Source organism: Winogradskyella eckloniae, assembly GCF_013249045.1.
Lineage (GTDB): Bacteria > Bacteroidota > Bacteroidia > Flavobacteriales > Flavobacteriaceae > Winogradskyella > Winogradskyella eckloniae.
In genome coordinates this window covers 57,672-288,357 of the sequence record NZ_JABRWP010000004.1, presented here as the reverse complement: position 1 = coordinate 288,357, position 230,686 = coordinate 57,672, and the positions used below count along the sequence as shown (strand labels likewise).

Genomic DNA, 230,686 nt, shown 5'->3' with positions numbered 1-230,686 from the left:
GTCCTAATGGAGCTACCCAATTTGTGTCAAAAGCTTCTTTTATGTACGCTTGTTCATTACCACTCATGTGTGGTGATGACAGCCAAATTTTTTCGTTCATAGGTTAATTCTTTAAGTTAGTACCTAAAGTTTATAATTAAAGGTGTTTGGGACCTATTTAATTAATAGCATTTAAGGTGCTAATATAAGCCCTAAAAATTTAAACAAAGAAACAATAATATATTTTTACGACCAACTGTTTGTTTTAAACGACATATAAGAAGCATGCCATAATTAAGTGTATATTTATCAGATTAAAAACAGTAGCAATAGAGTGGTAAGCTATTGATAAAGCGTGTTTTATGATATGTAAACGCTTAAATATTGCTCATATTTAAGAAGAAATCTAAAGAAAAAAGTTTTACTGTTTAATAATAAATCACTTTTAGGATCTATACTTAGGGAAGAAATCCGTGTCAGCTTTACCTTCTGATAGTTGATTATACACTTGTTGATTAACAATATATTTCCAAACTTTAAAGGTTCTAAAATCTTTAGAAAATGAGGCTTTAAATTCAAATAATGAATCATGTTCACTACCCAAGCCGCCTCCTAGATTAAACACTTTAAACCCTTGCTCTGTAGCTTGAATACGCATTTCATCAAGAAATAATTTCGAAGGTTTTAGTCTTAAATATTCCGTACGTGTACCAGATAAGTGATACTGAACAATGTTTTTTGTTTTTACAAACATGGAACCAGCGATAAACGTATTTGTTTCCAAATGCCTTACTAATAATATATCTGTCTGAAAATCATTAATTTCCATAAAATTTAGAAAATAGGCCTTACTAAAAAAATAACTTTCTTTAGCATTGAGACGTTTCATGTTTTCGTAATAGATATCTACGAATTCTAAAATTTCTTCTTTAGTTTGCGCTTTTACAATTTCACATTGTTTTCTTAACTTATTGACTTGGTTTTTATTAGATTTTCCGTAAGCCATACGTGATTGCTCAATTGGTAAGGAAACATCTATATTAACCACATCACCTAAACTTGCTGTAGTTCCTAAATTTTCTAAAATTTCATCTTGTTGAAGGTATGGATGTAATCGACTAAAAACTGAAATAATATTTTTACGCTCTAAGTACGTATTAAATGCTGTTTTGAACTCTTTGAAATCTACAGAATTAACGTCTGCATTACAAATAGGACCAGCGTAACCATAAACAGAGGTAAGATCATAATACGATGAGTTAGCAATTGATCGCAATAACATTGGTAAGGCTACAATTAAGTCTCCGTTTGTATAAGTTAATAGTACAGGAGTTTCGCCTTCAATTTTTGAGATATTGTGGTACTCATATGTATGGTAAAAATCGTAATTTTCTATGTGTTCTAAAATAGAATTCCATTCGTTTTTTTCTGTAATTTCCCTCATTATTACTAACGCTTTGTAAAAAATAATTAATTGTCTTCTTTAGGTATTGTACCTGTAAACATTGGCATGTCTAATGTTTCAGAGCTATTAATATCGCTTTTCTTTATCACTTTGTAGAATGTTTGCCATAAAATTTTCAAATCAAACAGAAAAGATTGATGGTCTACATAATACACGTCATATTCAAATTTTTCTTCCCAAGAAATAGTATTTCTTCCATTGATTTGTGCCCAACCTGTAATTCCTGGCATTACCTCGTGCCTTCTATTTTGTTCTTTATTGTAATGTTGCAAATATTCAGGGAGTAGTGGGCGAGGACCTATTAAACTCATATCACCTTTAAGAATATTAAGGAGTTGCGGAATTTCATCGAGTGAATACTTTCTACAAATATCTCCTGTTTTAGTAACGCGCTCTAATGCTGGTAATAATTCGCCATTAGCGTCCGTTTTATCATTCATGGTTTTTAACTTAATGATTGTAAAAATCTTACCATGTTTTCCCGTTCTTTTTTGATAAAAGAAAGGCTTCCCATTATTTGAAATACTTAAAATAATAATTAATATAAGAAATATTGGAGCGATAATTATTAAGCCAATTAATGCTGCTGTAAAATCTAACAAACGTTTTATAAAGTTTCTATACAATTTCATAATTAATTATATATTGAGTTCACGTTTAATAAGCGTGATTAAATCGTTATTGATAATATTCACATCAAAACGTTCTTCTGCGTATTCTCTACTATTTTTTCCCATTTCCTTAATTTTTTCAGGATTGGTAATAAAAAATTCCATAGGTTTGATTAAAGCATCTAGGCTTTGAGGTTCTATTAAAAACCCATTAATGCCTTCTTTTACCGATTCTCTACAACCTACAGAGTCTGTCGTAATAATTGGGTTTCCACAGGCACATGCTTCTAGTGTTGTTCTTGGTAACCCTTCTCTGTAATAACTAGGTAATACAAATATATCTCTAGCATTTAAATGTTCTGGAATGTTAGTTTGAGGGCCATGAAAAACAATAACTTCCTTTTCATGGAGATCATTAATGTCATCTAAGCTAATCGCAGAAGGCGATGTTTCTGGTACACCAATTAAGTGAAACTCTGCCTTAGGATACTTCGCTTTTAATATTTTAGCAGCTTCCATGTATAATGCAATTCCTTTTTCTTTTATCAATCGTGCTACCAATAAGAAACTAACTTTATCTGTTGCATTTTTCTCTTTAAAGGAAAACTGATTTAGATTCACACCAGATCCACTAACAAAATCAACTTTTTGTTGTTTAGAGATGACTTTTCTGTCTAGAAATAATTGATGGTCGTCCTTATTCTGAAAAACGATAACTCTATTTTTTCTAATGGACAATTTATACAATGTTTCATTAAAACGCTGTAAAATTTTAGCTTTAGTAGACAAGCCAGTAAATGTATATCCAAGTCCAGTAATTAAAGAAATTACAGGAATCTTGCACATATTAGCAGCCATAGAGCCGTAGATTACAGGTTTTACAGTGTACGGGAAAACTAAATCTATTTTATGATCTTTCATTAAAGCCTTTAGTTCTAAGATAGACTTAAAATCTTTAAATGGATTGAGGCCTGTACGTTGTAAGTTATACTCTAATGTCGTGGCTCCTAAATTGTTAATTTTTTCTCTAAATTCATCTGTATAATCAGGTGCAGCTGTATAGACCTCAAAGCCAGAATCTACAAGACTTTTTATAAAATCGCCTCTAAACCGAATTAAAGAACCGTCTAAAGAAGCAATAAGCATTATCCTTTTTTTCTCCATTTCCATTAGTTTTGTTTTAAGTAATTAAACTTATACCATTTTTGGAAACAATAGAAAGACCATACTCTAAAGGTGCTATCTTTTTTGCTATCTAAATGATCTTTAACCAACTTAGTAATTATTTCTACATTAAAAATTCCTTGAGATTTTAACAATGCTGGTTCTATGTAACTTTCTATTTCTTTTCTAAGGCTTTGTCTTAACCAATCACCCGTTGGCGAACCAAATCCTTGTTTGCTTTTTTCTAAAAACTCATCAGGAAACTGGTCTTTAAATGCCTCTTTTAAAATGTGTTTTTTACTCCAGCCTTGCATGAGGTAATCTTCGGGTAGCGTATTGGTAAACTCCCATAACTCTTTGTTTAAAAAAGGAGCTCTACATTCTAAAGAGGTCATCATACTTGTTCGGTCTACTTTTGCCAGCATTCCGCCCTCTAAACTTAGAATTTTATCTACAGATCTAAAATCGGTTAAAGTTTCTATTTTTTGTTTTCCTAGTACGTCTTTATATTCTTTAAAAATATTAGCATCAAAATAGTCTGGAGACATAATCTCTGCAAGTTGATTGCTTGTATTTGCTAATGAAATGATATCCCAATAAAAATCGCCATCATAGTTTATGGCATTTAGCATTTTATTTATTCTAAACTTTTTACCACGCGTATCGTCCTTATTTATGAGATACTTATTACTAAGTTTTGACACCGTTTTATGAAGCCCTTTTGGCATTACACGTGTGTATTTTTTGTTCATTTTACCAACATAATACTTGTTGTAACCACCAAACACTTCGTCGCCACCATCTCCTGTTAAAGCTACTGTGACGTGCTCTCTTGTTTTTTCGGAGAGTAGGTGTGTTGGTAATGCTGCTGTATCTGAAAATGGTTCATCAAAATTCACTAAAATTTCATGTATGTTATTTTTAAGATCATCTTCATCAATGATAAATTCATGATGATTTCCATTTACCATATCGGCTACAATTCTCGATTTATCTGTTTCATCATAAGATGCTTTTTTAAAACCTATTGAGAACGTATCTATTTTTCTATCTGTAGATTGCGCTAAACAGAGCGAAATTATTGAAGAATCTACACCACCAGACAAAAATGTACCTAAACCAACATCTGCAATAGACCTGCTGTCTACACTTTTATATACTAAATCTTTGGTTTTAGCTTTTGCATTTTCAAATGAAATATTGGCTTCTACAGGTTTTGGCTCTGCATTTATTTTATGAATTGTTGTACTGTGAGATTCTAAGTCGTATTCTATAAAATGATTTGCTTGAAGCTTATATATATTGTCATATATTGTATGAGGCGCAGGTATGTAGGTTAATCTAAAATATAGATTTAGCCCTTTTTTTGAAATCTCAGGTGTAAAATCAATAGTGTTAATGATTGACTTTAATTCTGATCCCCAAATAAATTCTTTATCTGTATGTGTATAATACAATGGTTTTTCTCCAAAGAAATCTCTTGCTATAAATAGTTTATTGATGTTTTTATCATAAATACTGAATCCATACATGCCATCGAGATCTTTAAAAGCATCGACACCATATTTTTCATAAGCTTTTAATATAACTTCGGTATCACTTGATGTATTAAAGGTTACGCCTTCAGCCAGTAATTTAGCCTTTATAATTTTGTAATTGTATATTTCTCCATTGAATACAATTACAATTTGTTTGTCGTCTGAAAATATAGGTTGCTTACCAGAAGATAAATCTATAATAGATAATCTTCGCATTCCCATACCAACAGTATATTTATCATTTTCTTCTGAAAACAAACCATCCTGATCTGGTCCTCTATGAATGATTAAATCATTCATTTTGTTTAGAACAGACAGAATTTCATCTTTGTCTCTATTGGTTTTTGTAATAATACCGTTTATTCCACACATACTTTAATTCGTTTTGTCTAATTAGCTATGGTTGTGCTATTTACTAGATCTATATATTTTTTTAAAATGCTGTCTTTTTCAAAATCCTTAATTCGAATTTTACTGTTTTCTCTACAAGAATCAGCATAAGCTTTATGATTTACAAAATAGCCAATGCCTTTGGCCATTAAGTCTTTATTTTTAATTGGCACCAATATACCATAATCCGTTATCATAATGTCTTCAATAACGTTGTCTAATTCCATGATTTCACTTGGACCAGACTGGCAATTTGTACTTAATATTGGTAATTCACACGCCATAGCTTCTAATAATACATTAGGAAAACCTTCGTGATTTGAGCCAAAGATAAATAAATCAGCTGTTTTTAAATATTGATAAGGGTTAGCGCTAAAGCCCATTAAAAAAACCTGATCTTTTAGATCTAATGTTTCTATGAGTTGCTCAAATTCTTCTTTTAAATCTCCTACACCAAAAATATATAAGCGCAATATAGGGTTTTGTAATTGGTGAATTGCTCTGATAAGCATTTCGTGATTTTTACCAATATCTAATCGTCCTAAAGTAATGATGTTAAATTTGTCTGAATCAAAAAATGATGTATTTGGTTCAGCGGCTTCAATTTTACTTAAATCTATTGGATTGTGAATGACCTTCATTTTTTCTGAAGGGACTTCAAAATTATCTATTAAATCGCCAGCATTTCCGTAAGAATTTGAAATTACCAGATCTGATTTTTTATATAATGTTTTAATTAAGGTTTTATTAAATGAGGATTGAAACCCTTTATAACTATACTGTAGGCTAGGGAAGGCTCTTTCATTTGTAATCACTTTAAATTTATAAGCGGTTAATTTGCTAGCAATGACATTGATAAAAGACGGTCTGGTTAAAAAGCTTAAACTATGCGTCAATTCTAGCTTTTTTACCAATTTTGCGTATTTAAAGGCTAAAAATGGAATTTTAAACGCTTTTTTAAAGCCGCTTTCATGGCCTTCGGATGTTTCTAAATAATGTATTTTAGTATTTGCTGGAATAGTATATGAGATCGTTGTATTCATTAAAATTAAATGAACTTCAATATTGTTCTTTATACAATATGAAACTAAGTAAGATACAACGCGTTCAGCACCTCCTCCTGATAATGAATATATTAAAATACCTAACCTCATTATGACTTTACTTTTTCAGAATATTAGTAAATAAATCTTCGTACTGTTGAAGTATTACTTCTTTATTAAATTTTTTATAAACAGATTCTCTAACGATTTCAGGATTCCAATCTTTAGTAAGTTTCAATTTTTCAAGATATTCTTCTTCTGTGTCTACTAAATAGCCATTAATATTAGGTTCTACAATTTCTTTTGTTCCTCCTGGAGCTTTAAATGCAATTACAGGTGTGCCAACAACACAACTTTCTAATAAGGCATTAGGAAACCCTTCTACATAAGACCCTTGTAAAAATAAATCGTGCTGCGAAATGTAGTCATTTACTTTGTTGGTAAATGGAACATGCTCTATATTTTTAATGATGCCTAGATCTTTTGCCTTTTGAAAAATTTCTTCTTTTAATCCACCATCGCCTACAATAGTATATTTAAAGGGTTGATTGTATTTAGAAAGAATATCTAATAATCTTAAATGTCCTTTTACTTCAGTTAATCTTCCGACAGTTATAAATTTTCTAACATTTGTAAACGGTTGAGAGGATTTTACTTCTGGTAAATTAGAAATAGGATTATTAATAACATGAATATGACTTTTTGGGATATTGAAATTAGTAATCATATCCTCAGCCATATCTTCAGATTGACAAATGATGGCATCTAAATTTTTAAATCCATTAGGCAATAAGCGAAGAGGTGACCATTGTCTTGTTTTCTTTTCATTGCTTCTTTTGCTTAATACTGTGGCTTCTCTACCAATAAATTTGGTTTTTTTAAAAAACGGAGAAAGCATTGACATGGCAGTATTTACATGTGAAATAGAACTAACAACAACTTGCGGCTTGTACTTTTTTATATGATTTACAATAGAAGGCAAAGCAGTAAGAATTCTTGGCTTATTGAGATAGACTACATCTACGTTACTCACGTCGTATGCAGCGTCTTTTTCAAATCCTGCAACAACTAATAAAGGTTGAAACTTATTTTTATCAATGCTTTGAGAGACAAAAGAAATAACACGTTCAGCTCCACCTGCACTTAGCGATGGAAGTATAAACATGATTTTGATTTTAGTTTCACTCATTTTTAATGCTGCTTATTTATTTTTTGATAAAGCACTAGAAATTTGCTTTGCTACTTGTTCATGTCCATAACATGTCCAATGACTATCGTAATCAAAGGTCCAACTTATATCGTCCTTGCTGTCATCTAAAACTATAGTTCTAAATCCAACGTTTTTACATTCCTCTATGATTTTTGCATTTGAATTTGGATGAAAAACTAAAACCTTATTTTCAATATTATAATTATTTACAATATAGTTGATTAATTGAACGACCTTAGTTTTTGATTTAAATGCAGGATTGTTCTGATTTGTGGTAATAATCGGTTCTTCATTAGTTTTAGAATTACTACTTAATGGGAACCTAGTGTAGAAATAATATAATAATTTCCAATTGTATAGTATTTTTTTGAAAACTGGAGCTTTCATTTCACCAAAAACAATTGAACCATCTTTAAGTTTTAATTGCGTTATATCGCGCATTGGTTTTACTTCAGCAATACTCTCGTAAAAATCATTATCATTCACATAAACCAATGATTTCAATGGTTTTAAGGAGTCTAAATTTTTGCTTATTTCCATGGCTTCAATAAGTGAAACACCCGAGCGACCTGCTTCCATGAAATTATAATTAGACATGTTCTGCTTTAAATACGCAGATTGATGACACTCATTAGGATTCATAAAGTTTTCAATAAACGAATCACCAATTACTAAAATTAGATTGTCATTGCTTTTTGGTAAAATTCCAGGCCATCCTAGTTTGTTAATATTCCATTTATGCCCGCCACCTTTCCAATAGCCTTCTTGATTAGGATAATAGTTTTGTATTCCGTTGGCGTCTATTGTTCGTTGAGGAATATCTGACATGGTATGGGTTACTCTAACTACAAATTCTCCAACTATTAAAGCTAAAAGAAAAAACACCAAAATATTTTTTAAGAATTTTTTCATGATCTAAAATTGAAAATATATAAATTGTTGTTCTTCACCTGTAAACGCAAACATTAATACTATCAGTAGAATGTAGAATGCCCAACGCAGTGGTTTTTTCAAAAAATCTACTTTTGCTATGGCATATTCATTACTTCTTCCTAGCCATTCAACCAATATAAAGAAAAGTACCAAACCTAATATAGTGGCCGGAAATATTTCTACCCATGAAAATAGAGATGAACTAAAGGTATGTTGCAAATAAGAAATAGCATGGGAAACATTATCTGCTCTAAAAAACACCCAAGCTATTAATGTAATAAAGAAGGTAATTCCCATTTGCCATAGTTCTCTAAAGCTTGGAAAATATTTGCCTTCAGCCACTAAATTAGTATTCACTCTATTTTTATTAGTAAGAAGTAATGGCAAGAAATAGATGGCATTTAGTGCACCCCAAATTACAAATGTCCAGTTGGCACCATGCCAAAATCCACTGACTATAAAGATAATAAATGTGTTACGAATTTTCATAGATAGACCTCCACGACTACCACCTAATGGAATGTATAGGTAGTCTCTAAACTACGTAGAAAGTGAAATGTGCCATCGTCTCCAAAATTCTGCAATATCTCTAGAGAAATATGGAAATGCGAAGTTTCGTTTTAACTCAAACCCAAATAATCTAGAAATACCGATGGCAATATCTGAATATCCTGAGAAATCACCGTAAATCTGAAAAGCAAAGAAAAATGCACCAAGTAGGAGTGTACTTCCGTTATATTCGGTATGGTTATTAAAGATAATATTCGCGTATTTTGCACAGTTATCTGCAATAACTATTTTTTTAAATAATCCCCAAAGCACTTGTCTTAGTCCATCAACGGCATTTTTGTAATCAAAACGTCTTTCAATAGAAAATTGTGGTAATAAGTTTGTTGCTCTCTCAATAGGTCCTGCGACTAACTGAGGAAAGAAACTTACAAAGGCCATAAAGCCAACAAAATCCTTTGTAGGTTCTAGCTTTTTATTGTAAACGTCAATAGTGTAACTTAAAGTTTGAAACGTGTAGAAACTTATTCCAACAGGAAGAATTATATTTAAAGTATTAATGCTTAATTCTGATCCGAAAAATGTAAATGAATTAATTAAGCTATCTACAAAGAAGTTATAATATTTAAAAAAGCCTAAAAATCCTAGGTTAACACATATACTAATCCAAAGCAATACTTTTCTTGTAGATGGTTTATCCTTTTTCCCTAACGCAATACCTATTGAATAATCTACTAAAGAACTAAAAAGTATTAGAGAAAGAAATCTCCAATCCCACCATCCGTAAAAGACATAGCTGGCTGCAGCAATAAGCAGGTTTTGTGTTTTTATATTTTTACCACCAATGAGCCAATACAGGGCAAAAACAATTGGTAGAAATACAAAAAATTCTATCGAATTAAAAAACATATTTGGTTAAAATTTGGGTCTTCATTACAATTTCTTATAAATCCGAACGGTAAAGATGTTGTAAGTGCTCAAAAGTATCAAAATTATTCTTTGAATGGACATTAAAAACTACTATCTGCATGATTTAGTAAAAATCATCAAATTTTAGCGACTAATTTCTTGTTTTAATATAGGGTCTATAATGTTTTTCCAAAGACTGTATCCAGATGCTGTTAAGTGAATACCATCAAGAGAATATTCGTTTTTAAGTTTGTAATCCTTTGAAAATGATGTGTTAAGATTTATGAATTGACAATTGTGATTTAAACAAATGTTTTTTATTCGTTCATTTAATTTGGTAATAGATGTATTTAAGTTTTTGTAATTGATATGTTCTTTTGATGTGTATAAAACTGAAAATACAATGGGTTTTATGTTATTGTTTTTTAGATTTACAATAATGGCTTCAATATTGTTTGATACCTCACTTATTTCAATACCTGCTAATAAATCATTAATCCCAGCCATAATAAAGCAAATTTGAGGATTAACATTATAGACATAGTTTAACCTATTAAGCATACCTTCAGTAATATCATTTCCGATACCTCTATTAGCTATATCATTGCGGTTTAGAAGTTCATTCCAATTGGCTCGATATGTTATAGAGTTTCCTAACATGACAACATTAGCTTGTTTTTTGTAGTGTTTATAAAGTTCAATTTCATGATGATATTGCCATTTGTTTTTGTAGTTCTTATCAACAGGAGTTGTCAATTTAAATTTATTAAGAATAATTTTATGAAACCCAGTCTTATACGAGATAAATAGTACGGCAATTATTAAAATAATGTTTACAATGATGCTGTATTTTAGTTTCATCAAATGAAGTGTTAATTAGTCATAAATAAATTGATAATAAGAATTATAGAAGTTCTCTATCCTTATCATCTATAAGATAAGCCATATATACAAATAATGCCATTAAGTAGGTCTGATTAATAACACTTTGTAAACTCAGCATAAAAATACACATAACTAATAGTAGTGGTAAAACAAAATATCTAATATCTGGCGCACTTCTCATGGTTTCTAAAAAATAACGTCCTAACATATATAAAAAGAACACAAGAGTAAAAATCCCTGCATCTGCCCAAACACCAATTATTGTATTATGAGCATGTTGAGAAATTGCAAAATCAACACCATTACCAATTATTGGGTTTTCGAAAACGTAATCGTTAATAAGTTTCATTACCAGTTCATTTCGTCCGGAGTCATCTACTTCGCTAGTATTAAATGTAACGATATTAACTATATTATTTATTTTATCACGTTGTTGTCCAACCAAGTCTAAATCAGCAGTTAAAACATTTAAATTTGCCAATGCTAGGTATACAAACGGTAGTAATGAAACACCTATAATTAGTCTAATACCAGTAAAGAACTTATGGTTAAGCATAACTAAGCAAATAATAAATACCATAAACCCAGTATTAGAAAAGGTTAATGCTAATCCATATAGCATAATTCCTAAAACTAATAGTTTAAACAGTTTTAATATTGTTTTTTTCGGCTGAAATAGTTTATATACGAGAATAAATGAAATAATTGCAGCAAGAGCTGTATTGTTGGCATCTGCATAAACCCCTCCAGATCGGTCCATTTTATACATATAAATTCCTCCTCTGTCTAAGTCAAAATTTATATTATAGAGATGTATACTTAAAATTCCGGATAGAACAAAAGCGATTGTCGCAACATTTCTAAATATTTTTCTATTTTCTGGTATACTGAGATATACGTAAAAGGCCAAAACATATATAAAAGGAATTATAGCCACCAATATATTTGCTGGATTAAAATGAATTGCACTTGCTAAAATTGCAAACAGAAAATAAATTAAATAAAATATAATCCACAAACGTGCTGTTTTAGAAAGAGGTCCTCTTTTTTTTATTGTCAGTGCAACACCTAAAATTAACAAACCTAAATTACCATATGCCATGATTTGGGCAATAGCTGTTGATACTAACCTAGTTATAAAAACCTGAAGATTAAACACGGTCAATACAAACGGAAGTAAAAAGCAAATATGTGTTACTAGGCTTTTCTTCATTTATTTAAAATATCGTCAAAAATATTCAAATATTTATTATAAACGGCATCCATTTTATATCTATCTAAAGAATTGACGCCTCCTTTTGTAAGTTTAATTCTAAGTTCTGCATCATTCATTAACTTTTCTAAACTTTCAGCCATGGCATCATAATTTTGGTCCTCAATTAATATTCCATTTACATTAGGAATTATAATATCAGAAGGTCCTGTAACACAATCAAATGCAATGCATGCTGTTCCTCTAGCAAAAGCTTCCGTAAGAACCATAGGTAATCCTTCTGTTCTCGATGATAGTACGTAAATTTCTGATTCTGTCATTAATTCTGCTACCTTTGTTGAGTAACCTTCAAAAATTACTTGGTCTTCGATTTGATGTTTTTGGGTTAATTCTTTTAATAATTTTGTGCCATCGTCTCCACCACCTACTAGTTTTAATTTCCACTGTGGGTTTTTCTTTAGTACTGGTGTAATTAAGGGAATAAGGTTATCGAATCCTTTGTGATGATATCTATTTAAATCACCGACTGCAAGGATAATTTTTTTTCTATTTCTTTTAGATTCTTCATAAATATCGAAGGTACATGGATTGGGCATTACATATACATTAACACCTATGCTTTTATAGTGTTGTTCATCAAATTTTGTCAGTACTGTTAAGGCATCAGATTTACGATACATGTATTTTCTTGCAAGCTTGCCTATAAAATCAGTTGCTCTTAAATGATTGTTGTGTTCTGCCGAAACAACTTTAAGACCTCTTAATTTACCAATAAGAGCTCCAATAAAATTAGTTTGAGTCATAAACGGCATTAGGACATCTGGCCGGTTATTTTTATTAGAATAATATTTGTACAAATTAATTGTACTTCTAATTGTGTGGTTCTTTATATTGCCATTATGAAGTCTTACACGCTTAACAGTAGGATTTGCAGAAAAAACTTCAGGTTCATTAAAAGTAATTATTGTTACATCATGTCCTTTTTTATCAAAATTATTCGCTAAAAGGATGAGTACTCGTTCTGCACCTCCAGCTACCAAAGAATTGACAACAAAATCTATTTTCATTACTGTATTTTTTTAAATTGTTTGTAGGTGTAACTAAAATAAAATAAACTCCCCAAGATAAGCACTATGGTGGTACTCATTACTAATCCATAAACATCGAAGTATTTGATCAAAATAAAATTTAAAACAATATTAAGAACCAAATTCGCTAAGGAAATCCAGGCCATAAAATTATTTTTATTAATACTTGTAAGGAATTTTACCATTACCAATGTACAAAGGTTAAAAGGAACACTTACTAACAAAATTTGTTGAATTCCTGATACTTTTAAAGTATCTTGATGTGTAAATTCACCTCTTTCTAACCAAAGCTCAACTATCCAATCTGACATAAAAATGCCAATTACAATTAATATAAGTCCTATTCCTAAAACTAATTTTAGTGTTCTAAAAAGTTGATTATACGCAGATCTTAAATCTTCATTTACTAAGCGAGAGAAGTGTGGTAATAAAACACTGCCCAAGGCCATAATCACTATAGTTACGCCAAAAGCCGGTAATCTATTTCCGTAATTTAGAGCCGCTAATGATCCTATGACTAATTGTCCAACAAAAAACTGATCTATATAGTTATTCATTGCAGATAAAAAACTCGAAGATATTTTAGGTGGTAATTGCCTTACCATCATTCTTGAGTTTTTATTCATTACAGGCTTACTTAAAGCAAAATCGTTAAACTTAATTGAAAAAAATAAAAGATATATTAATCCAATGATACTTCCTGCAAAAGTTCCGTAAGCTAAAACCATATGTCCAAAATTTTCTTTTAGAAATATTAAGAAGAAAATCATAGTAAGTAGTGGAAATAATTCTGCTAATGTAGCTACCAAAAAGCGATTTGAAACCTCAAGCAGTCCAGCTAGTACAGAAGAAATCCCCCAAAAGAACAAACATGGTACAACAAAATATAATTGGGCTTTTATCAATGGATAATATGATTCTGGAAATTCAGAGTATACTAAATTTAGAAAGAGGTCAGTGCCAAAAAATGCGATAATACATGAAACTATTGAAATACCAATCGTTATCAAAATTATTAAGGCTTGAAAACTTCCTTTATTTCCATTGTTTTTTAACTCAGCAATATAATTTGGTATAAACAGATTTTTAAGTGAATTAATAAATACACTTTGGATAAAAGTAGGTACTAAAATGGCTACAAGAAAGGTGTCTATAGTTGTACCTAAACCAAAACTACCAGCAATAATAGTTTCTTTATAGAATGCTATAGCCTTAATTAATACACCAATTACAGCAACAATCAACATGCTTTTTACAAGTGGATTGCTTAAAGACGTGTTAATTTTATCTCTTATTTTTTTAAGAAGTAGAGCTCCCATTTCAAATTCAGTGTTTAACTAAAATTTAGTTTTTAATTTTAAAAGAAATGGGTTCATTTTTAATTTATTTCGCATGTAAGTGCCTAAAGGTTTTTCTATTTTTTTGCTTATAAAATAGGAAGCAATTAGCATAAAAAATAAAACGATACTTAAAAGCAACCATTTATTGACAGACTTCCCAAGATGATTAAATATAATATATCCAATATTTTGATGTAATAAATATAACGGATATGTTAACACACCTAACGACATGAAAATGCGTTTATTTAATGCTTGTAATTTATTAGTACTTATTAAGAAAATAATGATAAAAAAGAGGGTTATTAATGCGATAACAATTTCATGAGAAAATCCATAACCATATAGTGCGTTTCGGTGTTCTATAGTTAATATAGCATAACGTAAAGAAATGAAATAAGCAATTATTACTGGAATTAAGTTCTTTAAAATGTTGTGTTCAGATTTCATAAGAAAGAAAAACATACCTGCAACAAAATAAGGGTTCCAACGTGCAAAAGTAATGTAATAAATAGCTTGCAAAAATTTTGGAGCAACAGCGAAAGGAATAATTAATTGTAGAATTGAAATGGCTAATAATATATACCCTAAAAATTTGATATACTTTAATTTTTTAAAAAATAATACAATTCCTACGAGTATATAAAACTTTAATTCTACTACTAAAGACCAATAAACGCCATCTACATGTTCTATTCCAAAAAAACCATTAAGCATAGTTAAGTTAAATAGAAATTGATTTAGTGAAACTTTAAATATAGGACTGCCAAATAGAACGATAATAAGTGCTGTTGTTATTACACAAAACCAAAATGCAGGGTAAAGCCGAGTAAATCTTGAAATACAAAAGTCAATTAAATTTGAATTTCTAATGGATAATAATATTACAAATCCACTAATAATAAAGAATAAATCTACTCCTAAATAACCATATTTAGAAAACCCTTCTAATGGTTCAAATTGTAAAATGCTAAAATTGTCTTTAGCGAAACCTCTGAAGCAATAATGATAAAATACTACGTAAAGTGCTGCAATAAAACGAATTAAATCAAGATGATATAATCGATCTGATTTCACTCTAGTTTCGATACTCATAATTTGTAGGTTAAAATTTATTAACGCAAATATGATTAAAAGGTTTTAATCTCCACGTTTTTTAAGTTGATTGGAACTAAATTTCGTTAAAACTAAGGTTTAGCCTAAAACATTGAAGCATTAAATTAAGTTATTATGGTAAAAATCGATTTCTATTTATTTTAATATCACTTATATAGAGTTCTTCGGCAGAATTGAAAGAATGGGTACAACTTATAGATTTATCCCAATTTGGTTTTATCGCCTCAACTAATTTCTCTTCGTAATTATTAGGGTTTAATTTAGTTATTTCAGAAATGTTTAATCCATACCCATAATGACTTGAGCAGTCTTGAGAAGGTCGATATAATTTATTGTTTTTAATAAATAATTTTCCTGCAGGCCTTGCTGTTTTAACGCTTGTAACAATAGGGTTCATAGAATGTGGCTCCCAGTGATCCGCCAATAATGATTTCGAATAAAATAAATTAAGCTCTACATGCTTAGATCCTCCTTTATGCTTTTTTAAATTGGTAAACATCCAATATGTATCATGTTCTTTATACAGGGTTGTGTCAACTGCTACAACATTATTCATCATAACTTTTTGCAATTCCCATTTTAAAGGAAAATCAGTAGCTTTATATAATTGAATATCATTGTTACCACTAGTTTCTGGAATCATATAAAACTCATCATCTTCTTTAAATATAAATGGATATGATAAATGATAGTCTTTAACTAATATAGTTTCAGGTTTTGAATAATTGCCTTCATTGTCAATTTCCATTACCGCTAAATGACCTAGTTTATTTTTATATATTAATTCTTCGATAAACAAATATGTCTTGTTATTATGTTTAATTAAAAAAGGATCAGCCCAGAATCGATCTTTAGGAGGTAAAATCTTTTTATAATGTTTTAAATCATATGGATTCTCATTGCTATTGCTATTATTCAAGAATATTAAAGCCCATTGGTTAAAATAAATTTTACTTTTAATAACTTGAAATAATTTCTTTGCGTACAGAGCAATGGCAAATTTTAGCATTTTGGTATTCGATGGCGGCGAAAAAGGAACAGTAATCTCATTTTCAGGATAAATACCTGATTTCGTTAATAGTTTTTTATTAAAAAGCTCTTCGTTTTTTGATAACAATTCTATGTTATTTCCAACTAAAAAGTGGCTTTGCCATAAAATATCGTTTAGATTCCTCTTATAACTTAGACCATCTGTACACGAAAAGGTTTGGTCAATAGTCTTTGGGTAGGTCATACCGGTTTTTATATATCTCAAAACACCAGTCATCTCAGGCCTTTTTTCTAGCATTTCCCAAATGCCATATGGACGTTTATTAATATAATTTAAATCACAAAAATTTAAAAACCAAACGCCATATTTTGCTTTATCTACTATCTCATTATTTAGAGTCAATTCCGTGAGGTTTAATATTATATCCAACTCATATTCTTCAAGTGATTTTATATCAATTGTTTTTGTAATGGAAAGCGTGGTAATATTATTAATTTTATCTGATTTATCTGATTTATCTGTTTTTGCTAATGCATTAGGTACTGGCTTAAAAAATTTGCTGTCAATTTTTAAATATGATTTAAAAAAAACAGGCACAGCATTAGTAGAGTTTTGCAATTCTTTCATTTCTTCATGAAAGTCAAGATTTAAAACGATTTCTGAAAAATTAGAATCAATTAAATTGTTGATAATAGCTTTTTGCCAATCAAAAATATATAAGGGATAGTTGATAATCGCAATTCTTAATTTTTTCATAAAATATAAATTGAGTAATATATTGGTTGCAATAATTTTCAAAAAAACAATTTTTAAAACTAAAAAAACAATTTTAATAAATAATAATCTATAGTTTCATTTTTATGATATGATTTTCTTTATTTAATTGGTTGTCCTTCCTATTTAGAACGGTTTTGTTTTCGAAGTTCGTTTTTTTGTCTCACTTATTATTTTGCCCTTTCTAGATGTTAATAACTATGTATAACTAATATAAGGAGTAAGCTGTATTTTTTATAACATCATTATTTTTGTAAAAATTTCCGTTTAAGTGTTAAATTCTTAGACAAAATAGTCTAAAAGGTGATATGAATCGTATATAATTAAACTTTAAAAAAGTAAAAATAACTGTAATACTTACCTTACAGATACTTGCATTTTAACGAAAAAATAAACAATTAATTGCGCTTTGTCGAATATTTTAGCGCTTAAACTTGAAATGATGTTTTAATTTTATAGATTGCCAAACCTACTTATAAAAATTAAAATGTCCCATGAATTTATGAGAGCCTTTAGAATTACCCTAAACAAAATTGGTCTTGGATCATTAATTATATTATTTATATTTTCTTCATTAAATGCCCAGCAGCTTGCTTTTCCCACAGCGAAAGGAGCTGGAGCACATACTACAGGTGGACGTGGCGGACAAGTCATTCATGTTACTACTTTAGATTGGGATGCGCCTGGTGGATTGAGAGAAGCAATTCAAACGCCTGGACCTCGAATTATTGTTTTTGATGTAAGTGGAGAGATCGATGCTACAAGTGAATGGGATTATACACCGATTATTAGTGGTTCAGATTATGATAACATTACCATTGCTGGTCAATCTGCACCTGCAGGAGGAATAAGCATTCGAACATCTGAATTTATGTTTCAAAATGTAAATAATGTAATCATTAGATATATTCGATTTAGAGGTCAAGCATCTAGTATACAAGATGCATTTTGGTTAACAGGAGGTAGCAATATTATTATAGATCACTGTACTTTTAGTCATGGTGGTGACGAATCCGGAAGTTTAGGTTCTAGTGTTGGAATAATGGGGAATATTACCATGCAGAACTGTTTTCTTCAAGACAGTAAAACAGGTACAATATTAGGTGTAGATGATGTCGATGGAGATTTTACTTTTGTAAATAATGTTTATAGTAGTATTTCACACCGGTTTCCAAATCCAAAAGGAAACGGTCAATACGATATAATTAATAACATTGTTTATAATTGGAAATATAGATTAATAAGAATTACAGGAGAAGGAACTTATAATGTTATAAATAACTACTACAAAACTGCCGCAAACGGAATTAGATTACCTGGATGGTTTGGTGATGAATTTATCTCTTCAAGGTTTTTGCAAAAAGTGCAAACAACAGCATATGATAATCCGTTAATTTATGCCGCAGGAAGTATTGTTACACAGCAGAGAGAAACACCATTATCTGATGATAGAGATATGTGGTCTGTCTTTGCAGGTTCTCATTTAACAGAGAATATTCAAGTGCCTGACCAATATTTTACGAATACAGCGTTTCCTTTGGTTGGTCAAAACTTCTCTATAAAAACTGCAGATCAAGCATATATTGATGTTTTAAATGACGTGGGAGCGGATAAAACCTTAAACGCTAATGGATCAATTTACCCGTTTCGTGATGATAAAGATGCTGCAGATATTTTAATGATTCAAAATGACACATATGATGGTAGTTTTTTTGATGACAAAAGTACAATTCCATATCCAGTCGTTCCAGAAAATACAAGACCAGCTAATTTTGATACCAACAATGATGGTATGCCAGATGTTTGGAAGATTGCAAGAGGATTTGAAGTAGATGAAGATCTTTCAAGCTATATATGGCCAAGCGGATATGTTGGAGTAGAAGAGTATCTAAATGAAATAGATCTGAATGGTATTGAAATTATTGATGTTACAGGTGTAGAAGTAACACCAGAAACAGCAACAATTAATATACCTGATACAGTAAGTTTATCGGCTACTATTTTGCCTTCAGATGCTACTAATCAAAATGGCATATGGAGTAGTAGTGATGAATCTATTGCAACAGTGAGTCAAAGTGGAATAGTAACACCTGTTTCTGAAGGAGAGGTGATAATAACATTTACAACGAATGATGGGGATTTTACTGATAACGCCATAATAACAGTTACAAATGATATAATTTCTTTAGAGTCTGTTACAGTAACACCTGAAGAATCCAATCTAGAACTTGGAAATAGTTTACAATTGAATACAACGTTTAACCCAACAAACACATCTGATATTTCTGGTATATGGAGCAGTAGTGACGAATCTATGGCTACAGTTGATGAAAATGGAAATGTAACAGCGCTAATGGTTGGTGAAGTAACAATAACATTTACGGCTAATGATGGAGGTTTTTCAGATAGCTCATTAATTACCGTGGTCGATGACTTTTTTGGAACATATCCTTTATATAATGCTGAAACAGATCTTGTAATTCATGATATTGTTGGTAATGCAGAAATAAATTTAGAAGATGAAAGCCACTTTATTAACTTTAGATGTATACCAGAAGGTGGAGATGATACATCTGCTGTAGAAAGTGTTGGTGTAACTTGGACAGGACCATCAAATGGAAATTGGATAGAAAGTGATCCTATTTATGCAGGATTGCCAAACGGACACGTTGGTTTAAACTTTGAGCCATATTTAGTAGAAGAAGGCACTTATGATTTTGTAGTAACGTATTATAGTGGTAATGGAGGAACAGGTTCTGTCGTTGCGATAGATAATTTTTCTCTTACGTTTTTTTTTGATTCTCTACCAGAAGCTACAGCTGGTCTAGATCAAAGCATTTGTATTGGAGAAACAATTACGTTGACAGCGTCTGGAGGTACCAATTATTTGTGGGAAAATGGAGAAACCACAGCTTCTATTGATGTGAATCCGACAGAAACCACAACGTATTCAGTAACCATATCTGATGATAATGATAACTCAACAGAAGCAAGCGTCACTATAACGGTAAATGAAATACCAATTGCTTATGTGGGCGATGATCAAACAATTTGTGAAGGTGAAACAGTAACATTAACTGCCACAGGAGGAGATAGCTATTTATGGAATACTGGAGAAACAACTGCTTCAATTGAAGTGAGTCCTATAACAGAAACTGTATACTCTGTTGAAGTAACTTCTAACAATTGTAGTAGTACAGATGACATTACTATTTTTGTTAATGAATCCCCTGAACTTATAATTTCAGAAGATATTGTCATTGTTGAAGGTGAGTCTACAATACTAACCGTAAGTGGAAGTGATAATTATGAGTGGAATACAGGAGAAGTTACAGAATCAATAACGGTTAGTCCATTAACCACAGAAACGTATACAGTAACTTCAATTGGTCTTAATGGTTGTATAACTGAGGTTAGTGTAACAGTAACTGTGATACCTGAGATTATTGCCGAAGCAGGTGAAGATGTAACAATTTGTTATGGAGAAACTGTAACTCTAACGGCTACTGGTGGATCTACGTATTTATGGAGTACAGGAGATTCTGAATCTGAACTTGTAATTAGTCCTACCGAGACAACAACGTATACAGTGACTGCTGAAGATGATTACGGCTATACAAGTACAGATAGCGTAACCGTTACAGTTTTAGAATTACCAAATATTTCTGCTGGTGAAGATGTCTTTATTATGATTGGGAATTCCGCAACATTAACTGCAAGTGGTGGAATTGATTATACATGGAATACTGGAGAAATAACACCAGAAATCACGGTTACTCCAGATGTTACAACAACATATTCTGTAGTGGGAAATTCTGAAAATGGATGTGAAAACACTTCAGAAATCACAGTTAACGTTGTAGAATTATTAGAAGCTAATGCTGGGGAAGATACTTCAATTTGTATTGGTGAAAGCATAACCTTAAGCGCATCTGGAGGTACAGGTTATATTTGGGATACCGGACACGAAGGTGCATTTCCTACTGTTTCACCTACTGAAGATACTACGTATACTGTGACAGTAACAGATGACTATGGAAATTCTGATACAGACGACGTTACAATTACTGTAAGCCCTATACCAACTGCTTATGCAGGAGAAGACCAAACGATATGTTATGGTGAAACTGTAACCTTAACGGCAACCGCAATGGATGGTGATAATTTTTTATGGAGTACAGGAGAAACTACAGAAACAATTACAGTTAATCCAATTGAGGATACTATTTATACAGTTGAAGTTTCGAATGATACATGTTCTCATGTAGATGATGTTCAAGTATTTGTATTACCTATTCCAGAAATTATTATTTCTGACGATGTAGTTATTGTAATTGGTAATTCGGCTACACTTGAGGCTTCAGGTGGTGACACTTATTTATGGGATACCAGTGAAACAACTGCGTCAATTAACGTATCGCCAGAAGAAACAACAACATATTCTGTAACTAGTTTTTTAGCTAATGGATGTCAAAGTACGGCAGAAGTTACAGTAACTGTAATTCCGGAAATTGAAGCGAATGCTGGAGCTGATTTTTCAATATGTGTAGGACAAAGTGCAACTTTAACAGCATCTGGAGGATCTACTTATTTATGGAGTACAGGAGAAACTAGCGAAACCATAATAGTTAATCCTACAGAAACAACAACTTTTACTTTAACTGCCACTGATGACTATGGAAATTCTGATTCAGATGACATCATAATTACTGTTAATGAATTACCCGAAATTACAGTTAGTGATGATATTCAAATTAATGAAGGAGAAAGTACAACATTAACTGTTAGTGGCTCAGATACTTATTTATGGAACACAGGTGAGACAACAGAATCTATTATTGTAAGTCCAACTGAAACAACAATATTCTCAGTCTCTGGTTTTTCAGTTGATGGTTGTGAGATTACGGAATCAATTGAAGTAACTGTAATTCCTGAAGTCATAGCAAACGCCGGAATAGATGTAGAAATTTGTCAAGGAGAATACGTAACCTTAAACGCCACTGGTGGTGTAAATTATTTATGGAGTACTGGAGAGAACAACCCATCAATAATATTAAACCCAACAGAAACAACTACGTATACCGTTGTTGTTAGTGATAATTATGGGAATTCTGATACAGATAGCGTAACAGTAACCGTTAATGATTTACCGAGCATATCGGTTGTAGAAGAAGTTACAATATTGGAAGGAGAAACGGCTACATTAGGAGTAAGTGGTGCTGAAACATATTTATGGGATACTGGTGAAACGACAACGTCTATAAACGTTAGTCCAACTGAATCTACTACATATAGTGTTACTGGGTTTTCTAGTTCAGGATGCCAAGTAACAGAAGAAATATTAGTAGTTGTAGTATCAGTTGTTTTTGCTAATGCAGGTCCAGATGTGGCAATTTGCTTAGGAGAAAGTGTAACTTTAACGGCAACAGGGAGTACATTTTATTCTTGGAATACAGGAGAAACTAGCGCTTCAATAACAGTAAGTCCAACTGAAACTACAACTTATACAGTTGTCGTTTCTGATGAGTATGGGAATATGGATACAGATACTGTGATTGTGACAGTTCCAGATATGTCTACTGTGACTGTTAGTGATGATGTTTCAATTTTAAGTGGAGAAAGTACAAGTTTAAATATAACAGGAACTAATACTCATATATGGAGTACTGGTCAAACGATAAGTACAATAATTGTAAGTCCTACGGAGACTACAACATATACGGTAATTGGATATTCAGTTAATGGTTGCCCAACTGAAGAATTTCAAGTAACAGTAACTGTAATACCTCAATTAAATGCTAATGCAGGATCAGACGTAGCCGTCTGCATAGGAGAAAGTGTAACATTGACTGCTTCGGGTGGACCAAATTTTTTATGGAGTACAGGAGAGACTAGTGCTTCAATAATTGTAAGTCCTAACGTTACCACGACATATGAAGTGGAAGTATTCGATGAATATGGTAATACAGATACTGATAGTGTTATAGTTACTGTATCCGATATGTCGGCAGTCACAATTAGCGACAATGTTACAATATTTAGTGGAGAAAGTACAAGTTTAAGTATTACAGGAACTAATTCACATATTTGGAGTACAGGTCAGACAACTAGTACAATAGTAGTGAGTCCAACCGAAACAACGACATATACAGTAATAGGTTATTCGCCTTACGGTTGTCCTAGTGAAGAATTACAAGTAACAGTAACTGTAATTCCACAAGTAAATGCAGATGCAGGAGAAGATGTATCAATATGTATTGGTGAAAGTGTAGTTTTAACTGCTACAGGTGGTGATAATTATTTATGGAATACTGGAGCCACTGGAGCTGCACAATCTTTCACTCCTAGTGAAACAACAGTTTATACGGTCACAGTATCTGATGATTTAGGGAATTCTGATACCGACATTGTAACAGTTACAGTAAACGAATTACCTGTTTTGACAATAAGTGAAGATATAGAAATTACCGAAGGTGATAGTACCACGCTAACTGTATCAGGTGCAGAGACGTACATATGGAGTACAGGGGAATCAACGGATTCAATTATTGTAAGTCCATCTCAAACCACTACATATTTTGCAATTGGCTATTCGGCAGAAGGTTGTCAGAGTCAAGCTGTTGTAACGGTTACAGTAGTACCTGAGTTAACAGCAGACGCAGGTGAAAATGCAACTATTTGTAGTGGAGAAAGTGTTACCTTAAATGCAACAGGAGGAATTAATTACTTATGGGATAATGGCTTAACTACAGCTTCAATAACGGTTACGCCATTTGAAACCACCACATATACGGTAACTGTATATGATGAATTAGGAAATTCAGACTCAGATAGTGTTGTTGTAATTGTAAACGATCTTCCGGAGATTAATACAAGTGAGAATGTGACTATACTAGAAGGAGAGAGTACCACATTATCTGTAAGTGGTGCCATGTCATATATATGGAACACTGGAGAAACCACAAGTACTATAACAGTTAGCCCTACAGAAACGACAACCTACACTGTTGTTGGGACTTCAAACTCTTGTGAAAGTCAACCGCAAGATATCACGGTAATTGTAGAACCAATATTTATTGCTTCTGCTGGTTTTGACGAGCATATTTGTGATAATAACCTTAGTTATGAAGTTGTACTAACAGCTAATCAAGGGGATAGCTACTTGTGGAGTACAGGAGAAACGTCTCAGTCAATTATTGTAGGCCCATTAACTACAACAACATATAATGTAACTATTACTCAAGGAGAACAACAAGATACTGATTCGGTGACAGTATATGTTGATCCAAGTCCAGATGTAGTAATAACAAATGGAGAACAAGTGGATATATTAAATGGTGATTTCATAACCTTAACAGCAACAGGTGCTAATAGTTATGAATGGAATAATGGTGCTACACAACCTAATATTGCTGTTAGTCCAAGCGAAACAACCACTTATGAAGTAAGAGGTTATGTTGGAGATTGTTACGATGAAAAACAAGTAACAGTTAACGTTTTAAATCCAGTCATTGCAGATGCAGGTGATGATGTTATTATTTGTACAAACGACGTCGTTACTTTAACAGCCACAGGAGGAGATGATTATTTGTGGAGTACAGGTGAAACCACACCGACAATTGAGGTATCTCCTTTAGAGACAACAGATTATCATGTAACGGTTTTTAATGCTTTAGATTTTGACGAAGCTACTGTTAGAGTAGAAGTAGATTTAGAATGTACTACACAATCAAATAACCCTAATGCGCAAGATTTTGAATTAGATCTTTATCCAAATCCAGCCTTAAATGAAGTCAATATAAAATTAACAGGAGGATTAGAAGTTTCTAATATACATTTCTTTGATGTCACTGGTAAGTTAGTGCATACGGTCCAAGTATTTAACGAAGATTTGAATCCATCTACAACAACGACTGTTGATATTACGTCATTTCAATCTGGGATTTATTTTGTTAAATTTGTAGATAAGAATAACGGTACAACAAAAAAATTAATAGTAAACTAAATAGAATTAATAGAAAAAAAAAGCACTAATAATATTAGTGCTTTTTTTTTATATACAAGTTTTGTTTATTTCCCTATAGATGAATATTCAAAACCAATATTCTTCATTTCAATAGGATCTAATATATTTCTGCCATCAAAAATAAATGCTGGCTTTTTCATTTGGTCATATATTTTTTGCCAATCATAAGTTTTAAACTCATCCCATTCTGTCATTATTGCAACGGCGTGAGCATCTTTTGTTACTTCATACGGATCATTGTATGATTTCACTAATTCTTTATTTTCAGCTTCAGATCGTGTATTTAAATAATTGAGATCAGCTTGTACTTTTTCACCATTAACTTTTGGGTCGTATACAGCAATATTCGCTTGTTCGCTTAATAAATGGTCTGCAACATAAATCGCAGCTGATTCTCTAGTATCGTTAGTGTCTTTTTTAAACGCCCAGCCCAACATTGCTATTTTTTTACCAGAAACCGTATTATATAACGTACTAATTAAATTGTCCGAAAAACGACGTTTTTGGTGATCGTTTAGAATAATGACCTGCTCCCAATAATCTGCAACGGCTTGAAGGTTATAACTTCTTGCAATATAGACTAAGTTTAAAATGTCTTTTTGAAAACACGAACCTCCAAATCCTATAGACGCATTTAAGAATTTAGGACCAATTCTAGAATCCATTCCTATTGCTTTTGCTACTTCATTAACATCAGCTTCAGTATGTTCACATAATTCTGAAATGGCATTAATTGACGAAATTCGTTGTGCCAAAAATGCATTTGCCGTAAGTTTAGATAGCTCAGATGACCAAACATTTGTTCTCAAGATTCGATCTTGAGGTACCCAACTAGCATAAACATTCGCTAGGCTTTCTATAGCTTCTTCAGATTCTCCACCAATCAGTACACGATCTGGGTTTAGTAAATCTTGTACTGCTGTCCCTTCAGCTAAAAACTCAGGGTTAGAAAGTATACTAAACTTAACATCTTTTCCTGTATTATGTAATATACTTTTTATGGCTTGTGCTGTTCTTACAGGTAATGTAGATTTTTCTACAACAATTTTATCTGTAGTTGCAACCTCGGCAATATTTCTAGCACAAAGTTCTACATACTTTAAATCTGCAGCCATACCTTTACCTTTACCATATGTTTTGGTAGGTGTGTTTACAGAAATGAAAATCATTTCAGATTCCTTTATTGTTTTGTCTATTTCTGTTGTAAAGAATAAATTTTTACCTCTTGTTTCTTCAACTATTTCAGCTAAACCTGGCTCGTAAATAGGTAGATTAGAAACATCTTCATCATTCCACGCAGCGATACGCTCTGCATTGATATCTACAATAGTAACTTTTATATTTGGATTCTTTTTTGCAATGACTGCCATTGTAGGTCCTCCTACATAACCAGCTCCAATACAACAAATATTTGTTATTTTCATTATTTAAAGTTTATTTAGACTTGAGTTAATTGTCATAAAAGACAACAAATTTGTTTTAAATTAATTTATTTGCGCAATATAATATATAAAGAACACTTTTTCACGATAAGTATCCATCTAAACATTGAATGGTGACCTTAAAAAAAAATAAAATCTTAATTATAATAGTTTTTAAACCAATCTATAAACGCCTTTACACCATGTTTTATAGAGGTATTTGGTTTGTAATCATAATCTTTTATTAATGCGTCTACATCTGCCCACGTTCTTTCTACATCACCTGGTTGCATTTCCATCATATTTTTAGCCGCGACTTTATCCAAGTTAATTTCAATTTCTTTTATAAAATCTAAAAGCTTTACAGAATCGTTATTTCCAATATTATAGACTTTATATAATTCTTTAGAAGTAATTCTGTCAGTTGTAGGTTTCTCAATAATTCTAACAACGCCTTCAACTATGTCATCGATAAAAGTAAAATCACGCTCCATATTTCCATGGTTAAAGACTTTTATAGGTTTATCCTTTACAATAGCATCTGTAAATAAAAACATTGCCATATCAGGCCGTCCCCAAGGTCCGTAAACTGTAAAAAATCTTAATCCGGTTGTCGTTATATTAAACAAATGACTATATGTATGCGCCATGAGTTCGTTACTTTTTTTAGTAGCAGCATATAAGCTAATTGGATGATCTACGTTATCTTCTGTAGAAAAAGGTATTTTTTTATTCATACCGTAAACACTAGAACTACTCGCATATACTAAATGTTTAATGGCATTATTTCTACAACATTCCAAAATATTTAAAAAACCTACAAGATTAGAATCTACATAAGTTTCAGGGTTTTCTAAACTATATCTAACACCTGCCTGAGCCGCAAGATTACACACAATATCAAATTTTTCTGCTGTAAATAGTTTAGGAAGTTCTATACGATCTTCAAGATTCATTCTTATAAATGTAAAGTCATTGGTGCTACTTTTACATAAAGTATTAAACACCTTTGCCTCATCTTTATCGATACCTAATTCTTTAAGACGATCAAATTTTAAATTCACATCATAGTAATCGTTAACATTGTCTAAACCAACAACTTGATGTCCTTTTGATAGAAGTATTTTTGATACATAATATCCTATAAAACCTGCAGCTCCTGTTACTAATACTTTCATAATAAAATAATTTTACAATTTTAAAAGTGACACCAAAGATTAAAATTTTGACTGATACCCGTAAATTTTATGGCTATCAATTTCAACATATTAGATGTTTGTATACTTAATATCGAGGATTGTCGCTATTGAATCACAATTTTTTATTTTCAACTCCATTTCACGCTCTTTATAGGTATTATCTATAAAATAGACTTTACAAGAATCTAATTTGGTTTTACTTTTTGAAAAATTAACGTTTCCAAATTTTATTAAATTAACAATTGTAGTGGAGTCTAAATGATTCTCACCTATGAAGATGGATGCATCATTGGTATAATGTATTGATTTTGAACTGATATTTTTTACGGTTCTCGCATTAGGACTATAATCACAAGACGCCTCTTTACCGTTTAAAAAAAACATTAATAATATTAGACCTATTGCAAATCCGCCAAGATAATAGCCTAATCGATTTATAAATTTCATAGAAATATACTGTGTTTTTAGTTAACCTTAAGGAGTGAACTAAAATTAAAAGATTAATAAATTGGCATCATTATAATCTAAACCAAACCATTCTGCTACAGATTTGTTAGTTAATATGCCGTGGTAAAAGTACAACCCATTTTTTAAACCTCTATCAAATCTTAAAGCATTTTCTATGCCACCATGCTCGCCAATCTCCAACAAATAAGGTGTAAATATATTACTAATAGACACAGATGCGGTTCTAGAATAGCGTGCAGGAATATTAGGTACACAATAATGTATAACACCATTGTATTCAAAGGTCGGTTTGTCATGCGTAGTAACTTCACTGGTTTCAAAACATCCTCCCATATCTATACTCACATCAATGACAACAGATCCATTTTTCATATGACTTAGCATACTTTCAGTAATTACTATTGGTGCACGATTTACGCCTCTAACAGCTCCAATTGCGACATCACAACGTTTTAATGCCTTAATGAGATTTTTTGGTTGCATAGTAGATGTATAAATAGTCCGTCCTAAATTATTTTGAAGGCGTCGTAATCTAGTAATAGAGCTATCAAAAACTTTAATATTAGCTCCTAATCCTATGGCAGATCGCGCTGCAAATTCGCCTACAGTACCAGCTCCTAATATGACAACTTCTGTAGGTGGAACTCCATTGATATTACCCATCATTAAGCCATTACCACCATTAACATTAGATAGTAATTCTGATGCAATTAGTATGGAAGCTGTTCCGGCAATTTCACTTAATGAGCTTACGGCAGGATAAGCGCCATCATCATCTTTAATATACTCAAAAGCTAAAGCAGTAATGCGCTTTTTTGCCAAAGCTTCAAAATACGATTTGTTCTGTGTTTTAATCTGAAGCGCGGAAATTAATAATGTTTGTGGATTTATGAGTTTAATCTCATCTAAGGATGGTGGTTCTACTTTTAGTATAATAGGGCAGGAGTACACCTTTGCAGTATCTTTGGTTACTTCTGCACCAGCTTCACTATAATTTTTATCTTTAAAGTTAGCACCTTCACCAGCTCCAGATTCAAATAGTACACGATGGCCATTTGCGGTTAATGCAGAAACGGCATCTGGTGTTAAACACACACGGCGTTCTTGAAAATGAGCTTCTTTTGGTATGCCAATAAAAAGTTCGCCTTTCTGTTTAAGGATTTCTAAGGTTTCTTCTTGAGGTAATAATTGGGCTTTGGTAAATGGTGATAAAGATTTACTCATTGAGTTAGTTAATTTATATAGTAATGCAATATAACGAAACGTTATAAATATTACTAAAATTAATCTAACCTTAAATTAATTATAATTTTTGAATATTAATTGACAGAGAAATTTAAAAATACTGTTTAACCTTGCCCCAAACCCCTTTTGGTCTTATCATAAACTCAGCTTCCATTTCTTCTAGGGTTTTATTAGACATGTTTATTTTGTTAAACATTTTTGCTCTAATTAAATATATAGAAGGCACTACAATGACTAAAACGGGTAATAATATTAAAATTTGATTCTCGTCTGTATTTTTAAGTTCGGCATGATAACTGGTAATTATTTGAAATGAATACATAACAATTGGGACAAGTAGAGCATGATACCACCAATGTTTACACGTAAAAAACCAAATAAACATTAAAATAAGAGGCACTATTTTGCCTGTGTAAACCCACATGGCATATTGAGCAGATTCCCAAAAACCGCTTTCGTATGTACCCAAAAAAGTGTCCCAAACAGCTGTGTCTGGAACACTTTCGTGTAATAAATATAATAATGGAGTAGAACTAATAAATGTTGCAATAATAGTTCCTAATATTGCTGTTCTACTTAAATTATTATCCCCATTTAACGAGTTTTCTTTTCTTTTTTTCGATTTTGGTTGTAGCTTGTCCATCTAAATCAATAATGTTTGTAGCTTGAACAGTGAATAACATTCCGCCGAAAATTGCAATTGCAAGTACTAGGTTTCTTTTAGTTTTCATAATAAAAGGGATTTAATTAATTAATACGTCAAAAATAAAAGCATTATAAGGTGCTTACAAATTCAAAGTAGTTAAAATCCAATAAATTATGAGGCTTCCATTACGGTTTTACCGTAACACTAGTTAATTTCTGTAGGAATATTCTATAATTTTATATTATAGATTTACTGTTTTCATGGCTAACTTTTGGGTTAAATGTTTATCGTTTATAGTTAATTTGAGGGATCTTTTATTTTCATCAATACTAGTGATAGTAATGGTTTGTGAGTCTAACGGAATTAAATCGTCTATGCGTTCTGGCCATTCCATAAATAACCAAAAATTACTATTAAGATATTCTTCAATACCAAAGTTATATGCTTCATCTATAGAATTTATCCTATAGAAATCAAAATGATAGACTTTATCATTTGGTATTGTATACTCATTTACTATAGAAAAAGTAGGACTGGTTGCCACATCATTACTTTGCATTGCTTTTAACATGGCATTAATAAATGTTGTTTTACCAGCGCCCATTTGACCATTAAATAATATAGTCTTAGCATCTAAATGCTCCAAAACACTTGCAGCAATAGCATCAATATCTTTTAAATGGTATGTAAACTCTATAGTTTTCACTGTGTTATTATCACATTAATACATACAATGGTAAGCATATTTTTTTAAATATCCTAGAAAATCTCGCATTTCGTCGGTTATTTTTGCACTTTAAGGAGTTTTCTTTCGGGTTATAGGTCTTTAATAATGTAAAACATTAATAAGGTAAACACTTATAAAATGCTGTGTTTTACTATTTTGGATCTAATACCACAAAAGGAATTATCATTTCCTCTAATGAAACACCACCATGTTGATACGTGTTTCTGTAGTAGCTCACATAATGATTAAAGTTATTAGGATATGCTAAAAACATATCACCTTTAGCAAAAATAAAAGAACTGCTCATGGTTAAGGACGGTAAATGAATGGATTTAGGATTTTTAACAGCCAATACATCTTTGTCTTGATACGTTAAGCTTCTTCCAGTTTTATAGCGTAGATTTAAACTGGTGTCTCTATCACCAATAACTTTTGAAGGTGCTTTTACATTTATTGTACCATGATCTGTAGTTAAGATTAATTTAAAACCTAACTGCTGAGATAATTGAATCATCTCTAATAACGGCGAATTTTTAAACCAGCTTACGGTTAGTGATCGATACGCTTTATCGTTTGATGCCAATTCTTTAACAACTTCCATTTCTGTTTTAGAATGAGATAGCATATCAACAAAATTGTAAACAATGACATTAAGATCATGCTCTTTTAAAGATCTAAAATTTTCTACTAATTTCTTACCAGCTTTTAAATTGGTGATTTTGTGATAGGTATGCTTTAAATTATTTAGCCCTAATCGTTTTAATTGTTCTCTGAGAAAATCGCCTTCGTGCATGTTTTTACCACCTTCATCAGTATCGTTTTTCCAATATTGCGGAAATAAGCTTTCCATATCTGCAGGCATTAAACCAGAGAAAATAGCGTTTCTTGCATATTGTGTAGCTGTTGGTAATATGCTGTAAAATGCTAATTCTGAAGCTTTTTTATAATAATTATTTACAATAGGTTCAAATGCCTTCCATTGGTCATAACGCAAATTGTCTATAACGACTAAAATTGTAGGTTGTTTATCACTCAGTTCTGGGACTACTTTATCTTTAAATAAGGTGTGTGACATTACAGGTGCATCAGTATTGGGTTGAAACCAATCTTCGTAATTTTTTTCAATAAATTTGCCAAACTGATTGTTCGCTTCTGTTTTTTGAGATTCTAAGATGTCTGTCATCCCAACATCTTCTATACCTTCTAATTGCAGTTCCCAATAAATAAGCTTTTGGTATAATTCAATCCATTCTTCATAAGAATTTACCATAGATAAATCCATTGCAATTTTTCTAAACTCTTGTTGATAGTTAGAGGTTGTTTTCTCCGAAACTAATCGAGAATGGTCTAAATTCTTTTTTAAACTCAATAAAATCTGATTGGGATTTACAGGTTTAATTAAGTAATCAGCTATTTTATTCCCAATAGCTTCTTCCATAATGTATTCCTCTTCACTTTTAGTGATCATCACAATAGGTAAGTTGGCGCGTCGTTCTTTGATTTCATTCAAAGTTTCTAATCCTGTAAGTCCAGGCATATTCTCATCTAAAAAGACAATATCAAAATTAGTATCGTTGATTATTTCTAAGGCTTCTGTACCACTTTGGCATTTTGTAACCGCGTATCCTTTTTGCTCTAAAAAAATAATATGTGGTTTTAATAAATCGATTTCATCGTCAACCCAGAGAATATTTATCATGTTATGGTATATTTGTTTATTATTAATAAATGTTTGCTTGTTGTATAATATGACTTTGTCATCCTAATAAAAATTTTAGGATCTAAAAACTAATATGCAATTTATTAGAATGACAAAATAAAAACTAGCAACAAACGACTAGCAACTAAAACAGTAATTTTGCCTACAAACAATAAGCTTAAAATCTTTAACGACCCAATTTACGGATTTATTACTATTCCGAATTCGTTAATCTTCGATATTATTCAGCATAAATATTTTCAGCGTTTAAGACGAATCAGTCAAATGGGACTTTCTTATTTGGTATATCCTGGTGCGCATCACACGCGTTTTCATCATGCATTGGGCTGTATGCATCTCATGCAAAAAGCTATCAATGTACTTCGTTTTAAAGGAGTTACGATTTCTAATGAGGAAGAAAACGGGTTATTAGTAGCCATTCTTTTGCATGATATTGGTCATGGTCCATTTTCTCATGCCATGGAACATAGTATTGTTAATGATGTTTCACATGAGGAAATTTCATTGCGTTTTATGGAAGAACTCAATGTAGAGTTTAACGGAAGTTTAACGTTAGCCATTCAAATTTTTAAAGGCGAGTATACCAGACCTTTTATGTGTCAGTTAATTTCTAGTCAATTAGACATGGATAGAGCCGACTATTTAAAGCGCGATAGTTTTTATACAGGTGTTGCTGAAGGCAATATTAATAGTGAGCGACTAATAACCATGCTCAATGTGGTTAATGATCAATTAGTGGTAGAGGAAAAAGGCATTTTAAGTGTAGAAAAGTTTTTAATTGCCAGGCGCTTTATGTATTGGCAAGTCTATATGCATAAAACAGGTGTTGTAGCAGAACAATTGTTAATGGGCGTTTTAAAACGTGCAAAAGAACTAGTGCAACAAGGCGAAAAATTAAATTGTAGTGATGCTTTATTTTATTTTTTATTCTCAGAAATTAATAGAGACAGCTTTACCAATGAAACCTTAATGGTGTTTTCTAAATTAGATGATTATGATATCGTTGCTGCTTTAAAAGAATGGAAAAACCATGATGATTTTGTGTTGAGCAATCTGTGCCGAATGATATTAAATAGAAATTTATTGAAGGTAAAGTTGAAAAATAAAGCTATTAAATCTTCAGAATTAGCTAATCATACGGAAGCTTTAATGCAAAAACATAATATTTCTAAGCAAGAAGCAGCCTACTTTGTGTTTCATGGAGAATTGACCAATCAAGCCTATCAAAATAAATTTCAAAAGATTAATATTTTATTTAAATCCGGAAAAATTAAAGATATTGTTAAAGCTTCCGACCAATTAAACTTAAAAGCACTGAGTAAACCAATCACTAAATATTATATGTGCTACCCTAAAAAGAAAATGTAATCCTTTTTTTCTATTTTTGTGGAAACCAACTTATACTTTAAAAACAAATAATTGAAATTTACAGCAGAACAAATTGCGGGTATTTTAGAAGGAACAGTTGTTGGAGATCCTAATGTAGAAGTTTCTAAACTATCCAAGATAGAAGAAGGTACTGAAGGTTCACTTACTTTTTTATCTAATTTAAAATACACACCTTATATATATACAACGGAAGCATCTATTACTATAGTAAATGCTGACTTTGAACCAGAAAAAGCAATTTCTACAACCTTAATTAAGGTTGAAGATGCCTATGAAGGGTTTTCAAAGTTGTTAGAATATTATAACCAAATTAAACTAAATAAGTCTGGTATTGAGCAGCCATGTTTTATATCAGAATCGGTAACAAGAGGCGATAATATATATGTAGGTGCGTTTGCTTATATTGGTGATAATGTAATTTTAGGTGATAATGTTAAGATATTTCCTAATGCTTACGTTGGTGACAACGTAGTTTTGGGAGAAAACACTGTGATTTTTTCGGGCGGAAAGGTATATTCAGATTGTATTATTGGTAATAATTGTGTGATAAATTCTGGTGCTATTATTGGTGCCGATGGTTTTGGTTTTGCACCAACTAAAGATGGTGGATATACTAAAATCCCACAGATAGGAAACGTTATATTAGAAGATTATGTAGATGTTGGTGCTGGTACTACTATAGATAGAGCCACTATGGGTTCTACTATAATTAGAGCTGGTGTAAAATTAGATAACCAAATACAAATAGCGCATAATGTAGAAGTTGGTAAAAACACGGTCATTGCGGCTCAGACAGGTGTTGCTGGTTCTTCTAAAATTGGAGAAAATTGCCAAATAGGAGGACAAGTAGGTATCGCAGGACATTTAGTAATAGGAAATAATGTAAAAGTGCAAGCACAATCTGGTATTGGTAGAAATGTAAAAGATAATGAGATTTTACAAGGATCGCCTTCATTTGGCTATTCAGATTGGAATAAATCTTATGTTTATTTTAAAAATTTACCAAAGCTTGCGAAAACAATAAACGAATTAGAAAAAAAAGTAGATGGCAATAATTAAAACCGAAATCAAACAAAAAACCATTGAAAACGAAGTAACTTTAAATGGTGTAGGTCTTCATACAGGTGCTGATGTTAAATTAGTCTTTAAGCCAGCGGCAGAAAATACAGGCTTTGTCTTTGTTAGAGTAGATTTAGAAGGCAGTCCTAAAATGCAAGCCGATGCTAATTTTGTAACAAGTACACAACGCGGAACTTGTTTAGAAAGAAATGGTGTTACCATACAAACGTGTGAGCATGTGTTAGCAGCTTTAGTTGGTTTAGATATAGATAATGCAATTATTGAATTAGATGCTTCAGAACCACCAATAATGGATGGATCTTCAAAATTCTTTGTAGAAGCAATTGAAAAAGCAGGCATATTAGAACAAGAGGCTTTTAGAGAAGTCTATGAAGTAACTCAAGTGGTATCTTATGCCGACGAAGAATCTGGTAGTGAAATTATACTAATGCCTTCTAGCTCTTACCAAATTACAACAATGGTTGATTTTGGGACTAAAGTTTTAGGAACTCAAAATGCAACATTGAACAAGGTTTCAGATTTTAAAACTGAAATCGCAGATGCTAGAACTTTTAGCTTTTTGCACGAAATTGAAATGCTCTTAGAACATGGTTTAATAAAAGGTGGTGATTTAAATAATGCCATTGTTTATGTAGATAAAGAATTGTCTCCAGAAACTATGGAAAAATTAAGAATTGCATTTAATAAAGACAACATAGCTGTTAAACCAAACGGAATTTTAGATAATTTAACACTTCATCATCCTAATGAAGCTGCGCGTCATAAACTATTAGACGTTTTAGGTGATTTAGCGTTAATTGGTACACGTATTAGAGGTAAAGTTATAGCCAATAAACCAGGCCATTTTGTAAATACGCAGTTTGCAAAAAAAATGTCTAAGCTTATTAAAAACGAAAGACGAAATAATGTACCGCAAGTAGATTTGAATTCACCACCTTTAATGGATGTGAATCAAATAATGGATATGTTACCACATAGACAACCGTTTTTATTATTAGATAAAGTATATGAGTTGTCTGACAACCATGTGATAGGAATGAAAAATGTAACCATGAACGAAGAGTTCTTTAGAGGTCATTTTCCAGGCGCACCAGTTATGCCAGGTGTCTTAATCGTAGAAGCTATGGCACAAACAGGTGGTATTTTAGTATTAAGTACAGTTCCAGATCCTGAAAACTATTTAACATTTTTCATGAAAATGGATAATGTAAAGTTTAAACAAAAAGTAGTACCTGGTGACACTTTAATTTTTAAGTGTTCGTTAATAACACCAATACGACGAGGAATTTGCCATATGCAAGGTTATGCATATGCAAATGGTAAACTTTGTGCTGAGGCAGAACTAATGGCACAAATATCAAAAGTTAAGTAAGTTCTAAACACAACTTAACACATAAATAATAATAAATTTTAAAAGGCAAATTTAGATTTCTAGCCTTATAAAAATAAAAAGTATAAAAATGAACCAACCGCTAGCATACGTACATCCTGGTGCAAAAATTGCAAAGAATGTAGTAATTGAGCCTTTTACGACCATACATAATAATGTAAAGATTGGTGAAGGTACTTGGATTGGAAGTAATGTAACGATTATGGAAGGTGCTCGCATCGGAAAAAACTGTAATATATTTCCTGGTGCAGTTATTTCTGCTGTACCACAAGATTTAAAATATAATGACGAAGATACCACTGTAGAAATTGGTGATAACGTTACCATTAGAGAATGTGTGACCATCAACAGAGGTACAACAGACCGAATGAAAACCGTAATAGGAAACAATTGTTTAATTATGGCCTATTGCCATATTGCGCACGATTGTATTGTGGGAAATAATTGTATTTTTTCTAATAACAGTACCCTTGCAGGTCACATTACCGTTGGTGATTACGTGATTTTAGCAGGTATGACAGCAGTACATCAATTCTGCTCTATTGGTAACCATGCTTTTGTTACAGGTGGATCTTTAGTTCGTAAAGATGTACCACCTTATGTAAAAGCTGCAAGAGAGCCTTTATCTTATGTTGGTATTAATTCAGTAGGCTTAAGACGAAGAGGATATAGTACAGAAAAAATTAGAGAGATTCAGAATATTTATAGAATGCTCTATCAAAAAAATTATAATAATACGCAAGCTTCAGATTTAATTGAAGCAGAAATGGAAGCCACACCAGAGCGTGATGAAATTCTACAATTTATTAAGAATTCACATCGTGGCATTATGAAAGGGTATTTTAAATCTAATTAAGATACGCTTTATCAACAAACAAATACTAAAAGATTAAATATATATAATAATGGCAACTACTTCAGATATAAGAAACGGACTTTGTATAAAATACAATAACGATATCTATAAAATAATAGAATTTTTACATGTAAAACCTGGTAAAGGACCAGCATTTGTAAGAACTAAAATGAAAAGTGTTACAACAGGAAAGGTTTTAGATAATACATTTTCTGCAGGTCATAAAATAGAGGATATTCGAGTTGAAACTCATAAATTTCAATACCTCTATAATGATGGTGAATTTTACCATTTTATGAATGAAGCAGATTACACTCAAATTCGATTATTAGAATCGGCTTTAGACAGACCAGATTTAATGAAAGAAGGTGAAGTTGTAACGATTCAAATAAATACAGAAGACAATATGCCACTTTCGGTAGAATTACCAGCATCTGTTGTATTAGAAATTACGGCAACAGAACCTGGCGTAAAAGGTAATACTGCCACTAATGCTACAAAACCAGCAACTGTGGAGTCTGGTGCAATTGTTAACGTGCCATTGTTTATCAATGAAGGCGATAAAATTAAAGTAGAAACGGCAAAAGGTGCTTATAAAGAACGTATTAAAGAATAAGTCATATCTGTTCTTGCATCCATCTAATTTATAAAACATTTAGCCATTGAAGTTTCCTTTTCCACATACCTTAAAACAAATAGCAACATTAATTAATTGCGAATTTAAAGGTTCAGAAGATTTTGAAATATTAGGCATTAATGAAATTCATGTGGTAGAGCCAGGTGATATTGTTTTTGTAGATCATCCAAAATATTATGACAAAGCCTTAGAATCTGCAGCCACAATTGTGCTTATTAACAAGGATGTTGAATGTCCGGAAGGTAAAGCGCTTTTAATTTCAGACGATCCTTTTAGAGATTTTAATAAAATTACAGCACATTTTAAACCTTTTAATAAAGCTAATTCAGCAATTGCAGAAGATGCTAAAATTGGTGAAGGCACTATTATACAACCTAATTGTTTTATAGGAAACAATGTTTCTATAGGAAAGCATTGTGTCATTCATGCTAATGTTAGTATTTATGATGATGTCATAATAGGTGATAATGTTACGATACATGCAGGAAGCGTTTTAGGAGCAAGTGCGTTTTATTACAAAAACAGACCAGAAGGCTATGACCAATTACTGTCTGGAGGACGTGTCATTATAGAAGATCATGTAGATATTGGAGCACTATGTACTATAGATAGAGGTGTTACGGGAGACACAACTATTGGTGAAGGATCAAAATTAGATAATCATATTCAAATAGGGCATGATACCATTTTAGGAAAAAAATGCTTAATCGCTTCACATACAGCTATTGCTGGTTGTGTTGTTGTAGAGGATAATGTTACCATTTGGGGACAAGTCGGTGTTAAAAGTGGTATTACTATTGCAAAAGGTACAGTATTATTTGCACAATCTGGTTTAGGGCATTCTACAAAAGAAGGGAAAACCTATTTTGGATCACCTGCTATGGAAGCTCGTACGTTTTTTAAAGATAGAGCCTATACAAAAAAGATACCTGAGATTCTTCAAAAAATAAAACACTTATAATGTCATCTAAAGAAATTGTAATAGCGTTTTACAAATCTGATATCGCTAATGATCCAGATATTGTTTCAAAATTCTTTCATAAATCTTGTGAATTACATTGGACGAGTAGTCAAGGATTTAATTTATTAAATTATAAAGCAATAGAATCATTTTTTGAAGGGACAAGACAATCTTTTAACAGTCTTAGATTCGAATTTACACATATCATAGAAGCCAATGCATTTGTAACAACACGACATACACTGTTTGGCCACACTATTGAAAATCCCGATTTTGAAACCATAATAGCCCATTTTGCTACAATTTGGGAAATAAAAGATGGTAAATTATATCGTGGTTATGAAATTAGCCATCAAGCAGATGAAAATAATGATGTCAGCATGGCATCTTATGAAATAAAATTATAAAAAGAGGATGCAAATGCGTTTTAAATCTCTTATTTTTGTGGAAGTAATTATATAACAAAAAATATAAATAACCAATGAGTGTTTTAGTAAACAAGAAGTCTAATATTATTGTTCAAGGTTTTACAGGTAGTGAAGGTACTTTTCATGCTGGACAAATGATTGAATATGGAACAAATGTTGTAGGAGGTGTAACACCTGGAAAAGGTGGTCAAACCCATTTAGATAAGCCAGTATTTAATACAGTTTCTGAAGCTGTAGAAAAAGTTGGAGCAGATACTACTATTATATTTGTACCACCAGCTTTTGCAGCTGATGCCATTATGGAAGCAGCAGATGCAGGAATAAAAGTAATTATTACCATTACAGAAGGAATTCCTGTGGCAGATATGATTAAAGCCTCTAACTATATAAAGGATAAAGATTGTAGACTTATAGGACCTAACTGTCCTGGTGTTATTACACCTGGTGAAGCTAAAGTTGGGATTATGCCAGGTTTTGTTTTTAAACAAGGTAATGTTGGTATTGTTTCTAAATCAGGAACATTAACTTATGAAGCTGCTGATCAAGTTGTAAAGCAAGGTTTAGGTATAACAACAGCAATTGGTATTGGAGGAGATCCAATTATAGGAACAACTACCAAAGAAGCTGTAGAGTTATTAATAAATGACCCAGAAACTGAAGCTGTTGTAATGATTGGTGAAATAGGTGGTCAGTTAGAAGCAGATGCTGCCAACTGGTACAAAGCAAGTGGAAGTAAAAAACCTGTAATTGGTTTTATTGCTGGTGAAACTGCTCCTGCTGGTCGTACAATGGGACATGCTGGTGCTATTGTAGGTGGTAGTGATGATACTGCACAAGCAAAAAAGAAAATTATGAGAGCATGTGGTATTCACGTTGTTGATTCACCTGCAGAAATAGGTAAAAAAGTAGCTGAAGTTTTAGGCTAAACTTCTGTTAAAATATTTTTAAAAACATTTCGTTATTAATCCATTAGTTATCTTTATAACTGATGGATTTTTTTATGACATCAAATGAACTACTAATCAATTAACCAATAAATCAATTAATCAAAAAATGAAAATTACTAAAACACTAACATTGTTGTTCTTAGTTTCTATTGTTTTGGGTTGTAAAACCAATACTAATTCAGAAAAACTAGGATATGCAATAGAAAATCACGAAGATGCTAATGGTTTTAAATATGAAACCGTTACAAATGACCCAACAGGCTTAAGGCTGTATACTTTAGACAATGGTTTAAAAGTATATCTCGGTAAAAATGAGGAAGAACCAAAAATTCAAACACTAATTGCTGTACGCGCTGGATCTACCTATGATCCTGCAGATAACACAGGTTTAGCGCATTATTTAGAGCATATGGTTTTTAAGGGAACTGATAAAATCGGTACTCAGAATTACGAAGAAGAATCTAAATTAATCAAGCAGATTTCTGATCTATATGAAGATCATAAAAAAGAGCAAGATCCTGAAAAAAAGAAAGCTATTTATAAAAAAATAGATGAAATATCTTTAGAAGCTTCAAAATTATCTATAGCTAATGAATATGATAAGATGTTAAGTTCATTAGGAGCAGAAGGCACGAATGCTTTTACTTCTAACGAGCAAACTGTATATGTCAATAAAATTCCGTCTAACGAAGTAGATAAATGGTTAAAAATAGAAAGTGAGCGTTTTAGTAAATTAGTATTGCGTTTATTTCATACAGAATTAGAAGCTGTTTATGAAGAATTTAATAGAGGTCAAGACAGTGATGGACGTAAGCAATATTTTGCAACACTTCAAGGTCTATACCCAACACATCCTTACGGAACTCAATCTACTATTGGGATCTCAGAGCATTTAAAAAATCCTTCAATGGAAGCTATTAATGCGTATTTTGATAAATATTATGTGCCAAATAATATGGCTGTAATCATGGTAGGTGATTTAGATTTTGATGCTACAATTAAAAAAGTAAATGACGCTTTCGGTAGTTATGAGAAAAAAGAACTCGAACATCCTACGTTTCCAGAGTTAGAACCTATTACAGCACCTGTTAAAAAAGAAGTTTTAGGACCTACAGCAGAATCTATTTATGTCGCTTTTAGATCTAAAGGTAAAGGATCTGACCAAGAAGTTATACTTAATCTAGTAGACTATATGTTGGCTAATTCTCAAGCTGGTCTTATTGACTTAAACCTTAATCAAAAACAAATGGTACAAAGAGCGTCATCTTTTACCAATTTTAATAATGATTATGGTTTTCATTTACTATATGGATCGCCTAAAGCAAATCAAACTTTAGATGAAGTAAAAGAATTACTCCTTTCTCAAATTGAGAAAATCAAAAAAGGAGAATTTGAAGATTGGTTACTAGATGCCGTTATTAACGATATGCGTTTATCTCAAATTAGAGAATATGAAAACGGATCTGCTACAGCTTACGCTTATCTAGACGCTTTTATTGGAGAGCAAAATTGGGAAAGTCGTCTAAAGATGTTAGATGAAATGAAGAAAATTACTAAGCAAGAAGTTGTTGATTTTGCAAATTCATTTTATGGAAATAATTATGTAGAAGTACATAAACTTAAAGGAGAAGATACATCTATTGTTAAGGTAGAAAATCCAGGCATTACACCTATTGAATTAAATAAAGGCGTGGAATCGGATTTTTTAGCATCAATAAATGCTATGACTTCTCCAGATTTAAAGCCAAAATTTGTAGATTATAAATCTGAAATTAAAGAACTTACAACAGATAACGGACTTAAATTATCTTATGTAGAAAACCCAAACAACGATATCTTTAATTTAAATATCATTTTTGATATGGGACAAGATAACGATAGAATGGTTTCTCTTGCTGCTGGTTATTTAGATTATTTAGGAACAAGCACATATACTCCAGAACAGTTAAAACAAGAATTCTACAAAATAGGAGTGAGTTACAATGTATTTTCTTCTAATGACAAAACCTATGTAGGTATTTCTGGTTTAAAAGAAAACTTAGATGCAGGTTTAAAACTATTAGAACATTTATGGAACGATGCAGAACCAAATCAAGAAACTTACGATAAATATGTTGAAAGTATCTTAAAAGGTAGAGAAGATGGAAAAACTCAAAAAGGGAATATTTTCTGGAATGGTTTAATGAGTTACGGACAATATGGCGAAAATTCTAGACTAAGAAATATTTATTCACAAATGGAATTAAAAGCCATAAGTCCTACAGAACTCGTAAATAAAATAAAAGAAATGCGTGCTTACAAACAACGTATATTCTACTACGGAAATGCTGTAGATGAAGCAAAAACGGCTTTAAATACACATCATCAAATTCCAGAAGCATTATTAGATTACCCTGAAAAAGTAGAATACGTAAACTTAGAAACTGGTGGTAATGTTTATTTTGTGGATTATGATATGGTACAAAGTGAAATATTGTTAGTAGGTAAAGGTGAAGAATTTGACCCTAAGAAAATGGCGGCTTCTCAGTTGTTTAACACGTATTTTGGTAGCGGATTATCTTCAATCGTTTTTCAAGAAATAAGAGAATCTAAATCATTAGCATATTCTGCATTTTCTAGATACCAAATGGCAAGCGAAGCAGGTCAACCAGATTATACCACAGCATATGTTGGTACACAGGCTAATAAATTAGAGCAGGCTGTTAATGCAATGATGGAATTAATGACAGATATGCCAGAGGCTGAAGATCAATTTAATCAGGCAAAAGAAGGTACTTTAAAGAAAATTGCGTCACAACGTATTACTAAATCTAATATATTTTGGACTTATGAAAGGTTAAAAAAACGAGGTATAGATAATGACAACAGAGAAGAAATCTATAATGCCATAAAAAACATGACAATGGATGACCTTAAAACATTCTTTAATGAGAATATAAAAGGTGCAGAATATAATGTAATGGTAATAGGTAACAAGAAAGATATGGATTTTGATGCCTTAAGTAAATTAGGAACAATTAAAGAATTAGATATTGATTATCTGTTTAATTATAACCAACCTGAAGAACTAAAGCAATAGCAAAGAATTGACAATACAATAAAACCTCATATTACAATTAAATATGAGGTTTTTTTATGTCAAAAAAAGATGTAATTAAATAGTATATTTGAAACCGTTGATTATCTAATAAATCATTAATTTTGTGCTTTAATTCTATTTAAAAATTAAAAAAAATAAGATCAACCTAGTTAAATTTGATTAAAGATAATTAACTTTAAAAAGAAACTAACCAAACAACAATATATGAGACTACTAGAAGGAAAAACAGCTATTATAACTGGAGCAAGTAGAGGTATAGGAAAAGGCATAGCAGAAGTGTTTGCAGATCATGGTGCTAATGTGGCTTTTACATATAGCTCATCAGTAGAAGCGGCCAATGCATTAGAGCAAGAGTTAAATGACAAAGGGATAAAGGCCAAAGGTTATCAAAGTAATGCTGCCAATTTTAATGATGCTCAAAAATTAGCAGAAGACGTATTAGAAACATTTGGAACTATTGATATTCTAGTAAATAATGCAGGTATAACAAAAGATAATCTTTTAATGCGAATGGGAGAAGAGGACTTTGATAAGGTCATTGAAGTCAATCTTAAATCCGTTTTTAATATGACCAAAGCAGTACAACGTACAATGCTAAAACAAAGAAAAGGTTCTATTATAAACATGAGCTCAGTAGTAGGAGTAAAAGGCAATGCAGGCCAAACTAATTATGCAGCATCTAAAGCCGGAATCATTGGTTTTTCTAAATCGGTAGCATTAGAATTAGGATCTAGAAATATTAGATGCAATGTTATTGCACCTGGTTTTATTGAAACCGAAATGACAGCAAAATTAGATGAAGAAACCGTAAAAGGTTGGCGCGCTGGAATTCCATTAAAAAGAGGAGGAACTCCTGAAGATATCGCTAATGCATGTGTGTATTTAGCAAGTGATTTAAGTGCATATGTCACAGGACAAACCTTAAATGTTGATGGTGGAATGCTCACATAGTATTTACCTTCTTTACAGAATAAAAAACAGCGCTAAAAGCGCTGTTTTTTATTTTTTAAGATATCTGTTACTTTGCAAGGTTATATATTTAACCTACTATACACCATAGATTTATAACTCTCACCAATAGGTATTCTTTCGTCCTTAATGACAATTCTATTTTTTTGAACGGAAGTAATTTTATTTACATTAACAATGAAAGAACGATGGACTCTAATAAATTTGTTTTCGGGTAGTTTATCTTGAATTTCCTTAAAACTCATGAGTGTTAAAATGGGTTTTGATGCTTCAGAATGAATTTTTAAATAATCCTTTAGACCTTGTATATGTTTAATGCCGTTGATATCTATTTTTAAATTTTCGTATTCAGATTTTACAAAAATAAAATCGTCTTCAATAGCCGATGACGTTTCACCAGCTGCAGAAGACACATTAAATGATGTGCTTACATCATTTAATTTTATCATTTCTTTTACTCTATTTACTGCTTTTAGAAAACGAGGAAACGGGATAGGTTTTACCAAATAATCAACAGCATTTAAATCAAAACCTTCTAGTGCATATTCCGGATAAGCCGTTGTAAAAATAAAATAAGGCACTTTGCCTTCAAGAGACTTAATTAATTCTATCCCAGAAATATTTGGCATTTCTATGTCAGAAAACACAAGGTCAATACTATTATTATTTATAAAATCTAAAGCTTCAATAGCGCTTGTAAACGTACTAATAACTTCTACAGAACTTAGGGCTTGGCAATAAGATTCTATAACATCTATAGCTAAAGGTTCATCGTCAATTATGATACACTTCATTCGCTTTTTAAATTTATAGTTAATTCTATTTTAAAATGAGTTTTAGTCTCATCTATTACTAAATGATGATTATTATGATATAAATGGTTAAGTTGATTTTGAATGTTCTCTAAGCCAACGCCAGAGTTTTTATCATCGCGTTTATAAATCCCTATGATATTTTCTACATTTAAATGCAATTTATTGTTCTCTACAATAATTTTTATATCAATTTGGGTGTTTCCTTTATAGTCAGTGCCATACTTAAATGCATTTTCAATAAATGAAATTAATAACAATGGATATACTTTAAGGTGTCTTGTTTCACCTTTTATGTTAAGTTTAACAGCTTCTGTATTTTTAAGACGTAAACGTTGTAATGCGATATAATTTTTTATATAATTTATTTCTTTTTCTAAAGCCACTTGCTCGTCACCAGCTTCATAAAGCATATAACGCATCAATTCTGATAAAGTAATAACGGCTTCTGGTGCATTATCTGATTTACTTCTAACTAATGCATAGATGCTATTTAAGGAATTAAATAAAAAATGTGGATTTAGTTGATTTCTTAAAAACTGAAGTTTAATTTCTTTCTGTTCATTTTCTAATTCTTTAGACTCGCGATCTCTTTTATAAAAGTCAACAACTAAACTGAAAATACCACCTAATAAAAATATTGATAATGAAAAAACGACAGGTATAGCGTGTCTAATGCCAAAAGGACCAGTTGGCATTTTTGGTGGTTTAGGCATTTTTCTAAACTCTTCAGCAATCGTATTTGTAATTAATTCTTCAGAAACATAGATATAGAGAATCAAAAAAACAATAGATGTAATGATGTAGAATAGTAGCTTGCGCTTTAATAATAAATAAGGCACAAAAACTAAATAATTGACATAAAATAGAATAGGGCGTAAGGCTAGTCTAATATACATTTCTGTTGGGATTTCTCCCAAGTCCATATATGCAGAAGATAAAGGAAATATACTTATACATATCCAAACTACGATATGTATTATGGCTTCTTTTAAGGAGATGTTTTTTAACATCATTGAAAAATTTATATTCTAGTTGGTATGCTCAAAACTAATGTTATTTTCTTTAAGATCAGTTTCACTAATTACAGGAAAAGCATTTTTAGAGAGTTTACTGACTACTAATTTTCCTATTTTTTCGGCATCTTCTTTAGATTTAAAAATTTGTTTGCCTTTAACCGAAGGAATAAATTCTTGTCTAATAAAAAGATTGTCTTCATTATAAATTTCATAAATCCAAGAACTATCTTTTTCTAATACTTGTAAAGTAAATGGATGTTGGTCTATAAATTTATTATTGTCTTCGTTAGAATTAATAAAATAATAAATTAAAAAAGTAAAGACAGAAATTACTATAAAAACAGCAAGATACGTATATGGTTTTTTCATCATTTTAATTTAAAAAAAAGAGTCAGAAATTATGAAGGATACCCAACATTATCCTGACTCTAGGTTGGCTATTAACCAAAATTTCACACGTTAATAACCTATCAATCAATCTAAACAATTCTTTTAATTATCATCATCATCTTGTTCATCATTAGGGAAAAACTCCATATTATCATCTAAGTATAATGTGCCGTTTCTACCTAATGCTACAAATCCTCTTTCGCCATTGCTAAATGCAATTGCATCACGTCTTGCATAGAGTTCAAACTCAGTTTTTTCTTCCCAAGATTCATTAGAAGGTGTATACTCGTAAACCGTACTTATACTTCCTCCATATTCTCCACAAGCTATGTATCCTTTTCCATTTAAGGTAAAGGCAACGGCATTGGATCTATACACATCGTCATCATCATCTTCATCAATATCTTCTAACTCTGTCCAAACCTCAGTATCTAAATTAAAAACCCAAAAATCCTCTTCATATACACCATTACTAATACCTGTACCGAAATAAACATTATTGGCTATAGTAAAAGTGACACCATCTCTTCTTTTATCGCCGCCAAAGCCAAAAATTTCTTCCCATGAATCAGCTGTAGGATTGTATTTCCAGAAATCTTTTTTATCACTACCATCGTAACCTGTACCAACGTATCCAGATGTACTAGAGCCAAAACCAACAGCTCCATATCTTGCAGAACCACCAAAGTCTGAAATTTGAGTCCAGCTATTTGTAGCCACGTTATATTTATAAAAATCAGCTAACTCTTCATTAGTATCGCCATTATAACCTGTTCCCATATAACCGTCATTATTAATTACAAATGAAACAGCAGAACTTCTTTCAACACCTGGAAAATCTGATAGTTGTTGCCAAGAATTGGTGTCCATATTATAGCTCCAGAAATCATTGTAGTAATCATCACCATCATAACCAGTTCCCATATATCCTATATTTCCAATTGTAAAGGCAGATGAACTACTTCTTGCTTCTTCATTAAAACTAGATTTTTTAACCCAGTTTCCTAATTCATCGTCACTGTCATCACTGTTACAGTTATAAAAAAGTGTAAGTATTGCAGATAAACATATTAATCGTAAACCTACATTGCGATTGAATTTTTTCATTTTTAATTTTTAATTTATGTTTCAACTTATTTGATTGTCTAAATAAAGAGTTTGAATTCTTGTTTAGACTGCTAACTTACTAAGTCAAATAAGTACCATTATTATAAAATAGACTGACACACTTTATTTGTAGACAAAACCATCAAATTAATCTACAAAACTTGCACTTCGATTTAATAGTATAAAATGACGCGTTTGCAGATAAATAACTCTGATAGGTCTATTTTACTTTTTATAACATGTATTGATTAGTTGATTTGTATAAACAATACAAAACACATGATCAAATCTTATATTAAAGCATGCATAGTAATTACAATGTCTATAATTGCAATTTCGTGTTCTACGGATACCGAAGCAGAAAGTTTTAATGCAGGCGAAGACTTTACAAACACCAACATTAGAGTATTATCAATAGATACCTTTTCAGTTTCATTTTCTACAGTTAAGTTTGATTCCATAACCACATCTGAAAGCACACGATTGTTAGTCGGAAAATATGTTGATGCAGATATGGGTGTTATTACTACGTCTGCGAATATGCAACTCAACAGTTCAATTTATTATTTAGATAATGAAGCTGTTTTAGATAGTGTAGGATTAGTACTTGGGTATGACACCTATTATTATAATGATACCACTCAGGTTTCTACGGTCAATATTCATAGATTAACGGAAAAAATGAGTAGTGATGATACGTACTATTATAATACAACACAAACCCCATATGAATCTACACCCTTAGTGAGTAAATCCTTTATACCAACGCCAAATAGAGATTCGCTTTTTGTTACTTTACCATATGACTTTGGTGAAGAATTGTTTAATGATATTAGAGATAATAACATTACAGATAACGAATCGCTGTATCAAAAATTAAAAGGCATTGCTGTAAAACCTGGTTCTGATGATAATGGTTCAATAATTGGATATTCTATTTCTAGTGAAGAAACCTATCTAAGATTTTACTACAAAATACCAGATGAATTAGAAACCGACGAATACACTTATGACCTTTCTATCATTGATTACTACAACAATGTAGAGAATGATGTAACGGGATTACCATTAGAATCAATTACAGATCAAGAATATAATTTATCGTCTACTGATAGCTACGGTATTAGTTATAATCAATCGGGTTCTGGATATGTAACAAAAATAGAATTCCCTACACTAAAGGATATTTATGATGTTGGTACAAATGGCACCATTTTAGAAGCAACACTTTACATTGAGCCAAACGCGACTTCACATTCTGATATTCAACCCTTAAATGATGCTCTCTTACTATATGTAATAGATCAAAACAATGATTTATCGAGTCAAATATCTAATAGTTCCGATGTTGTTACAGCAAGTCTTACTACTGAAAACTCCGAGTTTAATGACATTGTGTATACCATTCCGGTTATAGACTTTATTGATAAAAAACTAAATGAGAGTCCAGAGACTGAAGATGCTCTAATCTTAATATCAGACGATTACAATTCCACTATAAATAAGATAATTTTTAATGACACTGAAAGGTCTAATTATAACACCAAATTAGTAATTACCTATGCGATCTATGAATAAAAAAATATATACAGTTTCTCTTGCAATAGTTTTTGGTTGGTTGAGCTATTCTCAAACAAACAATTTAACGAGTTCACCATATTCGCTGTTTGGTTTAGGTGTAGAAAGTAATTCTGGTACTGGCCGAAATAATGGTTTAGGCAAAACAGGTATCGCTCTAGATGCTTCCTATGGTCTTAACTTATATAATACTGCATCTATAGCTACTTTGCCAACTGATGAATTCTTTTTAGATGTAGGAGGTTCCATAGAACTCGTTAATTTTTCTGGTGGAGATATTAATGAACAACAATCTAACTTTAATTTTACCAATGTCTCTTTTGGGTTTAATGATGGTGGAAAATACGGTATAGCTTTTACCTTAAAACCTGCCACAAGTGTAGGATATTCTTTAACAGGCTTACAAAGTAATATCGAAGGAAGTGCCGAGCAATTTATTACAAATATTGAAGGCTCTGGAGGTTTAAATGAAATTAGACTCGACTATGGAAGAACATTTTTTGATAATCTTAATTTGGGCATAAAAGCGTCTTATTTATTTGGTAAAATAGAAGAAACGGAATCTATTGTGACTACGAACAGTTATTTAGAAGTCAATGAAATTAATTATTATAGAGGCGGACAAATTGGTCTAGGTGCTCAATATAAGCTTTTAGACAAGCATAATTTTGGGTTTACATTAGATTTCCCCACCGTTTTACAAGGATCAAAGGATGAAGTTATAGGTAAATATTCAAATTTAGCATATTCTGTTTTGGAAGAAACAGAAGATGAAGATATTGATAGTTTTCAAATGCCATTGCGTTTTGGTTTTGGTTATAGTACAAAAATTAAAAATGTAATGCTAACTCTAGACTATAGTAAAAATTTATGGTCAACAACTAATCAATCTGATGCCATTGGTGACTACGTAGATCAAAATATTTATGGTTTTGGCGCTTCTTATTCGGTAGATCCAAAAAGTAGTAAGTATTGGAAGCGTGTAGATTATAGAATGGGATTAAATTATAATTCAGGTTATTTAATGGTTGATGATACCAAAATAGACACCTATGCGGCTTCGATAGGTATTGGACTTCCGTTAGGAAAAAGATCCTTATTAAATGTATCTTATACGTTAGGTAAAAAAGGAACTACAGAAAGTATACTTATTAAAGAATACGTCAATACACTTAATATTAATATTTCATTATCTGATCTTTGGTTTCAACAAAGGAAATATAATTAAAAAGGGTTTGCTCAAAAAAGTGATCGATAAAATCTCACTTTTAGTATAGAAAATAGTCTCAAACATCTATTAGACTTTATATAAATAAGAGATCGTTTCATCTTTGAAGTGTTAAATTAAAACACCAAAAACATGAAACGTTTTTTTATTATAATAACCCTTATTATTTCTCCGTTTGTTAGTGCACAAACTACAGAATCGAATACGTCTAAAATTTGGACTTTAGAAGCATGTTTACAATATGCTTTAGAAAACAATATTAGCATTAAAGATGCAACTTTAAACTTAGAACAAGCCGAAGTAAATTACAGTGCGTCTAAATCATTGCGCTTACCAAATTTATATGGTTCTGCTTCAGAAACTTTTTCTAACGGTAACTCTATTGATCCTATTACAAGTGATTATGTAACCGATCAAATATATAGTACAAACGTAAGTTTAAATAGTTCATTTACTTTATTTCAAGGAAACCAGATCAATAATCAAATTCAGCAAAATGAATTATTAAAAAATCAAAGTGTGTTTTTACAAGAAGAAATGAAGAATAATATTATTCTAAGTATTCTTGAAAACTACTTACAAATCCTATACGCCAAAGAAGGTATTGAAATTGCAGAAAATAATTTAATTGCTACAGAAAAAGAAGTTGAACGCGCTAAAGCTAGATTAGATGCAGGTTCAATTGCATTAAGTGATTATACAGAAGCGCAAAGTCAAGCAGCAACCAATAAATATGCAATAATAGCAGCTAAAAATACATATCAGCAATACATTATAGCACTTAAGCAATTATTAGAATTAGATCCTACTGAAGACATTGAAATTCAGACATTAAGTAGTGACAAGGATTATGCATTGTTTCAACTTGATAAATTAAGCATATATAATAATGCCTTAGGTATTTTACCAGAAGTAAATGCGAGTAAAATTGCTGTTGAAGTTCAAGAAAAAGAATTAGAAATCGCTAAAGGTGCTTATTTACCAACATTATCTCTTGTAAGTAGTTTAGGTTCTGGATTTACCAGTCTTGATGATAATAATTTCTCCGATCAATTTGATATTAATTTTAATCAACGTATTGGATTGTCTTTAAACATTCCAATATTTAATAGAAATCAAACCAAAGCAGCTGTTAAAACAGCGCAAATAAACATTGAAAAGGCACAAATTGAAAAACAAACTACAGAAAAGGAAGTCTATAAAAAAGTAGAGACAGCTTATCAAAATGCAGTAGCTACACAAGAACAATTAATTGCTGCCGAAGCTTCACAAGACGCTGCAGAACAGACGTATAAATTAGCGCAAAAGAAATACGAATTAGGCGCATTGAGTACAACCGATTTAGTCATAAGTCAAAATACGTATACCAATGCACAACAAAATTATATACAAGCCAAATACTTAAACATATTATACAATCAACTATTACAATTTTACCAAGGAAACGATATTAAACTTTAATCATTAAAATCATGAAAAAATATAAGAAAATCATAATAATTAGTGGAGTACTTGTTGTACTTGCTATTGTAGGCTTTAATTTTATAAAGAGTGACGAAGCTATTATAATTGAACCAAAAACGGTAATGGCCAAAAAAGCGAATGTTACTACTATGGTTACGGCAACAGGTACTATAGAACCTATTAATCAAGTAGATGTTGGTACACAAGTTTCTGGTGTTGTAGAAAAAGTTTATGTAGATTATAATAGCGAAGTTAAAGAAGGTCAACTTATAGCAGAATTAGATAAAACAAATCTGCAAGCCTCGTTAACGCAAGCACAAGCTGCCTATGACAATGCGGTTAGCCAAAGAAACTATACAAAGACCATCTACGACAGACAAAAAACACTATTCGATAATCAAGTAATTAGTCGATCAGATTTTGATGATGCAGAATATAATTATCAAACAGCAAAAGGAACCGTTACACAACGCTATTCCGATTTACAATCTGCAAGAACAAATTTAGGCTACGCTAATATTTATTCGCCAATTAACGGTGTCGTTTTATCTAGAGATATTGAAGAAGGACAAACCGTTGCAGCAAGTTATAGCACGCCAACCTTATTTACAATTGCTCAAGATTTAAAAGAAATGCAAGTGGAAGCAGATGTTGATGAAGCAGATATAGGACAAGTTAAAGAAGGACAACGTGTAGAATTTACAGTAGATGCTTACTTAGGCGAAACCTTTAATGGTGTTGTTACACAAGTGCGTTTAGATCCTACAATAACGTCTAATGTTGTTACATACACTGTTGTTATTAAAGCGGAAAATGAAAATTTAAAATTAAAACCAGGATTAACAGCAACGATTTCTATCTATACTTTAGAATTAAATAATGTACTAACAGCAGAAGCTAAAGCCATAAATTTTAAACCAGAATCGGAGGTGTTAACGACCTACAATATGCATCATAATTTAGCTAATAATGCTCAAGAAATTGCAAATAAAGAAACCTCTCTTTGGGTTTTAGGTAAAGACAAAAGTGTCACAAGAAAATCAGTAACCCTTGGTGCTAGTGATGGCGTAAATGTAGAAGTATTAAGTGGTATTTCTCAAGGCGATCAATTAGTTTATAGTTTAAAAGGAGCAACAAAGGCAGAAGCTGGTGGACCACCTGCAGGTGCCAATGAAAGTCCATTTATGCCGCAACGTCCAGGAGCTAAGAAAAAATAAAAGCTATGAGCAAAGAAATTATTAAAATAGAAAACTTAAAACGCGAGTTTACCATGGGTAACGAAACGGTTCATGCTTTAAAGGGTATTTCATATTCCATAAAAGAAGGAGAGTTTGTAACTATCATGGGATCGAGTGGCTCTGGTAAAAGTACAATGTTGAATATTTTGGGTTGTTTAGATCAACCAACATCTGGAACGTATGAAATTGATGGTGTTCGTGTTAAAGACTTAAATAGAAACCAACTGGCTACCATTAGAAACGAAAAAATTGGATTCATTTTTCAATCGTATAACTTATTGGCTAGAACTTCTGCAATAGAAAATGTAGAATTACCTTTATTATATAACAGTAAAGTGTCATCAGAAGAACGAAGAGAAAGAGCTATTAAAGCATTAGAAATGGTGGGCTTAGGAGAACGTTTACATCATACACCTTCCCAACTTTCAGGAGGTCAACAACAACGTGTTGCCATTGCTAGGTCTTTAGTTAATAATCCTGTAATGATATTGGCAGATGAAGCTACAGGAAACTTAGATACAAGAACCTCTTACGAAATTATGTCCTTATTTCAAGAACTAAATAAAAAGGGTATTACCATTACGTTTGTAACGCACGAACCTGATATTGCTACATTTAGTAGTAGAACCATAGTGCTTAAAGATGGAGATATTATTCAAGATTATCAAAATCACAATATACTTTCTGCCGCAGATGAATTAGCAAAATTACCTAAACAAGACCATTAATTATGAGAGTATTAAATTTATTTAAAATTGCAACAAAAGCTATTGTTCTTAATAAAACAAGAACCTTGCTTACCATGTTAGGTATTATCATTGGTGTAGCTTCTGTAATAGCCATGTTAGCTATTGGTGAAGGCTCTAAAGAAAGTATTAGAACAACCATATCTTCTATGGGTTCTAACATGATTACTATTAGACCAGGAGCAGATGATAGAGGACCTGCAAGAGGTAGTGGTGGTAATGTGCAAACCTTAGTATTAGAAGATTTTAATAAAATTAAAGAACAAGCTTCGTTATTAAGCAATATTACTCCAGTTGTAAATGGTAGCGGACAAGTTATTAATGGTGCTAATAACTGGCCATCTACTATTTATGGTGTTAACCCAGAGTATTTAGATATAAAAGCGGTTGGTTTACAAAGTGGAAGTATGTTTACTGATATTGATGTTAAATCTGCATCTAAAGTGGCTTTAATTGGGCAAACCGTTGTAGATAATGTGTTTCCAGATGGTCAGGAACCTGTTGGGCAAATGATTCGATTTAATAATATTCCATTTAAAGTGATTGGCGTTTTAGAAGAGAAAGGCGAAAATACCTTCGGACAAGATCAAGATGATGTTGTGGTTGCGCCTTATACAACGGTACAAAAACGTATTTTGGCTATCGATTATTTAAATCAAATTATGGCATCTGCAATTAGTGAAGATGATGCTTCTGAAGCGGTTACACAAGTTACAGATATATTGCGTTCCCAACACAAATTAATGAATGTTGATGAGGACGATTTTACTGTGCGTTCTATGGAAGAGCTTATTTCTACTTTTAGTTCAACAAGCGAAATGTTAACCATTCTATTAGTGGCAGTTGCTAGTATTTCATTGTTAATTGGAGGTATTGGTATTATGAATATCATGTATGTCTCTGTAAAAGAAAGAACAAAAGAAATTGGCTTGCGTATGGCGGTTGGCGGAAAGGGATCAGATATCTTAATGCAGTTCTTAATAGAAGCCATTTTAATTAGCGTTACAGGTGGTGTATTAGGTGTTATCTTAGGTCTTGGCGCTACAGTATTTATAGAAAACTTCTTAAATTGGCCTACAAGTGTGGCTATGTATTCTATTGTAATTTCCTTTGCAGTATGTGCAGTTACTGGTATCTTTTTTGGATGGTATCCTGCTAGAAAAGCTTCTGCTTTAGATCCAATTACAGCATTACGATACGAGTAATATTAACGCATTAAAATAAATAAAGATGAAAAAAAATAATGATTTAGGATATTTAGTTTTAAGAATTACGGTTGCAGTACTCATGCTATTTCATGGTGTGGCTAAATTAAGTCATCTTGATGGTATTAAAGGTATGTTGTCCGGAATTGGATTGCCAGAATTTATGGCTTACGGCGTTTATATTACAGAGTTAATAGCACCAATACTTATCTTAATAGGATTTAGAATCCGTTTAGCGTCTTTGGCTTTTTTCTTTGGTATGATAGCTGCTTTACTTCTTGCACATTCCGATAATTTATTTGCATTATCGAAAAGTGGAGGACTTGAAATAGAACTTATTTTATTATATGCTTTTGGGGCATTAGTATTATTTTTTACGGGTGCTGGAAAATATGCAGTATCTAGCTCTAATTCATGGGATTAATAAGTTCATTAGAATACTTATTTATTAAGTTGTTTTCTAAATTGTGTTGCTGTCATACCAGTATTACGTTTAAAAAACTGATTAAAATTAGCAACCTCATTAAAATCGAGTTCATAGGCAATATCAGCTACAGGTTTATTCATCTGGTGCAATAATGTTTTTGCATACAGTAGTTTATAATCAATAAGTACTTTTTGAGCGCTTTTACCTGTAGCTTTCTTAACACATTCAGTAAGATATATAGGGCTTATATTCATTTGAGAAGCATATGTGTTTACCGAAAAAAACGTATTGTTCCCTTTGAGAATCTGTTGTTCAAATTTAGACATTATATTCGCAAACCTATTGCTAGTAACAATACCTTTATTGTTTTGGGTAGAACGCTTAACTTTATAAAGTAAGATTAATAAAAGTGACCTTACAATCTCTAGATTATGTATGGCCTTACTCCGTGATTCAGTATATAATTCTTGTGCAATAGGTAATATGCTTTTAAAATCGTTTTCAGATATTTGATAAATTGGAATGGTGTGTATCTTAAAAAAAGGAAATTCATTTTGTAGGCCATAAGACTGATTTAAATTTATAAACAGCGAAGCATTAAAATAAATAATATACCCATAATCATTGTTTGGTGGTACCTTACTATAATTTATAACTTGAAAAGGAGATACTATAGCCAAGCTATTCTTTAATTCTTTAAGAGTTTGATTACCAATTTGAATGTTAGTAGTGCTTTTCTGTAAAATAGCAATCTCAAAAAAATCCCGTTTATGTGGTTCCCAAAAATGAGGATCGGGTTCTACATGTTCCATATCCTTGGCTATTCTTCTTACAAAAAAACTATTTGTATAATCATTTGCAGGTTGAGTTCCATTCAAAAAATAGGAATTGATATCCTTATAAACTTTCATAATCAATTGTTTAAATAAATTAATAGTACGCAATATAAACCTAAATTATAATCTATTTTACACAAATTAAAATATGAATTAAGGTTTGTAACTATCTTAACTTTGTATTGTAAACAAATTACAAAACAAATGAACACACTACATATAAAATTTCAGCACATTATGAGTTTCTTAAAAGGAAAATCAAATACAAAACATACTGAAAAACAGGGTGAAGCATATTCACTCAAAGAAGATAGTATTTTAAGATTATTATTAATTTTTGTTGGTCCTGCTGTTTTAGGTATGCTAATTAATGCACTTTACAATTTTGTGGATCGTATTTTTGTTGGGCAGTATGTTGGAGCAGAAGGATTATCTGCAGTTACCATGGTGTTCCCTGTTACACTTTTTCAATTTGGATTAGTATTATTGTTTGGTAGTGGTTCAGGTATTTTAATTGCCAAACATTTAGGGGAATCTCAACCCGAAAAAGCAAGTAAGGTTTTAGGAAATGCTATAGCTGGTATATTTTTAGTCATGTTAGTTTTTACTAGCCTCGGTCTAATATATTACAAATCTTTATTAGAAGTGTTTGGAGCAACTGGAGGAACCTTATTAAACCTGTCTGCAGAATATTTATTTGTTATAATATTAGGTTTTCCTCTTAGTTTTTTTCTGGCCTTAGAATTTACATGTAGAGCAGAAGGAAATCCAAAATTACCAGCAAAGCTTTTAGTGCTTTCTTGTGTAATAAACCTATGTTTAGATTATGTTTTTATGAAAATATTTAATCTAGGTATTCGTGGTGCTGCATTAGCCACCATAATTGCTCAGTCTACAAATGCGATATTTTTAATTAGATATTATGCAAGTGGAAAAAGTTTGGTGAAATTGAAATGGAAGCAAGTAAGACTACAAAAATCAATTGTTTTCCCTATATTGCTTGTTGGGTTAGCACCATTTTTAATGGATGTTGCTATCAGTTTTCAGAATATGTTTGCAAATAATTTATTATTAAATTCAGGAGGTACTGATGGTGTTGCCGCTATGGGAATTCTATTTGGAGTCAATGTTTTTTTCATGATGATTGCTTTAGGTACAGGAGATGGTATGCAACCCATTGTAAGTTTTAATTACGGTGCAAAACGTTTTGATAGAGCCAGTCAAACACTAGTGCTTGCAATAAAAATAGTAAGTGCAATAACCCTTTTTGGTCTTTTGATTTTGGAATTGTTTCCAACCCAGATTTCAAGTGTTTTTATTGAAAGTGATGGCAACCAAAATGTAATCTCCATCTCAAAAAAAGCATTACAAATTTTTGCGATTTCGATTCCATTTTACGCTATTCAAATATTAATTACTAGACATTTTCAAGCGCTTCAAAAAAATAAAACTGCAACGTTTTTAGCCTTACTTAGACCCATTATTTTATTTTTTCCAATAGCGTATTTACTTAATAATTATTATGGTTTAACAGGGATTTGGATGGCCTTTCCTGTAAGCGACGGCATTGCAGCTTTAGTATCTTTACTTATAGTTAAAAAACATATAGTAAGTATTAATAATGAACTTTTTGTGGAAAAGACGTCTATAAAATCATCTTAAATTTAGATGTGAATACGGAGTTCATCTATTCATTTTTGGAATAAATAATAAAAAAAAGACTTTTACAATAACACATAATAAACCAACTAAAAATCATATGAAACATCAAATAAATAATTTTAGAATTACATGTATTGGGCTTGTTATAGCTTTTATTACACTATCATGTAATAACGAAAAGAAGCCTGAACAATACAATACCGTAGCAGATTACGAAGTACTAACCGTTTCTTCAAAAGACATCGAAATCTTCAGAGAATTTCCGGTAACTATTGAAGGTACAGAGAACATAGAAATTTACCCTAAAATTGAAGGTTTTATAGAAAAGGTACATGTAGATGAGGGCGAATATGTAAAAAAGGGACAACTTCTTTTTTCATTAAATGCACCCGAATATCAGCAAGACCTTTTAAGTACAAAGGCAGCGATTAGCAGTGCAAAAGCAGATGTTAGTTCTGCGCAAGTTGGTGTGGAAAAAGCAAAGCCTTTAGTGGAAAGAGAAATCATTAGTAAGTTTGAATTAACCTCTGCCGAGAACTCGCTTACCGCGGCAAATGCAGCTTTAGAACAGGCACAAGCCAATTATTCTAACGCACAGACTAATTATAACTACACTAGAATTACCGCTCCGGTTTCGGGCTATATTGGTTCGTTACCTTATAAATTAGGAAGTTTGGTAAGTAGTAGCATTTCTGAACCTTTGACTACGGTGTCTAATATTAAACAGGTGTACGCTTATTTTTCAATCAATGAAAAAACGTATTTAGAATTTGCAAAGGCAGGTTTGCTGAAGAGTTTAGATGAAGTTTCTCTTTTACTTCCAGATTATACCGCTTTTGACCAAAAAGGAAAAATACAAACAGTAAGTGGTCAAGTAGACGAAGAAACGGGGTCATTTAATGTACGCGCTATTTTTGACAATCCAGATAATTTATTAAGAACAGGAAATAGTGCCACCATACAAATTCCGAGAACTATTGAAGACGCTTTTCTTATTCCTCAATCGGCTACCTACGAAATTCAAGGTGGTGTATATGTGTATTTGGTTAACGACCAGTCGCAAGTACAATCCCAAAAAATTACCGTAACCGCTACAAATTCGGGTCAGGCGTATATTGTTACTGATGGACTTAAAGCTGGTGATCAAGTGGTTCTTGAAGGCATTTCAGGCTTATCTAGTGGAAAAGAGATAAAACCAGTTCAAGTAAACGAAAGTGAGATAAAGGCGCTACAGCAAATCACAGAAAAAGTAACAACTACCAACTAATAAATAATAGAAATTATGTTTAATAAATTTATAAAACGACCGGTTCTTTCGGCGGTAATTTCTATCATCATTTTGATTTTAGGGATTATAGGAATAACCACATTACCCATATCACAGTACCCCGATATTGCACCACCTACAGTACAGGTTTCAGCCTCTTATGATGGTGCAAATGCAGAAGCTGTATTAAATAGTGTTATTGTTCCATTAGAAGAAGCAATTAATGGTGTTGAAGGCATGACCTACATGACCTCAACTGCAACTAGTGGTTTGGCTAGTATAACTGTTTATTTCGAATTAGGTACCGATCCTGATATCGCAGCAGTAAATGTTCAAAATAGTGTATCTACGGCTTCAAATTTATTGCCTTCAGAAGTTACACAATCTGGGGTGACTACAGAAAAACAACAAAGTAGTAATGTTTTTATTTTTGGCTTATACAGTGAAGATGGCAAATATGACGAGGAATTTATTCAGAATTACGCTGAAATTAATTTAATACCTGTTTTAAAAAGGATAGATGGTGTTGGTAGTGCATCGGCATTTAGTTCTAGAGAGTATAGTATGCGTATTTGGTTAAAGGCGAATATCATGGCGAATTACGGGTTAATTCCTTCTGATATTACCACAGCGCTTAATGATCAAAACTTAGAAGCTGCACCAGGAGAATTAGGTTTACAAGGGGCGCAAGCATATCAATATACTTTAAAATACAAAGGTAAATTACAAAACGCCGAAGAATTTGAAGATATCATCATCAAAACTACGGACGATGGGCGTATTCTACGTTTAAAAGATGTAGCTAGAGTAGAATTAGGTTCACAATCCTATAGCACAATAACCACAATTAAAGGTCAGCCTGGTACGGGTGTTGCCATTGCACAATCTGCAGGTTCAAATGCCCAAGAGGTAGTGGCACAATCTATCGCAACCTTAGAAGAAGCTTCTAAAAACTTTCCTGAAGGGTTAACCTACACAGAAATGGTAAATGCCAATGACTTTTTAGATGCATCTATTGAAAAAGTGATCAGTACTTTAATTGAAGCATTTTTATTGGTTTTCATTGTAGTATTTATCTTCTTGCAAGATTGGCGTTCTACATTAATACCTGCCATATCTGTACCTGTGGCTATTGTAGGAACCTTCTTTTTCCTAAGTTTATTTGGGTTTACCATTAACCTGTTAACGCTATTTGCTTTAATGCTTGCTATTGGCATTGTGGTAGATGATGCCATTGTGGTAGTAGAGGCTGTACACGCCAAACTGGATTCGGGTTATAAATCTGCCCGAAAGGCTAGTTTAGATGCCATGAGCGAGATTTCTGGGGCTATTATTTCTATAACCTTGGTGATGTCTGCCGTATTTATTCCTGTAACATTTATTAGTGGATCATCTGGAGTGTTTTACCAACAATTTGGTATTACACTTGCTATTGCCATTATATTATCGGCTGTAAATGCATTGACATTGAGTCCGGCGTTATGTGCCTTATTATTAAGGCCACACGAAGATCATAAATCAAAAAGTTTTGTGCAACGTTTTTATGTCGCTTTTAACGTAGGGTTTGATAAAACAACCTCAAAATACAAGAATGCGCTTAATTTTTTAATTCGTAAAAAAGCTATTGCCATTGGGGTCATCGTTATATTTATTGGTGTATTCGTTTATTTAATGAATACAACAGCAACAGGCTTTGTACCCGATGAAGATCAGGGTATTGTTTTTGCCGATGTTAGTTTACCTGCTGCATCTTCTATGGAAAGAACGGATGAAGTTTTAGATGAACTACAAAAAATTATTGAAGATATCCCAGAAGTAAACGCATATTTAAGATCTACCGGTCGTGGATTTATAAGTGGTACAGGGTCTAATTATGGTATGTTTATTTTAAAACTGAAACCTTGGGATGAGCGTAGTGGAGAGGGACAAAGTGTTCAGGAAATTATTGGTCAGTTGTTCGCAAGAACGGCATCTATAAAAGATGCTAATATGATATTTTTTGCTCCGCCAACGGTTACAGGGTTTGGTTTAAGTAACGGTTTTGAAGTGCAATTACAAGACCAAAGTGGTGGTACTGTTGATGCCCTTTATGATGTAAGTCAAGATTTTATTCAAGCATTAAGTGTACGACCAGAAATACAGTATGCCAGTACAACATTTGACCCTACGTTTCCACAATATGAAGTGGTGGTAGATGTTGCTAAAACCAAATTGGCAGGTTTAGATGTTGAAGGCGTTTTAAGTGTAATGCAAGGTTATTTAAGTGGTGTATATGCCTCAAACTTCAATAAATTTGGGAAACAATACCGAGTTATTTATCAAGGTGAACCTAATTTTAGAGCCAACCTAGAGAGTTTGAATGCCATAAAAGTTAAAAATGGCAACGGTGTTATGGCACCTATTACCGAATTTGTAACCTTAGAAAGGGTTTACGGACCACAAAGTTTAACGCGTTTTAATTTATTTACAGCGGCAAAAATAAGTGGTGCTCCCAACTCAGGTTATAGTTCTGGTGATGCTATTAACGCTATTGAAGAAGTAGCGGCAGAAACCTTACCAACAGGGTACGGATATGAATATTCTGGAATTACTCGAGAAGAGATTTCCGCAGGTAGTCAAACCGTTTACATTTTTATGCTGTGTTTCATATTCGTGTATTTCCTATTGTGCGCACAGTACGAGAGCTTTATACTTCCTATTGCCGTTTTATTATCTGTACCGGCAGGACTTTCCGGAGTATTAATCTTTGCAAACTTATTTGGTATTAGTAACAACATTTATATACAGATTACCTTGGTGATGCTGATTGGGTTGCTGGCTAAAAATGCTATTTTAATTGTGGAGTTTGCCATACAACGAAGACGAGAAGGAGAAACAATACTGCAGTCGGCATTAGACGGAGCCATAGCACGTTTTAGACCAATTTTAATGACATCGTTCGCCTTTATTTTCGGACTATTTCCTTTAATGATATCAACTGGTGCTGGTGCTGTTGGAAACAGAGCTATTGGTACAGGAGCCATTGGCGGTATGCTAGTTGGTACCCTGTTAGGTGTAATGGTGATACCGGTATTGTTTATCATATTCCAGAACCTTCAAGAAAGAATAGTAGGTGTTACCAATCACGATTGGGGAGATGAAGATGATATTGATACTAAAAAAGAACAATTAAATTAAAACGAATACAGATATGAAATCTAATACTATAACATACATCATTCCTATCGCTGTACTTGTTTTACTGATGAATTCTTGTGGGGTGATCAATAAAAGATATACCACGCCAGATAGTGAATTTGCAGAACAATACAGAGATACCTTGGTTAATGATACAACATCCATGGCAACGATGCCTTGGAAAGAAATAATTTCCGACAGTATTTTGCAAAATTTGATAGAAGAAGGTTTGCAAAACAATCTCGATTTAAAAGTAGCAATAGAAAACATAAATCAGGCAAAAGCCAGTTTGGTTGAAGCGAAATTAGCGGTGTTGCCAAGTTTAGAAGGAAGCGCCAGTGTTACGCGATCTAAAACATCGGAGTCCTCCCTAAATTTAGGAGGTGTAACAGGAATTAATTTAAATACCACTTCTTATATAGGGCAATTAAGTAGTAGTTGGGAGCTAGATGTTTGGGGTAAGTTGCGCAGTAACAAACGCTCGGTTTTGGCGTCGTTTTTAGAGACCGAAGCAGCAACCAAAGCGGTACAAACACAATTAATTTCGGACATTGCCACCGCATATTATAATTTACTGACTTTAGATGAACAATTAGAGATCACTAAAAAAACTTTAGAAAATAGAATTGGTGACCAAGAGACGATGAAGTATTTAAAAGAATCGGCCGTAGTTGATGGCGCCGCAGTGGTACAAAGTGAAGCAAGTAGGTATGAGATAGAAACCTCTATACCAGATATAGAAATATCCATTTTAGAACAAGAAAATGCATTGGCCATTCTATTGGGCAGATTACCTGGCACTATAGAAAGAACATCTTTAAAAGAACAAGAGGCATACGCCGATTTAAAAATAGGAATACCATCTTCATTGTTAAGAAACAGACCAGATATTCAAGAAGCAGAAATGGCTTTTAGAAGTGCTTTTGAAGATGTAAATCTGGCAAAGACCTATTTTTATCCATCGTTGACCATTACGGCAAGCGGAGGTTTATCTTCCTTAGATTTATCCGATTTTTTCGATAATTCCATTTTCTATAATCTAATTGGGGGCTTAACGCAGCCTATTTTTGCGAACGGTGAAAATAAAGCAAGACTGAAAATCAACAAATCGGTTCAACAACAGTCGTTTTATGATTATAAAGCAGCATGGTTAAATGCCGGTTCAGAAATTTCAAATGCCTTGTATTCGTACAATAAGACTAAAGAAAAACAAGAGTCTAGAGCACATCAAATAAATGCGCTTGAGAAATCGGTAGAATTTACCGAAGCTTTATTGGAATATTCATCTAGCACTAATTATACCGATGTATTAACTACTAAAAACAGTTTATTATCCGCACAATTAGATGGTGTTGAAGATAAAAAAGACGAGTTGCAAGCTATTATAGAATTGTATCGCGCCCTTGGTGGTGGTTGGATGAATTAAAATGATGCAGTAACTATGTATAAAGTCTAACCTATAAAATCAAAGTGTACTTAGAAAATCTCTTAAATAATAATAAATATGAAACAATTTAAAATTACTGTTCTTCTTATTCTTTTCGGAACAATAACATTTCAGGCTCAAGAAGATAATGAAACGAAAATTGACCAGATAATACAACAATCTTTCGAAGCCATGGGAGGCATGGAGAATTGGAATAATACCCATTATATACAATGGAATTTTGGAAAAAGAATGCTTATCTGGGATAAATGGACGGGAGATGTTAGAATTGAAAACCCTACCGAAAAATTAACGCTGGTGGTTAATATTAATTCAGGAAAAGGAAAAGCATCAAAAGATGGTGCATTAGTTACAGATACAGAAGAACTAGATAAAATACTTGAAAAAGGTAAAAAATGGTGGATTAATGATTCGTATTGGTTAACTATGCCTTGGAAGTTAAAAGATGATGGTGTTAAAATTACTTATTTAAAAACAGAGTCGCTTCCTAATGGAAATTTAGCAGATGTTTTAGAAATGACTTTTGAAAACGTAGGTGTTACTCCAAATAATAAATATCACATTTATTTTGATCAAAAAGATCATCTGGTAAAACAGTGGGCTTTCTTTGGAAATTATAAAGATGAGGAACCTCGATTTATAAGAGCATGGGATAATTATCAAAAAGCAGGTAATGTTTTATTGTCATTTAATAGAAGTGGGGATAAAAGAGGTAACCCAACTAATGTAATAGTTAAAGACGAAATAGCATCTGATATTTTTACAAAACTATAATTAAGATTCTTTATACAATTAAAAAAGGAAGTAATTTTAAATTACTTCCTTTTTTATTTTTTGTATGATACTTTAGGCTATTTAGCGGGTTTTAACCGTTTTTTCTTCTGTAAAATAAAATAGTAAAAATAAAAAGCCAATATATGTAGCTTGTAAGCCTACCAGATCCCATTTTTGAGCAAAAGAACTACCAATTACTAAAACATTCATTAGGCCAAAAGCACCAATTAATGTATGTTTTGTGTACTTATTTATTAATAATAGAATACCAATAGTTAATTCTATAAAAGGAATACTATATGCTAATGGAGTTACTAAAAAAGAAGGTAATAATGTGTTCTGAAAAGTGTTTTGCATTCCTGTTACAAAACCTTCAAGGTTAGGCAATCTTACAATACCATGAAATAAAAAATTGATACCGAAAGAAATACGTAATAAATGAACGGCTAGTGTTTTGTTGTCTAATTTAGAAATCATGAATTTTAATTTTTAATAGGTAATTTTTTAATACTTCTAAAGGTAATAAAAATCAACTAATGGTTATAGTAACAATCGTTTTATGCTTATAAAACGGCAATCAAATTAATGCTCTTGAGAAGTCTTTAGAGTTTGCAGAAGCTTTAATGGAATATTCATCTAGCACTATTATCCTTGGTGGTGGTTGAATGAATAAGTAAATAATTCAAAAATGTTTAGGATTAAGTTTAATAGATAAAATAGCATATTTTATATAGACAAAACTTAATCCTATCTATTTTAGATAAGTAAATGAAACAAATAGTTTTACCTTTAATTTTTAATATTTTTACAATTAGATTATAAATAATGCGCAATAACAAAACACTAACAATACTATCACACTTAATAACTTGGTTAACATTATTTAGTTTACCTTACCTATTGTCTTACGGTGAATTGCAAGAACTTAATAGAGTAATCGCTCATTTTTGGATTCCTTTAGTATTTTCTGCTATTATCTTTTATGCCAACTATTTTATATTAATAGATAAATTGTTGTTTCCAAAGAAGATGGTGGCCTTTTTTGTAATCAATACCATAGCCATTATCATTTTTCTTTTGATAAAAGAATATATAGAATCTACTTATTTCTCAGATATAGCAAGAAAACGAGAGGAAATGACCGGCAATACAGCACCACCATTTAAAATGGCTATTTATATTCAAACCCTATCTTATTTAGCACCTTTGTTATTTTCTATAGCCATAAAATCCACTCAACGTTGGGTTAAAACCGAAGCTGAGCGAAAGGAAGCTATTAATATTAAATTAAAATCTGAGCTTCAACATTTACATTATCAATTGCAGCCACATTTCTTTTTTAATTCATTAAATAATATTTACGCTATGGTCGATATTTCTCCAGATCAGGCAAAAACATCTATTCATAGTTTAAGTAAATTAATGCGTTATATGTTGTATGAAACAGCTGTAGAGTCCATTCTTTTATCAAAAGAAATCGATTTTATGAAAAAGTATATCGACCTTATGAAGCTTCGCGTTTCAGATAAAACAGTGGTTAACTATAGTTTTCCTGTAAAAGAAACAGGTATAAAAATTGCACCTTTATTGTTTATTTCATTAATAGAGAATGCATTTAAGCATGGTGTTTCAGCAAGTAAAGAAAGTTTAATATCTATAGATATGACTTGCCATGAAAGCAACGTAATATTCAAAATTGAAAACGATAATTTCCCTAAACGTACCGAAGACAAAAGTGGATCTGGTATCGGCTTGCAAAATCTTGTAAAACGTTTGGAGTTATTATATCCACAAAAACATGAATTTAAAACCACATTAAAAGCCAATCGATTTTTAGTACATTTAGAAATTGAAACCAGTTAAGAAATGAGTCAAATAAAAATCACTTGTATTGTTGTAGATGATGAGCCAATGGCTCTAAATTTAGTAGAAAGTTATGTTGAGAAAACACCGTTTCTAGTCCTAAAAAAGAAATGCAGTAGTGCTATTGAAGCTATGGAATTCATTAAAGAAGAACCGGTAGACTTACTGTTTTTAGACATACAAATGCCAGATTTAACAGGGATTGAATTTTCTAAAATGCTACCCAAAGAAACCCGTGTTATTTTCACTACAGCATTCGATCATTATGCTTTAGAAGGTTTTAAAGTTGAAGCGCTAGACTACTTGTTAAAACCCTTTGATTATGCAGAGTTTTTGGCTGCAGCAAATAAGGCCAATACATGGTTTGAACTGGTAAAGGGGAAAAGAAAAAGTATTTTATCTGAGGAGAAGGAATTTTTATTTGTGAAATCTGAATATAAACAACTACGCATCAAATTGGCCGATGTTTTATATTTTGAAGGCTTAAAAGATTATATAAAGATATGGTTAAAAGACAACCCTAAGGCAATACTTACATTGATGAGCTTAAAGTCCTTAGAGGAAGAATTACCAGAAACACAATTTATGCGTGTGCATCGTTCTTTTATTGTATCTCTAAATAATATTGATGTTATAGAGCGCAGTCAAATTATTATAAATGAGCAACGTATTACAGTATCTGAGCAATACAAATCTAAATTCTTAGAGTTTATTAACAATAATTCGCTTTAAATATCATTTGTCTATACTTTACAAGTATTAAAAGGTAAAAACACATAGTTCGTCTATTCTCTTTTTGCATACCGTATCAACGACCTACATTTGTGCCATTAAAAATTAAATATATTATGAAAAAAATAATACTATCATTAGCTGTAGTAATGACTTTGTTTAGTTGTGACAGTGTAAAAAATGTAAACACGTCTAATCTTTCAGATGCTGCTACATTATTGAGTTCATTAAGCTCTAATTCAACAGTGCAACAAATCACAACACTTTTTGGTTTATTAGACACTAATAAAGATGAAGCTATAAGCTCAACTGAAGCAATAGGTTCTGTTGCTGATAATTTTAATGTATTAGATACAGATAGTAACTCTAGCTTAAACTTAACTGAATTAACAGGTTTGTTAGGTTTATTAAAATAATAGACAATTAACCCTTAATTAAAAAAAAGCATACATTTAGATGTATGCTTTTTTATTTAAAACTTAGCTAAAATTTTAATTTCTATTTCGTAAATTAATACTATTTACAGCATCTGAAATTTCATATCCTAAACGTAAACCTTCAATAGCGTCTTGTTCTATATGCACACCTAAAGGAACTCGTGAATAAGCGTTTTCATAAGCCATTTCACTAAAAGACGTAAAACTTCTAGCTGTACCATTGAATGTTGTATTGCCAAAATCACTGTAAGTTCTATCTGTAAAACTAATTGTATCAGTCCCGAAAAAGTCAATAAAAACACCAGCAGCTACACCAGCAAAAGTGGCATGACCAGAAGGGTAACTTGGAAAAGCAGGATTTGAGCCACTAATAAAACGTGATAAATTAGTTGTAAAATCTTCATCTATATACTCTTTTATGTAGTGACTTGGTCGCTCTATATTATAAGTGTATTTATCATCCCAAGCAGAAACTGCTGCATCATTTAAAGCAAATCCTAAGCGTAATAAGAGCTCTAAAGTTTGGTCAAAATCTAAATCATATTGTTCTATTAACTGATTTGCAATAGAAATATGTCTTCCTGGAGGACTAATCATTAAACCTTCTACATCATCGGCCCAAAATTCTGCAATCCATAAATCTTCATTATTAGTTGCGGCTGCATTAGTCGTTGAAACATATACAGTATTCATTTGCTGATAATAATTACTAGACGGATTACTACTATGCTGCAAAACTGAATTGAAATTAACACTGCTAGATTGTTGAGGGCTTAAGGCAAACGTTCTTACTTCTCTCCAGTATGGAAACCAAGCGGCTTCGTTTTCGGCAGCTTCCCAAAGACCTAAACCTTCTGGTGCAATATAATCACTTGGAGTTTGGTCTATAATTTGTTCCTCGGCATCTCTATCTGATTCTGCATATGCAATAACGCGCTGTGCTACATGTGTTCCCCAACGTTGCGAATTAGCAATTTCTACATTGGTTAATCCTTCAGTTAGCTCATTTTCCATTAAAGTTTCAAAAGCCGTTATTCTTTGTCTTTGTCCACCTTCTAAACTATGCATAAAATGATCTATAGCTAAGGCATATGCTGTATTTAAAGCCAAATTCATATCAACATTATCTTCTAAAAAATTATTGTTAATATTTAAGTTGTTTATTCTATTGGTATTAGACGAATAATCATCCATGTATGGAACCGCAGTTTCATAGGCTGTTAAGTGAATATAAGCCAATGCTCGTGTCACAATATTTGGTCTCATATTTACAGTATATTGATCTAAGGATACCCAAAGGTCGTTCCAACCAACTATTAAACTAGTGGTATTATTTGTTACTTCAATTTCAGAAAAATCATCAGAAACATCTTCATCAAAGTTTTCTGTCGCTTCATCTGTACTACAAGATTGAAATACAGTAATAATCATACATAAGATTAGAATAAATTTTAAGTTCGTTGTCTTCATTGTTGTCATTTTTTAATTAAATACCACATAGTATTTAATTTGGGTTCATAAATATTACGTTTTTACATTTTCAGCTCGTATTGAACTGTATGTGTTTTTATGTAATACGTAAAGCATCTATTATTACCCAACCCTTGCTTCAAAAAAAAAAATTATTTTTAATTTTTTTATAGAATAATTGATTGAATCACCTATAAACATTAAGAAAAATGCTATAGAATTTAATTAGATATTTTTTTAAAAAAAGAAATTTACTTGAAGGTTTGGAGCAAATTTACTGGTCTTTCTGTATGTGCTCTCTGAAGTATTTTGAAAAATATTTACAGTATTATCTTGGTTATATAAATTAAGTATTGATAAACCAATAACTGTTTTTAAACGATTAGTTGTATTATAAAAAGTATAAGAAGACGAAAAATCGAGTTGATGTAAGGGGTCAAAGCGATCTGTATAGATTGCATCAATTGAAGTTGTATCATTTTCATCAGGATATATAACTGGCATACCAGAGAAATAAGACCACGTTAAAGCAAATTTCCATTTTTCTATATTTAATAATGTTGTGATATTGAAAAGATGTTCTTGGTCAAAAAAAGCATCTGTTGAAATAGAATTGAAATTTGTTTCGGTTTTACTCAATGCATAACTAACCCATGTTTCTAGGTTTTTCCATCTTTTTTTTACAAAAACATTTGCACCAACACTTTTTAAACTACCATGTAAATCCTCTATTTTATTTGTAATATTATTTGTTTTTTTATTGTATAATTCTATGTCTATAAGCCATTTAGTATTGTCGTAAACTGCGCCTATCATCGCTTGTGTGCCTATTAGTGTTGATATTTCTTTATTAGGTAAATACCAAAGTTGGTTTGTGATATTAAAATCATCAAAATCGTTTGTAAACTTTTTTTGAATAAACTGATTAGATCGTCCTAAAGAGGTTTTAAAATATGTCTTTTTACTTATAGCAAAACTGGCAGAAAACCTTGGGTTAATATATAAGCGATGTGTAGGCGAGTAGTAGTTGTTTCGAAACCCAAAATTTACTATCAATTGGTCATTCCAATTTTTCTCCAAAGAGACATAAGACGAATGTATTGTAGCTTTTTGGTCGCGTCTAGAGTCTATGCTAGTTTCTTGTTCTACGGCTTTGCTAATCAAGGAATGCTTCGTTAAAGTATATCCGGCTTCAAATAATAAATTTGAATTGGGTTTAAAGTTGGCCTCAGTAATTAGTCTAGTGTCTGTAATGGTATTATCATATTGTTGTAAACTGTTTCTTTGGTCCAAAACAAAACCTTGACTTACGCTAAATAAGTGCATATTAGACGTGCTAAATCTTAATTCTGTAGACCATTTTTTAGAAAAATCTGCTCGCCATTCACCAGTAATTCCCCAATTATCTAATTCTAAATCTCTAAAATCAGTTTCGTTAGAATTATCATTACTTTTTATTTCTGCAGATAGGTCGTTTTGAATGTTTATAAAGCTTAAAGTTGCTGTATGCTTATCATTAATTTTATAATTTAAATTAGCGTTCATATCTAAAAAACCAAAATCAAAGTCATCAGAACTATTAATTTGATCTGCTACAGACTCTAAGCGACTACCTTGAAAAATAAGTTCTGAAATGGCTTGTAATTTTGGCGACTTAAATCCAGGATAACTAGTTCTAACTGCAGCAATAAGAGATAGCTTGTCTTCTATAAGTTTTGTTTTTACTGTTGCACCAATAAATAAAGAATTTAGAGCTATTTCATATTGTGTGCTATCCACAATTTTATTACTTGTTCGCATATCAATAAGACCTCCAACACGACCACCAAATTTTGCAGGCAGCATATTCCGTTGTACTTCTATTGTATTGATAACTGATGCATTATAAGGGGAAATTGCTCCTAAAAAGTGTCCGGAATGATAAATAGGAATAGCGTCTATTTGTATTAAATTTTGATCATAAGTATTTCCTCTAAAATTGAGATTTCCAGATTTACCACTAGGCGAATGAATACCAGGAATATTGTTTAAAACATTATAAATGTCGCCATCTGTTTCACCTGCTAATAATCCCAAGGACTCCGTATTAATTTGTAGTCCATGATCGCTAATTCTAGCATCAATACCTTCAGTTAAATAACTAGTGAGTAGAATTCCATTTAAATGAAATTGCTGTTTGTGAAATTTCAACACACCTGCTTTTTGTAAGTCATTCGCCTGAATGCTTATGGTTTCATGAAAACCAGAATGTAAATGAATAGAATCTAACGGAAATACATTTTTTAGTGTAAATACATCGTTAATAGCATCTATGTTTATTCTTTTTGAATTATTGATTTGATAAATCACAGCAGAAATTGGTTCATCTGTATCTTGTTCCAAAATCTTAAAACTAACCGTATTCCGTCTAGGTGTAACCATGTAATTTAAAGTATCCTTGGTTTCAAAACGGACAGGAACTACACTTTCAATTTGATTTAAACACGAAGATAAACTTTCACAATTGAGGTCGTTTTTTAATAGAATGGCTTCAAAAAATGTATGATTAAATGAAAAATTAATATCATATTTTTCTTCGAGCTCCAATAATTTATCAGATAGTTTAATACCTTTCTTTGTTTGTGCTTTTCCAATGCAGATCGAACAAAGCCACGTGAGCAAAACCATTAATTTCAGAACGTTGAACCTGTAAATCATAGGCTAATTAAAGGTTACTGAGTTATTATCACTCACTGAGTATTTTATTTCCATGGCAGTAAATAATGTTTCTATCGCAGCATTAAAATCCGAGTGCGTTATAGAACCCGTAAATTGTAAATTATGGTATGGCTTAGGCAAATTGATCGTTGTTGGGTAATATTTCTCTAAGTCTTTTATTATTGTCAATAAATTTACATTATTGTATTTACTATAGCCTTCGAGCCATTCTGGTAATAGTGACGTGTGCTTTTTATTAATTAATCTACTATCTTTTACATGTACAGATTGACCTTGCGTTAGTAGCTCTTCATCGGTTTTATAAACCACTTTTACTTTTCCTTCATAACAAGTGACCTCAAAAATTTGTTCTTCGGTGTGTACATTAAATTCAGTACCTAAAACGGTTATGTTACCGTTATTAGTCTGTACTATAAAAGTGTTTCCTGATGTCACATCAAAATAGGCCTGTCCATTTAATTGAATCGTTCTATTTTCATCCCAATCTTTTTCATTATAAGAGATACGAGAAAGCGCATCCAATTTTACAATAGAACCATCGGGTAAGGATATACTTTTGTTTTCTGCGATAGCCGTTGTTATGGTAATGGTTTGGTTAGAAAAATAGTTAAATACAATATATCCAGAACTCAATAATAGTAGAACACTTGCTGCTATGCTTAGCCAAAACGATGATTTTTTACTTTGAGTTGGTGTTATAGAAATTGTTTGTGCTTTTCGTTCATTTAGAGCATTCAGCCCTTTTTCAACATCCATTTTTTCAACTTTCCATGTATCAATATCTCCTACAACCACTTTTAGAGCGTCTAATTCTCCAGAATCTTCCAAAGCTTTTTTTTCATCGTCATTTAACCGATTTTCTAACCAGCGTGCGATTAAATTATCTTTAGTAAATTTATTATCCACGATTCCTGTTTTTTCTTTTCAATTTCTATACGTGTACAAGGTTATTTTACCCAACCTTATATGCTTCGTTTTTCTAATTCGGTTAGTTCTTTAAGTTTTATCAGTGCATTTGCAATTCGCTTTTCAACTGCAGTTTGACTAATATCTAATTTTATTGCTATTTCCTTAAAGGTAAGTTTTTCTATTCTGTTTAGTAAAAAAGCCTCACGTTGTTTTTCTGGTAAAGCAGAAATAGTAGCTTCTAATTTTTGTTGAAATTCTTTGGTTCTTAAATGAAAATAAGGATCTTCATTATCTTGAGATGATATCGCGTTTTTCTCAAATTTTAAAACGACCTTTTTTGATCTAATTGTGTCAATAAATAGGTTTTTAGAAACTGTATATAAAAAACCAACTGCTTTTTCATAAATGATAGAGCTACATTTTGCCCATAATTTTAAGAATGCCTCTTGAACAATATCTTCTGCTTGAGTCAAATTTCCAAACTTAAAATACAAGTGGTTTCTTAAGCTTTCAGCATGTGTTCTGTATAAATTGTTATATACATCATCGTCACAAACGGAAAGCACCTTTTTCATGTTTTTTATTTAGTAGGAGTAAATATAAGAAATGCAAACGAATGCTATAAGTATTAGATGTTATTGAATAAAATAATTCATTAAAATGTACTGCTCATGGAATTCTACATTGGTTAATAGTGTTAAGGATTTTATCGGAATCTATAAAATCTGCTTATTGGTAGATAAAATTCCCCTAAACGTCTATTTGCCTTTTTTAACACGCATAAGTCAAATACCTTTATACCATACTAAACAAAATACCACTAGTGTTTTATTAGTAAAAACAAAGTTTAATCAATTAAAACTTAAACATCATGAAAACAATTATTAAAAAATATCTTTTGCCTTCACTATTTATAATGGCAGTTACTACAACGGTTACTGCACAAACAAAAAGAACTACGGCAACGAAGAAAACAGAGAAAACCGCAACGACTAAAAGAAGCACAACGACAACTAGAAACACAACAAGTAGAACAACTACCAATAGAGTGCCTAGTACTAAAGTTACTTACAAAAAACCAACTAGAAAAGTGGTTTCCGTAAGAAATATATCTAACAAAAGAACCATTAAGCACAACGGACAAACATACTATTATGCAAATAATAAGTATTACACACAGTCTAGAGGTCGTTACATTGTAATTGCTCCAAAAGTTGGCTTTAGAATAAAAACATTACCAACACATTTCAAAAGAGTACGATTTGGTGCGCACAATTATTATAATGTAGACGGAACATTTTATTTAGAAATTAACAATGAATATGAGGTTGTTGACCCAGAAATTGGAACTGTAGTTTATGAGCTACCAGATGATTACGAAAAAGTAACCATAGATGGAGAAACCTATTACGAATTCGCGAATATCTTATACGAAAAAATACAAATTGATGGCACAAGAGCTTATGAAGTTGTAGGTATCATAGATATGGAATAACAAGAAATTTATTTAGATTGATTGGTTGATTAGTAGAAAAGGAGGATAGTTTTTAAAATTATCCTCTTTTTCAATTTAAAGAATTGTATTTTATAATAGCATTGCTATTACTTCTTGTATTTATTCGTAATTTTGAGATTTACGAAACGGTATTTTAGTTTCAATATTCATGTTAAAATAATGCAAAACATTACCATAATATATATTGCAATTGCTGCAGTTACAGCGCTTATATTAGCGCTGTTTCAATATATATATAAATCAAAATTAAAATCTAATATAAGGTATCTTCTAACAGCATTAAGAACCTTATCTATATTTGGAATATTACTCTTACTCATCAATCCAAAATTTGAATCCTTTACGTATTTTGATGAGAAACCAACATTAGTCTTAGCAGTAGATAATTCAGAATCGGTTTCGTACCTAAAGCAAGCCGACCATGCAAAGCAAACTTTTGATGCTTTACAAGATAATGCTAAACTCAAAGACCGTTTTAATATTGAAACCTATAGTTTTGGAAAATCGGTGTCGTCTTTAGATAGTTTAAAATTTAATGAACGTCAATCTAACTTAGCTTTAGCTCTAAAACAATTTGGCGAAGTATATGCTAACCAAACCGCACCAATTGTTGTGTTGAGTGACGGAAATCAAACTTACGGTTCTGATTATAGTTACGTGTCTAAACGTGTAAAACAACCTATTTATCCCGTGATTTTGGGAGATTCTACAGTCTATTCCGATTTAAGTATAAAACAACTTAATGTAAATCGTTATGTATACTTAAAAAATAAATTTCCTGTTGAAGTTATTGTCAATTACAGTGGAGTAGATGCCATAAATTCAGAACTTAAAATTTGGGCAGGCAACACTGTGGTGTTTAGAAAAGCACTTCAATTTAGTCCAACAAAAACATCCGAAATTATTTCTACAGCATTAACGGCTAATAGTGTTGGTGTAAAAACCTATAAAGTAGAAATCGTGGCTTTAGAAAATGAAAAAAACAAAGTCAATAACACTAAGAATTTTGGTGTAGAAGTTATAGATCAAAAAACAAATATTGCCTTGGTTTACGACAGAATGCATCCCGATTTAGGAGCGCTAAAAAAATCTATAGAAAGTAATGAGCAACGTAGTGTTTCAATAATTAAGCCAAGTGATTACTTAAACAAAGTTAATGATTTTCAATCAGTTATATTATATCAACCAAACAATACATTTAATTCAGTTTTAAAAGAAATACAGGAGCAAAAAGTCAATTCATTTATCATTTCTGGTGAAACCACCAATTGGAATATCTTAAATGAGAGTCAAGATTATTTCAAACAAAACATAACCAATCAAAGCGAAAATTACCAACCGAGTTTAAACAGAAACTACGGAACATTCATCGTAGAAAATCTCGATTTTAGTAGTTTTCCGCCATTAAAATCCGAGTTTGGAACACTTCAAATTTCTGTACCTTTTGAAACCTTATTATACAAATCGGTAAACGGAATTACTACAGAAGATGCAATGCTTGCAACTTTTGAAGCTAACGGAACAAAACATGCTATTTTGAGTGGTGAAGGTCTTTGGAAATGGCGAGCACAATCGTTTTTAAATACCAATAGCTTCAATAATTTTGATGAATTTATCAATAAACTTGTTCAATATTTAAGCTCAAATAAAAAACGAAAACGCATTAATATTGATTATAAATCCTTTTACAACGGAAATGATGATGTTATAATTTCGGCACAATATTTTAATAAGAATTTCGAGTTCGATAATTCGGCTTCACTAAGTATCATCTTAAAACATAAAGACGATGACAGTATTAGAGAAGTACCGCTTTTACTGAATAATGTTAATTACACGGTAGATTTAAGTGGTATTGATGCAGGTTTATATGACTTTACCATTAAGCACAATTCAGAAGCGGTATCAACTTCCGGCAGTTTTCAAATTTTAGAATACAATGTAGAGCAGCAGTTTTTAAACGCGGACATTACCAAATTGAAAGCATTAGCGTCTCAGAGCAATGGCGAAGCGTATTTTGCAAATCAATCTCAATTATTAATTGATAATCTTCTTAACGATAAGCGCTTTGCGACCATTCAAAAAAGCACTAAAAATATCGTACCTTTGATCGATTGGAAATATCTGCTAGGCATTATAGCTTTAAGCCTTTTTGCCGAGTGGTTCATTAGAAAATACAACGGACTAATATAAACTAACATAAATAACATGGAAAAATTACCTAAAGTTGGATTGCCGATTTTAATCGGAATCATCATTCTCGTCATTTTGGTGGCAAAATCAGCAGTAACCATTGGACCTGGAGAAGGAGGCGTTTTATTTGAGCCTTTAGGCGAAGGTATTAATACAGAAAGAACCTATGGCGAAGGTTTTCATATTGTGGCTCCTTGGAATGATATGATTATAAAAAAAGTAAGACAACAGTCTATCTCAGAAAATATGAATGTATTGTCTGTAAATGGATTAGACATTACAGTAAGCGGAACTATTTGGTTTGAACCAGAATATAAAAATCTTGGAAAATTAATTCAGACAAAAGGGGAGGATTATATTGAAGAATTATTAAATCCTGCCATTAATGCGGCAGCGAAAAGTGTGGTTGGTCGTTATACTCCAGAACAATTATACTCTAGTAAAAGAGATATTATTGAGCTTGAAATTTTAGAAGAAGTAAGAAACGAGCTCGAAGGTCAGTTTGTAAACGTTAAACGTGTTCTAGTTGAAAATGTAAAACTACCAACGACCATAAAAGACGCTATTGAGCGTAAATTAAAACAAGAGCAAGAATCATTAGAGTACGAATTTAGGCTAGTAACAGCAAAGAAAGAAGCCGAAAAAGTTATTATTGAAGCTCAAGGTAAGGCAGATGCTAACCGTATTTTAAGTGCGTCTTTAACAGATAAAATCCTTCAAGATAAAGGGATTGAAGCTACCGTTAAATTGTCAGAATCGCCAAATAGTAAAACCATTATTATTGGTTCTGGCGAAAGCGGAATGCCAATTATTTTAGGAAATCAATAAAGAATTAGTAGAAAAAATAATTATTTCTTAAAAATGTCTTTTTTTTGTTCATTAATTAGGATTTAAAAATATTATTTCACAATCTTTGTATCAAGAAAGATAAACATGACAACTATTCAATTTCATCATCATTTTCATACTAGCAATCAAGCGAGGTGAATTTGTATTGAATAATTTCAAAATATATATTAAAACCCGTTTGAGAATTTCAAGCGGGTTTTTATTTTTAAAAAACTCAGAGATTCTTAGACATAAAACAAAAGATTCCTGCTTTCTCAGGAAATATTATGAATAAACTAAAAATTGCAGTACAAAAATCTGGTCGTCTTAATGAAGACTCCATGAGAATTTTAAAAGAAATCGGAATTTCTGTAGACAACGGTAAAGACCAACTTAAAGCGTCAGCGCGTAATTTTCCTCTAGAAGTGTTCTACTTAAGAAATGGCGACATTCCTCAATATTTAAGAGATGGTGTGGTAGATGCAGCCATTATTGGCGAAAATGTATTAATAGAAAAAGGTAAGGATTTAACCATTGTAGAGCGTTTAGGTTTTTCTAAATGTAAAGTGTCTATTGCTGTGCCAAAATCTTCTAAAGCAACAAGTTTAAAAGATTTAGATGGTAAACGTATTGCAACATCGTATCCAAATACTGTAAATCAGTTCTTAGATAAAGCAGGCGTAAAAGCCAATTTACATATCATTAATGGTTCTGTAGAAATTGCGCCAAATATTGGCTTAGCAGACGGTATTTGTGATATCGTTTCTAGTGGAAGCACCTTATTTAAAAACGGACTCAAAGAAATTGATGTGCTTTTAAAATCTGAAGCGGTTTTAGCAACATCGCCATTAATTTCTGACGAAAATCAAGCATTAATTGATAAAATTCAATTCCGATTAAAATCTGTTTTAAAAGGAAGAGGCAGTAAATATGTGTTACTAAACGCACCAAACGAAAATCTTGAAAAAATCATTGGTTTATTGCCAGGTATGAAGAGTCCGACGGTTTTACCATTAGCTACAGAGGGCTGGAGTTCTGTGCACTCCGTAATTAATAAGAATGATTTCTGGGAAATTATAGACGAGTTAAAAGCTAATGGCGCAGAAGGCATCTTAGTTTGTCCAATTGAAAACATGGTATTATAAATTCCTGCGAAGGCAGGAATCTCAAGATAATATTGAGTGTTTTAAGAATTAGAAAAATATGAAATCACATATTAATCCAGATAAATCAACTTGGTCAGCGTTATTAATAAGGCCAACGCAAACCATTGGAGATATTGAAGCCACTGTAAAAACAGTTTTCAATGACATTAAAACGAATGGCGATAGTGCAATTGAGAAGTATACCTCAAAATTTGATGGTGTTACACTAAAAAACAACATCGTTTCTAAAGAAGAAATAATAGAAGCAGCCAACAACGTTGATGAAAATCTAAAAACGGCGATTCAATTAGCTAAATCTAATATTGAAACATTTCACAGCGCACAAAAAACCGATAGAGTTGAAGTAGAAACTGTGTCTGGTGTGGCATGTTGGCAAGAAAAACGACCAATTCAAAAAGTCGGATTGTATATTCCTGGTGGAACAGCACCTTTGTTTTCGACGGTTTTAATGCTAGCGGTTCCTGCACAAATTGCAGGTTGTAAAGACATTGTGTTATGTTCGCCACCAAATAAAGAAGGAAATATTGCTAATGAAATTTTATATGCTGCGCAATTATGTGGTGTAACTAAAATTGTAAAGGTTGGAGGTATTCAAGCCATTGCAAGCTTAACTTTTGGTACAGAAACAATTCCACAAGTCTATAAAATATTTGGTCCTGGTAATCAGTTTGTAACGGTTGCAAAACAATTAGCGACACAATTTGGAGTTGCCATAGATATGCCTGCTGGTCCAAGTGAATTGTTGGTAATGGCAGACGATTCTGCAAATGCGGCTTTTGTAGCATCAGATTTATTGAGTCAGGCAGAACATGGTGCAGATAGCCAAGTGATTTTGGTCACGACATCTAAGGAATTTTCAGAAAAAGTAAATGCAGAAGTTGAATCCCAATTAGAAGCTTTACCAAGAAAAGAATTGGCAAAGGTTTCCATTTCAAACTCAAAGTCAATTGTGGTTAATGATTTTGAAACCGCTTTAGAATTGATAGATGCTTATGGTCCTGAACATTTTATAGTTGCTACTGAAAACGATGATTTTTTTGTAGAAAATATCAGTAATGCTGGTTCTGTTTTTATTGGAAATTACACACCAGAAAGTGCAGGTGATTATGCATCTGGAACAAATCACACCTTACCAACTAATGGATTTTCTAAAGCGTATTCAGGTGTGAATTTAGATAGTTTTCAAAAAAGCATGACTTTTCAAAAAATATCTAAAGAAGGCATTCAAAATATAGGAAATGCAATAGAACTTATGGCAGAAGCAGAAGGGTTGCAAGCGCATAAGAATGCGGTAACATTAAGACTAAACGATTTAATTAACGAATAATGTCGTCACTTCGAGTGATTTCGAGGAACGAGAAATTGTATCGAGAAGCAATTAAAATGAAGCAAAATTTCAACATAAATAATCTCTTAAGGGAAAACATTAAAAATATCAAACCTTATTCTTCCGCAAGAGATGAATACAAGGACATAACAGACGGCATGCTGTTTATTGATGCCAATGAAAATCCGTTTAATACCAACGTCAATCGTTATCCAGATCCACAGCAAGTCAAATTAAAAAGTCAATTAGCTGAATTAAAAGGAATTTCAGAGAAAAATATCCTTTTAGGAAATGGAAGTGATGAAGTGTTGGACTTAATATTTAGAGCGTTTTGCGAACCAAATCGCGATAAAATTATTACGTTGCCACCAACTTATGGTATGTATTCTGTCTTGGCAAATATTAATGCGGTGGAGAATATAGAAATTCAATTAGAATCTAATTTTCAACCCAATACAAATGCGATTTTAGAAGCGGCAAACAATCTAACCAAATTATTGTTTTTGTGTTCGCCAAATAATCCTACAGCCAATAGTTTTGAAGCGAATAAAATAGAAGAATTATTACATAAGTTTAAAGGCATTGTAGTGATTGATGAAGCGTATATCGATTTTTCTAAAGAAGAAAGTTGGTTAAATCGTTTGCAGGAATTTCCAAATTTAATCGTAACACAAACCTTGTCTAAAGCTTATGGTTTAGCCGGAATTAGATTAGGAATTTGTTATGCTTCCGAAGCAATTATAGCTGTTTTAAACAAAATAAAACCACCATATAATATTAATCAACTGACGCAAGATAAAGCTTCAGAACGCTTAAATAATTTGGAAACAATTAAGCAAGAAGTCAATACAATTTTATCTGAACGTGAATTATTAGCTGAAAAACTAGAAGATAATTCACTTGTAGAAAAAGTTTACCTGTCTGATGCTAACTTTTTGCTAGTCAAGGTAGATGATGCTGATAAACGTTACGCAGAATTAGTAGAAAAAGGTATTGTGGTAAGAAATAGAACAACACAAGCGTTGTGTGAAAACTGTTTGAGGTTTACTGTTGGAACTGAGATTGAGAATGAGAAATTAATCGAAGTATTGAATCAATTATAGAATGTATATCATTCCTGCGAAGGCAGGAATCCACAATGATAAACTATAATTTATAATAGATTCCTGCCTGCGCAGGAATGACAGAGAACTGAAGTAAAGCGTGAGAAATTAAAGACCTAGCAGGTTTCTAAAACCTAGCAGGTCTAAAAGTAGAAATGATAAAAAAAAGTAAATCCTGCAAGGTTTTCAAAACCTTGTAGGTATAAAGTAGGTATAAAAAAAAGTATAATAAAAAGGAGAATTCCTGTCTTCGCAGGAATAACAGAAAAAGATGAGACCAGTATTATTCATAGACAGAGACGGAACCCTTATTAAAGAACCAGCAGACGAGCAAATAGATGCGTTTGAGAAATTAGAATTCTACCCAAAAGTATTTCAATATTTAAGTAAAATCGCTAAAGAATTGAATTTTGAAATCGTGATGATTACCAACCAAGATGGTTTAGGAACAGACGTATATCCTGAAGATACTTTTTGGCCAGTTCATAATTTCGTTTTAAAAACGTTTGAAGCGGAAGGCGTAGTTTTCAAAGAGCAGTTCATTGACAGAACATTCGCCAAAGACAATGCACCAACCCGAAAACCCAATACAGGTTTGTTAACCAAGTATTTTTCCGAGGATTATGACTTAGCGAATTCCTATGTTATTGGCGACCGTTTAACTGATGTAGAATTAGCTAAGAATTTAGGTGCTAAAAGCATTTTTATTAATGATAACACCAATTTAGGAACCGACGAAGTTACCGTTAGTAATTCTGAATTAGAAAACTACATCGCTTTAGAAACAAACGATTGGGAAGTTATTTATAAATTCCTGAAAACCACAGAACGTGTTGGTTCTATAGAACGAAACACTAATGAAACTAAAATTAAAATTGACCTGAATTTAGATGGAACCGGAAAAAGCAACATTGATACTGGTATTGCGTTTTTCGACCATATGTTAGACCAAATTTCACGTCATGGTCAATTAGATTTAAACATTAAAGTTGATGGCGATTTAGAAGTAGACGAACACCACACTATTGAAGATACAGCAATTGCTTTGGGCGAAGTATTTGCTACAACTTTAGGAAACAAATTAGGTATAGAGCGTTATGGCTTCTCTTTACCCATGGATGACTGTTTAGCGCAAGTTGGTATTGACTTTGGAGGTAGAAATTGGTTAGTTTGGGATGCGGAATTTAAACGCGAAATGATTGGAAAAATGCCAACCGAAATGTTTTATCATTTCTTTAAATCTTTTACAGATGGTGCAAAATGCAACCTTAATATAAAAGTAGAAGGCGATAATGAACATCATAAAATTGAAGCTATTTTTAAAGCCTTTGCAAAAGCGATTAAAATGGCCGTAAAACAAGATGTTGAGAAAATGATTTTGCCTAGTACGAAGGGCATGTTGTAGAAAGCCCATCTTAATCTTCCCGAAGGGAAGAAACTGTTGCGGATTTAAAAAATTTAAAAATAAGTAGTTTTTTGAGATGAAAAGCGAGAAGCAAAATCAACATAAGAGTAAAAGTTCTTCCCCTCAAGGGAAGCTAGAAGGGGCTTCGTCTTTAGTAATAGTAAATTACGGAGCAGGAAACATAAAAAGCATCCAATTCGCATTTAAGCGATTAGGTGTAGAAGCTATTTTAAGTAACAATCCAGATGAAATTATTGCTGCAGATAAAGTGATTTTTCCTGGTGTAGGTGAAGCAAGTTCTGCCATGAAAATGCTTAAAGAGAGTGGTTTAGATAAGTTAATTCCAACATTAAAACAACCGGTTTTAGGCATTTGTTTAGGAATGCAGTTAATGTGTAACCACACAGAAGAAGGCGATACCAAAGGTTTAGGGATTTTTAATACTGAAGTGAAACGGTTTTCAAACAAAGTCAAAGTGCCTCAAATGGGTTGGAATACTATTTCAAACTTAAAATCTGATTTATTTAAAGATATTAAGGACAATGAATTTATGTATTTAGTGCATAGTTATTATGCTGAAAATTGCGATGAATCCATTGCTACATCAAATTACGAATTAGAATATGCTTCCGCATTAGAAAATGACAATTTTTATGGCGTTCAGTTTCATCCAGAGAAAAGTGGACTTAAAGGTTCAAAAATTTTACAGAATTTTTTAGACCTTTAAGTCCATTCTGAACTTGTTTCAGAATCTTTTTATTATGAAAAAATATTATTGCTATATATTATCAAATAAGAATAGAACAGTATTATATGTTGGTTATACCGATGATTTGAAAAGAAGAGTTTTACAACATCAGCAAGGAAACGGAGCTTTATTTACCAAGAAATATAATATAGTTGATTTAATATTTTACGAAGAATTTGATAATTCTATTGAAGCTAGAAATAGAGAAAGACAGCTAAAGAATTGGCATAAAGATTGGAAACTAAATTTAATAAAAGATTCAAATTCAAATTTAATAACTTTAAAATTATAAAAAGACCCTGAAACAAGTTCAGGGTTGATTAACACGTTAATCAATGAGAATAATACCAGCAATAGATATCATAGAAGGAAAGTGCGTAAGACTTACAAAAGGGGATTACGACACTAAAAAAATATATAACGAAAATCCGTTAGAAGTCGCCAAATCTTTTGAAGACGCAGGTATTGAGTATCTTCATGTTGTGGATTTAGATGGTGCAAAAGCAAGTCATATTGTAAACTATAAAGTTTTAGAAAGTATTGCCACTAAAACCAATCTTAAAATAGATTTTGGTGGAGGCTTAAAATCTGACGAAGATTTAAAAATCGCGTTTAATTCTGGAGCCAATCAAATTACTGGAGGAAGCATCGCAGTGAAGCATCCTGAAGTGTTTCAAAACTGGATTTCAAAATTTGGAGCAGAACGCATTATTCTTGGAGCGGATTGTAATAATGAGAAAATCGCGATTAGCGGATGGCAAGAAGAAAGTACTTTAGAAGTCATTCCTTTTATTAAGGACTATCAAGCTAAAGGTATTCAGTATGTGATTTGTACAGATATCTCAAAGGATGGTATGTTAGAAGGGCCAAGTTTTGAGTTGTATGATAGAATATTGGAAGCATGTAGTCTGTCAGCTCGAGCGCAGTCGAGAACAGAAGACCTATCGACTGCGCTCAAGGAGACAGATAAAATAAAACTCATAGCATCTGGTGGTATTTCAAAATTTGAAGAGTTGCCTCAATTAAAAGAAATGGGCTGCGAAGGAGTTATTATAGGTAAAGCCATTTATGAGAATAGAATTAGTTTAAAAGAGTTAGAGGATTTTATAGTTAATTGCAACTAATGACAGGATATTCATTTAAAACAAATCCAAGTATTCAGGATTTAGAAGACATTGCTGATTGGATGAGAATTGAGTCAAAAACAGGAAATTTAAATTCTATCTTGAAAGCATGGAAAAAAGAGGAATTAATATTAATTAATCAAAAAGATTCTATTTTAGGTTTTTGCGCTTTTGATATTAACGGAAATTTTGGAAAGATTAACGTTCTTGAAATTAAAGAGAATCAAAGAGGGCAGAAATTAGGTAAAATTCTTGTTGAATATATATTGCAAAAAATGAAAGCAAAAAACGTTGAACGAATTGAAATTTTTGTTCCAAATTCTAATTTTAAATCTTTTTGGGAAAAGTTGGGTTTTAAAGAAATTTTTAAGGATTACGATGATTCTAGATTAGATATGTACATAAATTTTAATATATAATTAATCCCTTCCCTTTGGGAAGGTTAGGATGGGCTTATGTTAACAAAAAGAATAGTACCATGTTTAGACATCAAAAACGGAAGAACCGTTAAAGGTGTCAACTTTGTAGATTTAAGAGATGCAGGCGATCCAGTTGTATTAGCAAAGCAATATGCAGATTTAGGCGCAGATGAATTGGTGTTTTTAGATATTGCAGCCACTTTAGAAAACCGAAGAACCATGCATGATATGGTTTTAAAGGTAGCGGAACAAGTCAATATTCCGTTTACCGTTGGTGGTGGAATTTCATCTATTGAAGATGTAGATGCATTATTGCATTGTGGCGCAGATAAGGTGTCTATTAACTCATCGGCAGTAAAACGACCAGAGTTAATTAATGAGTTATCCCAAAAATTCGGTAGTCAATGCGTTGTTGTAGCCATTGATGCCAAACAAGTTGATGACGAATGGATAGTGCATTTAGCAGGAGGAACTATTCCAACAGACATTAGATTATTTGATTGGGCAAAGGAAGTTGAAAAACGAGGTGCTGGAGAGATTTTATTTACCTCTATGAATCATGATGGTACAAAAGGCGGCTTTGCAAATGAAGCGTTAGCACATTTATCGGATTTGGTTAATATTCCGATTATTGCTTCAGGAGGCGCAGGAACCATTCAACATTTTGTAGATACCTTTAAAGAAGGTAAAGCAGATGCAGCATTAGCAGCAAGTGTGTTTCATTTTGGCGAAATACCAATATTAGAATTAAAAGAAGAATTAAAAAAACAGGATATTCCTGTGAGATTGTAGTTGTTAATCCTGTTTAGACAGGAATACAAAATAAAATATTAATGAAATAGATTCCGGTCACAGTTTATCTTGAGCGATAGTCGAAAAAAGGCAGGAATGACAAAAAAATATTATGAACGTAGATTTCAATAAAAGTCCAGACGGTTTAGTCCCAGCAGTAATTCAAGATGTGGCAACCAACAAAATATTAATGCTAGGTTATATGGATGCTGATGCGTTAAAGAAAACCATTGACACTAAATTAGTGACATTTTTCAGCAGGTCTAAGCAGCGACTTTGGACAAAAGGCGAGGAGAGTGGCAATGTTTTAAATCTAGTAGATATAAAATTAGATTGTGATAGCGATGCGTTATTAGTAAAAGCAAGTCCTGCAGGTCCAACGTGCCATAAAGGAACAGATACGTGTTGGAATGAAACCAATACTGAAACGTATGGATTTATATCTGAATTAGAAGAAACAATTGCTTCTCGAATAAAAGCAGGTCATTCTGAAAAATCTTATGTGGCTTCTCTATTTGAAAAAGGAATTAATAAAATAGCTCAAAAAGTAGGAGAAGAGGCTGTTGAAGTTGTTATTGAAGCTAAAGATGATAATGACCAATTGTTTTTAGAAGAAAGTGCGGACCTATTGTTTCATTATTTAATGTTGCTGCAAGCCAAAGGGTTTAAATTGAATGATGTGGTTTCGATACTAAAACAAAGAGATAAAAAATAAGCTGGAACATCTCAAGAGTGCTGCCAGCTTTAAGGTTTAATTATTATTATCTATAAAATTAATCACTAGCAAGAATTACGTTTAAGTTTAGGGTAATTTTTACGAAATTCTTTTTCTAGTTCCATGACGTGTGACGCACCAACGAAGACAATATTTTTTTAAGCGACGGATGCTATAACTTGGTTGGCAATATTTTATGCCATTCTCATATTGCGTTTATTCCAGTAACGTTCACCTTGAGAACAACCTTTCGTTTTTTCGTTAACATAAGTAAAAGAGCTCTATTTGTGTAATCGCTCTAAGGTCCTTCTTTTATTAGAGTGTTTTCCTAATCCTCAGTAAAGAGCGAGCTTCATTCTTAAAATTTAGTGTTATTGCTCGTTTTTCACTAACATATCATTACTTTTTATTTAATAACTTTAAGAATTATACAATTTTTTAAGAATAAAATTAACATATTATTTTATTATCGACAAAATACCTATTTTGCTAACATATTAATTTGGTACACACCTTATTACAATCAAACCATGAGATTAAGCAAAACTATTTTTACCGTAATAATCGCTATTTCGTTGGCAAGTATTACTTATGCACAGGAGAAGTGCGCCACAGATATTAAAAGACAGGAATTGCTTTTGGATCCTAATTTTGTGGAATTAGAAAGACTAGCTGAAGAAAGGGCAAAGGAAGCATTAAAAAACAGAAATCTTTCTAAAATGACCAATGTTTTAACCATACCAGTTGTTATACATGTATTACATTTAGGAGAAGCAGAAGGTGTAGGTTCAAATATTTCTGATGCTCAAATATATAGCAGTATTGATAATCTTAACGATTATTATCGTGGTCAAATCCCAACGAGTTCGGTAGATTTTGAAATTGAATTTGTTTTGGCACAACGAGATCCTAATTGTAATTCAACGGATGGAATAATTAGACTAGATGCGTCGTCACTTCCTGGGTATTCTAACTTCGGTGTTAATGTTGCTAACACTAATGGCGCAGATTATTCGGATATTGTGGCGTTTAGTAGTTGGCCTAAAAATGAATATTTTAATATTTGGATAGTGACAGAATTGGATAACAATAATGGTGGTTATGGCTATCAAGGTTATGCCTATTATTATGGAGAAAATTATACGAATCATGGCTCAGTAATGATGTCATCCGTTTTTGGTTACGACCCAGGAAACACAAATGGTTGGGGATTAAATTCTAATGGAGATAACAGTACGGTTGTACATGAAGCGGGTCATTATTTAAACCTGCATCATACATTTATTGGTGACGGCATAGGAAATGATTGCCCATTAGATGCTGTTGTTGGCGTAGACAGTGACGGTTGTGCAGATACTGTACCACACAAAAGAGAGACAAGTACATGTCCTGTAATTAATAGTTGTACAGGACTACCTTGGGTAGATAATAATACCATCAATAATATAATGGGTTATTATAGCTGTTCTGACCGCCTTACAAATGATCAAAAAACAAGAGCAAGAGCTATAATGGAAGGCACTCCAATCGTTAATTCAACTGGTGCAGAACCATTAGATCCTAACTATATTGAACCTACTGCAGCCTGTAGTGTGAACTCAAGTCCCTCAGTATACTCTGGTATTTTGAGTGTGGAATTAAATGGAAATACCGAAGCATCATCTCATTCGCAAAATGATGGTGGAAACATTGATTTAGCTGCTTGTTCTAATTCTTTTATTATAGATACGTCTGTCTCTAATACGTTAAATGTAGAAATGTATACGAATAATTTTCAACAATTAGGTGTGTGGATAGATTGGAATAACGATGGAGATTTTGAAGATAATGCTGAGTTTCAACATTTTTCTCAAGACATATCTCCAGCCACTATTGTTCCAATCACATTAACATATCCAACTATCATCCCTTATGGTAATTATGTGCGGATGCGTTTAATTACAGATGTCGATGATATATATGGTCCCGGACTTATTAATAATTCACCTTGTTATTCATCTTTAGCATATGGTCAATCAGAAGATTACTCCATATATGTTGAAGCCAATTCATTTACCACCTACACCTATAATAATGGTTGGTCTCCTACGAATCCTGTTGGTGTTTCAAATATTACGGACGCTTTAATAATAGAGTCAGGTACTGCAAATATTAATGCTAATACTACATGTAGCAATGTTACAGTAAATCCTGGAGCAGCACTTACAATAGATTTAGGTGTAACACTTTCGGCTTCTCTTGTGACTTTAAATTCTACATCACAACAATTTTCAAGTTTAATCTCGGATGGCTCAATTACAGGATTAGTCAATTACAATAGACATGTAGCATTAGTTGGTTCTGAAATTGGAGGCACCAATGATCTCATTTCTGCACCAATTTCTGGAATACTTTTCCCTGACTTTGCTACTGTAAACCTATTAAACTTACCTGCATTAGGTGCAATAAGAGCGTTTGCTCCTTATAATACAGTTGACGGAGAATATCAGAATTATAATATAATCACTAATTTACTAACTACTATAGATCCAGGAATCGGTTATAGAACCGCAACAACAGATGGTGGTACGCTATCTTTTTCTGGCACACCTATAATCTCTGATGTATTAGATGTGCCTATTACAGATGCAGGTGCTGGATTTGCATGGAATCTAATAGGAAATCCATATCCTTCATATATTGACTTTGAAGATTTTTTTACAGAAAATTCAAATGAATTTGCAGTTGGCACTGCTTATAAAGCCATTTATGGTTATGATGGTAATACGCAAGATGGTTGGACGGTTTGGAATTTAGCGACAATAGCAAATACAACAATTACTGAACTAATTGCACCAGGACAAGGATTTTATGTAAAATCAAAATCTGGAGGAGGGTTAGTAGATTTTACAACCAGCATGAGACGTACAGGAAGTACTGATGATTTTATTGCCGGACGCAATACAACTACTAATGTTGCTTTTTGTAAACTAAATTTAACGAGTAACACTAAAACAACTTCTACCGAAATGTATTTTATTGAAGGGACCACACGCGGATTAGATTCTGGTTATGATGCTGCTTTATATAAAGGAAATGCGAGTCCGTTTTGTATATTCTCTAATTTAGTAGAAAATGATGAAGGTTTAGGAATGGCCATTCAGTCCTTGCCTTATAGCGCATTAAATAATACCATCATACCAATTGGTATTCATGCTATAGCCAATGAACAACTCACACTATCCATAGATGATAGTGCAAATTTACCTTCAGACATACAGGTATTTTTAAATGATACCTATGAAAACACAATAACCTTGTTAAATGATTCTGATTATATATTTACACCGTCTCAAGACCTTTCGGGTATTGGTAGATTTTATATTCAATATGAAACACAAGCATTAGACATTAAAGATAACGACATAAACAGTCTAATCATCTCTACAACAGCAACACCTAAAACAATTATAGTTGAAGGCTTATTAATGTCTAACACAAAGGCTTACCTATATGATTTACAAGGGCGTCTTGTTTTAACTGAAGCTTTAAACATATCAAATACATTTAATTATATCGATGTTTCTTCATTAAGCACTGGAGTCTATATTATTAAAGTTTCTAATACTAGTAATTCTAAATTTCAAAAATTGATATTAAAGTAATAGTACTTAAACCATATTACACTTTAATAGGCTACTATATAATATATGGTAGCCTATTTTTTTTATAAATTTTTAAGGTGCATACCTTATATATTAATAAGGAATCTTTCTAAAACAATACAATAACATAAAATGTAGGTATTCAATTTGGTGTTTAAAACGCTTAAAACTAGATTTTTGACTCTAGTTTGTGTTAAAAAAATCTAAATTTCCATTATTTTCTTGAATTTATCATAAAATAGGTCTAAAAACAAATTTTCCGTTCGGCGGTTTTATATGCTTTTTATCGCATTTATTTTAACTTAATCGATTTTTAACAGTTTTTAAACGATTTTTTTAGCATTTAATCGATTGTGTTTGAATGTTTTATAAGTTTGACTCAGAATTTAACCTAACCTAAAAACATAAATTATGGAATTCAAAAAAACTACTTTAATCGCTTTATTTTCATTTTTCCTATTCAATCTAACGAATGCCCAAATCAAGGAAGAAGTTACAGCCGTTCAAAAAACATTACCAATTGATTACACCTTTACGGATGGAATATTTAGTCCACTAGGTATAATAACGGCAATAGACAATATTATTGTTGAGTCTGGTACTCTAAATATTTCTGCAAACACTACATTTGCAACAATCACGGTAAAAGCAGGAGCTGCTTTAACTGTAGATGCTGGTGCTACACTTACTGCAAGTTTATTAAATTTAAAATCTACATCGTCTTTATATTCTAGTTTTATATGTGAAGGGAATTTTATTGGTGTTGCTAAATACCATAGACATACAGAACAATTAGGAACAAACGACTTAATATCATCACCTGTATCAGGTCAATTGTTTGAATCTTTTGCGCTTCAAAACTTAAATATTGCTACTTCTGGTTTAACAGTTGCTTTTGCACCTTTTAATACTGCTTCAGGTGCTTATACAAATTACAATATGTTGTCTAATTTATTAACTGAAATTGAATCTGGTAAAGGCTATAGATCTGCTACCACTGATAATGGAGATTTAATATTTACAGGTTCTGTAATTACAAGTGACGTTAATAATGTTACGATATCTGATGCAGCTGCTGGCTACCAATGGAATTTAATTGGAAATCCTTATCCTTCATATGTTGATTTTGAAGCATTCTTTAATTTGAATAAATCGCAATTTCAGACTGGAGCTTATCAAGCCATTTATGGTTATGATGGAGATACATCAGATGGATGGTTAATCTGGAACCAAGCTGTTGTAGATTCTCCTACTGTTATTGAAAAACTTGCTCCTGGTCAAGCCTTTTTTGTAAAATCAAAAATGGGCGGAGGAACAGTAGAATTCAAATCATCTATGCGTTGTACAGGAGATTCAGATGATTTTATTGCTGGAAGATCTGAAACAACATCACCTCACCATGGTTTTATTAAATTAAATTCTAGTTCTAACGATTCTAACTATGACACTCAAATTTACTTTAATAGCAACGCAACAAGCGGTTTTGATCCTGGATATGATTCTGGTGTTTACGGACAATCAGCACCTGCATTTTCATTATATTCTAATTTAGTAGAAGATAACACTGGTGTTGCACTTGCTATCCAAGCTTTAAACCCAGATTCAATGTACGATGCTGTAATTCCTTTAGGTGTTAATGCTAGCCAAGGTCAAGAAATTACAATTAGTATTACAGAAACTGATATGCCTGATACTGTTGAAATATATTTAGATGATACTGAAAATAGTACATCAACTTTATTAACTGATATGGATTATGTTTTCACTACAGATTCAGACATTTCAGGAACAGGTCGTTTTTACCTTAGATATTCTAGTGATGCACTAAACATTGACAATACAACATTAGATGAATTAAACATCATTTCTAATAACAGTAATGATACTATAGAAATTAAGGGGCAATTATATAATGATACCAAAGCAGAATTATATGATATCAACGGTCGTCTTATATTAGAAAGTGCTTTAAACTCTAAGAGTACTACTCAAATTTTAGATGTAAAATATTTAATTCCTGGTATATATGTAATTGCATTAAATGACAATACTAATGTTAGACATTCAGAAAAATTAATTATAAAATAAAGCCCTAATAATTATTAATTATTAAGTTAAGTTGTTGTCTATTTATCAGCTACCATAGTCTCAATACGTAGATTATGGTAGTTTTTTTATGAGGTCTTTTGATTTCATTTTTTGTTAGTTTTAGATTTTAAAATGGTCAATATTTTTGCAAATTCCTTTAAAATAGCGTTCTTGTCATTATGTTTGATAAACGTTATTATTACCTCATTAAAATTCAATATTTAGGCTATCGTTTTCATGGTTGGCAAAAACAACCAGATGTAAAAACAATACACCTTATGATAGACCGAACATTAAAATATATTCTTAAAGATGTTAGGTTTAAAACTTTAGGTGCAGGCAGAACAGATGCAATGGTTTCTGCTAATGAAGCCGCTTTAGAATTATTTATATATAACGAACCTATAAAAGAATTTGATGAGTTTTTAGCGCTCTTTAATCATAACTTACCACAAGATATTAGAGCATTATCTATTAAAGAGGTCGATAATAAATTTAATATTATTAAAGATTCTAAGCTAAAAGAGTATCATTATGTGTTTTCTGAAGGTCAAAAAAATCATCCATTTTGCGCACCTATTTTAACGACAATATTAGAACCTTTAGATGTAGCGTTAATGAAACAAGGCGCTAAGTTATTTGAAGGTACTCATAATTTTAAAACCTATTGCTATAGAGCAACGGATAAAGGAGAATATGTGAGACACATTGAACGTTCGGAAATTGTAAACAACACTATATATACCGCAAATTTTTTCCCGAAAGAATCGTATGTCTTTAAGGTCGTTGGTAAAGGATTTATGAGAAACCAAATTAGATTAATGTTTGGTTGTCTTATTAAATTAGGTAGAGGCGAGGTGTCTTTAGACTACATAGAAAGCACACTACAATTAGATAGTAAAGAAGTAATGGATTATATAGCACCAGCATCTGGCTTAATTTTACATTCTGTAAATTTTCAATAATAAACACTAAAAAAGGTACCAGACAATATCTGATACCTTTAAAAAATTGGTTGGTTATTAAATTTTAGTTAATCCAATATTTCTTAATGGCCTGTTTTGCAAACCAAATTAAACCTAAGCAAACTACAATTACCATAATTGGCATTATTGTAGCAGCTCCAGTAATATCAACATTTACGAATAAATATACATGTTGAATTATTGCACCTATTGCAGATATAATAAAAAGAACATAAGCCCATTTTTTCTTAATTAATAAAGATATACATCCTAAAAAGCCACAAAATACAGCTAATGCAAATGCTGCTGTATACCATGCCGGATATTCTACAAGAAATTCTGCTTGTTCCGCTTTTGGTAATTGCGCAATCATATCGTCAGTTACAAAACCTCTTCCTAGATAAGCCATCACACCAGCACCATTCCAAAACAATGCCAATACACTTACTATCCAATACCAAAAAGGAGGTTTGTTTATACTATTTACCATAATAAAATTATCAATTAATTAATAATTGGCACGATAAAATGCCATTTCAATCAACAATTTATGAAAAAAAATATAAATCAATAATCTATGTGACACAAATCACAAAAAAAATTGGGCAAATAATTTTAACCTACAACGTGAAGTTTTGGCTCTTTGTTCACAAATTTTCCGTCAACAGATTCACCTAAAATAAGTACTTCTTTTGAGCGTTCGTACATTTTTATTGCACGATGCATCTGTAATTTAGTACCACTGTATAATTTTACACCTGTTCTTGAGCCTTTATTTCTAATTTCAATATAGTAACCGTCTTTTAGTTTTGTTGGTCTTGTTGCTGGTCTACCCATAAGTATTATATATGTTTTTAAAAGTAGTGCATAATAGGAAAAAATCTCACACCACACAAGTTTATTCTAAAACAATTATTTAACAGTTATCCACTATTTATAAATCTCATTAATTTTCAATGAATTAATGTTTTTTGTAATGAGTTAAGACTTATTTCATAAGAGCAAATCATATCAATTAATGATTAAGATATTTGTATCATACTTCAAGAGTTAAGCGTAAAACAGCTATTACAAACCGTTGTTTTCTTTAGAGGCGTTTAACTTTTATAACGCATTAATACATTTTAAACATATTATGAAAGAACAATTTAATACAGCATTAGGAAATTTATACGAAAAATTAATTGGTTGGTTTAACACCATAATAGAAAGTATCCCAAATTTAGTTTTGGCTATTTTGGTTATGGTGGCTGCGTATTTCACTGCCAAATACGTGAGTAAACTTGTTGCCAAATTAATAGATAAAAGAATCGAACAAAAATCTATAAAAGACGCCATATCTAGAGTGAGTGCAGTAATCGTAGTTGCATTAGGATTATTTATGGCCTTAGGCGTTTTAAATTTAGGTAAAGCATTAACCTCTTTATTAGCAGGTGCAGGTGTTGTAGGTTTAGCTATTGGTTTAGCGTTACAAGGCACATTGGCCAATACCTTTGCTGGTCTTATCTTGTCTTTTAGAAAAAAAATTCAAATTGGTCATTGGGTAGAAACCACTGGTTTTTCTGGAGAGGTAATGGATATTAATCTTAAAGATTTTACTTTAAAAGAAGCCGATAATAATGTGGTAATTATTCCAAATAAAACCATTCTAGAAAACCCTTTAAAAAACTATTCTTTAACAACTAAAATGAGAGTTTTTATAGAATGTGGTGTGGGTTATGAATCCGATTTAGAGCAAGTAGAACAATTAACAAAAGAGGTTATTGCTACTAATTTTGAACAAGTAAAATCATCTGATGATGTAGAATTTTATTACACAGAATTTGGTGATAGTTCTATTAACTACCTATGTCGTTTTTGGATTGACGCAGAAAGTATGCTCGAAAAATTAAGAGCAAAAACCAAAGCCATTATTGAAATAAAGAAAGCCTATGACAAAGCAAACATCAATATTCCATTTCCTATTAGAACTTTGCAATTTGAAAACAACCTCGATATAAAAGCCACTAATTTAAAGGAAGCCTTTACACATAATTAATATAAAAGACATGGTGAGTTCAACATTAATGACACCTTGTTTAAAGCAGAAAAGACATATGATAATCACATGTCTATAATAATAATCACTAAACGCAAACACCAATGAAAAAATTAAGTTATATAGTTGTAGTTCTATTCAGTATAAGCCTTATCGCTACCAGTTGTAGAGAACAAAAAACTACAGGAGAAAAGATTGAAGACGCTGTTGAAAACACAGGAGATGCCATAGAAGATACTGCAGACGACATTTCTGATGATCTAGAAGACAGTGTAGATGATATGAAATAAAAAACGTAGCAATTACTAAATTAAAAAGCCATCATTACGATGGCTTTTTATATTTTTATAGAAATTAGTAACATCACCATGAATAATACGATACCAAAAGACGTTTTAACCTTTTTTAAAAAACTTGAAACAAACAATAATAGAGAATGGTTCAATGAAAATAAACCAGAGTTTAAGGCTCTTGAGGCTCAAATGAAAACCATTTACAATCAGTTAGGTGCGGTTATGAATACGCACGATCAGATAGAAAATATAAAAATCTTCAGAATATATAGAGATGTTCGTTTTTCAAAAAATAAATCGCCTTACAAAACACATTTTGGTGGCGCTTTTTCTCGAAAAAAACCTGAATTGCGTGGTGGCTATTATCTCCATATTCAACCTAATAACGAGTCTTTTATAGCCACTGGATTTTGGCAACCAAGTAAAGAAGATTTATTGCGAATTAGAAAGGAGTTTGAAATGGATGATAGTGAAATAAGAGCCATTTTAAACGAAGAAACTTTTAAAACAACATGGGGAAATTTTGTAGGCGACGAATTAAAAACAGCACCCAAAGGATTTAATAAAGAACACGCTGCCATAGATTTAATTCGTAAAAAGCAATTCATTTTTACAAAAAAATACACAGACAAAGCTGTACTTGCCAATGATTTTTTAGAAGACGTTAATCTAGCCTTTAAACATGTAAGACCCTTTTTTGATTATATGAGCGACGTCCTTACAACAAATCTTAATGGCGAGTCTTTATTATAAACGATTACAGTTCTTGTAAGCTTTCTTTTTCGTTAAATAACTGAATGCTTTCTATTAAACGTTCTTTTATAATATTAGTCATTCGTTTATTTAGCGCAGATGAATTTTTTGTATATATTTCGTATTCTGCCACTGTAAACTGACCTATGACCATGCCTTTTAAAGAGTTTCTAAATTTAATATCTTTTTGTATCGCGTTAGAAATGTACTTTAATTGCTGTTCTAAGGTTAAATCAAAAAATACATTTTTGTGTTTTCTTATATAATTTTTAAAAACGGCAACCAATAAATCATGTTGTAATTTAATAATAGGTCGCAATGTTGTATTCTGAAAAGATTCTTCAGCACTCGTACTTTCATAAACTTTTGCGGATAATATTTGTGGTCTTATTGAGAGTAGGTTATTCAATCTAGAAGCCATATTGAAGTAATTTTAAGGATTAATTCTCATCTAAATTAAGTAAATAGTATACCGTAATAACCACAACAATACTTTCTTGTTAACGCTGTTATTAACAATGTACATTTAGATATATACAATAGTTATGGTCATCGCCTAATTAATACGCAATGAAGCTTTACCTTTATACTATTAATACAATAAAAATAAAATAACACATATGAGATTTCATACAAGAAAATGGGTTAAACCCGAAGATCTAAACCCTAATGGTTCGCTGTTTGGAGGACAACTTTTAGCATGGATAGATGAAGAAGCTGCGCTTTATACGATTATACAATTTGAAAATTCAAAAATTGTAACCAAATATATTTCCGAAATAAACTTTATGAGTTCTGCTGTACAAGGCGATATCGTAGAACTAGGTATTGAAGTTGTAAAGTTTGGTAAAACCTCTTTAACATTAAAATGTGAAGCCAGAAATAAAATGACTCGTGAAACCATTTTAACCGTAGACAATATTGTAATGGTAAACTTAGGTGCTGACGGTAAACCAAAGCCTCATGGTAAAACAGAAATAGAATTTGTTAAAGACCGATTAAGTACTAATTAAGATGATTTTCCTAAGGTTAGCTCATAAATTTCTAAATCAAAATACTTTACTGCAGCTAACACATGGTCAAAAATATCACCAATAATAAACTCATAGTTTTCCCAACGTTGATCTTTGCTAAAGCAATAGATTTCCATTGGGATACCTTGAGGTGTTGGTTCTAATTGACGTACCATCAAAGTCATGTTTTCATTTATTGCCGAATGATTTTCTACATAAGTTTGAAGGTATTTTCTAAACACACCAAAATTCGTCAGATTTAATCCGTTGATTAATACGGATTTATCGGCTTCATGAGCCACATTATATGCCGCTATTTCTTTAGATTTAGAATTAATATACTTAGCAACTAACTGAATTTTTTTCAGTTTCTCAATATCTTGTGCTGTCAAAAATTTTATGGTGGAGACTTTTATAATTACAGATCTTTTGATTCTACGTCCACCAGAATCCTTCATGCCTCGCCAGTTTTTAAACGAATCTGAAATTAATGCATAAGTCGGAATAGTGGTAATAGTCATGTCCCAATTTTGAACCTTAACTGTTGCCAAATTAATTTCGGTAACATCTCCATCTGCACCATATTTTTCAAACGTAATCCAATCACCAATCCTAACCATATCATTTATAGATACTTGTATACTGGCTACAAACCCTAGAATTGTATCCTTAAATATTAATATAATGATTGCTGACGCTGCACCTAGAGTAGTTGCAAAGGTTAAAAATGTTATTCCTGTTAAAATAGCAATAGCAGTAAACACACCTATAAGCCAAGCAAAAATCATAAATACTTGTATATAACTATCAATAGGTTTGTCTTTATAGCTCGATTTTGTTTTTAAATAATCCTTAATAGATCTTAAAACACTTCTTATAATGCTCAGTGTTAATATGATACCTATGACTTTTAAAACCTTTAATATTAATGTTTCTGCATATACAAAATCAGAAAAAATTTGCGGTACTAATTCAATTAATATAATAAGTGGTATAATATGAGCTACATTTCTAGGTAACCGGTTATCTATTAAAATATTATCGAAGTTTGTTCTTGTGCGCGTCGCTACTGCGGCAGAAAATCGCCAAAGTAAACGTTTTGTAATATAATCAATGATAAAGGCTATAATTACTACTATAACTAATAAAACAAACATGTTTATAAATCTAGCAGTATCTATAGACAGTCCGTTTTCTATTAAAATATCATATAGAAAATGTTTAATATTAAGCACGTCTGGTGGTGTTTAGATATTTTTTTTCAATATAAAATGTACCAAAAGGCAAAACAGAAGCGATAAGCACTATCCAAAGTGTTTTGCTAGACCATTTCATATCAGAACTAATTAATACAGCCATAACCACATAAATCATAAATAATATACCATGTGGCATACCTAATAATTTTACATATTGCGGATCGTCTAAAAACCATTTAATAGGGCAAGCGATACCCAATAATAATATATAGGATAAACCCTCTAAAAAAGCTACAATTCTAAAAACAGGTAAGAGTTTTAACATGGCTAAAAATTTGCTACAAAAGTACTTTAGTTTTAAGTAATACTCGTAGATTTTAACAGCTTTTAAGATTTTTTTTTAATCTCTAATTCTTTAATTATCTTTAGCCAAATGATTCAATAAAATACAGATCCATTTATGAATAAATTCCTCACCATAGTACTCTGTGCTTTAGTTGTTTTTTCTTGCGCCACAGCACAATCTACACGTAAGAAAAAAAGCACGACTAAAACAACACAAAGCCAGCCAACACCTAAAAAGAAAAACGGAAAAATTAAAGCTTATCACCAGATAATAACTAAAGACGCTATAACAGACAAAGGGTTGTTTAACGTGCATTTAGTAGGAGAGAAGTACTATTTTGAAATTCCAATGACCTACTTAAATACAGATATGCTCTTAGTGAGTCGATTTGCCAAATTACCGTCAAATTTAGGTGGAGGCTATGTCAATGCTGGTACTAAAACCAATACGAGATTAATAAACTGGGAACGCTTTAAAAATAAAATTTTAATCAAAGAAAAATCATCGAGCGCAGTAGCTTCAGATAGTTTACCTATTCATATTTCGGTAAAAGCCAATAATTTTGAACCTACTTTATATGCCTTTGATATTGCAGCATTTTCTACAGATTCTTCTGCAGTGGTTATCGATGTTACAAAATTCTATAATTCCGATGTAAAATCTATAAGTGGTTTGTCTTCTAGGCTACGATCGGCTTACAAGGTTAAAAACTTAGATAAAACAAGGAGCTTTATTAATTCCGTAAAAAGTTTTCCTGAAAACATAGAAGTGATTCAAGATTTCACATACAATGCCGCTAAACCTCCTGTAAATACTGGAGATGAAACCATAAGCATACAAATGAATCAATCTATGATTCTATTGCCAAAAGTGCCTATGCAACCTAGACTTTATGATGAACGTGTCGGTTGGTTTACTTTAAGTAAATATGATTATAGTAGTGAAGCTTTAAAAGCAGATAAAAAAACTTATATAAGACGTTGGAAACTCATTCCTAAGGACATTGAAGCCTATAATAGAGGCGAATTAGTTGAGCCTATAAAGCCAATCGTTTATTATTTGGATCCTGCTACGCCTTTGAAATTTAGATCGTATATGAAAGAAGGCATTGAATTATGGCAAAAAGCATTTGAAGCTGCCGGATTTAAAAATGCTATTCTTGCAAAAGATCCTCCAACAAAAGAAGAAGATCCTGATTTTAGTCCTGAAGACATCAGGTATTCTGTAATACGATACGTCGCTAGTACAACAAGAAATGCAACAGGACCAAGTGTTTCAGACCCAAGAAGTGGCGAAATAATAGAAAGTGATATTATATGGTATCACAATCATTTACGCTCGTACCGCAATCGGTATTTGTTAGAAACTGGTGCGGCAAACCCTTCTGCCAGAACATTATATACTTCTGATAAAGATATAGGTGAAATGATGAAAATGGTTATCGCTCACGAGGTTGGCCATACCTTAGGGTTACCACACAACATGAGTGCTAGCTATGCCTACGACGTAGAACAGTATAGAGATGGTGCTTTCACTCAAAAAAATGGAATTGCTGCTACTATTATGGATTATGCACGTTACAATTACATTGCACAACCAGGTGATAAAAATATTAGATTTATAAGACAATTAGGACCTTACGACAATTATGCCATAAATTATGGCTACAGATATATTGATGATGCAACATCTGCAAATGATGAAAAAGCTATCTTAAACCGTTGGATTACTGAAAAAGCAGGTGATCCTATCTATAAATTCGGAAAACAAAGTAGTCGTTTTGATCCTACAGCTCAAACTGAAGACATTGGTAATAACAGTATAAAAGCCAGTACATATGGCATAAACAACTTAAAAATAGTAGCTAAAAATTTACCTGCATGGACTAGTGACCAAACCAATAACTATGACGATTTAGAAGAATTATATGGCGAGTTACTTAGCGTTTGGAGTCGTTATATTGGTCATGTTGTTACGCATGTTGGTGGTGTTGTAGAATCTACGAAAACACCATCTCAAAATGGTGTTGTTTATGAGGCTGTCCCAAAAGCTTATCAAAAATCAGCGATACAATGGTTACATAGTAATGCTTTTGAAACGCCAACTTTTTTAATAAAAAAAGAGATACTTCATAATATTAATTACGCGAGTTATACGGATAACATCAGACGCTATCAAGCAAGACACTTAAATAACTTATTAAGTTTTGAACGTCTAGGTCGTCTTATCGATCACAAAGCAATAGATGTCAATAACTATACGGCCTTAGAAATGTTAAAAGATATAAGAGCTGGTATTTGGTCAGAAATAACAGCAGGTAAAAATGTTTCAGTTTTTAGACGTAACTTGCAACGTGTTTATTTAGATGCCATGTTTAATTTAATGACAGAAAATTTAGATCCGAAGCGAACCAGGCAGTATTATAATGTCAATCAATCTGATGTGAGAGCCATCGTTAGAGGCGAATTAAATGTTGTAAAACGTATGCTAACATCGGCATCTAGAACAGATATAAATATAGAAACACAGTACCACTATAAAGATGGTATAGAACGTATAAATGCAATTTTAGACCCAAAATAATTATGAAAAAGTTAATTTTAATCGCCTTAGCCTTTAGTTTATCTGCTGGTACGGTTGTAAAAGCTCAAGAAAAACAATCACAGAAAGAAATTTTTCAACCCATATATCTTAATTCAAAAGCTTTAGTTGCATCTGAGAATTATCAATTTGTGGCCCATGTTATTTATAACGACCAAGGCAGAGAAAGGCTTAATGCTGATGAAAATAGTATTGTTTTTAAAGGCTCTGAAGTTTCTGGAAAATTACATTCCTTTGCTAAGGACAAATCCATAGTCACCATTAAGGCGTCTAACAGTACAACAACAAATAGCTTTGATGATGACAACCAGAAAATTTCTGTAGCGATAAAAACAGATCGCTATGAACTTGCTATTGAAGTTAAGCCAAATGGAAATGCTGTTTTAACCATTACAAATAAAGAAGGTACTGTATTACACTATGCAGGTAAATTGGTAAAACCATAAAGAATAGGAGAGAGGTCTGCTTCTATTTGTAGAGATCGCCATTTATTATTTTATTTACCAGTGAGTTCATTTTAATTATTGGTATAGAAATTGTATCTTTGTTACTGTCTTATTGAAGATATACTACTCAATATAGCTTTACTTTAAGTTATTGTACTAGATTTTAATACTATTCATTGTTAAGTTAGTTAACTTGTTTGCATTACAATATTTTCAAAAGCACACACATATTAATTTTTAAAACTACGAATGGCTAAATCACAACAAACTTTTAGTAAAAGTGAAAAAGAAAAAAAACGATTAAAAAAACGAGAAGACAAGCGCAAAAAAATGGAAGCGCGTAAACTTCAAAAAGAAGAAAATGGGTCAGGAGGTATTCCTCTGGCTTATGTAGATCACAATGGTAATCTTACAGATACACCACCAGATCCTTCAATGAAAGTAAAGGTTAAAGCAGAGAACATTGTCATAGGAATTCCTCAAAAGGATGATTCTGATGTTGAAGAATTTGACCCAATTAGAAACGGAAAAGTGTCGTTTTACGACAGTTCTAAAGGATTCGGATTTATTATTGATACGGAAACCAACGAAAAGCACTTTACTCACGTCAGTGGAATCATTGATGACATTGCAGAAAATGATAAAGTTACTTTTGAACTCGAAAAAGGACAACGCGGCATGAATGCTGTTCGCGTAAAGCAAGCTTAAAAACGAATACATTTTATAACATTAAAAGCCATTATCTTAGATAGTGGCTTTTTTTCGTGTTTTAATGAACACAAAATCAACACTTTAAACTTATTTCTTTTAAATAATATATGTTTTTTAAAACCGCAGCACTAAAAATAGCGTAGGTAGAGTAACACTAAATTTAAAACACATATTATGAGAATTCAAAAACTTATTTCAACACTGACCTTAGCCATAACCTTATGTATAGGTACAACTGCAATAGCGCAAACGTCTAAATCAAAAAAAGACACAAAAATGGTAGGTGGTGCCGAAATGTACCCTTCAAAAGATATAATTGCTAATGCGGTGAACTCAGAAGATCACACCACATTAGTCGCTGCTGTAAAAGCTGCAGAATTAGTCGAAACCTTACAAGGAGAAGGTCCATTTACTGTTTTTGCACCAACAAACGACGCGTTTGATAAATTGCCAAAAGGTACCTTAAGCACATTACTAAAACCAGAAAATAAAACAAAATTACAAGCCGTATTAACATATCATGTTCTTCCTGGTCGTTATAGTGCAAAAGACATTATGAAAGCCATAAATAAAGGAGACGGCAAAGCTACATTTACCACAGTCCAAGGCAGTACTTTAATAGCAACGCTAAAAGACGATCAAATCATCCTAAAGGATGCATCTGGTAATTTATCTACAGTTACCATTAGTGACGTCCATCAATCTAATGGTGTCATACACGTCGTTGATACTGTAGTATTACCAAAAATGTAATATATAAAATTGGTTAGGGAAGAATTAGCTTTTTGTTGATTGGTTGGCTAATTCTAAAAGAGCACAAGCTTAAAGCTTGTGCTTTTTTTATACCTTTAAATGAATTTTTTAGAATATAAGATGACACCAAAAATTATAACCATTTCAGAAAAGAAGTTGGTCGGCCAATCTAGCACAATGAATCATGGTGAATATGGCAAAATTGTAAGTTTATGGAAACAATTTATGCCAAGAAAAAAAGAAATCAAAACCGTATTACATCCTGATCTAATTGCGGTACAAATTTATAATGATTTCAATGCCATGGAAACACCTTTTGATATTTGGGCTGCTACTGAAGTGTCTAATGTTGATGATTTACCCAAAAATATGGCTAGCATTACAATTCCTAAAGGCGATTACGCCGTTTTTAGACACAAAGGAATGGATGCCTCCAAAACCTATCAGTACATTATGACTGAATGGTTGCCATCAACGCCATATAAAATTGATACACGTCCTCATTTTCAAGTTATGGGCGCACAATATAAAAATGGAAGTCCTGATTCTGAAGAAGATTTTTATGTACCTTTTGCTTTAAAACAATAATAATTCCAATCATAAAATATGGTCAGAAAAAGTGCAGTGAACTAAAATCCAACTCTAAAATCACAGCCTACTTTATAGTTACTGCAACCAAAAGCCGTTTTCCCTTTTAATACTTTTCCTGTCTGACATTTAGGACAAGCATCTCCTGCCTTAATCACTGCTTTTTTAGCCACTTTTTTGGGTTCAAACTTGAGTTTAAAATTTGCATCAAATCTCAGTAAACCTTCTAAAGTTTGGTTTTCAATTTTAAAGCCTTTTAAATTTACTGTAGATCCTTTTGCTAACAATCGTATATACTGCTTTTCAGAAATCTTTTTTGCTCCAAAACTAAAAGGCAAAGTAAAATCACATGATTTTCCGTACAAATTACAACCATAAGCCGATTTCCCTTTTAACAGTGCGCCTGTTTTACATTTTGGACATGCACTACCAACTAAGGCTGTAGATTTTGTTTTACTTTTAGATTTAGCTTTGCCAACATGTTTGTTATTAACAGCAGAAATTCTAGATGCTACCTTTTCACTACGTACTTCGTAAACCAAAGCATCTACCATACGTTTCATACCTCTAATAAACGCTGTGGCACTAAATTCACCTTTTTCAATGTCTTTTAACTGCTTTTCCCAAGAACCTGTTAACTCTGCAGATTTTAAAAGCTCATTCTGAATAGTCTCTATTAACTGAATCCCTGTAACAGTAGGTAAAATCTGCTTTTTATTTCGTTTAATGTATTTCCGTCTAAACAAGGTTTCTATAATATTGGCACGTGTAGATGGACGTCCAATACCATTTTCCTTCATTAAATCCCTTAGTTCTTCGTCTTCTACTTGCTTTCCTGCAGTTTCCATAGCACGCAGTAATGAGGCTTCTGTGAATTGATTAGGCGGTTTTGTTTGTTTTTCTAAAAATGACGGTTCATGCGGTCCTTTTTCTCCTTTTTCGAAAGTTGGAAGCAAATTGTCTTTAGAAGCAGGCGCAGCGGTTGCTTTCTTCTCAAAAACAACACGCCATCCTTTAGATAGTATTTCTTTCCCTGTGGTTTTAAAATTAACATCAGCTGCTTTACCAATAACAGTAGTGTTAGACACTTTACAATCATCATAAAACACAGCAATAAATCGTTTTACAATAATATCATAGACTTGTTGCTCATTATATTGTAAATGTGTTTGGATACCTGTAGGAATAATGGCATGGTGATCTGTTACTTTTTTATCATTAAAGACACGTGCAGATTTCTTTATTTTTTTACTTAAAATAGGCGCTGTAAGTACATTGTAATCCGTAAGTTTTGATAAAATTCCTTTTACTTTTGGATACACGTCATTTGGCAAAAACGTAGTATCTACTCTTGGGTATGTTACGGCTTTTTTCTCATACAGTTTTTGAGCAATTTTTAAGGTATCATCCGCCGAAAATCCAAACTTTGTATTACAGTACACTTGCAATCCGGTTAAATCAAATAATTTCGGAGCGTATTCTGTACCTTTCTTTTTTGTAATAGAAACAATTTCAAATTGATGTTCTTTGACCTTATTAGCTAAAATTTCGCCATCTTCCATGTTAAGAAAACGCCCTTCCTCATAGCTAAAAAGTGTATCTCTATAAAGTGTCTGTAATTCCCAATACGGTTGTGGTACAAAATTTTCGATGTCTTTAAACCGATTTACCAGCATCGCTAGAGTAGGTGTCTGTACACGTCCTACGGACAGTACTTGTTTATAACCACCATGTTTTACGGTGTATAATCGTGTGGCATTTATTCCTAACAACCAATCGCCAATAGAGCGCGAAAAACCAGCATAATACAAATTGTCATAATCTTCAGCTGGCTTTAAATTTTTAAACCCTTCTTTAATGGCTTCCGTTGTTAATGACGAAATCCATAAACGCTGTACTTTACCTTTATAATTGGCTTTATTGATAACCCAACGCTGAATCAGTTCTCCTTCTTGGCCAGCATCACCACAATTAATCACTAATTCTGCCTTATCAAATAAACTTTTAACAATTTTAAACTGCTTTTTTATACCATCATTTTTAGCGACTTTAACCTCAAACTTCTCTGGTAACATGGGTAAGTTGTTTAAGTCCCAACTTTTCCAATAGGGTTTATAATCTGCAGGTTCAAACAAGGTACATAAGTGACCAAAGGTATAAGTAACCGCATAGCCATTGCCTTCAAAGAAACCATCGCGTTTGGTGGTTGCTCCTAAAACAGCTGCAATTTCTCTTGCAACACTTGGCTTTTCGGCTATACAGACTTTCAATAGAATTCAGTTTTGTGACTGCGAAAATACAGAATTTAATAGTTGAATATGGAATTAATTAGAGATCTAAAACTAATTTTTGACCAATCTTTAAGGTTGTATTTTGATTGATAGAATTGGTTTTACACAGTCTGGCAACAGACATATTATTCCGTCGCGAAATACCATAAAGTGTATCCCCTTTTTTAACGACGTAAAATCTCGGTTGCTTCGCTAAACTGGCCAAAGCAGCTTCATCTTCGGTGGTAATCAATTTTATTTTACTAACACGTTTAGAATTATGAAATCTCGCATGTGCCCATTTATGTGTAACCCATAAGCGTTGTGATCGTATGGCATTTTTAGACGAAAAATCAAAAATATATTCAGGATGAATGGGTTGGCCTTTATAACTCAATTCTAAATGTAAATGACTACCTCTAGAATTTCCTGTATTGCCACCTTTTCCTAAATATTGTGCCTTTGCTATAGTATCATTTGCTTTTACTGCAATGTGAGATAAATGGGCATAAGTAGATTCTAAACCATTATAATGTCTAACTACAACCACATTACCAAAACCATTAGAATATTTGGCTATTCTTACAATACCATCTAAAACGGCCACCACAGAATCTCCAGTAACCAAATCGATATCTATACCATTATGTGGTCGTCCACGACGCCAACCATAACGCGATGTTATTACCTTTTTATGCAAAACAGGTGATGCATATGTACTATCAGAAAAGCTGAGTTCTAAAGGGAATTTCTGAATTGAATTTTGGTAAGGGTTATGATTTATGTTGTCCCAAAACGCTGCCTTAATATCAACGACAGGTGTCTTTGTTGGTTTTACTATTAATGGAATTTCTATAGTATCTATAATAACTCCTTTATTGTATGTTTCTGTTTTTAATTCAATTTTTAATGCTGTTGAAATTGAATCTTTTTGTGCTAAAGTATACCAAGTTGTACATATAAAAAGAACACTTAAAAAGAGGTATTTCATAGAGGGATGTATTGTCTAAAACATTTTGAAAACGTAAATATATAATAAAAATTGTTTAGTTAACTTATGTGATACTAAGCCGATGTATCGATCCATTATATAGTAAACGGTTATGACTTAATTAATCGCTTTAGTGATAAATGTTTTCGTTTAAAAACCTGTTGCTTAAATTGTTTCAGGTGTTATGATGTGGTTCAAAATATATCATTTAATCGGATACTTTTTTTGTGAGCGAAAGAATTGTAAATTTGCGCTTTCAAAAACACCATTTCAAAATATATTTATGTCTCAAACAAATCAAGCTATTCAAGAAAAAAAAACCGATAAAGAATTATATGACTACCAACAAGGTGCCATAAGTCAAATCTTCGAAAAGTTTGATTCCGAGCGCGAAGATTACCATCTACTGTACCAATTACCAACTGGTGGTGGAAAAACGGTTATCTTTTCCGAAATAGTGCGTCAATACCTAAAAAACCATTCAAAAAAGGTAATAATTATGACGCATAGAGTAGAACTTTGTAACCAAACTTCTAAAATGTTAGATAGTTTTGGTGTAACTAACAAGGTTGTAAATAGTAAAGCAAATTTAGATGACCAAGGCGATTATTCGTGTTTTGTTGCCATGGTAGAAACGCTAAACAATAGGCTAAATGATGACATGCTAGATATCTCTGATGTTGGTTTAGTTATTATTGATGAAGCGCATTATAATTCCTTTACGAAACTATTTAAGTTTTTTGAAAAATCCTTTATTCTTGGTGTTACCGCAACACCTTTAAGTTCTAATAAAGAGTTACCAATGAAGGATAACTATGACGAACTTATTACGGGAGAAACTATAGAAAACCTAATTGAAAACGAGTTTTTAGCACGCGCAGAAACCTATGCTTACGATATGGGATTAACCTCTCTAGAAGTAGGTTCTAATGGCGATTATACCGTAAAATCTTCTGAAGATCTTTATTCGAGTCCTGCGATGTTGCAAAAACTTATTGATGCGTATAAAAGACACTCCTTAGGAAAAAAGACCTTAATCTTTAATAATGGTATTAACACGTCTATTAGTGTGTACTATGCTTTTAAAGAAGCTGGTATTCCTATCATGCATTTAGATAACACAGCGACTAAAAAGCAACGTAAGCAAATTTTACAGTGGTTTCATGAAACACCTGATGCCATCTTAACCTCAGTGAGTATTTTAACCACTGGTTTTGATGAACCAACCATTGATACCATTATATTAAATAGAGCGACGAAATCATTGACATTATATTACCAAATGATAGGTCGTGGTTCTCGTATCCTTAACAATAAATCTAAATTTACAACCATTGATTTAGGAAACAATCTATATAGATTTGGACCTTGGGGAGCTGATTTAGATTGGCAATTAATTTTTAAATCGCCAAATTGGTATGCTGATCGTATTAAAGATGATGAAACCATAGAATCTACCTTTAAGCACGATTTGTCTGAAGACATAAAAGAGGAGTTCGCTAAATCTGAAGACACGTATTTTGATATTAAGCAAACCTATAAAGATGCTGTAGCCAAAGGCGAATCTTCAAAAGTGGTATTAGAACGTTCTATTGAGCATCATGCCAAAATTTGTATAGAAAACAGTGAAGATGTTTATGATGCGCTTGCATTAGCTAAATTGCTAAAAGAAGACATTAATCAACGTATAGAAGTATATGCGAAATGCATAAGCCGAAGCACATACAATTTCTTAAAATGGTTAAAAGACGATTATCAAAAGAAACTCAATTCGTATTTAAGAACGAATTTTGACGAAAAGTTTGAAGAAATTCACGGATTTCCACCAGAAGATTAATTCCACATTATAGACGTAATAAAGCGTGTAGAAGTCCCAAAATAAATATGAGCGACACCACTAAAGATCAAAACCCAAAAGATATTTCACTGCCTGAAATAGAACAATGTATTTCTATTTTAGAGCGTTTAGTGGCGAACACAGATCAAATATTTGAAATTCCAAAAGCACAACGTACGGCTTTAATAAAAGCCTCAGGACAATTATCGCGTCCAAGTCGAGAGGAATTTTCGCGTCGTAAAAAAGATGCTAAAAAAGCGGCTAAGCGCAAGCAAGCCGCAAGAGATAGAAATGCGCGTAAAGAAACTGGTATTCGAAGTGCTAGAGAAGCTCATATTTTTGTGGCACCAAAATTATTACCAGAAGCCGATTTAAAAGCGAAAGCACAATTAGAGCTCGAATCGCCTAGAAATTGCTATGTCTGTAAAACCTTATATACCAAATTGCATCACTTCTATGATACCATGTGTGAAGCATGTGGCGATTTTAATTATGCCAAACGTTTTCAAACCGCTGATGTTAAAGGACAAGTTGCAGTCATTACAGGCTCGCGCTTAAAAATTGGGTATCATATTACATTAATGTTGCTTCGTGGTGGTGCCACAGTCATTGCTACAACACGTTTTCCTGTAGATTCGGCTTTGCGTTTTTCTCAAGAGGAGGATTTTACAGAATGGGGACACCGTTTAAAAATTCATGGTCTTGATTTAAGGCACATACCAAGCGTAGAAATATTCTGTAATTTTATAGAACAACGTTATGAGAGGCTTGATATTCTTATAAATAACGCAGCACAAACCGTTAGACGACCAGCAGGATTTTATAGCCACTTAATGACAAATGAAGAACGTCCTGTAGAAGAATTACCAAAATTTGCACGCGATTTACTGCAAGATCATTTGGCGTGTTTAGATGAATTAAATCAATTTACTCCTGGTGCTTCTCCTAACAAAAATATGCCAGTAACATGGCATGGACCAGAACCTGGTATTGGTTTGCGTTCTTCAGCTAAACTATCTCAAATTCCGTATAGTTTTGATAATACTTTAGTCGCACAAGAGGTGTTTCCTGAAGGTCAACTCGATGCCGATTTACAACAAGTAGATTTAAGAAAAACCAACAGTTGGCGATTAAAATTAGGGGAAATTGAAACTACAGAAATGATTGAAGTACAATTGGTAAATTCTGTTGCACCATTTGTGTTGTGCAATCGTTTGTCTGAAGTGATGAAAAAAGAAAACACAGGTCAAAAGCATATTATCAATGTGTCTGCTATGGAAGGGAAATTTCACACTTTTTTTAAAGAAGATCGTCATCCGCATACCAATATGGCTAAAGCCGCATTAAATATGTTAACACACACTTCAGCTGGTAGTTTAGCAAAAGATGGAATTTATATGAATGCTGTAGATACAGGTTGGGTGACAGACGAAGATCCTGCAGAACTTGCCAAACGCAAACAAGAATTACACGATTTTCAACCACCATTAGATATTGTAGATGGTGCTGCTCGTGTTATGGACCCTTTATTTGATGGCATTAATACAGGTAAACATTGGTCTGGTAAATTTTTAAAAGACTACAGACCAATCAGCTGGTAAAGACCAACTGAACTTTGCTTTAATTCGTACTCAGCTTAGACGATACGATAAAATGAAACCACTATAAACCTACGTGCAATAGGCCGTATTTTAATGTACCTTTACACCATAATAAAACACTATGTCTACATTTTCAGAATTAGGAATTCACAAATCATTTATCAAAGGATTAAAAGAGCTTCATATTGAAAAACCAACAGAAATTCAAGAAAAAGCTATTCCTGTTTTACTGGCATCTAAAACGGATTTAATTGGTTTAGCCCAAACCGGAACTGGAAAAACAGCCGCATTTGGTTTACCTGTTTTACACAACATAGATCCTAATAATTCAAATATTCAGGCTTTGATTATTGCGCCAACACGAGAATTGGTACAGCAAATACAAAAGCAGCTTTTTAAATTTACTAAATATGTAGATCACAAAATTTTTGCAGAAGGTGTATATGGTGGTGAAAAGATAGATAGGCAAATTCAAAGACTCACGAGAGCAACACATATTGTTGTTGCGACACCTGGTCGTTTACTCGATTTAATAGAGCGTGGTGCTATAGACATCTCAAAAGTGAATACACTCGTTTTAGATGAAGCCGATGAGATGCTGAGCATGGGCTTTAAGGAAGATTTAAATAAAATTTTACAATTTAATACCTCACGCAGATCTACTTGGTTATTTTCTGCAACCATGCCAAACGAGATAAAAAACATCGTTAAAAATTATATGTCGCCTAACGCTGTTAGAATAGAGGTGAACAAAGATGCCTTAGTTAATAAGAATATCTCACATCATTTTATTCAAACACACATCCAAGAAAAGGTGAATATGATTACCAGAATCTTAGACCAACGTCCTGAGCAACGTGGTATCATATTCTGTAGAACCAAAGCTGGTACAAAAGCACTCGCTGAGCAATTACAAAATGAAGGTTTTGCTGTTGGTGCGTTAGAAGGTGACATGCAACAAAAAGAACGCGATAAAGTGATGCGCGCTTTTAAAAACGAAAGTCTGCAAGTCTTAATTTCTACAGATGTGTCGGCACGAGGTATTGATGTGAATAATTTAGGTTTTGTATTGCACCATCAATTGCCAGAACAATTAGACTACTACACGCACAGAAGTGGTAGAACAGCTAGAGCTGGTAAAACAGGACAATCCATTGCCCTTATTATACCTGGAGAAATGCAAAAATTGATTGAAATGCAAAAAGCCTTAGGGATTGTGTTTAGGGAGATTACCATGTAAGGTCATATCAAAATAATTGACCACCTCTCGGCTGCATAAAATTGTATTGTCATTTTTTAGTATTATCTTGACTGTCTATATAAATAACTAACACAGTAAACTAATGAACGCATACACAATTGAAGACATTAATGCCATAATACAAGGCGACGTTATTGGCCAAACCACTTGTAAGATCACAGGATTAGAACAAATTCAAAAAGCAAACGAAAATCAGGCTACCTTTATTGGAAACCGAAAATTTGCAGCACTTTGGAAGGATTCTAAAGCAAGTTTAGCTATAGTGAATGCTAATTTAGATCTTGAACCTGGCGAAAACCGAGTGTTGATAAAAGTAAAAAATGCCGACTTAGCCATGGCCAAATTACTAGAAAAATTCACGCCAGCAACACCACATTTTGAGACCGAAATTCATCCATCAGCAACCATTGATCCTAGTGCCAAAATAGGGCAAGGCAGTAGAGTAGGAGCCGGTTCTTATATTGGTAAAAACGTAGTGCTAGGTACTCAAGTGACTGTTTACCCAAACGTTACAATATTAGATGATACCAGCATTGGCGACCATACAACAATTTGGTCTGGTACTATCATTAGAGAGCGTTCTGTTATTGGTAGTCACTGTATTTTTCATAATAATGTAAGTATTGGTGCAGATGGTTTTGGGTATAGACCAAGTGAAGATGGCCAAGGCTTAGTAAAAATTCCACATATTGGTAATGTAGTGATTGGTAATGGTGTAGAAATTGGTGCCAATTCTTGTGTCGATCGTGGTAAATTTAGTTCTACAATTTTAGGCGATGGCTGTAAGATTGATAATTTGGTTCAAATTGCGCACAACTGTGTGTTAGGACGCTCTTGTATTATGGCTGGAAGTTCAGGATTAGCAGGTTCTGTTACCTTAGGTGATGGTGTTATAATAGGTGGTTCTGCATCCATAAAAGACCATACAACCATACATACTGGTGCAACAGTTGGTGCTGGATCTGGTGTAATGAATGATGTGCCTGCCGGAAAAACGGTATTGGGTTATCCTGCTGTAGATTCTAGAGAAATGCTAAAGCAATGGGTGGCACTGAGGAAGTTAGCGCGATAAACTTTATATACATATAATATCGTCGTCACTTGGAGTGAAATTCGTTTTATAAATTGTGTATCGAGACGTTTTGGGTATAAATGGTTCTCGAAACAAATGTACTAAGGCACATTCACTCGAACTGACGTTACTATATTAAGACAATATTTAAGGTGACTAATTAAGCCGATTTTTGCTCTACATTTTGTTTTAAATGGAGTAAACCAGCAACCATACCATCTAATTCGTGTTCTAAGAAATTGGCATTACGTTTACTAAATCCTTGAATGGTATTGGCGTAAAGTTCAACACCAGCATGCGTAATACACACGCTATACGTGTCCTTTTCTGCATCTAAGTTTACAGAAGTTCTGTAATCGCTAGAAATTAATAACCAGTAACATAAACTATTAATCTGGTTAAACAAAGAGAATTTTGTTTCCATAATATGTAAGTTTTTAATAGACTGAGGGTTATCTCTAAGCGAAGGTATACGCAAATCCGTTTCTGGTCTAAAATCCATGTCCAAACGCCTTGTTTTACCGATGATAAGCCTGTCATCGTCTTAAAATCGGTCAATTAACATGGCATTAATTTTTGGCATCATTGTTGAATACATCTCAGTAATTATTAAAATAAAATAAACATAGAATGATTAAAGGAACAGTAAAATTCTTCAACGATGAGAAAGGATTTGGTTTTATCACAGAAGAAGGTTCAAACAAAGACCATTTTGTACACATTTCGGGATTGATCGACGAGATTCGTGAAGGCGATGTTGTAGAATTCGAACTTACAGAAGGAAAAAAAGGATTAAACGCTATACACGTAAAAGTAATTTAGAATATTTGACTTAACCTAGAATTTATGGAAGCTCATCATTAATTTGATGGGCTTTTTTTTTCAGTTTTATAACAATCTTCAGTCTTCAATATCAAATAAGCTCAATTTGTTAAGTTTTTTGTAATTTACAATCAAATGTATGTATGAAATTATTCAACACCTTAAGATTTAAATTGATAGAAGGGAAGCGTCTCAAAAAATATCTGCTCTATGCTATAGGCGAAATTATTTTGGTCGTCATAGGGATTTTGGTCGCTGTGACGATTAATAACTATAATGAAAACAAAAAAGCGGAAAAAGAATGTGTAAAAATAGCCAAACAAATACAGCAAAAACTGGCTTCGGATATTGCTAAAATTAAGGAGACACGACAAGAAATTAGCGAGAATTTAGAGCTCTATAATTTATATTTAAAAAAGGATAAAACAGAAGCCGAACGCTTAACGATTGTCGCACAAGCACCATTTTTAGTGACTATAGGTATTCAGTTTTTACCTGTAAACTTAATAGTATCATCATCACTAAATAAAGTGGCATCTCAAAATACGACATTGGCCAACAAACTCATGGAAATTGAGCAAGATTACATTGTCGTAGACAAAACATTGCGGCCCATGGAAGATATTATGAAAGATGAATTAATTAAGAACATTAATCATATTAAAGAAAATTTCTCCTGGTACGAAAAATTAGTTGGTAATAACGGCAAATTTACGGTTGAAGAATATAAATATTTTGGTTCTGATGATTATAAAAACCGTGTTGTGCATATGCGTTTTTTATATGTGAATGGTTACGATAGTATTCTCGAAGAAGTTGAGCAAATTTATGAAACGCACTTAGAAGAATTAAACGAGCTATTAAAAGACCAATAGTTTTTAAGAGACCTATAAATCAGTTAACGTATTTAAAAACACAATAAGTGGGTGGCATTCGAAATATTCTATTTTACATAATATAAATTATAGGACATTACATAATAATTTGCGCAATAGCGCTTTTCAGCGATATTTGACATAATCATAGTTCTAGTGACACACAAGTGTCCTAAAACGTTAATGATTATGTACAAGTAAATTGTGGGAATAAAACTAAAAACATAAAACTGGGTTTACAACGGATTGCATATCCAATTACTGGATACTTTTATTTGAAAAGAAATCTATCGAATAATTTCCAGCCGCTTGCAAGCCGCACAATAAAAGTTAGCTTTTGAATACTATTTAAAAATCGCGTAAACGACAAAATGTACGTGATATAAAATTTTGGACGATTCTCGTGGTTAGAATATCTTGTAGACCTTTCAAATTATTTCAAAAACGAAAAATGTACAGTGTACATTTTTAGCTAAATACGATTGAAGCAAACTTATATTAAAGTATTGTATCCAAATACAATCATCCACTGGATAACTGTGTTTGGATAGCCTAAAATATGAACGCTCATTTCTCCTATTGTTTTACCCAAAATTTAATGAGGCAGAACTAAACTTTAAATTCTATTTTACATAATATTAATATTTCAGTTAACCTTATAATATGAAAAATAAAGTTTCAATTAGATCACTTTTTTTTGCGTTTAGGCGGCTTTAATGATGGTGTGTTTCCTGGTGTGTCTTTGTTGTCACGTGCTCGTCTATCTGGTTTTCCAGTAGATTTTGCAATTCTCTTCGGTCCTGGTTTAAGTCCCATAATTTTTGTTTTTAATTAATAATTCAAATATTTAATCACTTTCTTTTTAATAGTATTTCACTATGCTTTAATTGGTCTAATTATTTTTACCTTGAACATCAATTCTAATCTCTTCCCTTAATTTGATGTTAGAGTGTAAAAAGTTTCTATCTGCCAACAATCTAGATACTTCATTGTAAACTTGATGTTGCTCTTTGGTATCTCTAATCGTAACGATTAAAGTAAAATCTTGATTTAAAACCTCTCCATCTTCTTTTGATCTAGTTTCTGCAAAATCACGATATGTTCCTTTTATTTTAGCATACCACTTTCTATTACTTGCTAAACTATCTCTTTGTCTTGCATCTTTCATTTCACTTAAATTAACCGAATATTTTTTTACAGGTTGATACTTTTTTCCGTAATTAAGTAATACTCTTTCTCTTGCGTAATCACTTTCTGTATCTTTTATATAGGCACTTTTGTAATTAGAATCCAAAAGTACATTTTGGGTGTCATCTGGCCCAAAAGGGTTTAGTATATTAGATTTAGTAGTATCTCTATCTTTTATATTTTCATATGTACCAAACATTAAGTCTAAATTAGATTGACAATACTCCGCTCCTTGTTTTTCTCTTAATACTGGTTGAGCAACTAGAGTAACTTTTACTTCTCCATAAAAGTGTCCTTCATCATCAATTAAACTTTCTGGAAATGGAAAGTCAAGAATCTCGATAAATTCACCTTTATTTATGTTTTCTTGAAGAATTAAGGTGATTTCATGAGGATCGTTATAAATAATCTCATCGGCTGATGATGCTATTCCAAACCCCATTTGATTGACTTTTTCATTAATAGGAAAATTTACACCTAATGGATATTTCGCTGAATGTATTGCTAAAGCCTTAAGTAATGTAGGATTAAATTTTTCTCTTACTTTAAAATTTAGTTCAGATAACAACGATGTGACTCTAGGTGTTGAAAAACTTGTACCTATTATTTTTACTGGAGATCCATCTGGAGCAATTGCTTTTACTCCATTTTCAACTCTTCTACCTCCATTCATACCAGCGTTACCTCCATAAGAAACTAAATCTGGCTTTATACTGTTTGCTGGTCCAGGACCAATACGAGTAAAAGGAGATGGATGATTTACATCAGCTATATCATTTTCATTTTTAGAATGTGCAATTGAACCAACCACTAAAGAACGAATTGAATCACCAGATCTTGCTATTCTGCTTTTAGGAAAACCTCTTTCGAAATTTCTACAGTTCCCTGTGGACTTGCAAATAATTACCTCATTAGATATTTGAATATCGTCAAGTGCTTTACCGAAATCAGAAAAGTCATTTAAATCTGCTTCAGATTTAGTTCCTAAAGATAGGTTCCAAATTTTAATATCAGAATTCTTTTTTATTGCTTCTCTAATATTTGCAATTAACTCATCTTCATCTATACTTTCTTTAGTTTCATCTGGAAAAACAGTTGCATCAAAAAGTTTACAACCTGAATTTCCAGTCCAATTTTCTCCTTCTAAATCATCACCATAAATAATAATACTTGAAACACATGAACCATGTGTTGGATTGACTAAATCTTCAGGATAAGACGAGAAATTTCTATCAAGAAGCCAAGGACTTAAGTACTGATTCTTTGCAATACCTGAATCAAGAACTCCAATTATTGGGTATTCTTCATCTTTGATAGGTTCTTTTACTTCAATGTCCTGTCCAGAATTTAGCAAGTCCATGCCAACACTATATTTTGGCATAAATGTTATTGATTCTAAAGCTTCAAAATCACTAATGCTATCTAATTGGGCTTTAGTAGCGTTTTTAATTTTATAAATTATTAGGCCAGAAGAATAATTTGCTTCTACCACATCTATACTCTTTTGCTTACAGTACTTTTCAAATGATATTTTGACTGCATTATTTATTTCATAATTCAAAAAATCTATAAGAGAAATTTTTACTGTCTCATTTTTTTTATTTTCTTCAATATCAGCAATAAAAGGTTCGAATATTTCTATTGTTTCGACAGCAGAAATGGCTTTAGGGTTTCTATGATAATTATTAATTTTTTTCTTAATGACTTTACTATCTTCAATACTGTCAACTTTTACTATAGCAATATTTGAATCAATAAAACCAATTATATTATTTTTTGAAAATTGTCCATTAAATAGCTTTTGAATATCTTGTCTGTGTGATTTTGCAATGGCATTATCATCAATATCAACACGCAAGGTAGCAGGAATAAAACTCCTTGTCTTATTTCGGTTTTCAAAAAAAGTATCTAATTCACTTAAAGGCTCTAAAAGACTATTTGCTCTTTTTTGAAGTTCTTCTCCATCAAGTTGCCATTTTGGAATTGTTTTACTCCCTCCACCTTCGACTCTTCTGTCGTCTATTTTCTGTCTTTTCTGAAATAATTTTACAGGTAAATTCTTTTTAGCCATCTTATTCTACAGTTAATGCGTTTCTAACTTTTCTTATTGAAATATCTAGGTAATTAGCTATTTGTTTTTGAGGTATATGGCTCTCATTTAAAAAGCGTATCATTTCTTCTGGTGTATACCTGTTATTGTTCTTATACTTGAAGTATTCAGAAAAAATTTCATCGTATTCGAATTCTTTATTTTTAATAATTGAATTATAAAATGCACTATTTATTATCTTAATAATTTCAGAATGTGAAAAATCGTTTAAGTAAGAAGAAAGTGTATCAAATTTCTTATCTTCTATATCTAATTTAGAATCTACCTTGTCAAAATAACTTCCAATTAGATTTTTAATTTCTTCAGAACTTGGCTTGTTTACATTAATTACTTTTTCAAACCTTCTCCAGATAGCACTATCTAATAATTGCTCATGGTTTGTTGCTGCTATTAATATACCTGTCTCTAGAAAATCGTCAATATTTTGCAACAAGCTATTTATTACTCTTTTTAATTCACCAGTTTCATGATTATCGTCTCTTGCTTTTGCAATTGCATCAAATTCATCTAGAAATAAAATACAAGGTTTACTCTTTGCATAATCAAATAATTTCCTAATATTTTTTGCTGTATTACCTAGAAGTGATGATATCAAAGAATCAAACCTAGCTACTACAATAGGTATATCAAGCTCTTTAGCTATATATTTGGCTAATGTCGTTTTACCACAACCTGGAGGTCCATAAAGCAACAACGATAAATTCATTTGTAAACCTTTACTTTTTATTTCATTTTTAGAATTAACTAAAGAGATGAAATTGTTTACTGGATTTTGGATACTTTCAGAAATTGAAATATCTAATTTTATATCTCGAGGAAGAATTACATCCGCAATATTTAACCTTGTATCATTATCTACAGGTGCATCAAATAATTGGTCTTTGAAAACAGGAATTGCTGTTGAGCCTTCTATAGTCTTTATTATTTTATCAGCAAGTTTATCTACTCCATCTTCTCTTAACTTTTTAGCCAAGTGTTTAGAATAACTAATAACCTTTTTTGGGTCTTGATTAAGACCACCTTCAATTATTTTAATGAGCTCTGTATACATATATCTGCAATATTATTTTTGATTTACGTTACAAATATAGACATAAATGTAACATAATTACATAAAAACGTAACATTCTTACATATAATCGTAATAATCATTTTTAATTATGTGATAATTATTAGTTATTACATTGACAAATAAATCTTTAAAATCATTCCACCCTCATGTAACTTCCCTCCTACGTCGACCCATAAAGAGTGATCACGTGCACAACCTTATTAAATAAATAAGTGCACGTGATTGCTGCGAAGTTCATTAACTAAGTAAAAAAACATAAGAGAAGAAAAAATAATGAAACCGTAATTTTAAGATGCGCTTTTTAACCACTAACAAGGACTACAATTTTCCTTAGTCTGTTTTGCTGTTTTCGTTTAGCTTTGCTTTAATTTAATTTTTTTGAGGTTATCACATTGAAAAGACCATCGAAACAATGGTCTTTTCTACTATTAATACAAGCTTAAGGTTTGATTCAATTAGTTAGGGAAATTAAATTTACTATTGTTGTTTTTTCTATCTGATTTGGCTAGAATAGTTTCCATAACATCCCAGTGTTCGGCTATTTTGCCATCCTCTACTCTAAACAAATCGTAATAAGATGTTGGTTCGCCTGCAAAGGTGCCTTCACTAATAGCGAGCACAAAATTACCTTCTCCTAATACCTTGTGTACTGTTTTAAATTCCATAGTAATACCTTGTTTTGCCATGGCTTCTACTGCCTTTCCAAAACCAGATAAACCATCACCAATATTAGCATTGTGCTGTATGTAATTGTCTCCATCAAAATATGTAGTGATTTCTGCCATTTTACCTTGTATTAAAATGGTGTTTAAGAAATCTGAAACTAAGGATTTATTCGCTTCGGTTTTATCTAAATCTGTAAGTGTCGTTGTACCATCAATTTGCGTATGATCGCTTGGGTTAACTGGAGTTATTTCGGTAAGATTATCCCAATGTTCTACAATCAATCCGTTTTCGAATCTAAAGATATCAAAACCAATTTTTGGTCCAAAAAAGTCGTATTTAGTTTGTGTAAATACATAATCGCCATCTTCAAATGCACGAATCACATTGGCTTTAAAACCACCTTCTGGTGCTTGCTGCAACACAGCTCCAAAACCCTCCAAACCATCGGCTACGGCAAGATTATGTTGTTTATAATTTGTTGGGTTAATATAAGCTAAGGCAGTTTGGTCACCTGTTTCTAAACTGGTTAATACTGCTACGGCCTTGTCTTTGTTTGATACGTCTTCGGTTGTTTTCATTTCGGTTTTTTCTTTAATGTTTGTTGTTTTTTTTGATTTTTCTGATTGGCATGATACTACTATAACAAGTAATACTGCGAATAATGTCTGTTTCATAAATGTTGTTATTATGAGGACAAAATTATTTCAGAATCTACGTTCATTAAAGATTAATGTTGATACAAAAATGGTAAATATCGAACCTTGAAAGACTAGATGTAGTTCTTTTTAAAAGTATTTGGGGTAAATTCCGTATGTTTTTTAAAGTACTTTATAAAATTTGTTGGCTCTTCAAAACCGAGATGATATGCTAATTCTGTGCTTTTAATTTCAGAATTTATCAATAAGCGTTTGGCTTCAAGAATTACAAAAGCGTCAATAAATTGCTTCGCAGTAACGTCTAAAGTCGCTTTACAAATTTCATTAAGATGCTTGTATGTGATATTTAACTTTTTGGCGTAAAAGTCGGCATTTCTGCTTTTGTTAAAATGCACTTCTAATAACGATTTGAAGTTTAAAAATGTAGTGACCTTTTCTGTAGATTTTAAGTAAAATGTTTGATCTTGCTTTAAACCCTCTAACTTAGAAAATATGATAGCATGTAGCGAAGCGTATATACTGTTTTGGTTATAATCTTCTTTTATAGTGCTGTATTCTTCATAAAAGAGTTGAAAATATTGCAACACGTTAGAATCCTCTGGCACCTGTATGCTTGGGGAAAACAAATGGGCATTAAAAAGCCGAATAATTTCATTTTTAGGTAATGAATTAATCTGTTTCTTTAAGAATTCTTCAGTAAATAATAAGATATAACCCGTTAAACCTTCAGTAAATTGAAAGGCATTAATTTGACCTTTTGATAAGTGAATAATGGTATTTTGCTTCACAGGATACCAAACAAAATCCACCAATTGTTGGCTCTCTCCCGACGTATAATACACAATCATATTAAAAGTCACTTGATGCGCTTTTTCTGGATGATGATCTTCTATCGAATCTTTTCTGTTAGCAAGACTTTCTATGGTAAGAATATCTATCCCAGAATTGTAGGCTTTTTTTGAATTAAACTCAATATTTGGAATTTCCTGTAGAGTCACGCTTCCTTAGATTTTTCTAACTGTTGTTTAATATGTTCACTATCCCAATGATTATCATAAGCTACGATACCACGTCTAAAATCATTTTCTAGTAATTTCTCTTGTTGTTCTAATTCCTTACGGGCTTTAAAAATATAGTCATCATCTAATTTGGGTTGTGAAGCCAAGCGTCTTAAACTCGCTTCGTCGTATTTAATAAAATTCTGAACCTGACGATTCAATGTATATTTTCTAAATCCTAATTTACTCAATGCATCACTCGCTAAGGTTAATGAGGTATCTAAGGTTTCGCGATAAATATTATGCACATCACGATTTAATAATTCGTAAGCATCATACCTGTTTTTAGTACGTACCATAAGTTCTACATGCGGATACTTTTCCTTCACGATTTTAGAAATGGCTTTGGCTACTGATACTTTATTCGTAGCACAAATAAGTAATTTAGCTTCTGCAATGCCTGCAGACTCCAATAAATCGAGTCGTGTGGCATCACCATAATACACTTCAAATCCCATCTTCCGTAAAAAATCCACACGATTAGAATCAAAGTCTAATATGGTAGCTTCTACACCATGCGAACGTAAAAACCGACCTACTGTACTCCCAAAGTGTCCAAAACCGACTAAGATCACTTTTTGTGATTTTGCAATATGATCCATGGGACGTTTTATGGATTCTTTTGTGCCTATTTTAGGTAGAATTAAACGCTCATTTAACACGGCTAAAATGGGTGTTAAGGACATGGAAACTGCCGTGACCACAAGCATCATATCCATTTGTTCTTGTTCTAGTATGTTGAGTTGAAAAGCAAAGGATAATAAGACAAATGCAAATTCTCCAACTTGAGCTAAACTAAACGTTAAGAGGACATTTTGGTCTAGTTTTAATTTGAAGATGCGACCTGTAATAAATAATACCAATGCTTTTATCACAATAATGGCCAATAAAATACCTCCAATGGTTAATGGACTATTTGCTATAACCACAAAATTAATGGATGCACCAACGGCCATAAAGAACAAGCCTAGCAATAAATTTTTAAAGGGTTCTAAGGTACTCTCGAGTTCGTGTTTAAATTCGCTTGTCGATAAGACTACACCACCTAAAAAGGCACCTAATGCAGGACTTAAGCCTACAAACTCCATTAAATATGAAATGCCAAAAACGATTAAAAACGCAGCCGCAATTAATAATTCTCTCACACCTGTTTTAGCGACTTTTCGTAGCATAGGCACTACAACATAGCGACCTGCTAATACTATAATTGCAACCGATAAAATAATGGCTAAGGTTTGCAATCCTATAGGTAAACTTTCAATTAAGGTTTCTGATCCATGTGCTGCATCTGTGTCTGTACCCTCTGAAGTATTGGATAAAAGTGGTAGCGCACCAATCATAAAAATTACAATGATATCTTGAAACAGTAATATGGAAAAGGCACTTGACCCAAAGGTCGTATTCATTAAGCCTTTTTCTTTAATAGTTTGAAGCGCAATAGCCGTTGAAGATAACGCGACAGCCATACCAACGGTTAATGCTACTTGCCACTGAAAACCCAGGACTGCAAAAAACAGATACGTAAAAGCAACAGTTAAGGCAACTTGTATGCCTCCCATGCCTAGAATGGATTTTCGCATATTCCAGAAATTCTTGGGTTCAATTTCTAATCCAATTAAAAAGAGCATTACCACCACACCAAATTCTGCAAAATGCATGATGTCCTCCCCTTCTTCTCCAATAAAGCCAAAAACATAAGGGCCTATTAATACACCAGCCATTAAATACCCAATCACTGAACTTAAGCCCAATCGTTTGGCTAAAGACACACAAATTATGGCACCTGCTAAAAATATAATAGCATCAAATAGTAAACTTCCAGACATAATTTATACCGTTAAAATTTCTAAATCGTTTAGAAAAAAGCATTTCGAAATATGTTTGGCATCAAAATCGCCTTGCAACACATCGATAAGTTGTTCGTATTGATTGGCATAATGTAGTAGATGTTCATCCGATAAATTATGTGTTCCCATCACAGCGAATGGTGGTAAATAGTGCATACCACACAAATTAGCCGTTTGCTCAAATGGTCTTAAAAACTCGTTTATGGTAAATACATTATAGCCTTCAGAACAGTAGACTTCACGCGAACCACCAGCCGTAATAACATTAAAAACGGTTTTATTTTGAAGTACATTTCCTTTAGGACCATACGCCCAATTAAACTCTAAAACCAAATCTTTCCATTGTTTTAAAATAGCAGGACTGCTATACCAGTACAAGGGATGATGCCATATAACAATATCGTGTTGCAGCAGTAATTCTTGTTCGTGCTGCACATTGATATGAAAATTGGGATACGCCTCATACAAATCATGAAACGTTACATGCGCTTTATCCTTTAAACGTTCAATTAAAGTTGCATTAACTCGCGATTTTTCAAATTTTGGATGTGCAAAAAGAATTAGTACTTTTTTCATTGGCTATTTTTGATTGGTATTGAAAGCGCTAGTTGCTAATGATAGATTCCGTTAAAGTTAGTAATAATTTAATTTTATCTGAATCGTAAGCATCTGGATGCGCATTTGCATATACACCTTTGTCATTGTCAAAATATGTGCCTGATTGATTTTTATGACGTTCTGACACTGCTAAATCATAAAGAATATCAACGCCTTTTTCTGCAGGAGACCAATGTTGCCCATAGGCTTCATTTGCCATTTTAGTATTTAAGAGCGATCCAGGATTTACGGCTAAGGTAACTATATTAGGATGGTTTTTAGCAAAATTAAACGACCACATCGTTAAGGCTAACTTACTTTGTGCATAGCTTTCACTTGCGTTTACTGTAGCATTACCTGCTAAGTTAGAACATAAGGTGCTAAATAATTTACGGTCATTCTAATATCTAATCTTTATTGGTCTAAATTACTGGACTTTTATATATTCCAGCGCAAGTGCATTTGTATGTTTTATTGTTTTCATAAGGTTTTATTTCCACGTTACAATATCTTCTAAGGCACGTCTTGATTTTGGGAATTCAGGAGCCGCTTTTCGGTATCCAAATGCAGCCATGAATGATAAGCCGTATTTATCGGTATCAATGCCAAACTTTTCTCTAAGTAATGCTTCCGCTTTTTCTTGATGAAAGCCTTCAATAGGACAAGAATCTATTCCTGCCAAGGCAGCTGCAGTCATCATATTACCTAAAGCAATGTAGGTTTGTTTTGATGACCAATCGAATAATTTTTTATCCGTATCTAAATTAAAATCGCGCTCTTGAAATTCTCTATAAAATTTAGAATACATGTCAATAACATCTTCTGGCAATTGTTTCACGTCTTTCATCATATGTTCAATGTATGCCGCATCGTGTTTTACCATAGGTGCTTTCATACTTAATCCTAAAATAAAATGACTTGCTGTATCTAATTTTAAAGGTGCTCCCCAAGCTACTGGCTTTAAAAGCTCACGTAATTCTTTGTCTTGTACTACTACAAAATGCCACGGTTCAAAACCAAAAGAACTTGGTGATAAGTTGGCAGTTTTAAGAATAAAATTGATTTGATCATCCGTTAAGGTCTTATTGGCATCAAATTCTTTTGTGGCATGTCTGTAATTAAATGCGTTTAATATATCTTCTTTTGCAATGTTTGGTGTATTCATTTTATTTAAATTATGGATTCATAAATTTATACTATCAAAAGTATAGTGACAAAAGTATTGATCGCTTAGGAATTCTGCAATAACGGTCATAAATGATAGTATAAATTTAGACACTCACTTTTCAATTAAACACTAGTGTTTACCATACTTTAGAGCAGATGTTAAATAAACTATAAAAAGTATAGTTGTATACTAAATGATAGTTTCCTAACTTTGCAAAAAAATAATACATAGATTATGGCTATTGAACATAAAAAGCGATTGATTAAATACAATGATAAAGAGTTCTCTTGCTCTACGAGTATTGCCATGGAGTTGATTGGAGGAAAATGGAAAAGTGTTATTTTAATATATCTTTTAAATGGCAAGCAACGCTATAATGAATTATATAAACTCATATCTACCATTACCGAGCGTACATTGAGCCTACAGCTTAAACAGTTAGAAAAGGACGGCTTAATCTCGAGAAAGGTTTACACAAAAAAACCGCCATTAAAAGTAGAATATGAATTAACCGCATTTGGTGAAACCTTAAGGCCTGTCTTGCTTGCAATTGCTAATTGGGGCACTTTAGCGGCTGAAGAAAAAGGAGAATATCTAGAATTATAATTATTAGCCAGCAGCTTGATACGAAATAAACACAAGTTTTTGATTAATAATTTTAAAAGTGTACCAAGCCATATATTCGTTTTCTGAGTTAAACGCACTACCATAGCTAAATGCGGTATGCTCATTAAACAATTCGGAATGACCTTTGACTGTATAACGTAAAATCACAGTATCACTTTTAATACTTAGAGATGTTTCATTTTCAAATAGACCATTATCAGTGGTTACTTTATATAAACCGTTTTCATTATACCAATTTACGTCCTCTAGATCTATAACTGATAATATATCCTTTAATTCCGTTTTTGTTTCGTTGATATATAATTTTGAAGTCCCTTCAAATTCCTTTTGAAACAGCGCATTAACAACAAGTGTATCGTTGTTAATCAAGGCCTCTTTCATGGCTTTTAGTTGCGCTATTGTAGTGTTTTTAATAGCTTCTTTCTGGTTTTCGAGTTTTAAAAAAAGACTGACATTTTGTTTTTCAATGGCATTTAATTCAATATTGTTTTTTGCACTAAAATCGGGTTGATACCAGGTGTAGTTTTCTAAAAAATAATCAGATATTCTATCATCGTTAAATACATATTGATGTCTTGCAAAGATCTCGTTTCTCATAATTTTCAATTCTAACAAGGATAAATGCTCAATATCTTGTTCTACATAACGTGTTGTGTCACATTCTGAACAATCGTTAATTTGCGAAAATGATGTTTGGGTAATAAGAATTACTATGAATAATAAAAGGAAATTTTTCATTTTGAAACAGATTTGATTTTTAACGCCTGCAGTCTTTGTCTATCCGAATGCTTTAGGTATTGAATGGCTATGCGGTTTTCGGGATGTTTATCAAACGTGTATAGAACAAACAGAAAAAATAACTCTAAAGGCTTCATTAATAGATATACCATATCTGACACGAGTTTTATGTTGAATATGTTGTAATACTTGTGAATAAAATGACCGACAATATTGTATTGGCTTCTAATGAATTTATGAACTCTAGGCCATTTGTTTTGAACCAACTCCTCAAAGGCATTGGAGATTAATAATTGTCGGTTACAGATTATTTTATTGCCATTACGCTCGCCATATCTCATGGGTTTAACGATGGATTTATGGCCATTGGCACCAACGGAACATAAAAAATGACCACCACATTCCACATTATCACACATGTAATCTAATTGCGAAAAACCATGTTTATAGGTCTCTGTAAACGCTTTTATTAAACTGTCTGGTTTCTGACCAAAAAGCAATAAAAATAAAGACAATACACTAAGTATAGGTATTAGAATTAATGTAAACACGGTGTACTTATATAGAGGTTGTAGTTGTAATATAGACCAGCTTACCTTCCCTATGACACTATTTGAATTTAATTGGTGCTCGTGTATGTGATCTCTAAGTATTTTATGATTTTTAATTAATTCAATATACAGTAATAGTATGATTGGCACATTACCCAATCCCCAAAATACAAATCCTAAGTCTATAGTATTTAAGTGAATACACAACAAAATATTAATCACTAACCCAAGTATTAAAAACGAATTTGTAAATACTTCTACAACAGGTGGTAAAATGCTTTTTCTAAAAATTGAAATACAATAAAATGTGGTATACGCAATAAGTAAGGCATAAATACCTATTCTATGTTCTGGAGAAAAAACTGCACTGTCTGTACAACAATCATTTGCTTCCAAAAAATCAAACATTAGAATAAAAAGTAGAGGAACAAAAACAACTGTCCATAATTGAATAGGCTTAAATAACTTTTCTCTTGTTTTTAGTCTGCCTTTGCTTAAATAAAAGATAAAATTAAAAACCACCAAGCTAAAAATGACGACTATAAATATAAATACAGGTAATGTAAGCATAGATTATTTTTTTTGAAGTGCTCTTATCTTATATTTTCTATTAATACTTGGATGTGTAATTTGTGCCAAGCTACTTTGTATTTCTGCAATAGAAATCGTATTGTATGTGGTTCCGTAATAATAACTCTGCGGAATCAAAGTAATAACATCGTCTTTAAAAAACGGCACGTTAATAGAAAACGATTGCACTAAAGGCGTATCTTGTAACAAGATAGTGTTTTTATAGACTTTATTAAGATAGATGGCCATGGTTTTTATTCTTCCATTTTTAAAATAAGAAGCTTCAGATAAAACTGATCCATTAACAAGACTTAATGTAAAAGGGTTGAGAATAGTATCATGAGGTGTTAATACGTCGTCAACGTGTAAATAGGTATGGTATACATGGTTCTCGCTATTTTTTAATAATCTTAGAGTTATTTTTGGATGGTCTTCTTCTTTAAATTCAAATGCTGTTCTATACGTTAGATCGGATAAATTATCATCTGTAAATTTTTCATTTGCAACTGTAGCCGAAATTTTAAAATTCAATATTTCAGAATACAATACATCTGCTTCTGAACAACATCTTCCAAACAGTTTTCCGGACCATATTTCTATCTTATCTTCGGATTCTAAATTGTAATACTCATAGATGGAATGCAATGGCTTTGCATATTGTTTTATTTCAGCTATAGCAACACTGTCAATTGATGCAATAACAAAGTCTTGCGCTTTTGACGCTTTATATTGATTAGAGCTAAACCTAAGCGTTGAAACTTCTGTAGAAACCTTACTTGTATCTCTACACAATCCGTTTGTATTGGGACGGCTTTTGGTCGTTGTAATTGTATTTTTTACTAAAATATTGCTATAACCATTGGTTTGTCCTGGAGACATTATAAGCGTCTTTGATTGATTAATAAAATCGCCGTAACAAACCGTATCTGTTTCTCCCTGATTTTCTTTAATCGTGTAATTATTTAGAATTTTTACCAAGGTATCATCTTGCTTTTTATATAGGGAAATGGTTTGGTAACTGTAAGGATTGGGCTGAGAATTATTATGATAACTTACGTTAACACCAAATGCTTGTTCGTGTTCTGAAAGTGCATAGGTCATAGTATCTATTTTTATTTCGGCTAGTTGTATTGCATCAGACGTCCAGCCATTTGTTTTAGATCCTTCTGAATATTTGTGTTTTAAAGTGCCTGACTTAGTATCAACAATTACAATATGACTGGTATATTCAAAATAACTGTCATCATTGGCATCGGTTTTTGAAATCTCAGGTATAGCGAAAATGGTTTCCTGTGGATTTGTTGGGTGCTCTTGCTGTGCGATTAGATCTAGGTTACAATTTTCTTTTTTAAGGTTTATATTTTTAAGGACTGTATCTCGTAAATTGAACTCTAATTTTGAGTGAACAGGTTCTATTTCTGAAACGATTTCTTGTATGATGACTTCGTTTTTTGCTTTTGAATGACAAGCCATTACAATAAATAACAGAAAATATATGCGGTATTTCATTGTTTAAAATTTTTAATTGGTCTTGGTAAATACCAAAAATCATTTGGAAGTTTAATGTCTATATTTTCAAATGAAACCATGTCTTTTGTCAACCAATTTACAGTCGTGTAATTTTCTGTAACTTCTGTAAAAACGGTCTCTAGTACTTTTTCTTCAATTTCATCATAAAGATAAATCTTACCACTATGCCAACAATCCATATAAGAAAAGACTGCGCAAAACAATTTTGAATACATATAGGTTGTGGCATAGACGCTATACTGCTTATCTGGACTATATATTTTTTGGCTCGTGTGAGCTGTTGAAACCATAAAAAGTATTAGCAAAATGAATAAAATGACAACGATTATACCTTTAGTTTTATTCTTTTTTTTCATAGCGTTTTAGATAAGACAACGTAAAAATAGTTGGTGATATAATACACTTCTGCCTTTCGCTTTGCGTAGCTTAACGCGTCTATATCTTTTTTTGCAATTCAATTTTATGATTGCTATGATCTGCTATCACAGATTGGGTTATCCAAGGTTTATAATGAAATAATAATAGTATGGGATTGACATACAATAGTCCAAAAATTACTAGAAACGAAATTAATTTTCTTATTACAAGTTTAAAAACACTTTTATTACCTATACATTCTAAAACTAGCAATGGAACCAGAATAATTAAATCGTCATAATAGATGAATGCCTTAAAAAAACCAATTTTTGTTTGAAACAAATGGAAACTATCCAACAAGAAAAGAAATCATAAGCTATAAAAAATGATTTGTATTGTTTTTAGCATTCTATTCTAATGATCTCAATGGCTTAACAATCATTTTTACCATAGATTAATATATCAAAAAGAATCTCATCTAATTCTTCTACAATTGTATCATCTTTACCATACTTTGTATCTAAAAATTGATTTTCCAATTCTACTTTAAACTGTTTTTCTGTATCTGGACTTACCCAATGTCCATATAAAGAACCTTCATTATTTTGTAGAAACAAAACGCCTAAAAACCCATCTTCAACCATACAATAATTCTTTTTTTGTTTATCAGCCGTTACGTCTAATAAAATCCATTGATCTTGATTATTATACTTATACATGGCATTTAAAATGGTTAAATCTCCACCACAAGGATGTTCTTGCTCTTTGAGATATAGAGATATTTTTATATTACCATTTAAAGTGCCCTTGAATAGTTCTGATCTAAGCACATCAGAAGTTGCATTAGAAATTTCATTCGTATCTGATTCAGAGTTATTAACAATCGCAATTAAATGTTCTTGTGCTTCTTGAGATTTTGTAGCTTCAGCTCCTTCCACAATTTCGGCTGTTTTAGCGTCATTTGACACTATTTTATCTTTGCACGATAAGGCTACTATCACTAGTATTATAATTAAGTTTTTCATATTTTTTTAGTTTTGGATTTTTCCTAAATAATATATTTGATTACCATTTACAGTGGTTGCATAACTTGTCTCACTATAGATAAACTCTTGGTCGTTTAACCAATAAAATTTATCATAATAACACAAATCGTGATTAAAAGCGGTTAAGTAAGTATAGGTATCTCCTGTTTTCACTTGAAAAAAATAATGACTACATTCTTGTCCGCCAAAGAAACCATTGAGTCTTATTTTTTTACTTGGTGATTCTATAATATATTCTGGGTTTCCAACGGTTTTAAGCGTTTCGCCTGTTTTTGTAGAAATTGAAAAATCACTGGCATGTCCACCTTCAAATAAAATAATTTCTTCAGTAGGGAAATAGGCTATAAATGAAAAATCATTAGATACTTGGTTAATTTTAAGGATTTGTCCGCTGTCTAAAATAATCTCATCTATAACGCGTCCGTTAAACGCGCTTTGCGTCCATTTTACTTTACCTTCCAATACTTGTTCAGCCTCTTGTTTAGACGTTATTTTTATTCTGTTAGATGGCTTTGGTGGTACATAATGACTATAAAATTTTAAACTGTCTATTTCTGTAATTTCAATAGAAGCTTTATTCAGTTTTTCTATAAATGCACTAAACACATAACCTTCGTTTTCAAATTGAACGTCTTTTTTGCTTTCTGAAATAATAAAAGGAAAATTTTGAAATTTAATTTTTACCCAAACGCCATTAAGCGTTTCATCATTATCCTTAATTTGAAGTTTTATATCAGTGATATCTAATAATTTTACGACACTTCCATAAGGTAATTTTCCTATTTTTTTAGAGTCAATTTTTGGCTCTTCTCTTATATTTAAACCACTTAGTGCTGTATTAAAATATAGTTCTTGGCTTTGCAATACAAAAAAGTTTAGAACATAAATACCTATGAATATTAGTTTTTTCATTTTAATAATTTCTAAATATATATTTTACTTTTATGCGTATTGCCATATATTAATGCATGGTGTTTTTAAGTCGTTTTAGACGTATGCACTACTATTTACTATCCTGGATCTTCACTTCTATATTCTAACTTTATTATAAGATGGTCTTCATTGTAGTGCAATTTTAAATAGTCCGACGCTCCTGCACCTAAAACATACGCAATATGATTTTCTTCATTCTCGTAGTTGGCCATTTCGAACCTATCCCAATTTTTAATTTGTTCTTTTAGGTTGAAATTAAAGCTATATGTTGAGGCTTGCTTTTTTTCGCAAGCCCAACCATCTCCATCGTTTGTAACTTCAATTTCTATAGATTCATCAATTTTTGAAGTTGATAAATTTTTATATTCTCCATCTGTGGCACCATCACATCTGTTGTCTTTATGATATACTAAAGTCCATTTATTATTAAAATATGAACTAAGACTTTCTCCATTTTTAAGACTTGCTACAAAGGCATCCTTATTATTGTTCGTAGTTTGAAACCTACTTAATGTATGATTTATATGCTTAGTGGACGTATTCTCTCCATCTGTAAAGTAAATATCATTAATGTTAATCCTATCTCTATATGCAATTTCTTTTGGCAACTTAGACACAGAAATATGAGTACTCACTTTGTTTTCTGTTGAAACAGTTATAGCATTAGCACTCGATGTATCCTTAAAGTGGACTGCACAAATTCCTAAGGCAAGAATCCGTAATATGAATATATTTATGTCTGTCATGCTATAAGATATAATTTGTCCTCGATTCGGTTATATATAATGTCTTTTAAATAATATCTAAAACTTTCTCCATTGTATAGTGCAAAATGAAAACAATAAAGGTAATTGCTAATATTATTGCCAAGCGAATTATAGTTGCATTTCTATGTGTTTTCAGCTTTTTTCTTAAATAACATATATCCATTAAAATAAACAAGAAAGCGATGATGCTACCTATAATTGATCCTATATGAATAATTCCAAATAAATAAAAAGCATCAATAAAGACTTGAAATTCACTATCTATTTCTGGTTTACCGCCAAAAAGAACGAGCATATAGCTGTAAGCCAAAATGAATGCCAATATGGTCCATGCTAGGTAGTTCAGAAACCGTTTTAATGTGTGCATTATTTTAAACTATTCAAATCTTTCAACAAAAAACAGACATCGGTTTTTGTCATTCCAATATGTGGATAATACTCTACTGCAGCTGGTGCTGCCAATAAAATTAGCGTTGCTTTTGGTGTTTCTTTCTTTGTTAATCTAATAAGTTCTTTACCAATCCCTAGCTTTTGGTAGTTTTCATCTACTGCTAAATCTGATAAATACGTACAATACACAACATCTGTAATTGCTCTAGAAACACCTACTAATGTTCCTTTATCTCTCGCTGTAATAATTAAGCTGGCATTGTCTACCATAGCTTTAATTCTGTCTAAATCATCTATAGGACGTCGTTCGCCAAGAGTAGATTTAATGAGTACATCTTTAAATTCAGTTGGTGAAAGATTTGGTTCTATGTGGTAACTTATCATTTAGTAGTAGCCTTTATCCATTAGTTGTATGAAATTACACCTAATTCTGGTTTTGCTTCGACTTCTAAATTAGAAATAAATTCTAAATAATGGCCATTAGTATCACTGAAATAAATCGCTATGGCTGGCATTCATGAAAATACGGTTATTACTCCACCAATAATTTAATTACCACTTGTTCTAGTTTGTCTTTGATTTTAATAAAATACAAACCACTTTCTAAGTTTTGCGTGCTAAACTGCAATTGAGTTAATGATACATTTTTTATAACGTCTACATTAATTTGTTTGCCTTGGGCATTAAACACTGTTACATTAGACATTAAAATATGACTTTCTATGGTTACCAAACCTCTTGCCGGATTAGGAAATATAGAATAACTCTGCACACGGACAGTTGCAGTGCTCAAAGCAACACTTGGTTCTAAATAATCTGGAATTCCACTGTTGTCGGTATCATCATCCGTAGGATCTCCATTATTATTGTAATCTTCGTTTACTGTTAGAATGCCATCATTATCATCATCATCATCTAAATAATTGGCCAAACTATCCATATCAGTATTGTCATCATCTAAATTACCATTTGAGTTGATATCCTCTAGAACGTCTGAAACACCATCACCATCAGAATCTACACAGTTATTTTGATCTATAACATACAAATCTATAGATGTATAATCATAAGTTCCTGAACTATTTTGGCTAACACGACCAAATATAGTTTGTGGATTTAAATAATTTACAAATGGCGTTTGTAGTGCGTTTACATCCATTTCTGCATCTACTTGCGAGGCATAATAAGACACAGTAAATTCGGATGGATTTTGATTTCCTAAAAGTAGACTATCAAAGGTATTAAGATCAAATTGCGTATAGCCATCAGCTGTGTTATCATCGCATAACTCATAATTTATAGGACCATATGCAATTTGCGCGTAATTGAAGTTTAAGACAATAAAAGCCGTTAGGAAAAACATTATAGTTTGCTTCATTTTTTTAGATTTAAATTGATGTTTTAATGACTACTAAATTGAAAGGTTGTTTTTGAGGTTACTCAAAACTTATTGGCAATTGAGACCTTGAAATTTTTACAATATGAAAAGGTTGTGTTACCATATTAGAGTCATCACCTTCAGGAAATAAGTCTACAACACTAACCAAAATATTTTCAGAATTAGAACTTATACTCAAATCTAACTCATGTCCTCCGTTGTTTTTAACAGTATCAAAAACAGCAATGACTGTAAATAAATCAAAATCTATATCTCTTTCAGAGAAATCATTAGTCACATTATTTACAGCATTCATTTGAAGCATTAAGTCATTCCAACTGCTTAAATCATTAATGACTAGGTTTTGTTGTACAATACCTTCGCTCCCATTACCATAAAGATTACTTTTGGCTATTAACGTAGAATCTACGTTTACAGTTCTCGTTTCAGTGTCGTCCGAATCACAGCTTATTGTAAAAACGGCTAACAACATAATTAATACATGCTTTTTCATAATTTATATGTTTTTATTATTTAATAATTGATTTTTTTTTATTCTAAACACTTAGGAACTCCCATAACTATTTTGTAAAATTTATAGTGGCATTCAGCTAAAAAACTGTTTATTGAATACTATAAGATTCCAATCTTTTTTCTCCGTAATGCTCACTGTCAGAAGCGAATGACAACGTACTTAAAATTTCACCTTTACCATCTTCTCTATAAACATGGTCTAAAGCGTTCAATTGATTTCCGCTGACATCTCTCAGAAAATAATTATTATCTAAACAATTAAAATCACCCAAAGATTCTATGTTAATTACGTCTTGAATTGCGGATAACTTTAAATTAATTGAAGTAAAACTAATAACATCAACATGGCCTACATAATGCTCGTCGTAATTGTTATTTGCGTATTTAATAGAACCAATATCATTGATTAAAAACCCTAAAGAGTCTCTAAACCTATAGTTTTTTTCGCCATTGCTTGGAAAAGCTATATTTCCATTGTTGCCAGAGACGATATGTTTAAAATTGAAATAGGTATTGCCATTTATTTCTATGGTATGTGTAATATCTACAGTTTCTGTAATGGTGGTCGCTACAAATTCACCTGATACCAAATCTTTAGCATAATATTTATACGCCCAAGAATTACCTTCTGTTAAAGCATAAAAATTGTCATTTTCTGTGGTTACATTATCATTTGTACTGCATGAACAAACAATAAAAACAGTCATTAAAATAATTGCAATCTTTTTCATAATATTTTGTTTTACGTTATTAATAATAAATTTTAGTATTAAGCAGAGATTTTAAGAAATACCTGCTCCATTTCTTTAAATGCTTTATTTTGTGATGAGGTTAACAATATGTTTTTAATTTTTCCTGTGACAATTTCTAATACATTTTGATAGCGCTTTTGGCTATTACCAAAGTAGGCTTGCATTATTTTATTTGGAATGATATAGGTCATTTTCAATGAGTTTTCATTTTCAAAATAAACTTTCATACCATGCATATTACTTTTTTTAAGCACTAGACATTGTTCCATTTGCCCATGAATATTGGTCCTGACTTCCCAACTATCATATTCTTTAGAACTTTCAAAAGAAGTTGCAGTTTTTAAATAACTATAAAGTGTATCTAAAGAATTATATTCGTTTTTAATTTTTATTGTTTTTTCCATAGGTTTTGCTTTATAAACAGTGATAAAAAGCCACTTAATATTTAATAAAAAGTGGCTCAACTTTCAACTATTAACATTAATTAACTACAACTTTTTTTATAATAATTCCCGTATCAAATTCAAGCTGTAAAACATAAATACCACTAGCAAAATGAGTCGTTGCTATCTCTGTAGCACTACCTTCTTCTATTAAAGTCCCTGTAATGCTATAGATGGTATAGTTTTGTAATCTTGCATGGTTTGAGACTATAACTTTTATTGCGTTTGTCGTTGTAAAGACATCAACATCATTGGCTAACTCATAATGAGATGTGTTTAAAACAGCATCTTCAGTAACAGGATTAAATCCTGACCAATCTGCGTTAGCACTAGGATTTGTAACATATACACCTGTCGTACCAACTGGTATATGCAAAGCAGTATTACTTCGATCAAAAATAAATGTATCATCCTGTCCTGTCGTTACCGTTGGAGGCACCATAGCTAATGAGGTTACATGCGCTAATGATGGGTTATTGCCAAAAGCAAGCAAACCTATAGAAGTGACATTACTTGGTATGGTAATATCTGTGAGGCTGTTATCTACAAAAGCACCTGTACCAATCGTGTTAACATTAGCTCCAATAATTAAATTGGTTAATGCATTAAATGAAAATGCCGTATTTTCTATTTCAGTAACACTGTCAGGTATGGTAACATCTGTTAAGTTATTATTCTCAAAAGCAGATATGCCAATATTAGTTACACCATCTGGAATGGTAACACTAGTTAACGCTTTATTGGCAAAAGCAAAATCTTCAATTTCTATAACGTTAAATGTTGTAACACTAGGTATTGCAACCGTTGCTGGTATAGTCACAACAGAACCATTTGCGGCATCATAATCGGTCACTTTAATCGTCGTTGCAGAACTTGCCTCAAATACCATTTTAAAACCTGTCCATTGCGCTCCTGAATTTGTCACATATGCATCTGTAGTATTACCTGTTAGTATTAAATGAATAGTACTTCGGTCACTTGCAAACGAATCATTAATACCTGCTACTGTTGTTATGGTTGGAGGCGTTGGGTTTAATGAAAGGACTTCAGTTAAAGGATTAAAATTAAAAGCTCTATTGCCTATACTGGTAACACTTGCAGGTAATACGATACTAGTAAGATTATTAAATGCAAAAGCATTAAAGTCAATATTGGTTACGGTGTTAGGTATTGTAATACTTGTTAATTGGTTCGAAGCAAACGTTCCGTGATTTATACTTGTAATACTATTTGGAATTGTAACACTTGTTAATTGATTAAGTTCAAAAGCAATTGCACCAAGACTAGTGACACTATTAGGAATAGTAATACTTGTAAGTTCATTATCCGCAAACGCCTGATTACCAATAATAGTTACGCTATTCGGAATCGTAACATTCATGATGTCATTAAACGCAAAAGCATCGGATTCTATTTCAATAACACTATTTGGAATCGTAATATGCGTTAATTGATTATTCATAAAGGCACCACTTCCTATACGCGTTACACTATAAGTAGTCATATTGTGAACAAGAGACGCTTGTAGGTCTACAGTTGTGCCACCAGCCATATTATAATCTATAGGTTTAACTGTATTTGGCGCTACGGAAGTTACTTCATATGTAATATAATCTAATACAAATGTATCACCAACAATTTGGGAGTTCCCTATTGAAGCGATAAATAGGGCCATCAACAAAGTAAATAATGTTTTCATAATTTTTAATTTAAGTTTATAGTTTGATTTGGTTATTAGTAATCCATTTTAATGAGTTCACCATTAAGATCGTATCGAAATGTAAACGTGGTACCACCATGCTCTGGTTGAAGCATTACCGTATATTCTGTTTTAGATACATCACCGTTTTTTGGGAATTTTACAAATGCCATGGATAAGGTTGGGTGCTCTACTTTTTTATCTGCTGTAAGTTTTTCGCTAGATTTTTCAGCTAATGCACCTAAAGTAGATAGACTAATCGTTTCATTTAATTGAAACATATAATCTTCCGCTTTGGTTCCTTGCGGCACTTCTAATGAGATTTCTGAGGTTTGATTCCATGTGCCTTGAGTTTGGTTCCATTGTCCCATTTTTAAAGTGCTAGGATCGTCAGTAACCGTAACACCTATAATATTTCCAATAGATTTATTGTAGGTAATTGTTAAATCAGTAAAATAAGCATCACTTCCAAATTCACTTTTTATATCGCTTTCTATATCTGCAAAACCGTCTGCAGTTGCAGGTTGCTTTCCTGTGCTTCCTCCACAGGCCATTAAAGTAGTGCATACCATGACGAATAGCATTTTAAAGGATAAAGTTTTCATTTGATGTGGTTTTAAATTTGGTTTAATTGATTCCATAAAAGTTTGTAGGTTTAAATTATACAGATCAAACTTATTTAATTGTAAAGACCTAAAGCACTATAAATAGTACGTTTGTGACAGATACCCTACAAATTAGTGACGAAACTTTATATCATTTTTAATGGCATATGTTTTTTGATAGAAAAAACTTTCTGGCTCTATGCTCAATTGAAAAAAAAAGAAGATTAAGATTAACTTTATTTAGAAGTGGATTTTGTCTAATTGATCTAAATAAGTTTCTCCAACCGGAATTGATTGTTCTTTTATTGTGACAGAATTTTTAGATTTCCCTGTCACTTTATCTATTCTAATAATGTAAGACCTATGGATGCGCAAGTATTCTAAGGCATCTGGTGTAGTTTTAATAAATTCCCCAATTTTACAACGGATGGTATAGGATTTAGTCAAGGTGAATATATCTAAATAATTTCCGGATGATTTAATGAATAATATTGTATTGGTAGGAATTTTAATATCCTCACCATTCATTCGTATTTCCATGAATTTCTCATCGCCTTTTAATTTCTTTATCAATAACCGAATAAATTCCCTAGTGATATCTTTATTATAAGACAGCACTCTAATTTTAAAGAATACACACACTAAGCCTACAAAAGCAATGAAACATAATGTATAGAACCAACCCGATTTCCAAAAAGGCGGCTTAATGATAAATGTATATTCTAATTGTTCGTCTGTATAACATGTTTTACCTATACACGCTTTTACCTGAAATGTGTATTTACCATAGCTTAAGCTCGGAAAACTAATGACTCTACTGTTAGAGGTGTTCCATGACTCATCGACTTCCTTTAATCTATATTGGTAAGTTAAATCATTATGATTAGCATAAGAAATCCCTTGAACCAAGAAGGTAATGTTGTTTTCATCATAGCTTAATTTTGGCGTATCCTTAGCGACATAATTGTTATCATTAACCGTTACTTTTTCTAGTCTTAAAAACCCTGTATTAATGGCCTTATGTGCCAAAGCACGTTTAGGTAGGTAACATAATCCTTCTTTTGTACCAACCCATAATGTATCATTTATAATTTCAATATCCTCGACTTCATTACTCAATAATCCTGCATTTTTATCAATACTTGTAATATTAAAACCATAAGCATTGAATACAATACGGTTTAAACCTTTGTTGGTACATGCCCAAATAGTAGTGTCGTTTTCTACAAAAATTTCATTTATGATATCACTAGTAAGACCTTCTTGAATTGATATATTATAAATTTCTGGACCATAGACCACAATGCCTTTACCTTGGGTAGCAATATAGACCAATTCGCCATTTTTACTCAAATCCATATCCTCTACTCTGTAGCTTAATAATTCTGAAGTTTGAGGTAAAGATGCCAAACTGTCCTTTTGCTTTTTAAAAACTCCAAAAGGCGTACCTATTAAAGTATCATTTTTATAGATACAAATATCTTGCACACGTTTAGAAAGCCTTGTAAATTCATTTTTTCTCAAATCAAATATGCCACTAGGGTTGCTCGCGTAAATGGATTGGTTACTAACTGGTTCTGATAATTTGGTTAAATACAAATTATACACCAACTCATGATTATATTCTGTTGTATTATTACGAATCGAATAAATTGTTTTTAAAATAGAATCATATTCCACATAAGCCGCAGAACGAGCATTTACATCATTTGACTTTGCATAAGTAACCGTTCTATCAGAAGCAATTGTGGCTACAGATCCATTTCTAAAACCAACAATGAGATCACTGTTTTTTCTCGTCAAGGAGTTAATGTGAGATGATGTATCTTCATTTTGAAATTGATGAATAGAAACTAACGGATTTTTCACATAGTAAACACCAGCATTAGAGGTTGTAAACCAATAACCACCTTCATGATCTATTAAAAAATTTGTAACCGATTTACCTTTTAAAAATTTATTAACTACCTGACCTTGGTTGTTCAATATTTTGCAGCCACCAAATAAATAACCAACAAAAAACTGTGTACTATCTATTACTTTCATTCCAAGAGCTTTTCGCTTAGAATTAATGGTTTTTTTCTGCTTTTTTTGATTTATTATTTCAATAGTATCGCCATCCATAAAAATAGATTTCTGACCTGGCACTAACCATGAAGCATACAAGTGTGTGCTTGCACCTTTTCTTTTATTAAAGTGATTAGAAATTATATCTTTATTTGAAGTGGTGAAATAAGATACAGGCCCTTTAGCATATTCATTTAAAACCACATAACGTTCAGGTATAACCTCTAAATTAAAATATTGATCACTTGTATAGTTTTTAGTAAGATTACCATCTTTATCAATCTGTAACTCTCCATTTATATTATTGCCACCAATATGAAGCGTTTTAGATGCATCAACAAAACAACTTTTTATAATACTTGAAGAATTAAATTCCTTTTGTAATGTGCTATTATATGTATAGGCTGTAAAGCCATCAAATTGTTCATTGAAATAAAAAAGTGCCTGATTATGATAGGTATAGCACCAAACCTGACCATTTGTTTGCGGATAAAATCGAAGTACTACATTACCTGGTAAGCCGTCGTTACTATCAAAGTTTTTAAATTCATAGCCATTAAAACGTGACAAACCTTTATCTGTAGCAAACCAAATATGTCCAACTTTATCTTGGTAAACATCATATACTTCAGAGCTTGGTAAACCTTCATCAACACCATAGTGCTTATAAATGGACTCTTGTCCATTTATTAATGAAAAAAAAGTTAGTAAAACTACTAACAAAAATGAATGTCTGTTAAATATCAAGAAATAATTATTTTTACAAAAATACCATTTTAAATAGCATAGAAATATTTACAATAAAAACGTTTATTCCGTTCGTCACTATTATCCATGGGTTCGTCACAAAGTCAGTAAAATCAATTATTTTTGAGTGCAGGTCAATTGATTTTAAGTTTATAAATACCTAATGCGTTATAGTGATATTATCAAAAATAATTTTAGACCTTAGCCATTAAAAAACATATGACATGCGTTGAAAAATGAGAGTAAACACTAATCTTACAACTTATACTTGGCATCAAGTTTTTCTAAATATTTAACCATGAAATATCTAAATAAAAATTACCTTGCTATTTATATTAATAACGACGCAGTAAATGGATTCAAATTATAAAGACATTATAAAAAACGCTTACGATTTTACAAAACCAATTAAAGACCTTGGAAAACTAGCCACATATATTCCCGAATTGGCAAACGTGAATCCCTCTAATTTTGGCGTTCATATGTCTAAAAATGATGGTACTGAATTTGGAATTGGTGATTATGAAGAGAAATTTTCAATTCAAAGTATCGCCAAAGTACTTTCTTTAACCTTAGCAGTTAAGTTTCTCGGTGAAGAGATTTGGACACGTATTGATGTAGAACCTTCTGGTACTAAATTCGATTCATTGTTATTATTAGAAACCTATGGAGGCATTCCTCGCAACCCTTTTGTTAATTCTGGTGCTATTGTAATTTGTGATATTTTAATTTCTCATCTAGAAAATGCACGTGAAGAATTTTTAGAGTTTGTTAGAGACTTAAGTGATATTCCGGATCTAAACTATTCAGATAAAATAGCAGATTCAGAAAAAGCAACAGGATATAGAAATGTAGCCTTGTGTAATTTTATTAAATCTTTGGGTAATATAAAAAATGATCCGACAGACGTATTAGACTTTTATTTTGATATGTGTTCTTTAGAAATGAATTGCAAACAACTATCGCGCACATTTTCATTTTTAGCGAATAGTGGTTGTAAATTAAAGGATGGCAAAGAAATCATTACGAGCAGTCAAGCAAAACGAATAAATGCCTTAATGCTAACGTGTGGGTTTTATGATGAGTCTGGTGAATTTGCGTTTAAAGTTGGTTTACCAGGAAAAAGTGGTGTTGGTGGTGGCATCGTTGCGTTATATCCTAACAACTTTACCATTGCAGTATGGAGTCCTAAATTAAATGCCAATGGCAATTCGTTTAAGGGCATGAAACTTTTAGAAACTGTAACCACGCATTCTGAAATGAGTATTTTCTAACGCTCATTTTTACGATTCTAAAAACCTATATAGCCTTTTATTTAGATAAATCTAAAAAACAGAACAAACCCAAATCATCAATTCTTTTTCTAGGTAAAATACCTTATTTTGCAATAAACACAGGTAAATTTCTATCTAGGCAGATTACTAACATTCTAAATTCTATGTATGGCATTAAAAATTGTAATATCTCATAAGACGACTTACAAATATGATCGTAAAGTTGCATTATCTCCTCATGTGTTTAGATTACGACCTGCACCACATTCAAGAACACCAATTGAGTCCTATTCTTTAAAAATAAAACCAGAAAACCAATTCTTTAATTGGCAACAAGATCCTTTTGGTAATTATGTTGCAAGATTAGTATTTCCAGATAAAACTGATGAGTTATCTGTAGATGTGGAAATTATTGCCGATTTAAAAACAATTAACCCTTTTGATTTCTTTATAGAAGAATCCGCTGAAGAATTTCCTTTTGAATATTCTGAAACGGTTAAAAAAGAATTGCAACCCTATTTAGAAATAACCGATAACGGTAATTTATTAAAAGAATTTTTAAAAACTTTAGATTATACGCCAAGGAAAACCATCTATTTTTTAGTGCATGTAAATCAAATGATTTATGACTATTTAAGCTATAATATTCGTTTGGATCCTGGTGTGCAATCTTGTGAAGAAACATTAGATCTTAAGAAAGGATCTTGTCGTGATTATGCTTGGTTATTTGTACAAACATTACGTCATTTAGGATTTGGAGCACGTTTTGTTTCTGGTTATTTGGTACAACTAAAAGCAGATGAGAAATCCTTAGACGGCCCTTCTGGTCCTGAAGAAGATTTTACAGACTTACACGCTTGGGCAGAAGTGTATTTACCTGGTGCTGGATGGATCGGTTTTGATGCAACTTCTGGTTTATTAGCTGGTGAAGGTCATATTCCACTAGCGTGTACACCTTCTTTTGAAAGTGCTGCACCAGTTTCTGGTATGACTGATGTTTGCGAAACAGAATTCTTTTTTGAAAATTCAGTTCAACGCATTTTTGAATCGCCTAGAGTCACAAAACCATACACAGAAGATCAATGGAAGGCCATTGATAAACTTGGTCACAAAGTTGAAAAACAACTTCAAAAAAATGACGTGCGTTTAACTATGGGTGGAGAACCTACATTTATATCCATAGACGATTTAGAAGCTCCTGAATGGAATACGGCTGCAGACGGACCGCATAAACGCCAACTCGCTAAAGAGTTATCAAAAAGATTGCATAAAGAATTTGGTAAAGGTGGTGTTTTGCATCATGCACAAGGTAAATGGTATCCTGGAGAACCTTTACCAAGATGGCAAATTGAAATTTGCTGGAGAAAAGACGGTAGACCAATTTGGTATAACAAAAAGTATCTTGCCACATATACCGATAATTTTATAGTACCTCCAAATTCAGATAAATTATTCCTAGAAACATTAACCACTTATTTAGGCGTTTCAAAGGAACATATCATTCCAGGTTTTGAAGACGCCTTCTATTTTTTATGGGAACAAGGAAACTTACCTATTGATATTGATCCCACTAAGGACCGAGACAATACTTTAGTAAAAAATAAAATAAAAGAAATTTCAGAAAACGGCGCATCAACTCCTGTAGGTTATTTATTACCCTTAAATACATCAAGAGGAAAGTGGTTTTCGTGCGAATGGGCTTTTAGAAGACAGCATTTATTCTTAACACCAGGTAATTCTCCTATGGGATTAAGATTACCGCTCAATTCTTTATTAGAAAAATCAGTATATGAAGTATTTCCTTCTTATGAACCCGATTTGTTTTCTAAAAAGAAAAAATTACCAAGTTATAGAGATATTGTAAAAAAACGACACAAAGCATTTGTAGACAACGGTCCTAATCCTGATGCCTCAAAATATTTTGTTAGAACCGCCATCTGTGCCGAAATAAGAGAAGGTAAATTGTTTTTGTTTTTACCACCTTTAGATTCTGCCGAGAGCTTTTTAGATTTAATTGCAGCCATAGAATTTACCGCAAAAGCGTTAAAAGTACCTGTGGTAATGGAAGGTTATGATCCGCCAAAAGACAACCGACTAGAATCTCTAAAAATAACACCAGATCCAGGCGTTATAGAAGTTAACGTGCATCCTGTGACCAATTGGAAAGATTTATGTTATAACACAATGACCTTCTATGAACAAGCCAAACTATCGCGATTAGGTACTGAAAAATTTATGTTAGATGGTAAACATACAGGTACTGGAGGTGGTAATCACGTAACTTTAGGTGGTACAAGTCCGGCAGATAGTCCGTTATTACGAAAGCCGAGCTTACTGAGAAGCTTATTGACCTTTTGGCAACATCATCCTGGATTGAGCTATTTATTTTCTGGCTCTTTTGTAGGACCAACCAGTCAAGCTCCTAGAATTGATGAAGCTCGTACAGATAGTTTATATGAATTAGAAATTGCGTTTAGTCAAATCCCAAAAGATGGAGAAGTGCCTTTTTGGCTCACAGATAGGTTGTTTAGACATTTGCTAACCGATTTAACAGGAAATACGCATCGTGCAGAATTTTGTATTGATAAATTATATTCACCAGACTCGTCAACCGGACGCTTAGGAATTTTAGAATTACGTGGCTTTGATATGCCGCCTCATCCCAAAATGAGTTTAGTGCAAATGCTTTTAGTAAGAACGCTAGTCTCTTGGTTTTGGAAAAAACCTTACGAACATAATTTGGTGCGTTGGGGAACGGAATTACATGACAAATTTTTAATAGAACATTATGTACGTGAAGATATTAAAGACGTTGTCGCACAGCTAAATAAAGCCGGTTATCAATTTGAAGAAGATTGGTTTAATCCATTTTTTGAATTTAGATTTCCACTTCATGGCATGTTAGAGATTAATAATATTCACTTAGAATTGCGCGCAGGAATAGAACCTTGGAATGTTTTAGGTGAAGAAATGACAGGTGGCGGAACGGCTAGATATGTAGATTCTTCTTTAGAAAGATTGCAAGTAAAAGTATCTAATTTTATTGATGAGCGTTATGTATTAACCTGTAATGGTGTAAAAGTACAATTAAAAAACACTGGCGTAAAAGGCGAATATGTGGCTGGCGTCAGATATAAAGCATGGAACCCTTACTCAGCATTACACCCAACAATTCCTGCAGACACACCATTAGTATTTGACATTGTAGATACATGGAATAAACGTTCTATTGGTGGCTGTACATATTATGTTGCGCATCCTGGTGGACGCTCATATGACGTCCATCCTGTGAATAGTTTCGAAGCAGAATCAAGAAGAATTAATCGTTTTTGGGAGTTTGGACATACGCAAGGCGAGATTAATCCGGTAGAAAACATTAATTTAGACACAGAACCCGTAAGCAGAAATGTAGCTAAGAAAAATAGCTCTAATCGTTTTTCATATAAAGAATTACCAGTTAATTTTGAATTTCCTTACACTTTAGATTTACGTAAAAAGTAGAAAGCGTTGCTAATTATAAAATGAAAACTCTGACAAAGACCATATTTAAGAATTATTTTTCGGCATCATCTAAATATGATGAATTGCTTACCTCAAAAATGAGCATTAAGGACAATTGGAAAGTTTTATCGCAAAACTTACTCCATATTGGTACCGAAAATCTGGCTATAAAACAGACCGAATTAAATTGGCTTTTATCAGAAAATGGTGTTACCTATAATGTGTATAACGACCCAAACGGTCTCAATAGACCATGGGATTTAAATGTGGTGCCATATTTAATTCACCAAAACGAATGGACTAACGTTGAAAAAGGAATTCAGCAACGTGCAGAATTATTAAATCTCATTTTAAAAGATCTATATGGCAAAAGGGAACTGCTTAAAAATGGCATATTACCACCAGAAGTCATTTATGCGCATAGTGGATTTTTACGTGCTTGCGACCAAATAAAATATAAGAATGCTAAGCAACTTTCCATATATGCCGCAGATTTAGCTAGAGGTCCAGATGGGAGAATGTGGGTTGTGAATGATAGAACGCAAGCACCTTCTGGTATGGGTTACGCTTTAGAAAATCGTTTTTCTACGAGTAAAGTCATTCCGGAGTTGTTCACAAATATTAATGTAACCCAACCTACTAATTTCTTTAACGACTTTAATCAACTGTTAATTAACTCTGCAGCCACAAATGCTGAAAGTCCAATGGTTGTTATTTTAACACCTGGTCCACATAACGAAACGTATTTTGAACATTCGTATTTATCGTCATTTTTAGGCTATCCGTTAGTTAAAGGAAATGACTTAGTGGTAAGACACGGAAAAGTTTGGTTAAAGTCCTTAAAAGGGTTGAAACAAGTCGATGTCATTTTAAGACGAATCGATGACACCTTCATGGATCCATTAGAGTTACGAGAAGATTCATATTTAGGTGTCGCAGGTCTATTAGAAGCGGTTCGTTTACAGAATGTATCTATTATAAATCCTATTGGTAGTGGTGTATTAGAAAACCCAGCACTCAATCCTTTTATGAAAAATATTTGTAAGTATTTTTTAAATGAGGAATTAATTCTGCCGCAGATTGCATCTTGGTGGTGTGGACAAGAAAAAGAAAGAAAACATGTTTTAGCAGATTTACCATCCTTTGTTTTAAAAAGAATTGATAGATCTAATAGAGAACACATATATTTTTGTGAATTTTTAGATAAAGCAGCTTTAGAACAACTAAAAAAGGAGATTTTAGAATTTCCTTTTAGGTTTATTGCTCAAGAAAAAATAGCGTTTTCAACCGCTCCAAATTTTATAAAAAATCAATTAGAACCTCGAAAAATATTATGCCGTACATTCGCCATAGCTAAAGACGACAGTTATAGTGTTATGCCAGGTGGCTTAGTAAGAGTTGCACCAGAACGTGAAGAATTATTTGTGTCTAATCAACGTGGTGGTACAAGCAAAGATTTTTGGATTGTTACAGATACGCCTCAACCTAATCTTCAAAATTATTCTTGGAATAAATCTAACTCAAGTCCATCTACAGTAATAAATGATGTACCTAGCCATACGGCAGAGAATTTATTTTGGTCAGGTAGATATATTGGTCGTGCGTTAGTGACTGCAAGATATTTAAGAATGGTTTTAAACCAAATGACCAATGCGCAGTATAACGATAGAAAATCTGAATCTGAAAGTTTAAAAATACTCTTTCAATCCATCACAAAAATAACATCTACCTTTCCTGGATTTATTGGAGAAAACGAAGCCGAAGCGTTACAAAATCCTTTAAAAGAGATTAAAGACATTATTCTTGATGAACATAAAATAGGAAGCTTTGCACAATCTATGCAAAGTTTTAGCAATTCATACTATGCGTTAAGAAACTTATGGTCTAGAGATATGTGGCGCGTTTTTGATGGTATCCAAAAGCACATTAAAACCTTAAAAAACAAAGAAGACTACACAGTGTATACACTGACAAATTTCTTTGACAAAATTATTACGAGACTTATCGCTTTCATGGCATTAACAGAAGAAAGCATTATGGTAAGACAAGGCCTTCTACTCTACTTCATTGGTTTACAATTAGAAATTAGCGCCATGAATATAGAAAAATTTAGAGCTGTATTAATTGTAAATTATGATGAAGAACTCGAATATGAAATTTTAGAATCCTTATTAAACAGTCATGAAAGTTTAAACATTTACAGGTACAGTTACAATTCTTATTTAAGTATAGAAAACGTCATAAATTTAATCATTTTAGATAAAGAATATTCTAGATCGTTAACCTATCAAATGCATCGCTTAAAAAAGGATATTGATAAATTACCTTCTACCCATCAAAATAACGAATTGACCGTTTGCCAAGAAAACATGAATCTCGTTATCTCCAAATTAGAAAGTTTTACAATTTCAGACATGTTATCAATACATTCAGAATCTAATATGCGTGATAAATTAGATCAACTTTTATCTGATTTGAGTGATTTGTTACATGTCACATCCATGTCTATTTCAGATACATATTTTAATCATTCGCAACCTCAAAAACAATTGGTTAACAGAAAAATTTCGAATTAATATGATTTTTGATCTTTGGCATAAAACAAAATATATTTACGAAAACGGAGCTTCGTTTTGCCATAATTTAACGACCATAAAGCCCAAAACATTTCCTGGGCAAACCTTATTAGATTATACCTTAGAAATTTCGCCAACGCCTACAGATATCACAGAACGCACTGATTTCTTTGGCAATGCTGTAACTCGTTTTTCAATTCAACAACATCATAAGGAGCTTATTGTTATTGCCAAAAGTAAAGTTGAACGCGATTATGCGTCACAAATTGATCATGAAACGTTTTTGAAAGCAAAAGATATTTCTATAGAAGACACCAAATTGGTTTTAAAAGGAACAGCTTCAGAATTAATTGATGTAAGACAATTTTTAATGCCTTCGCCTTTAATATCTAGTAATAGTGAAACCATTAAATCCTATGCAGCAATGTCCTTTAAACCTGGACGATCGTTCTATGACGCTACGTATGAATTGATGCAACGCATTTATACTGATTTTGATTTTGTACCTGGATTTACAAACATTGCTACACCTTTAAAAGAGGTTATGTTAGCAAAAAAAGGGGTTTGTCAAGATTTTGCTCAAATTGCAATAGCATGCATAAGGTCTATGGGATTACCTGCAAAATATGTCAGTGGCTACATAGAAACCTTACCTCCTGAAGGCAAAGAAAAACTCATTGGGACAGATGCATCGCACGCATGGTTTTCTGTATACTTACCAAATTATGGTTGGGTAGATTTTGATCCTACAAATAATCAAATCCCAAAAAACCAACACATTGTTGTAGCACATGGTAGAGATTATTATGATGTACCTCCATTAAAAGGTGTAATTTATAGTATGGGAAAAAATACTATGGAAGTTTCTGTAGACTTAAGACCTTCTAAAGATTACTTAGCCCAAATGCAATCACAATCGCAACAATAACAAAATTTAAAATTATCTACGCTTAGGTAATAAAAGATGATGAACAAACTTTAGCTTTTCTATTATAGCAGTTGAGATAACAAACGGATAAACATCTGGAATTCCCATCGCTCTGTTTATACTATTTACCGCTAAGGATAAAGGAACACATTTACGCACAATGACGTCAAAATTTACTTTGGTATAAGGATCAAAGGATACTTTTGTTTTTAAATCCTTAGTTTTAAAATTTGGTTTCACATTAAGCTTAAAGAAATAGGCTGTTTCTACCATATCCATAATGTGCAGATAGTGCGCCCAAGTTTCTGCCCAATCTTCCCAAGGATGTGACGTGGCATATTTGCTAATGTATGATTTTTGCCAATCCTTTGGTGTTCCTGTTTTATAATAGGTTTGGAGTGCTTCAGAATAATCTTGAGATTCATTACCAAAAATGGACCTAAATTGAGCTAATACTTTGGCATCATTTTTTACTAATCTGTTCCAGTAATAATGACCAACCTCATGCCTTAAATGTCCTACTAATGTTCTGTAGGACTCTCTTAAATCTATTCTGGCTTGTTCTCTAAGTACTGAATTCGCTTCTTTAATTAAAATTGTAACAACACCATTAGCATGACCTGTCATTATTTTTTCATTGTCTTGTTTGGCGACAAAATCAAAACACAAACCATCCTCGTGCTTTAATTTACTAGGTATTCGTAAATTAAACTTTTGAAGTTGATATATTAAACGATGCTTTGCAACTTCAAGATTTCTCCAATATTCAAGATTATCGGATTCTGGATCAGATAGATTTGGTATGGTTCTGTTGAGCTGGCATGCGCTACAATAATCTTCAGGACTATCCTTGGCTATTATCCAATTACAAGCATCGTACACTTTGTTTTTACAATATTTATATTCAAGATGTTCTCGATCCGATATAAGCGCTTTTATATTAGGTTCAAAAGAAAGCATCATGCGATCTTCTGCTCTATAACCTGTTAAATGCCCACAATTATCGCAGGTATAATTTTCAAAAAAAACGGAATATTTACAATTTCCACATTGAAATATTTTCATATAATAAAAAGATATATTCTAACGCGGCAAATGTACTCGAATTAATTATTTCTTTTCTCTAGAAATACATAGAATTATAACAAATCCAAACATCTGTATCTCATAAATCATTACCTATTTTACATGAGGTTCTATAGAGAAAAAAGCTTCGTAAATGGCTGTAGAAATGTCGTTTAATTTTAATTGAATATCGTCTAGATACTCATGCATTCCAGTCTCAATAATATTGTCAATATCTGTATACTCTAATTGAGATCTTAATGCTCCTAATCGTTTTTGTGCTGTATTTCTATAACCAAAGGAGTTTCCAGATAATCGTGCAATACATTGCTCTGAGCGCATTAAACATGTTAAAATAGACCTTGGAAATTCAGTATCTAGAATTAAAAATTCTGCTATACTCGACGACTTTAATTTCCCATATTTTTTTCTATACATATCATATGCACTCACGGATTTTAATAACGCAGCCCATTGAATTAAATCTAAAGAAGAACCTACTAGTTTTACTGATCCTAAAAGTAAATGATATTTTACATCTAATACACGCGATGTTTTATCGGCACGCTCAATGAGTTGACCAAGTTTTCCAAAATTCCAACCGTCATTTCTAGACATCGTAGCATCGTACATGCCGTACAATAGTTGACAACCATTTTTTATGGCGTTAAAGAATTGGCGTAAATCTTTATCGTCATGTCCTTTTTTTACAGAATCTGCTTTTACCAAATAGTAAAGTGCATTAATTTGTTCCCAAACTTCTTTAGTAATTTCTGGTCTAATAGCACGTGCATTTTCTCTAGCATTGATGATACAATTGTAAATTGAATTCGGATTTTGCTCTTCAAAAGCCATAAAGTAAATCACTTTCTGCTTTTCTACTTCATTATGAAGCTGTTCATACAAGGGCCAATCACCTGTTATAGCAACCAAAGGCTTCCATTGCTGTTCCTTGTTTGATGGCAATTCTAATGATAAATTAAAATTTACGTCCATAAAACGTGCATAATTCTCTGCACGTTCTAAATATCTATTCATCCAATAAATGGTGTTTGCAACTCTACCTAACATAATTTTATTTTAACTGTTTAATACCCAAGTATCTTTACTTCCACCTCCTTGAGAAGAATTAACGACAATAGATCCTTTCTCTAATGCAACACGTGTTAACGCACCTGGAATAATTTTTATATCGTCTCCAAACAATGCATATGGTCTTAAATCTACATGTCTACCTTCAATAGTTTCATCTGTAATTGTAGGTACTCTAGATAAATTAATCATTGGTTGGGCAATATAATTTCTAGGGTTTTTCTTAATCTTAGCAATAAATTCCTCTTGCTCTTTTTTAGTCGATTTCGGACCAATTAGCATACCATAACCTCCTGAAGCATCCGTTTGCTTTACCACTAAATTATGAATGTTTTCAATTACATATTTACGATCTGGCGCTTCATCACAGATGTACGTTTTTACGTTTGGTAAAATCATGTCTTCACCTAAATAGTATTTAATAATTCTAGGAATATAAGCATAGACAGCTTTATCATCTACAACGCCTGTACCTGGCGCATTGACCAATACAACATTGCCTTTAAGGTAAGCTCTAAATAATCCTGGTGTCCCTAAAAGCGAATGCTTATTAAAAACTTCTGGATCAATAAAATCATCATCGACACGTCTATAAATAACATCAACACGCTGTAAGCCATTTGTAGTAATCATGTAAACAAAATCGTCTTTTACAATTAAATCTCGACCTTCTACCAATTCTGCTCCCATTTGTTGCGCTAAATACGAATGCTCAAAGTATGCAGAATTATAGGTACCTGGTGTTAGAACAACAACCGTTGGTTGCTCTACATCTGTTAGCGACTCTAAAGTATCTCTTAAAATATGTGTATAATTATAAACTGGTTTTACATCTAACTTTTCAAACAACTCCGGAAACGTACGCTTTAAAATTTCTCTATTCTCTAACATGTAAGACACGCCAGAAGGACATCTTAAATTATCCTCTAAAACATAATATTGACCATCACCTCCTTTTATTAAATCTGAACCTGTAATATGACACCAAACGTCTTTTGGAGGTTTAAAACCTTCTAATTCCTTTAAATAAGACACACTCGAGAAAATCATCTCTTTCGGAATTATTTTATCTTTCAATACCTTTTGGTCATTATATATATCTTGAATAAACAAATTAAGCGCCTTAATGCGTTGTTGTAAGCCTTTTTCTAAATACTGCCATTCTTTATTCTGAATAATCCTAGGTATAATATCAAGGTGTAGTATGCGTTCTACGCCTTGATTGTCATTATAAACATTAAATGTCATTCCTAAAGAGAGTTGTGCGCGATCCGTAGAATGCTGAAGGGCATTTAACTTACTCACACTCATTTTTTGTAAGCGATCTAAAAACAGTTTGTAATTAGGTCTAACCATATTGTTTTCATCAAACATCTCGTCGTAAAAACCTTTAGTGTCATAAGTGGATAAGTTGAGTTTTGCCATAAGCGTTTAGCGTCTGTGTTAGTTTTCAAAAACGTCCTATAGTTATTAATCAAAAAAACAGATTAACTCCTACTAAAAACAGAATTGAATTAAAAGAAAATGATAGTAATTTACTAGCGATTGTACCTTAACAAAGTACAAAAAAATAATGAGTAAATACTAATGCCTACACCGACTTTACGATTACAACAATTAATGGGTTGTTAAATATATTTTTGAGAATTTTGTAATCTATTTATTACGAAATCTATATTAAAGGACAATTTCTATGGCACGATTTTAATAAAACTTATTCAAATCAAAGGCTATAAAAAAAGGGTTTCAATGCTTTCGTTTAGATTTTTGAAACTGAGCGTTTAATTGGTAAGTCATTACTTGTTCTATTTCTCTTAAAAAACGATCATAAGAGGCATCTAGCATTACACTTGTTGTATTGACATAAACTGAAAAAGTATCTAGATTATCTGAAATAACATTAGAATAAATAACTTTGGGATTATTGATATTTCGTTGTTTTAAAAACGATTCTAAATCTTCCATTGTCTTTTTAATTTCTGCTTTATTAATCCGATTAGAATAATAGATCACCGAAAACCCATTATAATTATAACTATGTGATTTTGCCAAAGCTATAGCATCATCTTTTTTTAAAGGTTGTAATTCTATAGCCTTTAAATCACTTGGTAATTTTGCTGCCTTAGTACTTTTACTTTTTTCGGTTTCAGTTTGAGTTGCCGTTTTGGGCTTTGTTTTCCTTCGAGTAGAATTTGAAGCTGAATTGTAATTAGTTAAAATCTGAATATTATAACCACCAGAATTATTTTTGTAATCCGTATCATTCACTGCAAATTGCATTAAACCTGTTTTACTTATTTCTATAGAACCTCCTCTTTGAAGGGCTTTCCATGGATCACTTTTACCAATTCTATACATTAAAGCGCCATGCTTTATGTCTTTAACAGCACTATAACCCACAAAACCATCAATACCTTCTACGCCAGAATTTCCTGCCATACCTCCTAAAAACACCGAACCATTTGCACGAATATGAATAGTGCGCCCACGATTTACTCGAGGACCATCTAACATATATAACACCTTATAATTATCAACTTGGCTATGTGGCGAATCAAAATTTGGTAATGTCTCATTTTCTACATAATAATCTGAAATATCATACTCCTGTTGCGTTACCCGAAATGCCTTCGGATCGCGTTCATATTCATCTATAAGAGCTCGCATCTTATTTTGAATGAAACCATGTCCTTGTTTTGCGAGTACTTGCTTTGCTGTTAATCCGTCAGCATTTTTTGTGTCTGGAGAAAGCCCTCTTTTTAAAGCCAACTTTAATCCATAATAACGACCAGAGTAAATGGTTTGAGATAGTAAATTACCATAATCTTCTGGTCTGTAAAAGCCATCTATCCAAACGCGATAGCCATCTATATACTGACCATTATCAAAATAGCCATCATATTTATATTGACTAAATCGTTTATCGCTTACCTCTATATATTCCTTTGTAAACCAATCATCATAGAGTTTGTTTGTGTATTCTTTATTACAATGCTTGTTGTATTCATCATCATATAAGGCAGCCATTTCTAATCCAAATTTTTCTGGTAAATCTCTTAAAAATTCAGATTGTATTGTTTGATATTCCTGGTCTAAACCTTTGGCAACATATACTCCTGCAATGAGTTCTGTCCAGTTCCCTATACGCTCCATTGCTTTTTCTTGCGCTTTAATATTATTTTCTACAATGGTTTTAGCCTCCTCTTTTGTACTATTATAAAGTATTGGCGTCCACGTTGGAGCTGTTATTTTATTAGAAACTAAATCTACAGAAGTACCTATTAATTCTTGTCGCAGTGTCGTCATCTGTTCTGCTAAAGCACGCTCCTTCATTAACATATCTAAAATGGGTTGCGATACATATTTAGAATGCACATAAGGAATATTTGCTATGACAGCAAACTTTTTATTACAAATAGGAACTTCATTTTTAGTGTCTGTTAACCCTTCTTTTTGTCCGCCCCAAAGTCCATTTAAAAGTTGAAAATATTGTGATCGCAAAATCTCATAAGATCTTATTTTAAGCATACGCATATTTGCTAAAAACACACGATCTTCTATATTTTGAAAAGCCTCAAGTTCATAGGTTTCGTAAATTTTAAAAAAGGACGTTTCATCTCCTGTTTTAGCAAGCTCTAACAGTTCTTGCTGACTTTGAGCATTAGTATTTAAACCTAAAAGTAGAATGCAAAAAAACAAAACAAAAGACCTCATAATATACTGATTGTTAGGATTCTAAAAATATAATAAAAAATGACTAATGTGAAACTTTGATTAAGAAATCTATTAAAATTTATTATCCATCGGTATGCTAAGACTAAAACAAGTGGTAAGAAAACAAAATACAGTACACACAAATTCTAAAGCCAAAAGACCTAATTTTATATTCATTTTACACTTTTTTGACATTTATAAGCTAAAGCATCCTTAGTTTTATATAAAATTAAATAATAGTATATGTCTAAACTATGTATAACATATCTCCTTATCACCTTAGCATTAAGTTTCTCATTGGTGGCAAATTCCCAAGACAGTATTCAAAAATCTATTGTAAAAGCAGATAGTACTTGGCGTACTGAGATAATTCCATTTCCTGTTGACTGGCTACCCAAGCTTACCATTAAAGGGTTTGAGGAATTACGCTTTGCTCCTAACTGGAAAAACCCTGAGCATCAAGAATTCTGGACGTTAGCTATGGCGTGGCAAGTAGAAACTACCGAAGAATTGTCCTTAAAAGAAATACACTTTAATTTAAACCACTATTTCACAGCATTGATGCATCCTAATCATTGGGCTCAAGAATTTCCTGATCCAAAACTTATTTTAGAAGACATAGAGCATTCAAATAATAGTGTTCAATTTATAGGACAAATGACTTTCTTTGATGGTTTTCATACTGGTAAAGTTATAACTGTAAACATATTAGGCAATCAAATCTTATGTAAAACTACAAATACATCTATGATATTATTTAAATTATCTCCAAAGCATTTTGATACACCAATTTGGGATACGCTCAATAAAATTCGAATAGATACGATGGAATGTTTTAATTAATTCACCTAAACCAATATCTTCGCGCGCATTATGTGGATGTATCTTGGACTTTTAGCGGCTTTATTTTTAGGATTACACAATTTATGCAAAAAACATGCTGTACAAGGCAATGAAGTGTTTCCTGTACTTTTTGGTACTATTTCCTCTGGTTTATTAGTCTTATTACCACTTTATTTTGGTTCTATATTTTACGAAGAAAAGCTCGTAGATATGGGACTTTTCATTTCTAATATAGACTGGAAAACGCATGGATTTATTGCTATAAAGTCTGCTATCATGGCAAGTTCTTGGGTCTTAGCGTATCAGGCATTGAAGCATTTACCAATAACTATAGTAACACCTATTCGTTCTGCAGGTCCGTTTTTCACCTTTATTGGCGCTATAGTAATTTATAAAGAGCAACCAAATGGTTTACAATGGATTGGTTTTTTTCTAATCATTTTCTCAGTGCTATTGTATTCTAGAATTGGAAAAAAGGAAGGCATTAATTTTAAACGCAACAAATGGATTTTTGCAATCATTGCTGCCACCTTTCTAGGTGCTTCTAGTGGATTGTATGATAAATTTTTAATTCAAAATTTAGAGCTAAACCCACAAACATTGCAGTTTTGGTTTTGTTTCTATACGGTCTTAATCCTGTTGATGATATTGGCCATTACGTGGTTTCCATACAAAGAAAAGCGAGAATCCTTTAAATTTCGTTGGACCATTATTGCTGTTGGTGTATTATTAGTAGCCGCAGATTACTTCTATTTTAAGGCGTTACAAGATCCCGATGCCTTAATTATGTTATTATCTGCCATAAAACGAAGCCAAATATTAATTGCAGTTGTAATTGGAGGCTTGGTATTTAAAGAACAAAATAAACGTAAAAAATTAGTGCCATTAGCAGGTATTATACTTGGAGTTGGTTTAATTTTATATTCATAAATGCCCTTATTTGTCAGCTACGAGTTGCAATTCGTTTAATCCGTAAAAGCAAAATTTCGAATACCAATTAAACGCAGTATCTTTAAAGGGTCAAAATATAACACCCACAAATTAGCGTAGTTTAGAACATGATTTATACAATTATTGATGTAGAAACCACAGGTAAATCCAATCGAATGACCGAAATTTCGGTGTTTAAATATAATGGAGAAACCGTAATTGATGAGTTTACATCTTTAGTTAATCCTAATAGTTTTATTCCTGCCCATATTACGGCTCTAACTGGCATTGATAATGCTATGGTCGCAAATTCGCCTTCTTTTGAAGAAATTGCACAACCTATTTTAGATATCACTGAAGGAGCCATCTTTGTAGCTCACAATGTTAACTTTGATTATAATGTCATTCAAGGGGAATTTAAACGTATAGGTATAGAATTTACAAGAAAAAAATTATGTACAGTACGCTTATCACGTCGCTTAATTCCTGGTCATAAATCGTACAGTCTAGGTAAAATATGTAAAGCCTTAGATATAAATTTAGTAGACAGACACAGAGCAAGAGGCGATGCAGAAGCTACTGTGATATTATTTGAATTATTATTGCAACAACCTAATGCCAATGAAGTATTTAAAACATTTTTAAACAAAAATTCAAGAGAAGCCACCTTACCTCCTAACTTGCCCAAAGCAACATTTGAAGCTTTACCTAGCCAAACTGGCATATATTATTTTAAAGATAAAAAAGGAAAAATTATATATGTTGGTAAAGCATTGAACATAAAAAAACGCGTTTTGAGCCACTTTTATAGCAAAACAAAAAAATCCTTAGAAATGGTGCGAGAAACCAGAGATATTGATTTTGAAATTTCAGGCAGTGAACTCATTGCTTTGTTAATGGAAGATGCAGCCATAAAACATCATTTTCCGATCTATAATAAAGTTGCTAAACGTAATGTACAAACCTATGCGCTATTCTCTTATGAGGATCGAAAAGGCATTCTTCATTTAGCAAGTAATAAAGCACGCTTAGTGCCAAACCCAATACTTACATTATTTAATGTCCGAGAGATCAGAGCATATACGGAGCATATTTGTGAGAAATTTAATTTATGCCCTAAATATTGTCATTTACAAGAAGCTGTTGCAGCATGTTCACATTATAAAATTACCAACTGCAACGGTATATGCAAAAATGAAGAAACGGTAGAAGCCTACAACAACAGAGTTTTAGAAGCCATACATCATATATCACACAAAAAAATCAATCATATCTTCAAAGAAAAAGGCAGACATAATAACGAAGAGGCTTTTGTAATGATAAAAGATGGTGAATATTTAGGCTATGGATTTATTGACAAAGCAGAACAAATAAATCATATAGATGATTTAAATACCTTTTTAATACCACAAAAGAATAACATAGATATTCAAAAGATCATTAGGCCACTTTTACTAAACGTTTAGCGAAATCAACCTGGCAAGCAATTCTAACTCGTTTAAAATAAAGTGAGCTAAGCTAATTTTACATTAACAGCAGTTGGGCCTTTTTTTCCTTGCTCTACCTGAAACGTCACTTTATTATTTTGTTTTATCTTATCTACACAATTTGTGGTATGTACAAAAATTTCGTCATCAGTGTCCGTAATACTAATAAAGCCAAAACCTTTAGTGTAATTAAAAAACTTTACTGTTCCGTGCTTTACTTCGCTAGAAGTTTTCCCTTTAAATAAATTTTTCAAAAATTGTAATATCATTTTAAACCGCCATTAATTTGTAATTCATTTGGTACTACAAATTTACATATTGTTTTTATCCTACCAAACGTATCGACTAAGTATCACTAATACAACATGCTTTTTTATAATATCATGACAAAAGTCACTAAATAAAGGGGTTAAATCGTTAATTTTGCAGACTAATACAAGTTATCTTATTAAAACCATAGTTTTATTATAAAAAATGAACAAAAAATTAACCAACAAAGCCGTTTATATTTCTACAACCGAACCAAATAGTGGTAAATCTATTATATCACTAGGTTTAATGCAGATTCTTTTAGGGAAAGTTGCCAAAGTAGGTTACTTCAGGCCAATCATCGATGATATTGAGGCAGGCGAAATAGACAATCATATCAACACCGTTATTTCTTATTTTAATCTCGATTTAAAATTTGAAGATGCTTATGCATTTAAACGCAGTGAGGTCATTAAAAAGAAAAACGAAAACAAAGACGATGAAATCATAGGTACTATTATTGATAAATTTAAAGCGGTTGAAGACCGTTTTGATTTTGTATTAGTAGAAGGCAGTAGCTTTGTTGGCGAAGGTTCTATTATAGAATTTGATATCAATGTATTAATTGCCAAAAACCTAGGAGTTCCTGCTATTATTTTAGCAAGTGGTATTGGCAAAACCTTAGATGAATTGGTAGGTAATTTACATATGGCCTACGATTCTTTCAAAGATAAAGGGGTTGAAGTTTTATCTGTAATAGCCAATAAAGTCAATGCTAAAAATATTAAGTTAATTGTAGACCAATTAGAAAAAGACTTACCATCTTCTGTTATAGCCAATGCCATTCCGTTAAACCCAAAATTATCAAATCCTTCTATTAAAGAAATTGTAGATGCGTTAGATGCTAGAGTACTGTTTGGAAATGCCTATATAAACAACCAAGCCGGAAATTTCAGCGTTGGAGCCATGCAGTTACGCAATTACTTAACGCATTTAAAAGAGAATGCTTTAGTGATAACACCAGGAGATAGAGCCGATATTATATTAGGTGCTCTACAAGCTAATTTATCTGAGAATTATCCTGCTATTTCTGGTATTGTCCTTACAGGTGGTTTAACGCCAGAAGACTCTATTATTAAACTCATCGAAGGGCTTTCAGATATTGTACCTATAATTTCTGCGCCTAGAGGCACATATTCTGTAACAAACCAAATCGGCGAAATAAAATCACAAATTTATGCTGAGAATACTGAGAAAATATTAACCTCTATTCAAGAATTTGAAAAGTACGTAAAAGTAGAAGAACTCGTAGAGCGATTAATAACGTTTAAAACCAAGGGTGTTACACCAAGAATGTTTCAGTATAACTTATTGAAAGAAGCAAAATCAAATAAAAAGCATATTGTTTTACCTGAAGGTTTAGATGAACGTGTATTAAGAGCGACTAAACAGCTTGTGGATTTAGACGCCGTTGACATTACATTATTAGGTGATAAAAAATTAATTGAAGAAAAATTAATTAACCTAGACTTAGATCTAAACTTAAACCTTGTAACCATTATTAATCCAATTGAATCAGACAAGTTTAACGCTTATGCAGAAACTTTATATGAGCTACGTAAACATAAAAACGTCAATCTAGCGATGGCACAAGATTTAATGGAAGATGTTTCTTATTATGGCACAATGATGGTGCATAAAGGTGATGCCGATGGTATGGTTTCTGGTGCAGTACATACCACACAACACACTATAAGACCAGCACTTCAATTTATTAAAACAAAGCCTGAAACCTCAATAGTGTCTTCAGTGTTTTTTATGTGCTTAGAAGATAGAGTTTCAGTCTATGGTGACTGTGCAATTAACCCAAACCCAACTGCAGAACAACTTTCTGAAATAGCTATTTCTTCAGCCAAAACGAGTATGGCCTTTGGCATTGATCCTAAAATAGCTATGCTCTCCTACTCTTCTGGAACTTCTGGAGTTGGCGAGGACGTAGAAAAAGTTAGAATGGCTACGGAATTAATTAAATCTAAAAGCCCTGAACTAAAAGTTGAAGGACCAATTCAATATGATGCGGCCGTAGATATGCGTGTTGGTAAAACTAAATTACCAAACTCTGAAGTCGCTGGCCAAGCAAATGTGTTTATTTTTCCAGATTTAAATACAGGAAACAACACCTATAAAGCAGTACAAAGGGAAACTAAAGCATTGGCCATAGGTCCTATTATTCAAGGACTTAATAAACCTGTAAATGATTTAAGTAGAGGTTGTACTACAGATGACATTTTTAATACAGTTATTGTAACCGTTATACAAGCACAAGATTTTTAAAATAAAAAATATGAACATACTAGTAATTAACGCAGGAAGCTCATCAATAAAGTTTCAATTAATTCAAATGCCTTCTGAAACCTTAGTTTGTAGTGGCTTAGTAGAGCGTATTGGAGCACAAGATGCCATTCTTAATTACAAAACGAATGTAGTAGATCTTAAAGAAACGCACGCTATTAAAGACCATAAGGATGGTTTAAAACGTGTAGTAGACATTTTATTGGATGATGAAAAAGGTGTTATTAAAAACACTAACGAAATTGAAATTGTTGGACATCGCGTAGTTCATGGCGGAAATTCATTTTCTAAAACCACTTTGATTACAGACGTTGTAAAACAAAAAATTAAAGATTATGCACAACTTGCTCCACTACATAATCCGAATAATCTCATAGGTATTGAAGTTGCAGAAGCACTATTTCCTAATGCAAAACAAGCCGCTATTTTTGATACTGCTTTTTTTCAAACCTTACCAGAAAAGGCTAAAAAATACGCTATTCCTAATGAATTATATAAAACGCACAAAATTCAAGTCTATGGATTTCACGGCACGAGTCATAAATATGTGAGTGAAAAAGCGCTAGAATATTTAAGGTTAGAGTCTTCAAAAATGATTACCATTCATTTAGGCAATGGTTGTAGTATGACGGCAGTTGTAGATGGCAAAAGCATTGATCACAATTTAGGGTTCACACCATCAAATGGATTAATCATGGGCACACGAAGTGGTGATATAGATCATGCCATAGTATTTTATTTAGTTAATAGTTTGGGCTATAGTCTCGATAAAGTTAACACCTTACTAAATAAAGAAAGTGGTATGTATGGATTAACAGGTTATAGTGACCTTAGAGACATACAAGAGCAAGCCGAAAAAGGCAATGTAGATTGCCAATTGGCTTTAGAAATGAACGCGTATAGAATTAAAAAATATATTGGTGCATATGCTGCTGCGATGAATGGTGTAGATGCAATCGTTTTTACTGCTGGTATAGGCGAAAATTCTAACCTAATTCGCGAAATGGTATGTAAAGAGATGAACTTTTTAGGAATTGAATTAGATACGGATAAAAATAACATAAGATCTTCTCAACTACGAGAAATTCAATCAGATTATTCAAAAACCAAAATATTAGTGATTCCTACAAATGAAGAGCTAGAGATTGCTAAGCAAGCCTACGCTATTCTTAATTAAATCAATAAAATAATGGTTTACTTAATAAAAGCTCCAGAATCACTCTGGAGCTTTTATAATGTCAGGCAGATCATTAAATGTTTCTTTTTAGCGATTTTTTAAAATCAATTACTTTATGTTTCATTTAATAACGCATTACAAGATATAAACGTTATTATAATTTTAAAACAGCAATATTAACCTAATCATATGCTCTATTGATTTTATTTTAAAGTATTAACCAACCACAACGGATTGTCGTTAAACGCTTTCCAATGTATTTGTAATGCAGATTCTAGTTGATTTAAATCCTTAAAATCATAGGGAGCATTATCTAAATCTTTTTTGAGTTCAATAATATATTCTAACAGTTCGTAGCACATCGTAAATTGTCCACAAGCAATTAATTTATCCATTCTGTTTTCATCTCTATCTTTTTGGTCCCACCATAATGTTGTAGGTGTTTCAGAGGCAGATAAACACACACTTTTAAGAACAGTACTCGGTTTTGGATATATGTCTTTATGATACGTTGTATTTTTATTATAAGGTGTATCCACACCATTTAGCTTATATATTGTAGCCGTAATCCGTTTGTTTTTATAGTCATTTTTAGAATAGAAAAAATCATAATTAATGCGTCTTATTTGCTTTAAAAACACATCGCTAATCATAGTTGCGGATGACGTTAATCGGTTGATAATCATCGATTTTACCAAATTAACATCTAGTTCTTTAAAAGACACTACTTTATCCACTAACGGTTCTGGGACTGTTTTGTTAAAAAGCACTTTAAGTTTAGCAATTAAAGACGTTTTGTATTTTGAAACCAGATAACTCAACGTCGTTAATACCATACCAACACCAGCTACAAAACCACCAATAATTGATAATATTATAGAGGCTTTATCACTAAAAACGAGACAATTGTTTAAAATAAGTAATAGCAAGCCTACTAAAACTACAATTATAAAGGCGGGTTTAAAATTAAAATACCATAAACGCTTTTTTATATAGTGTTGTAAAGTACTGTCTGATGCAGGCTTTGGGTTATCAGGTTGCCAAGGCTTCATAATATAACTACCAACATCATTTATGATTATTAAATCTAATCCACCATGGTCGGTATGTTTCATTCTATCGTTGATTAACACCATACTTCCAATACCTTGATTGTCTGTAATACCACCATCCATAATGCCTACACCGTTTTTAAACAGCTCTGTTTTTTTTAATGTAACATAGGCTTCATTATCTTGTTCTTTAATATAATCATCAGGAAAAACTAAAGGCTCAAACCCAATAGGAAAGCAAGATGAAGAAGCTATAACATCACCCAACTCTATTTGATCTTTTAAAGAATTTATTTCTTTTTGATTGTATTTGTATAATGGATTATTTCCAAAATAGCCTTTGTTTTGAAATCGATATGTTAATCCGAATGAAAAATCAGTAGCATTAAAGCATACGTTGTCTAAGCCTTTTAAAGTATCTGGATTAAAACTTTTAAAGGTGCCACTAAACAATGGCATTTCGGAATACGTTAAGGCAAATGCATTAATTAATGATCTATTTTTATGAGCATTAGTTTTCCAAACCTTTTCATTATTAAATTTTTGTATCGCAGAAACTAATAAAATATCATTGAGTGGCGAAAATGTGTTATAAAATGATTTAAAGAACGCTTTAAAATTAAATTCTGAATCTTGTACCGCTTTTGCATAAGCAACACCTGTCAGTGTACCACCACTCACGGTACTCATTGCTTTTACAGATTCTAACAATGGCTTATTTTGGTACGTTATAGCTTCTAAATACGACAAAATTCCTAAAGTAAAGAAGGTCGCTCTATAACCGCCTCCACTAAAACACAGTCCTATTTTACTAAAGGGTTCAAACCGCTGGTCTAAATCGTTCTCATTGCCCATTTATATAAAAATTTAATCGTTTATTTAAAGTTAATCAATTCTTTATTTTTCACTAAAATAAGATTCAATTATTTAAAATAAGCTAATTCGTAGTATTTATGGACACAAAAAAAAGCCCTAATCATGCATTAGGACTTTTCTTTATAATTATTAATTTTTATGTCAATTAAACATCAGACTTTAAAACGATATCACGCTTAGCGATATAAACACCTTCTTGTAAATCTAGTTTCAAGATTCTTGTTGGGTCACCTTTTTTCTCCATGCGCTTTCTACAGGTTTTTGTTAATAAAGGATCTTCATCAAAAAGGAACGTTTCTACCTCATAAGCTTCTTTAGAAGGCTCTTTTACTATAGGATATAATTGTTGTAATTGATTGTATCTTCTATCGCCTCCAGGCACAAAAGTATAAAATGTATATTGGCCATCTGCATTTGTTTTAATCCATCCTCTATGATTCACATAGCGATTATCATTGTCTTCAATCAATTCAAAATCGCCATTTTCATCTGGCTGCTGAATGTAAAGTATAACATCTTTAGCAGGAGTAACACCATCACTCATATATATAGTACCAGATACTTTCAATTTATTCGTTTTTGAAGCATAACCTGGAATGGTATCTACATTTTTTAAATGAAGATCTGTCTGATCATAAATAGGCAAATCCTTAGAAGATTCTTGCGCAGAGATCACACTAAAACTTCCTAAAACAAGACTGAGACAAATTAAATAAATACGATTTTTCATGAGAATATACATTAAGATTAGATCTAAATTCTAACTTTTTCTCAGCAAACCCATAAAAATCTTATCAATGCTATATTTATACGACAAACAGAAACTGTAAACTTAATTTTCCGATGAATTACTATAATATTTCAACACCTATAACAAATTAACCAACGCAAGTCTAGCAAATAATCTGAAGGTTTAAAATAGATACATTTTTACAGCTAAAATCCGTGAGTTACAGCAGGTCATTTTCACGCCTCAATAAAAGACGTTTTTGGTAATGAATTTTGATTTTTTTAAGGTAACAAGCGTTTAATTCAGTTCAATATTTCGCATAATTATTCAATAAAATCACTAAAAATGTAGTCAATTTTTGAGATTCACACCTAAAAGTATTTCGTCGGTATAAATTGCATTTTGTCAAGTTTTTAGGTAGTTTACCCATGTTTTTAAACATTTAATCGGTAAAATATTTAAAAAAAATCACAATTATAGTAGGATTTTTTAAATAAATGTATAGATTTGCTTCATAAAGAATTATATAAAAGCATAATTATGAAATTAAAATTTACTTTATTTAGCGCCCTATTTTTATTTATGATTACCATGGGTTTTGCTCAAAAAAATAAAGAGTCTCAAAGCATCATTAGCGGCAAAGTAAATATCAATAAATACCATAGTCGTGAAGACTTAAAAAATATGGATAAAGGCGAACTATTAGTTTTATATATAGAACGCATTGAAGTTATTGTAAATATCCTACCAAATATTGCTTTTGCAACAAAACCAGGCGTAACAATGGAATCATTAGGTATTCCTGAAACAAAAGATAACAAAAAGGCTTTAGAAGAAAACATTGAAGCCTCTGATACATATTTTGAAAGTACCATAGAATTTCAAAAATCAATATTACCCTATTCTGATACGTCAGATTTAATTGCCGCAATTTTATTTTACGAATCAACATTAAAGGCATTACACACGTATGAGGATTTCAAAAAAGATTAGTTAGTTTTATTTATTATTGTGTTTAAAGCCTTGACTAACTTCTAGTCAAGGCTTTTTTTTAGGATAAAATTGACCAAAACATCAAAATCCTCAAAAAGCACAATTAATTCGATTATTATCTATTTTTTGTCAGAAATAATGTACAAATGATATTAATTTTTACATTTCGTCGATATTATTTGTGTTTCATGGAATAAAATATTATGTTTGAGCCTAATAGTTAAATCCCCATTAATCTATTTAAAGAATTAACCCATTATGAAAAAAATTACACTTACAACAATTCTATTAATTTTTGTGTTTTGTAATGTATTTGCACAACAAGAAAAAGGAATTACTGGATATAATAATTGGCTAGATACTTGGACTGACTTTAAACCTAACAAAGCAAGCTACGACGAGCCTACACAGATCCTCTCAGGAGACATTTTTGAAAACACAACATTAACCAAAAGAAACACCTATTTATTATTAGGTGAAGTATATGTAACCAATTGCGCTACATTAACTATAGAACCAGGTACTGTTATTTTAGGTGACTATGAGACTAATGGATCTTTAACCATTAGTAAAGGGTCTAAAATACAAGCCGTAGGTACTGCAACAGATCCTATTGTTTTTACATCGAGTAGAATCGATAAAAATGCTGGTGATTGGGGCGGAATTTTTATACTTGGAAATGCGCCATTAAATACTTTTGGAAAAGTTATGTCATTGAATTATGGCTTAAACCCATCTTCTACTGAAGCTATTAGTTATGGTGGTGAAGATATCAATAGCGATTCTGGAATCTTAAAATATCTTAGAATAGAATACGCTGGTAAAATAACAAAAGAATTTGGTAACTATAGTGGTATTACTTTAGCAGGTGTTGGTTTAAAGACATCTATCAATAATATTATGGTAAGTTATTGCCAAGGGGATTCTTTTAATATTTTAGGCGGAAACGTAACCTTATCACAAGCTGTTTCTTACAGATCTAGTAAAAATGATTTCGACTTTAATTATGGTACACAAAGTACTATTAGCAATTCTTTAGCGATTAGATCACCTTATATATCAAGCGCAGATGGTTCTAGATGTTTAAATGTAAAATCTTACGATATTAAAGAAAACGCTGATACAAATAAAAAAGAAACCAATGTTATTGCAGAAAATTTAACCTTAGTAAATATTAGTAATGATTTGGCCTATGATTTTAAAGTTGGTTTAGTTCAAGAAGCCATTTTTTTAGGAACAGATGTGTCATTCCAAATAAATAAAAGTGTTATTTCTGGTTTTATGCCAGCTGTTTACTTAGATCCTGAAATGGCTATTAATGGCGATAATTTAGAAAAAATAAAATTCACAAGAACGTATTTTAATAATTGTGAGGGTAACATATTTAGAAAAAGCTACGTAAACAATGACGATTTAGAAAGCTGGTACGGAAGTAGAGCGTTTAACAACGTGTATTCTAAAGGACCAGATTCTGAAACTTTTATCGATTCTTCAAATAAAAAATATCCTGATTTTAGATTAAGAATAAATAAAATTATCGCGGCAAACGATATTGAACAAGACTAAGACCAACATTAAAAAAGTCTTAATTACATTAAATATTTTCAACCTTAAGAAATGCTTAAACTTACATACATTAAAAGTATATTATTTGGCCTATGTTTCTTTGCATTATGCATGCAAAACGAACTTAAGGCACAAGTAGTTATCGGCACGCCAAGTCTTGGTTTTAGTCAAGCTTGTGCTAATGATGATTTTAATACTTATAGTACAACATTTATTTTTTCACCTGAAGCAGGTTTGTATCCAACAAACCAATTCTCTATTGAATTATCAGATTCTGAAGGCGATTTTTCAAATCCTGAAGTCATTTATTCATCGTCTCCTGGATCTATTACAACATCGCCTGCAACTTTAGATTTTTCATTTCCAGAAACAACTGCTGGTGAAAATTATAAAATTAGAATTACAAGTAGCGCTCCTCTAGCAACGAGTGCTGGTTCTGTATCTTTTGCAGCTTACTTTAAGCCTCAAGATTCACCGTTTACTATTAATAATTTAGTTTCAACTGGAGCGTTTTGTGCTGGTGGAAGCTATTTATTAAGCATTGATAATCCTGGTACAGGCAATAACGATTCGCCTTTATTATACCCTAACCTTACCTTTAAATGGTATAGAGAAACAAGTCCTACAACGTTTGTATTTGTTGCTGAAGGGCCAACGCTAGAAGTAACCTCAGATGGCACTTACTTTGTGAGAACCAATTATGGTAGTTGTACATCAGACTCCTTTTCTAATCGTGTTACCATTACAGAAGTCGTTTCTGGTGAAGCCAATGCGACTATTGTATCGAGTTTAGGAAACCCATATTGTCCAGGTCAAGGCACTACAACATTAAATACCATTAACGGAATCTCATACCAGTGGTATAAGGACGGAGAAATAATTGCAGACGCTACGTCTCAAATGTATGAAACTAATGAATCCGGAACATTTTCAGTTCAGGTAGATTTAGGTGACTGCTCTGCGTCTGGATCTATTGATTTGGTTAGCGAATTATTTGATAGCAGTATTGACGTACCAGAAATTAACGAAACGCTTGAAGGTTACCCTATTGAAGTCAATTTAACTACCAATGCAAGTAACCCTGAATATTCATGGTATCTAGATGGTGATTTAATTGTAGGCGCAACAGAGTCCTTTTTTGAAGCTTATGAATTTGGTGATTATACTGCTGTAATATCACAAACAATGGGTTGTGAAGCTACTGTAGAATACTATTTCAGTGTTGTAGAAGCACAAGATTTCTTTCCTGATGTAGCAAAAATACCTAATGTTATTAGTCCAAATGGTGATGGTATAAATGATACTTGGATCATTCCTCAAATATACCACACAGACAATACGAATACTGAAGTATTAATTATGGATAATCGTGGTAAGGTGGTGTTAAAAACCAATTCTTATCAAAACAATTGGCCAGAAACAGACTTAAACCTTACAAGTGTTAATCAAGTCTTTTATTATGTCATTACAACTGAAGACAAGAAAACGAAAAAAGGATCAATAACCGTAGTAAAATAAAATGAAAAGAATTATACTTTTAATATTTTGTATCTGTTCAGCACAGACGTTTTATTCGCAAGAAGATGATGATGGCGTGGTTTCACTTGATATACCTGCAAGAAACTCATTAACTTTTAATAGATTTAATATTAACCCTACTTTTAGTTTTGTTAGAGAACAAACAACAACGATTAGTTTTAATAATAAAAGAGAATGGGTACAGTTTGAAAATGCACCAGTAACCTATTTTGGAAGTTACTCCGGAAGATTTGCTGAAAACATAGGAGCAGGTATTGGAGTTTTTCAACAAAACTATGGCATATTAACGACCTTTGGTGGTCTCTTAAACTTTGCTTACAACGCAAGAATTGGAAGCGTTAACAACCTTACATTTGGTTTAAACGTTGGTGCCTATAAAAGTGGAATTAATACCGCAAATATTGTCACTAATTTTGATGATCCTTCGTTACAAAATGTACCTGAACACACTTTACTTACTATTAATCCTGGAATAAATCTTGGTACTGAGTATCTCGATTTTGGATTATCTATAAACAACCTAGCTTTATACAATTTTAGCACCTCTTCCCTAGTAGAAGTTAATCCTGAACAAAGTATTGAAGCACATATTATGTATACAGGATATATGGATAGTAAAGGCTTTTTTGACGAAAGTAAATTTTCGGGTTTATTAAAAGCAGATATCTATGAAAACAAAACCATTATTTCTGCATTAGCAATGGTTACTATACCAAAAGGATTTTGGGTTCAAGGTGGTTATAACTCACTTTATGGAGCAACTGTTGGTGCTGGTATTAGTGTTACAAAAAATATAGCATTAGAATATAATTATGAAAATGCTATTGGTAAACTTGGTACATTCGGAAACTCTCATGATTTTACTATCGCCTATCGATTTGAAAAACAAAGATATTACGATTATAGTCCTCAAGATGAAATGACAAGCATTCTATCAAAGGACAATAGAAGACGTGTCGTTCCAAAATCTAAAACAAAAGAGGACAAAGCTAAAAAAGAAGCTGAACAAAAAGCGAAAGAAGAAGCACAAGTACAAGCCAAACTTGATGCTGAACAAAAAGCAAAAGATGAAGCTCTAGCACAAGCTAAACTTGACGCTGAACAAAAAGCAAAAGATGAAGCTTTAGCACAAGCCAAACTTGACGCTGAACAAAAAGCAAAAGAAGAAGCTCTAGCACAAGCTAAACTTGCTGCCGAACAAAAAGCAAAAGAAGAAGCTCTAGCACAAGCCAAACTTGCTGCTGAACAAAAAGCAAAAGAAGAAGCGCTAGCACAAGCTAAACTTGCTGCCGAACAAAAAGCAAAAGAAGAAGCGCTAGCACAAGCTAAACTTGCTGCTGAACAGAAAGCAAAAGAAGAAGCATTAGCACAAGCTAAACTAGCTGCTGAACAAAAAGCAAAAGAAGAAGCATTAGCACAAGCTAAACTAGCTGCTGAACACAAAGCAAAAGAAGAAGCGCTAGCACAAGCTAAACTTGACGCTGAACAGAAAGCAAAAGAAGAAGCATTAGCACAAGCTAAACTTGACGCTGAACAGAAGGCAAAAGAAGAAGCACAAGCTATATTAGATGCTGAGGAACAAAAAACTAATGAAGAAGATATAATTGAGAATCCTAAAGATGAGTTAGCGCAAACCATGAAAAAAATTGCGAAGTCTACAGAAGATTCAAAAGAAACTCAAAATGATCTACTTAAGCAATTCGATGAAATCGTTACTATAAAAAATAATGACCTAAAAGATTTAAAGGAAGAAAATGATTTAGGAGACCAAGGTATTACTGTAGAACCTAAACCGTTTAAAAGCGTAACGGCAGAAAACAATAAATTAAATGCCATTAAAACGGATTTAGAAAAAGTCATTTTAACTAGAAATGATAAGATTGAAGAGTTAACACAATTATACAATGAACGTGCAGAAATTGAAGAATTTGCATTAGATGAGGTTAATTTATTTTACAAAGCTGAAATCGACAAATTAAAGACAGAGCAACTAGAAGCCAATAAAACCAAGTTAGCATTAGATACTAAACTTGAATCTATAAAAATTGCTACTGAAGTTGAAAAACGTAGACGTATAAAACGTGCGGCTTACAGTAACGAAGAAGATAGATATAATCAAGATAGATCTTTATTACAAAACATTAAGACCACAACATCTTTAAATGAAACGGCCTATACACCAGAAGATTTTGATTATGGTGAAGACCTTGGAAGCAATATCATTATACTAAAAAATATAGATAATGTAGAAAGTGGCTATTATCTAATTATTGCTGTTCATAGTGATATAAAACGAAGAAATGATTTTGTAACTAAAGTAGTGTCTGCTGGAAGAACTGATATTGACTTTTTCCATGATGTAAGTACAAGTAAGTATTACATTTTCTATGAAAAATTCGATAATATAAAAGACGCCAATAACGCATTAAAAACAAAAGGAAACAGACCGTATAACGGAAAAATGTCTATAGTGAAAATTGAAAATTAAATAATGTTAAGCTGTTCACATCTTTTTCTCTGCCCTGAGGAAAAAGATGTGAACGAAAAATAAAATACTATGAAAAAACCTACTTTTTCTAGAATTGCCCTAATTGTGTTATTGCTGATTTTGGGACAGCAATCGTATTCACAAAACCTAGTACCCTTCTCTCCAAGGTACGATCAAGCAATTAAAGGAGACATGCTTTTGATTGGAAACAGTAATGTGGGATTACATGCTTCCAATCCTTACAACGGAAATAACACCAACGACAATTTAAATGCTGCTGTTTATGTAGACATCGATGGAGATGCAAACACATTCAATTCGAGTAGCGCAGATCTAGACATCCCTAGTGACGAAAGTTGTTACAAAATTGTCTATGCTGGCTTATATTGGAGTGCTGTAGTTGATGGCGATGAACCAATATCTGATATAAAATTTAAAGTACCTGGAGGATCCTATGTAGATATAACAGGAACAGAAATATATTATCAAAATGCATCTAATAATAATCATTCTAATACCTATGCCTATTATCATGATGTTACTTCTATGCTAACGGCTTTGCCAAATCCAGAAGGAACCTATGCCGTAGCAAACATATCTACTTTAGTTGGTCCAAGACCAAATTCAGAAGGACTATCCGCAGGATGGTCTTTATTTGTTATCTATGAAGACCCATTATTACCAAGTAAATACATAACCTCATTTGACGGCTTTACCAAAATTACTAGTACCATCAATGAAACTTTTCCTGTAAGTGGTTTTAATACAATTCCAACAGGACCAGTTCGTGCTAAATTTGCTTTTGCAACAATTGAAGGTGATAAAGGATGGACAGGAGATTATTTACAGTTAAATGGCACTACCATTAGTGTTACAAATAACGCAGGTAACGTCATCAGACCAGCCAACAATTTCTTTAATAGTAGTGTGTCTGACATTGACCCTATCACTAACACCTCCGAATTATTTACAAATAGAGTTCCTAATAGTTCCAACACTTTAGGATTTGATGCCGGAATTATTAATATCCCTAATCCAGGCAATTCATTAATTGCCAATAATGCAACCTCAGCAGACATCAGTCTAGGTAGTAATTTAGATATCTATTATTATTATTTCAGTGCTTTTGCTATTGAAATTATTGCTCCAAATATTGTACTCACTAAAATTGTTGAAGATAATTTAGGAAATAACATTGGTGACCAACTTGTAGGTCTTGGCTCACCTGTTAATTATGTCATAGGATTCCAAAACACAGGAAATGATGATGCCACAAATTTGCAAATCAGAGATATTTTACCAGTTAACATTGTATATAATCATCCAACGGATTTAGTATTGCCTCCTGGCGTTACCGTGTCTAGTTATAACCCTACAACAAGAGAATTAATATTTGATGTCGATGATTCCATTGTAGAAGAAAACGATCCTGTTTTAGAAATTAGAATTGAAGCGCAAGTTGTTGATTCATGTTCAGAACTATTAGAAGCATGTTCTAATATTATTCAAAACCAAGCTTTTGTTTCTTATCAAGGCACAATAAATCCAGATTTTACAATTACAGATGATCCTAGTTTAAGTTCTAATACTGGATGTTTAATCACACCACAGGCTACAAATTTTTTAGCTGATCTCGATTGTGGCTTTCAAGAAAGCGTCATATTGTGTGGAGAAAGCGTAGAATTAACAGCTGCTAATGGATATGATTCTTATGCATGGTCTACGAGTCCTACTGGTACACCTGTCATAGATACAAGCCAATCCATCACAGTTACAGAATCGGGTTCATATTATTCTTATAATACTGCTGTTGCTCCATGTCAATCAATTGTGCAGCGTTTTAATGTTGAATTATTTGGAAATGACATTACAAATCCTGTATTACCATATGCAGATGAAATTGTAACCTGTCCTAATAATGGAAAAGAATTACCAAATATATTTTTATGTGGTGCAAATGATTCTAGACATATTCAAACGAATATATCGAGTTCTACATCCATTATATGGGAAAAATTAGATGAAACAAGTTGTGCTGCCGTTTCTAATAGCGACTGTGCAAATGAAGATACAGCTTGTACATGGAATAACGTAGGTAATGGTTCTGATTTTATGGCAGATACTTCTGGTCAATATAGAATTACGATTAATTATCCTGGTGGATGTTTTGTACAGTTTTATTTTAATGTATATGAAAATGTATTGAATCCAACGGTTAACGCTACCGACATAATTTGTACTACTAACGGAAGTATCACTGTAAATAATGTGCCTTCTGGTTATGAATACAGTTTAGACGACGTAACCTACCAATCTAGCAACGTATTTTCAATAAATACGGCAGACACTTATTCAGTGTATGTTAGACAAATTGGTGTCGCAACAAATCCATGTGTTTTTGAAGTACCAGATGTATTAATTAGAGATCGCGAATTTTCAGCGACGACGACTGTCGTACAACCATTATGTCATGGTGATAAAGGTAGTATTCAACTCGCTGCAAATGAAGCTGACCCACAATATTCCTTTACACTGCACCAAGGTGCGACCTTAGTGAATAGTGTTGGTCCAATAGTAGACAATAATTACACGTTTGAAAATCTTAACGCAGGCGTATATACAGCTACAATTACTTCTGAAAATGGCTGTACAGCTTCAGAAGACATAACCATAACAGAACCAGAAATACTATCGGCAACGGTCGCATTAACCACGCCTCTATCTTGTGATGACGGTGTAATTACGGTTTACCCAACTGGTGGTACTTCTCCTTATTATTATTTTGTTAACGGAAGTACAGATTTTCAATCTACATCAGAAATCACGGTTTCTACAGCTGGTACATACACCATTACTGTTGTTGATGCTAATAACTGTGAAACAGAGGTTTCTATTAATGTAAACGCTATTGACCCACCAGAATTTAACATCAATAAAACAGATATTACATGTGCGGATGACGCCAACTCTGGAGCGATTACAATAGCAGTCACAAATGCTAATGGAAGCAGTATTTTGTACAGTATTGATGACGGAACTAATTTTGTAAGTTCAAATTCATTTACAGGTTTAATTGCTGGTTCTTATGATATTGTATTACAATATACCTCAGGTTCTGCAGAATGTACAACGGATTCTCAATCCATAACAATTAACTCAGGTTCTACAATTACAGGAACAGCAGAACTCTCGTCGCCATTTACGTGTCTAGAAAACGGAACCATAACAGTGACAAACGAAACAGGAGGAACAGCACCATATACATATAGTCTTGATGGCGTGAATTTTCAAACGAGTCCAGTTTTTAATAATTTATCAGATGGTACTTATACCATAATAATAAAAGATAGTAGTGGATGTTCTGCGGCAGCAAACGACATAGAGATTGCGCCATTAAATCCACCAACAAATTTAACATTTGATCATTCAGCCGTAACATGTCCAACAAATACAGCTACAGTTTCAATCATTGAAACCATAGGTGGTATAGGAACTTTAGAATATCAAATCATAGCACCTACAGCCAGTGCAACACCATATCAAACATCGACAAATTTCGCTGACTTAGAACCTGGTACTTACACTTTTCAGGTAAAAGACGAAAACGATTGTATTTACGCTGAATCGTATACGATTGATCCTATTCCAGTGCCTACAGTATCAGCAGTACTTACTAAAGACTTAGATTGTACCACGTCTAGTGACGCCATAATTTCAGGAACCATAACTGGTCCTGCACCATATACCTATGCGGTTTCTTTCAATGGAAGTGCCTATACCGATTTAGGAGCAACTGGAACAACTTTTTCATATGCAACGGCAAACGAAGGCACCTATCAATTTCAAATCACTGATGCCAATAACTGTATAGCAGAATCTGGAGAAATTAACATTCATCCAATTTCTTTACCAGCGTTAAGCTTAGTCGCTCAAACCCAACCAATCTTATGTCATGGTGACACCAATGGAGCTATAGATATTACCATTGATACAACGGTAGGTACGCCTCCATACGTTATCGATGTTAATAATGACACTACTGGAACCAACTATGGCACTCAAACTACGAGTTTACCTGCTGGAACATATACCATTACCGTTACCGATTCTAAATCTTGTACTGCGACAGAAACTATAACGATCCATCAGCCAGATGCCATTGTTTTAGATTACGATGCCATAGACATTACGTGTACTTCAGGTGGTGTTTCTCAAGGATCTGTAATTGTAAACTCCGTTGTTGGTGGTACAGCACCATATAATTATTTTGTTACAGGAACCAATGGATACTCTAATTCTGAATTAAACAATACTGGATCTACGTCTGTAAATTTTGATGTTGTTGATTTTGGTTTATATCAAATTAACGTTGTCGATGCAAATGGATGTTCTATGTTAGCCCAAGATGTCCTTGTAGCATCACCTCCTACTGATCTCGATATTAATATCACATCTACGATAGATTGTGCTACAGGTGGTGAAGCAGAAGTTAGTGTTGGTTCGTCCTTAAGTAGCTCTGGTCCATTTTTCTTTAGTATTTATGAAGGTCCTTCAACGGTTTATCCTACAGGGACTTGGCTTGCCGAAGACACACCAGGAAGTCAATCAGCCACATTTACTGGTTTAATTCCAGGTGTACTTTATACATTTATTGTTTTTGATCAATCTACTAATTGTAGTTATTATGAACCTTCAACAGTAGCGATACCAACAAATTCATCGTTAACAACATCTGCGTTTAGCTCTAACAATATAACATGTACTGGTAGTGCTGATGGTAACGTTTCTTTTACAGTTAATAGTACATACACAACTGATGTGAATGTCAACTTTGAAATATTTGATTCCTTATCGTTACAATCTACTGGTATTATTGGTTCTGGCACTGTACCAATGAATGGTTCATTAGATGTCTCTAATTTAGGCCCATTACCATTTGGAAACTATTTTGTTTCAATAAGTGAAACTTCTGGTCCCAACTCAGGTTGTGGCATAGTCACCATTCCTTTTAATATTACAGAATCTGCTATAGCACTAGAATTAGCTGTTTCTATAGACAATAATGCCAATTGTAACCCAAACTCTGGTGTTATTAGTGCAATTGCGTCTCATGGAACATCACCATATAGGTATCAAATAACCAATACATCTACAACGCCAAGTCCAACGGATGCTCAATGGAGTTCAACTAGCACTTTTAACGAGGATGCCGGAAGCTACTATGTGCATGTTATAGACGCATATAATTGTATTGTAACTAGTCCTGTTCAAATTTTGGAAATGGATGAAACACCAATTATTTCTGCTATTAATACAAATCAATGTACGGTAGCTGAAGGTGAATATGAAATAGAAGTTACCCTTGATACTGCAGGTATACCACCATATACAGTGAGCATAAATGGAGGTGCTTTTCAAACACAAACTTTTCCGTTTACACTTTCTAATCTTTATTCTGGCTCTCATTCCATTTCTGTTAAGGATATGAATGGTTGTGGAAACACTGTTAGTTTAGAAATAGCGCCACCAATTACACTAACACCAGAAGTAACAGCTTTCCCAACTTGTGCTGACAATGATGGAGAAATTACGATTACTGGAAAAGGAGGATCTGGATTCTACACCTATTCTATTACACCAAATTCTACATCTATTAGCTTAACTGACAATGTCTTTTCTGGTGTCCCTTCAGGAACTTATACTGTTACAATAACTGATACAGTAACAGGTTGTTCTGATGACGTTTCAATTACAGTAGCTGAAGCTATAGAACCTATATTTACATTAGAGCCAACATCAGTAATCTGTTTTGGAGACAATTCTGGATCTTTTGAAATTAATATTCAAAATTATTCAGGTACATATACTTATGACGTAATTGATGATTCAAACACTTCCGTAACCGGAATTGTAAATGCAAATACAACAACAAATCCATTTACAGTATCTGCTATGGAATCTGGTTCTTACTCCGTTGTGATTACAGAAACAGAATTTCCATTCTGTTCGGCAGAAAAACTTGTAATTATATCTTCGCCTACAGCTCCATTAAGTCTAAATATTACAGAGACATCGGATGTTACTTGTAACAATAACCAAGGGACAATAACCGCAACAGCAACTGGTGGTTGGGGAGACTTGGAATATGAACTCACTGGTGATGCAACTGTTGCTTATGCTTCAAATGCTACCTTTTCAAACTTATCTGCTGGTACTTATACCGTTAATGTAAGAGACGCTAAAGGATGTATAGTTTCGGAAACAATAACATTAGAAACACCAACACCAATAACGGCAACATTTACACCAAGCACGACTGAATTAGCGTGTTTTGGAGATCAAGATGCAAGTATCACAATCACAAACGTTTCGGGTGGTCAAGGTACAAACTATTCTTATACGCTTAATACCGTTTCTCCTACCGCTAGTTCGTCGGGTCCACAAACGTCTAACGTATTTGAAAATTTAGGTCCTGGCACCTATTTTGTTAGAGTAACGGATGGATATGATTGTGAATTAACTTCGATAGATATAATCATCACCGAACCATCTCCTGTAGCATCAACCTTAGTTAGAACTACAACTCAAACCTGTTTAACAGAATCAACATTAACACTAAGTGCTACTGGAGGTACAGGAACATATACTTACAGCGAAAACGCATCTTTTAACCCAATTTTAGGCAGTTTTACATCATCTACTACATTTTCGGTTTCAGATGGCACATACGCTTACTATGTAAGAGACACAAATGGATGTGTTACCACAGTATCTAACGAAATAACTATAGATCCTCTACCTCCATTAACAGTGACATTAGCATCTACCAACCCAACTATTAATTGTGCTGGTGATAATAACGGATCTATATCAGCTACTGCTTTAGGAGGATTAGGTAATTACATATACACTCTACAAGATGCATCTGGAAATCCAATTACCGCAACACAAAATAGTCCTGGTTATTTCACAGAACTCTACGCTGGCAATTATACGGTATTTGTAGAAAGTGGAGATTGTACTACAACATCTGCCCAAATTAGTATTACTGAACCAGATGCGCCATTAGAAGCTACTATTGATGTAAATAATGTAACATGTGCAGGGAACAATAATGGTGCTGTAGAAATAATCGCTACAGGAGGAACAGGTGTTATAAAATATGCTATTTCGCCTCAATTAAATCAATTTTTTGAAACGAACACAATAGAAAATTTGTCACCAGGAGATTATGATTTAATTGTACAAGATGAATTAGGATGTTATCTAAATTTCAGCTTTTCTATTTCAGAACCTAATCCTGTGATATTGAATATTGTGGCAGATTCCTTCTTTCCAGAAATTTGTTCAGGTAATGAAGATGGTGAGTTCAGTATTGCAATATCTGGAGGAACATTGCCTTATAGCGTAAGTTTAGATGATTACGATGGACCATATACCGTTGGAAATGCAACACAAAATGAATTCGATTTTACAAACCTTGAAGGTGGAGATCATGTCGTTTTTGTACGTGATGCTGAAGGTTGTGAATCTGAATGGAATATTACATTCCCTGAATCTGTAACCATACTACCTGAGGTTATCATTGAAAATATTTGTGAGAATAACATCCAAGGAAATATTGTAACTGTCACTGTAGATGAATCCATTACAGATTTAACACAATTAGATTATTCATTAGATGGTGGACCTTATCAAGAAAGTGAGAAATTTATAAATGTACCTGTAGGTACAAACCACTACATTGATGTTAGGCATTCTAATGGTTGTATACAAACTACAGAATTTTTTGATATAGAAGCTAGTACGCCAATTACATTAACGTTAGTTGAAGGCGAACTTAATGAATTTATTGCCAATGCATCTGGTGGTGAAGGCGATTATCAATTTACAATGAATGATGAAGATTTTGGATCTGAAAATTCATTCATAATCACGGAATCTGGTATCTATGAAGTTATTGTTACTGATAGCACTGGTTGTTTTGCTAAAGCACAGATAGAATTAGAATTTGAAGACATCTGTATACCTAATTGGTTTACACCAGATGGCGACGGAGAATTTGATACATGGGCACCAGGTTGTACAGAAAACTACCCTAACCTCACCTTCGATATTTTTGATCGCTATGGTCGTAAAATTGCTGAATATCGTGTTGGAGAAGTATGGGATGGAAGATATAACGGTACTGAACTACCAACAGGTGATTACTGGTTTGTGGTTAAAACAAATGACACTTCACACGATAAAGAGTTTGTAGGACATTTTACACTTTACAGATAACAGCAAAGCAGACAAAAAGTTAACATTATGAAAAAAATCGCACTATATTTTCTCGTTTTGGTCACTGCTCATAGCTTTGGTCAAGAATTAAACTTACCAGTATTTACACAGTATTTATCTGAAAATAATTTTGTAATCTCTCCAACCTATGCTGGAATTGGTGATAACTTAAAAATTAGAGCCAATGGGTTAACACAATGGGTTGGAATTAAAAATGCACCAGATAACCAATCTGTATACGCAGATTTTAGAATTGCCAATAGCACAGGATTAGGTATATCTGCGTACAACGATAAAAATGGAAACACAAGACAAAAAGGTGTTAAATTTTCTTTTGCACATCATTTAATATTAGATTACAAATCAAAACAATACCTATCCTTTGGGCTTTCTTATAATATTAATAGTTTCAGAATAGATATAGAAAACTTTAACACCACTTATGATATCCCTATTTTAGATCCTAGTATTACAGACGACCGCTCTGTTTCTAATAATAATTTTGATGCTGGTATTTTATACCGTTGGAAAGCATTCTATTTAAGTTTTAATGCTAATAATTTTTTAAAAAAAGACACTGATCCTTATATTGGACTAGAACCTAGTCGCTTATTAAATTATCAAATATACTCAGGTCTTGTACTTAAATCTAAGGATAATAAAGATGTAGAATATGAACCTTCTGTGTTTTTTCAACTTTTTGATAGTGACAAACGTTCTAGTACTGATGTTAATTTTAAATACAGAAAATTTAACAGAAAAGGTGATTATTATTGGCTAGGTGCTTCTTATCGTTTTCTTAATGATCAATTTTTTGAACCCTTAAACTTAGGCCCTATGGCCGGAATAACATTTAATAAGTTTTATTTTGGTTATGCGTATCAATTTACGTTTAATGACTTATCAGGTTATAATACAGGTACACATATGATTACTATAGGTCTAGATTTATTTCAAGGTATTAGCAACTGTGCATGTACTAAAGGAACAAGTAAAAGTTATTATAGATAACTATTCATTTATCTCTAATTTATACCCAACGCCATGTACATTAGTAAGTTTAATAGAACTATCCGATTTTAATTTTTTACGCAGTTTAGAAATATATGTATCTAAGCTTCTACCAACAAATACACCTTTGTCTTCCCAAACGCGCTTTGTGAGTTCATCTCTTTTTAGTATTTGATTTGGCTTAGACACAAAAAGTGAAAGCAATTCACATTCTTTTTTTGATAATGCAATTTCTTCAGATTTAATAACCAATTTATTCTGTTCGGGATAAAAATAAAAATTACCTAATTTTTCACCTATTTCAGAAGGGCTTTTAGAGTTAGTTGAAGATCGTTTTAGTTTTATATAGAAAACGCTTATCGACACAACTAATAATACAAAAACAAAAATGATACTATTTTTGTTTTCCACAAAATGATTAGCATTAGTGATAAACACTACTTCAATTATATAACAAGATTTAGGCAAACCTCTACCTATACACGGTATAAGTGTACTATTTTCAAGAGCATTTCTTTGAAAACTATAAACAACATTTTGAGTATCACATGTCTTTACTTCTATTCTATATTGGTCTGATAGTTTCGCTTTTTCAAAACTTTCTTCAACTGCAATGATTAATTGACCTGGTTCAATCGCCAATGTCGTATTAAAGTTTAACAAATATTTATTAGGATTTTCAAATCTTATAGGTAAAACCAATGCGCTACTATCTTTATTTATCAACAGTAAACGATGTCCAAAATCACGGATTGCAATTTTAGTTAATGCTTGTAAATCATCACTAGGATTTAATGTACATGCTACTGTATTCATACAAATTAGCACAATACAAATTATATGGAACGACCTACCTTTTTTTAAACTCATAATAAGTGTAAAGAACTAACAATTCTAAGACAATAAAATATGTTTTCAACATATTTTACACTTTTTTCACCATTTATAGAAGTTATAACGAATTGCTTTTAACTCAAAACATACTAGAATTAAAACATAACATAAAGATGTTTAACTAACAGTAATTCAAAGAATTAAATACAAGATTTTCAGAAAAAATCTAAGAGTAAAGTGCCACTCAAAGAACACCTATTATGTTCAGATTATTTTGACCTATTTAGGCATATTTCAATCCACTTTTATCGTATTTATTTGTATTTCATCAAAAATATTAATGAGATGAATAAATAATTGTGACGTATCACATATTTACGCCTCAAATGTAGTGAAGAATGATTCGTAAAACATATGAATTTTCAACATAAAAAAATGCTTAAATCATTGATATTCGTTCAGTTTATAGGATATTTAGTCTATTAATCGAATAATAAATTCTTTTACTGTTTTAATGGTTAATTTTAGGCACTTTAAATGAATAAAATAAAATTAATATCGCTCGTTAAGATTTGTGCTTTTACCGTTTTTTTAGGGAGAGCTTATCAGTTGTATTTTTTTGGCGGACCATATAGAGCTTTTTTATGGGATGAAAGTTTATTAACACCAATTGTTGAAGGTGTTTTTAACTATGAATGGTTTGATTATGCAACCAGCTCAACTGTAAACACTTGGATTGAAGGATTTACAAAGCTCAATAGTTTTGTTTTTGTTTTAGCTGCATTGTTTAGTCTATTTTGGAGTCAGATAAAATTTATAAAACTTAAACGTTTCGTAATAGGTCTAGGGTTAATTCTATTATTTATTTTAGGTATCTGTATGGTGAAAGATAGAAATTACGATATTCTTCAATTATTTGAAATGAGTATTCAATTGACCGCTCCATTTTTGTTATGGAAAAATATAGAATTGAACGTAGACAACACAAAATTAATCACGGGACTTAAGATAGCCATAGCCTTAACCTTTATACCTCATGGGATGTTAGCCATGGGATTTCCATATAGACCTGGTCACTTTGTAGATATGACAATTTCCATTCTTGGTAGTAATGAAACACAAGCCACACAATTTTTATTTGTAGTTGGCTTTTTGGATGTTATATGTGCATTACTAGCATTTGTTCCTAATTTTTCAAAGTACGCCCTTTGGTACATGATAATTTGGGGATTTGCTACAGCTTTTGCAAGAATAGTTTCTGGCATCAATTTTAATTTTATTTCACAAACAATACATGGCTCTAGCTACTTAACAGTATATAGACTAGCCCATGGCTTATTACCCCTTTTGGTTCTTTTATTTGAAAATAGAAAAGCCGCAACCCCTAAAATACGCATAGCATGAAACATAAATTATTTTTAATCTGCTTTACAGTTTTGTTTAGTATTTCTTTAAGTTTTGCGAACAACGACAAGTATAGAATTATGATCATGGATGATCCTTCTACGACTATTACAATCGGTTGGAATCAAACTTCAGGTACTTCACCAATAGTATATTATGATACTGTAGACCATGGCACAGATCACACACTATATTCAAGTTCTAAAACAGTAGATAGAACTGTGTCTTTTAAAGGAATGGACAATCGATTTGTGCGCTTAACTGGGTTAACCCCAAACACTAATTATTATTTTGTTATAAATGATAGTGATAGTACAAGTCAACGATTTTGGTTTAGAACTGCGCCAAACGATTTAAGTAGACTATCATTTATAGCAGGTGGAGATTCAAGAAACAATAGAACTCCAAGACAAGATGCCAATACACTTGTGAGCAAATTGAAACCTCATGCTGTATTCTTTGGAGGTGACATGACAGATTCTAACAGCTCAGGACAATGGCAAGATTGGTTTGATGATTGGCAACTTACCATTGCTAGTGACGGACGTATGTTTCCAATTATTCCGGCTAGAGGAAACCATGAGTCTGACTCAGAGACCATATACAAGTTATTTGATACACCAAATGCGGATTCTTATTATTCAATTACCTTTGGAAACGACCTTATAAAGGCTTACACCTTAAATTCAGAAATATCTGTTTTAGGAAATCAAAAAACATGGTTAGAGAACGATTTAAATACAGCCTCTACTAATTTAAAATGGAAAATGGCCCAGTATCACAAACCAATGAGGCCACATACAGATAACAAAGCTGAAAACAATTATTTATATGATGCATGGGCTCAATTATTTTACGATGAAGGTGTCCGTTTGGTTGTAGATTGTGATTCTCATTTATCTAAAACGACATGGCCTGTTAAACCATCAGCAGACATAGGAAATGATGAAGGTTTTGTCGTAGAACAAACAAGTGGTACAGTCTACACAGGAGAAGGTTGTTGGGGAGCACCATTACGTGATGCAGACGATGATAAGACTTGGACTAGAAACTCTGGGAAATTTAATCAATTTAAGCTCATTTTCGTTGATGAATTCAAAATTGAATTAAGAACAATCCAAGTGGATAATCCCGGATCAGTTGGCTCTGTTTCTAATACTGACCCCTTTACCCTTCCGGCTAATTTAACTGTATTTAACCCTCCAACTGGCGATGTTGTTACAATATCTAATTCTCCAGATATTAGTTGTCCACCACGAGGTGTTGTTTGTGATGATAATGACCCAACTACCATTTATGATGAAGAAGATGGGAATTGTAATTGTATTGGAGTCGATCAACTTACAACCACTAACGAAACGTATCCAATTGTAGCCTCTGGTGATGATGCAGAAGAATTTATTTCTACAGGTGCTGTAAATATTACAAGTACAGATCTAGAATTTGTGGACGATGGAGGATCAGACCAAATTGTTGGTTTAAGATTTAATAATATCAATATTCCTAAAGGAGCTACAATTCATAGAGCCTATATACAATTTGAGGCTGATGAACAAAATTCAGAAGTTACTAATTTAACTTTTCATGGTGAATTGTCAGATGATAGTAATGGATTTACAACCTCTACCAATGATATATCATCACGACCATTAACATCAAATTCTGAAACTTGGAATAATGTTGCTGCTTGGGAAAATACAGGTGAAAAAGCTTACAAACAACGTTCTCCTTATCTTCAATCTATAGTAACCGAAATAATTTCACAACCAGGATGGCAAGTAGGTAACGCTGTTACATTTATTGTCTCGGGAACTGGAAAGCGTGTCGCAGAATCGAGAAATGGCGATGTAAACGACCATCCTAAATTAATAGTATATTATAATAGTAATTGTCCAATTATCAATGTTTCATCTTCTGGTCTACCAAGCTGTGATAGTAATACTGATATATATTCGCAAGATTTAGTAGTAGAATATACTGTAGCACCAAGTTCTGGTTCTTTGGTTGTAAATGGGCAATCATTCGCAATTGGCACAAGCCCGCAAACTGTTACACTAACAGGTTTAACTGCAGATGGTATCGATGTTGATATCGACGCTTATTTTACTGAAGGCACATGTCACTATCTAAAAGAAAGAGGCTTTGAAGCTCCAAGTAAATGTAGTTTAGGAGGAATTCCAGATAATATACCTGATGATAATACCAATTTAGCATTATTAACAGAAGCAACAGTCTACGGGTCTGCAAGTAATGGTAGAGGAATCCCAACTGATATATTATATGACCCGCTAATTGATGATTATAGAACGGTAACATCATATAATGAATATGGAGTAGCTTTCAATGAAAATCTAGGTTTACCTAGTGTTGACGATGGTTTTAAATGGCAAGTAAATTGGCCAAACGTAAAGTATATGAATTACATCACAATTGGAGGGTCTTACGCAAATCAAGATCAATCTGATTCAATGTGGATCATTAGTCATAGAAAAGATGGTGTTTGGACGATCTTAGATCAAGGCCAAGGCGGTTGGATTGATGATGGTATATATGAATGGGGAGGACCTAACTTTGATCCTATTGAAGCAGACGCATTGCGAGTTCAAGTGTACAGCGATGGTTCAAACAGTTTAGTAAGTATACATTTAAGAGCAAGAGGAGGAACCGCGAATTCTAATAATGATAGCACTACAACACCGAAGGCAACTTTGATTCAATATTTATCGCCAGGTAATAGTTGTGGCATCAATGTGCCTGCGAATTCTATCTTATATTGTAATAGTGCTTGGATTAATACCGATGGACCAGATCATAACTCAGATACAACTAATACAATTATTGCCGACGGTACATATGCTATAGCTGCTGATGAAGAAGTCGTCATTAACGATTTAGAAATATTAAGCGGAGCAACAGTCACTGTAGAAGAAGGCGCAAGTTTAACCGTTAAAGGTGATTTAATTAACAATGGAACCTTAATCTTAGAATCAATTTCAACTAAATATTCTAGTTTAATTGTTGAAGGTACTTCTACAGGTGATATTCAATACAAACGACATATTAACTTTGCAGCAGGTGCTGGTTCTAGTACTAATGCTAACGACTTGATTAGTGCACCAGTTACTGGGCAAAATTTTGGAGATTTTAGAGCGGCTAATTCAAATATACTGTCAGGAAATATTGGAGGAAATTTAGCCTTTTTATTCGGACCTTTTAGTACATCTTCAGATGCATACATTAACTATTCACCATCTGATGATAGTAGTACATTAGATCCAGGTAAAGGGTATAGAACTGGTTCTACAGATGGCGGAACATATACTTTTGACGGAACTGTACAAACAACAAATGTTAATATTCCTATTAATGCTGGTGGTGCCAGTGACTGGAACCTAATAGGGAACCCATACCCTTCTTATATAGACTTTGATACCTTTTTTAATCTCATTAAAACCCAATTAGACACAGGGTCTTACCAAGCCATTTACGGTTATGATGGTAGTGCTCATAATGGTTGGACGGTATTAAACAATCTTACAACAGGACAATTAATTGCGCCTGGACAAGGGTTCTTTGTAAAAAGTAAGTCTGGTGGAGGTACTATTACCTTTACTCCTGACATGCGAACAACCGGAACTACTGACGATTTTATTGCTGGTAGAGGTATTAATGCACACTTCGGTTTTATTAAACTGAATTCTAGCTCAGCGGATTCTAGTTTTAATACAGATTTCTATTTTAACAGTAACGCAACGTCTAGTTTAGATCCTGGTTATGATGCTGCCTTATACAGCTCAACACCTCCTGATTTTTCTATTTATTCGTATTTAGTAGAAAATAATAACGGTACACCATTTGGCATACAAGCATTAAGTGAATTAGCCATGAATGATGTCACTATATCGTTAGGCGTTAATGCAACACAAGGTCAAGAAGTGACCATTAGTATTCTTGAAACTGATTTACCAGATGCAATTAATGTGTATTTAGAAGATACTTTAAATAATACGTATACCTTACTAACTTCTGAAGATTACGTATTTACGGCAAATTCTAACATTTCCGGACCAGGACGTTTTTATTTAAGATTTGAATCCAATGCGCTAAATATCAATGAAACGCTATTAAATTCAGTGCAAATTATTGCAAATCCAAAAACAAAATCAATAGAGATAAATGGACAATTAGATACAGACACCTCGTATGCTTTATACGATCTTCACGGTAGAGCTGTATTAAAAAATAGTCTTGACGATAGAATATCAAATCAAACTATTGATGTTAGCCAATTAACAACTGGTATTTACATAATTGAATTAAATTCTGCAAATAACCAGAAACGAATACAGAAACTTGTAATTAGATAATAAATAAAAAACGCAAAATCAATTTAGATTTTGCGTTTTTCTTTTAATTAAATATATACTTTTATTGTGTCATGGATAAAAGTACTATTCTTCAATTTATAGGTTATAATAACACTCCTTCACTTTTTTTTGAGAACGGTTTTGATGAATTTAAATCTATAGATCTACCAACTAACAAAGACAAACTACCTCCTAATATAGATTTCACAAATCAACGCTTAGGTAAACTGGTTGAAGAATTTGTGTTTTATCAACTCAAGCAATTACCTGATATTAATTGGTTAACTGAAAATCTTCAAATTCAAAATGGAAAACAAACCATTGGGGAAATTGATGCTTTGTTTATTAAAAATAAAACACCTATTCATTTAGAAATTGTTTATAAATTCTATTTATACGACACACTAAAAACCTATTGTAATCCACTCTCTTATTGGATTGGTCCCAACAGAAATGATACTTTAGTTTATAAATTAGAAAAACTAAAAACAAAACAATTTCCATTATTATATAAAAATGAAACTGAAAAAGAACTCAAAAAGCTTAACCTAAATAGCGATACAATAGAACAACAATTATGTTTTAAAGCACAACTGTTTGTACCCTATTATGATAGTGAAATAAACGCTTATCCTTTAAATAACAAGTGTATTTCAGGAATATTTTGCTCTATAAAAAACATTAACATTTTTAACTCATTAGAATTTTATATTCCTAATAAGTTAGATTGGCTTATCGTCCCTCACATTGCCGTAGATTGGTTAACATATTCTGAAGCAAAACATTTCATTGAAGAATTTACTAATCAAAACAAATCGCCTATGGTCTGGTTAAAATATAGTAATACGAAAATAGAAAAATGCTTTATAACCTATTGGTAATCTATGAAAAACGAAGTGTATTATAAAATTTATAAACCTTACGGGTATTTAAGTCAATTTGTAAACCATCAAAATAAACGAAAATCGAAAAAACTCCTGGGTGATTTATTTAACTTACCCATGAATATAATGGCTGTTGGTCGATTAGACGAAAAATCAGAAGGGTTATTGCTATTAACATCAGATGGAAAGTTTAGTCATTACATTACAAGTAGCAAAATAGAAAAAGAATACCATGTTATGGTAGATGGAATAATCACTACCGACGTAATTAGGTCTTTATCTAATGGTGTTGAAATTTCTGTTAATGGAAAACCTTATAAAACAAAACCTTGTAAGGCAAAAATATTAAAGGACACTCATCATATCATTGAGCGTTTTGTTAGAGAGGAACGCCATGGACCAACATCTTGGCTGTCCATAACTTTAACTGAAGGAAAATTTAGGCAAGTAAGAAAAATGACGGCAAAAGTAGGATTTCCAACATTAAGATTAATTAGAGTAAGAATTGGGCATATTCATTTAGATCACATGCAACCTTCTGATATAGAAACAATAAATACTAATTATTAGAAGCTGTTTCTTGTTCTTCTTTATCTTCAGCTTCTTTTTTAGTAATAATCATTTTCTCATTATTGAAAACAATTGTTGCTTTAACACCTGTTAAAAGATTCCACTCTTTTGAAGAAATCACATTGCCTTTATCGTCATACACCACAAATTCGGCAGTATTAGGACCAGAATCTCCTTGATTTAACGCAACAATATCTACTGTATTCTTACCATCCAATAAATTTACTTCTACACGTCTATAACTACTTGTTAACAATAAATTGTTTTTAATAACTGCGCCATTTATTAAAATCTGAACACGGTCACCATCAGGATATTGATGATCTCTACAAACTATATTTACAAACTTAGTATCTACATTATGTTCTCCCAAAAACTGATCAGACATTTCTCTAATGATACCTCCTTTTACAGCGTCTTTATTCCATCTTTTTTCGTAAATCTCACTTGGACTTTTTAAACCATCATCTTCAATCATTGAAAAAGGTTTTTCACGCTCTCTAATAATGAATTTTTCTTCCCCGACTTTAGACTTACTCTCGTTCTTTTTGTCCTCTTCTTCTTTTTTAAGCTTAGGTGCAACTTTTACCTTAACTAAAGACGAATCTTTATCTTTTTTAGATTCTACAGCTGGTATATGAATACTCTTTGTCTTTTTATCTTTTATTTGGGCAAAAACCATAGTACTACAAAGTAGACTAAACACAACTAATATGAATTTATTGGCTTTCACTATATTATATTTTGTTTGTTTTCATTTATAAGTGATGATTCAAAAATCATTCCCAAATAGTAATATATTCAAATTAAATCTATAATATTAGAAATTTTTACAAAAAAAAGTTAAAACTTTCCGTTAAAACTAATTCTTAAACGTCTATTATATTCTTCGAATAGCCAATCCTTATAATTTTGAGTACTATTCATAATGCAATAACAATATTGTTTTACTCTAAACGCAATTTCATCTTGAAGCTCTTTTATTAAATCTCTTGCATCATAAACATCCTCACTGTTTTCAATGCAAATTTTAGAATGTTGCGCAATGGAACGTTCTATAACTGTAAATGATTTTTTACCTGAATTAATAACCTCTTTGTATTCTGCTTTTACATCAAAATTTAAGGTATATGATTTTTTAAACTTAACCTTTAAGGATTCTGGCATGGTGTATACAAAATCACGTTCTAATAATTCATCATCAATTATATTTTCTAAATATAAATCTGGATTTTTAAAAATATGTTGCCAATCAACAGGTTGATTCCAAGGTCCAAAACGAGCTTCGTTATTACCTAAATCAATAACCTGAAATATATTTCGATCTTTATAGATTCTGCTGCCTCGACCAATCATTTGAAAATATAAGGTTAAAGATCTCGTCGCTCTATTTAATACAATGGTTTCTACTGTTGGCTCATCAAATCCTGTCGTTAAAATACTCACAGAAGACAACACAGCGTCTGGTGTGTGTTTAAACCATTTCAATATCTCTTTTCGTTCTTGTTTACTGGCTGTATTATCAAGATGTCTAACGTTATAACCTGCTTTTTTAAATGTATAATATACTTCTTTTGACGTGTAAATTCCATTATTAAAAATTAACGTTTTTTTACCTTTTGCCAATTCCTCATAAGCCGACAACAGTTTTGTTTGCATTAAACTATTTGTGTATAATGCTTCTGAAGATTTTACAGTATAATCACCATTAATTCCTATTTTTAATGAGGTTAAGCCTACATCATAATTAAAGACTTCTGCATTGGCCAAAAATCCATTTTTTATCAATGTTGAAATATCATCACCTACAATAAGCTTATTATAATTATCCTTCATAGGTAGCTTTATATTACTACTTAGAGGTGTTGCCGTTACACCTAAAATAAAGCAATTCTCAAAAAACTTAAATAATTTTCTAAACGAATTATAGTGTGCTTCATCAATAATAACTAACCCAATGTTTTTAAGCTCAAAATCATTATCAGACAAACGATTGTTTAAGGTTTCAACCATTGCTACAAAACACTGATACTCATCTTGATCTGGTAGGGTTTTAACTTTACTATTTATAACTTTGTTCTCTACATTAAACCCAGATAATACATTTGAAGTTTGTTTACAAAGCTCAATTCTATGCGTTAAGATCACTACTTTTTTCTGGTGTTGTTCTACATAGCGTCTTACGATTTCAGAAAAAATTACCGTCTTTCCGCCTCCTGTAGGCAACTGATATAATAGATTAAAATCGTCTGACTCATTTTGCATAACATCAAATATGCGATTAAGGTCTTTTATCTGATAATCATAAAGACTTTTCTCATTTGCATTTTTTTGAATGATTGTGGTATCTGACGACATATTTAAATTTTAGCACGAGGTTAATTTTGCAAAAATAGGACATTGAAAGGGTTTTTAATGTGAATTGTTAACAAGATTTAACAAGATTGGTACTGTTCTTGTGAATGTTAAAGAATTAACATTTAAATAATTATATTATGAAATCATTTAGAAGACACTCTGCATCGGTCAATGCAGGTTCTATGGCAGACATTGCCTTTTTATTGCTAATTTTCTTTTTAGTTACCACTACAATTTCTGCCGACAAAGGTATTTTAAGACAATTGCCCAAAATTTGTGAAACAGCAAATTGTGTAGCCGATATTGCAGAACGCAATCTTTTACGTATTTCGGTTAATGACAATCAACAGATCCTCATAGATGATGCTGTAGTTAAGCTGAGTGAAATACAAACAACTGTTGAAGCATTTTTAGATAATAACTGTTTAGGCACCTGTGATTATTGTGAAGGTCTTAAGGTTGCGACCTCTGCAGATCATCCTAAAAAGGCTGTCATCTCTTTAAGTCATTCTCCACAAACTACCTATGAATATTTTATTGCTGTACAAGACGAAATTACTAAAGCTTATTACAATCTCCGAGTTAGATATGCCAAACATAAGTATAACAAAGCTCCTGAAGCGCTAACTAAAACAGAGCTAAAGGACGTTCAAAGTGCTTTTCCATTTATAGTCTCAGAAATTATGGTAAAACCATCTAATTAGTAAGCGTATCCTTTTGAGGTATACAATATTGAATTTCTACTTTTTTCTTGCCCCATTTCTTTGCTTTTTCAATATCGTTACCCATGTAAATATCTATTCGGTTTCGCCAACGACGATGCATTTTGTCTTTAACGGTATATAAACTATCAAACCCCTTAATTTTCACTTTTGTATTATGTACCAATCCTGAGTCTAATAAATCTCGAGACACTGCAATATATCTTAAACCAGGTTTTAAGCTATCACCAAAAGCCGTAATAGAAGGGTTAGAATTTGTTTGGTAGGCTAATGAATTATAGGCTGTAGCGGTAACAATCATTGTTTTATTAATACAATGGTCCTCACCTTTGGAACTGCAGCTAAAAAATAAAAGTGTCACTAAAAGTGATATTGATTTAAAATAGTTCATCTCAAATAGCTCATTAGGCTAAATATAAGAAATAAAAAAGTCAGTTACTATGTATACAACTGACTTTTTTTCTTTTACGATCTACGTTTAACTTTTTATAAGTTTTTTAATTATAGCGTTAGAATTCGTTGATATTTTCACAAAATAGACACCACTTTGATATTGAGACATATCGATTTGATTCAATAAGCTAGAATTTAATTTGCCTTTAACAAGCTCTTGCCCTAACGTATTAATAATGGAATAATCAACCTTTGCGTTTAAATTAGTTACATCTATATTTATTATATCTTTAATTGGATTAGGATATACCTTTATCGCATTACTAAAATCTACATCAGTTATACTTAATGCATCCGTTGCATAAAAAGTAATGGACTCTTCGGTTGTAAAATCACCACCAGAAACAATAACAATCCCATTTTCATCAGTTAGCGAATACGAACCAGAACCAAAGGAACAACAAATTCCATCATCATAGGCATCAAAAATTGTAAATGTATAACACTCATTCGTTGCTGGTAAAGTAATTATTTCTTGGTAAGTCGTATTATTAGAGTAACTAAAAAGAGGACCATTATCAATTATTGTTCCAGAACTATTTTCAATACTCCATGTGGTTTCATCACCATAATTATCTGTTGTAATATCAAATGTAACAGTAGCAGTCGCGTATGCTGGCGGAACATCAAAATTAAATACAAATGAGTTATTCGTTGAGTTTTCATCCGAAACACCATTAGGATTGGTTACATTAACCACAAAAGAATGGCTTCCAGTAGCTAAATTAGTATATAAAGGATTTGCCACAACCAAACTCGATCCACTTGGTATATTTCCTGTCCAACTTATAGTTGTACTTGCTTCATTATCTATATAATATTCAATAGTAGCAGAAGTTAATGCGAAATTACCTGGATTCGTTAAGGTAAGTTGAGGTGTAAAATCTTCTCCACATAAAACATCATTATTAGACCCTGTGTTTACAGCAACATCATTATCATAAGTTTGTAACGCTGGGAATTGCCCTATTGAAGTTACACCAGAGTTAGAAGGATCTAACCAATCCTTTAATCTCGTTGATGAGGATGTTCCATAATCCCATGCAACTCCAAACCTACCATAGAAATCATATTGACCATTGTTTGAGGTATTGTTACAAGCGGCAGCGCCTCCTGATAACATACCTATTAATTCACCATTTTCGTTAAACAAACCAGATCCTGAAGACCCTTGCTCTGTAACACCTAACTCCCACTCCGTGATATACCACATTTGGGTATTGGCATTGCCATTAAAATTCACCACATTTCTTACAGCACCATCATCATCTCTACACGTTTTTTGAATATCTCCACTTGGATGGTGTATTCCAAAATTTACATTAGGCGTTTGTGTCGTAGAATTATTCCAACCAGACCAAACCACATCAGGATTATTATTAAAGAAACTTGTATCTGTAATTTCTACTAATTCCATATCAGATTGAGAGCTATTTGCTCTTAATATAGATCCACTAACAGTTTGATTATAGCTACCATTAGGACTACTCGCCGTTGTACTACATGAAGGTGTAGGACTTCTCCAATTAAATCTAAATGCCCAACTTCCTTCGCCTCCTCCACAATGATTTGCTGTAATAAAATAAGGCGTTCCATCATTATTTGTATTATTGACTAATGTCCCAGAACAGAATCCTGAGCCACCTGTAACAAGCATACCTGCAGCCTTTTTTACATTTTCTTTTACTGTATTTAAGCTATATGGATCACTTGCTGGTGCAATATCACAATCGACATCCTGATTACAATTACCAGAATCTCCTAAGGCTTTTTGATAAGATTTTGCTGTACGATATCCATGCACCACAGATCCAACGACTATAGACGCTGTGCCAGTAACATGTGCTGGTTGGTAATATTCAACAATAGCTTGATCACCTTCTACCATCCAAGTTCCTAAAACATTTTCTTCATTATTATTAAAATGTGAAAAAGGTCTTAATACATCCGTTTTTTCACTATTGTATACATATAATTTTGCACCTTCAGGAATATGAAATACATCAAACATAAAATTTAACGTTAAAGCATCTTTCGACGTGTACGCCATTCTCCAAATACGATCACCATTTTCAAGAGTTGTCCATTCGCCTACACTATTAAAATTATGGCCAACATATAACTGATGACCAAATCGCCAAGGTATAGACTTATTGGTGTCATTAACGAGATCTTCATCTATTAATTTTTGCAAATCAAAGGATGGTAACTTATACGGTTTTAGCGTCGTTAAATTTTTATAATGCCAACTCGGCGGTTTAATATCTTCTGGGATTTGCTGCGCAAACGAAAAGATAGACATAAACAAAAAAGAAAATAGTAATTTAAACTTCATAAGGGAAAAATTAATTAGTTGCTAAATTTAAGCATTTAATTTATTTTTAATATAAATAGTATCGTTAAAGATTTATTTACCTATTTTTTTTAGGTTAAAATAAATTAACTTAAATGTAGCAGATGTTAGTTATCAAAGGAACAAAAAACATAAGAGTAAAGAAATTATTTTATACGTATCACAACTATCAATCTACAAAAATAGATATTTAATCTACTAATAGCTTTTTAGTTAATAAGCCAATAATTGTCGTAATGCATTCTCAAACCTTCCCTTAGCCATATATTGCTCTTCCAATTGTCCTATAAACGGAATAGGCGTTTCTAGACTAGCCACGCGTTTTACTGGTGCATCTAAGAATTCAAAACAGTCTTCCATTAGCAATGCTGATATATCACTTGCTATACCACCAAATAATGAGTCTTCTTGAAGAATGATGGCTCTTCCTGTTTTTTTAACTGAATTAATAATTGATTCTTTATCTAGAGGTTGTAATGTTCTTAAATCAATTAAATCTGCAGAAATATCATTATTTTTTTCTAAAGTTTCTATGGCCCAATGGACACCTGCACCATAGGTAATAATCGTTACGTTGTGACCTTCGTTAAGAAGCGCTGCCTTACCAAAAGGAATGGTATAGTACGCTGTAGGCACATCTTGTCTAACACTTCTATATAGGGCTTTATGCTCAAAAAACATTACCGGATTGGGATCATTAATTGATGTTGCAAGTAATCCTTTTGCATCATAAGGAAATGCAGGATACACTACTTTTAATCCTGGTGTTTTTGTAAACCAAGCTTCATTTGTTTGTGAATGAAAAGGACCTGCTGCAACACCTCCTCCACATGGCATTCTTAATACAACATCCGCTTCTTGTTGCCAGCGATAATGTGATTTTGCCAAGTAGTTAACTACAGGATTAAACCCTGAACTCACAAAATCTGCAAATTGCATTTCAACAACAGATTTTATTCCAGAAATAGATAAACCCATTGCAGTTTCTACAATTGCTGATTCACAAATTGGCGTATTTCTTACACGTTCTTTTCCAAATGTTTCTAGTAAACCTTCTGTAATTTTAAATACACCTCCATAAGCCGCAATATCTTGACCCATAATAACGAGATCATCATGCTTTTGCATTGACTGTTGTAACCCTTCTGCTATTGCATCAACAAAACGTATATCTGCCACGTTTGTATTCGGTACAACTTCCTTGTAATCAAAAGGCTTGTAGACATCATTTAACTCGGTAATTTCATCGGGAACAATCAATGGTTCTGCAGTGGCAGAGTCTAAGGCTTCGTCAATTTCTTTTTTAATTTCAGACGTGTAATCATTATCTATAGACGGACTTAAAATCTTTTTACTATATAAATAACTTCTAAAGTTATCTATCGGATCCTTTGCTTCCCAATCTTGCATTAAATCTTTGGGTACATATTTAGTTCCACTAGCCTCTTCATGACCTCGCCTTCTAAAAGTTTTAAATTCTATTAAAATAGGTCTTGGGCGTTTTCTTATACTTTCTGCTAGTTTTTTTACTTTCGTATACGTTTCAATGATATTGTTGCCATCTAAAATAAAAGCTTCAATACCATATCCTTTACCTCTATCTGCTAAGTTTTTACAATGGTATTGCTCATTGGTTGGTGTAGATAGACCGTAACCATTATTTTCAATACAAAATATTACAGGAAGCTGCCAAACTGAAGCCACGTTTAAAGCTTCATGGAAATCACCTTCGCTTGTCCCTCCTTCTCCAGTAAATACCGCAGTAACTTTTCCGTTTTTCTTTAACAAATTGGCTAAAGCAATACCATCTGCAACACCCATTTGTGGTCCCAAATGCGAAATCATACCAACAATATTATAGTCTTGTGTACCAAAATGAAATGAGCGATCTCTACCTTTAGTAAAACCGCTAGCTTTTCCTTGCCATTGGCAAAACAAACGGTGTAACGGAATTTTCCTTGTTGTAAAAACACCTAAGTTTCTATGCATTGGCAAAATATATTCATCTTGCTCTAAAGCCATAGTAACACCTACAGAAATTGCTTCTTGTCCTATACCCGAAAACCATTTAGACACTTTCCCTTGACGCAATAGAATAAGCATTTTCTCTTCAATGAGACGCGGTTTAAGCATATTATAATAAAGCTCTAATAGCGCCTCATTATTAAGATTTCTTTTATCGTAGGTTATGTTACTTTTTGTGATTGTTGGCATAAAACGTAATTTCGGTATTGAATCAAATGTAATTAAAATAGTATCAATAAACCACAATACACTTTAAATTGTCAATAAAATCGACCTAAAATTTCACACTATTATTGTTAACTTTGTATATTGACAAAAATTATAAATAATAATCCAATGGATAGAATACCTAGTGTAGATTTAAAGGATTTCATATCTGAAGATCCTAAACGCAAGCAAAAATTTATAGATGAAATAGGAAAAGCATATGAAGATATAGGTTTCGTTGCCCTAAAAGGACATTTTTTAGATGATACTTTAGTTGATAATTTATATGGTGAGGTAAAAAAATTCTTTAACCTACCAATTGAAGTCAAGGAAAGTTATGAAATTCCTGGTATTGGTGGCCAACGTGGTTATGTCTCCTTTGGAAAAGAAAGTGCAAAAGGTAAAAAAGAAGGTGACTTAAAAGAGTTTTGGCATTTTGGGCAGTATGTTGAAGATGATGAAGAAAGACGAAAAGAATATCCTGAAAATGTTACTGTAAATGAATTAGCAGAGTTTAATAAAGTTGGTAAACAAACCTACCAAATGCTAGAAAAAACAGCTAAGTATGTTTTAAGAGCTTTAGCACTTTATTTAAATTTAGAAGAAACTTATTTTGACAAATATATTCATAATGGTAATTCTATTCTAAGACCTATACACTATCCACCAATAACTCAAGAGCCTAAAAATGCTGTAAGAGCCGCAGCACATGGTGACATTAATTTAATTACATTATTAATGGGTGCTCAAGGTCGTGGACTACAAGTACAACGACATGATGGTGAATGGATAGATGCTATAGCAGAACCAGATGAGCTTATGATTAATGTTGGCGATATGTTGTCTAGACATTCTAATAACAAATTAAAATCAACCATTCACCGTGTAATAAATCCGCCTAGAGAATTATGGGGAACGTCGCGCTACTCTATGCCATTTTTTATGCATCCAATAAGCGAAATGAAATTAGATGTATTAGAAAGTTGTATTGATGAAGATAACCCAAAACAGTTTGAAGACATTACGGCAGGTGAATTCTTAAACGAACGTTTAATAGAACTAGGACTTATTAAAAAATAACAGACCGTTTGCCGTTTCTGGTAGCTTCAAATTAAAAATGTTGCTAAACTACAGAAGCCGATTACCAAGCACTGAAGACAAATAAAATGGATTTACAAGACCAATTAAAAAATCTGTTTCCAGATTATACACCAGAACCTACAGATACTTCTGAAGCTTCCAAGGACAACCTTTGGTTACAAGAGGATCCTATACTTTGTAAATACGAAAAACGAAAAGGCAAACCTATTACTATCCTTGAAGGGTATACAGGCGCTACTGAAGATTTTAAAAAGTTGGCAAAAGAATTAAAAACCAAACTCAGTGTTGGTGGCAGCTTTAAAGACGATAAAATCATAATTCAAGGCGACTATAGAGACAAAATTATGTCTATGTTAAAGGACAAAGGATTTAATGTAAAACGCGTAGGAGGTTAAAATTTATGATAAAAAATGCTCTGCATATTACTAACGGTAACGCGCTTACCGACTATTTAAAAGAACTAGATTTTACTGAAGATATACTTACATGGCAAGAAATCTTATGCGAAGGACCAACCATTCCAAAAATAGATTCTAAAGAATTCTTTGATCTTAGACGTTCGTTTTTAAAAACTTATTATGACATAGAGGTTAATGAAAAAGAATTACAAGCAGAATTATCTAAATTAGATGATGCTGATAAATATGATGAAATTAACTTATGGTTTGAGTATGATTTATTCTGTCATATCAACCTATTGGGTGTGATTAATTTATTACATCAAAAAGAAATAAAAAAACCACTATATCTCATTTGTAGTGGAAGAATAAAAGGAGAAAAAAGCTTAAAAGGATTAGCAGAATTAAGTGCTGGTCAGCTTAAATCTCATTATGCCAGTAAAGTAAAATTAACGCCAGACGATATAGATTTTGCAATAGCTTTATGGCGCACATACTGCGGAAAAGATCATAATATTTTAAAACCATATATTGTTACAAAGTCTAACTTTAAATATATGAGTAATTGTTTAAAAGCGCACTTAAAACGTTTCCCTGATCAAAAAAGTGGTTTAGGTACTATAGAAGCAAATATTTTAAAAATTATTCACGAAAATGATATAAAGTCATTAAATCATTTATTAGTTTATTGCTTAAACTATCAAGGCTATTATGGTTATGGCGACCTTCAACTAGAACGAAAAATAGATAAATTAGCCATATTCTATGCTGTAGAAAACGATGGCATAAAGCTAACTAGAAAAGGACATGAAGCGCTTTTAAAACAAAATAACTTTGCTTCAGAAGTTAATAACGACATCCATTATGGTGGTGTTAACCGACTGGCATACCAATTTAGTATCGAAGAAAATAAACTAATTAAAACAATTAAGAATGTCGATTAAAGATTCTGAACTGATTTTAAATCCTGATGGTAGTGTTTACCATCTTAACCTAAAACCAGAAGACATATCAGACACCATAATTTTTGTAGGTGATCAAGACCGTGTAGAAAAAATTACCAAGCATTTTGATAGTATTGAATTTAGCACACAAAAACGCGAATTTAAAACCCAAACAGGTTATTATAAAGACAAGCGCATATCCGTTATTTCTACAGGAATTGGTCCAGACAATATAGACATTGTATTAAATGAATTAGATGCACTGGTTAACATTGATTTAAAGACCAGAAAACCAAAAACAGAATTATCGAGTTTAAATATCATTAGAATTGGGACTTCTGGTTCCTTGCAAAAAGACATTCCTGTAGATGCATTTTTAATAAGCACACATGCATTAGACATTAACGGCATGTTACATTTCTATCAAATTGATGGCATAAGTAATCCTGAAATTGAAGATGAATTTATTAAACATACCAATTGGGACAAAAACAAAGCCAGACCTATTATAATTAATAATAGTAAATATTTAGAAAAGTATTTTGAAGGTCAAAAAATCTTTAAAGGAATGACAGGAACTGCAGGAGGATTTTATGGTCCACAAGGCAGAGTTTTACGTTTACCACTCCAAGATGCTGATCTCAATTCTAAATTAGACAATTTTAGTTACAAAGATTTTAGAATTACAAATTTTGAAATGGAAACCTCAGTAATTTATGGCCTTTCAAAATTATTAGGTCATGAAGCCTTATCTCTAAACGCTATTATTGCAAATAGAGCTACTGGGAATTTTAGTAAAGACCCTAAAAAAACTGTAGAAAAACTTATTACTTACGCCTTAGAGCGTATTGTAAATATTTAATAATAATGCGATTACAGCATCAACGTACAATTTAGTGATCGTTTTAATGATGACATCCCCTTTTTCGAAACAATAAAAATGAAGAAAGTAAATATTGGAGGCGTACCTGAACATTTTAATTTAGCCTGGTACTTAACTTTAAAAAATGGCGAATATAAAGAACAAGACATCAATTTACGATGGCACAATTATCATGGTGGTACAGGAGCTATGTGCAAAGCCTTACGATCTGGAGAAATAGATATGGCTGTTATCCTTACAGAAGGTGTTGTTAAAGATATTATAGATGGTAATCCATCAAAAATTGTGCAGACTTTTGTAGAATCGCCTTTAAATTGGGGAATTCATGTTGCGGCAGACTCTAGTTTTAAAACTATGGATGATATTAAAGGTAAAAGAGCCGCAATCAGCCGATTTGGATCTGGATCTCATCTCATGGCATATATCAATGCAAAAAACAACAATTGGGATCTACAAAAAGATTTAAATTTTGAAGTTATAAAAAACTTAGATGGTGCCATTGAAGGTCTTACTGAAGGCAAAGCCGACTATTTTATGTGGGAAAAATTTACTACAAAACCGATTGTAGATGATGGTATCTTTAGACGTATCGCAAACTTTCCTACGCCTTGGCCTTGTTTTGTCATAGCCGTAAGAGAAGAATTTATTAAAAACGACGAAGCAGCACTAAAGTCAATATTAAACATTATAAATAACACAACAATAGACTTTAAATTAATACCAAGTATTGATAAAACTATTGCTAATAGATATGGACAAGAATTAATAGATGTACAAGAATGGTTGTCTTTAACCGAATGGTCACAAACCCTTATACAAGAAGAAACAATTACCAATGTACAAAATCAACTATTTGATTTAAACATAATCCCAAAGAAAGTAGACTATTTAGAATTAGTGCATAAATTATAAGACTATCTAGTATTTGGTTTGTAGTCTAACGCGTATAGCATTTAATAAATAAAAGTTGGTCAGTATACCATTTAAGCTTCAATAGTTTAGAGTCAAATCTTTTTATATCTCAAAAATTTAATTATATTTGAAGTAAGCGTATGCTTACAATCAATCAATAATTAACCTAATATGATATTAACAATAGCAATAATTCTAGCCTCTTTGGTTGCGTTGAATTTTTTGTTATTAATATTTAGTTGTAATAAAACATCTAAAAAGTCTGACAATAGAATTCCACCATATTTAAAGGTTAAGAAAAACACCTCTATTAAAGTAAATACCGCTAAGGTAAAGACCAAGCAATTGGATGCTGGTCAACTCGCAGCAACTGGGAGTTAGTTTCACTAAAACACGTATTACCAAACCAACACCCTCTATTTGCACTTAAAGGCGAAGGATGTCCACTTTGCAAAACAATATGCTTTTTGGTATCAATAAGTTTAGTTTTTTTCTTAGCAAATCCGCCCCAAAGTAAAAACACAATATTGCTTTTCTCTTCACTAATTGTTTTAATTACAGCATCAGTAAATGTTTCCCAACCTTGTTTTTGGTGACTTCCTGCTTTATGAGCTCTAACGGTAAGTGTGGCATTTAACAATAATACACCTTGTTTAGCCCAAGGCATTAAGTTTCCACTTTTAGGATACGGAATTCCCAAATCCGTTTCAAGCTCTTTAAAAATATTAACCAAAGAAGGTGGATGCTTTACGCCATCATTTACCGAAAAACACAAACCATTAGCTTGGCCAACATCATGATATGGATCTTGACCAATGATAACCACTTTAACAGCGTCAAAAGCACAATGATTAAAAGCATTAAATATTTCTGACTTCGGCGGAAAACAGCGATGATTTTCATATTCAGAAGCAACGAAAGCCATTAAATCTTTAAAATATGGTTTCTCAAATTCAGCTTTAAGATAATTATTCCAGCTCGTGTCTATCTTTAAATGCATATTACTGTTGTCAATTAAGTTCAAAAATAAAGAAACCTACATTATTATTAAACCTTAATTAAAAGCACTTTTTGGCATTAGGCATATAGCCACTTTTACCCTAAATTTGTATTGCTTTAAAAAAGAAACAAAATTACATGATAAACATTCATGACAAAACATTAAAAGACCTCGAGTTCTTTACTGTTTTAGACCAAATTAGCGCACATACACTTACAGCTTTAGGAAAAGAAGCTGTCCTTGCTATTCTCCCGTTTAAAGAAGAAGAGGTATTGAAGTTAGAATTGGCTTATGTTAATGAATATTTATCATCCTTTGAGAATGAAAATAGAATTCCTAATCATGGCTTTGAAACCATTGCCAAAGAATTAAAATTACTTAAAATAGAAAATACTTATCTCGAAGTTTCAAGTTTACAGAAAATAGTAAGCATGTCACTAACGGTAAATACTATTTTAAAATTTTTAAAGAAGTTTGAAGAGTACTATCCTAAATTATACGCTTACAGTCAACCGATAGAAATCAATACCACAATTATAGAGCAAATTGATGCTGTTGTTGACCGATTTGGAGATATAAAAGATAACGCTTCTCCCCTTTTATCGAGCTTACGTAAATCTATTAACCTATTAAAAGGCAAAATTAATAGTAGTTTTTCTTCGGCATTAAACACCTATCACAACTTAGATTATTTAGACGATATTAGAGAATCTGTGGTAGAAAACAAACGCGTACTAGCTGTAAAAGCCATGTATCGTAGAAAAGTGCGTGGTGCTATAATGGGTGGAAGTAAAACCGGAAGCATCGTTTACATTGAGCCAGAAACCACCTTACAACATACCAGAGAACTCAATAATCTCGAATACGAGGAAAAAGAAGAAGTTATTAAAATACTAAAGGCGCTTACCAATTACATTAGACAATTTTTACCGCTTCTTAATGAGTATCAAACCTTTTTAACGCAAATAGATCTCATTTCTGCAAAAGCCAAATATGCGCACAGCATGGATGCCATATTGCCAGAATTTTCAAAGGAACGCAGTATGTATTTGCGAGACGCTTACCATCCACTATTGTATTTAAATAATAAAGAACAAGGCGAAAAAACATTTCCGCAAACGATTGGCTTAAAAAAAGACAGTAGAATTATTGTTATTTCTGGCCCAAATGCTGGTGGAAAAAGTATAACACTAAAAACCGTAGGTTTATTACAAACCATGTTACAAAGTGGCATGTTAATTCCGGTTCATGAGCGTAGTTATGTCTGTTTGTTCGATAGAATTTTAAGTGATATAGGCGACAATCAATCTATAGAAAACCACTTGAGTACGTATAGTTATCGCTTAAAACAGATGAATTATTTCTTGAAAAAGTGTAATAATAAAACCTTGTTTTTAATCGATGAGTTTGGCACAGGAAGTGATCCGGAATTAGGAGGTGCTTTAGCCGAAACCTTCTTAGAAGTCTTTTACGAGCGTGAAGCCTTCGGTATTATAACAACCCACTACTCTAACTTAAAATTATTAGCAAACGAGTTGCCATACATGGAAAATGCCAATATGCTTTTTAATGAGCGTACATTAGAACCCATGTACAAATTGGTGGTTGGCCAAGCCGGAAGCTCTTTTACCTTTGAAGTCGCACAAAAAAATGGCATTCCGTACAGCTTAATCAATAAATCTAAAAAGAAGATTGAACGCGGTAAAGTGCGATTTGATGCTACTATTGCCAAGCTACAGAAAGAACGAAGCAAATTAGAACGTACAGAACGCTCACTAAAAGAAAACGAAAAAAAGAAAATTTCTGAAGCTGATAAGCTTGAAGAAATTAACGCTAAGGTTCAAAAGAAATTAGAGAACTTTCAAGAGTTATACGATTCTAATCAACGCCTAATTTACTTAGGTCAGAAAGTCAACGACATCTCTGAAAAGTATTTTGAAGACAAAAAGAAACGCGAATTAATGGCGGAATTATTCCGTTTGGTACAAATAGAAAATTCAAAACGAAAAAAGCTTTCAGCAAAACAAAAACGAGCTGAGAAACATAAAGAACGTCAAGTAAAAGCTGAAGCCGAAAAGAAAGTTGAAGTTATACGAAAAAAGAAAAAAGCGGCTAAAAAGAAAGAAGTAAAAGTAGAAAAACCAAAACCAATTTTAAAAATTGGTGATCGTGTACGCATGCATGATGGAAGAGCCATTGGTAGCATAGATTCTATAGAAAAAGGAAAAGCCAATGTTAATTATGGCATGTTTACCACTAACGTAAGCTTAGACCAATTGGAATTGGTTGAGGCTAAAAAATAAAAAAAACGATGGCAATAACGCCATCGCTTTTCAAGAATTGCTAGCAATATTAGTTACAATTCGCTGCAACATCTCTTACCTCGGTTACTGAATCAACAATATTATTTAAATACATGTTACCTTTTATAGTAACTTCTACAAAATCTGAACCTATATTAGTAATTACACCTAAAAAATTTGAAATTTCGAGCTGTGTAGCAATTTCAAATCCAGACATAGACTCTGGGCCTTCGGTATGATTACCTGTTAATCTTAAGCGTTTTACATAAGGCACTTTAACGTTAGAATATGTTTGGTAAGCATCATAAACCAATGAAGCGCTACCTGCTGGTACTGTCACTATTCTATTTGAAAAGAAGGTGTTTGTTTCTGAAACCGATTCTTCAGCTGAGACTGTAGATGATGAACTGGCTTCTGTTGAAACTTCCAAGCCTGCCGATGCTTCAGCAGTTACAGAACCACCATTTCCAAAAAAACTGGTTTCTGCAGTTGCACTTACAGTAACATCTACATTTGTAGTAACTCTAGAACTTAAACCAATAGTTTCAGAAAATGCATTTGTGTATGTAGTCGTAACGTCTTTTTCTATTCCTACTTGTTGCTCTAGGTTTCCTGATCCGCAATTTTTTAAGGTACTGTTAAAACCAAAAGAGGTTACAACCGCAGGCAAAATTGGTTGTAAATATTCGGTATCTAATTGAGTGACTTGCCAATCAATATCTAAACTAATTATTCTAAAATACTGAATGGTACCATTATCGTTAGTGTGCCAATTAATATCAGAACCATTTGCGATTCTTCTCAATGGTTTATTATCTGAAGCACCTCTGATAGTATATAAACCATTAGATTCTTTCTTAACTTTAAATTTTAAATCTGCGTCTAAAGAACTAGGATTCGTAGATGGAAAGGAATAAGCACCAGATTGTCTAAATGTTCTTGTTGATTCCCCAATTCTTAAATAACGATTGGTTATAGCAGAATAAACAGCAACTGTATTATCCTCGTTTTGATATTGATATATATAAAATTGCTCACTTGTTACACCTCGATTAAAAGAAGATGTTCGTTCTTCAAGCCTAAGACTGCCATCATCACTACTTCCAGGTTTCCATACAATAGTATTTTCAAAGTTACCACCAGCATCAACTAACTGTAAGTAATAGCGCATATCACCATTAAAATGTAAGTTGTTAGAAACTGCTTCTAAGTTAGAAGCATCAATATCAAATTGGTTTCCATTTTCTTCAAATGAAACTACACTATAAGTTTCAGATAAAATAACGTTATCTGATGGATTTAAAACTTCAACCTCAAGACCCACACCATTTCTCAGTTCATCAACTGCAATTTCTGTTAAATTATCAATTGAGAGTTTTAGCTGTGCTATGTTTGTAAATGGGTCAACAACCAACTCTTGGTCATAATTACCTTGTGCTGCTGTAGTTGTGATATTAACTTTTACTGGATTATAACCTTTTTTAACCAAGTCTCTTGTGTTTATTAATAAACCTAAATCTCCTCCATAATTTTCTAAGTCGTCTGCATCAATACCGTTAACCTCTTCAATCTCACCATCACCAGGACCAGATCCATCATCCTCTTTACTACACCCAAATACAAAGAGTAGTAAAGTACACATCATAATACATTTTAAATTTTTAATAGCTGTTTTCATAATACATAATTTTGCGAATTGTTTCTGAGTCAAAACTAGAAGTCAAATCCACTAAAATCTAATTTTTAGCATGGACAAAGTATGGACAGCGGAATCGAAATTTTATATATCTACCATGAAACCAAAAAATTCTAACTAATTTCAAATAATTGATTATCAGTATCTTAACAAGTATATTGATATCTATTCATATAGACAATGCATAGACAAAGTATTAATTAAAATCAGTGTGTAGATATTAAGGTTGTCCAAGCCACTTTAATTTTAACTAACTTCGTTACAGCTAATTATTAAATATTTGTGATATGTTTTTTCGGATTATTATTCTTTTCTTAGTTTGTTTTTCTTCATCAATATTTGCTCAACGACAAACAAAAATTGACAGCTTAGAGAAGGCGTTGTCAGCATCAAAAATGGATATAGATAGGTTTCACATCCTTAATCATCTATGGAGTGAAAATATTAATAACAATATTGAAAAATCCTTAATATTCTCTAAGGATATGATAAGCCTAGGTAAAGCACTTAAAATTGATACTATTATTGGATTTGGTATTGAACGAAAAGCTGTAACCTATTCTTATATGAATAAGTTTGATAGCTCTAAAGTATATTTCAACAAAGCATTGAAGATGTATACACGACTTAATGACTTCAACAAAATAGCAGGAATTGAACGCAATATTGGACAGGATTATAACATGATTGGAAAATTAGATAGCGCATACCATTATTATGATAAAGCAGAAAAAAATTACTCTAAAGCTAATAACATGGTTGGCATTGCAGATATATACAATTCAAAGTCTATTGTTTTCTTAATGAAAGGCTACTACAATTTGGCATTAGAAAAAGCTTTAAAGGCTGAAAGTATATACACCACTAAAAAATTGCCAATGGACTTAAACCAAAATCGATTGGTTATTGCGAGTGTATATGGCGAAATGAAGGATACAATAAATGCAATTGACTATCATAAAAAAATATTGAAATACTTTAAAAAAGAGAACCAAAAAAGACAATACGCTAGTACACTAAATTTAATACTAAGTCTACAAATCCCAAACAAAGAAAAAAATAAAGAAAACAACAGGTATATAAATGAGTTATCAGAGATTAGTAATTCTCTTAAAGACCAAAGCCTTATTGATGATGCTTTAGAAAGAAAAGCACAATTTCTAATTGCAAGTGGTAAAATTGATGAAGCAAAAACAATATACCAATCAATGCTTAGTAACCAATCTATTTTAAATGATAGTTACGCTCTAGCATATTTAAACATGCATCTAGGTGAATGTCTAATATTGCTTAACAAGCATAGTAATGCCATAAAGTATCTAAACATATCTAAAACAGAAGCCGATAAAAATAACCTTGACGCACTTAAACCAAAGATTCACAAACTATTATCACAAGCGTACCAAGCAACTGAAGAATTTGAAAGTAGTTTGAAATATTACAAAATTTATAAAAATTTGGAAGATAACATTTCCAATACTGAAATAAATAATCGTTTTTCTGAATTGCAAACCATACACGAAACCGAAAAAAAGGAAGCAGAAATAGCCTTACAACAAGAAGAAATAAAAAACTTAAACATAAAAGCTAAAAATGACCAATTAATTAAAACACTATATGGAATTGGCATGTTCTCATTACTTGCTATTGCAGGCCTACTCTACTTCGGTTTTAAGCAACGTATGAAGAAAAACAGAATAGAACGCGAAAAACAAGAAGAAATATACAAACAAGAAATCGCCTTTAAAAAGAAAGAATTAGCGTCTCAAACTCTTCACCTAGTTCAAAAAAGTGCATTCATTCAAGAGCTAAAAGAGAATTTAGAAAAAATAAAAAAATCCCCAGAATTGTTTAAAGTGGAATTCCGGAGACTTGTAATGCTTCTCAAAAAAGAGAGTGCTGAAGATAAAGATTGGGAAGTATTTAAAAGTTATTTTTCTGAAGTACATAATGACTTCGACAATAAAATAAAAACTATTGCAGAGGACATCTCTGAAAAAGAAATTCGTTTAGCATCTTTTCTACGTATGAATTTAACAACCAAAGAAATTGCTTCAATGCTCAATGTTTTACCAGATAGTGTGCTAAAATCAAAATACCGATTAAAGAAGAAGTTAGCCTTAAATAAAGACGTGGATTTAACTGAATTTTTAAATACATTATAGGTATAAGCTTTATCTTTGCTCTGTGATAGCTCAGATTCCAAAAAACAAACAACTTATACTATTCGATGGTGTTTGCAACCTTTGCAACAGTAGCGTTTTGTATGTTATTAAGCGAGATTCTAAAAACAATTTCTTATTTGCGCCTTTAGAGAGTAAAATTGGAACTGAAATTATTACGAAGTTTAATATCGATACAGAGAAAACAGATTCAATATTACTTTACAATCCTAAGAAAGATACATTATCTTATAAATCTACAGCTGCAATTCTAATAGCTAGTCGTTTAGGTTTTCCTGTTAATATGTTATCAATTTTCTTAATTATACCTGCTTTTATAAGAAATTGGGTTTATAATTATATAGCTAAAAACCGTTACAAATGGTATGGAAAAAAGGATTCTTGTATGATACCTACACCAGAATTAAAGTCTAAGTTTATAGACTAAACAACGACCAATAAAAAGCCCTTCACAACCAAATGAAGGGCTTTTTTAAATTAACAACTTACTTAAAACTAAATTAATTTTTACAAAAAATGTTATTTCAATTCAGAATATTATGAGGGAAAATATTGAATTGCTTCATCGCACAAATTTTGATATCGTAAAGGTAAATCTGAAACTAAAAACATTGAAAAAAACTCGTTAAAGGCAATATAATAATTGATTATTACGTGAAAAATGTAAAATATCTCTATCAATGACCTTAAAGTAGTATTTACCTTACTAGGTAAAAGCACTAATTCACTTTCTATTTTACTGGCTTCACTCATTCTTACTTTTAAGCAAAGCATTTGGCTCCTAATTTTGAATATAACTAAATACTCAACATTATGAACCACCAACTAAACTCCTTAAAATGTGGCTTACTATTCTTATTACTTAGTATCAGTACAAAAATGTGCTTTTCGCAAGTGCAAAATTCAGAAATTAAAACCGTTACTGTCTATTTAGATGGTGCAGAAATAAACCGAGAAGCTGCTGTAAAACTGAAAGCTGGTAAATCTGAAATCACGCTTCAAAATTTATCACCTTATATAGAGGAAAGTAGTATTCAAATTTCAGGATTAGATAAGGCTTCTATCCTATCCATAAATTATGGCATAAATTATTTAACAAAGAATAAACAAAACGATTCTATTGTTGCATTACAAAACGAACTTAAAACAATAGAAAAAAACATTCAATATCAAAACAATCTCATTTCTGGTTATAACGAAGAATTAAGTTTAATTCAGAATAATAAAAAACTAGGCAATGCTAATGAAGTGGTAAGTTTAGAAAAGCTAAAAACTTTTGCCACCTATTATAGAACTCGTATTACAGCATTAAAAACAGATATAAATACGTCGCATTCTAAAATTGATGATTTTAAACATACACAAATTAAAATTCAACAACAGTTAGCCGAATTTAATGTTGAAGAAAAGACACAAACAGGCGAAATAAAATTAAAACTAAACAGTGAAATAGCCACAACCTTAAACTTAAAAATAAAGTACAATATAAAAAATGCAGGTTGGTTTCCTATCTACGACCTAAAGGCAGAAAAAATTAACAGTCCTATTAATTTAGAGTATAAGGCGCATGTTTACCAAAACTCAGGATGTGATTGGGCAGACGTTAATCTTGTGCTCTCCACAAGCGATCCAAATACCAATAACGAAAAACCAACGGTTAACCCTAAATATTTAAATTTCATTAGCCCTTACAGTCAATATAACACGAGTCGCGCGACCAAAAGTTACAATTATAAATACAATCCGTTAGTAAAAACCGTTTCTGGTGTTGTAACTACAGCCTCAGATGGATTACCTGTGCCAGGCGTATCAGTAATTGAAAAAGGCACATCTAATGGTGTACAAACCGATTTTGACGGTAAATACACTCTAAATACTACTAGCGGAAATACAATTGTATATTCCTATGTTGGAATGAGTTCTGAAGAGTTACCAATTCATTCTAGTATTATGAATGTCACATTAACTGAAGACAGAAATTCATTAGATGAAGTTGTAGTAATTGGTTACGGTACGACAACAAATGAAGCATTATCAGGTGCTGTAGCTGGTGTTAAAATTAGAGGAAATTCTTCAATGATAACAAACAAAAAGGCCTTATACGTTGTTGATGGTGTTCCGGTTAGTGCTAATGATGTGAGCCGTCTAAATCCTGATAACATAGCTTCAATGGACATTTTAAAAGATGCTGCTTCAACAGCTATTTACGGAAGTCGAGGCTCTAATGGTGTGATATTAATTTCTACAAAAACTAATAAAAACGAATTTGGCGTAATTACAGAAGAAGGCATAACGAACACCAACTTTAAAATTGACAAAAAGCACAATATACCTTCAGATGGCGATGTTGTTGTCATTGAAATAGATAAATTTAGTGTGCCTGCCAACTATACTTATTTTGCGGCACCAGTTCTAAATGAAAATGTGTTCTTAACCGCTAAGATTGGTAATTGGGAACAATACAATCTATTACCTGCAGAAGCCAATGTCTATTTTGAAGGCAGTTATTCTGGAAAAACAAATATTAATCCTGCTGCAACTACAGATAGTTTAACAATTTCACTTGGTGTAGACCCAAATATTGTTGTAAAACGCACACAACTAAATGATTATAAAAAAAGCACTTTTATTGGTAATAATAAGGTGGTACAAAAAGCTTATGAAATTGAAATTAGAAACAATAAAACATCTCAAGTGGAGTTAACTCTTCTAGACAGAATACCTAAAAGTCAGAATAAATCTATTAAGATTGATGATATAGAAACAGGGACGTCTACCTATGATGATGACAAAGGAATTTTAAAATGGAAATTAAGCATAAAACCAGGCGAAACAGAAACCTTACAACATGCATATTCCGTTAAATTCCCAAAAGGAAAACGTGTAAATTTATAATAAAATGCAAGTCTCAAAACAATATAGTTTCAATTAGAGCCTAGCTTCCGTTAGTTAGGAATGAATCTAATTCTTATAAGAAAAAATAGTCTAGCTTCTTATAAGTGTCTTTAAAACGATAGAATGACTATGTTTAGTTTTGAGGCTTTTTTTTAAATAGCTTTAAACAAACGTTCTAAAGCTTTAAACATATTTTGCTCTGTAATGTCAAAATCGTCGTCTGCAAAAAACAACACTTTAATATCTTCTAGCAATAAATCTACATCGTCTTTATCGTAAAGATGTTGCTCTAAGCTTGTGGTAATTTTTTTAAGACCTTGATAGTCGTTATCTCTATCAAACTCTTCGTGAATTTCTTTGAAGGTCTCTTTATCTACCTTAGAGATAATAAATTCACGTTCTTTTTCAGATTCTTTAAAATCAGCATTTGCAGCAAATAATAAAACGTAGGCTACAAGTTCATCTTTAGTCCAATCTATTGTTTTCATGTTTACGCTCCACAAAAGTGGTTTTTTATTCAGTTAAGCTTCCATATTCTGTCCACGATCCATCATAGACAATTAAATTTTTATAGTTACAAAGCGTAGCAGCCAAAGCCACCACACAAGCCGTAATACCAGAACCACAGCTAAAGAGCATTGTTCTGTTTTCTATCCCTAAATTACTAAAGATTTCTGATAATTCCTTAATTGGCTTCAAAGTATTTCCATTTAACAAATCTGTAAACGGTAAATTTTTAGAATTTGGAATTGTCCCGCGTCGCAATCCTGCCCTTGGCTCATCTACCAAACATTTAAATCGTGCTTCTGACCTCGCATCCACAATTAAAACATTTTCGTCTTTAATAAATTGATTTAAACCCTCAAAATTGGTCATTAATTGGGAATTAAAGTTAACGGAAATGTTACCTTTTTGATAAGTTTCTTCTTTATAAGCGTTCACAGAATATCCTTTTAATGTCCACTCTGGCAAACCTCCATCTAATACAGCCACATTATAAAACCCAAATACTTTAAACAACCACCAAACTCTTGCACTTGAGTAAATACCTTTATCATCGTAGACTACAATACAAGATTCCTTGTTGATACCTAGATTTTGAGCTTCATCTTGAAATTGTTCTATAGAAGGTAATGTGCTAGGAAAAGGTGCAGAAACATCACTGAATTTCTTCTTAATATCGAAAAAACGCGCATTTAATAATCGTATAGAATCACTACCTATTACCTTATTAATGGTTGCATCTAACACTATTAAATTTGAAGCATCCTTATTTTCAAACAGCCAATCTACTGAAACTATTGGGCAATTCATCTGTACCGTTTTCATATGACTATAATTTTGTTGCTCTAGAAATTAAAAACACAATGGCATTATATTAAGAATCTAAATCAAAGGTTTCTGAAGGGTTGTCGTGTTCTACATAATCTAACATATTTTCGCCATCTGCAATTATAGAACAAACCGTAGCATCTCCTGTAACATTGACTACAGTTCTAAACATATCTAAGATTCTATCTACTGGAAAGATAATAGCAATCCAAGCCGGATTCAATCCTACAGAACTCAATACAATTATTAGCATTACTAAACCTGCACTTGGTACTGCTGCTGAGCCAATAGACGCTAAAGTTGCCGTTAAAACAACTGTAACTTGCTGTCCTATGGTTAAATCTATCATATGCATTTGTGCCAAAAACACAACTGCTATAGCTTGGTACATACTCGTACCATCCATATTAACCGTTGCACCAATTGGTAAAACAAAACTACTTACCTTTTTATTTACGCCTAGATTTTGTTCTACACATTCCATCGTTACTGGTAATGTTGCCGCACTACTAGAGGTAGAAAACGCTAAGGTTTGTGCTGGTCCCATTCCTTTAAAGAATCCTTTATAAGGTATTTTTTTAACAAACAATTTTAATACTGCAGGATATACAGCTACAATCATCGTAATTAAACCGACAAGAACCGTTAAAGAATACCAACTTAATCCTTTAAAAATTTCGACCACTTTACCAATATCATTACCTGCCATTTTACTAACCACACCTGCTAATAAAGCAAAAACAAAGAATGGAGCTGCTTGCATTACAATATCTACCATTTTTAAAAACACTTCATTAATCCCATCGACTAATTTTAAAACTGGCATGGATTTTTCCGCAGGAATAAACAATAAGCAAACACCAAAAAATACTGCAAAGAATATAATTTTAAGCATAGAACCATTGTCTGTAAGGGCATCGAAAAAATTACTTGGTATAATATCTACTAAAGGTTTTAAAGGCGATACCTCTTTTTTGTTTTTTACAGCGTCTACCTTCTCTTTTACAGAAGCATTTTGAAGCTCTTTTTTTGTTAATTCTGTAATTTCTTGAGCACGATTAAAAAACGCAGGATCCTCAAGATAATTAATACCATCTTTTATCTCATGGCCTTCAGAATTGGCCCAAATTTCGTAACTAATTCTATTATCAATTCTGCTATCCTCATTAATTAACTCACCTGGTTTAACCAAATTCACCAAAACTAAACCTAAGGAAATCGCCAAAATTGTAGTGATTAAGTAAATACCAAGGGTTTTTCCTCCCATTCTACCCAAACTTTTAGGATCTCCAATATTTGCCACACCACCTATAATAGAAAATAAGACTAAAGGAACTGCAATTAATTTTAGCAGATTAATAAATATGGTTCCGAAAGGATCAATCCAATCAATGGTAAATTTACTCCAACCCATTGAACTCGACAATAAAGCCCAAATTATACCGAGTACCATTCCTATTATTATCTTCCAGTGTAATGCTAGTTTTTTCATGCTTTTAATTTAATTCTTATCTAAAAATAGGTGTGATATTATTTGATTCAGTACTAAAACATTTTATCCATTTATAATAGATATAATGAATAAGATAGTTACAACATAGAAAAATATACCCAATATTCTTACCTGAGTAGCTTGTTCAATTTTTTTATCAAAACCATATTTTTCAAATCTTTCATTTTCCATTTTATTAAAGTCATGGGGATTCATAAAACCACCCTTACTTTGAAATGGAAAAAAGAAAAAAGTTAGCCATTCTTCCGTAGTTAATGGAATTTCTTTACGCTTCTTTTTATTTTCCTCTTCTAAACTCAAATAATTAGAAATTACAGTCGTGTTACTCTATCTAGCAATAAATAATCTGCTAAAACTAAAGCTGCCATGGCTTCTACAATAGGTACAGCTCTCGGCACAACACAAGGATCGTGTCTGCCTTTACCTTGCATTTCTACAATTTCACCTGCACTATTTAAGGCATCTTGTTTTTGTATTACCGTTGCAACAGGTTTAAAGGCCACTCTAAAATAAATATCCATGCCGTTAGAAATACCACCTTGGATGCCTCCAGACAAATTGGTTTTAGTCGTTCCATCTGCATTAAATAAATCATTATGCTCGCTTCCTTTCATTTTGGCGCCACAAAAACCACTTCCATATTCAAAGCCTTTGACAGCATTTATGGATAACATCGCTTTACCAAGTTCTGCATGTAATTTATCAAACACAGGCTCTCCTAAACCAACAGGTACATTTTTAATAACACATGTTATTGTACCACCAATAGTATCACCTTGTTTTTTAATTTCTTCTACTTTAGTAATCATTTTCTTTGCTGTCGCTTCATCAGGACAGCGAATAATATTAGATTCTATTTTACTAAAATCTAAATCTTGATAAGGTTTATCTATAAAAATATCGCCAACAGACGATGTAAATGCATTAATTTCTATACTTGATAAAAATTGTTTTGCTATAGCTCCTGCCACCACACGAGAAGCGGTTTCTCTCGCAGAACTTCGTCCTCCTCCTCTGTAATCGCGTATGCCATACTTTTTATCATAAGTATAATCTGCATGGCTAGGACGATAAACGTCTTTAATATGACCGTAATCTTTAGATTTTTGATTGGTGTTATGAATTACAAATCCGATTGGTGTTCCTGTGGTTACACCTTCAAAAATGCCAGAATAATAGTCTACAGTATCTGGTTCTTTACGTTGTGTTACAATTTTTGATTGGCCAGGTTTCCTTCTATCTAATTCATTTTGAATGGCTTCCAAATCTAGAGTTATTCCAGCAGGACAACCATCTATTATGCCTCCAATTGCCTTTCCATGTGATTCTCCAAATGTTGTAAGTTTAAATAATTTTCCGAATGTATTTCCTGCCATTACTATTTATTTTACGCTAATGTAATTGTTATATTATTAAAACAAAAATAGCAATCTATTTTTCCGTTGTCAATTGCCTAAAATATTATACAATTGACTTAACATTGTGTTCATTTTTAAATAACAATTTACTCATAGTTAAATAATTATGGCATAACACTAAAATAATAAATATTGATGTCCTTTGTGACACAAAGATTTAGTAGTGTGAAAATTAAAAGACAAGTAGAAATTGCTGTTATTTCAGATGTACACCTTGGCACATATGGATGTCACGCCAAGCAGTTACTTACATATTTAAACAGCATTAATCCAAAAACGTTAATTCTTAATGGCGATATTGTTGATATCTGGCAGTTTAAAAAACGATACTTTCCTAAATCACATTTATCGGTAATAAAAAAAATTATGGATTTTGCCTCAAATGGCACAGAAGTTATCTATATCACTGGTAATCATGATGAATTTTTAAGAAAGTTAACCGATACTCAAATTGGCAATATTTCTATTGTAAATAAATTGGTTCTTGATCTAGATGATAAAAGAGCTTGGTTTTTTCATGGCGACGTTTTTGATATCTCAATTCAAAATGCTAAATGGCTCGCTAAATTAGGCGGTTATGGTTATGATTTACTAATATTACTAAATAGATTTGTTAATTGGTGGTTAGATAAACTTGGAAAAGAGCGTTATTCACTTTCTAAAAAAATAAAAAATAGCGTAAAAGGCGCTGTAAAATATATTAATGATTTTGAGAAGGTAGCCACAGATTTAGCCATAGAAAATGGTTATGATTATGTGGTTTGTGGCCATATTCACCAACCCAAAATGATTGAAACCAAAAACAAAAAAGGCAAAACGACTTACTTAAATTCGGGAGATTGGGTTGAAAATTTCACAGCATTAGAATACCAATTTAAACGCTGGAAAATCTATAATTACAACCAAGATAAATTAGCTGCTTTCTACACAGATGAAGACATTAAAGATATGGATTTTAAAGAGCTAATTGCTGCAATTACTATTGTTGAACAGCCTAAATCTAAGTCTAAGAAAAACAAGGAAAAAAATAAGAAAAAAAATAAAGATTAATTAAAGCAATGCTTCCTTAAGTATAGAAATAGGATGTATTGCTAAACGTCCTGTGCCATCCTTTATTTGATGTCTACAACTTGTTCCATTCGCTGAAATCACAATATCTTCTGAAGCTTTTCGCACAGCCGGAAATAAGGTTTGTTCTCCTATTTGCATACTTACTTCGTAATGTTCTTTCTCGTATCCAAAACTTCCTGCCATTCCACAACAACCACTTGGTATAATTGTTACTTTATAGTTTTCAGGTAAATTCAATACATCAAAACTAGATTTTTGATTTGCCAAAGCCTTTTGATGACAATGACCGTGAAATTTAATGGTCTTTGATTCTTTTGTAAATTGTTCTGGTTTTATGTTTCCTAATTCAATTTCTTGCTGAATAAACTCTTCAATCAAAAACGTATTTTTTGCTATTGATTTTGCCGAATCTTTATCATCTGCTAGTTTTAAATATTCATCTTTAAAGGATAAAATCGCTGAAGGCTCAACACCAATTAAAGGTGTGTTTTCCGTTATTAAATCTTTGAATTTTAAGATGTTTTCATTCGCCATTTTTTTAGCTTCAGCAACCAAACCTTTTGAGAGCATTGCTCTACCAGATTCAGCATGAGAAATGATAGAAACTTTATAATTTAAACGATTTAAAAGCGCAATGGCATCTACACCAATTTCTGTATCTAAATGATTCGTAAATTCATCATTAAAAAGAAACACCTCTTTAACATAATTTTCTTTAACTATTTTATTTTTAACTAATTGAAACTCTTCACCTAAACTTTTATTAGAAATCAAAGGCAAACTGCGTTCTTTGGCAATACCTCCAACCGACTTTATAATTGAACTTGTAAATCCGTTAGAAAACATAAAATTTGTTAGCTTCGGAATTCTACTCGCAAACGCATTAATTTTGTTGTTATAAGCAAACAATTTTGTTCTAAAAGGCACACCATTAGCGCGCTGATATTGGTATTGAAATTCGGCTTTTAAAGCAGCGACATTAACACTACTTGGACATTCGCTTGAACACGCTTTACAACTCAAACACAAATCGAAAACATCCTTTAATGCGTCATGATTAAACTTGTTCGGTTTCTCTGAATTCGTTAAAAATTCACGTAATGCATTTGCGCGTGCACGTGTGGTATCTTTTTCATCTTTTGTAGCTCTATAACTCGGACACATCGTGCCACCAAATTCTGGTAATTTTCTACAATCGCCAGAGCCATTACATTTTTCTGCTTCACGCAAAATACCTTCAGAACTTGAGAAATCTAATAAGGTTTCTATTTGAGGCTCTTCCCTATTAGGCTCATAACGCAAATTCTCATCCATTGGATAAGCATCTACTATTTTATGAGGATTAAAAATGTTATTTGCATCAAAGGCGAATTTTATTTGCTTTAATATTTCATAATTGGAAGCACCAATCATCATTGGAATAAATTCTGCTCTCACAATGCCGTCGCCATGTTCGCCAGACATAGAACCATTGTATTTCTTGACAAGTTGAGCTACAGCAGTTGTAATTTCTCTAAATAGCTGAACGTCTTCCTTCTGTTTTAAATCTAAAATGGGTCTTAAATGCAACTCACCTGCACCAGCATGTGCATAATAAACAGCGTTTTGGTTAAACGTTGTCATTAACGCTGTAAATTCTGAAATATAATCTTCCAAATCTTCAAGCGCTACAGCTGTATCTTCAATACAAGCCACAGCCTTTTTATCGCCAATAATGTTACCTAGTAAACCTAAACCTGCTTTCCGTAATTCAAAAGCCTTATTGATATCTGCTCCTCTTAAAACAGGTTGCGCGTAACTCAGATTTAAATGCGAAACGGTTTGCAAAAATGCATCTATTTCAAGTTCAAGTAACTTAGACGAATGCGCACTTAACTCACACATTAAAATTGCAACAGGATTTCCTTCTATAAACGTTCTGTTTTGTTGTTGCGTTTTATTGTGCTTTGTTAGATTCAAAATAGAATCATCCATCATCTCACATGCATGTAAATTGTGATTCATCACATGAGAAACAGACTTCATACAGCGTTCAATACTATCAAAATGAAGCGCAACCATCGCATTTTTACTTGGTGGCAAATCGTCTAACTGTAATGTAATTTCTGTTGTAAACGCCAATGTGCCTTCACTTCCAGCTAATAATTTACACATGTTAAAACTTGAACTTGAATTTGAAGTTGAAGTTGAACCTGAAATTGAAGTTGACGTTGAAAAAACATCAGACTTAATTAATTCATCTATAGCATAACCTGTATTTCTTCTATGTATGGTTGGTTTAGGGAAATTATCTTTTATTTGATTCTGAATAGCTTCAGGTTCTAACGTTTCAAATATGGTTTTATAAATATGACCTTCAAGCGTGTTTAATTTGGTTTTTTGATGAAATTCTTCAGGTGTCAAATCTGAAAACTCCACTTCACTTCCATCGCTCAAAATGGTTTTAAGGCGAATCACTTTATCTCTAGTTACACCATACTGAATGGATGTGGTTCCAGACGAATTATTTCCAACCATTCCGCCAATCATACAACGATTAGAGGTAGACGTATTCGGCCCAAAAAATAAGCCGAAAGGTTTAAGATAATTATTCAACTCATCTCTTACAACACCTGGTTGTACTGTAACGGTTTTATTGGCTTCATTAACATCTAAAATTCGTGTAAAATATTTAGACACATCAACCACAATACCTTCACCAACACACTGACCTGCCAAAGAAGTACCTGCTGTTCTAGGAATTAATGATGTGTTATTTTGCTTAGCAAAATTAATTAGTAATGTTATGTCCTTTTTAGTTTTTGGCAAGGCAACCGCAAGCGGCAATTTTCTGTAAACAGAAGCATCTGTTGCATATAGTTTTCGTGATAAATCATCAACATACAACTCACCATCCAACTGTGATTTTAAGGCTTGTAGTATCTTATGGTTTTTATTTAGCATATGCGTTAACAATGGATGCATTTAAGTTATAAAATTGTCCTAAAAAAAAGGCTAATCATTCAATTTTGGCATAATTTTGGCGTTATGAAGAAAAGCGATTTTACAATTGCTAAAACTAACAATTTAAAAGTAAAATTATATATGAAGAAATTATTTTTATTAAGCACAATATTTATAGCATTTACAACTTTAGTGAGCGCACAAGACATTGCAGACAATGCCATAGGACTTAGAATTGGAGACAGTGATGGATTTGGTACTGAAATCAGTTACCAACATGCACTTGGCAGTAACAATAGATTAGAAGTTGATTTAGGTTGGCGAAACTACAGCAATGAAGACGGTTTTAAACTTGCCGGAATTTACCAATGGCTTTGGCCTATAGAAGATAGAATTAACTGGTATGCTGGTGCTGGTGGTGGATTAGGCTCAGCAGGAAGCACCTTTTTGTTTGCTGCAGGAGATGTTGGTATTGAATACAACTTTGATGTTCCACTTTTAATTTCTTTAGATTTTAGACCAGAAATTAATTTCGGAGATGCTTTAAATGACAATTTAGGATTCGATGTTGCTTTAAGTCTAAGGTATCAATTTTAATACTAAACCCATAAAATATAAATAAAACCAGCTCTTCTGGGTGGTTTTTTAATTTATTTATTTTGATATAGATTAAGAATTATAAGCCATAAAATTTGCTTAATTTTGTGCCTTATTAAAAGAAAATTCAACACAAATGAAAGACACTGCATTATCTTCTACACACCAAGCACTTGGTGCAAAAATGGTTCCTTTTGCTGGTTATAATATGCCAGTTCAATATGAAGGTGTAAACGCTGAACACGAAACGGTTAGAAAAGCTGTTGGTGTTTTTGATGTCTCTCATATGGGCGAATTTTTAATTGAAGGCCCTAATGCTTTAGCCTTAATACAGAAAGTATCTAGTAACGACGCTTCTAAATTAGACATCGGAAAAGCACAGTATAGCTGTTTACCGAATGATGATGGCGGCATTGTAGACGATTTAATTATTTATAAAATTAAAGACGAAACCTATTTATTAGTAGTAAACGCTAGTAATATTGAAAAAGATTGGAACTGGATTTCGTCTAAAAACGATGTTGGCGCTACGATGCGCGACTTAAGTGAAGATTATTCCTTATTAGCCATCCAAGGACCAAAAGCTATTGAAGCCATGCAATCTTTATCTAGCCATGATTTATCAGAGATTAAATTCTACAACTTTATTGTTGGCGATTTTGCAGGTATTGAGCATGTAATTATTTCGGCTACTGGTTATACAGGAAGTGGCGGATTTGAAATTTATTGCAAAAATTCTGAAGTAAAACAAATTTGGGATAAAGTCCTTGAAGCTGGTGCAGATTTCGGAATTAAGCCTATTGGTTTAGCTGCTAGAGACACCTTGCGTTTAGAAATGGGTTATTGCTTATATGGTAATGATATTGATGATACAACGTCGCCAATTGAAGCTGGTTTAGGTTGGGTTTGCAAATTCAATAAAGACTTTACAAATAGCGACGCTTTACAAGCAGAAAAAGAACGTACACCAGAACGTAAATTAGTTGCTTTTAAATTAGACGAACGTGGCATTCCTCGCCAAGGTTATGATATTGTAGATAGTAGCGGAAAAACTATTGGAAATGTAACTTCTGGTACCATGAGTCCGAGTTTAGGTATTGGTATTGGTTTAGGTTATGTACCCAAAGTATTCTCAAAAGTAGACAGCAAAATACATATCCAAGTACGTAAAAAAGCCATACCTGCAACGGTTGTAAAATTGCCGTTTTTTAAAGGTTAACCTGTTAGATTGTTGTGTGATTAATGAAGAAGGAAGCAGCGCAAAAACATCGCATTCTAATACTTGGAGCCAGTGGCTATATTGGCAATGCCATTTACAAAGAATTAGGACCTTATTTTAGAACCTTTGGCACGTACAGAATCCCTAAAAAAGAGTTTGAAAAGAACAAACAATTCTTTCAATATAATGTTGAAGAAGATGATGTTTACGAAATTCTTGAAGCCACAAAACCTTCTATAATCATTTCTGCGCTTCGTGGAAATTTTAACGCACAAGTGATTGCGCATCAACATATTGCAGAATATGTTTTAAACAATAAGTGTAAACTCATATTTTTATCCTCAGCTAATGTTTTTGACGCTTACAGTCAGTATCCTAGCTACGAATTAGACAAAACTTTAAGCCATAGTGTTTACGGACATTTTAAAATAAAGATTGAAAATTTATTATTAAGAATGCCCAAAAAGCAAGTCGCGATAATTAGACTTCCAATGGTATTTGGTCCTGCTTCACCACGATTAGATGAACTAAAACAAGCTATAAAAGAAAAGGAAGCTGTAGAGGTGTTTCCTAACTTAATAATGAATGTGACGTTAGACAAAAAAATGACCCAACAAATTCATTATATCATCAACAGAAATAAACATGGTGTTTTTCATCTTGGCAGTACAGATTTAGTGCATCATGATGATTTTATAAAGGAAATTCTAACACTTATTACAGATAAAAAAGTACTAACTAAGCAGGTCTTTACAACAAATGAAGACCGTTATTTAGCGGTTTTACCCAAATTTAACTTGTTACCAAAACATCTTCAAATTACAAGTGATGCTGTTATTGAAGAATTAATAAAATAATTTTTAGTCAAAACGGCAGTTTTTCCTATTTCGATAATAAAAATTATAGTAACTTTAATAAAAACAAACGTATGAAATTAGACGACGAAACAATTGAAAAGAAATTATTACACCTTCCTGAATGGGATTATTACGACAATGCCATTCACACAGAATATGAATTCGATAATTTTAAAGATTGTTTTAGTGCTATGAGTCGTATTGCGTTTGAGTGCGAAGCTTTAAATCATCATCCTAATTGGAGCAACACCTATAATGTTTTGAAAATCTCACTATCCACACACGATGAAGATGGTGTAACCATAAAAGATTTTAAACTTGCTGAAGCCATAGAAGCGATTGTTGAGGAAGAGGAATAAGTATTTTTAGTTGAAAGTTTTTAAGGTTGTAATGTTTTAAAGTTATTGAATTTCTGATTTTCTTTTTTTCAATTAGTTTCAATTAGCCAACTATTCTCTTTTCTTTTTTCAATTAATTCTTCTTTTTTCTATTCTCTTTCTTCTCTACTCTCTTTTTTCAACCATCAACCATCAACCAGCAACCAGCAACCAGCAACCAAATAAAATTCACATTTACCAATAATCATACTTTAAGATTTTCAATATTTTCTTAAATTTGTTTTCGCCTTAAAATGGGCACTTTATTTACATAACAATTTATAACTTTTTTACTATGGGAAGAGCTTTTGAATTTAGAAAAGCAAGAAAAATGAAACGTTGGTCTGCCATGAGCAAAGCCTTTACGCGTATAGGTAAAGACATTGTAATGGCTGTAAAAGAAGGCGGTCCTGATCCTGGTAGTAACGCACGTTTAAGAGCTGTTATGCAAAATGCAAAGTCGGTAAATATGCCGAAAGCCAATGTAGAACGCGCCATTAAAAAGGCAAGTGAAAAAGGACAAGGCGATTATAAAATTGTTCTTTTTGAAGGTTATGCACAACATGGTATTGCTGTTTTAGTAGAAACTGCAACCGATAATAATACACGTACAGTAGCCAATGTAAGATCTTATTTTAATAAAACAGACGGCAGTTTAGGCACTTCTGGTTCGGTTGTATTTATGTTTGACCATACTTGTAATTTTAAAATTGAAGACAAAGATTTTGATTTAGAAGAATTAGAATTGGAATTAATTGACTTTGGTGTTGACGAAATTTTTGCAGATACTGATGAAGATGAAAATGGTGAAGAGCAAAAATGCGTCATGATTTATGCACCTTTTGAAAGCTTTGGAGACATTCAATCGTATTTAGAAGCTAATAATATTGAAATAATTTCTTCTGGTTTTGACCGTATCCCACAGGTTACAAAGAAAATCACACCAGAACAAGCTGAAGACGTAGAAAAACTATTAGAAAAGCTTGAAGAAGATGATGATGTACAAAACGTATATCACACTATGGAAGAAAGTGCTGAATAAGAATAGTATTCTAACACTAAAAAAAAAAGAGGGCAAATGCCCTCTTTTTTTATGCCATACATTTAAAAATTAGAAATTCTTAGACTATTATTATAATTTACCTCGTATTTTTAAAAACTGAATGGTTTTTATGAATAAAAAACTCAATATCAACAATAACTTAACAATTCCATTACAAAAACAACAATAGTTATATGAGTATACTCAATAAGTTTCAACTAAACGGCAAAATCGCATTAGTGACAGGATGTAAACGCGGTATCGGAAAAGCTATGGCAATTGCATTAGCAGATGCAGGAGCCGATATCATAGGCGTTAGCGCCTCTTTAGAAGAATCGGGAAGTGATGTAGAAAAAGAAATCACAAAACGCGGTAGAACATTTAAAGCGTACACCTGTGATTTTAGCGACCGAAAAGCACTTTATACGTTTATAACAACGGTAAAAGACGATTTTCCTGTTATAGATATATTGGTCAACAATGCAGGTACTATAAAACGTGCGCCTGCAGCTGAGCATAGCGACGAACTTTGGGACCATGTTGTTGAAGTTAACCAAACAGCCCAATTTATTCTCACAAGAGAAATAGGCAAAGACATGATTAAAAGACAAGCCGGTAAAATTGTTTTCACGGCCTCATTATTAACATTTCAAGGCGGAATTACAGTGCCAGGATATGCAGCCAGCAAAGGCGCTATTGGCCAAATGACCATGGCTTTCTCTAACGAATGGGCATCAAAAGGCATTAATGTTAATGCCATTGCGCCAGGATATATAAGTACTGACAACACAGAAGCATTACGAAAAAACCAGGAACGTTCAGAGTCTATTCTCTCTAGAATTCCTGCTGCACGTTGGGGAAGACCTGAAGATTTCGCAGGACCAATAGTCTTTTTATGCTCAGAAGCATCAAATTATATGAATGGCAGTATCCTCACTGTAGATGGTGGCTGGATGGGACGATGACAATATAAAAAACACAGGTAAATCTCTACATACCTTATCTAACAACACCTAAAATGAGCTATAAAATAATAATTACCCTAACAACACTTATATTTTTTTCGTGTAATGAAAAACTGCAAGTCCATGATGATGTTTTAGTTAAAAACACAATAGAGCTTCAAAATGCTATAAAACAAGCACAACCTGGATCTAATATTATTTTAGCTAATGGCATTTGGCAAAATGCTCAAATAAAATTCTATGGCTTAGGCACTGAAGACGCTCCTATTACGCTAAAGGCTGAAACACCAGGCGAAGTATTTATTGAAGGGCAATCATTTTTGCATTTAGGTGGCACGCATCTTAATGTGGAAGGTTTATATTTTAGAAATGGCTATTCTCCAAAAAGTTCTATCATAAAATACATGATAAATAAGGATAGCATTGCCAACCACAGCAGAATTACAAATACAGTGATTGATGGTTTTACAAAACCAAACCGTTCCACAAACGACCGTTGGGTAGAGTTTTATGGCAAGCACAATCAATTAGACCACTGTTATATTTCTGGGAAGTCTAATGATGGCGAAACGGTTAGAGTCTTTTTTACAGGCAATGAACATATTAATAATCATCATCAAATTGTGAATAATTATTTTGGTCCACGACCAAGAAAAGGTGGTCCAAGAGCAGAAACTATAAGGGTTGGCGACAGTAAAACAAGATTTACACCAGGTTACGTTAACGTATCTCATAATTATTTTGACGCTTGTAATGGCGAAGTTGAAATCATATCAGATAAAACAAATTACAATGCATTTACCAACAATATCTTCTATAAATGCGAAGGTTCATTAGTGTTAAGACACAGCAATTATGCTACTGTAGATGCTAACATTTTTATTGGTGGCGACGATTCTGATTTTTATGGAGGCATAAGAGCTGTAAATACTGGTCATTGGATTACCAATAATTATTTCTACAAAATACGAGGCGAACAATTTAGAAGTCCACTTGCGATAATGAATGGTATTCCTATGACGCCTTTAAATCGCTATAAACAAGTGGTAGATGTGGTGGTAGCCTATAATACTTGGGTAGATTGTAAATCGCCATTTCAAATTGGAGTTGGTCAAAACATAGCGAGTGCAGATGTTTTGCCTAAAAATGAGATTCGTTCTGCGCCTCCTATCAGAACAACTATTGCCAATAACCTTATTTACAATACAAAATCCGACAAAACACCTTTGGTTAATCATGATGATATAAGTGGAATCCTGTTTAAGAATAACATTTTAGACAATAATGAAAGTGTTTTTTCAGAATTTAATGTATTTCAAAATGAAATGATAAAAATGAAGAAAATCAATGAGTGGTTATATGCACCTGAAACTTCTAATAACGAAGCTTTAGACAGCGTATTTAATGGTTATGATTTTGTAAGAATTAAAAATGACTTATTTGGTGCATCTCGAAATGACAACAATAAAGTTGGTGCAATTAATCAATTAGCTGCCGCTGAAAACTTTAAAATTGATAAAAGTCAATATGGACCAGATTGGTTTTCAACTGAAAAAGAAACTACTGAACCTAATATTCTTAAGGCATCATCGAAATCTGGCGAGCTTTCAAAATTAATGCTTCAAGCTCAATCAGGCGATATTATTGAGCTCATTGACACTGAATATTCAGTAAGCACATCTCTTAAAATTGACAAAGACATAACCCTTCGCGCTAACAAAGAAAACAATGTTGAAATTATCTATACAGGAAAAGAGCACACTCCATTGTTTGAAATGCATCCAAAAGGATATCTTAAACTTCAAAATATTAGTATAACAGGACAAGGTAATCAACTCGCATTTGCGCCTCTTGCTGAAAATATGGCTTCAGCATATAATCTATTTATCGACGATTGTATTATTGACAATTTCAACTACATTTTAAAAGCTTCAAAAGGGTCTTTTGCGGATAGCATCAACTTCAACAAAACCATTATTAAAAATAGTGAAAATGGCTTTGTTTTGGCAGCTGATGAAAAAGGCGATTACAATGCAGAAATGGTTACTTTCAATAATTGTGAATTCAATACTATCAACCAAAATCTTATTCATTTTTACAGAGGTGGTTATGATGAATCTACTATTGGTGGTGTCTTAACGCTTTCAAATAATCTATTTACAAATTGTGGTAAAACAGAAAAATCTGGTCTATTGATAAAAACACCTGGCATCATTAATGTCCATATTTCTGATAATACATTTAAGGATAATCAGGTAAAACTTGTGGCCTTACTTTGGGGCGAAAAGAATAACCATCATAAAAATAACACGCTTATTAATTCGGGAGCAATTAAAGTTGAAGACCAACAAAAACTAGAAATTTTGTATTAAAAATCATAGACATCATGCAAAAATTTAAAACACTACTCAAAAATCTTGGTCCTGGTCTTTTGTTTGCTAGTATGGCAATCGGAACATCGCATTTGGTACTTTCTACAAAAGCAGGCGCTCAATATGGTTGGATCATGGTTATTCCAATTATTTTGGCGAACCTATTAAAATATCCATTTTTTGAATTTGGTATTCGATATACCAACGTTACTGGTAAAAGTATAATTGAAGGTTACAGTAATCGAGGAAAAGGCTATTTATGGTTATATGCCTTTATTACGTTAGCGACAAGTATTGCTAGTCCTGCTGCATTATGTTCTATTGCTGCAGGTCTACTTATTAATATTTTAGGCATTCATGATGTTGCCATAACCACAGTAGCTTTAGGTTTGTTTGTTTTTAATAGTATCATTTTAATCATTGGAAAATATAAGTTACTAGAAACCACACTGAAGTTCTTAATACCGATTTTATTTGGTGCTTTATTAGTAACCACTGTACTTGTAATAAACAAAGGACAAATCTCTCCTATTGCTAATTTTAATGCTCCAGAAATCTTTAACGAAACAGGTATTTTATTTTTAATTGTATTAATTGGCTGGATGCCAACAGCGGTTGAAGGCAGTAGCTGGCTGAGTCTTTGGAGTGCTGAAAAATATAAAGTAGACCACAAAAAACCGCCTTTAAAAGAAGCGTTGCAAGAATTTAATTTAGGTTATATTTTAACAGCAGTTTTAGCTATTTTCTTTTTAATTATAGGTTGTATGACACTATTTGGATCTGGCACAGAATTAAGCGGAAACGCAACCATCTTTGCAGACCAAGTAATTAACCTATTTTCTAGCCATATTGGCAATTGGGCATATGTCTTTATCGCTATTTCAGCCTTTGCGACCATGTATAGCACCTGTTTAACGCAACATGATGCTATTGCAAGAGTCAGTGTAGATATTATTGGTTTGTTAGTTGGCGAACACGAAAAATTTAAAGGCCGAAAATACTATGCATCTGGTATCATCATTATAGCTGTGATGAGCATTATTGTGCTCTATGCTCTTGGTGCCAATATGGGATTAATCTTAGCCGTAGCCACTGCAACATCCTTTGTTCTTGCACCTATTGTTGGTTATATGAATTTAAAAAACGTAATGAGTAATGAAGTACCTATAGAACATAAACCAAAAAGAGGCTTACAATGGTTAACTTATATCGGCATTTTATTTCTGTCTCTTCTTGCCATTTATTATGGTTGGATACTAATATTTTAATACATGAATTTATCTCGAAGACAATTTATTAAAAAAACCGGAATTACAGTCGCTGCAATGCCTTTTGCTCCATTGTTAATGGATATGTCTAACGGAATTACAGATGTTAAGCCATTAGATATTCATCTATTCTCAAAACATTTGCAGTTTTTAGATATCAAAGAAGCAGCCGAAGTTGCTGCAGATATAGGCTTTAATGGACTAGACTTAACTGTGAGACCCAAAGGGCATGTTTTACCAGAAAATGCACTTACTGACTTACCAAAAGCCATTAAAGACATTAAATCTGTAGGTTCTTCTTGTAAAATGATGACCACAGCAATTACAGATATTAATAATGTTTACGACTTGGATATTATAAAAACAGCTGCCGAACAAGATGTGCAATTCTACAGAATGAATTGGTATAAATACCACGAAGAATTAACCATGGAAGAATCCATAGAAATCTACCAAGAACAGATAAAACATCTAGGAGACATTAACAAACAACACAATATAATAGGTTGTTATCAAAACCATGCAGGCACTAAAGTTGGCGCATCGTATTGGGAAATAAATCAACTATTAAATAGCGTAGACTTAAACTATTTTGGTGTTCAATACGATATTCGTCATGCTATGGTAGATGGTGGATTATCTTGGGAGAACGGATTAAAACTTCTTAATGATAAGATACAAACCATTGTTTTAAAAGATTATAAATGGGCAAAAGTTGATGGAAAATACAAAGTAATAAATGTACCCATTGGAGAAGGTATGGTAGACTTTAAAACCTATTTTAAACTATTAAAATCTTATGGATTAAATCCACCAACATCCTTACATCTCGAATACCCTTTAGGAGGCGCAGAAAAAGGACGTAGCGAAATTAAAGTGGATAAAAAAGTGGTTTTCGATGCCATGAAATCAGATTTAAAAATAATTCAAAAACTTTGGAAAGAAGCTTAAATGAAACTTATGAACATAATAAAAAACAAGGAAAAATATCTACTAATAGCAGCACTAATTTTATTCTTTGTAGCTTCTTGTCGACCAACGGACCACAAACTGTTTCAAGAAAATGGAACCGATTGGAAAGCTTATGGTAATGACTGTTGGCATTTTTCTAACAACGAACTCATTGGTAAAATAATTGATGCCGAAGGTTACGTTATCACAAAAGAAAAGTTTAAAAATTTTGATTTAACGTTAGAATTTAAACCAGATAGCACTATAAACTCTGGCATTTTTATACGATGCCACAATGAGGATATGAATCCTAAGAATTGTTATGAAATAAACATTTGGGACTTACATCCAGATCAATCCAATAGAACTGGTGCTATAGTAGGAAGAACAGAAACTTTAGCAAAGGTAGAAACGATAAATAAATGGAACACCTACAGAATAACAGCAAGAGATGAGCATATTCAAATATGGATAAATAACATACTAGTTATTGATGCTATTGACCATACGCTAACGGAAGGCTATATAGGTCTACAAGCTAAAGCCACAGGAAAAGTACACTTTAGAAACATCAATATAAATACCATAGATTAAGGGTAAACTCGCCTATTGTCATAATTTTATCCCAAAAAACATAAATATATTTTGTTATAAAATTTATTCATCGTAATATTGCAATGAACAAATAAAACAATCTTATGGGTTTAGCAAAAACGGAAATATTTACAGATTTACAAAACGAAATCGCTGTAATCGCCAAAGCCTTTGGTCATCCTGCTCGTGTGGCAATTTTGCAACATTTATTTAAAATGGATACCTGTGTATGTGGCGATTTGGTTAGCGAAATCGGATTAGCACAACCCACCATTTCACAGCATTTAAAAGAGCTCAAACTCTTAGGATTAATTAAAGGAAATGTAGAAGGTACAAGCGTTTGCTATTGTATAGACTCAGAAAATTGGACTAAAATGAAAGCAATTATATCGCAGTTTCTAGACCAAGACCTTTCAAATAAAAATTGCTGTTAAAAAAATTTACATTCATTAATCGCATTATTGCAATAAACAAATACAATATATTATGAAACTATCAGAAATTAAAAACAAGCTAAAAGCATTAGAAACCATAGCGTTTCAATTACCAAATGGCGAATTAGTTCCTAATCACTTTCATGTTACTGAAGTTGGAAAAATCACAAAAAACTTTATCGATTGTGGAGGAACCGTTAGAAACGAAGAGGTGGTTAACTTTCAATTATGGAATGCCAATGACTACGACCACAGATTGCATCCTGAAAAATTATTATCAATCATTGAACTTTCTGAAAACGTATTAGGCATCGAAGATTTAGAAATCGAAGTAGAATACCAAGGCGATACTATTGGTAAATTTGGGTTAGATTTTGATGGTAAAAACTTCTTACTAACCAACAAACAAACAGATTGTTTAGCCAAAGATAAATGCGGAATTCCTGAAGAGAAACCAAAATTACAATTTAGAGATCTAACCGAAGAACCTTGTTGTACACCAGATGGCAACTGTTGTTAACCTTTAAATAATTTAAAATGATAACCACAAAATCCAACCTGTTTTCTGAAATAGAAATTGCGATACTAAGCTTAAACACAGACACCATTTCTGAAGAAAGAAAATTAATATTACAACCCTTAGTAGCATTTATTCAATATAAGGTTACTAACAAAAAAGACGTACGTATCAATTTTATTTGTACGCACAATTCACGTAGAAGTCATTTATCGCAAGTTTGGGCACAAACCTTGGCACATTACTTCAGCATACAAAATGTATTTTGCTATTCCGGCGGAACTGAAGCTACTGCGCTTTTTCCCATGGTTGCGCAAACATTAGAAAACTCTGGTTTTGAAATCAAGACGCTTTCTAAAGGTAAAAACCCAGTTTACAGTATAAAATATGATCAAAATGAGCATCCTATTATTGGTTTTTCTAAGAAATTAAATGATGACTTTAATCCAAAATCAGAATTCGCAGCGATCATGACCTGTGATTCTGCAAACGAAACCTGCCCTTTTGTATCTGGTGCCGAAAAGCGTA

The 230,686-nt window shown here is 32.3% G+C and carries 186 protein-coding genes and 1 pseudogene (2 of these 187 only partly in view); 101 read left to right on the top strand and 86 right to left on the bottom strand.

All coding sequences use genetic code 11. From position 1 onward, the window contains the following. From HNV08_RS08875 to HNV08_RS08805, 15 genes and pseudogenes are all read right to left on the bottom strand, one after another. On the bottom strand, positions 1-100 hold the 5' portion of the coding sequence (locus HNV08_RS08875) for a DegT/DnrJ/EryC1/StrS family aminotransferase (RefSeq protein WP_173280903.1). The gene continues 1,028 nt to the left of window position 1, outside the view; only the first 100 of its 1,128 coding nucleotides appear in the window; the start codon lies at positions 98-100; its stop codon lies beyond the left edge, outside the window. Between the two features lie 324 nt (positions 101-424). After that, positions 425-1,423 carry a peptidoglycan bridge formation glycyltransferase FemA/FemB family protein gene (locus HNV08_RS08870; RefSeq protein WP_173280901.1) on the bottom strand — a complete coding sequence of 333 codons (999 nt, stop codon included), beginning with the start codon at positions 1,421-1,423 and terminating at the stop codon, positions 425-427. A gap of 26 nt (positions 1,424-1,449) precedes the next feature. Continuing rightward, positions 1,450-2,070 carry a sugar transferase gene (locus HNV08_RS08865; protein WP_173281082.1) on the bottom strand — a complete coding sequence of 207 codons (621 nt, stop codon included), beginning with the start codon at positions 2,068-2,070 and terminating at the stop codon, positions 1,450-1,452. Between the two features lie 12 nt (positions 2,071-2,082). Beyond that, positions 2,083-3,219 (bottom strand): glycosyltransferase family 4 protein, encoded by a 1,137-nt coding sequence (locus tag HNV08_RS08860; protein WP_173280899.1) that lies wholly within the window; start codon positions 3,217-3,219, stop codon positions 2,083-2,085. Positions 3,220-3,224: 5 nt separating this feature from the next. Continuing rightward, positions 3,225-5,129, bottom strand: coding sequence for an asparagine synthase (glutamine-hydrolyzing) (gene asnB / locus HNV08_RS08855; RefSeq protein WP_173280897.1), 1,905 nt, complete (start codon positions 5,127-5,129; stop codon positions 3,225-3,227). Between the two features lie 17 nt (positions 5,130-5,146). Further along, positions 5,147-6,301 carry a glycosyltransferase gene (locus HNV08_RS08850; protein ID WP_173280896.1) on the bottom strand — a complete coding sequence of 385 codons (1,155 nt, stop codon included), beginning with the start codon at positions 6,299-6,301 and terminating at the stop codon, positions 5,147-5,149. 7 nt (positions 6,302-6,308) lie between these two features. After that, positions 6,309-7,379, bottom strand: coding sequence for a glycosyltransferase (locus HNV08_RS08845; protein ID WP_173280894.1), 1,071 nt, complete (start codon positions 7,377-7,379; stop codon positions 6,309-6,311). A gap of 12 nt (positions 7,380-7,391) precedes the next feature. Continuing rightward, positions 7,392-8,312 carry a hypothetical protein gene (locus HNV08_RS08840; RefSeq protein WP_173280892.1) on the bottom strand — a complete coding sequence of 307 codons (921 nt, stop codon included), beginning with the start codon at positions 8,310-8,312 and terminating at the stop codon, positions 7,392-7,394. A 3-nt stretch (positions 8,313-8,315) separates the two neighbouring features. Beyond that, a pseudogene (locus HNV08_RS08835) lies at positions 8,316-9,749 on the bottom strand (MBOAT family O-acyltransferase). A 144-nt stretch (positions 9,750-9,893) separates the two neighbouring features. Further along, positions 9,894-10,610, bottom strand: a complete 717-nt coding sequence (locus tag HNV08_RS08830) for a GDSL-type esterase/lipase family protein (protein WP_173280890.1) — start codon at positions 10,608-10,610, stop codon at positions 9,894-9,896. A 43-nt stretch (positions 10,611-10,653) separates the two neighbouring features. Then, positions 10,654-11,847, bottom strand: a complete 1,194-nt coding sequence (locus HNV08_RS08825) for an O-antigen ligase family protein (protein WP_173280888.1) — start codon at positions 11,845-11,847, stop codon at positions 10,654-10,656. Next, a complete protein-coding gene (locus tag HNV08_RS08820; RefSeq protein WP_173280886.1) occupies positions 11,844-12,914 on the bottom strand; it encodes a glycosyltransferase family 4 protein in 1,071 nt (356 codons plus the stop codon). Before HNV08_RS08820 ends, HNV08_RS08825 begins: the two co-directional genes overlap by 4 nt. Then, positions 12,914-14,254 carry a murein biosynthesis integral membrane protein MurJ gene (murJ, locus tag HNV08_RS08815; RefSeq protein ID WP_173280884.1) on the bottom strand — a complete coding sequence of 447 codons (1,341 nt, stop codon included), beginning with the start codon at positions 14,252-14,254 and terminating at the stop codon, positions 12,914-12,916. Before murJ ends, HNV08_RS08820 begins: the two co-directional genes overlap by 1 nt. An 18-nt stretch (positions 14,255-14,272) precedes the next feature. Further along, complete coding sequence (locus tag HNV08_RS08810) at positions 14,273-15,370, bottom strand: acyltransferase family protein (RefSeq protein ID WP_173280882.1); 1,098 nt, start codon at positions 15,368-15,370, stop codon at positions 14,273-14,275. A 133-nt stretch (positions 15,371-15,503) separates the two neighbouring features. After that, a complete protein-coding gene (locus HNV08_RS08805; RefSeq protein ID WP_173280881.1) occupies positions 15,504-17,138 on the bottom strand; it encodes a glucosamine inositolphosphorylceramide transferase family protein in 1,635 nt (544 codons plus the stop codon). 505 nt (positions 17,139-17,643) lie between these two features. Between HNV08_RS08805 and HNV08_RS08800 the strand changes: the two genes are divergently transcribed. Further along, positions 17,644-25,161, top strand: coding sequence for a T9SS type A sorting domain-containing protein (locus tag HNV08_RS08800; RefSeq protein ID WP_173280879.1), 7,518 nt, complete (start codon positions 17,644-17,646; stop codon positions 25,159-25,161). Between the two features lie 65 nt (positions 25,162-25,226). Here HNV08_RS08800 and HNV08_RS08795 read toward each other — a convergent pair whose 3' ends face one another. The 7 genes from HNV08_RS08795 to porX form a co-directional block, all read right to left on the bottom strand. Then, the gene (locus HNV08_RS08795) at positions 25,227-26,606 is read right to left on the bottom strand and encodes a nucleotide sugar dehydrogenase (protein WP_173280878.1); all 1,380 of its coding nucleotides are present in this window, start codon (positions 26,604-26,606) and stop codon (positions 25,227-25,229) included. 155 nt (positions 26,607-26,761) lie between these two features. Beyond that, the gene (locus tag HNV08_RS08790) at positions 26,762-27,781 is read right to left on the bottom strand and encodes an NAD-dependent epimerase (RefSeq protein ID WP_173280876.1); all 1,020 of its coding nucleotides are present in this window, start codon (positions 27,779-27,781) and stop codon (positions 26,762-26,764) included. A gap of 90 nt (positions 27,782-27,871) precedes the next feature. Continuing rightward, a complete protein-coding gene (locus HNV08_RS08785) occupies positions 27,872-28,249 on the bottom strand; it encodes a hypothetical protein (RefSeq protein WP_173280875.1) in 378 nt (125 codons plus the stop codon). Positions 28,250-28,294: 45 nt separating this feature from the next. After that, positions 28,295-29,494 (bottom strand): alanine dehydrogenase, encoded by a 1,200-nt coding sequence (locus HNV08_RS08780; protein ID WP_173280873.1) that lies wholly within the window; start codon positions 29,492-29,494, stop codon positions 28,295-28,297. Between the two features lie 112 nt (positions 29,495-29,606). Next, on the bottom strand, positions 29,607-30,158 hold the full coding sequence (locus HNV08_RS08775) for a hypothetical protein (RefSeq protein WP_194241991.1): 552 nt from the start codon (positions 30,156-30,158) through the stop codon (positions 29,607-29,609). 244 nt (positions 30,159-30,402) lie between these two features. After that, positions 30,403-30,867 (bottom strand): tRNA (adenosine(37)-N6)-threonylcarbamoyltransferase complex ATPase subunit type 1 TsaE, encoded by a 465-nt coding sequence (tsaE, locus tag HNV08_RS08770; RefSeq protein ID WP_173280872.1) that lies wholly within the window; start codon positions 30,865-30,867, stop codon positions 30,403-30,405. A gap of 172 nt (positions 30,868-31,039) precedes the next feature. Next, a complete protein-coding gene (gene porX / locus HNV08_RS08765; RefSeq protein ID WP_173280870.1) occupies positions 31,040-32,587 on the bottom strand; it encodes a T9SS response regulator signal transducer PorX in 1,548 nt (515 codons plus the stop codon). A gap of 159 nt (positions 32,588-32,746) precedes the next feature. On the opposite strand from porX, the gene HNV08_RS08760 reads away from it, so the two are divergent. The 10 genes from HNV08_RS08760 (at position 32,747) to fabG (ending at position 44,347) form a co-directional block, all read left to right on the top strand. After that, positions 32,747-33,976, top strand: coding sequence for an HD domain-containing protein (locus HNV08_RS08760; protein WP_173280868.1), 1,230 nt, complete (start codon positions 32,747-32,749; stop codon positions 33,974-33,976). A gap of 51 nt (positions 33,977-34,027) precedes the next feature. After that, positions 34,028-35,056, top strand: a complete 1,029-nt coding sequence (gene lpxD / locus HNV08_RS08755) for a UDP-3-O-(3-hydroxymyristoyl)glucosamine N-acyltransferase (RefSeq protein ID WP_173280866.1) — start codon at positions 34,028-34,030, stop codon at positions 35,054-35,056. Next, positions 35,043-36,449: a bifunctional UDP-3-O-[3-hydroxymyristoyl] N-acetylglucosamine deacetylase/3-hydroxyacyl-ACP dehydratase gene (locus tag HNV08_RS08750; RefSeq protein ID WP_173280864.1), complete on the top strand. Its 1,407-nt coding sequence runs from the start codon at positions 35,043-35,045 to the stop codon at positions 36,447-36,449. Before lpxD (HNV08_RS08755) ends, HNV08_RS08750 begins: the two co-directional genes overlap by 14 nt. An 88-nt stretch (positions 36,450-36,537) precedes the next feature. Beyond that, a complete protein-coding gene (gene lpxA, locus HNV08_RS08745; protein ID WP_173280862.1) occupies positions 36,538-37,323 on the top strand; it encodes an acyl-ACP--UDP-N-acetylglucosamine O-acyltransferase in 786 nt (261 codons plus the stop codon). Between the two features lie 49 nt (positions 37,324-37,372). Continuing rightward, positions 37,373-37,939 carry an elongation factor P gene (gene efp, locus HNV08_RS08740; protein ID WP_173280860.1) on the top strand — a complete coding sequence of 189 codons (567 nt, stop codon included), beginning with the start codon at positions 37,373-37,375 and terminating at the stop codon, positions 37,937-37,939. 46 nt (positions 37,940-37,985) lie between these two features. Continuing rightward, positions 37,986-38,921, top strand: coding sequence for a UDP-3-O-(3-hydroxymyristoyl)glucosamine N-acyltransferase (locus HNV08_RS08735; protein WP_173280858.1), 936 nt, complete (start codon positions 37,986-37,988; stop codon positions 38,919-38,921). Next, positions 38,921-39,328 carry a nuclear transport factor 2 family protein gene (locus HNV08_RS08730; protein ID WP_173280856.1) on the top strand — a complete coding sequence of 136 codons (408 nt, stop codon included), beginning with the start codon at positions 38,921-38,923 and terminating at the stop codon, positions 39,326-39,328. Before HNV08_RS08735 ends, HNV08_RS08730 begins: the two co-directional genes overlap by 1 nt. Before the next feature lie 74 nt (positions 39,329-39,402). Next, positions 39,403-40,275, top strand: a complete 873-nt coding sequence (gene sucD, locus HNV08_RS08725) for a succinate--CoA ligase subunit alpha (protein WP_173280854.1) — start codon at positions 39,403-39,405, stop codon at positions 40,273-40,275. A gap of 127 nt (positions 40,276-40,402) precedes the next feature. Further along, entirely contained in the window at positions 40,403-43,375 is a 2,973-nt protein-coding gene (locus HNV08_RS08720; RefSeq protein ID WP_173280853.1) for a M16 family metallopeptidase, read from the top strand. Positions 43,376-43,600: 225 nt separating this feature from the next. Further along, positions 43,601-44,347: a 3-oxoacyl-[acyl-carrier-protein] reductase gene (gene fabG, locus HNV08_RS08715; protein ID WP_173280851.1), complete on the top strand. Its 747-nt coding sequence runs from the start codon at positions 43,601-43,603 to the stop codon at positions 44,345-44,347. 80 nt (positions 44,348-44,427) lie between these two features. Here the strand turns inward: fabG and HNV08_RS08710 are convergent, their stop codons facing one another. The 4 genes from HNV08_RS08710 to HNV08_RS08695 form a co-directional block, all read right to left on the bottom strand. Continuing rightward, positions 44,428-45,159, bottom strand: coding sequence for a LytR/AlgR family response regulator transcription factor (locus HNV08_RS08710; protein WP_173280849.1), 732 nt, complete (start codon positions 45,157-45,159; stop codon positions 44,428-44,430). After that, a complete protein-coding gene (locus HNV08_RS08705; RefSeq protein ID WP_173280847.1) occupies positions 45,156-46,190 on the bottom strand; it encodes a sensor histidine kinase in 1,035 nt (344 codons plus the stop codon). The genes HNV08_RS08710 and HNV08_RS08705 overlap by 4 nt, the downstream gene beginning before the upstream one ends. Positions 46,191-46,208: 18 nt before the next feature. After that, positions 46,209-46,568 (bottom strand): DUF4907 domain-containing protein, encoded by a 360-nt coding sequence (locus HNV08_RS08700; RefSeq protein ID WP_173280845.1) that lies wholly within the window; start codon positions 46,566-46,568, stop codon positions 46,209-46,211. A 120-nt stretch (positions 46,569-46,688) separates the two neighbouring features. After that, complete coding sequence (locus tag HNV08_RS08695) at positions 46,689-47,693, bottom strand: Kelch repeat-containing protein (RefSeq protein ID WP_173280843.1); 1,005 nt, start codon at positions 47,691-47,693, stop codon at positions 46,689-46,691. 279 nt (positions 47,694-47,972) lie between these two features. On the opposite strand from HNV08_RS08695, the gene HNV08_RS08690 reads away from it, so the two are divergent. From HNV08_RS08690 to HNV08_RS08660, 7 genes are all read left to right on the top strand, one after another. After that, positions 47,973-49,271: a DUF4270 family protein gene (locus tag HNV08_RS08690; RefSeq protein ID WP_173280841.1), complete on the top strand. Its 1,299-nt coding sequence runs from the start codon at positions 47,973-47,975 to the stop codon at positions 49,269-49,271. Further along, on the top strand, positions 49,264-50,499 hold the full coding sequence (locus HNV08_RS08685) for a hypothetical protein (RefSeq protein WP_173280839.1): 1,236 nt from the start codon (positions 49,264-49,266) through the stop codon (positions 50,497-50,499). Before HNV08_RS08690 ends, HNV08_RS08685 begins: the two co-directional genes overlap by 8 nt. 132 nt (positions 50,500-50,631) lie before the next feature. Continuing rightward, on the top strand, positions 50,632-51,960 hold the full coding sequence (locus HNV08_RS08680) for a TolC family protein (RefSeq protein ID WP_173280837.1): 1,329 nt from the start codon (positions 50,632-50,634) through the stop codon (positions 51,958-51,960). Between the two features lie 11 nt (positions 51,961-51,971). Further along, on the top strand, positions 51,972-53,180 hold the full coding sequence (locus HNV08_RS08675; protein ID WP_173280835.1) for an efflux RND transporter periplasmic adaptor subunit: 1,209 nt from the start codon (positions 51,972-51,974) through the stop codon (positions 53,178-53,180). Between the two features lie 5 nt (positions 53,181-53,185). After that, positions 53,186-53,929 (top strand): ABC transporter ATP-binding protein, encoded by a 744-nt coding sequence (locus tag HNV08_RS08670; RefSeq protein WP_173280833.1) that lies wholly within the window; start codon positions 53,186-53,188, stop codon positions 53,927-53,929. A gap of 2 nt (positions 53,930-53,931) precedes the next feature. Beyond that, positions 53,932-55,152, top strand: coding sequence for an ABC transporter permease (locus HNV08_RS08665; protein ID WP_173280831.1), 1,221 nt, complete (start codon positions 53,932-53,934; stop codon positions 55,150-55,152). Between the two features lie 25 nt (positions 55,153-55,177). Further along, complete coding sequence (locus HNV08_RS08660; protein WP_173280829.1) at positions 55,178-55,576, top strand: DoxX family protein; 399 nt, start codon at positions 55,178-55,180, stop codon at positions 55,574-55,576. Positions 55,577-55,593: 17 nt separating this feature from the next. Here HNV08_RS08660 and HNV08_RS08655 read toward each other — a convergent pair whose 3' ends face one another. After that, complete coding sequence (locus HNV08_RS08655; protein WP_173280828.1) at positions 55,594-56,490, bottom strand: AraC family transcriptional regulator; 897 nt, start codon at positions 56,488-56,490, stop codon at positions 55,594-55,596. Positions 56,491-56,619: 129 nt separating this feature from the next. Here HNV08_RS08655 and HNV08_RS08650 point away from each other — a divergent pair, with 129 nt between their 5' ends. From HNV08_RS08650 to HNV08_RS08630, 5 genes are all read left to right on the top strand, one after another. Continuing rightward, a complete protein-coding gene (locus tag HNV08_RS08650) occupies positions 56,620-58,077 on the top strand; it encodes an MATE family efflux transporter (protein ID WP_173280826.1) in 1,458 nt (485 codons plus the stop codon). A gap of 97 nt (positions 58,078-58,174) precedes the next feature. Then, positions 58,175-59,344, top strand: a complete 1,170-nt coding sequence (locus HNV08_RS08645; protein WP_173280824.1) for an efflux RND transporter periplasmic adaptor subunit — start codon at positions 58,175-58,177, stop codon at positions 59,342-59,344. Positions 59,345-59,359: 15 nt separating this feature from the next. Then, entirely contained in the window at positions 59,360-62,521 is a 3,162-nt protein-coding gene (locus HNV08_RS08640; RefSeq protein ID WP_173280822.1) for an efflux RND transporter permease subunit, read from the top strand. Between the two features lie 13 nt (positions 62,522-62,534). Next, positions 62,535-63,947: an efflux transporter outer membrane subunit gene (locus HNV08_RS08635; RefSeq protein WP_173280820.1), complete on the top strand. Its 1,413-nt coding sequence runs from the start codon at positions 62,535-62,537 to the stop codon at positions 63,945-63,947. Between the two features lie 78 nt (positions 63,948-64,025). Beyond that, a complete protein-coding gene (locus HNV08_RS08630) occupies positions 64,026-64,742 on the top strand; it encodes a hypothetical protein (protein WP_194241990.1) in 717 nt (238 codons plus the stop codon). An 81-nt stretch (positions 64,743-64,823) separates the two neighbouring features. Here the strand turns inward: HNV08_RS08630 and HNV08_RS08625 are convergent, their stop codons facing one another. Further along, positions 64,824-65,219, bottom strand: a complete 396-nt coding sequence (locus tag HNV08_RS08625; RefSeq protein WP_173280818.1) for a MauE/DoxX family redox-associated membrane protein — start codon at positions 65,217-65,219, stop codon at positions 64,824-64,826. A gap of 348 nt (positions 65,220-65,567) precedes the next feature. Between HNV08_RS08625 and HNV08_RS08620 the strand changes: the two genes are divergently transcribed. From HNV08_RS08620 to HNV08_RS08610, 3 genes are all read left to right on the top strand, one after another. Continuing rightward, entirely contained in the window at positions 65,568-66,605 is a 1,038-nt protein-coding gene (locus HNV08_RS08620) for a sensor histidine kinase (RefSeq protein ID WP_173280817.1), read from the top strand. Positions 66,606-66,608: 3 nt separating this feature from the next. Further along, a complete protein-coding gene (locus HNV08_RS08615) occupies positions 66,609-67,337 on the top strand; it encodes a LytR/AlgR family response regulator transcription factor (protein WP_194241989.1) in 729 nt (242 codons plus the stop codon). Positions 67,338-67,453: 116 nt separating this feature from the next. Continuing rightward, positions 67,454-67,753: a hypothetical protein gene (locus tag HNV08_RS08610; protein ID WP_173280815.1), complete on the top strand. Its 300-nt coding sequence runs from the start codon at positions 67,454-67,456 to the stop codon at positions 67,751-67,753. 75 nt (positions 67,754-67,828) lie between these two features. On the opposite strand, the gene HNV08_RS08605 is transcribed toward HNV08_RS08610, so the two are convergent. The 4 genes from HNV08_RS08605 to HNV08_RS08590 all read right to left on the bottom strand — a co-directional run bounded on the left by HNV08_RS08605 (position 67,829) and on the right by HNV08_RS08590 (position 73,446). Further along, entirely contained in the window at positions 67,829-69,244 is a 1,416-nt protein-coding gene (locus tag HNV08_RS08605) for a vanadium-dependent haloperoxidase (protein WP_173280813.1), read from the bottom strand. A 237-nt stretch (positions 69,245-69,481) separates the two neighbouring features. Beyond that, the gene (locus HNV08_RS08600; protein WP_173280812.1) at positions 69,482-71,830 is read right to left on the bottom strand and encodes a TonB-dependent receptor plug domain-containing protein; all 2,349 of its coding nucleotides are present in this window, start codon (positions 71,828-71,830) and stop codon (positions 69,482-69,484) included. A gap of 114 nt (positions 71,831-71,944) precedes the next feature. Then, on the bottom strand, positions 71,945-72,868 hold the full coding sequence (locus HNV08_RS08595) for a FecR family protein (protein ID WP_173280810.1): 924 nt from the start codon (positions 72,866-72,868) through the stop codon (positions 71,945-71,947). Positions 72,869-72,924: 56 nt separating this feature from the next. Further along, a complete protein-coding gene (locus HNV08_RS08590; RefSeq protein WP_173280808.1) occupies positions 72,925-73,446 on the bottom strand; it encodes an RNA polymerase sigma factor in 522 nt (173 codons plus the stop codon). 296 nt (positions 73,447-73,742) lie between these two features. Here HNV08_RS08590 and HNV08_RS08585 point away from each other — a divergent pair, with 296 nt between their 5' ends. The 16 genes from HNV08_RS08585 (at position 73,743) to truA (ending at position 92,904) form a co-directional block, all read left to right on the top strand. Next, a complete protein-coding gene (locus tag HNV08_RS08585) occupies positions 73,743-74,366 on the top strand; it encodes a DUF6515 family protein (protein WP_173280806.1) in 624 nt (207 codons plus the stop codon). 180 nt (positions 74,367-74,546) lie between these two features. Beyond that, complete coding sequence (locus HNV08_RS08580) at positions 74,547-76,580, top strand: VWA domain-containing protein (protein ID WP_173280804.1); 2,034 nt, start codon at positions 74,547-74,549, stop codon at positions 76,578-76,580. A gap of 15 nt (positions 76,581-76,595) precedes the next feature. Beyond that, the gene (locus HNV08_RS08575) at positions 76,596-77,408 is read left to right on the top strand and encodes a prohibitin family protein (RefSeq protein ID WP_173280802.1); all 813 of its coding nucleotides are present in this window, start codon (positions 76,596-76,598) and stop codon (positions 77,406-77,408) included. Between the two features lie 287 nt (positions 77,409-77,695). Further along, positions 77,696-78,553 carry an ATP phosphoribosyltransferase gene (gene hisG / locus HNV08_RS08570; protein WP_173280801.1) on the top strand — a complete coding sequence of 286 codons (858 nt, stop codon included), beginning with the start codon at positions 77,696-77,698 and terminating at the stop codon, positions 78,551-78,553. Between the two features lie 58 nt (positions 78,554-78,611). Next, positions 78,612-79,901: a histidinol dehydrogenase gene (gene hisD / locus HNV08_RS08565; protein ID WP_173280799.1), complete on the top strand. Its 1,290-nt coding sequence runs from the start codon at positions 78,612-78,614 to the stop codon at positions 79,899-79,901. 56 nt (positions 79,902-79,957) lie between these two features. Beyond that, complete coding sequence (hisC, locus tag HNV08_RS08560) at positions 79,958-81,004, top strand: histidinol-phosphate transaminase (RefSeq protein WP_173280797.1); 1,047 nt, start codon at positions 79,958-79,960, stop codon at positions 81,002-81,004. A 271-nt stretch (positions 81,005-81,275) separates the two neighbouring features. Then, positions 81,276-82,409 carry a bifunctional histidinol-phosphatase/imidazoleglycerol-phosphate dehydratase HisB gene (gene hisB / locus HNV08_RS08555; RefSeq protein ID WP_173280796.1) on the top strand — a complete coding sequence of 378 codons (1,134 nt, stop codon included), beginning with the start codon at positions 81,276-81,278 and terminating at the stop codon, positions 82,407-82,409. Between the two features lie 76 nt (positions 82,410-82,485). Then, positions 82,486-83,136 (top strand): imidazole glycerol phosphate synthase subunit HisH, encoded by a 651-nt coding sequence (gene hisH / locus HNV08_RS08550; protein WP_173280794.1) that lies wholly within the window; start codon positions 82,486-82,488, stop codon positions 83,134-83,136. A gap of 34 nt (positions 83,137-83,170) precedes the next feature. Then, positions 83,171-83,449: a GIY-YIG nuclease family protein gene (locus HNV08_RS08545; protein WP_173280792.1), complete on the top strand. Its 279-nt coding sequence runs from the start codon at positions 83,171-83,173 to the stop codon at positions 83,447-83,449. A gap of 43 nt (positions 83,450-83,492) precedes the next feature. Then, positions 83,493-84,281: a 1-(5-phosphoribosyl)-5-[(5-phosphoribosylamino)methylideneamino]imidazole-4-carboxamide isomerase gene (gene hisA, locus HNV08_RS08540; RefSeq protein ID WP_173280791.1), complete on the top strand. Its 789-nt coding sequence runs from the start codon at positions 83,493-83,495 to the stop codon at positions 84,279-84,281. Next, positions 84,281-84,700 carry a GNAT family N-acetyltransferase gene (locus tag HNV08_RS08535; RefSeq protein ID WP_173280789.1) on the top strand — a complete coding sequence of 140 codons (420 nt, stop codon included), beginning with the start codon at positions 84,281-84,283 and terminating at the stop codon, positions 84,698-84,700. The genes hisA and HNV08_RS08535 overlap by 1 nt, the downstream gene beginning before the upstream one ends. 36 nt (positions 84,701-84,736) lie before the next feature. Continuing rightward, positions 84,737-85,492 (top strand): imidazole glycerol phosphate synthase subunit HisF, encoded by a 756-nt coding sequence (gene hisF, locus HNV08_RS08530; protein ID WP_173280787.1) that lies wholly within the window; start codon positions 84,737-84,739, stop codon positions 85,490-85,492. 112 nt (positions 85,493-85,604) lie between these two features. Further along, on the top strand, positions 85,605-86,207 hold the full coding sequence (gene hisIE, locus HNV08_RS08525) for a bifunctional phosphoribosyl-AMP cyclohydrolase/phosphoribosyl-ATP diphosphatase HisIE (protein ID WP_173280785.1): 603 nt from the start codon (positions 85,605-85,607) through the stop codon (positions 86,205-86,207). Positions 86,208-86,737: 530 nt separating this feature from the next. Next, complete coding sequence (locus HNV08_RS08520; protein ID WP_173280782.1) at positions 86,738-89,851, top strand: GEVED domain-containing protein; 3,114 nt, start codon at positions 86,738-86,740, stop codon at positions 89,849-89,851. Positions 89,852-90,262: 411 nt separating this feature from the next. Further along, a complete protein-coding gene (locus HNV08_RS08515; protein ID WP_173280780.1) occupies positions 90,263-91,939 on the top strand; it encodes a T9SS type A sorting domain-containing protein in 1,677 nt (558 codons plus the stop codon). Between the two features lie 179 nt (positions 91,940-92,118). Continuing rightward, a complete protein-coding gene (truA, locus tag HNV08_RS08510; RefSeq protein WP_173280778.1) occupies positions 92,119-92,904 on the top strand; it encodes a tRNA pseudouridine(38-40) synthase TruA in 786 nt (261 codons plus the stop codon). Positions 92,905-92,968: 64 nt separating this feature from the next. Here truA and HNV08_RS08505 read toward each other — a convergent pair whose 3' ends face one another. Together HNV08_RS08505 and HNV08_RS08500 are read right to left on the bottom strand one after the other, a co-directional pair. Beyond that, on the bottom strand, positions 92,969-93,394 hold the full coding sequence (locus HNV08_RS08505; RefSeq protein WP_173280776.1) for a hypothetical protein: 426 nt from the start codon (positions 93,392-93,394) through the stop codon (positions 92,969-92,971). Positions 93,395-93,519: 125 nt separating this feature from the next. Continuing rightward, the gene (locus HNV08_RS08500) at positions 93,520-93,741 is read right to left on the bottom strand and encodes a hypothetical protein (protein WP_173280775.1); all 222 of its coding nucleotides are present in this window, start codon (positions 93,739-93,741) and stop codon (positions 93,520-93,522) included. A gap of 298 nt (positions 93,742-94,039) precedes the next feature. Here HNV08_RS08500 and HNV08_RS08495 point away from each other — a divergent pair, with 298 nt between their 5' ends. The 3 genes from HNV08_RS08495 (at position 94,040) to HNV08_RS08485 (ending at position 95,988) form a co-directional block, all read left to right on the top strand. Then, positions 94,040-94,942: a mechanosensitive ion channel family protein gene (locus tag HNV08_RS08495; protein ID WP_173280773.1), complete on the top strand. Its 903-nt coding sequence runs from the start codon at positions 94,040-94,042 to the stop codon at positions 94,940-94,942. 104 nt (positions 94,943-95,046) lie between these two features. Beyond that, a complete protein-coding gene (locus HNV08_RS08490) occupies positions 95,047-95,232 on the top strand; it encodes a hypothetical protein (RefSeq protein ID WP_173280771.1) in 186 nt (61 codons plus the stop codon). Between the two features lie 78 nt (positions 95,233-95,310). Beyond that, positions 95,311-95,988, top strand: a complete 678-nt coding sequence (locus HNV08_RS08485) for a DUF2461 domain-containing protein (protein WP_173281078.1) — start codon at positions 95,311-95,313, stop codon at positions 95,986-95,988. 4 nt (positions 95,989-95,992) lie between these two features. On the opposite strand, the gene HNV08_RS08480 is transcribed toward HNV08_RS08485, so the two are convergent. Further along, positions 95,993-96,409, bottom strand: a complete 417-nt coding sequence (locus HNV08_RS08480) for a glyoxalase (RefSeq protein WP_173280770.1) — start codon at positions 96,407-96,409, stop codon at positions 95,993-95,995. A gap of 199 nt (positions 96,410-96,608) precedes the next feature. Between HNV08_RS08480 and HNV08_RS08475 the strand changes: the two genes are divergently transcribed. After that, entirely contained in the window at positions 96,609-97,001 is a 393-nt protein-coding gene (locus HNV08_RS08475) for an acyl-CoA thioesterase (protein ID WP_173280769.1), read from the top strand. Here the strand turns inward: HNV08_RS08475 and HNV08_RS08470 are convergent. Then, complete coding sequence (locus tag HNV08_RS08470) at positions 96,998-98,236, bottom strand: mechanosensitive ion channel family protein (RefSeq protein ID WP_317170222.1); 1,239 nt, start codon at positions 98,234-98,236, stop codon at positions 96,998-97,000. The two genes, HNV08_RS08475 and HNV08_RS08470, sit on opposite strands and share 4 nt — an antisense overlap. Next, positions 98,229-98,525, bottom strand: a complete 297-nt coding sequence (locus HNV08_RS08465; protein ID WP_173280768.1) for a DUF3817 domain-containing protein — start codon at positions 98,523-98,525, stop codon at positions 98,229-98,231. Before HNV08_RS08465 ends, HNV08_RS08470 begins: the two co-directional genes overlap by 8 nt. A gap of 135 nt (positions 98,526-98,660) precedes the next feature. Here HNV08_RS08465 and HNV08_RS08460 point away from each other — a divergent pair, with 135 nt between their 5' ends. From HNV08_RS08460 to HNV08_RS08440, 5 genes are all read left to right on the top strand, one after another. Continuing rightward, the gene (locus HNV08_RS08460) at positions 98,661-101,129 is read left to right on the top strand and encodes a zinc-dependent metalloprotease (RefSeq protein ID WP_173280767.1); all 2,469 of its coding nucleotides are present in this window, start codon (positions 98,661-98,663) and stop codon (positions 101,127-101,129) included. A gap of 2 nt (positions 101,130-101,131) precedes the next feature. Then, positions 101,132-101,593, top strand: coding sequence for a DUF4251 domain-containing protein (locus tag HNV08_RS08455; RefSeq protein WP_173280766.1), 462 nt, complete (start codon positions 101,132-101,134; stop codon positions 101,591-101,593). A gap of 249 nt (positions 101,594-101,842) precedes the next feature. Beyond that, a complete protein-coding gene (locus HNV08_RS16255) occupies positions 101,843-102,301 on the top strand; it encodes a cold-shock protein (protein ID WP_194241988.1) in 459 nt (152 codons plus the stop codon). Positions 102,302-102,478: 177 nt separating this feature from the next. Beyond that, positions 102,479-103,057: a fasciclin domain-containing protein gene (locus HNV08_RS08445; RefSeq protein ID WP_173280765.1), complete on the top strand. Its 579-nt coding sequence runs from the start codon at positions 102,479-102,481 to the stop codon at positions 103,055-103,057. Positions 103,058-103,156: 99 nt separating this feature from the next. Beyond that, a complete protein-coding gene (locus HNV08_RS08440) occupies positions 103,157-103,645 on the top strand; it encodes a GyrI-like domain-containing protein (RefSeq protein ID WP_241697199.1) in 489 nt (162 codons plus the stop codon). Between the two features lie 41 nt (positions 103,646-103,686). On the opposite strand, the gene HNV08_RS08435 is transcribed toward HNV08_RS08440, so the two are convergent. Beyond that, the gene (locus HNV08_RS08435) at positions 103,687-105,915 is read right to left on the bottom strand and encodes a type IA DNA topoisomerase (protein WP_173280764.1); all 2,229 of its coding nucleotides are present in this window, start codon (positions 105,913-105,915) and stop codon (positions 103,687-103,689) included. A gap of 58 nt (positions 105,916-105,973) precedes the next feature. Then, positions 105,974-106,906 (bottom strand): peptidoglycan DD-metalloendopeptidase family protein, encoded by a 933-nt coding sequence (locus HNV08_RS08430; protein ID WP_173280762.1) that lies wholly within the window; start codon positions 106,904-106,906, stop codon positions 105,974-105,976. A gap of 283 nt (positions 106,907-107,189) precedes the next feature. Here HNV08_RS08430 and HNV08_RS08425 point away from each other — a divergent pair, with 283 nt between their 5' ends. From HNV08_RS08425 to lpxD (HNV08_RS08410), 4 genes are all read left to right on the top strand, one after another. Continuing rightward, positions 107,190-108,743, top strand: a complete 1,554-nt coding sequence (locus tag HNV08_RS08425) for a DEAD/DEAH box helicase (protein ID WP_173280760.1) — start codon at positions 107,190-107,192, stop codon at positions 108,741-108,743. 47 nt (positions 108,744-108,790) lie between these two features. Further along, on the top strand, positions 108,791-110,344 hold the full coding sequence (locus HNV08_RS08420) for an SDR family NAD(P)-dependent oxidoreductase (protein WP_173280758.1): 1,554 nt from the start codon (positions 108,791-108,793) through the stop codon (positions 110,342-110,344). A gap of 121 nt (positions 110,345-110,465) precedes the next feature. Further along, positions 110,466-111,584: a DEAD/DEAH box helicase gene (locus tag HNV08_RS08415; protein WP_173280757.1), complete on the top strand. Its 1,119-nt coding sequence runs from the start codon at positions 110,466-110,468 to the stop codon at positions 111,582-111,584. 103 nt (positions 111,585-111,687) lie between these two features. Further along, on the top strand, positions 111,688-112,677 hold the full coding sequence (gene lpxD, locus HNV08_RS08410) for a UDP-3-O-(3-hydroxymyristoyl)glucosamine N-acyltransferase (RefSeq protein WP_173280755.1): 990 nt from the start codon (positions 111,688-111,690) through the stop codon (positions 112,675-112,677). A gap of 160 nt (positions 112,678-112,837) precedes the next feature. Here the strand turns inward: lpxD (HNV08_RS08410) and HNV08_RS08405 are convergent, their stop codons facing one another. Continuing rightward, positions 112,838-113,179: a hypothetical protein gene (locus tag HNV08_RS08405; protein ID WP_173280753.1), complete on the bottom strand. Its 342-nt coding sequence runs from the start codon at positions 113,177-113,179 to the stop codon at positions 112,838-112,840. A 128-nt stretch (positions 113,180-113,307) separates the two neighbouring features. Between HNV08_RS08405 and HNV08_RS08400 the strand changes: the two genes are divergently transcribed. After that, positions 113,308-113,499 carry a cold-shock protein gene (locus HNV08_RS08400; protein WP_173280751.1) on the top strand — a complete coding sequence of 64 codons (192 nt, stop codon included), beginning with the start codon at positions 113,308-113,310 and terminating at the stop codon, positions 113,497-113,499. Positions 113,500-113,642: 143 nt separating this feature from the next. Then, entirely contained in the window at positions 113,643-114,374 is a 732-nt protein-coding gene (locus HNV08_RS08395) for a DUF6090 family protein (RefSeq protein ID WP_173280597.1), read from the top strand. Between the two features lie 687 nt (positions 114,375-115,061). Here HNV08_RS08395 and HNV08_RS16395 read toward each other — a convergent pair. From HNV08_RS16395 to HNV08_RS08355, 9 genes are all read right to left on the bottom strand, one after another. Beyond that, on the bottom strand, positions 115,062-115,190 hold the full coding sequence (locus HNV08_RS16395) for a hypothetical protein (protein ID WP_262886689.1): 129 nt from the start codon (positions 115,188-115,190) through the stop codon (positions 115,062-115,064). 76 nt (positions 115,191-115,266) lie between these two features. Further along, on the bottom strand, positions 115,267-117,633 hold the full coding sequence (locus tag HNV08_RS08390; protein ID WP_173280750.1) for a S8 family peptidase: 2,367 nt from the start codon (positions 117,631-117,633) through the stop codon (positions 115,267-115,269). Between the two features lies 1 nt (position 117,634). Then, a complete protein-coding gene (locus HNV08_RS08385; protein WP_173280748.1) occupies positions 117,635-118,723 on the bottom strand; it encodes an AAA family ATPase in 1,089 nt (362 codons plus the stop codon). Positions 118,724-119,199: 476 nt separating this feature from the next. Further along, positions 119,200-120,084 (bottom strand): nuclear transport factor 2 family protein, encoded by an 885-nt coding sequence (locus HNV08_RS08380; protein ID WP_173280746.1) that lies wholly within the window; start codon positions 120,082-120,084, stop codon positions 119,200-119,202. Between the two features lie 95 nt (positions 120,085-120,179). Further along, positions 120,180-121,064, bottom strand: a complete 885-nt coding sequence (locus HNV08_RS08375) for a helix-turn-helix domain-containing protein (protein ID WP_173280745.1) — start codon at positions 121,062-121,064, stop codon at positions 120,180-120,182. After that, a complete protein-coding gene (locus tag HNV08_RS08370) occupies positions 121,061-122,950 on the bottom strand; it encodes a monovalent cation:proton antiporter-2 (CPA2) family protein (RefSeq protein WP_173280743.1) in 1,890 nt (629 codons plus the stop codon). The genes HNV08_RS08375 and HNV08_RS08370 overlap by 4 nt, the downstream gene beginning before the upstream one ends. 3 nt (positions 122,951-122,953) lie before the next feature. After that, on the bottom strand, positions 122,954-123,547 hold the full coding sequence (locus HNV08_RS08365) for an NAD(P)H-dependent oxidoreductase (protein ID WP_173280741.1): 594 nt from the start codon (positions 123,545-123,547) through the stop codon (positions 122,954-122,956). Between the two features lie 28 nt (positions 123,548-123,575). Further along, positions 123,576-123,869 (bottom strand): hypothetical protein, encoded by a 294-nt coding sequence (locus tag HNV08_RS08360; protein WP_194241987.1) that lies wholly within the window; start codon positions 123,867-123,869, stop codon positions 123,576-123,578. A 189-nt stretch (positions 123,870-124,058) separates the two neighbouring features. Continuing rightward, on the bottom strand, positions 124,059-124,733 hold the full coding sequence (locus HNV08_RS08355) for an NAD(P)H-dependent oxidoreductase (RefSeq protein WP_173280740.1): 675 nt from the start codon (positions 124,731-124,733) through the stop codon (positions 124,059-124,061). Between the two features lie 237 nt (positions 124,734-124,970). On the opposite strand from HNV08_RS08355, the gene HNV08_RS08350 reads away from it, so the two are divergent. Beyond that, positions 124,971-125,342, top strand: a complete 372-nt coding sequence (locus HNV08_RS08350; protein WP_173280738.1) for a winged helix-turn-helix transcriptional regulator — start codon at positions 124,971-124,973, stop codon at positions 125,340-125,342. A 3-nt stretch (positions 125,343-125,345) separates the two neighbouring features. Here the strand turns inward: HNV08_RS08350 and HNV08_RS08345 are convergent, their stop codons facing one another. The 16 genes from HNV08_RS08345 to HNV08_RS08265 all read right to left on the bottom strand — a co-directional run bounded on the left by HNV08_RS08345 (position 125,346) and on the right by HNV08_RS08265 (position 140,446). Beyond that, positions 125,346-126,101: a YARHG domain-containing protein gene (locus tag HNV08_RS08345; RefSeq protein ID WP_173280736.1), complete on the bottom strand. Its 756-nt coding sequence runs from the start codon at positions 126,099-126,101 to the stop codon at positions 125,346-125,348. Beyond that, on the bottom strand, positions 126,098-127,222 hold the full coding sequence (locus tag HNV08_RS08340) for a DUF6688 domain-containing protein (protein WP_173280734.1): 1,125 nt from the start codon (positions 127,220-127,222) through the stop codon (positions 126,098-126,100). Before HNV08_RS08340 ends, HNV08_RS08345 begins: the two co-directional genes overlap by 4 nt. A gap of 3 nt (positions 127,223-127,225) precedes the next feature. After that, positions 127,226-128,731, bottom strand: a complete 1,506-nt coding sequence (locus HNV08_RS08335) for a PA3715 family protein (RefSeq protein ID WP_173280733.1) — start codon at positions 128,729-128,731, stop codon at positions 127,226-127,228. After that, positions 128,728-129,108 carry a hypothetical protein gene (locus HNV08_RS08330; protein WP_173280731.1) on the bottom strand — a complete coding sequence of 127 codons (381 nt, stop codon included), beginning with the start codon at positions 129,106-129,108 and terminating at the stop codon, positions 128,728-128,730. Before HNV08_RS08330 ends, HNV08_RS08335 begins: the two co-directional genes overlap by 4 nt. Positions 129,109-129,540: 432 nt before the next feature. Continuing rightward, a complete protein-coding gene (locus HNV08_RS08325) occupies positions 129,541-130,134 on the bottom strand; it encodes a hypothetical protein (RefSeq protein ID WP_173280729.1) in 594 nt (197 codons plus the stop codon). 6 nt (positions 130,135-130,140) lie between these two features. Beyond that, positions 130,141-131,067, bottom strand: coding sequence for an SH3 domain-containing protein (locus HNV08_RS08320; protein WP_173280727.1), 927 nt, complete (start codon positions 131,065-131,067; stop codon positions 130,141-130,143). A gap of 98 nt (positions 131,068-131,165) precedes the next feature. Beyond that, a complete protein-coding gene (locus HNV08_RS08315; RefSeq protein WP_173280725.1) occupies positions 131,166-131,834 on the bottom strand; it encodes a hypothetical protein in 669 nt (222 codons plus the stop codon). Between the two features lie 46 nt (positions 131,835-131,880). Further along, positions 131,881-132,177, bottom strand: coding sequence for a hypothetical protein (locus HNV08_RS08310; RefSeq protein WP_173280723.1), 297 nt, complete (start codon positions 132,175-132,177; stop codon positions 131,881-131,883). A 44-nt stretch (positions 132,178-132,221) separates the two neighbouring features. Beyond that, positions 132,222-132,629 (bottom strand): GNAT family N-acetyltransferase, encoded by a 408-nt coding sequence (locus HNV08_RS08305; protein WP_173280722.1) that lies wholly within the window; start codon positions 132,627-132,629, stop codon positions 132,222-132,224. A 148-nt stretch (positions 132,630-132,777) separates the two neighbouring features. Continuing rightward, a complete protein-coding gene (locus tag HNV08_RS08295) occupies positions 132,778-133,623 on the bottom strand; it encodes a T9SS type A sorting domain-containing protein (RefSeq protein WP_173280720.1) in 846 nt (281 codons plus the stop codon). Between the two features lie 58 nt (positions 133,624-133,681). Beyond that, a complete protein-coding gene (locus HNV08_RS08290; protein ID WP_173280719.1) occupies positions 133,682-134,137 on the bottom strand; it encodes a hypothetical protein in 456 nt (151 codons plus the stop codon). 109 nt (positions 134,138-134,246) lie between these two features. Then, a complete protein-coding gene (locus HNV08_RS08285; RefSeq protein ID WP_173280718.1) occupies positions 134,247-134,888 on the bottom strand; it encodes a hypothetical protein in 642 nt (213 codons plus the stop codon). Between the two features lie 38 nt (positions 134,889-134,926). Continuing rightward, the gene (locus HNV08_RS08280; RefSeq protein WP_173280717.1) at positions 134,927-135,313 is read right to left on the bottom strand and encodes a hypothetical protein; all 387 of its coding nucleotides are present in this window, start codon (positions 135,311-135,313) and stop codon (positions 134,927-134,929) included. 76 nt (positions 135,314-135,389) lie between these two features. Then, positions 135,390-137,051, bottom strand: a complete 1,662-nt coding sequence (locus HNV08_RS08275) for a leucine-rich repeat domain-containing protein (protein WP_173280716.1) — start codon at positions 137,049-137,051, stop codon at positions 135,390-135,392. A gap of 35 nt (positions 137,052-137,086) precedes the next feature. Further along, positions 137,087-137,692: a hypothetical protein gene (locus tag HNV08_RS08270; RefSeq protein WP_173280715.1), complete on the bottom strand. Its 606-nt coding sequence runs from the start codon at positions 137,690-137,692 to the stop codon at positions 137,087-137,089. 204 nt (positions 137,693-137,896) lie between these two features. Continuing rightward, a complete protein-coding gene (locus HNV08_RS08265; RefSeq protein WP_173280714.1) occupies positions 137,897-140,446 on the bottom strand; it encodes a two-component regulator propeller domain-containing protein in 2,550 nt (849 codons plus the stop codon). A 377-nt stretch (positions 140,447-140,823) separates the two neighbouring features. Here HNV08_RS08265 and HNV08_RS08260 point away from each other — a divergent pair, with 377 nt between their 5' ends. The 4 genes from HNV08_RS08260 to HNV08_RS08245 all read left to right on the top strand — a co-directional run bounded on the left by HNV08_RS08260 (position 140,824) and on the right by HNV08_RS08245 (position 148,749). Continuing rightward, positions 140,824-141,744 (top strand): glutaminase, encoded by a 921-nt coding sequence (locus HNV08_RS08260; RefSeq protein WP_173280713.1) that lies wholly within the window; start codon positions 140,824-140,826, stop codon positions 141,742-141,744. Positions 141,745-141,912: 168 nt separating this feature from the next. Continuing rightward, complete coding sequence (locus HNV08_RS08255) at positions 141,913-145,245, top strand: transglutaminase family protein (protein ID WP_173280712.1); 3,333 nt, start codon at positions 141,913-141,915, stop codon at positions 145,243-145,245. Between the two features lie 20 nt (positions 145,246-145,265). Next, entirely contained in the window at positions 145,266-147,821 is a 2,556-nt protein-coding gene (locus HNV08_RS08250) for a circularly permuted type 2 ATP-grasp protein (protein WP_173280711.1), read from the top strand. Position 147,822: 1 nt separating this feature from the next. Then, positions 147,823-148,749 (top strand): transglutaminase family protein, encoded by a 927-nt coding sequence (locus tag HNV08_RS08245; RefSeq protein ID WP_173280710.1) that lies wholly within the window; start codon positions 147,823-147,825, stop codon positions 148,747-148,749. Positions 148,750-148,761: 12 nt separating this feature from the next. Here HNV08_RS08245 and HNV08_RS08240 read toward each other — a convergent pair whose 3' ends face one another. From HNV08_RS08240 to HNV08_RS08225, 4 genes are all read right to left on the bottom strand, one after another. Further along, positions 148,762-149,814, bottom strand: a complete 1,053-nt coding sequence (locus tag HNV08_RS08240; RefSeq protein WP_173280709.1) for a zinc-binding metallopeptidase family protein — start codon at positions 149,812-149,814, stop codon at positions 148,762-148,764. A gap of 114 nt (positions 149,815-149,928) precedes the next feature. Continuing rightward, positions 149,929-150,885 carry an alpha-E domain-containing protein gene (locus HNV08_RS08235; protein ID WP_173280708.1) on the bottom strand — a complete coding sequence of 319 codons (957 nt, stop codon included), beginning with the start codon at positions 150,883-150,885 and terminating at the stop codon, positions 149,929-149,931. Positions 150,886-150,894: 9 nt separating this feature from the next. Further along, positions 150,895-152,331 carry a circularly permuted type 2 ATP-grasp protein gene (locus tag HNV08_RS08230; protein WP_173280707.1) on the bottom strand — a complete coding sequence of 479 codons (1,437 nt, stop codon included), beginning with the start codon at positions 152,329-152,331 and terminating at the stop codon, positions 150,895-150,897. Between the two features lie 321 nt (positions 152,332-152,652). Continuing rightward, the gene (locus HNV08_RS08225; RefSeq protein ID WP_173280706.1) at positions 152,653-154,620 is read right to left on the bottom strand and encodes a hypothetical protein; all 1,968 of its coding nucleotides are present in this window, start codon (positions 154,618-154,620) and stop codon (positions 152,653-152,655) included. A gap of 243 nt (positions 154,621-154,863) precedes the next feature. On the opposite strand from HNV08_RS08225, the gene HNV08_RS08220 reads away from it, so the two are divergent. From HNV08_RS08220 to HNV08_RS08210, 3 genes are all read left to right on the top strand, one after another. Continuing rightward, positions 154,864-155,463: a hypothetical protein gene (locus tag HNV08_RS08220; RefSeq protein ID WP_173280705.1), complete on the top strand. Its 600-nt coding sequence runs from the start codon at positions 154,864-154,866 to the stop codon at positions 155,461-155,463. A gap of 30 nt (positions 155,464-155,493) precedes the next feature. Then, positions 155,494-156,393: an EamA family transporter gene (locus HNV08_RS08215; RefSeq protein WP_173280704.1), complete on the top strand. Its 900-nt coding sequence runs from the start codon at positions 155,494-155,496 to the stop codon at positions 156,391-156,393. A gap of 128 nt (positions 156,394-156,521) precedes the next feature. Further along, positions 156,522-157,859: an exonuclease domain-containing protein gene (locus HNV08_RS08210; RefSeq protein WP_173280703.1), complete on the top strand. Its 1,338-nt coding sequence runs from the start codon at positions 156,522-156,524 to the stop codon at positions 157,857-157,859. Positions 157,860-157,906: 47 nt separating this feature from the next. Here the strand turns inward: HNV08_RS08210 and HNV08_RS08205 are convergent, their stop codons facing one another. Continuing rightward, positions 157,907-158,134 carry a cold-shock protein gene (locus tag HNV08_RS08205; RefSeq protein ID WP_241697198.1) on the bottom strand — a complete coding sequence of 76 codons (228 nt, stop codon included), beginning with the start codon at positions 158,132-158,134 and terminating at the stop codon, positions 157,907-157,909. Between the two features lie 220 nt (positions 158,135-158,354). Between HNV08_RS08205 and pta the strand changes: the two genes are divergently transcribed. After that, entirely contained in the window at positions 158,355-160,463 is a 2,109-nt protein-coding gene (gene pta, locus HNV08_RS08200) for a phosphate acetyltransferase (RefSeq protein WP_173280701.1), read from the top strand. Between the two features lie 10 nt (positions 160,464-160,473). Continuing rightward, positions 160,474-161,658, top strand: coding sequence for an acetate/propionate family kinase (locus tag HNV08_RS08195; protein ID WP_173280700.1), 1,185 nt, complete (start codon positions 160,474-160,476; stop codon positions 161,656-161,658). A 203-nt stretch (positions 161,659-161,861) separates the two neighbouring features. On the opposite strand, the gene HNV08_RS08190 is transcribed toward HNV08_RS08195, so the two are convergent. Then, entirely contained in the window at positions 161,862-163,565 is a 1,704-nt protein-coding gene (locus HNV08_RS08190) for a patatin-like phospholipase family protein (RefSeq protein WP_173280699.1), read from the bottom strand. A 166-nt stretch (positions 163,566-163,731) separates the two neighbouring features. Beyond that, positions 163,732-164,316: a peptidase associated/transthyretin-like domain-containing protein gene (locus HNV08_RS08185; protein ID WP_173280698.1), complete on the bottom strand. Its 585-nt coding sequence runs from the start codon at positions 164,314-164,316 to the stop codon at positions 163,732-163,734. A 540-nt stretch (positions 164,317-164,856) separates the two neighbouring features. Between HNV08_RS08185 and HNV08_RS08180 the strand changes: the two genes are divergently transcribed. The 6 genes from HNV08_RS08180 to HNV08_RS08155 all read left to right on the top strand — a co-directional run bounded on the left by HNV08_RS08180 (position 164,857) and on the right by HNV08_RS08155 (position 180,196). After that, complete coding sequence (locus HNV08_RS08180) at positions 164,857-165,309, top strand: hypothetical protein (protein ID WP_173280697.1); 453 nt, start codon at positions 164,857-164,859, stop codon at positions 165,307-165,309. Positions 165,310-165,567: 258 nt separating this feature from the next. Then, on the top strand, positions 165,568-166,875 hold the full coding sequence (locus HNV08_RS08175; protein ID WP_173280696.1) for a hypothetical protein: 1,308 nt from the start codon (positions 165,568-165,570) through the stop codon (positions 166,873-166,875). A 111-nt stretch (positions 166,876-166,986) separates the two neighbouring features. Beyond that, a complete protein-coding gene (locus tag HNV08_RS08170) occupies positions 166,987-168,393 on the top strand; it encodes a T9SS type B sorting domain-containing protein (RefSeq protein ID WP_241697197.1) in 1,407 nt (468 codons plus the stop codon). 1 nt (position 168,394) lies between these two features. After that, positions 168,395-170,902, top strand: coding sequence for a PorP/SprF family type IX secretion system membrane protein (locus HNV08_RS08165; RefSeq protein ID WP_173280694.1), 2,508 nt, complete (start codon positions 168,395-168,397; stop codon positions 170,900-170,902). A 69-nt stretch (positions 170,903-170,971) separates the two neighbouring features. Beyond that, complete coding sequence (locus HNV08_RS08160) at positions 170,972-179,185, top strand: T9SS type B sorting domain-containing protein (protein WP_173280693.1); 8,214 nt, start codon at positions 170,972-170,974, stop codon at positions 179,183-179,185. Positions 179,186-179,212: 27 nt separating this feature from the next. Further along, a complete protein-coding gene (locus HNV08_RS08155; RefSeq protein ID WP_173280692.1) occupies positions 179,213-180,196 on the top strand; it encodes a PorP/SprF family type IX secretion system membrane protein in 984 nt (327 codons plus the stop codon). On the opposite strand, the gene HNV08_RS08150 is transcribed toward HNV08_RS08155, so the two are convergent. Further along, on the bottom strand, positions 180,197-181,012 hold the full coding sequence (locus tag HNV08_RS08150) for a winged helix-turn-helix domain-containing protein (protein WP_173280691.1): 816 nt from the start codon (positions 181,010-181,012) through the stop codon (positions 180,197-180,199). It lies immediately after the preceding gene. Positions 181,013-181,567: 555 nt separating this feature from the next. Here HNV08_RS08150 and HNV08_RS08145 point away from each other — a divergent pair. The 4 genes from HNV08_RS08145 to HNV08_RS08130 all read left to right on the top strand — a co-directional run bounded on the left by HNV08_RS08145 (position 181,568) and on the right by HNV08_RS08130 (position 188,255). Further along, positions 181,568-182,434, top strand: a complete 867-nt coding sequence (locus HNV08_RS08145; RefSeq protein ID WP_173280690.1) for a hypothetical protein — start codon at positions 181,568-181,570, stop codon at positions 182,432-182,434. Beyond that, positions 182,431-186,801 carry a fibronectin type III domain-containing protein gene (locus HNV08_RS08140; protein ID WP_173280689.1) on the top strand — a complete coding sequence of 1,457 codons (4,371 nt, stop codon included), beginning with the start codon at positions 182,431-182,433 and terminating at the stop codon, positions 186,799-186,801. The genes HNV08_RS08145 and HNV08_RS08140 overlap by 4 nt, the downstream gene beginning before the upstream one ends. A 71-nt stretch (positions 186,802-186,872) precedes the next feature. Further along, on the top strand, positions 186,873-187,682 hold the full coding sequence (locus HNV08_RS08135) for a DUF1853 family protein (RefSeq protein WP_173280688.1): 810 nt from the start codon (positions 186,873-186,875) through the stop codon (positions 187,680-187,682). A 3-nt stretch (positions 187,683-187,685) separates the two neighbouring features. Then, positions 187,686-188,255, top strand: a complete 570-nt coding sequence (locus HNV08_RS08130; RefSeq protein ID WP_173280687.1) for a pseudouridine synthase — start codon at positions 187,686-187,688, stop codon at positions 188,253-188,255. Here HNV08_RS08130 and HNV08_RS08125 read toward each other — a convergent pair. Next, positions 188,245-188,988: a hypothetical protein gene (locus tag HNV08_RS08125; RefSeq protein ID WP_173280686.1), complete on the bottom strand. Its 744-nt coding sequence runs from the start codon at positions 188,986-188,988 to the stop codon at positions 188,245-188,247. The genes HNV08_RS08130 and HNV08_RS08125 overlap by 11 nt on opposite strands. 110 nt (positions 188,989-189,098) lie before the next feature. Next, positions 189,099-190,613, bottom strand: a complete 1,515-nt coding sequence (locus tag HNV08_RS08120) for a DEAD/DEAH box helicase (protein WP_173280685.1) — start codon at positions 190,611-190,613, stop codon at positions 189,099-189,101. Positions 190,614-190,750: 137 nt separating this feature from the next. On the opposite strand from HNV08_RS08120, the gene HNV08_RS08115 reads away from it, so the two are divergent. After that, on the top strand, positions 190,751-191,317 hold the full coding sequence (locus tag HNV08_RS08115; protein ID WP_173280684.1) for an ExbD/TolR family protein: 567 nt from the start codon (positions 190,751-190,753) through the stop codon (positions 191,315-191,317). Here HNV08_RS08115 and HNV08_RS08110 read toward each other — a convergent pair. The 3 genes from HNV08_RS08110 to HNV08_RS08100 all read right to left on the bottom strand — a co-directional run bounded on the left by HNV08_RS08110 (position 191,310) and on the right by HNV08_RS08100 (position 196,355). Next, the gene (locus tag HNV08_RS08110) at positions 191,310-191,636 is read right to left on the bottom strand and encodes a 3D domain-containing protein (protein WP_241697196.1); all 327 of its coding nucleotides are present in this window, start codon (positions 191,634-191,636) and stop codon (positions 191,310-191,312) included. The genes HNV08_RS08115 and HNV08_RS08110 overlap by 8 nt on opposite strands. Positions 191,637-191,813: 177 nt before the next feature. Beyond that, positions 191,814-194,123 (bottom strand): T9SS type A sorting domain-containing protein, encoded by a 2,310-nt coding sequence (locus HNV08_RS08105; protein ID WP_173280682.1) that lies wholly within the window; start codon positions 194,121-194,123, stop codon positions 191,814-191,816. Between the two features lie 231 nt (positions 194,124-194,354). Continuing rightward, on the bottom strand, positions 194,355-196,355 hold the full coding sequence (locus HNV08_RS08100) for an alpha-ketoacid dehydrogenase subunit alpha/beta (RefSeq protein WP_173280681.1): 2,001 nt from the start codon (positions 196,353-196,355) through the stop codon (positions 194,355-194,357). 147 nt (positions 196,356-196,502) lie between these two features. Between HNV08_RS08100 and HNV08_RS08095 the strand changes: the two genes are divergently transcribed. From HNV08_RS08095 to HNV08_RS08075, 5 genes are all read left to right on the top strand, one after another. After that, entirely contained in the window at positions 196,503-197,453 is a 951-nt protein-coding gene (locus tag HNV08_RS08095; protein ID WP_173280680.1) for an isopenicillin N synthase family dioxygenase, read from the top strand. Between the two features lie 86 nt (positions 197,454-197,539). After that, positions 197,540-197,869, top strand: a complete 330-nt coding sequence (locus HNV08_RS08090) for a translation initiation factor (protein WP_173280679.1) — start codon at positions 197,540-197,542, stop codon at positions 197,867-197,869. 5 nt (positions 197,870-197,874) lie between these two features. Then, on the top strand, positions 197,875-198,816 hold the full coding sequence (locus tag HNV08_RS08085; protein WP_173280678.1) for a DUF1835 domain-containing protein: 942 nt from the start codon (positions 197,875-197,877) through the stop codon (positions 198,814-198,816). After that, a complete protein-coding gene (locus HNV08_RS08080; RefSeq protein ID WP_173280677.1) occupies positions 198,806-199,678 on the top strand; it encodes a nucleoside phosphorylase in 873 nt (290 codons plus the stop codon). Before HNV08_RS08085 ends, HNV08_RS08080 begins: the two co-directional genes overlap by 11 nt. A gap of 78 nt (positions 199,679-199,756) precedes the next feature. Then, entirely contained in the window at positions 199,757-200,611 is an 855-nt protein-coding gene (locus tag HNV08_RS08075) for a substrate-binding domain-containing protein (protein WP_173280676.1), read from the top strand. Between the two features lie 325 nt (positions 200,612-200,936). Here the strand turns inward: HNV08_RS08075 and ung are convergent, their stop codons facing one another. After that, positions 200,937-201,611, bottom strand: a complete 675-nt coding sequence (gene ung / locus HNV08_RS08070) for a uracil-DNA glycosylase (protein WP_173280675.1) — start codon at positions 201,609-201,611, stop codon at positions 200,937-200,939. Positions 201,612-201,748: 137 nt separating this feature from the next. Between ung and HNV08_RS08065 the strand changes: the two genes are divergently transcribed. Beyond that, positions 201,749-203,914: an endonuclease MutS2 gene (locus HNV08_RS08065; RefSeq protein WP_173280674.1), complete on the top strand. Its 2,166-nt coding sequence runs from the start codon at positions 201,749-201,751 to the stop codon at positions 203,912-203,914. A 49-nt stretch (positions 203,915-203,963) separates the two neighbouring features. On the opposite strand, the gene HNV08_RS08060 is transcribed toward HNV08_RS08065, so the two are convergent. Beyond that, a complete protein-coding gene (locus tag HNV08_RS08060; RefSeq protein ID WP_173280673.1) occupies positions 203,964-205,592 on the bottom strand; it encodes a hypothetical protein in 1,629 nt (542 codons plus the stop codon). Positions 205,593-205,897: 305 nt separating this feature from the next. Between HNV08_RS08060 and HNV08_RS08055 the strand changes: the two genes are divergently transcribed. The 3 genes from HNV08_RS08055 (at position 205,898) to HNV08_RS08045 (ending at position 210,688) form a co-directional block, all read left to right on the top strand. After that, on the top strand, positions 205,898-207,775 hold the full coding sequence (locus HNV08_RS08055; protein WP_173280672.1) for a coiled-coil domain-containing protein: 1,878 nt from the start codon (positions 205,898-205,900) through the stop codon (positions 207,773-207,775). Positions 207,776-207,797: 22 nt separating this feature from the next. Then, entirely contained in the window at positions 207,798-208,220 is a 423-nt protein-coding gene (locus tag HNV08_RS08050; protein ID WP_173280671.1) for a thiol-disulfide oxidoreductase DCC family protein, read from the top strand. A gap of 386 nt (positions 208,221-208,606) precedes the next feature. Further along, positions 208,607-210,688 (top strand): mucoidy inhibitor MuiA family protein, encoded by a 2,082-nt coding sequence (locus HNV08_RS08045; protein ID WP_173280670.1) that lies wholly within the window; start codon positions 208,607-208,609, stop codon positions 210,686-210,688. Between the two features lie 152 nt (positions 210,689-210,840). On the opposite strand, the gene HNV08_RS08040 is transcribed toward HNV08_RS08045, so the two are convergent. The 5 genes from HNV08_RS08040 to aroC all read right to left on the bottom strand — a co-directional run bounded on the left by HNV08_RS08040 (position 210,841) and on the right by aroC (position 214,909). After that, the gene (locus tag HNV08_RS08040) at positions 210,841-211,176 is read right to left on the bottom strand and encodes a hypothetical protein (RefSeq protein ID WP_173280669.1); all 336 of its coding nucleotides are present in this window, start codon (positions 211,174-211,176) and stop codon (positions 210,841-210,843) included. Between the two features lie 25 nt (positions 211,177-211,201). Further along, a complete protein-coding gene (locus HNV08_RS08035; RefSeq protein ID WP_173280668.1) occupies positions 211,202-212,017 on the bottom strand; it encodes a sulfurtransferase in 816 nt (271 codons plus the stop codon). A 49-nt stretch (positions 212,018-212,066) separates the two neighbouring features. Next, positions 212,067-213,512, bottom strand: a complete 1,446-nt coding sequence (locus HNV08_RS08030; RefSeq protein ID WP_173280667.1) for a dicarboxylate/amino acid:cation symporter — start codon at positions 213,510-213,512, stop codon at positions 212,067-212,069. A gap of 63 nt (positions 213,513-213,575) precedes the next feature. Then, positions 213,576-213,833, bottom strand: coding sequence for a hypothetical protein (locus HNV08_RS08025; RefSeq protein ID WP_173280666.1), 258 nt, complete (start codon positions 213,831-213,833; stop codon positions 213,576-213,578). Positions 213,834-213,844: 11 nt separating this feature from the next. Then, on the bottom strand, positions 213,845-214,909 hold the full coding sequence (gene aroC, locus HNV08_RS08020) for a chorismate synthase (protein ID WP_173280665.1): 1,065 nt from the start codon (positions 214,907-214,909) through the stop codon (positions 213,845-213,847). Positions 214,910-215,116: 207 nt separating this feature from the next. On the opposite strand from aroC, the gene HNV08_RS08015 reads away from it, so the two are divergent. Further along, a complete protein-coding gene (locus HNV08_RS08015) occupies positions 215,117-216,001 on the top strand; it encodes a UDP-2,3-diacylglucosamine diphosphatase (RefSeq protein WP_394353396.1) in 885 nt (294 codons plus the stop codon). Here the strand turns inward: HNV08_RS08015 and HNV08_RS08010 are convergent, their stop codons facing one another. Beyond that, positions 216,002-218,986 (bottom strand): FAD-binding and (Fe-S)-binding domain-containing protein, encoded by a 2,985-nt coding sequence (locus tag HNV08_RS08010; protein WP_241697195.1) that lies wholly within the window; start codon positions 218,984-218,986, stop codon positions 216,002-216,004. It abuts the gene before it with no gap. A gap of 120 nt (positions 218,987-219,106) precedes the next feature. Here HNV08_RS08010 and HNV08_RS08005 point away from each other — a divergent pair, with 120 nt between their 5' ends. From HNV08_RS08005 to HNV08_RS07945, 13 genes are all read left to right on the top strand, one after another. Further along, positions 219,107-219,562, top strand: coding sequence for a hypothetical protein (locus HNV08_RS08005; protein ID WP_173280663.1), 456 nt, complete (start codon positions 219,107-219,109; stop codon positions 219,560-219,562). Between the two features lie 136 nt (positions 219,563-219,698). After that, the gene (gcvT, locus tag HNV08_RS08000) at positions 219,699-220,781 is read left to right on the top strand and encodes a glycine cleavage system aminomethyltransferase GcvT (RefSeq protein ID WP_173280662.1); all 1,083 of its coding nucleotides are present in this window, start codon (positions 219,699-219,701) and stop codon (positions 220,779-220,781) included. A gap of 23 nt (positions 220,782-220,804) precedes the next feature. Further along, positions 220,805-221,638, top strand: a complete 834-nt coding sequence (locus tag HNV08_RS07995; protein ID WP_173280661.1) for a sugar nucleotide-binding protein — start codon at positions 220,805-220,807, stop codon at positions 221,636-221,638. Positions 221,639-221,709: 71 nt separating this feature from the next. Next, positions 221,710-221,997: a 4a-hydroxytetrahydrobiopterin dehydratase gene (locus HNV08_RS07990; protein ID WP_173280660.1), complete on the top strand. Its 288-nt coding sequence runs from the start codon at positions 221,710-221,712 to the stop codon at positions 221,995-221,997. A gap of 313 nt (positions 221,998-222,310) precedes the next feature. Further along, entirely contained in the window at positions 222,311-223,057 is a 747-nt protein-coding gene (locus HNV08_RS07985) for a YebC/PmpR family DNA-binding transcriptional regulator (protein WP_173280659.1), read from the top strand. 200 nt (positions 223,058-223,257) lie between these two features. Further along, the gene (locus HNV08_RS07980; RefSeq protein WP_173281073.1) at positions 223,258-224,022 is read left to right on the top strand and encodes an SDR family NAD(P)-dependent oxidoreductase; all 765 of its coding nucleotides are present in this window, start codon (positions 223,258-223,260) and stop codon (positions 224,020-224,022) included. A 53-nt stretch (positions 224,023-224,075) separates the two neighbouring features. Then, positions 224,076-226,394 carry a chondroitinase-B domain-containing protein gene (locus HNV08_RS07975; protein ID WP_173280658.1) on the top strand — a complete coding sequence of 773 codons (2,319 nt, stop codon included), beginning with the start codon at positions 224,076-224,078 and terminating at the stop codon, positions 226,392-226,394. Positions 226,395-226,408: 14 nt separating this feature from the next. Continuing rightward, the gene (locus HNV08_RS07970; protein ID WP_173280657.1) at positions 226,409-227,662 is read left to right on the top strand and encodes an NRAMP family divalent metal transporter; all 1,254 of its coding nucleotides are present in this window, start codon (positions 226,409-226,411) and stop codon (positions 227,660-227,662) included. A 3-nt stretch (positions 227,663-227,665) separates the two neighbouring features. Continuing rightward, positions 227,666-228,613, top strand: coding sequence for a sugar phosphate isomerase/epimerase family protein (locus tag HNV08_RS07965; protein ID WP_173280656.1), 948 nt, complete (start codon positions 227,666-227,668; stop codon positions 228,611-228,613). A 9-nt stretch (positions 228,614-228,622) separates the two neighbouring features. Further along, positions 228,623-229,207, top strand: a complete 585-nt coding sequence (locus tag HNV08_RS07960; RefSeq protein WP_173280655.1) for a 3-keto-disaccharide hydrolase — start codon at positions 228,623-228,625, stop codon at positions 229,205-229,207. Between the two features lie 104 nt (positions 229,208-229,311). Further along, entirely contained in the window at positions 229,312-229,641 is a 330-nt protein-coding gene (locus HNV08_RS07955; RefSeq protein ID WP_173280654.1) for an ArsR/SmtB family transcription factor, read from the top strand. Positions 229,642-229,693: 52 nt separating this feature from the next. Beyond that, complete coding sequence (locus tag HNV08_RS07950; protein ID WP_173280653.1) at positions 229,694-230,161, top strand: DUF6428 family protein; 468 nt, start codon at positions 229,694-229,696, stop codon at positions 230,159-230,161. A 17-nt stretch (positions 230,162-230,178) separates the two neighbouring features. After that, positions 230,179-230,686, top strand: the 5' portion of a protein-coding gene (locus HNV08_RS07945) for an arsenate-mycothiol transferase ArsC (RefSeq protein ID WP_173280652.1). 125 nt of this gene lie beyond the right edge of the window; 508 of the gene's 633 nt are visible here — the first part of the coding sequence; it begins with the start codon at positions 230,179-230,181; its stop codon lies beyond the right edge, outside the window.

Excerpts from the sequence above, each read along its gene's own strand:
- HNV08_RS08870 (WP_173280901.1), bottom strand. The coding sequence starts at position 1,423 with ATGAGGGAAATTACAGAAAAAAACGAATGGAATTCTATTTTAGAACAC.
- HNV08_RS08860 (WP_173280899.1), bottom strand. The coding sequence starts at position 3,219 with ATGGAGAAAAAAAGGATAATGCTTATTGCTTCTTTAGACGGTTCTTTA.
- asnB (WP_173280897.1), bottom strand. The coding sequence starts at position 5,129 with ATGTGTGGAATAAACGGTATTATTACAAAAACCAATAGAGACAAAGAT.
- HNV08_RS08850 (WP_173280896.1), bottom strand. The coding sequence starts at position 6,301 with ATGAGGTTAGGTATTTTAATATATTCATTATCAGGAGGAGGTGCTGAA.
- HNV08_RS08845 (WP_173280894.1), bottom strand. The coding sequence starts at position 7,379 with ATGAGTGAAACTAAAATCAAAATCATGTTTATACTTCCATCGCTAAGT.
- HNV08_RS08840 (WP_173280892.1), bottom strand. The coding sequence starts at position 8,312 with ATGAAAAAATTCTTAAAAAATATTTTGGTGTTTTTTCTTTTAGCTTTA.
- HNV08_RS08830 (WP_173280890.1), bottom strand. The coding sequence starts at position 10,610 with ATGAAACTAAAATACAGCATCATTGTAAACATTATTTTAATAATTGCC.
- HNV08_RS08825 (WP_173280888.1), bottom strand. The coding sequence starts at position 11,847 with ATGAAGAAAAGCCTAGTAACACATATTTGCTTTTTACTTCCGTTTGTA.
- HNV08_RS08820 (WP_173280886.1), bottom strand. The coding sequence starts at position 12,914 with ATGAAAATAGATTTTGTTGTCAATTCTTTGGTAGCTGGAGGTGCAGAA.
- murJ (WP_173280884.1), bottom strand. The coding sequence starts at position 14,254 with ATGGGAGCTCTACTTCTTAAAAAAATAAGAGATAAAATTAACACGTCT.
- HNV08_RS08810 (WP_173280882.1), bottom strand. The coding sequence starts at position 15,370 with ATGAGTATCGAAACTAGAGTGAAATCAGATCGATTATATCATCTTGAT.
- HNV08_RS08805 (WP_173280881.1), bottom strand. The coding sequence starts at position 17,138 with ATGAAAAAATTAAGAATTGCGATTATCAACTATCCCTTATATATTTTT.
- HNV08_RS08800 (WP_173280879.1), top strand. The coding sequence starts at position 17,644 with ATGTCCCATGAATTTATGAGAGCCTTTAGAATTACCCTAAACAAAATT.
- HNV08_RS08795 (WP_173280878.1), bottom strand. The coding sequence starts at position 26,606 with ATGAAAATAACAAATATTTGTTGTATTGGAGCTGGTTATGTAGGAGGA.
- HNV08_RS08790 (WP_173280876.1), bottom strand. The coding sequence starts at position 27,781 with ATGAAAGTATTAGTAACAGGAGCTGCAGGTTTTATAGGATATTATGTA.
- HNV08_RS08785 (WP_173280875.1), bottom strand. The coding sequence starts at position 28,249 with ATGAAATTTATAAATCGATTAGGCTATTATCTTGGCGGATTTGCAATA.
- HNV08_RS08780 (WP_173280873.1), bottom strand. The coding sequence starts at position 29,494 with ATGAGTAAATCTTTATCACCATTTACCAAAGCCCAATTATTACCTCAA.
- HNV08_RS08775 (WP_194241991.1), bottom strand. The coding sequence starts at position 30,158 with ATGGACAAGCTACAACCAAAATCGAAAAAAAGAAAAGAAAACTCGTTA.
- porX (WP_173280870.1), bottom strand. The coding sequence starts at position 32,587 with ATGATAAATATTCTCTGGGTTGACGATGAAATCGATTTATTAAAACCA.
- HNV08_RS08750 (WP_173280864.1), top strand. The coding sequence starts at position 35,043 with ATGGCAATAATTAAAACCGAAATCAAACAAAAAACCATTGAAAACGAA.
- lpxA (WP_173280862.1), top strand. The coding sequence starts at position 36,538 with ATGAACCAACCGCTAGCATACGTACATCCTGGTGCAAAAATTGCAAAG.
- efp (WP_173280860.1), top strand. The coding sequence starts at position 37,373 with ATGGCAACTACTTCAGATATAAGAAACGGACTTTGTATAAAATACAAT.
- HNV08_RS08730 (WP_173280856.1), top strand. The coding sequence starts at position 38,921 with ATGTCATCTAAAGAAATTGTAATAGCGTTTTACAAATCTGATATCGCT.
- sucD (WP_173280854.1), top strand. The coding sequence starts at position 39,403 with ATGAGTGTTTTAGTAAACAAGAAGTCTAATATTATTGTTCAAGGTTTT.
- HNV08_RS08720 (WP_173280853.1), top strand. The coding sequence starts at position 40,403 with ATGAAAATTACTAAAACACTAACATTGTTGTTCTTAGTTTCTATTGTT.
- fabG (WP_173280851.1), top strand. The coding sequence starts at position 43,601 with ATGAGACTACTAGAAGGAAAAACAGCTATTATAACTGGAGCAAGTAGA.
- HNV08_RS08710 (WP_173280849.1), bottom strand. The coding sequence starts at position 45,159 with ATGAAGTGTATCATAATTGACGATGAACCTTTAGCTATAGATGTTATA.
- HNV08_RS08705 (WP_173280847.1), bottom strand. The coding sequence starts at position 46,190 with ATGTTAAAAAACATCTCCTTAAAAGAAGCCATAATACATATCGTAGTT.
- HNV08_RS08700 (WP_173280845.1), bottom strand. The coding sequence starts at position 46,568 with ATGATGAAAAAACCATATACGTATCTTGCTGTTTTTATAGTAATTTCT.
- HNV08_RS08695 (WP_173280843.1), bottom strand. The coding sequence starts at position 47,693 with ATGAAAAAATTCAATCGCAATGTAGGTTTACGATTAATATGTTTATCT.
- HNV08_RS08690 (WP_173280841.1), top strand. The coding sequence starts at position 47,973 with ATGATCAAATCTTATATTAAAGCATGCATAGTAATTACAATGTCTATA.
- HNV08_RS08685 (WP_173280839.1), top strand. The coding sequence starts at position 49,264 with ATGAATAAAAAAATATATACAGTTTCTCTTGCAATAGTTTTTGGTTGG.
- HNV08_RS08680 (WP_173280837.1), top strand. The coding sequence starts at position 50,632 with ATGAAACGTTTTTTTATTATAATAACCCTTATTATTTCTCCGTTTGTT.
- HNV08_RS08675 (WP_173280835.1), top strand. The coding sequence starts at position 51,972 with ATGAAAAAATATAAGAAAATCATAATAATTAGTGGAGTACTTGTTGTA.
- HNV08_RS08670 (WP_173280833.1), top strand. The coding sequence starts at position 53,186 with ATGAGCAAAGAAATTATTAAAATAGAAAACTTAAAACGCGAGTTTACC.
- HNV08_RS08665 (WP_173280831.1), top strand. The coding sequence starts at position 53,932 with ATGAGAGTATTAAATTTATTTAAAATTGCAACAAAAGCTATTGTTCTT.
- HNV08_RS08660 (WP_173280829.1), top strand. The coding sequence starts at position 55,178 with ATGAAAAAAAATAATGATTTAGGATATTTAGTTTTAAGAATTACGGTT.
- HNV08_RS08655 (WP_173280828.1), bottom strand. The coding sequence starts at position 56,490 with ATGAAAGTTTATAAGGATATCAATTCCTATTTTTTGAATGGAACTCAA.
- HNV08_RS08650 (WP_173280826.1), top strand. The coding sequence starts at position 56,620 with ATGAACACACTACATATAAAATTTCAGCACATTATGAGTTTCTTAAAA.
- HNV08_RS08645 (WP_173280824.1), top strand. The coding sequence starts at position 58,175 with ATGAAACATCAAATAAATAATTTTAGAATTACATGTATTGGGCTTGTT.
- HNV08_RS08640 (WP_173280822.1), top strand. The coding sequence starts at position 59,360 with ATGTTTAATAAATTTATAAAACGACCGGTTCTTTCGGCGGTAATTTCT.
- HNV08_RS08635 (WP_173280820.1), top strand. The coding sequence starts at position 62,535 with ATGAAATCTAATACTATAACATACATCATTCCTATCGCTGTACTTGTT.
- HNV08_RS08630 (WP_194241990.1), top strand. The coding sequence starts at position 64,026 with ATGAAACAATTTAAAATTACTGTTCTTCTTATTCTTTTCGGAACAATA.
- HNV08_RS08625 (WP_173280818.1), bottom strand. The coding sequence starts at position 65,219 with ATGATTTCTAAATTAGACAACAAAACACTAGCCGTTCATTTATTACGT.
- HNV08_RS08620 (WP_173280817.1), top strand. The coding sequence starts at position 65,568 with ATGCGCAATAACAAAACACTAACAATACTATCACACTTAATAACTTGG.
- HNV08_RS08615 (WP_194241989.1), top strand. The coding sequence starts at position 66,609 with ATGAGTCAAATAAAAATCACTTGTATTGTTGTAGATGATGAGCCAATG.
- HNV08_RS08610 (WP_173280815.1), top strand. The coding sequence starts at position 67,454 with ATGAAAAAAATAATACTATCATTAGCTGTAGTAATGACTTTGTTTAGT.
- HNV08_RS08605 (WP_173280813.1), bottom strand. The coding sequence starts at position 69,244 with ATGAAGACAACGAACTTAAAATTTATTCTAATCTTATGTATGATTATT.
- HNV08_RS08590 (WP_173280808.1), bottom strand. The coding sequence starts at position 73,446 with ATGAAAAAGGTGCTTTCCGTTTGTGACGATGATGTATATAACAATTTA.
- HNV08_RS08585 (WP_173280806.1), top strand. The coding sequence starts at position 73,743 with ATGAAAACAATTATTAAAAAATATCTTTTGCCTTCACTATTTATAATG.
- HNV08_RS08580 (WP_173280804.1), top strand. The coding sequence starts at position 74,547 with ATGCAAAACATTACCATAATATATATTGCAATTGCTGCAGTTACAGCG.
- HNV08_RS08575 (WP_173280802.1), top strand. The coding sequence starts at position 76,596 with ATGGAAAAATTACCTAAAGTTGGATTGCCGATTTTAATCGGAATCATC.
- hisG (WP_173280801.1), top strand. The coding sequence starts at position 77,696 with ATGAATAAACTAAAAATTGCAGTACAAAAATCTGGTCGTCTTAATGAA.
- hisD (WP_173280799.1), top strand. The coding sequence starts at position 78,612 with ATGAAATCACATATTAATCCAGATAAATCAACTTGGTCAGCGTTATTA.
- hisC (WP_173280797.1), top strand. The coding sequence starts at position 79,958 with ATGAAGCAAAATTTCAACATAAATAATCTCTTAAGGGAAAACATTAAA.
- hisB (WP_173280796.1), top strand. The coding sequence starts at position 81,276 with ATGAGACCAGTATTATTCATAGACAGAGACGGAACCCTTATTAAAGAA.
- hisH (WP_173280794.1), top strand. The coding sequence starts at position 82,486 with ATGAAAAGCGAGAAGCAAAATCAACATAAGAGTAAAAGTTCTTCCCCT.
- HNV08_RS08545 (WP_173280792.1), top strand. The coding sequence starts at position 83,171 with ATGAAAAAATATTATTGCTATATATTATCAAATAAGAATAGAACAGTA.
- hisA (WP_173280791.1), top strand. The coding sequence starts at position 83,493 with ATGAGAATAATACCAGCAATAGATATCATAGAAGGAAAGTGCGTAAGA.
- HNV08_RS08535 (WP_173280789.1), top strand. The coding sequence starts at position 84,281 with ATGACAGGATATTCATTTAAAACAAATCCAAGTATTCAGGATTTAGAA.
- hisF (WP_173280787.1), top strand. The coding sequence starts at position 84,737 with ATGTTAACAAAAAGAATAGTACCATGTTTAGACATCAAAAACGGAAGA.
- hisIE (WP_173280785.1), top strand. The coding sequence starts at position 85,605 with ATGAACGTAGATTTCAATAAAAGTCCAGACGGTTTAGTCCCAGCAGTA.
- HNV08_RS08520 (WP_173280782.1), top strand. The coding sequence starts at position 86,738 with ATGAGATTAAGCAAAACTATTTTTACCGTAATAATCGCTATTTCGTTG.
- HNV08_RS08515 (WP_173280780.1), top strand. The coding sequence starts at position 90,263 with ATGGAATTCAAAAAAACTACTTTAATCGCTTTATTTTCATTTTTCCTA.
- truA (WP_173280778.1), top strand. The coding sequence starts at position 92,119 with ATGTTTGATAAACGTTATTATTACCTCATTAAAATTCAATATTTAGGC.
- HNV08_RS08505 (WP_173280776.1), bottom strand. The coding sequence starts at position 93,394 with ATGGTAAATAGTATAAACAAACCTCCTTTTTGGTATTGGATAGTAAGT.
- HNV08_RS08500 (WP_173280775.1), bottom strand. The coding sequence starts at position 93,741 with ATGGGTAGACCAGCAACAAGACCAACAAAACTAAAAGACGGTTACTAT.
- HNV08_RS08495 (WP_173280773.1), top strand. The coding sequence starts at position 94,040 with ATGAAAGAACAATTTAATACAGCATTAGGAAATTTATACGAAAAATTA.
- HNV08_RS08490 (WP_173280771.1), top strand. The coding sequence starts at position 95,047 with ATGAAAAAATTAAGTTATATAGTTGTAGTTCTATTCAGTATAAGCCTT.
- HNV08_RS08485 (WP_173281078.1), top strand. The coding sequence starts at position 95,311 with ATGAATAATACGATACCAAAAGACGTTTTAACCTTTTTTAAAAAACTT.
- HNV08_RS08480 (WP_173280770.1), bottom strand. The coding sequence starts at position 96,409 with ATGGCTTCTAGATTGAATAACCTACTCTCAATAAGACCACAAATATTA.
- HNV08_RS08475 (WP_173280769.1), top strand. The coding sequence starts at position 96,609 with ATGAGATTTCATACAAGAAAATGGGTTAAACCCGAAGATCTAAACCCT.
- HNV08_RS08465 (WP_173280768.1), bottom strand. The coding sequence starts at position 98,525 with ATGTTAAAACTCTTACCTGTTTTTAGAATTGTAGCTTTTTTAGAGGGT.
- HNV08_RS08460 (WP_173280767.1), top strand. The coding sequence starts at position 98,661 with ATGAATAAATTCCTCACCATAGTACTCTGTGCTTTAGTTGTTTTTTCT.
- HNV08_RS08455 (WP_173280766.1), top strand. The coding sequence starts at position 101,132 with ATGAAAAAGTTAATTTTAATCGCCTTAGCCTTTAGTTTATCTGCTGGT.
- HNV08_RS16255 (WP_194241988.1), top strand. The coding sequence starts at position 101,843 with ATGGCTAAATCACAACAAACTTTTAGTAAAAGTGAAAAAGAAAAAAAA.
- HNV08_RS08445 (WP_173280765.1), top strand. The coding sequence starts at position 102,479 with ATGAGAATTCAAAAACTTATTTCAACACTGACCTTAGCCATAACCTTA.
- HNV08_RS08440 (WP_241697199.1), top strand. The coding sequence starts at position 103,157 with ATGAATTTTTTAGAATATAAGATGACACCAAAAATTATAACCATTTCA.
- HNV08_RS08430 (WP_173280762.1), bottom strand. The coding sequence starts at position 106,906 with ATGAAATACCTCTTTTTAAGTGTTCTTTTTATATGTACAACTTGGTAT.
- HNV08_RS08425 (WP_173280760.1), top strand. The coding sequence starts at position 107,190 with ATGTCTCAAACAAATCAAGCTATTCAAGAAAAAAAAACCGATAAAGAA.
- HNV08_RS08420 (WP_173280758.1), top strand. The coding sequence starts at position 108,791 with ATGAGCGACACCACTAAAGATCAAAACCCAAAAGATATTTCACTGCCT.
- HNV08_RS08415 (WP_173280757.1), top strand. The coding sequence starts at position 110,466 with ATGTCTACATTTTCAGAATTAGGAATTCACAAATCATTTATCAAAGGA.
- lpxD (WP_173280755.1), top strand. The coding sequence starts at position 111,688 with ATGAACGCATACACAATTGAAGACATTAATGCCATAATACAAGGCGAC.
- HNV08_RS08405 (WP_173280753.1), bottom strand. The coding sequence starts at position 113,179 with ATGGATTTTAGACCAGAAACGGATTTGCGTATACCTTCGCTTAGAGAT.
- HNV08_RS08400 (WP_173280751.1), top strand. The coding sequence starts at position 113,308 with ATGATTAAAGGAACAGTAAAATTCTTCAACGATGAGAAAGGATTTGGT.
- HNV08_RS08395 (WP_173280597.1), top strand. The coding sequence starts at position 113,643 with ATGAAATTATTCAACACCTTAAGATTTAAATTGATAGAAGGGAAGCGT.
- HNV08_RS16395 (WP_262886689.1), bottom strand. The coding sequence starts at position 115,190 with ATGGGACTTAAACCAGGACCGAAGAGAATTGCAAAATCTACTGGAAAA.
- HNV08_RS08390 (WP_173280750.1), bottom strand. The coding sequence starts at position 117,633 with ATGGCTAAAAAGAATTTACCTGTAAAATTATTTCAGAAAAGACAGAAA.
- HNV08_RS08385 (WP_173280748.1), bottom strand. The coding sequence starts at position 118,723 with ATGTATACAGAGCTCATTAAAATAATTGAAGGTGGTCTTAATCAAGAC.
- HNV08_RS08380 (WP_173280746.1), bottom strand. The coding sequence starts at position 120,084 with ATGAAACAGACATTATTCGCAGTATTACTTGTTATAGTAGTATCATGC.
- HNV08_RS08370 (WP_173280743.1), bottom strand. The coding sequence starts at position 122,950 with ATGTCTGGAAGTTTACTATTTGATGCTATTATATTTTTAGCAGGTGCC.
- HNV08_RS08365 (WP_173280741.1), bottom strand. The coding sequence starts at position 123,547 with ATGAAAAAAGTACTAATTCTTTTTGCACATCCAAAATTTGAAAAATCG.
- HNV08_RS08360 (WP_194241987.1), bottom strand. The coding sequence starts at position 123,869 with ATGTGGTCGTTTAATTTTGCTAAAAACCATCCTAATATAGTTACCTTA.
- HNV08_RS08355 (WP_173280740.1), bottom strand. The coding sequence starts at position 124,733 with ATGAATACACCAAACATTGCAAAAGAAGATATATTAAACGCATTTAAT.
- HNV08_RS08350 (WP_173280738.1), top strand. The coding sequence starts at position 124,971 with ATGGCTATTGAACATAAAAAGCGATTGATTAAATACAATGATAAAGAG.
- HNV08_RS08345 (WP_173280736.1), bottom strand. The coding sequence starts at position 126,101 with ATGAAAAATTTCCTTTTATTATTCATAGTAATTCTTATTACCCAAACA.
- HNV08_RS08340 (WP_173280734.1), bottom strand. The coding sequence starts at position 127,222 with ATGCTTACATTACCTGTATTTATATTTATAGTCGTCATTTTTAGCTTG.
- HNV08_RS08335 (WP_173280733.1), bottom strand. The coding sequence starts at position 128,731 with ATGAAATACCGCATATATTTTCTGTTATTTATTGTAATGGCTTGTCAT.
- HNV08_RS08330 (WP_173280731.1), bottom strand. The coding sequence starts at position 129,108 with ATGAAAAAAAAGAATAAAACTAAAGGTATAATCGTTGTCATTTTATTC.
- HNV08_RS08325 (WP_173280729.1), bottom strand. The coding sequence starts at position 130,134 with ATGAAAAACTTAATTATAATACTAGTGATAGTAGCCTTATCGTGCAAA.
- HNV08_RS08320 (WP_173280727.1), bottom strand. The coding sequence starts at position 131,067 with ATGAAAAAACTAATATTCATAGGTATTTATGTTCTAAACTTTTTTGTA.
- HNV08_RS08315 (WP_173280725.1), bottom strand. The coding sequence starts at position 131,834 with ATGACAGACATAAATATATTCATATTACGGATTCTTGCCTTAGGAATT.
- HNV08_RS08305 (WP_173280722.1), bottom strand. The coding sequence starts at position 132,629 with ATGATAAGTTACCACATAGAACCAAATCTTTCACCAACTGAATTTAAA.
- HNV08_RS08295 (WP_173280720.1), bottom strand. The coding sequence starts at position 133,623 with ATGAAGCAAACTATAATGTTTTTCCTAACGGCTTTTATTGTCTTAAAC.
- HNV08_RS08290 (WP_173280719.1), bottom strand. The coding sequence starts at position 134,137 with ATGAAAAAGCATGTATTAATTATGTTGTTAGCCGTTTTTACAATAAGC.
- HNV08_RS08285 (WP_173280718.1), bottom strand. The coding sequence starts at position 134,888 with ATGAAAAAGATTGCAATTATTTTAATGACTGTTTTTATTGTTTGTTCA.
- HNV08_RS08280 (WP_173280717.1), bottom strand. The coding sequence starts at position 135,313 with ATGGAAAAAACAATAAAAATTAAAAACGAATATAATTCTTTAGATACA.
- HNV08_RS08275 (WP_173280716.1), bottom strand. The coding sequence starts at position 137,051 with ATGAAAACATTATTTACTTTGTTGATGGCCCTATTTATCGCTTCAATA.
- HNV08_RS08270 (WP_173280715.1), bottom strand. The coding sequence starts at position 137,692 with ATGGAATCAATTAAACCAAATTTAAAACCACATCAAATGAAAACTTTA.
- HNV08_RS08260 (WP_173280713.1), top strand. The coding sequence starts at position 140,824 with ATGGATTCAAATTATAAAGACATTATAAAAAACGCTTACGATTTTACA.
- HNV08_RS08255 (WP_173280712.1), top strand. The coding sequence starts at position 141,913 with ATGGCATTAAAAATTGTAATATCTCATAAGACGACTTACAAATATGAT.
- HNV08_RS08250 (WP_173280711.1), top strand. The coding sequence starts at position 145,266 with ATGAAAACTCTGACAAAGACCATATTTAAGAATTATTTTTCGGCATCA.
- HNV08_RS08245 (WP_173280710.1), top strand. The coding sequence starts at position 147,823 with ATGATTTTTGATCTTTGGCATAAAACAAAATATATTTACGAAAACGGA.
- HNV08_RS08240 (WP_173280709.1), bottom strand. The coding sequence starts at position 149,814 with ATGAAAATATTTCAATGTGGAAATTGTAAATATTCCGTTTTTTTTGAA.
- HNV08_RS08235 (WP_173280708.1), bottom strand. The coding sequence starts at position 150,885 with ATGTTAGGTAGAGTTGCAAACACCATTTATTGGATGAATAGATATTTA.
- HNV08_RS08230 (WP_173280707.1), bottom strand. The coding sequence starts at position 152,331 with ATGGCAAAACTCAACTTATCCACTTATGACACTAAAGGTTTTTACGAC.
- HNV08_RS08225 (WP_173280706.1), bottom strand. The coding sequence starts at position 154,620 with ATGAGGTCTTTTGTTTTGTTTTTTTGCATTCTACTTTTAGGTTTAAAT.
- HNV08_RS08220 (WP_173280705.1), top strand. The coding sequence starts at position 154,864 with ATGTCTAAACTATGTATAACATATCTCCTTATCACCTTAGCATTAAGT.
- HNV08_RS08215 (WP_173280704.1), top strand. The coding sequence starts at position 155,494 with ATGTGGATGTATCTTGGACTTTTAGCGGCTTTATTTTTAGGATTACAC.
- HNV08_RS08210 (WP_173280703.1), top strand. The coding sequence starts at position 156,522 with ATGATTTATACAATTATTGATGTAGAAACCACAGGTAAATCCAATCGA.
- pta (WP_173280701.1), top strand. The coding sequence starts at position 158,355 with ATGAACAAAAAATTAACCAACAAAGCCGTTTATATTTCTACAACCGAA.
- HNV08_RS08195 (WP_173280700.1), top strand. The coding sequence starts at position 160,474 with ATGAACATACTAGTAATTAACGCAGGAAGCTCATCAATAAAGTTTCAA.
- HNV08_RS08190 (WP_173280699.1), bottom strand. The coding sequence starts at position 163,565 with ATGGGCAATGAGAACGATTTAGACCAGCGGTTTGAACCCTTTAGTAAA.
- HNV08_RS08185 (WP_173280698.1), bottom strand. The coding sequence starts at position 164,316 with ATGAAAAATCGTATTTATTTAATTTGTCTCAGTCTTGTTTTAGGAAGT.
- HNV08_RS08180 (WP_173280697.1), top strand. The coding sequence starts at position 164,857 with ATGAAATTAAAATTTACTTTATTTAGCGCCCTATTTTTATTTATGATT.
- HNV08_RS08175 (WP_173280696.1), top strand. The coding sequence starts at position 165,568 with ATGAAAAAAATTACACTTACAACAATTCTATTAATTTTTGTGTTTTGT.
- HNV08_RS08170 (WP_241697197.1), top strand. The coding sequence starts at position 166,987 with ATGCAAAACGAACTTAAGGCACAAGTAGTTATCGGCACGCCAAGTCTT.
- HNV08_RS08165 (WP_173280694.1), top strand. The coding sequence starts at position 168,395 with ATGAAAAGAATTATACTTTTAATATTTTGTATCTGTTCAGCACAGACG.
- HNV08_RS08160 (WP_173280693.1), top strand. The coding sequence starts at position 170,972 with ATGAAAAAACCTACTTTTTCTAGAATTGCCCTAATTGTGTTATTGCTG.
- HNV08_RS08155 (WP_173280692.1), top strand. The coding sequence starts at position 179,213 with ATGAAAAAAATCGCACTATATTTTCTCGTTTTGGTCACTGCTCATAGC.
- HNV08_RS08150 (WP_173280691.1), bottom strand. The coding sequence starts at position 181,012 with ATGAATACAGTAGCATGTACATTAAATCCTAGTGATGATTTACAAGCA.
- HNV08_RS08145 (WP_173280690.1), top strand. The coding sequence starts at position 181,568 with ATGAATAAAATAAAATTAATATCGCTCGTTAAGATTTGTGCTTTTACC.
- HNV08_RS08140 (WP_173280689.1), top strand. The coding sequence starts at position 182,431 with ATGAAACATAAATTATTTTTAATCTGCTTTACAGTTTTGTTTAGTATT.
- HNV08_RS08135 (WP_173280688.1), top strand. The coding sequence starts at position 186,873 with ATGGATAAAAGTACTATTCTTCAATTTATAGGTTATAATAACACTCCT.
- HNV08_RS08130 (WP_173280687.1), top strand. The coding sequence starts at position 187,686 with ATGAAAAACGAAGTGTATTATAAAATTTATAAACCTTACGGGTATTTA.
- HNV08_RS08120 (WP_173280685.1), bottom strand. The coding sequence starts at position 190,613 with ATGTCGTCAGATACCACAATCATTCAAAAAAATGCAAATGAGAAAAGT.
- HNV08_RS08115 (WP_173280684.1), top strand. The coding sequence starts at position 190,751 with ATGAAATCATTTAGAAGACACTCTGCATCGGTCAATGCAGGTTCTATG.
- HNV08_RS08110 (WP_241697196.1), bottom strand. The coding sequence starts at position 191,636 with ATGATTGTTACCGCTACAGCCTATAATTCATTAGCCTACCAAACAAAT.
- HNV08_RS08105 (WP_173280682.1), bottom strand. The coding sequence starts at position 194,123 with ATGAAGTTTAAATTACTATTTTCTTTTTTGTTTATGTCTATCTTTTCG.
- HNV08_RS08100 (WP_173280681.1), bottom strand. The coding sequence starts at position 196,355 with ATGCCAACAATCACAAAAAGTAACATAACCTACGATAAAAGAAATCTT.
- HNV08_RS08095 (WP_173280680.1), top strand. The coding sequence starts at position 196,503 with ATGGATAGAATACCTAGTGTAGATTTAAAGGATTTCATATCTGAAGAT.
- HNV08_RS08090 (WP_173280679.1), top strand. The coding sequence starts at position 197,540 with ATGGATTTACAAGACCAATTAAAAAATCTGTTTCCAGATTATACACCA.
- HNV08_RS08085 (WP_173280678.1), top strand. The coding sequence starts at position 197,875 with ATGATAAAAAATGCTCTGCATATTACTAACGGTAACGCGCTTACCGAC.
- HNV08_RS08080 (WP_173280677.1), top strand. The coding sequence starts at position 198,806 with ATGTCGATTAAAGATTCTGAACTGATTTTAAATCCTGATGGTAGTGTT.
- HNV08_RS08075 (WP_173280676.1), top strand. The coding sequence starts at position 199,757 with ATGAAGAAAGTAAATATTGGAGGCGTACCTGAACATTTTAATTTAGCC.
- ung (WP_173280675.1), bottom strand. The coding sequence starts at position 201,611 with ATGCATTTAAAGATAGACACGAGCTGGAATAATTATCTTAAAGCTGAA.
- HNV08_RS08065 (WP_173280674.1), top strand. The coding sequence starts at position 201,749 with ATGATAAACATTCATGACAAAACATTAAAAGACCTCGAGTTCTTTACT.
- HNV08_RS08060 (WP_173280673.1), bottom strand. The coding sequence starts at position 205,592 with ATGAAAACAGCTATTAAAAATTTAAAATGTATTATGATGTGTACTTTA.
- HNV08_RS08055 (WP_173280672.1), top strand. The coding sequence starts at position 205,898 with ATGTTTTTTCGGATTATTATTCTTTTCTTAGTTTGTTTTTCTTCATCA.
- HNV08_RS08045 (WP_173280670.1), top strand. The coding sequence starts at position 208,607 with ATGAACCACCAACTAAACTCCTTAAAATGTGGCTTACTATTCTTATTA.
- HNV08_RS08040 (WP_173280669.1), bottom strand. The coding sequence starts at position 211,176 with ATGAAAACAATAGATTGGACTAAAGATGAACTTGTAGCCTACGTTTTA.
- HNV08_RS08035 (WP_173280668.1), bottom strand. The coding sequence starts at position 212,017 with ATGAAAACGGTACAGATGAATTGCCCAATAGTTTCAGTAGATTGGCTG.
- HNV08_RS08030 (WP_173280667.1), bottom strand. The coding sequence starts at position 213,512 with ATGAAAAAACTAGCATTACACTGGAAGATAATAATAGGAATGGTACTC.
- aroC (WP_173280665.1), bottom strand. The coding sequence starts at position 214,909 with ATGGCAGGAAATACATTCGGAAAATTATTTAAACTTACAACATTTGGA.
- HNV08_RS08010 (WP_241697195.1), bottom strand. The coding sequence starts at position 218,986 with ATGCATCCATTGTTAACGCATATGCTAAATAAAAACCATAAGATACTA.
- HNV08_RS08005 (WP_173280663.1), top strand. The coding sequence starts at position 219,107 with ATGAAGAAATTATTTTTATTAAGCACAATATTTATAGCATTTACAACT.
- gcvT (WP_173280662.1), top strand. The coding sequence starts at position 219,699 with ATGAAAGACACTGCATTATCTTCTACACACCAAGCACTTGGTGCAAAA.
- HNV08_RS07995 (WP_173280661.1), top strand. The coding sequence starts at position 220,805 with ATGAAGAAGGAAGCAGCGCAAAAACATCGCATTCTAATACTTGGAGCC.
- HNV08_RS07990 (WP_173280660.1), top strand. The coding sequence starts at position 221,710 with ATGAAATTAGACGACGAAACAATTGAAAAGAAATTATTACACCTTCCT.
- HNV08_RS07985 (WP_173280659.1), top strand. The coding sequence starts at position 222,311 with ATGGGAAGAGCTTTTGAATTTAGAAAAGCAAGAAAAATGAAACGTTGG.
- HNV08_RS07975 (WP_173280658.1), top strand. The coding sequence starts at position 224,076 with ATGAGCTATAAAATAATAATTACCCTAACAACACTTATATTTTTTTCG.
- HNV08_RS07970 (WP_173280657.1), top strand. The coding sequence starts at position 226,409 with ATGCAAAAATTTAAAACACTACTCAAAAATCTTGGTCCTGGTCTTTTG.
- HNV08_RS07965 (WP_173280656.1), top strand. The coding sequence starts at position 227,666 with ATGAATTTATCTCGAAGACAATTTATTAAAAAAACCGGAATTACAGTC.
- HNV08_RS07960 (WP_173280655.1), top strand. The coding sequence starts at position 228,623 with ATGAACATAATAAAAAACAAGGAAAAATATCTACTAATAGCAGCACTA.
- HNV08_RS07955 (WP_173280654.1), top strand. The coding sequence starts at position 229,312 with ATGGGTTTAGCAAAAACGGAAATATTTACAGATTTACAAAACGAAATC.
- HNV08_RS07950 (WP_173280653.1), top strand. The coding sequence starts at position 229,694 with ATGAAACTATCAGAAATTAAAAACAAGCTAAAAGCATTAGAAACCATA.